Here is a 230,686-nt window from a genome sequence, read left to right as displayed (position 1 = left end):
ATGCGCCAAACGAGCATTTTAACTTGGACAATTTCGACAAGGGTCTGCTGACGATTGTGGAGTTTTTGAAATCGGTATAAGTACATGACAACTTCTTATGACTAAGTTACAATAGAGAGGGCGAAAGCCCTTTCTATTTTTTTAGAGGAGCGCTGCACAATATGATTATTCAGTTCATTCGTTTACGGTAATGTGAGGTACAGTTCATGTAAAACTCAACCATTTTTCCGAAAAATGCGTTGGGTCTATTTGACTGTGCCTTTTTCATTCACCAAATACGAATGAACGGGGTGCTTTTCTGTGTCCAAATGGAATAAACACGAGATGAGGGCTGGCCTAATTGGGAAGCATCAACATCTCTTTAGGTGTCCTCTATGCTCTCAACCGATGCGTATGGTGGAAGGTAAAAGCCTCCTATGTACGAATCAGCATTGCTATGATCTTTCAAAATACGGATATCTACATTTATCCGCCCGGTCCTATAAAACCAAATATGATAAACAACTATTTACCTCCAGAAGAATGATCTGCAATAGCGGATTTTTCGATCCCTTAAATGAAGCCATAAGCAGCACTATAATGAGGTTTATGAAGCCGCTGTTTAATCAAAAATCACACCTTTACTTGCTGGATGCAGGTTGCGGGGAAGGCTCTCATTTGAGCCACATTCAGGATAAGCTAACCTGGAAGGGAATCACCGAGCTTACAAGCGTAGGTATGGATCTGTCTAAAGAAGGTATTGTGGCCGCATCCAAAAAATATCCTCATACCCTCTGGTGTGTTGCCGATCTGGCTCATTGTCCGTTTTCAAATCAACAATTCGACGGTATACTCAATATTCTGTCCCCTTCTAATTATGCTGAATTTAAAAGGATTCTTTCGAAGGACGGCTGCGTCCTAAAGGTCATTCCCGAACAATATTATCTTCAGGAATTGAGATGTTTGTATGAACAGAAAAAGCCAGCTTATTCAAATGACAATACATTAAGCCGATTTAAAGATCAATTTAATCTTCTATCCGCCGAACGAGTAACCTATCGCTTTATGTTAAATGCCGACCTCGTGGAGCCTTTGCTCCATATGACTCCCTTATCGTGGGGAGCTACGGAAGCAGACTGGCAGCGAGTGCAGGAAATAGATTTATCGTATGTCACAGTAGATTTGCTCATCTTATGCGGTAAAAAATAGAATACCAAAAAGCATTCACAGCATGGGATCATCCATACTTCGTGAATGCTTTTTTTTACGTTAGTCCCGTCGCTTAAGAAAAACGGGTGTAGCGCAACAGGTGAACCAGCCGATTGAGCCGTTCTATCTCTCGATCCAACTCATGCAGCGGCTGTCCAGCCAAAGCAGCGTTTGCTCTTAGATCCCGTAGCGGGTTCATTTTCCGACCCATGAGTTTCAGCACTGTGGCCTTTCCCATGTTGTTCACCACCACATATTGTGTTAGCGGATCAAGCTCAATCCACAATACATGATGCTGTTGAAAAAACGACAGTAGCTGTTTTTTTAACGCCTCCAGCTCTTCAAGCCCACCTGTGATTTGCGGATGATGATGAAAAGCCACATAGCCCATCACCCGCAGGTCACTTATGATTTGTTCCAAATGAAGCGTTTCGTGTATGTACACATTATTCGTGCTCATGCGGTTTCTTGCACCATTCGTATGATCTTCCCGGATGACGTTCACCACCTGACTATCGTTTATATCAACTTTATCTTTCCCCTTTTTCACTATAGCGCAATCGGCTTTGAAAAGTCAGGACATACAACAAACCTTACGAACAAAAAAACAACCGGCTTATACGCCAGTTGTTTCCCGTTCCACAAAATACTTATTGGTCATATAATGGGCCTTACCTCTGGAAGTATCCACCATTCCCTTTTTGTTGTCGAGAAAAACAATCTCCCGGCATTTGGTGCAGTACCACTTGGTCCGCTTAAAGGGAGATTCTGTTACATACGATGTACCACATTTGCAATCTACTTTAATTAAGGTTTCTGTTGATTTGTAAGCCTGGGACAACTCTTTTAGGCCAGTATCCGGCTGTTGAATCGGGATAATAACCTCCTGATAGCTTGAATACTGATTATGCACTTTAAAATCAGCTACTAGTTCCGCATGCAGTCCAAAGTACTCTTTGCCAATCTCGGTTACAAATTTCTTGCCGATTCTGTAACACTCAAGCCATTCCTGTATCTGTTGATTAGACAAAGGCACTGTGCCCTTGATACCACTATTTAATGTGTAAGTCATGATGTATAAAGTATCATCTTGTCTATGTCCGTACATGAGAAGCCTCCTTATAATACACTTGATAATGTACTACAAAGCGCAAAAAACATCAATTTTATTATTTGGCAAAAGATTTAGTATCACTTCCAGGTATGGATTTAATATAGGGTGAAACAAGCATACAAAGACGCGTGCGAGTCTGTTAGAAAAGCAACTGACAATCTGTCAGTTGCTTTGTCTTTCCACGTAGTATTTGTTGGTCATGTACCATGCCTTGCCTTTATCTGTATCCACCATGCCCTTTTTACGATCCAGGAACACAATGTTATTACACTCCTTGCATGACCACTTGGTTCTTTTATGAGGTGACTCTTCTATATAGGAAGCACCACATTTACATTCTACCTGAATTAATGTTTTATACTGGCTGTACGCCTCTACCAGTGGGTCCAGTTCTACAGCTTTGCGTTCCATTACAGGCTGTATTATGGATATGTGTTCTCTCTGCTCCGAGTATTCATTATGTACCTTGAAATCTGCTACTAACTCAGGGTTTAAACCAAAATACTGTTTCCCCACAACCGTTACAAACTTGCTGCCAATTCGATATGCTTTGATCCATTCCTGCACCTGCTTACTGGTTAGGTCGACAGTTCCCTTTATACCGCTGTTCAGCGTATAAGTCATCAAGTGTTGGTTGGGTGTCATATGTCTTAACATTCACCTCCGATCAAGAATATACCACAGGTAGCTCTAGGCAAAAGCTACTTCCTACTACCTGAAGCAATGAGCTTTTTCTGCCTTGTGATTCTTCTTCAATCCATCTTCCATCCTGTCTTCATACTGAATACTGCTTTTGCAGAGGAGTTATATTTGTATTTCATTCATAGATTATCACTAGATGCATTTCTATCTTAGTATAACTTTGTGGTACATCCTTCTATATGATCACTCCTGTTAGTTGAACTATGATCTCTAATGGTAGTTTCTTCCTTCTATTATATAGTACATCATTTACACGCAAATTCCCACATATTTCAGTGGTTATTCTGCAAAACAAAAGTCTTCATCCTTTTTAAAAGGGTTACGGGACTGACCACACTAAATAAATTCAGAATGACTCTGGATGGCATAATAGATTAAGTTCTCCGTTCCTTGCCGTCCCCCCGGTTATGTTATAATAAAATAAAGCAAAAAGAGCAAGGTGAAGTCGTTGAAATGGGAAGAAATTGCCGAATCACATCCGAGGCGATTTGTGTTAATTGAGGCTATAAAAGCCAGTTCAAATAATCACGTGCGCAATCTTGAAGACATGGCGGTTATTCAGGATTACGATAACCCGAAAGATGCTTGGAGCGGGTATAAACAATTTCACAAACTGTATCCGTCACGCGAACTGTATGTGTTTCATACCAGTCGATTCGATGTCGAGGTTGTAGAAGAGTTTTTCTCAGGAGTACGACAGCGTACATGAAGATTAACCTCTATAATGGTTTGCCAATTGTTTCCTTAACTTTGAGACATCACGACCAAACTGTTCTATTACCAAACGTATTGTTCGATACAGGATGCGCTGCAACCGTGTTTGATACGGATTTACTTGCCCAAATCGGCATTCACATTGATTTCATTAATGGGAGAGCAAAGCGGATATACGGGGTGGGCGGTACAAGTGAAATTTGCTACGAGCAGGTAATTCCTCATCTGAAAATCGGTGATATTCAATTAGATACATTTCCAATTCAACTAAGCTCTATTCAAGAACCATATGGATTTGATGGCATATTAGGCATTGATTTTATGCTAAAAACAAAATTAATTGTTGACTTTGATTTAATGAATATCCACTCCTCACTTTCACCTTTAAACTAATTCTAAGCAGGTGGCCACATGTCTCTTCCTTTAAATCTGATTACCATCATGCTCAGCCCGTAGAAGTATTACTTATACCCTTGGTTTCTCCTGCGGGCTGAGCCTTTTCCCAAGGGAGCGTGATGGTAATCAAGCCTAACCAAAAAAATCGTAATCAAGCTTATTTTAGACACCACAGGAAACGGGTTATTCAGCGTAAAAAACGTCTTTCAGCACAATGGGGATGGGTTGTGAAATTTAACGGCATATTCTCCAAGGGGAAAATCCATTGTTCCTGCTGGATGTGCAGTGAAAAAACAAAGCGACTCGGCTATCCCAAATCGGAGCTATCAAGAATAGCTAACTGCCAGGAACAGCTACTCGATTATGATTTTTAAACTACAAATGATCAAAACAAGCGAATGTCTATTTCTAAGACACTCGCTTGTTTTACGTTCATCGCAACCTCTCATTCTCCTATCCTATAATATCCATCTTGGAAAACAAAAGCCTTCCCGACCACCCTTCACTGTCGAAGGATCATCGAGAAGACTTTGTACCCCGCAAGGAACGAGAGGTCAGATTTTCAATTCGCCAAGCCTGATTAATTCCACGACCGCCTGTGAACGACCTTTTACGTTCAGTTTCTGCATTACATTGGAAATATGGTTTCGGACCGTTTTTTCGCTAATAAATAGCTGTCCGGCGATGTCACGTGTTGTTTTGTCCTGCACGAGCAGTTCAAATACTTCACGTTCACGGTGAGTTAACAAAAACTTGTTTTTGTGGTCGTTACCCTTCGTCAATTTCACCCCTCCTTGCTCGGGTTTTGTGTGGTGTAACAAGGTTAAGGGATACAGTCAACACATTTTATGTCATGTGCTCAGGTATGGTTCAATATGCGGATAAAAATGGGCATAGGCACCTTACTTACAGCCATAAAGATGAATTGAACTTTGTGTCTAAATTATGTATTGACAGGCATATGGGCCAGCCTTATGATAAGAAAAACCGCGACTGATAATCATTATCAAAATAAAAATTCGATATAGATATCGCGCAACAGACTATGGTTCAGGGCCAGTTTGGCCAGAAAGGGTGTTCATTGATTATGAAACTACGTTATGCCGTACCGGCAGGAGTGCTGGTCTCTTCTATTCTGTTCGCAGGTTGCGGACAAACCGGAACTGCTACTCAGCAGCCTGCTGCAACGACCAAAGATGCAGGAGCAACAACACAGACCACGATTCCTGCCGCTTCTGCTCCCAATTTTGACCAAGCGGTAGCAGCTTACCGCACCTATGCCATCGAGCAATGCGATACGTTTGTGAAGAAGACAGAAGAATTCACGAACGCGGTCAAAGCTGGAGAGCTGGATAAAGCCAAGGCGCTGTATGCTCCTGCACGCATGTACTATGAACGGATTGAACCAATTGCAGAAGCGCTGGGTGATCTTGACCCAAATATTGATGCACGTGACGGTGATGTGGATGCAGCGGATTGGCGCGGCTTTCACCGGATTGAAAAAACATTATGGGAAGAGAACACAACCAAAGGATTGGACGAGTTTTCCGACCGACTGCTGAGTGATGCCAAGCTGCTGCGTGCCAAAGTAGAAACAGTTAATATTGACGCCAGCCTGATGGTAACGGGTGCAGTCGAGTTGTTGAATGAAGTCTCTACCTCGAAGGTGACGGGTGAAGAGGAACGATATTCCCATACGGATTTGTACGATTTTGCTGCCAATGTAGAAGGCGCACAAAAGATATATGACATTTTGAAAACAGATCTGAACCAAAAAGATGCGACGTTGGAAAAACAAATCGGTGAGCGCTTTACGGCCTTACAGCAGGAGTTGGCTCCTTTTAAGGACGGAGAAGGCTATGTATCGTATACAAAACTGAAACCGGAAGAAGTTAAAAAGCTGAGCCAAAACCTCGATGCCTTGGCAGAACCGTTGTCCCAAATGGGGAAATTGTTAGGAGTGTAATGATATGAAAGGCTTTAAGCGGCAAAAAGGGCAAGAAAAGCCGCAGTATGCGGAATCTCATAATGAACAGGCCGATCTGGTAAAAAAGGATGCGAAGCTAGTGGATGATAAGTCGTCAGGAAAAAGCAAATCCGTATCACGTCGAGACCTATTGAAGCTGGCCGGGGTAGGTGGACTAGGTCTCCTGCTTGGCGGCGGGGGCGTGGGAGCCGTGCTGTCAGCCGGTCAACGTCTCGAAAGCATGATGACGGATGCGGATACCAAAGATGTAATCCCTTTTTACGGAAAGCATCAGGCAGGTATTGTGACTCCGGCACAGGATTTCATCTGCTTCGCCGCTTTCGATCTAACAACCAGCGATAAGGAACAGGTGCGTAGCCTCTTCAAAGCCTGGACAGAAGCAAGCGCTACAATGACTTCTGGCGTGCTGATTGGCAACGATAATGAAAATCTCAACCTCCCTCCGTCTGATACGGGCGAGGCGGCAGGATTGTCGCCATCCCGCACGACGATCACCTTTGGTGTGGGTCCATCCTTTTTTGACGGACGATACGGCCTGGCAGGGCTTAAACCTGCCGGGTTCCGTGAGCTGCCCCGTTTTCAAGGGGATGCCCTGGAGGAGCAATGGTGCGGCGGCGATATCGGAGTACAGGTATGTGCCGATGACTTGCAGGTCGCTTTCCATGCCCTGCGTAATTTGGCGCGTATCGCCAGAGGAACGGCGGTGCTTCGCTGGACGCAGGAAGGCTTCCAGCGGACAGCACAAGCTGATCCTGCGGGAAGCACACCGCGCAATTTGCTGGGCTTCAAGGACGGTACGGGGAACCCGGACACCTCCAAGGCAGACGAGATGAATCGGCTGGTGTGGACACAGACCAGTGACGGACCAGCATGGATGGGCGACGGCAGCTATATGGCTGTACGCCGTGTACGCATGCGGGTAGAGGTGTGGGATCGCTCCACATTGGGCGACCAGGAGGATACTTTTGGACGTCATCGCAGCAGCGGGGCCCCACTCGGCAAGGTCAAGGAGTTCGACAAGCTTGATCTGGCGGCCAAAAATCCGGAAGGCAAGCCAGTCACTCCTCCCACCTCTCATGTGGCTTTGGCTCATGGGGACGGGAGCGTTAATATTTTGCGGAGATCTTATTCGTATTCAAGTGGATTGGACAAGCAAACAGGACAGCTAGATGCCGGGCTGCTGTTCATCAGCTACCAGCGTGATCTGTTCAAGCAGTTCGTTCATATTCAGGAGAAGCTTGCACGCAACGACAAGCTGAACGAATACATTGTACACAAAGGCAGTGCGGTGTTCGCCTGCTTCCCGGGTGTATCGCAAGGCGGCTACATCGGGGATACGTTATTTTAGCAGCAGGCAAGGAAGGGGATTTATATGAATCGGCGCAATAAAAGCTTGGGATGGGTGTTTGTGCTGGTGGCAGTTCTGCTACTGACCATAACTCCATTCATTTCCGGCTCCGGGTCGGTCGCTTTTGCACAAACAGATGCCAAAGCTGTCACCAATGATCAGCTGATGCCTGTGGTGGGCGGAGCACTGGTTGAGGCGGGACAAGCCCAATGGGCGGAAGCCTCCAAGGATCTGAAAGAATTCCGCACACTGTGGGAGACCGCCAAAACGAATGGCGGAGATTCAGCTCACATCGCGGCTGTAGATCAAGCACTCATCGATGCGGAGCAGACACTCGTCAGTGGCGGCGGGGAACCAGCGAAAGCTGCCTTATCCGTGCTGGCGCGCTCGGTCAATGAGTACGTCACTGCTGCCGAAGGGGACAAACCAGCCCCGGCTGGAGCCAAAGCAGCGGAAAAACTGCTTCCTATGGCGAAGGGCAGTCTGGCCGCCATGCAAAAAGGCGATTGGGCTACTGCTCGGGTGGATTACGATCGAATCGTCAAAGACTGGTATCAGGTGGAGACACCGATCCGTTTGGACAATTTCCCGGTATACAGTTCGCTCGAAACTAAAATCAGTCTCATCCGCATCTCCATGCAAGCTGAGCCTATTCGCCAAGAACAGGCTCTCAAGGAAATGCAGGAGTTAACGACTCTGTTGTCTGATTATAGTCAGGGTAAGTCTGTGAGCACAGACCAAGGAACAGATGCAGGCAATACGGCTGCCGGAACGGCGAATGGTTCGGCAGCTTCCTTGGGCGATGCAGTCACCTTGCTCGAATCCGCACGCCAAGATGCTGTAGCTAATCAAACAGAGCAGGCGGCTGACAAGGTAATGCAATTTATCGCTTTGTGGCCTTCCGTCGAAGGACATGTACAAATTTCCGACCCGACGTCTTACACTGCGATTGAAAATGAAATGACCGAAACTTCGGGATATCTGCTGTCTTCTCCACCGAATACGGACAAAGCCATTCAGACTCTTGATCAGATGCTGGACAGGCTCCGTCCGTTGACGGAAGAACGTTCTTACACTGCGTGGGATGCCGCACTGATTTTGCTGCGTGAGGGTCTGGAGGCCATCCTCGTGCTCGCAGCTCTACTGGCGTATGCCAAAAAAAGCGGCGAAGCCGTGGCTGGACGATGGATATGGGCAGGAGCCGGAACGGGGCTGGTGCTAAGCGGAATTCTGGCGGTGCTGTTCACCACACTAGTGGCAGCTGCCGCATCAGGCAGCATGCGTGAGCTGCTGGAAGGTGTCACCGGGCTGGTGGCGGTCGTGCTGATGCTGACCGTTGGTAGCTGGCTGCATAGCAAGTCCAATGCTGCCGCATGGAACCGCTTTGTGGAAAACAGCGTGGGCAACGCGCTGGCACGGGGAAGCCTGTGGTCGCTATTTGCGGTTTCTGCGCTCGCAATTCTGCGTGAAGGAGCCGAGACAGCTATCTTTTATGTCGGTATGGCTCCAGCCATCGAAACCTCGCAATTGCTGATCGGCATTGGCTCGGCGACGGTTATTCTAGTCATTCTAGCGTTTGCGATCATTAAGTTCAGTGTACGATTGCCCATTCGCGCCTTTTTCCTGACTGCGACTGTACTGATTTACTATCTCGTATTCCGATTTCTGGGCGAAAGTATTCATTCGCTTCAGGTGGCCGGCAAGCTTCCGGGGCACACTGCCTCCTCGCTTCCGTCCATTAGCTGGCTGGGAATGTATCCGACTTGGGAAACATTTGTCCCACAAGTCGCTGTACTGATCTTTATGGTTTGGCAGCTTGTGCGTCAGGAAATGCGCAGCTCCAAGCAACATTAAGTCGATACTACCCTACTCATCATGTAAAAAACGCCAAATCACAGGTCCGTTTTGTATCGGTTCCTATGAGTTTGGCGTTTTTTTTACATACTTCAGCATTTTGCATCATTCGATTCCCAACACTCGTAAGTACAATATATAGACGAACTAAAGCGTTTCGATCTATATATTGCTGATTTGAAAACGCTCTTGGGACTTATGCAAAATGCTCACTTACAGCACATCCTCAGGCAACGGAATCATGCGCTGATGATGCAGCAGGTCCGCGCGGTCACCGTGTTCACGAATGACATGCACCTCACCACGAAAATCGAGCAGCTCCGCCGGGGTAGCATGTCCCAGAAATTGTAGTGGACTATAGCTTAATCCATAGGCACCTGCATTCGGAAAAGCAATATAATCACCCTCGTGAATCGGAGGAAGCTGCGCTTTTTTCACAATACAATCCTCGGGTGTACAAAGCGGACCGACAATGCTTACCGTTTCAAACTCCATAGATGCTTCTTCCAGAGGTCCTTCTATTCGGTTTGGAACCTCTTCTAAAGATTGTTCGACAGCAACAGCCGTTTGAGCAGAAGCGTCTCTCTGCCCCATCCATAGGGTTGCTTCTACTTCTCGTTCTTTGGGTTCTTTCGATTCTTCCGCTTGCCTGCGCATAATGCGCACCGGGTAGTTGTCCCTAATGCGGCGTCCTCGAAAAGTAGCTGCGGCGTAGTGATTCATGCCACCATCAGCGACGACAAACTTCTCCCCCTTGGATTCCTTTGTATACAATGCCCGGCAGACATACATGCCCGATTGAGCAACCAGATACCTGCCGCTTTCGATGATTAGCTTCACCCCGGGCATGCGGGTTTGAGTCTGCTCCGCGAGTGCGTTCAGTCCGTCAATGACGTGATCCATATCGAGCGGTTGCTCATGAGCAAAATAAGGTACACCAAACCCGCCGCCCAAATTGATCGTATGCATTGCCACACCATACTGAGCCTGTACCCGTTCTGCCAACTGCAGCGTATTCGCAAACGAAGCTAAGATCTGATCTGCTTTCAGCATTTGCGTGCCTGTATATACTTGAATACCTTGAAAATGGACATGCGGGCAATCTTCCAGCACCTTAAAAAAGTGATCCAGCTGCCCTTCATCCACTCCAAAGGGGCGCGGAACGCCGCCCATTTTAATCGTTGCTCCAGACAGATCGTTATCGGGATTGATACGAACTGCTGCCCTGACAAACTGGCCCGCTTGGGCAGCAATGTCCTCCAACAGACACAGCTCCCTCACCGATTCGACATGAATACAGCCGATTCCATAGGCTACCGCCTCGTTCAGCTCGGCTACTGTTTTTCCCGGTCCGGCGTAAAGTACGTCTTTCGCAGCATACCCGGCCTCCATAGCGACGAACATTTCTCCAGCAGAAGCAATCTCAACCCCACAACCTAACGAGCGCAGCAACCCAGCCAAGGCTACGTTACCATTAGCCTTGAGCGCGTAATGTACACGCACGGCCGGGTGCAATCGGGATAGCAACGAGCTGACGTGGGCATGCAGCGCGTCCCCGTCATAATAGTAAAATGGTGTATGATGCTCGCCGAAACGCTCCAGCAAGGCTTCGTCCTTTTTATCCATCTACTGAATTCCCCTCCTCTCTTTGCCTTGATACTCCGTATTTTGCATCATTCGCTTCCCACTGCTCGAAAACATAACATATTCATACTGCATAGATCGTCTCGCCCGAGCGTGCTGCTTCATGAATGGCTGCCAGCAGTCTGACGCGTTCTGCAGCCTCGCGAAATGGAATGGGCTCCGCTTCTCCCCGGATGATGCTGCAAAAGGCATTCAACTGATTGACATAATAGTTCATAGGCTCGAAAACCGTTTTGGTATGCGAAGATGTCTGTGATAACACAGGCAGTCTGTCCGCATCCGTTATATTCGGCATGATATCCTTCTTTATTTCCGTCTTGAGTGTCATTTTATAAAAGCCTAAATTTGCCCGAAAGCAGTCCTTTAAAGTGACTACTGCCGAATCAAAGGTCAGTACATGAGCACAGTGATAAGGGCGCTCAAATGAAAAGAGGGCAGATGCCTTCAATCCGCTCGGATAACGGGCTTGCGCACGAAATGTCCAGTCACAGCCATGAGGACCATCGAAATCCGATTGACTGTGGAATTCCGCCTGGTCCAATCCAACGACGGCTTGAAGCAGCTGGAGCCAGTACACGCCCAGATCCCAAAAGCATCCCCCACCCTGCTCCGGGCGAGATCTGTAATTGTCGGCATGTCCTTCTTTTGCCGGAATACATAGATTCGTCTCTATGGAGCATAAGCGACCATAACGCTCAGATTCTACGATCCTTCGCAGCTCACGCTGCCAAGGATGGTGCTGCACCATGACTCCCTCCAGCAGGTAAGCGCTGCTCTGTTCGACTGTCGCTGCCAAGGGAACCAGATCAGCCGTATTCAGGCACAACGGCTTTTCCACCAGCACATGCTTATGAGCCCGTAGTGCTTTGCCAATCCACTCGGCATGTAAGTCGTTGCTGAGCGCAATATATACAGCGTCGATCTCCGGGTCCTTTAGCATATCCTCAGCATGCCGATAAACGACACTCACACCAAAACGATCTGCCATTTCTCCTGCCTTGGCAACCGTGCGGTTCGCAAGCGCGGTCACGCGTGCGCCTGCAACATGCCGGATCGGTTCCAGCAACGCACGGGGGGCAATGGCAGAACAGCCGATGATCCCAAAGCGAATGTCTCGCATTGCAGGCTCCTGTGCAGCCGCGGCAGCGTTCATGACCCCTGCTCCATTCCCGGGAAGCTTGCCGGCATTTGGATGCTATTCACATAGGACTCTATATAACGCGGCGTTCGACTGCGCAGCTCTACGATCCTGCGATGCATATCCTCCAGTATCTGAGCACTGCCATCATAGGTTTGTATCCACGTATCGTACCGCATACCAAGTCCCAGCCGTTCCCACAGATCCGCATTATGCTTCTCATGCACACCAAACGGCTCCAGCATAATAAGCGGAGTAGCTGTAGCGAACGAATCGGTCAGGCTACCGCCACCGGGCTTGCTGACAATGGCCTGGACACGACATGCTTGGTCCAGCATGCTATGGTAATCCGGTCCGACCTGGTACACTGTCTTCTCGCCTCTTTTTACCTCTCCGAAAGGCGGAAATGTATGCTCCCCGACTTCATTTCGCTGCCATGTCCTCCACTGCGGGTCCATCTGAAAATAGCGTATACTGTCCCGCTGTTCATCCGGTTGATCCTGATCATACAACAGCAGATCCAGCTCCCAGCCCGCTTCTTCCAACCGCCCAACCTTGTCACGGTAGGTGCCCATCCCCCAACCACCGCCATGTATGAATAAGCGGGATTGCCGTGCTTCAAACGGTACATACTCCACGGCCGGTACATCAATATAGTGGCTGACTCTATTCTTGTCATTTTCAAAAAAGGTTGTTTCTCCACAGCCATCCGCAAAATGCGGGTTATGCTTGGCTAGATTTTTCCAGGAAGGAGAAGGTGTCGAATCCATATACACGATGTCCACATGCACCGACTCCGGTTCTCTGCGCTTGCGATACTCCTCCAGTACATACATCCAATGACCGGATAAGCATATAAAATACCGCCGATCTTCCTCCATCCATTGGTTCAGCAGCACTTCCATCGCTGCGGGGTCCAGTGAATTACGCATATCCTGCGGAACCTTCTGCGACATTAAGGCCACCGCAAAATTGTCATGGTAAGCTTTGCGGCTTTTATCAACCTTGAGACGGGCCGATTCTGGCAGCACATTTTCAAATACATGAATCGCCGTATCCACGCCCAGCCTGCGAAGACCCGCTTGCAACAACAAGCCAGGGGTATAAAAGCCCAATCCGAAACCGGAACACAAAATCGTTACCTTCATAAGCTTATCCGTACTCCTACGCATGCTCATACGCCTCCCGTTTAATTCAGCACTGTAAAATGATGCTCTGCCAAAAAACGCTCCAGCTTTGTAGTCAATCGCATTTTTTCCTTATCGCTCGCGGCAACCAGTTCCAAATAAAGACGCCCCTTGCCTCGTGCCCGTTCGCTTCCAGCGGTTCCTTTTTCACCATTCAAGTCCGGCTTACCCATGCCGTTCCCTTCTGATCCGCCATCGCCGGCCCCAATCCCGCTCACACGAACCTGCTTGGCAGATGATCTGCCTCTGCGTCCGGTTGCATTTCTGCTTGGTGTACTTGTATGGCCCACAATCTTGTTCTCGCCATCTCGTCCACCTGTGTTCACATATAACGTATTGGCACCCAGAGGCATGACACCTTCTTCACGTTCACCTGTGAACAGCAATCCTTCGCCTTTCAGCCCTTCCAGCAGTTCTTCATAGGATAGACTGCCATCATGGGACAGCGAATAATTCGTCAGTGTGCCACGCATATTTTTCCCGGCCAGAAAGGTATCGAGCTGATGCTTGATCAAACTCATCGATTTTCTGGCATTAATTTCGATAATAGGCTCCAGCTTCCCACCACGAAGTGTCATGGAATCGATGCAAACATCGCCGTAATAACCATCCTGATACAATTGCCGCCCCACATCCTGCATTAAGCTAAAATAGCCCTCGCGCTCCAGCCGCTCTAAAAAAGCCCCGTCCGGCGACAAGGATTCCCGATAGGAAAATTGTGTGTTAGCCAGCCATTGTACAGATATGATCTCGACACTTCCATCATCACCAATCGTAAATTGGCATGAAAAATCCTGTTCTTTCTCCAGAAAAGGCTCCAAAAGGAAAAGCACCTGTTTGCCTTTGCGCTCCTGTCCACGTAAATACGATACGATTCGGTCCAGCATTTGTGTCGAGGTAATGTGCAGGTTTCCTTTACCCGATACGCCAAAATCATCCTTGATTAAAAAGCTTCCATCCCGCAGCAGCTTACGCCCCGCCTCAGCAACATCTGCAAACGAAGTCACAATATAGCCCGGGTTGCGCAGACCAAGGCTGCGTTTGAGATCAGAGGAATACGTTTTGGCATTTACCTTGCGAATCGTTTCCAGCGGCGGCTGATGCAGGGTTATTCCCCAAGCACGTGCAGCCTCTTCCACATGCGGTAAACCCGCAAACGGGCTAAGCACACAGCCTTCCAGTTGAGGAAACCCCTCTCCGGCATCGGCCTTGCGACTGCCCAGCAGTTCAAATACGGATGCGGTCGACACGTTGCCTGCACGCTCCATGCCATCGGTCAAATCCCGTTCGTTGACAACCGGATGAAAGCCCAACTGCGCGATATACTGACGATGTACGGGCGAAATGGCATAACGGGTCAATAACGCATCTCCCGGCTGGCAAAAGCTGAACAGCAGTTCATCCATGGCTGCTACAATCGCAGAAGAAGCCCGGTCAGGGAGGGCTGGCAGGGAAGCTAACTGGGCATCCCGCCAGTAAACCTCCGCTTCGAACGTTCCCATATATAAATGACGCTGATTCGGGTTCGCATTCATATGATTCGCTTCCTTTCCTGCTTCATTATTGGCCTACTACACGGTAGCGCTACTGGCTCGCGCTCGTATAATCACGTAGAGCAAACTGCCATATCAGGCGGATGATCGCAAGCAGCCAGAGAGGTGCGAGAAATGCCCATACCACCAACCCGGTATCCATTTGGCCGAGAATGAACATGGGCGGGAAATTACAAATGACAAACACCGGAAGCACGAACAAGCCGATACGCTGAATCAGGTTGCTGTACACGGCCATCGGCACATAGTTTGTCTCGAAAATGCTGTTGGACAGCTCCGTAACGCCGTTCGTGCGGATAATCCAGAAGGCCAGCAGTTGGGGGAGCAAAAATACAGAGTATGCCGTAAGCACTCCGCATCCGAGCAGCACAGTGAACCCTCCAACGGTTTCAAAATTAAACGGCAAACCGAGTTGCTGCCAGCCGACCCCCGCCATAATTCCGCCGCCAATCAGATTCGGCAAGGTATAGCCCAGTTCAAATTGACGCAGTGTCACCATAAATTGCAGCGATACGGGTTTGGTCATGAGCACATCCAGTGAGCCGGTACGAATTTTATCAGGCAGGCTTGTAAAATTGCTGTAGAACAATCCACTATAAAATCCGCTCATCATCGTAAACACGCCGATATATAACAACATGGCGTCAGGAGACCAGCCGTTAATGTCCGTCCCGGCGCGGTATGGAAGCGATGCGTACAGCAGCTTGATAAACAAATAAGCTGTTTCAACCAGACATGCACTTATAAAATTAGTGCGATATTCCATTTGCGACATGACGGAAAACTGGACAAATTTCCAGTACAGTCTGATGTAGCGCCTAATGTTTCGGAAAACATTTTTCATGTTAACCCCCCACCGAGACAAAGCGTTTGACCCCGGCTTGCCACACCCAGCGTGATACAGCCGCCAACACTACAATCCAGAGCCATTGCACGCCAATGCCTTTAGCGGCTTCCAGCACAGTCAGCTTGCCCGTCAACGCATTCACCGGAAAAAATACGGTGTAGCTGAACGGTAGCAGACTGAACAGACGGGCCAAAGCATCTCCAAAAATCGTCAGCGGAAACACGGTACCGCTAGCTACATAAATGACAAGCGACAGCGTATAAAAAAGTCCCGCCGATTCCGTCATCCAAAAAGCTATGCCGCTCAGCGCATAATAGACCACAAAATTAAGCACAAGTGCTCCCGGCAACGCCAATATGTAAAGCAGGATGTACGATAGCCCGAAGCTGATTTGTCCTTCCAGGCTAAGACATAGCAGCAAAATAGCAGCCGCCAGCAGCACGACTGCGGACTGTATGACTTTGCCTCCAATAAACCGGCAAAAACGGTAAGCAAAATAATGCACAGGCTGTACCATGAATTTTGCCAGTCCACCTTCCTTAATATCTGTAGCAATTTCGTATTCAAAGCCTGTAGCAATCAGTTTTCCAGTTACTCCTGCCATGACCACATACACCAGCATTTCCGGCAGAGAATAGTCCACCACTCTTGCTTGTCCCGAAGAACCAAATACAGCTAGCCAAAGAAAAATCTGCGTCATGATCGGCAGCATAAATCCCGCCATTTGGAGCCAATAATTAGCCCGATACTCCATTTCGTTTTGCATGCCAAGCTGGAGTACCTTCACATATTTGTTATTTCGCATCGGCCAGCCTGCCCCCATCGTACAAATTGGCTATCCCCTCTTCCAGCGGGACGTCCTCAATCGTAAAATCAACGACAGGCAGTGCGTCCAAAATCTTTTTGGACCAAGCCAAGGTATCTTCTGCATCCAGCTCAAAAACCGCCTCCAGTTCCGAGTTGGAGCGAAGTTTGCCGAGGCTCGCCAACGTTAGGTTGGATACAGGGGTCTCCAGTCGAACCTTAAGTAATTTACGGGCACCGATGACCTCATTCACCTTGTGTAAGTCTCCGTCATAGACCAATCTGCCCCCACTGATAATGATGGATCTACTGCACAAATCCTCAATATCCTTCATGTAGTGGCTTGTCAGCAGGATGGTCGTCCGGTGCGTGCGGTTATAGGCTTTGAAAAACTCTCGAATCCGCCGCTGAGAAACAAGGTCCAGTCCGATGGTCGGCTCATCCAGCAAAATGACCCGTGGACGATGCAGCAGCGCGGCGATCAGTTCCATTTTCATACGCTCGCCGAGAGACAGCCGCCGAACCTGCACATGAAGCTGCTCCTCCACCCCAAGCAGAGTGACCAGTTCATCCAGCGCCTCTTTATAACGGTTTTCATCGATTTCATAGATAAGCTTGTTCAGCTCGAATGACTCGCTTGCAGGAAGATCCCACCAGAGCTGGTTTTTCTGTCCCATTACAATGGAAAACTGACGTTTAAACTCTTTTTGTCGTTTCCACGGGGTAAAGCCGAGTACCGATGCCTCCCCGTCCGTGGGATGGAGAATGCCAGACAGCATTTTGAGCGTCGTTGTTTTGCCCGCCCCATTTGGACCGAGAAATCCGACAATTTCGCCTTCCTCAATGCTAAAGCTGACATTTTGCACAGCCTCTTTGGTCAGCTGCTCACGCCTGAACAAGTTTTGCAACGATTTGCGCACGCCCGGCTCCTTTTTGTAGTACGTAAATGTTTTCGACAATTGGTTTAATGTAATGGACGGCAATCAATTCCCCTCCTCTTTCCTCTGTGCAGGACACCTGGATGTACGTGTCTGATACGGCCGAATGCTTGGACTACTCGGCTGCTTGCTCTGCTAAAATCATCAGTTCCTCCAGCATATGCCGCTGTCTTTCAATTAAATGCAAAGCTCGTTCCGTAATCTCAGGCATCCGATGCTTGCGCAGTTGAAGCCCTGTTTTGTAAATATGCAGATTAAGCTTGTGCCAATCCGCGTACAGCCCCTGTGCCAATTCAATTACATGCTGTGTTTGTGGCCCCAGCGTAGCTTGATGTAGCAGGCAATAATCAGCTGTATAATCCGTCAAATGAAGGGCACTGCCCAATCGCAGATTGTAATAGATTTCATGACAGTACGTCCGAAAATCCTGATCCTCCATGTCTGCCAACAGACGGAAGTCACCAACAAATGCCCGGTACCCCTCATCTCCCCGCTTGACCTGCTTGCCTGTAACAGCTTTCCCCGTTTGACTGACCGATTCATTAGACGTAGGTACGCCTCTCCAGATGGCTTCGTGTCCAGTCACATACTGTCGAATATGGTGAGCACACGCAGCATGCATCTCACTTGGCGAAAGCGGAGCAGGCTGCTCTACCAGCCATGCATACTCAATAATGCCCTGCATCAGATCGTCGAGCCGGGCTGAGCCCACATAAGTCATGGCATGTCCCGAGGAATCGAGCAGGAAGCTATCATTCACCTGTGCTGTCCGTTCTTGCAAGTCCAACCCGCACAACTCAATCACGTGGCCCCTTGGGTAATTTTTCACATATACATCGTGATAGGTTAAGGCGGTGCTTGATGTATGCAGCATGGTACCGTAGCCCGATGTGAGTACCCGCAACAGGTCGGTTTCATCACTAACACCAGCGACCCACGGTTCCACCCGAATAACAGGTCCACCACTGGCTGCCATTTCTTGAAGCTGCTCTGGATATTTCTCAGGTCCGAAGCGTTTCAGATCTCCACCATACTCTGCGCACATACTCCCACACAGCATGAACAGCTCGGATTCGGCCATGTTCACCCCGTACCTCCGCAATGAGGTACGCAGGGAAGAATATACACAATGTTTCCCTGGAAGAGCGTTTGCCACTTCTTCTGCACCATAGTCCACAACGGAATCATGAAGAGTCTCCATATCGGACTCCTGCATAGACCTTGTCTTTTCAGCGCCCTTATGCATATTTGCCCAGCAGACGCTCAATGCCTTGTAGTGTAGATAGATGCTCCAGCACTAGATCGTCGTCCTCCATCGTAATATCAAGCTCATTTTCCAACTCTACAATTAATTCCACAGCGGATAAGGAATTCAGCCCCAAGGTTCGCAAATCCTGATCCGGAGTCAACTGTTCCAGCTCGCCCGGAGCCAGCTTCAAAATCTTTTCCAGCAAGGGTACTACATGGTATACATCTGTTTTCATTTTTGATTCCCTCCCATTTATGAGCATCCTAATCCAGCAATGATACCTTCCAATTTGTGCGCATAAGCATCAGCTTCCTGCCAGCTGTCTGCCAAAATAAGTGTGAAAATTCGGTTCACATAGCCCCGCTTCACAGGAATACCAGACAATGTACCCGCCGTATACACAAACACCCCTTCTGGACGTTCGGGCGTATAGAGCAAGCCTTCCTCCGTGAGCAGCCCGCACAAGCGGCTGTAGGTGAGAGGTGTAGCGGTAACGTTGCGATAATAACGGGATAATGTTTTGTGCTGTTCTCCCAGGACGGATGACAGAAACGAAATATAGGTAGACAACGTAAACCTACCGTTAATCTCAATGACTGGAACCAGCAAACCTTCTTCGTCAACAAAACCGTCAATAGAGGCCATTCCCGTATACCCAATGGAATAGAGATACGTACCCAGCTGATAGGCGCAGCGTCTCACTTCTTCCTCCAGCGCATCACCAATCTCAGCCGGCACTTGAGATCCGATATATACGGTGCCGTCCACGTTTTGCCTTTTTAGCGAAAACATCGTCACACCACCGCCCTCGTCAATGCAGAGCTGGTAGTTCAGATCCATCTGCTTATTGTGCCAGCGCTCCACCAGCCAGCCACCGGATGATGGCGACGAGCCGCCAAAGCGCCTCATCACACTCAGCAGCGTGTCCAGCTTGGACAGTTCGTCCAGCATATACATGCCTTGTCCCGAGGCACCGTGCGGCTGCTTGATAATCAGCTTCACAGGTCCATCCGATAAGTCAGCCAGTCTGGCACACTCCCTGCGGATCTCCGATTCGTCTGCACATACAGCACCTTCGCTGACAGCAAAACCAAGCTTTTGCGCGGTCAGGCGGCTGAATATTTTATCATTCACCTGAGCACTGACCGCGGATGGAGCGCCGATCAGCTCCAGCCCGCAAAGCTCCGCGATCGCTTCCTCCTGCGGTGTGACCGCATAGGGGACGAGCCACGCTTTGGCTCCGCTGCTGCTGTGGCCTGCATTTGCAACCGTGCGCAGTCGTGCCAAAAGCGCCTCATCCGCCAGCACCAGCTCTGAAATCGGCGTTAGCGGATCAGAAGGCTCTGGCACCTCAATACGCGGCAGGCTAAAGCCCAACCGTTGAAGCATGTCCAGAAACGCCTCATCCGGATATTCCCGAAGTACAATGACATCCTGACTTCGACATAGCAGGAGATTCATTTCCTCCATCCGGTTTACGACCTGCTGTTCATCCCGGTCTACCATGCCCCCCTTGCGGGGGGATGGATGCCACACTTGCTCTGCACCGATATTAAACAGCCAAATCAGGACTCCATGGTCCCGTTCATGCGCAAGCGCTTCCACAAGGTTAATCGTTTTAGTCGTCACGTCTTGTCATCATCCCTCTCTCTTCCATCCAGTAACAAACAACATCCATAGAAAACTAAATGTATTTCAGAGAGCCTGCCCCGTGCAGATACAATACACTGCATTTGGAGCACACCGGAGTCAATCCTTCATGATTAATCTTTTGACGGGTTTTCTCATACGCATCCGAGTTCCATATCTCCTTCAGACTGTGCTCACGCATGCTTCCAATCGTGAACTCACTAAAAAATTTACAAGGCATGACCTTCCCGTCCGGTAAAATATCTGTTCTGGAGGTGAGCGCCAAACAATGATTGGAACAACGGCTGACCATTTCCTCGCCATGTATAAATTTATCAATTTCTTCATAATCCAAACCGGGCTGATAGCGCACGCGAATGTTCCATACCCGCTCATTGATCCGCTGCAATTCCTGCATCAGAGGGTCGATGTTATCCGGGTTGATTTTATATTTGAAAGCATGCCAGCTACTAATATTTTTTTCTTCGAGTTGTCGGAGCCAAGAAAAATTACGTGTAAAATATTCATCCATTTTGAGGGAGGTTTCTTTGGAAATGTACCAGGGGAACGTCAGCAGCACCAGATCCAGCTTTTTGTCCTCCAGCATTTGCAGAAATTCGTACATCCGTCCGATCATGTTATCGTTAATGACCGCATGGACAGTTACCCGTCCCTTGTACAATCCCTGATCGCGCAGTTCAATCAGCTTATCCATCTGCCGCATTGTTTTTTGAAAGGTGCCTTTACCGCGAATTAGATCGTGTTCTCTTTCAAAACCTTCAATCGCTATTAATAATTCCAGATTTTCGGACAATTCCAAAATCCGGTCCAAATATTTATCAATAAGTAATCCATTTGTACAAAAGGTCATTTCGCGCCGATCTTCCGCCAGCACGTCCAAAATTTCATCAAAACGTCGATGAAACATCGGTTCGCCGCCCCACATGTACAGTCTGGACTTGGCTTCCTTGGTTTCGCTCAAAATCTGCCGGAGCATGTCCGGAGCAAGATCCATGTTTTGTTCTTCTTTATCCATTTGGTGATGGTAGCCTTCCTCGTTCCATTCAAAGCAGTGCGTACATCTCAGGTTGCAGCGGTTGGTCAGCTTAATGCCGATCGTCTGGGGCATGTCCGTTTTGAAAGCAGGATCCTGTGTTGCGTTACGGTAAGATACAGAAGCGTTTTTCAGGTTACGCTTGATGAGCTTGAACGCTTTCTCATCAATCAGCACATTGCTTTTGGGCTGCATGCTAACACCTCGTTTAATGGATTTTCAGGCACATGTACCTAGCTGTACGTCAGACCGTCTCCATTCCCTCCAGGTGCGGCGCTTGTTCCGCATCGCTGATCCCCTGAATGTAGCTGCAAAACGCATCTACCGAGCTCAAATGCTCTAGCTCAAAGGAATCAAAATCAATCTCCACATCAAACGCATCCTCCACTTGCAGCATGAAATGAACCAACTGCAACGAATCCAGTCCCGCATCATGAATAATGTCCGAATGTCCATCCAGCTTAGCGACCAGTTCAGGATCTTCCTTAACCGCGCTGATCATTTCAATCACTTGGCTTTGCACAGCAAACTCCTCCTTGTGAATGAGATTCTATTCGTTCCGCCCAACGATGTCCTCTGCAAAGCTCCTAGAAAAATTCCTTCACTGGAACTTTATTCAATTATACTCCTCCAATGAAGAGACAAGTCAATAGGTTGTTTTGTAAGTAAAACTCGCAATATGTAAATTAATGTATGATAATTTCTACAATTTTCGCTGGCTGTTTTTTCGCAAAATCTAATAGAAATTCTCCTCACATCTCTTGCATGAGCAGCAGAATTATTTTACAATACACGTGAAAATATTTTTCTTTATATCCTTCTTATATACGATACTTATTTTCACACAAACACTCTACAGCCAAAGGAGCACAGCTCATGTCCCCCATTCTTCATACATTAGCCCATAGACTGGAGCAGCTTCCCGTACAGGAGCGCAAGCTGGCGGAATCCATCCTGCAATCCCCGGAAGATGTGCTGCATTTGGGTATTCGAGAGCTGTCAGAGCGTTGTGGTGTGAGTGCAGCGACCGTTACGCGGTTTTGCAAATCACTACATTTTAAAGGCTATCCCGATTTTAAAATGAAGCTGGCCGCCGAGTTGTCCCATTCCAACCGTAATGGTGAAGAATCCTATCAGGATATTGTCGCCGGAAATTCACTTTCCCGAATCGTGCAGGCTATTCAGGCGAACCATACTGCATCGATTGCGGACACGACTCGACTGCTGGATTATGACAAGCTGGAGCAGGCCATTGTATGGTTGTCAGCCACGAGCCGCATTGATCTCTATGGGATGGCGACATCGTCGATTGTGGCGCAGGATTTTTACCAGAAGCTCATCCGTATTGGCAAGAACAGTACTGCCTTTGCAGATTCGCATATGCAGATTACCTCTGCCTCCTCGCTCGGAGCAGGAGATATCGCCTTTGCCATTTCTTATTCAGGAGAAACTCAGGAGACCATTGCGGCTCTACGCTGCGCAAAGGAACAGGGGGCCAAGACACTATCCCTAACCTCCTTCGGAAACAATACGCTGGCAGGCCTTGCGGATATTGCGCTATTTTCCTCCTCATTGGAGGAAGGAATGCGACGTGGCGATATGGCCTCCCGCATCGCCCAGCTTCATATCATAGATATTCTGTTTACAGGTATGGTGAGCGCAGATTTTGACAAGTATATTCCGAGGTTGGAAGGTTCGTATCAACAAGTGAGCAAGCTCAAAAAACAACCAGGGGGCCACTAAGATGAACATACGCATTTTGAACAGCCGTGAAGACCTGAACGCTACTGCCGCCGCTGTGATCGCCAGCTTGCTGCTATCCAAACCACAGGCCATGCTTGGCCTGGCCACCGGTAGTACGCCGATTGGCATTTACCAGCATCTTGCAGATATGTACCGCAAGGGACAGGTCAGCTTTGCACGCGCTTATTCCGTGAATCTTGATGAGTATGTTGGTCTTCCCCCAGAACATCCGCAGAGCTATCGAAGCTTTATGAATGAGCACTTGTTCCAGCATATCGACATTCCCATATCCCATACACGTGTCCCTGACGGGAATGCACTGGATCTGGCAGCAGAATGTGCAGCGCATGAACAGGCCATTCTGGATCATGGCCCCGTGGATCTGCAATTGCTCGGCATTGGCCACAATGGTCATATTGGCTTTAACGAACCCGGTCACAACTTAGCTGGGGCTACACATGTTGTAGATTTGAAAGAAAGTACGCGCTCGGCGAATGCTCGATTTTTTGGCGATATAGATGCTGTACCTAGGCAAGCAGTTACGATGGGAGTAGGCACGATTCTTAAGGCGAAGCAAATTATACTGGTGGCTTTTGGTGCGGATAAGGCCGACATTATAAAGCAGGCTTTAACTGGACCTGTCACGACAGCGTGTCCGGCTTCCCTGCTGCAATGCCACCCCAACGTACTTATTTTACTGGATCAGGAAGCAGGAGGATGGTTCAATTGAAGTCAGATGAAATGAGTGGTAACGTACCCCAGCTACTATATGGGCAAGTTGTCGTTGGAAATGACATCATTGAAAAAGGGGTTGTCATCATTGAGGGACAATCCATTGTTTACGCTGGTTCCGAGGAAAATTTGTCGGTTGATTGGACAGCGGTAGTGTTGGCAAATCAGGAAGAAAGCGCAGCGAAAGCCGTAAACATTGTGCGTTTGGAAGAAGGCTATCTGCTGCCAGGCTTTATTGATATTCATGTTCACGGCGGTAACGGTGAAGACTTTATGGACTCCAGTCCAAAAGTGCTGGATACGATCACCTCCTTTCACGGTTCACAAGGAACGACGGCTATGCTGGCTACCACCATGACCGCGCCCAAGGAACAGATTGACCGGGTATTGAGTGAAGTTCACGCATACATGGCACTACCTATGCCCTATGCTCAGTTGGAGGGCGTACATCTGGAAGGGCCGTTCATCAGTCCGAAGTGGCCGGGAGCGCAGAACCCGGAACATATCGTGCCACCGAATCTCTCATGGGTAGCAGAATGGGAGCAACGCTACCCAGGCCTTGTTCGCCAGCTCACGCTTGCGCCCGAACGGGAAGGAGCGCTGGAACTGATTGCATGGCTGCGCAGCCATGGCATTACCGCAGCTCTCGGTCATACGGATGCTACGTATGAAGAGATTGAACAGGCAGCGACGGCAGGGCTGAACCATGCCGTGCATGCGTTTAATGCTATGACCCCGTTGCATCATCGCAAGCCGGGAGCCGCCGGAGCCGTACTCGCTGATCCGCGCATTGAAGCAGAAATCATCGCGGACGGCATTCATGTGCATCCCGTCGCCATTTCCCTGCTCGCTAAGTTAAAGCAAGATCATAATCTCATTCTCATCACCGATGCCATGTCTGCTACTGGTCTGGAAGACGGGAAATATACGCTCGGCGATTTGCCGGTGATTGTGCAGGGTGGTGTAGCACGACTGGAGGATGGCGTCACATTGGCCGGAAGCACACTAACGATGATTGAAGGCTTCCGCTACTTGGTTCAACATGTGGGTATGAGTATTCCCGCGGCATCACAAATGGCCAGCCTGAATCCGGCTCGATCCTTGCACATTGCTGATCGTACAGGTTCCCTTGAAGCAGGTAAACAAGCAGACATCCTGTTACTGGATAGAGACTTAAAGTTGCAAGGCGTATGGATTAAAGGATTGCGCAAATAAATCAGTTATAGTTATATCATTCCCCAAAACTAAAGAGCTATCCACCAGCGTATTCGCTGAGATGGATAGCTCTTTCTTTGGCATTGCACACTTATAGGGTTTGAATTAGCGATGATTCATCGGGGCAGGGGTATGATTTTGTGGACGTGTCGGTGTTGTATTATCCATTGGACGGTTTGTATCAGCCGCCGAAGTCGGGAATACACGTTCAATTACATCCACCATTTCATTGCTCAAGCCTCTAATCGGATGACCATTTTGTACACTGCGTGTAAAGTCAGAGGTTTGTCTAACAAAGTCCGGGTTAGCCGATACATGCACCTGTTCAATGGAAGGTGCAAATTGCTTCACTTTATTCGCGATACGGCTCTTGACTGCATCACTTGGTTCATATGCAGTTCTTGCCCCCTCAATGGTGGTGTTTCCGTTATCTGTGCGATTGTTGTTGTCCGTCAAGCCACGCAACATACCGTACGATCCTGTACCCATCGTACCAAATAAACCGTCATCACGACGCGCAGGTGTTCTATTCCCGGTAACTCCATTCCCGGTAACCCCATTGTCTGTCATTCCAGGCGTTGTAGTATCCGTAGTACGGTTTCCTCTAGTGCCATTAACGCCATTCACACTCGGTACATTCCCGTTACGTCCAGTATTGTTAGCACTTGGAGTACCGTCAATACTTGGAGCACCGACACCTGTTCCGTTGGCTTGGTCTTTCAAGGAAACGGCTACATAGGCATGTCGTTCACCGACCAGCACTGTCGCAGACTTTACATCTGGCATCTCGGATATACGTTTGGACAAATTGCGATCGACTTGCAGATTACGGACTGGATGTCCGGTTCGGTTGGCATTCTCATTCAATGCCATCCCGTCCATACCATTGGATTTAACCCCATAACGGTTTACACCATCCATACCATAACGGTTCACACCATCCATATGATGTGTGCTTTGCGCGTTATAGCGTGCACTGTTCGTACGAACGTTATGATCGGCATTTCCGCACCCGGTCAAAGCAGCCATACTGGCGAGTAAAGCAGCAGAAATCGTAAAACTGATGACCTTCTTAGTTCCTGGCATGAACTCATCCTCCATACATTATAAAATGTGTGACGAGATTATCATGCGCTATGAATCATGGGGATATCCTGACTAAAAAATGACTAAAAAATAAAATTTTAATGTAAATATGAAATACAATTGATGATTTACCACAAGATGGCATGTATAATAAGCTTGAAAAATACTTTATTTTACAAAGGAGGATTTTCAGTTTGAAAAAGATCACCGTTTTGATGCTCATTTTTTTGTTATCCATTACTCTTGTCCCCGTCGGCGCTTTTGCAGGCTCCACGACACCCCAACCCCCGAAAGATCCCGCCGGAAGCTGGGCAGAAGGCCCACCACCTAATCGCGTTGATCCTGCCAAACCCGCATTATTATTCGTACATGGTTTGAACAGTAGCGCTGAAGTCTGGACCAAGAATAATAACGATATGCTTCAGCGCGCACGTGATGCCGGATACCAGACGGCCACTGTTAATTTGTACGATACAAATGGTACATCTCAAGATATGTGGGATAATGGTAAGCTTCTGGCCGACAAAATTAAGGTCATCAGTAATCACTTTGGAAAAAAACTTATCGTCATCGCCCACAGCAAAGGTGGAGTGGATACTCAAACCGCTCTCGTATATAACGGAGCCGCTCCCTATGTTCAACGTGTCATCACCCTCAGCAGTCCTCATCATGGCTCACAACTTGCAGATCTCGCCTACAGCAGCTGGGCCGGATGGCTGGCGGATATCGTCGGCTCACAAAATCCCGGTACTTCCACTTTACAAACATCTTATATGAAGTATTTCCGATCCAAGACCGATGCACTCAGCAACGCGACTACAATTCCATTCTTCACGTTTGCTGGTGATAACTGGTCTGGCGGCACCGCTTCCTACATACTTGGCGGACTTTACCTTTCATCTTTTGGCAAGAATGATGGAGTGGTCACCGTCGACAATGCTAAGCTTCCCGGCGGACGTGTAGTTAAAGTCGGATCTTGGGATCATGCCAAGGTTCGTACCGGTTCTTACGTCTTCTCCCTGATCCAACCCTACCTCCAAGCGAACACTCCAGCATTGAATCAGGAAACTGAAGAACTTTCAGCATCTTCCCTGACTGCTTCTGCGGTACAATCCACCTATAGCGAGATCGATAATTCATACTTTATCCGAGGCGGCGATTATAATGGAAAAGCCTCAGAAACCCTCACTGTTGAAAATGGTGTCAAATCCATTGATCTGGACTGGATCAGCGATAAACGTGTGAGTACGTTGGAACTAACCAAGCCTGACGGTACTAGTGAAATGATTAATCTGAAAGCAGGCTATGATGACGATATTTTTGCTGGTGCCTGGCATCATAACGCCGTCATTCAAAATCCAAAACCGGGCACCTATAAACTGAACGTCACAGTTCCTGATAAAGGAGCGTATCTCCTGATTGCACGTTACCAGGCTGTTCAAGTTCCTGAGCTGAAATACAATCTGAATGCAGTAGGCCCGAAGCTAAACCTGAAACCACAGGATGCCCCGGACAGCGTTACACAAGTCACCTACCAAGTTCAATATTATGGTGATCCGCAGCAAGGAGTCACTTCTGCATCCAAAGGTTTGACGGTACAGCAAAAAACGGTTAAACCTAACGGACAAATTGAGCTATCCAAAGCGGACAAGCCCGGCATCTATTCTGTAACCTATGAAATTAGCGGCACCACAGAGGCTGGATATCCGTACCGCCGCACAGCTGTTCAATCCATTTATATTGATGCTGACGGGAATAAGTATGTTGACTAAATAAATCTACAACCTGAAAAGCCTGCGAATCCCTATTATAGTTGGGGCATTTGCAGGCTTTTTTTCATTGTGTACAATCCGTTGTCTGATTCCTCAGCTTATAAAGCCAATAGTAGCGGTGTAAATCCATAACAAAATGAAAAAGAACAAATGCCAGCATCGAGTATACACTGATCAATACTGTGGCAACTAATTGTTGTGTCGCGAATCCGAGGGAAACATTAGCTATCAGATAACCAGTCCCAGTAAATGTGGTGATAGTTACTACAGGTGTTCTCTTGTTTTTTTCCTTAAACTTTGGTTTCTTCTTATGATTTGAAGGATCTTTAAATTTCGCCAAATTATATTTTATAAAGTAATACAAGGCGAATCCATAAAGGGCAAAAGAACCTATAAAATACCATGAAGTATCCAAACCCAACATGCCATAAGCAAACTTTTGTGTCATAATCATGAAGCCAATAGAACAAACCACACCAAATACACCACGGAATAAAATGTAATTTAACTGCAATTTGCGTGGCATGATGACCAGTACAAGAGCCCAAATGTTTATCATAACAATCGGTGGCAACAGTACATAAACGTAAACTGCAATGTATGGATTCCCCACTAAGGGGATAACTAGAAACAGATCTAACAGTAATAAAACAAGAATGATGACGTTGGAACGAATACTGTTGGCTGGGTACATCTTCATACTTTTTTCAAAAGAAGCCCTGTTATCACTCATAAACTTATAAGCCCTCCGTTAAATAAGTAAACCTATGGATAAGGATAGCCAAGGCTATATCCATTGTCCACTTTTTACTGTCTTTGACTCTTGTCGCAGTTCTTCTATAAAATCAGTCACAATGCTTTGGACAGCATCTTCACGGGACATACGAATATACCGACTAGTCTTTTGAATGTCTTCATCGAACAAATGAAGTATCCTACACATGGCCTCCTGATCTCCACTTCGTACTAATTTTAGCAATTGGACGAACTCAGCATCCGAAATAACTCTTTGAGCATTTTCTTTTTCCATTTATTCACCGCCTGTTGGGATAGCTTTAACTCTTTTGCAATCTGTGCTTCGGTTTTGTCTAGTATGTAAAGGTCAAAGATGATCATTTTTCCGATCTCAGAAGATAGAGAGTTGATAAGCTGTAGTGTGTACATATTAGAGTTTGAAGATTCTGTAAAAGACGGGGCGCTGACGGCTTCGTTCTTTTCCATTACAAATTCATGATTGGTTTGTACCCGAGCACGATACTGAATTCTCCAGGCAATTCGGTACAGCTTCTTTCGATATTGTTCAACCAATGTTAGCTGAGACTGATCCATTGTAAATCACCCTTTCTCTTTGGATTTGACTTTTTCTAATCCTCATACTATAGGGTAATTTCCAAACCTATTTTACAACCAAAATCAGAACACTTGTTCTTATTTATTATACTATTTTTACAATCAGTTGTATATGGTTCTTTTAATTTACCTTCCTTTATATATGGCTAAAAAGGAGGGAATACATTGCAAATGGATGATGCTCTTTCTCTGGTTACCAACGTAGGCTTTCCGGCTGGACTTTGTTTTATTTTGTTGCGGCACATCCTGCACACGATGGAAGAAAAGCTGGATAAGCTGGATCTCTCACTTCATGAGCTAATTCAGGTTATCCAAGATTTAAACGACACTAACAACTCTTCTTCCAAAAGCAGCAAACCTGATGAGTAACGAACACAAAGAAGCTCCAGACGACGATCATCCGCCGTTGGAGCCTCTTTGTGCACTAATTTAATTTCTAATGATTATTTTCCAGTCTGAGCTTGGTCGTGGCCGTTCTGTTCAGCACGGTTTACGTCAGATACTGACAGACCATAAGCCCAGTTACTTTGTGGCGGTATAACCCATACGGTATCTGGATCATCGTTAAGAGTCCAGCCCTGATAGACCAGCTGGGAATCATCCTTACCCAGCGATATGCTCAGCGTAAAGCGGTGAACAGGCTTGTTCAGCTCAGAGGCTTTGCGCAAGGCCTGACTGCTGGCCAGGTTTTTGATCTGCTGCGAAAGGGAAGTCGCCGTCTCACTGACGACTGACTTTCCGTTCAGCGTCCAAGATGTGGAAGCACTGTCTCCGGTTCCGCTGTTACCGGAGGATTTGAGCATCCATGAAGCATTTTGGCCTTCCCACTCTATTCCGCTCAGCTTGGTATCGTCCCAATCGAACGGCGTTGTATCTATAAAGTCTTCAACACCCAGCAACAACCCTGAAAGTATAGGTACAGAAGCTATCTCTTTTTTGTCTGATAATACATAAACAGCATCTCCGGAAGGCAACGTTTCACCGAAGGCAAAGGTACGAACGTCACCCTGCTTGGTCTTAATCTCAATTTGATCATGGGTAGCGGATATCCCATATTTGGCTACGTCTGTAGGAGAAGATTCCACCACTTCACCCAACTTTACATTTTGAATCGCCGCTAGCCAATTGTCTATTGTATATTGGTTTAGCGGGTAAGTCCGTGGCTTGCTCATACTCCATTGACCATCATGTTGTTTAAGTTCCACCGACTTGCCATCCTTTCCAGTGATTGCGAAAGACGTAATATCCCCTTGCGTAAGCTGAACCAGCTGGCGAGCCGCCGGCGCTTGTTCATGAAAGAAGTTTTGGCTCTTTGCATAGATTATACCCGCCCCCAATACAACTAACAGCAGCACTGTGGGTATCCATTTTCTCATGCTCTTCTTCGCCTCCACCATAATAAGATTCCGATGACCGCGAACAGCAACGGCAATCCGATGACAGATATGGTCAATATCGTTTTCGCTTGTGCAGGAGTCAAATAAGCTACCTTATAATCCTGCTCCTGACGGGGACGAATGGTGAGCCCATCAGAGTGTTCCTGCACATAATTCAGACTGTTCAGCACAAAGTCTCGATTGCCTCCTGTGCTGATCTCAGTGTCGCTTAAGAGGGCAGACGTTCCAAGAATAACGGCTTTGGGCTTGCCGTCTTTCCCTTCTACCGCATAACCGAGATCCAGAGGCCCCTGCGGGTCCTTGCCATCCTTCTGCGTTTCGTTGTTCAGCAGCCCTTGGATATTCGTTTCCCCATAACTGGCTGCAGAAGATTTCATCAAAAGCGTCGTCTTCCAATTCTTCTGCTCTCCTGCCTGCAAAGCAATAGACAGTGAAAGAACCGGGTACAGATTGGAAGCCGCCAACTTATCGGTGATTGCATGACTCCCGAAGGTAGGAACCGTCCATAGAGGTCCCAGTGTATTCGTCTGTTCCTGATCCACCACGATGGCATGAGTGTCCTTCACTCCATAATCAGCTGCTAATGCATCAAGGTTTTTCCAATCGGACCCCATGTTCGGGTGAAAGCCTAGTGCCATAAAAAGCTTGCCGCCATCATTGAGATACGTACGAATACTCTTCAGTTCCGTTGCACTGATATCACGTTCTGGTCCGATAATAGCCAATACAGACGCATCTTTGGGCACACTACCCGCCTGATTGAGCTGAACTTCCTCTGTTTTCACATTATCTTGTGACAGTGAGCTACTTAATTCAGTCATTTGGGACAATGGGATTTCCTCATGTCCAGTTAGAAAGACCACTTTCCCTTGACGGGTAGATGATAATCCCAACAGTCCACTAGTCAGCTTTTCTTCCCCGGTAAATTGGTATGCCCCTTCGCCACTCCCCTGAGCTTGCGTAAATAGACTCCCAATATCTATAACCCGCTTCTTCTCCCCCTGCACCAACACAATAGACGCTGCAGTAACACCATATTGCTTGGCCAGTATCGGTTCCTGATTCAGATCGTATTGCTCAACCTTGAGCTTGTTGTTACGCTTGGCGTATTCATTCAGCATATCCGTAACATCCCGGTTCAACTTCTGATTTTGTGAAGTGGATACGGTAAAAGCAATGAGACGTACTTCTTCCTTTACACCCTGGATCGTCGTCAACGTCTGGTCAGACAGCGTATACTGCTTGCCTGCCGTCAAATCCAGTTGAAAGCCACCCAGCGATCGCAGAAATAACGTCAATAAAATAAAAATTCCTACAGCAGCAATCGATAGTACTACACTATTGGTATGACCCAGCCATTTTTTCATATTCATTACCTCCACCGTTTCCGTTCAACCACTTGGATGCTGAATAGCAAAAAGAGCACCGCCACCGTCACGTAGTACATCACATCGGCTCCATTCAGCAATCCTTTGGTGAAACTGTCAAACCGTGCGGTTAGTGAAAAAGGTTCCAGCCATTGTTGTACCGCCGCAGATGCACCCGTCTGTCCACCAAACGAATCCAGCATCCAGAACACAAGTAAAATAATAAAACTGACGACCGCTGACATCATTTGATGCTGTGAAAGCGTCGAAGCGAATAAGCCGATCGCCATCATGGCTGAGCCAAGCATAAACAGACCGATCACAGATGTTAATACCAGCGTCCAATCCAGCGACCCATAAAAGGACATCACGACCGGATACGCTAGACTGCATAGCACCAATATGAGCAACATGCCCAGCGACGCCAAAAATTTACCCACGATCATTTCCGTCACACTCACAGGTGAGGTAAGCAACAGTTCATCCGTACCTTGCCTGAATTCCTCCGCAACCAGCCTCATCGTGAGCAATGGGACGACGAACACCAGCATGGACAAGGTGTCACCGAGTACCAGCCGATAGTCCAGAATGCTAGGTTGATACATAACAAAATTTGTGTAAAAAAGTAACCCCGTCAGCAGCATGTACACTGCAAGCGCAAAATACGTCGTTGGTGTCCACAGATAGGCTTGCAGCTCTTTTTGACAGACCGCGAACAAACGCCTCATGACCGATTACCTCCTGTATCCTTATCTTCTTCAGCCTTATCGTCGCTGGACGCAGCTTCTCCATGCTCCCCCGTGATAGCCGTAGGTGCTGTAGTCTCCGAGGAATGTAGGTCTTGTACTGCTGGATCGCTGACCTGACCTTCTTCCGTCTCGCGGGTTGTTAACTGCTGGAAGATGCTTTCCAAGCTAAGATTTTCTTTTTTCATCTCCAAAATCGGAAGTTTCGCATCAGACAGCACATAAAATAGTTCTTCGCGAAAATCCTCACCGGAGGCTCCTGTGAGTAACAATCCGGTCATATCTGGCTCCGCGGCGGTCAGCTCCATGTTCGCTGAAGGCAGCGTGGCCGCCGAAGATTCAACCTCTACTTTTCCCCAAGAACGCAGGACATCCAGCACCTGCTCACGCTTGCCTTTGACTTCCACCTTCACCTTGAATCCATCTTCCATCGAACCGCCAAGCGCGTCAGGACGCCCATCCATGACCAGTTTCCCTTCATGGATGATGAGAACACGATTGCACAAAGCATCCACCTCAGGCAAAATATGCGTGCTGAGCAATACCGTATGATTTTCGCCAATCTCCTGAATGAGCTGACGAATCTCCAAAATTTGATTGGGGTCCAAACCCGAGGTCGGTTCATCCAGCACCAGTAAATCCGGGTTATGGATAATCGCACCTGCCAGTCCCAAGCGCTGTTTATACCCTTTGGACAAACTGCGGACTAATTGTTTTTCCCGCCCATTCAGTCCCAGCCTGGACATCATCTCCGAAATACGCAGCTTCTGCTCTCTCGCAGGCACGTCCCGAATACTAGCTACAAACTTTAAATAGGATCTTACGGACATATCCTCATACAAAGGGGGAGTCTCCGGCAGATAACCGATTTTGGAACGAGCTTGCCTGCCCTTATCCTGAATCGGGATACCGTCAATCGTAATCACTCCCTCGTTGGGTTGAAGATACCCTGTAATCATGCGCATCGTCGTCGTTTTACCCGCACCATTCGGCCCCAGAAAACCAACAATTTCACCGCGCTGCATTTCAAAATCCAGCTTATGTACACCCCGGTTGCCCTCATACCACTTGCTCACCTGCTGCACTTTGAGCACATGTTCCACCCTTTCTTTTATCGTAATCTTCTTCCTGCTGCTCCCCTACCCCAAAATGTTGCATGAGTGGCGGAGCGGTCTCACCCTACTTCCTCCCATCTAAAATGTTGCAGGAGTAGCGGGTAGCAGCGAAGCGGAGGATTTGAAGCTGGAGAAGCGCCAGCGTTCGCCTTTGCTGTAGGATTCTTACCTTTATATGTCTTATCTAATCAAAGAAGAATCCTACAGCAACAGCGATCGGAAGCTCAAAGCCTTCGCGAAGCGGTCTCCTCGCACCTCATGCTACACTTTTAAATTCTAATGATAATCCCCCACATATAACTCCAGCTTAACGTCACTTAAATAGAAGCTTAAAATAATGTGTCTGAAATGTGAACACAAAAATACACATCTACCCTCGGAAACTTGTACGGTTCGCTAAGGTATGGATTTACATCTACTATCATTACAACGTGTGAAGGGAGTGTATAAAAGCGATGAGTGTGTTGTTTACCAATCTAGTTAATAACGGCGACTTCGAGATCGGATCAACCCTTTTTTGGAGCTCTGTCAATGTGACTGTCACTAACTTATCTGTAAAAAAGACAAACTTTTATAGTGCGATCCTGGCAGGAGGCGCAGTAGATGCATCTCTTTCCCAGGTCGTTTTTGCTGCACCAGGCGAAAGTTATACGTTAAGTCTTTCAGCTGCAAAAATAGGAAGCCTCTCCAGTCCTCAAGTTAACATTTTTCTGTATTACTATGACGCAACCTTTAGCTTCCTTGGCACGGGGCTAACTACCTATTTGAGCGCAGGAACATTGCCAGACGCTGTGAATGGGACATGGCAAAGTCTATACGAAGTAACAGCTCCTGTACCAGCTAACGCAGCCTATGCCTTTTTGATTATTAGTAAAAATGCCACGGTTAACACCGCTGATGTAGCTATTGATGCCGTTGCCCTTGTTAAGGCAAGTGCAGCTGGAGCTGTGGGTCCAGCCGGACCTGCCGGGCCTACTGGTGCTACAGGCGCTAGTGGCGCTACAGGTGCTACAGGTGCTACAGGGCCTGCGGGTGCCACAGGCGCCACGGGCATTAGCGGGACTGTCGGGCCTACGGGCGCTACGGGAGATACAGGTGCTACCGGACCTGTCGGACCTACTGGTGCCACGGGGGACACTGGCGTTACCGGACCTGTTGGACCTACGGGCGCTACGGGCGACACTGGCGCTACCGGACCTATTGGGCCTACGGGCGATATCGGACCTACGGGGCCGACTGGACCGACCGGACCATTTGGCCTTGGATTTACCGGACCTGTCGGACCTACGGGTGCCACGGGGGACACAGGTGCTACCGGACCTGTCGGACCTACAGGCGCCACGGGTGACACTGGCGTTACCGGACCTATTGGACCTACGGGATCTACGGGCGACACTGGCGCTACCGGACCTGTCGGACCTACGGGAGCCACGGGTGACACTGGTGCTACCGGACCAGCTGGACCTATCGGGCCTATCGGACCGATTGGCGACACTGGCGCTACTGGACCTGTCGGACCTACGGGCGACACGGGACCTACAGGGCCGACTGGACCTACCGGACCGTTTGGATTTACTGGTCCGATTGGACCAACAGGAGACACAGGTCCACAAGGACCGATTGGACCTACCGGACCTACGGGGCCAACTGGACCTACCGGACCTACCGGACTCTAACCTCCTTTTTCATGGTTAAGCGATGTACCATACCTTATCGACAAAGCCGCACAGCACATTAAGGCTTGTCATCCTTGCCCTGCCGCGATTGCGGCAGGGCTTCTATAAATCAGACCTCTTTTAAATCCAACTTTATGTTTGAACTGCATCCTTAGATGTTTCCCAAAGGAGTGATGCTCAATTGATCAGTATCAGCCTGTGCATGATCGTCAAAAATGATCAAAATACTATTGGTCGTTGCCTGGAATCGGTCCATTCTATTGTGGATGAAATCAACATCGTGGACACGGGTTCACAGGATCAGACCATTGACATATGTCGCAACTTTACAGATCGGATTTTTCAATTTGAATGGGTAGATCATTTTGCCCTTGCACGTAACTATTCGTTTGAGCAAGCTACGCAGGAGTACGTTCTCTGGCTTGATGCCGATGATATTTTGAAAGAGCAGGATGCCGCCAAGCTGCTTGAGCTGAAGCAAACCCTTGGTTCCTCAGCCGTACCAATCGTCGATTCTGTATCTATGAATTATCATTATGCCTTTGATGATCATGGCAATGTCACCCTACATTTTCGCCGCAACCGCTTGATCAGAAGATTAGCTGGATTCCGTTGGCACGGAGCCGTGCATGAGTACCTCGCCGTAGACGGGAATATTCAACATGCCGATATCGCCATAACTCACACCAGAACACATACAGTCTCTCCAGGAAGAAATCTGCGAATTTATGAGAAGTTACTCACCCAAGGCCATACCTTCTCTCCTCGTGACCTCTACTATTACGCTAACGAGTTAAGAGATAATAAAAGATATGAGCAGGCCGTGCAGGCTTACCAAAATTTTCTGGATACCGGACAATGCTGGGTAGAGGATGCGATTAGTGCATGTAGCAAAATGGCCGACTGTTTGCAACAACTTGGCAAGCTAGAGCAAAGCATTACGGCGGCTCTCCATAGTTTGACCTTCGATACGCCCAGGGCAAACCTGTGCTGTCGGATGGGTCATTATTTTTTGCATAAAAATGAGATCTCCAAAGCTATTTACTGGTACGACATGGCTACCACTCTGAATCCTCCCGACACGATGGGCCCAGTACAAGACGCGTACCAAACGTGGTTTCCTCATATCCAGCTATGCATTTGCCATTTTCGGATGAAGGATTACACACGTGCGAATTGGCACAACGAGCAAGCTGCCACTTACATTCCCAACGACCCGCATGTCCTGCATAATCGACAATTTTTTAGCTCAATCCTGAATCCTCCCCAATAGAGATGTCTCCCATAAACACCCATCATTCTTCAAGTAAGTCAAAGGAGGAGCAAGCGAAATGCCACAATCGAATCGGTACAAAATAGCGGTCTATGCCATCAGCAAAAATGAAGCCCGATTCGCCAAACGCTGGATGCGCACCATGCGGGAAGCCGATGTTGTCATTGTAGTGGACACCGGCTCTACAGACGATACTGTTTCCCTGCTACGCGAAGCGGGTGCAGAGGTGCATCGTATAGAGGTAACTCCTTGGCGTTTTGACAAAGCTCGCAATGAGTCCCTACGGCTGGTCCCTGATGATATAGATATTTGTGTCTGTACGGATCTGGACGAAGTCTGGGAGGACGGTTGGCGGTCGCGGCTGGAACGCAACTGGAAGGAAGGAACTACCCGGATGCTATATGCCTTTACACATGGACAGCCTGGGCAAGATACCGTTTATACATGGTTCTGGAAAGAAAAAATACACACTCGTCACGGGTACCGCTGGGTACGCCCCGTTCACGAAGTGCTTGAATATATCGGGGAGGGTGAAGAACGCAGCATCCGATCCGACCAGCTCTGCTTGTATCATGATCCCGATCCGCACAAGTCCCGCAGCCAATACCTGCCACTGCTGGAGCAGTCTGTGCGCGAGTTTCCCGAGGATGACCGCAACATGCATTACTTGGGGCGGGAATATATGTATCATGGCCGTTGGGACGAGTGCATTGCTACACTGCAACAACATCTGGCCATGCCGCAGGCACGCTGGGCAGATGAACGCAGCGCTTCGATGCGCTTTATTTCTAGAGCCTATAAAGCAAGTGAACAATGGCAGGAGGCAACACGTTGGTTATACCGGGCTATTGCGGAAGCACCGTATTTACGTGAACCTTACACGGAAATGGCTCAACTGGCCTATCATACTCGGAACTGGTCCGCTGTCTATCATATGGTTGAAGAAGCGTTGCGTATTTCAACACGACCGGATACGTACATGCAAGAGGATTTTTGCTGGGACGCCACACTGTATGATCTTGGTGCCCTCGCTTGCTACGAGTTAGGCCTTTTACACAAAGCTTGTGAATTTGCGAGAAAAGCAACAGAGCATTCCCCGGAAGATCCTCGCCTCAGCCATAATTATGCGCTGATTCGAGCCAGGCTTCCATAGAACCCACACCCCGTCCTGTAGGTTGAATAACTTGGTATAAGAGCTTGTGGTTGGCAAAGGAGGTTATTGAGATCAAAGTTCTATTTACTTTTTATATACCCAGCGGCGGCGTAGAAACCTTGAACCGCCAGCGCTGTAAAGCGCTCATTCAGGACGGGATCGAATGTCATCTTCTCTATTATCAGCAGGGTACAGGGATGCAAAACCTGCACGGCGATATTCCAGTGTTCACAACTTCCTCTGAAGAAGAAATTCGAAAACTGGTGGAGACTCATCGCTACGATGCAATTATCGTCTCTTCGGACTACCCCATGCTCCCCAGATTGCGAATGTTGGGCTATCAGAGGATATTGATCTATGAATCGCAGGGCTTTGGCCCTCACGAAGAAGCGGCTTGGGTTGTTGCAGATGCAGTTCCGTATCTTCAAAATTACGCCGATGCAGTGCTCCTGCCAGATACGACTCATTTAGTGAATCTTTTCTCCACCATGTGTCCATGGCTTAATCGCTATGTGTTTCCAAACGTGCTGGATACCAGCGTATTTAATTATGTACCTAACACTCCTCCAGCTAATCCGGTTATTGCCTGGGTTGGGCGGCTAGAGCCCAACAAGAACTGGAGGCATTTTGTCGACATTTCTTACTGGATGCTGCAGAACCGTACCGATCTTCGAATCTGGATGTTTTATGATGAAACATTGTCACAGCCGGAGGATAAAATACAATTCGAGAACATGCTTGCTCAGCTTGGCATGTCCTCGGTGATCGAGCGTTTTAAAAGCGTGCCTCATGCCAAAATGCCTCTGTATTATTCCATGATTGGCGACTCAGGTGGCTACCTGCTATCGACCTCATTGGTGGAGGGCTTCGGTTATGCGGTTGCTGAGGCGATGGCCTGTCGTTGCCCGGTATTAAGCTCTGATTCAGACGGAGTACGAGCATTCATTGACCACAACGAAACCGGTAAATTTTATCAGCACGGAGACATCTTGCAGGCGATACTGCAAGGACTAGACCTGATGAACAACGTACCTCAACGCGAATCTATCCGCAGGAAAGGGCTGGAGCGAATCGTTAGTCTGTTGGCACCGGATAAATATGTACGCTCCTTCCGGCAGATGATGAACACGCTGGGTGTGAGGTAACTAAAAAACAGCTGACGACAACCCTTTTTACACACGGGCCATCGTCAGCTTTACGACTTTCCTTTTTATTGCTGAATATTTCGAATCTATCTAATCTTTAGTAAGCGGTCTCCTGTATGAATATCCTTGGAATCTTCAACTAAGATATCCGTGTACACGGCTGTATTGGTTACAATGACGGATGTGGTAATATCATATCCGTCATCCTCTATAGCTTTGGGATCGAATTCAACCAGCTTGTCCCCTTTTTGAATCGTATCTCCTTCAGATACAAAGGAAGTGAAGTGTTTTCCTTTCAAGCTGACCGTATTTATTCCAATGTGAATGAGCAGTTCAACTCCGTCCTCAGAAATAAGCCCGATGGCGTGCTTTGTCTTGAAAACGGTAACAACAGTTCCGTTAAACGGAGCATAGGCTACCCCTTCCTTCGGGATAATAGCGGCTCCCTGACCCATCGCACCACTGGAAAAGGCTTCATCTTTCACTGTGGTTAAAGGAATCAATTCACCATGTAGAGGACTGAACACCGTTTTTTCTTCCTCTTTGTTTTCATCTGCAACCTTAATTTCAGACGCAGGTTTTGCATTTTTATAACCGAAAAGATAGGTCAGAATAAAGGCGACTACAAAAGCTACAACCAAAGATATGATAAAGCCGATGAAGCCTGCATCCATGCCTTTTGGATTAATGAATAGAGGTATACCAAAAATGCCGCCTGAAGCAAATCCATATGCCGTTGAGCCGAGTAAGCCTGCTGCAGCTCCTCCTATACCTCCAGCGATCGAGGCTAAAATAAACGGTTTTTTGGCGGGTAGCGTAACCCCGTAAATAGCGGGTTCAGTAACTCCCATCAAACCCGCAATTGTGGCAGAAGTGGCGATGGGTTTTAATTTAGGGTCCCGTGATTTCAAAGCGATGGCAAAAGCTGCACCTGTTTGGGCAAACGTAGTACAGAATAACATACCGTTAATCGGATCAAACCCGTTCGTAACTACATTATTCAAGAGAATTGGAATAAACGCCCAATGTAGACCAAAGATAATAATAGCCTGCCAGAATCCAGCCAGAACGAGACCAGCTACAGCCGGACTTAACTGGTAAATCCACATGGAGCCTTTGGCTAACCCATCGCTGATTAAAGTTGCTATCGGCCCGACAACCAGAAAAACAATCGGTGATATGATGACCAAGGTCAGAAACGGCACAATGAACATTTTAATGGAGGCAGGTGCATACTTACTTATCATTTTTTCGACCTTAGCTGCCAAGAACGCCCCAATAATGATAGGTATAACAGAAGAAGTATAATTAATCAGAACGACAGGTATGGTCAAAAAGGACAGCGCCGTTTTATCCGTAAAGGCGGAAGTAATGGTCGGATACACCAAGGCGGCCCCCAAAACAGCAGACAGGTACGGGTTTCCTCCAAATTTTTTACCTGCTGAAAACCCTAGAATAACTGGAAAGAAATAAAACATAGCGTCTGCTGTCGCATATAAAATTTTATACGTGCCCATCTGATCAGTCATCCAGCCCAGGGATGTGCATAAGGCCAATAGTCCTTTTAGAATCCCCACAGCAGCGAGCACACCTACAACGGGCATAAACACACCTGAAATTACATCGACAAATTGGCTGAATAAGCTCGCTTTTTCATTTTTTTGATCGTCTTCAGCCATTTGATCTCCATGCTTTACTCCCATTGTATCCAAAAGAGCTTCATACACTTTGGGAACTTCATTCCCGATGACCACCTGAAATTGGCCACCACTTTCCACAACGGTAATGACACCGTCAATCTGCTTGATCTTTTCTTTATCTGGCAATTGATTATTCTTCAATTTAAATCTCAATCGAGTGACACAGTGAATGACACTGTTCACATTTTCATTTCCGCCCACGGCATTCAATACTTCTTTGGCTGTTTTTTATGATCCATCATGTTCACTCCTTCTTGGATGCGCTTTCTATTTTTCTATTCGTAGTAGCTGGATGTGCAATAACTGCAACAATTACGGCACTGATCCCGCCTGCAAGTTTACCTACGATCATGGCAATCACCATACTCTTGTCCATTCCTGCTACAAAGCCAAGATGTCCTCCCAGAACGAAAGATCCACTGACAGCAAAAGCAATGCTGATCACTTTTCCTCTGGGCTCCATTTCTTTAACTAAAGTAAAAGTAGGAATATTATGAGCAAGACTAGCTACCAGACCCGCAGTAGCCGATGGATCTATGTTTAGCAAACATCCTGCCCGTTCAAGCGGTTTTTTGAATATTTTTGTAATACATGCAACGAACGGAAATGCACCCGCCAATACAATAGCAATCGTTCCAACCGTTTGTACACCGACAGACAACGGAGCCATATTGGGAATGATCACAAATCCGGTTAAGGTTTCGACCCCAATCGCTACCAAACCGACAAGGGATAGAAGCCGAATGCCGTTACCAAACCACTTGAACAATCGGATCGTAAGCTCCGTAAATAGACGTAATCCCAGCATAATGATTATGGAGAGGAGCATGGGAATGATCAGATTTTTTAAAATTATCATCACGTCAAATCCGGCGGTCATTCCCCCTATGAAACAGCCAACGGGAATTGTACTGATACCGATCAAGATACCTTTTGCAAAATATGGATGATCTTCTTTTCCCAAAATGCCGAGGGCAACCGGAATCGTAAATACGAGCGTTGGGCCAAACATGGTCCCCAGAAAAACCCAGGAAAACAAACTCGCTTGCTGGCTGTGCGCCATTTCTGCCGCAAGTGCGTATCCTCCCATATCTACTGCCAATATCGTATTAGCAAAGGATGCCGGATCGGCACCCATTGCCACATATAACGGTGAAACCATGGGGATCAACCATGAGGCCAGTACAGGAGCTAAGGAAACAATTCCTATCATGACCAGAGCAAGAGAGCCCATGGTCATGAGCCCATTGTTGAAGGCTTGTCCCAAACCCCAGCGATTTCCCAAACATTGATCCAATGCACCCAGCACTAAAAAAAGAGCGATAACATACATCACAATATCGTTAATGGACATCCTGTTGCCTCTTAATACACATGAACTTTATGATTTTCTGCGCTGTCATAGGTGTCGAATACAAGCTGAAGGGTCTTGATATTGTCGTGACCACTCGTTTGAAATTCTTTTCCCGTGTTGAGGCAATCTATAAAATGAGCCTGTAGCTTTTTATGGCTTTCCTCATAGTTTAATTCAGTCTTTTCAACCAATACTTTTTCGACTCCCTGATTATTAATGAGAGATAATTTACCTGTGTTATACAGTTTTAGGGTGGCCTCATCGCCTTCAATCACCAGCTGTTCTTTATGATCGGGAAGGACCTGCTCTGGAAGCTGCCCATTCAGCTCCCTACGAGTCGCCCAACTCATATCCATAAGACCAAAATAATGTTCATAACCTAACATGATAATGCCCGTGTCTTCTCCCTGTGTGTATGGGCTGACCCGCTTGGTTTCCGCATACAAACGCTGAGGTTCACCGAATAAGAAACGCCAAGTATCCAGCCAATGAACTCCCATTTCATAAAACAAGAGCTTGGGCATATCTCTGAAAAATGGCTGCGGCAGCTCTTTTTCCGGGGCAAACCTTGGCGAATAAAAATCGGTATGTGTATAACGTATAACATTCATATTCCCAACGATGTTGTCTGCCAGCAATTTTTTTATAATTTGAAAAGGTTCAAGCCAACGCCAATTTTCCGTCACCATAAGTCTGACTCCTGCTGCTTCAGCAATATCTACAATCTGCTCAGCTTCCTCCACAGAACATGCAAAAGGTTTTTGGCACATAATATGTTTTCCGGCTGCGGCCGCCAGTCTAACCAGTTCCAGATGTGTCTCAGGAGGTGTAATGATGTCCACGACATCAATATCCGCTTCGCTTAGCATCTCCTCCAGGCTGGTATAACAATGTTCAGTAGGTATATGGAATTGAGCTGCTTTTTCAAAAAGTAAGCCTTTATTTTGATCACAAAAACCTTTGATTTCTGCATCCGAGATAAACTGCCATGCTTTTATATGTTTCTCCGACCAATATCCCGTTCCAATAACACTGATTTTCCACATGTTGCTTCACTCCATCCACATTCTTCTCTATTTTTATTTCGTTCCAATGATGACAACATCACTTTCAAAGCTGTGCATGTCTAGTACCGATTGATCCTTTTGGACGGACACATCGGTTTGGGCAAACCGCTTCCCGGCTAAATCAATCGTTGTAAACTTGTAATCCTGCACGTTGATACTTAGTCGTACCTTCGTGTTAAATGGGACATACAAGATCACGGAATTCTCGTTCCCCGCAGCTCTGATTTCCTCTGTCTTGTTTAAAACAATATCCAGCGGCTTTACGCCAATCAGGTTATACATTTCAAACAAATATTTAATAAAGGAATAATCCCATGCGCCCTCAAATCGCAATGCTGTTCTCCAATCATAGGGACTATCGAATCCTTCCCCTTCTACAATGCCGAATTTCTTTCCTTGCTTGTGCCAGCTCCAAATGCCATGCGCTCCGTAGGTGATTCCCGCACCCCCGCCTGCAAGGAGGCTTTGCCATGCTGCTTTTCTGGCATCCAGTGCTGTGTATCTGCCATACACATTGCGGCTGTAACTAATTTGTTCATAACATGGCTCCCCATTAATGACAGGCCGTATATCTGGCTTATGATAGAAATGTTGAGCAATCTCATGGGCTACATGCTGAAACTCGGAATTATGTCCTGATTGATACATATAGAATCCAAGACCCTTGTGTTTCTCAAAGGCTGGAGGAATTTCTCTCAATCTCCCTTGAATATGCAGCGTAGTTAAGCTTGCCGGGCTTAATTGTTGTACAATTTCTAGTGCTTTTAAATAATAGGAATTGGCACGTTCGGTTGGAAAATCACTATCCCCGCTAATCAGAAAAATAGGATCAAATGGAGAAAAACGGTTTACGATGTACGTTACATAGGGTTCAACGCATTCAAACGGCATTTTATTACCCTTTTGGAACATTTCAGCCCATGTATCCGGCACATAGTTACACCACAACAAAACCAGTGCCGGAACAAATCCACGCTCTATAGCCACTTTCAACATGATTTCTGCCCGATCAAAATAAGCTTCGTTTAATGTATGGTAGTCGAAATCCCCATTTTCCAGTATTGGAAACGGCTGTAGATTCAAATCCGATTCACTTGCGTCCCATTGTCGGAGCATGTTGATTTGCAACACATTGAAACCTTGCATTTTCCGATAGTCAAGATAATCGCTCCACTCTTCTATCGTAGCGTTGGTAAATACACTCCAAACCGTATCTGCCAAATAAAAAAAAGGTTTTTCCTCTTTTGTAAAACTTCTTTGATTTTCAGCAATGTTTAAACTCAAATGAATCACCGTTCCTCTCTTGCTGTATTCACAAATTCCTCTAAACAAAACTAAATAAATAGCTAAACTTATATATGATTATTTCGCAAATAAACTAAATTAAAGCGCTTTACACTTGAATATTAACACTATAAATCATATAAGGTCAACAAATTTTATTTTTATTTATTTAGTTTAGTTTAGTTTAGTTTATAGCCTAAACTTTCTTGCTGAGTAATGATATAATTTATGTAGTTTAGTTCAATAGGGGGTTCCACATTGAAAATTGATGATATTGCAAGGCTTGCAGGTGTTTCGAAATCTGCTGTCTCTCTTGCTTTTAATAACAAACCCGGAGTCAGTGAAGAAACCAAGGAGCAAATTCTAAAAATAGCCCAAGAGCATGGATATAAACCACGCACCATGAAGACAGGCAAGGAAGTTATTAAAAATCATCATGTGATACGCTTTGTGGCCTGTAAAAATACAGACATCGTAACAGAGCATTATGATTCACTTCCATTTTTCAATGAATTAATTCATCATATTACCAATCAGGTAAGAGAACATGGAAACACCCTGATTTTTTCGTCTTTTGATAGCCATAGCCTCGAAGAAGAATTATCTGGTTTGGAAAAAGATCAGCCCTCTTCAGGCATACTTCTGCTTGGCACCAACTTAACTTCCGAGATTATTCATTCCATACAATCCATTCATTCCAATATCGTGATTTTGGATACCTGCTTTGAACACGTCGATGCCAGTTTCGTATCTATTAACAACTATCTTGGTGGGTATCAGGCAGGCCAATATTTAATTCAGTCAGGACACAGAAAGATAGGATACGTACAATCCAGTACCAGAATTCTTAACTTTAAAAAACGAAAGGAAGGGTTTATGGCGGTTTTAGAGGAGCACAATCTTTCCATAGAAAATGGGCTTACATTTGATATGCATCCCATGCTTGTGATGTCACAGGACGCATTTAAAACAGCTATTCATGAATTGAATGAGCTACCTTCGGCCCTATTTTGCGAAAATGATTATATGGCGATCAGTGCCATTAAAACGTTTCAGGAAATGAACATTCGAGTGCCTGAACAAATTTCCATCATGGGCTTTGATAATATACATGAGGCCAAGGTCATTAGCCCTGAACTCACAACCATTCATGTGAAAAAGGATATTTTGGCTCGAACTGCTGTAAACTTGCTTATGGAGAGGCTTAACAATCATCAGGGGCATCATACTCAGGTTCTTGTGAATACAGAGGTTATTGAAAGAAGATCTTGTTTAGCCTTGAAATGACCTATGATCATTGGTTTATTATTGCTTACTGTCTCTATGATTTTAAAATAAAGCCGCCATATAGGCGGCCTTTTTTTTAATCATCCAATTGCATATTCGACATTTTCAATTTCTCCTCATTCGTTGAAATCCTCCTCTGTCAAATCCATATTTACGCTCGCAGCGGTTCGACTGCCGTCGGCCGCCGCAAAAATCAACTGAGAAGGCATGAAATACGATGAATCCCCAGCAGCATATACACCAGGTATGAAGGTTCTCCCCGCTTCATCCGTCTTGATCCCGCCCGACTCCGTTCTTTCACAGCCTAAATGTTCTCCAAACGGTGCACTTTGTACAAACTGGGGAGTCACGAAGCCGCCGATCCTCGGGACTTGAGTGCCATCCGTAAAGCGCACGTGCTCAAGCTTTCCATTGTGACCGATGAACGCCGCAACAGGTTGCTCCATTACCACGATTCCTTTCGAATGAAGCCGTTCCTTTTGCTCTTCGGACAGGGATGCATGACCGTTCGTACAGACGATCAAATCCTTACTCCAGTTAAGGAGCAATTTGGCTGTATGAAATATAGCCGCCGATTCAGAGACGAGGACAAGCGGTTGATCCCGCAGCTCCCAGCCGTCGCAATAAGGGCAATTAAACAAGCTTTTCCCGTATAACGGATAAAAACCTTCGATCTCGGGAAATATCTCCTTTACGCCCGTCGCTAATATCAATTTTCGCGCTTGAACGCAAAGGCCTGACAAATCAAGCACCTCAAATCCGGATTCGTTTTTCGTAATCGAAACAACCTCGGTTTGCAAATGATGGACAGACGGATAACGCAGTACTTCTTCATAAGCTACACGTCGGAACTCGGCTGGCGTTACGCCGTCTCTTGTAATAAAACCGTGCGACGCATGCGTAACCGCATTTCTGGGCCGATTATTATCAATCAAAGCCACACTTCTCCTTGCCCTGCCCAGCACGAGGGCTGCATTCAACCCAGCGGGCCCTCCGCCAATAATAGCGCAATCGTATAGCATAACACCCAACTCCTCTTCAAAGATATTAAAGACTCCTTATGTCTTCGATGAAACCAAAAAAAACGTTTTACATAACTGGCAACCACCCTCTTTCTATATAAAATCGCTACCTTTTACACTTGTGTTTGCTTTTGCGCCAAATCGATCAATTTCGTATTTTTTAGATGTCGTTCCATTTTCTCCTCTGCTTCCCTCATTACAGCCTGAATCAGGCACTCCGATCCGTGGACAAAATCACATTCGAACAAAGAATTCGTACCTTCAATGGCATGGATAATATCCAAAAAGGTAATATCATCTTTATGACGGGATAGGCGATAGCCTCCATTGGCTCCAGAAACGGATTCGATCATTCCGGCCTTCACAAGCCTCGTCAAAATTTTTGAAAGATAAGTTGGTGAAACATTTTGGGATTCGGCCAATTGCTGAACACCTACCGGCTTAACCGACGAATCAGCAACGAGCATGAGCATGGTGTGCAGCGCATAATTTGTGGCTTTTGTAAATTTCATAACTACACCTCAATCAAAGACTTATTGTGTCTACTATATCGCTGAATCTGCTAGTGTGTCAAGGTCATCTAGGATTCACGCTGTTGTCAATCCTTCTTTTGGTTACGCTCTAACCGTTGTATACTGTTCATCAGAACAGCTAAGAAAGGGGGCTCGTTGTGCGTATTTTTGATATTCTTCGTATATTGGTTGCTGAACAGATGGTCAACGGAGAACACTTGGCAAATTCATTGAAGGTATCTTCTCGAACGATACGAACGGATTTAAAGGAATTGGGTGCGCTGTTGTCAAAGCATGGAGCAGCAGTTAAACCCCTTAAAGGAACAGGCTACAAGTTAGAGGTTCGGGACGAACAAGCATTTCATCAGCTGCTGAAGCAATTAAAGGATTATGAAAATAATGTACCCTATCCATTAGCGAATTCTTCTGAAGCTAGAAATCGTTTTTTAATGAAAAAGTTGTTGCTTACCAACGCATATGTCAAACTTGATGATTTAGCTGAAATCCTGTATGTTAGTCGATCTACTTTACAGAGTGACCTCAAAGAAGTACGCAAATTACTGGCAACTTACGGACTATCTCTGGAGAATAGACCCTATCATGGTATTCGAGTCAAAGGTAATGAGGCTAAGCTGCGTTATTGTATTTCCGACTATATATTTAATAGGTTAGATGAAATAGGTGAGCAGCAGGTGTCCCCCCCTCCTCTAATCTCTAACGAAGAGATGGATTTCATAAGAGAAGTGATTCTGGATCGTATCGAGATCCATGATATTCAGCTGTCGGACATTGCCCTGAACAATCTGGTCATTCATATTGCTATAGCATGTAAGCGTATTCGCGAAGAAAGGTATGTGTCGTATTATCCGCAAGAGATGAAAAAAATTGAAGCACAAAAAGAGTTTAGGGTGGCGACTGAGATCGTATCTGCTTTGGAACAAAACATGGAGCACTCCTTTCCACTTGTTGAAGTTGCGTACATTGCTGTGCACCTGCTGGGTGTAAGGACCGTCGTTAGTGCGCATATGGATGAAGTGGAGATTAAAAAGATCATTGATAAAGATATCTACGAACTGACTATCGAAATACTAGACCAAATTGATCAGCAGTTGAAGATGAACATTCATAACGATCAAGAATTGCTGATTGCATTTTGCCTTCACCTCAAACCGGTGATCAACCGTTATCAATACGGAATGAATTTACGTAATCCTATGCTGGATGAAATCAAAGCCAATTACCCGCTTGCCTTTGAAGCAGGTATCATTGCTGCGGAGGTCATCAAGCAGCGGCTTCATATACACATCGAGGAAAATGAAATTGGGTATTTAGCCATTCATATCGGAGTCGCGATGGAAAGAAAGAAAATGGAGGACGCGCCCAAAAGATGTATGATCGTATGTGCTTCTGGACTCGGCAGCGCAAAGTTGCTGTATTACAAGCTTCAATCGGTCTTCGGTTCCAGGTTGGATATCGTGGGAACCACTGAATTTTATAAGCTGAAACAAATGCCGTTGGATACACTGGACTTTGTTATTAGCACGATCCCCATCTCAGAACCGCTTTCTATCCCCATGATCCATGTGAATACATTTTTAGGCGGTTCCGATATTACTAAAATTGAGCAAGCCATTTCTGAGGCCAGACTTCCTGCTGTGCAGTATGTACGAAAAAAATTGGTCTTTCTTCAGCAGAAGTTTGAGAACAAACTCCAAGTGCTTAAATTTATAGCCGAAAAAATACACGAAGCAGATCTTGTAAAAGGCCCCCTGCTGCAATCTGTAATAGAGCGTGAAGCCGTTTCCCCCACTTCATTTGGCAACTTTGTCGCGATTCCGCATCCGATGGAACCTTTCGCAGATTCTACGTTTTGGGCCATCTGTACATTACAAAAAGCTATCGACTGGGATGGCAAGCCAGTACAATTTATTTGTATGCTCTGCATACAGCGTACCAAATCAGAAGATTTACAGACTATGTATCATATTTTGCTTGAACTTTTAAATAATGAACAGCTCGTCCAACAGCTTATTCGCTGCAAATCGTATACAGAATTCATAGAAGTGTTGCATAAAAATGGTTGAACATAAGGAGTATGAAAAACGATTTATTTCCGGTAAGAAGAGGAAATAATGTGCGTTATGTTGAAAGCGATTCCAAATTATAATAGCCATATGACGAGATGATTGAAAGGAGAGAGGATCACGTGAATAATGATGAATCTACAGAGCACGACGTGAACATGGAGGACATGGATGATACAGAGATTGTATTCCAAATTATATTATACGCAGGGAATGCACGCAGCTCGGCCATGGAGGCGATTGAGCTTGCAAAGGCGGGGAAATTTCAGGAAGCCAAAGATGAATTAGCCTCAGCAAAAAAAGAACTGGTGTCCTCCCACAAAATTCAAACCAGAATCATCCGTAAGGAAGCAGCGGGTGAAAAAACAGAGATGTCCGTCATGATGGTGCATGCTCAAGATCATTTGATGAATGCCATCACCATTCGCGATATGGCCTCAGAGTTTGTAGACTTGTATGAACGCATTGATCAATTCGTACCGAAATCGTAGAGGGAGGGACGCTATCCCATGGCATTCAAAGACAAACTGGTCGATGGCCTCACATCAGTAGCAAATGCAATCAATAATTTTAAATATATTATAGCGATCAAATCAGCTTTTATCACATTGATGCCTGTTATTATTGTCGGTGCCTTTGCTGTACTGATTTCCAATATGGTCATGGACCCGGTCAATGGTTTGGCCCATTTTAAGCCGTTCTCATTTCTGGCTGAGTACAAACCGATTTTCTCGGGCATTAACTACGCCAGCTTGAATATCCTTACCATCCTAGCTATTTTCATGATTGGTCTGGAGCTAGGAAAAATTAACGGAGAGAAAAATCTCTTCCCTGGGCTACTGGCTGTGATCTGTTTTATATCTGTGACACCAACCACGATAGAGTTGATGGTTAATGGAGAAATGCAAAAAGTAACGGATGTCATAGCCCGTCAATTTACGGATACCAAGAGCTTGTTTTTAGGTATTTTCATAAGTATTCTATCCGTTGAGCTGTATAGCAAACTGGGCAAGTCTGATAAGCTAAAAATTAAAATGCCTGAAAGTGTTCCCAGCAATGTGGCCGTTTCTTTCTCCGCGCTCATTCCTACCATCATTACGGTGACTGTCTTCTCGATGCTTGGATTTTTCTTCCATAAGTTTACGGGGCTCTACCTGTACGATGCTGTCTATAACGTGGTGCAAAAACCTCTAGAGACCGTGGTACAAGGACTGCCGGGTATACTGGTGCTGATGTTGGTTGCGCAAATTTTCTGGGTGATCGGTATTCACGGGAACCAAATGGTAAAGCCCATTCGTGAACCCCTGCTACTTGGAGCGATTACTGTCAACATGACTGCTTATGAGCAAGGACTGCCCATTCCGAACATTATTACGATGCCTTTCTGGGACGTATACATGAGTATCGGTGGTTCAGGGATTACGTTGGCCCTATTGATTTGTATTATGATCGCTTCCAAACGTGAGGATATGAAGGAAATTACAAAGCTTTCGTTGGGTCCGGGTCTGTTTAATATTAATGAGCCTGTCATTTTTGGACTTCCGATTATGTTAAATCCATTGATGGCTATCCCTTTCATTATTACTCCGCTCATCACAGGAACGATTGGTTACTTTTCGACGTTGCTTGGATTTGCAGGTAAAGCCGTCGTCATGGTTCCATGGACTACTCCGCCTATTATTAATGCCTACCTGTCTACAGGTGGAAGCATTGGCGCTGTCGTAACTCAGATCATTTGTATTGTGGTAGCGATTATCATTTATTTCCCGTTCGTCAAAATTGCCAACAAGCGAACAACTGAATAATGCGCTACTATAGAAATACACCAATTAATTGAAAACGCATTCTTTATACAATGAAAAGGAGAAAACATGTCATGGCTAAACATACGATACAAATTCCGCCGAATTTCATCATGGGTGCAGCGGCTTCCGCCTGGCAGACAGAGGGCTGGAGCGGTAAAAAAGAAGGTCAGGACTCATTCCTGGACCAATGGTATAAAAATGACCGTTATGTCTGGCACAACGGATATGGACCCGCGGTTGCAACCGACTTTTATAATCGCTATGCCGAAGATATTGCGCTGATGAAGCAGATTGGCTTAACCCATTATCGGACTTCTATTAATTGGTCCCGCTTCTTAACGGATTATGAGAATGTAGTGGTGGATGAAACGTATGCGGATTATATGGGCCGGGTCATTGATGAGCTGATTGCAAGCGGAGTCGAGCCGATGATTTGTCTGGAACACTATGAGGTCCCCGCCTATCTGCTGGACAAATATGAGGGCTGGTCTTCCAAGCATGTAGTGGAGTTGTTTGTAAAATATGCGGAAAAAGTGTTTGAACGGTACGGCGATCGGGTCAAGCACTGGTTTACGTTTAATGAGCCCATTGTTGTACAGACTCGTGTCTATCTAGATGCCCTTCGCTATCCCTATGAACAAAATACGCGGAAGTGGATGCAATGGAATTATAATAAAACGCTGGCTACCGCAAAGTGCGTACAGCTTTTCAAAGCAAAAAACTATAGTCAGCACGGGGCTAAAATAGGCGTTATTCTGAATCCCGAAGTCACTTATGCCCGATCAAGCGCCCCTCATGACCAGTATGCGGCACATGTGTATGATTTATTTTACAATCGAGTATTTCTGGACCCGCTTATTAAAGGCGAATACCCGCAAGAATTGTTCGATCTCATGAGCAAGCATGATATTGCATTTGAAGCTACAACGGAAGAACTGACAGTGATTAAGGAAAATACCGTTGACTACGTCGGGATCAATCTCTATTATCCCCACCGGGTCAAAGCACAGAGTAAAGCGTGGAACGAAAACACCCCCTTCCACCCCTCTTACTACTATGAGCATTTCGATCTTCCGGGTAAAAGAATGAACAAGTCACGGGGCTGGGAGATTTATCCGAAAATCATTTACGATATGGGAATGCGCATCAAGAACGAATATCACAATATCGAGTGGTTTGTCGCAGAAAATGGTATGGGCATTGAGAATGAAGTTGCTTTCAAAAATGAGGAACACATCATTCAGGACGACTATCGTATTGACTTTATAACTGAGCATTTATACTACACATTACAAGCTGTAGAAGCGGGCTCCAACTGTACAGGTTATATGCTGTGGGCCTTTACAGACAACGTTTCTCCTATGAATGCTTTTAAAAATCGCTATGGACTGGTGGAAATTAACCTGGACAATGATCGAAGTCGGCATTTGAAGAAATCAGGCTACTGGTATCAAGCTGCGATCAAGGAACGCTCATTTATTGCTGATCTGGATGAAGAGTACAAGTAGTTAAAAATGAATTCTGGAGGCGCTCAAATATGAAAAAAATTATTTTGGCATGTGCTGCGGGTATGTCTACATCCATTTTGGTTTCTAAAATGAAAAAAGAAGCAACAGCAAGATCCATAGAGCTGAACATTGAAGCCATCCCCGAAAGCACCATTAAGGAAGAGCTGGACGCCGTTACAGATTCTGTGATTGCTATTTTGCTCGGACCTCAAGTGCGGATGCGTAAAAAGGCAGTAACCGAAATTGCAGCTCCCTATGGTATCCCTGTAGATGTCATTGACACGTTGGCTTATGGTAGAGGAAACGGTGCAGCTGTCCTGGATCAAGCCTTGAAGCTGGCTGGCGAGAACATCTAATTGCTATTCAAATGAAAAAGAGGCTGAGTATTTCCTCAGTCTCTTTCTTGATATCCGCGCGCTTTTTATCAAGACATACCTTCTTTGCCTGAACCCATACTGCTCACATACGTTTCCTGTAATCCGGCAGAAATGCCGTATAGCGGTTCCCAACGAAGCCAATGTCTGGCGACTGCGTTACTAAGACAGCTATGGTGAATGTCTCCAGCTCGCGCTGGTGAATACACAGGGCGGACAGACGAACCATGCAGTTTTAGTAAATCGTAGGCCAGTCGATTAATGGACGTCGTTCGCCCCGTACTTACATGGACTGTGCGTTGGTCCGCTGCATGGATAGCCGCCATATTCGCTCGAACTACATCCTTGACGTACACAAAGTCGCGGGTTTGCGTCCCATCGCCGTGAATGAGCAAGGGGCTTCCTTTTTTCAGCCGCTCCATAAAGAGGGCAACTACACCCCCCTCTCCCTTCGCGGCCTGACCGGGACCATACACATTTCCATAACGTAAAATCGTGTAGTTCATGCCGTACAGCCGATAAAAAAGTCGAATATACGATTCTGCGGTCAGCTTGGACAGTCCGTAGCCTGAAATGGGCTCCACGGGATCGTCTTCCTGAATACATTGCTTTTGCAACTCTCCGTATACACCAGATGTTGACGCGAATATAAATTTCGACACACCTGCTTCGTGACAAGCCTGCAACAAATGAATCGTCCCCAACACATTCACATCCGCGTCCTCATCGGGTTGATGGATGGATTGCTGCACGTCCGCCTGTGCGGCCAAGTGAAACACAATATCCGGGCTTTCCCGAATCAGCAGCGTCCTAGCTTCAGAGCTGCGAATATCCGCAATATGCATGACCGCGCGCGGGTCCACATTTGCCATATTCCCGGTCGTCAGATTATCCAGCACATGCACTCTGATGCCCGAATCAGCAAGCGCACGTACCAGCTGAGAACCAATAAATCCGGCTCCCCCGGTGACCAAAGCCTTCACTAGCTCACCCTCCTTTTGAACCGAAGCATATGACTTCCCTTCGCATCATGTTATGCGACTCCCTATAGCTTGGCGCAGGCACAAGCACAGGCCGAAGACAATCTATAATGTGTCTCTGGAATCTCAGCACCTCAGACATGCAGCCTGACATTTTCCAGCATATAACGCCACATCTCATCTTGACCGTTCCATATATCCTCAGGCGGCAGCTCCACTGAAACCAGCCGTTCCAACCCCCAATCCAGCTCCGTCACACCATCAGTCCCTGTATAATCCACGTATAACAAGCGAAAATCATGTGTAATCCTCTGTAATAACACATCATGTAGCTCCACCGCTTGCTCCCGACTGCCCCCGAGACGAACCAGTAGCAGACGGGACGCAAGCGTGAATTGATCCAGTAGACGTGCGATGCGGCGATCAAGCGTCGTTTTGAATGCAGGGTAGGAAGTCAGCTGCTCCGATGTATTCTGGCTAACCGGAAAATGATGTGCCGCTGTAATCCCATAGGATGCATCCTCGACCATGAAGTTATGCTCGCCGTAATCATGCCCCGTGACACGTAGACTGTCAACATCCATAAAACCGGCAAAACGGGCGTCCAGCAAGCGACTGATCTGTGACAAGTTACCGGAAATCATCCAGTCCAGCGGACCCGCATAGGGACGCAGTCCGTTTTTATCCAACTGAATGGAAGGCAAGCAATGTCCACCCAGACTGAATACAGCATCATAATCCCCCTGCAACCGCTCAAGCACGACGCCCTCCCCTTTCCGAAGACAAGGTCATCCCTTTAAAAAGAGTACGCCAGTGCGGATCACTCTTGTAATTCCATACATCGGCAAAGGGCATTTCCACCGCGCATACATGCGGAAGCTGCCAATCCACCTCCGTCAACTCCGTTACACCGGAACAATTCACCAACAACAAACGAAATTCATTCGCTACCATGCCTGACAAAATACGTTCCAGTTCCTCTACTTCTTCATAGGTTCCCAGCATACGGACGAACAAGCTACGCTTCGCCATCTGTGTTTTTGCAAAAAAACGTTCGATACGACGGTCTATCTTTTCCCTGAACTCGGGATAGGTCACCAGATCTGAGGACGTATTGCGTTCCTGCGGAAAATCATGCACCGAGATCACATTATAAGCGATATCTCTGACCATATAATTCAGTTGGCTCGTACCAACGACACTTAAATTGGGCAAATCCATAAATCCGGCAAACCGATTTTCAAGCAAGCGGTTCACATCGGACAGCGTGTCAGACATCATCCAATCCAGTACCCCGGCAAACGGCCGCAAACGGTTCTTTTCCAATTGAATGGCAGGTGTACAGTTTTGTCCCAGACTGAAGACCGCTTCATATTCCCCTGCCAGCTGTGCGAGTCTCATAGCCGTGCCTCCTTTTTTAATACGACCTTCCCTCAGATCCTGCTTGGCCCTTCTTCTGTAGTCGAAAAGGGACTTCAGGCCGTAGTTTGTTCCACTTTACATTACATGCACAGCACGGCGAAAAGGGTTGGACACCGATGCGCTTTTTGTCAAAGAGGCGTACAACTATCCAGTCCAATCCCGGCTATTTTTCATATCATATTAAGGCTGGTAACCTAACGGAATTCAAGGAGGCATCATCATATGTCCGTATTTCTTTTAACCGTCGATCACCATCTCGCCTACCATAGCGCCCATATACAAAGCTGCCATGTGACCTTTTTCAATCGTGAAAAGAGAGCTGTCGATGTGTTGCTGGAAATGGGAAATGACAGTGGCGTTTTCCGACGGCAGCTCCTTCGATTGAGCCCTTCTCCCGAAGCAGGCTCCGTGCTAGAACTCAAGGATATGGAGGCAGCCCAAAATCCGTTTTATCTGCGAGTGGTCACAAGTATTTACAACCCGGAAACGCTGTTTATCCTGGCTGAATTTGTGGAAAACGGGAACATTGTCGCTAAGCGCACAGCCAGTCATTTTACCGTGACGCCCTAATGAAAGGGCAGAGGAGGAAGAAGGTATGTTGAAATATTCAGTTCAAAATAAAGCTGAGGCAGGCACATATGCACTGCCTTTTCAGGTCACCGAACAGGAGAGCGTACTCTCTACATTGATCATTCCTGCAAGTGAATCTGAAGGACGTATTGTCATTGAAGTCTCTTTGGCATGGGAAAATCCGCTGCTCAACTGGGATATCGGAGAACTGGATATTCGATTGCGTCGTAATGATGAGCAGGGACCTATGCTGGATTGGTTGCAGGACTCCTGTTATCAGGAGGGATTTGCCGAGTTAAGCTATGAGGAAACGGGAAAACAGGCAGAGCCTTATGTATACTGCTTGACCGTACAATCAGCTGACCGTCGTGCTGTTGTTACGGGGCCGCTCATCATTCGAGGCTCAGTTTATGAAGATTGACGAAAACCTGGATGGACAATGAGCTGAAATAAACTAAAGGCAGGTGGGAGTTTTAAGCCCGACCTGCCTTTTTATAGAGCCTGTGCCCTCATGGTGCGGGTTGTTTCAGACGTTCCAAAATGTCAGCGTCTGGCAGCTTATAATCTTCCGGCAACGAGGTGTTAATTCGGTTCCATATTGCGTAATCGACCTTCAGATCCGGGTGCGACTGCTGGATTTCAAAAATATGGTTATACAAGTCCCCAACAACAGGAAAAGTCATGCTCTCCCTCCTAACTATTGAATCAACGTACTTGATTCAGCGCTTGCCCATAAATATTCACGAGCCGTTCAATCATAACATCCAGAGACCAGTGTGCAGTCCCCCATGCTTTGGCACGCTTCCCCATAGCTATCCGCACTTCATCCTGAGCCAGCAAATGCTGCAAATGAGCTGCCAGTGTCTCCACATTGCCAACCGGGGAGACCAGTCCGGTGTGTTCATGCTTCACCATTTCCGGCAGTCCGCCCGCATCCGATACCACTGCCGGAAGCCCCATAATCTGCGCCTCCATGACCGAAAACGGCTGATTATCCTGTATGCTCGGATGAACAAAAAGGTCCGCCAGTTGTAAAAGAGCAGGTACATCTTCACGATGCCCCAGAAAAACCACGTCTTCCTCCAGCCCTAGCTCCTTCGCCTGTGTTTGAAGCTCTTCCCTTTTATCTCCCTCCCCGACAATCCAGCAAACCCAATCCGTACGACTTGCTTTCAGCAGGCCAAGAGCGCTCATTAAATAATGCAGCCCTTTGATATAGACCAGCCGTGAAGGACAAATGATAACTTTTTTTCCCTCAGGTCGTACCATGTCCGTTCCCCGGGCGTGGACTTCCCAGAAGTGCTCGGTATCCAATCCGTATTGGAAAGTAGCAATCTGCTGCTCAGGCACTTCGAACTCACGCACAAGCGTCTGTTTCATCCATTCTGTAGACGTAATGGTAATATCCGCGGATAGAGCACCATAGTGCTCCAGCGCCCAATAATATTTCCACATCAGCGTCTCACGGTACCCCTCCTCATGATCCCGCTCCAGAGCCATCATGACTTCACGAGCCAGCGAGCCATGAATATTCGCTACCAACGCACTATCCTTACGTTTGACCCGACTTAGAGCACGCGTCGCAATGACATCTTGCGTGTGAATAACATCATACTGCTCAACCCCGAAATACGCCGCTGCCAGCTCCATACAGTATCGATCCTTTTCCACCGTCTGCACCCATGAATCCAAATGTAAAACAGGAACAGCCGATTCATTCAGCTTCGTATGCAGCAGGGGCAGCAGTTGATCTTTGAGCAGCTCCCTATCTTCAAAAACAATATGGTATTTAGGTGTATCCGGTCCGTTCCCCATCAAATCTACCGTGTGACCCAGTAGCTCCAGTTTCCGTTTAATCTGCAGCATAAAGGGCCATACGCCACCCAAATGAGGAATCGGCCAATACGTAGCCAACAAAATTTTCAAAACAGCCTCACCTCCTCTGTCTCGTACGCTGAGCTACATTCCGTTACTTCCGTAAATTTGCTGGAAACCCGATAACGCATCTGTCCAGACCGCAAAAAATCCGTTATTCGGCACGATCGTTACATCAATAAAATTACCGATTGTAACGACTGGAACCGGGCTAATCCCGTTAGGATTAAAGGAGCTATCTGTTATTCTGAGGTTCGTAAATGTATTCCCTCCGTTCGTTGATTCGGCCACAAATACGTCTAATAAAGAGGTCGTTATTTGATTCGTATAATATACGATCTTAATCACGCCGGTCACAGGCGAAACATCAATAGCCGGGAAAAAATGCTGTGCCCCGGCACTGGCCCCTGTCACCGATTGCGGCGCAGTCCAGCTTAATCCGCCGTCCACCGACCGGGCGAGCAGTACATCCGCATACCCTGCCCGATTATCCTGCCAGACCGCATAAAGTGTTCCCTGATTCGGGCTAGTGGAGCGATCCACCGCAATGTTGGCCATCGGCAACACATTGAAGCCAAACCCGGGCACGGGCAACGGACTCGGAACCGGGACAACAGAAGATACAGGCAGCGAAGAACTGAACGCTGTCCCTCCATTGAAGGACACAATGACCTGATATTGGTTAACCGGATTCGTCACAATGTACCCGACATAAATGACCCCTGTAATGCTCACGGTGATTTCCCCCCGTGTGATCTGATTCGAGCCAGCGGTGAGCACCACGGGTGTATCCCACGTGATTCCTCCATCCTGCGAACGCTGGAAGAACATGACTGATCCGCCAAAAAAGTCAGGATTGTACTGATGCGTATAACATAAATAGATGTTTCCGGTATAGGAGCTAACCTGAGAAGTATCAAATTTCACGCTGACCTCAACATTGTTGACAAATGTCCCATACCCTCGCTGGGCAATCACGGGCGGATCAAATGTATTACCGTTATCTCTGGATACATAGGTAGCGATGGTACCGCTCAAGCCATCTGCGGTAAATACGTGACAGGCTATGACAAACAAGTTGGGAAAACCGTAGCTGACGCTATGGGATTCCGCTCCTACATAGCCGGCTGGCAGCGGTAAAATCTGCTGTGTGAAGGAGACACCGCCGTTACCTGAACGGTATACCGCTGTCAACGGCGGCCCTGTCGTAAAATCGATAGCCGCAGACACAATGGTACCGTCGAGCAGGTTGAAAGCTACACTCGGCTCCTGCGCCAGCCTTCCGTTAGGCGTAAGCTGTACGTTCGGCATCAGGCTCCACCTCCCGGTACACCGGCAAAAATCGTTAAACTGCCTGTGCGCGTATCCGTCCAGACGGAAATGTAGCTATTCGGCGGCGAAATGGCTACATCAATATAGTCGCCGATCAGCTCTGATTCGCCTCCACCGACATTCGGATTAAAGGAGGTCGTTGTGAGACGACTGTTCGTAAAGGTGTTGCCGCCATCGACAGACTCGGCGGCGAACACATCCAGATTAAAGCCGTCCAAGCGATTGGTATAGTACACGACAACGACCAGTCCCGTCTTGGGCGACACCGAAATCGCAGGAAAGAAATTTTGCGAGCCAGGCGGGCTGTCGGTCACAATGATTGGAGCACTCCAGCTACCGCCAAAATCGCTTGATTTGGACAACAAAATATTGCTGTATCCCTGACCAAAGTCCTGCCAAACGGCATATAGCGTATTTGTTGTGGAAGGCACACCCGAGCAGTCCGCGGCCAAGCTGGGGAAATTCAATATGCGAAAGTCATAACCAGGAACGGGCAAAGGATTGGGCACTAGCGTTATATTGGATACAAGAATATCCCCGCTGAAAGTTGCCCCTCCATCAAAGGAGCGCCGAATAAAAAAAGCCGGTGTTTGCGGACCCGTACGAATCCAACTGACATAGACACTTCCATATTTGTCGACCGCGGGCTCAGGTCGTTCTGTGGAAGATTGGATATTCGAAAGCAATAACGGTCGATCCCAAGTTAGTCCTCCATCGGTGGAACGCTGGTAGAACGCCGCAGATTGAGCATTAAAATCCACATTATATTGGCGGTTATACGTGACATAGACGTGCCCGAGATAGGGACTTGCCCCCGCATTATCCGTCGTAATATTAGTCCAGTCATTATTAATGTAATCTCCAAAACCCGGATTAATGACCACTGGAGGATCAAAAGTGGCTCCATCGTCCGTAGAGCGATAGATCACGATAGCCCCGTTCTCATTTCCCGGAAATACATGCGCGGATACGATAAAAATATTCGGGAACAGATAGGCTACCATTCCTGCCTCTGCCCCTGTATATCCTGGTGGAATCGGCAATAAAGAATCCGTCCAGTTCGCCCCGGCGTCCAAGGAACGATACAGCCCAATCAGCGGAGGCCCGCTACTAAAGTCAACAGCGACAGCCACAACAATATTCGGATTTAACAAATTAACGGCGACACTGGGCTCAAATTTAGGCAAACCGCTGGGTGTTACCTGAAAATTAAAGGGCATCGTGAGCATTCCCTTCATTATATAAATAGACATGCCTGAAGCGGTTTTATTAAAATGTACTTTTTTTCGGCATAGCCTACAGACAACCATACAGGCTTTCTTTTCAATAGATTCATAGTATAGAAGCATCCCTTCAGGGGTTTTCCAATATTCTGTTTTTTGAGAGGATGATTCGATTGGCTTTTACAACCGGATATATGACCAACACTAGAGATTTTGGTACTGCCTGCTCCAATGTCGTTGTAAATTTGGTCAACGAGGATACCGTGAACGCGGCAACCGTGACCATCCAAATTTTTTTCTCGCTTGTACCGGATACTAAGATCCCCTTATACGTGACATCAGTTAACTTACCTGCAAACTCCATTGCCCGACGTACCTTCTTTATACAAGGGGTACTTGCCTACGAGGTGCAATACAACGTAGTCTCCGCTGCACCTACCAGTGTTGTGCTTTCCAACTTCGGACTGGATCAGTTCGGTAATGTTGTACAGGAGCATCGTGTCCTTCAGTCCGAGCTGACCACAATCCCGGCACTGTCTCCTGTTGTTTAAAAGCCGCCCTGTTCCAGTGCCTGATGTAATCTGTAGGTGTAATGCACGTAATTCCATTCCGGTGGTATGGACTGAACCCCTCGGCCGCTACCGATGGTTGAATGGTCATCTGTATAGTAGGAAAAGGCATGTGTATCCTGTAATGGGCGCAACAAATCCGTCAGATATAGCAGATCCGTCACGGCAATATAAGGTTTGACACCGAAGCATACAACAAAGCGGGTCGTTGTTTCACCAATCGCCTGAACCAGTGCTTCCTGGACCGAATAATGCTGACGTGGCGTTACGATTAACCGAGGATCGGGCATCATCGACAGGAAAGCGGCGGCTCCCTGTTCTGGCGTTAAATCCAGCAAACGTACCACAGAGTTACTGTAGTGCTGCTCCAGTAAGTTATCTAGCAATGGCTCAGCTTGAGCCATATCCGTGACAGGCATTAAAATCGTCATCTCAAGTGGGATACCTCGGCGGGCTCTCGCCTCATGCTTGGCGATTTGGAATGCGTGCCGCCAGCGTCGGTGCTCCTTCTGGCTGTGCAGGCCGGCCGATACACTAAATGTGGAATTCACCCGGTAATCCATCAGGATCTCCGGGATGAATTTCATGCTGCATGTCTCGGTCAGCCGCAGCCAGTAATCATAATCCTCAACTGGTTGCAGCCGATAACTCCCAATTTGACGGGCATATTTGCTTTTGTACATAAATGAAACCCCGACAATGCTGGCGTTCAATAATTCGTGATGTGGCTGACTTTGGTACCGGATCAATGCCTGTTGATGCTGCTCGTCGTACAACGGGTTCCCATATGCGTCAACCTGGCGGAAGGTAGAGTACACAAGACCGAGTGAGTCCGGCCCCTGCTCGAGCTCCTGCCGCAATCGTTCAATAAAGGAAGCATTATAAACATTGTCGCTGGATACCCAGGTCACATACTTGATCGCAGGATCTTTAAACAACTCATCGAACCCTCGGTTAAGAGCGTGGGATACTCCTTTGTTCTGAGGGAGTGTAACCAACTGAACGCGCGGGTCTCCCATTGCTGCGTGGAGCGCTGGCCCCACCATTTCCGGCGCTCCGTCAATAACAATGATGAAGCGAAATGCCCTGTAGCTCTGGGCTAGTACGGATGAGATCGCAGCTTGCAGATAGCCGATATCCTGTTTGTACAGTGGCATAACAATCCCCGTATCTACCATATCAATCCCCCCTGACAGACTTTCGGCTTCATGAGGATAAACCGCTCAATACCTGACTAAAGCGATCTCGATAACGTGCTTGGGTGATGTTGTACTCCCGCTCCACAGCGGGCCAATGTTTTTTGGTTCCCATTTCATCATGCCAGCGGTAGTTAACCAGGGACTCGTTCAGAAAAGGAAATGGATATCCCGCCAGCATTACTCGGTACCACATATCCAGATCATGTGTGTACGGCAGCAATTCATCAAACAAACCGATATGTGCAAACAGCTCCTTTTTAAACATAACCGTGCATCCATTGACCGGATTTCCTTGCTGAAAAAAACGGTAAAACTCCGTCATAGACGGAAACACGGCGGCTGCCTGGTAACTTGTGACTTGGCTGTATTGATTGATGAAATTGAAATTGGTATGGGAGATGTACGCACCGTTTTCCACCATAAAAGAAACCTGATTATTAATTTTGTCCCTATGATAGGTATCGTCGGAGCTGAGCCATGCAATATATTCCCCGCTGGCATGTCGGATACCATGATTCAGAGCGCTGGCTGTTCCACCGTTGGATTTGCCCAAATAATGTATATACGGAAGATAGGCCTGAAGCATATCAACATGTTCCGTGGACCCGTCATCGACGACAATAATCTCGAGGGGCCCATAAGTTTGCTCTAGTGCACTTTGCAAAGCCTGATCCACATATGCACAGTTATAAAAGGGAATGACAATCGTTACTTTCGGTCTCATATCGTTCCTTCCTTTCCAGCTCGGCGGTATTGAATCATATCCTCCAGAGATTGCCCCAGCTGTATGGTCGGCTTCCAGCCCATGTCCTCCAGCTCTTTCGCACGGTATGCCTCGGTGGATGCTGACTCTGCCACATCTCCCCATTGTATAGGAATAGATGTTTTGGCCAGAGCAACCATACGTTCTACGATATTGCCCAGTTCCACAATGCGGCCTGTGCAGACCGAGTAAACTTGGCCTGATACACCCTGCTCCAATAGCACACCGTATGCGCGAACGGCATCACGAACGTCGAGAAAATCACGTTTCGCATGTCGGGAAGATACTTGGAACGGGGCAGTTTCAGTTACGGACTGCCCCTCCATACGTTCCGTCTGAACGATATACCCCGCGAGTAATGCACAAAATCCGGTAGATGGGCCCGGGCCGATCAAGTTGCAAGGCTCTGCTAGCATGACGGATTGTTCGAACAGCGCGCCCCACGAGAGCGCGACTGCCTCTTGAAGGCTTTTGCTAAGGCTGTATGGATGCGTTGGATGATACGGAGCCTGCAAAGCCGTCTTTAGCCGAGAACCCGCCACGACAATTCTGACTTTTGGGAAAGGTCGCAGTACATCGAGCAGATACAGGGTGGACAGTACATTAGATTCCATGTATAGCAGTGGACTCTGCCAAGATTCAGGTACGGAATTTTTGCCACCCAGATGAAGCACATAATCCGGAGCAATCTGTCTAATTACTTCGCCCAGACGTTTCTTGTCGAGCAAGTCACACACATAAGGCGTAATATAGCTATGGGTCACCGCTTCTGAGCTGTTATTTTCATCATCGCAAGCCAGTAAGATCAGTTCTGGGACGGAAGCGGCAGTGCGAGTCAGCGCCGCTACCTCCCAGCCGAGCTTTGCAAAATGGCGGCAGGCATGCATCCCGGTATAGCCCGCCGCTCCGGTAATGACTATGACAGGCCGACGTTGTTCCGCTGTGCTTCCGTCCATTCCAGCAGCTCCTTCAGCATGATGCTGTAGTGAGGAACATCGTAGAGCAGATCGGCCCGGGTAGAACGAAGCGTCCGGTCCTGCACCGGCGCATCTTTCGGCACGATCCGAATATCCTCCCTATTCCAAGTGTCTTTGAACAGCAGCAGCAAATCATGCTTGCTGATCGGTTCAGGGTGAACCAGATGAATGAGTCCGTCCAGCGGCTCATTCATCTGCACCTGTATCGCCTTTGCTAATTCCAGCGTCGTAACCCCGTTCCAAAAGACCCGGCGATACCCGTTAACGTCCCCGCTCTGCTGCAAGAACCAGTGCAGCAGACCAATGCCACCGGGCCGAATTTCCGGCCCGATAATGGAGGTACGGATAGTCAGATGCCCTGCGGCCTTTACTTCTCCGAGTATTTTGGTCAAAGCATAGGCACTTGTCCCATCGGGTTGATCCGTCTCCTTATATAAACCAGGTACCCGATTTCCTTCGAATACGCAATCCGTGCTGATATGAACCAATCGGGCACCGATTTTGTCCGCTGTCCGCCGGAGAAGATGTGGCAGCAATCCATTGATTTGGTATGCTGCAATCTGATCCTCCCCGGCATGCTGATTCAGTACGCCTACCGCGTTAATAATAACGTCTGGCCGTACACTCCGTACCAGCTGCTCCACCATAAAACTGTCCTTTACATCCAGCAGCAGACCGCCTTTATTTTCAGGATCACGGGTGGTGTAGAACACGTTATACCCGCTCTGATTTTGGAAATACTTAACCAGAACATGGCCCGCCATGCCGTTACCACCCAAAATAAGCAGCTTCATTTGATGAACCCCCCGCTTTGGAGAATGCTGCGAATCTCCTCTTTCGACATCAAATTAAACTCCGAACTAAAGCTGCTGAATGACACGGGAGGGCACTGATTATAGCGGTCCTTTAATTGAGGAATATTTAGCGTTGGGAGAATGACCAAATATTGCTCGTCATAGACTACCGTCGTCAGGCTTTCAAAGTCGCTCATCAAAATCTCATGAATTTTCTCGCCGGGACGCACACCTTTTTCTACAATTTCTACGTTTTCCACACCTGAATCCTCAATGAGCACCTCAGCCAAGTCCAAAATACGGCAGGTTGGCATGGTCATGATAAAAATTTCCCCGCCGACACTTTCCACCGAGGCTTTGAACAGGAGACTGATTGCATCACGCAAGGTCAGAAAGAAGCGGGTCATGTTCATATCTGTGATCGAAACCTTGCCCTTTTGGCGTATCTGGCTTTGGAACAGATGCACCACACTTCCGTTTGTGCCCAAAACATTACCGCCACGCACCGTCACGAAACGTGTATCGCTATTCAGCAGGTTGGCGTAAACAATCAGTTTTTCTCCTATTGCCTTCGTCATGCCGTAAAAATTGGACGGATTCGCGGCCTTGTCAGTCGATATATAAATGACTTTCTTGACCTGATTAACGACAGCGGCCTCGATTACGTTTTGGGTGCCTACGACATTGGTTTTGAGTGCCTCGTAGGGCTGATCCTCACAGACGGGCACGTGCTTGAGCGCTGCCAAATGAAATACATAGTCCACTCCTTGACAAGCGGTAGTCAGCGCATCCTTATCCCGAATATCTCCAATACAGAAGCTGAGCCGCTCATCCTCAAACTGCCTGTTCATGGCAACCTGACTGGATTCTCCGCGTGAAAAGATAATGACCTCTTTGGGGTTACGCGGCAGTAACTGGGTAACCAGCTCATGCCCCCAGGAGCCGGTACCGCCGGTAACCAAGATACGTTGGTTTTCAAACATGCCGTTTCCCTCCAAGCAGAAATTTAACTACCTTATCCGACACATCTTCTGCCAGATAGCCCGCGGGACATTGCCACTTATGGGTCATCCCGGTCATTATGGCTACTGCGTTTGCTATAACCTCGCCATCAAGGCCGGACACGATATTGCTGCCGCAATCTACCGTTTCCGGCCGTTCAGTCGTCCGGCGCATCGTAACCGTCGGCACCCCCATGACACAGCACTCTTCCTGTACGGTACCACTGTCCGTCAAAGCGCAGCGGGCATGCCGCTCCAGCAGAACGAAGTCAAAAAAACCGAACGGTTCGTGAAATTCCACTAGCGGATCAAGCTGGATCGGCGGATGGCTTGCGATCCGGGCGGCGGTGCGGGGATGAATACTGCAAATGACCCGCTGCCCGAACTGCCGGGCTACCCGGTTGAGACCATCTAAAATAGCCAGCAAATGCGGTGGATGGTCGACATTTTCAGCTCTGTGGGCAGTGACCAGGAAATATTCTCCAGGCGACAATCCCAACTTTTTCAAAATTCCACTGCCGGATACCTCTTTCTCATAGTGCTGCATCACTTCGTAGATCGGATTTCCAGTCAGTATAATTCGTTGGCTTGGAAAGCCTTCCCGTAGTAGGTGCTGCTTGCTTTGCTCCGTATAAGGCATATTAATGGTAGATATCGCATCAATGACACGCCGGTTCTTCTCCTCCGGCACATCTAGATCATAACAACGGTTCCCCGCCTCCATATGCACGACCGGGTAACCCATACGTTCCGCAAGCAAGGCACATAAGGCGCTGTTCGTATCACCGAGCAATAACACATGATCGGGGCGTTCCTTGTTTAAAATATCCTCCATCTGCGAATACATGACGGACAACTGTTTGCCCAGTGTCCCCGCTTTCTCCTGAAGTACATAATCCGGGGCACGCAGTCCCAGCTCGCGAAAGAACTGCCCGCTAAGGCTTTCGGTATAATTTTGGCCCGTATGCACAAGCACATGTTCATCTGCATGGCGGTCCAGCTTCGGAATGATCAGGCTGAGCCGTATAATCTCCGGTCTTGTGCCGAGCACGGTCAATATTTTCATGGTTTTGGAACCCACCTTTGCTGTCGTTGTTTCATTGAATTATGTCGTTCAATGAATAATAGCCATCCAGCAGACTGGCTGTGCTCCAGCTTAACGTTCATCTCAAAGGTCCGGCGTAGGTTCACCCGGACCGTTGTTTGGTATGCTGTCCAGCCTTGAGTGTGACTCGCTTCTGCTTGTGCGCGTTATGTCGCCGTGACCGGTGCTTGAATTTCCGCTTGAGCTTCTGTCTGGACTTGCTTTTCGGATAAAGTCCCTTCGACAACGGGGACCCGTGAATTTTCTTGAGGCGACTCTTGCCGCCGCTTCTCTTATACCTGCGATTCCGCAGTCGGGTACGTTTGCGCCCCTTTGACCATCTTGCCCGAATACTACGCTTGCCGCGGGGCAATTCGGGCGGTGGCTCAGGTAAAGGGGATGCTGGTTGTGGCAAGCCTTGAATGGCTGCATATTCAATTGGCGGCAGACCCAGCACAGGCAGTTGACACACTACCGATTCGGGAAATTCTCGAATCGTGCTGGTATAACCATCCGGTATAGCGGTGACCTGACGCAACCCTTCGCCTTCCCTCGTCCATACAGGTCCACCCGGCTGCTGAATCAACGGGAACCAATGCGGTTGATGACATACCCATTGACTGACCATGAGGTGTAAACTACCTCGGTAGGAATCAGGTCCGTATACACGTGTAGCCGCACTGTTGTTACGCACACCAATCCGTTCCACTTCTTCGGGATGATCGAGCAGATAGCCCACTTTTTGCGCCAACATGTCGCTGTTGCCCGGCTCTACCAAAAAATCTGTATTTCCGGTCGCCTCCATTAATTCCACAAGTCCACCCTGCGCAAAGGCCACCACGGGCTTACCGTAAACTAGCCCTTCCAGGGCGGTCAGGCCAAAGCCTTCCTCCACCATACTTGGGATCACAACAATATCCATTGCGCTATAGGCCGTTGACACGGATTCCTCGAATGAATTGAACTGGAAGCGGCGGCTATAACGAGATTGGCGGATTAAAGAGACACATTTTACATAATATTCCGAGTCCACCGAGCTGCCGATGATCCAGAAACGACATCGCGAATTGGTTTCGCACAGCTTTAGAGCCATTTGGACAAAAGGTAACAGCCCTTTGGCTTCGTAGATAAAGGAAGAAATATAACCAATGCAAATATGGAAATCCCGCAGCCCCAGTTTTTCACGTTTCCTTTTCCGTTCCAGCACATGCTCTTTGGGAGACGGCATATCCATATCCCGGCAGGGAGACAACACCGTATGCGGACGTGTCAGTCCCCCACCATGCAAAGGACGCATTACAGCTTGCGAAATGCCGATGACCCATTGGCTATAGCGCTCAATAATAGAGACAGAAATTGGCGTATGCGCATTCTGGTTGATGACCTCAGTTATTTTCCAGATCACCGGAATATTAAGCTCTTGGGCAGCCATTGCAGGCATGACGTTCACGCAGGTATTGACCATCACCACATCGGGTCTAGCATGCCGAAGCATCTGGAACAACGGTGCATACGCCACATGGGTCCGCAAATTCTCTGCATCCTGCGCCAATCCCTCATATGGGGTATACATGCCATGCAGCATGAACAGGTTCTGTGTCAGAACGGTGATTCCGCGCTTGCGGGCCATTGAGGTCAGCCGCCCTTCACCAGGCGTTACGAGAATACAATCGAAGTACGTACGCATGTCTATACAAAATTGCAATAGCAGCTTCTCTGCCCCCGTAATACTGCGGACATTGCTAACATGGCTGAATAGCATCATTTTCGGCTTGATCGGAGTTCACCTCCTTTAAAATAGCAACCATCGGACGTGTGAATCACCTTATGGAAATATGACCGACAACAGTTGGTCAATCCGGTGACCATACGTGTGCTCTCGCAGGGTTCGTTCCAGAGCACGCAGGGCAATCTCATGGCGCTCTTTTTCATGCGTCAAATAAAACTCAACCTTCTCGAGTAGTTCCTGCTGAGAGCTGTAGGTCTCAATCTCTTCCCCTGGCTTGTAAAAACGAGCCAGATCATCTCTTGTATCTGTCAGTTGCAACGTGCCACTGGCAGAAATTTCAAACGTACGCGGATTGGGCGAAGCTCCCGGAATTTTCAGTGAGTTGTTGTTCACCGAATCATCCTGATGGGAACGATGAAGGTTAATTACGATTTTGCTGCCGTTATACGAATCATTGGTCTCGACCGGAGACATCCAGCGGCCCAGCTCAATTTTGTCACCATACGACTGATAATCCGGGAGACGATCCCACCAGATTCCGTTGATTTTAATGTTACGGGCCATGAGCTGAGGCATAATCGGATTGAAGAAATAGATACGGTTCCAGTAGGCTGAGCCTGTAAACCCAATCTCACGTCGTACCGAAGCGGGCGAGCTGAGTGGGAAATAGTGAGTCAGAAATGCCCCAAAGGGCAAATAGTGCACAGACGTGCAACCCAACTGACGGTACAGCTCCATGCAGTTCATTTCTAACGTGAACACATAATCATAATTCGTGACGATTTTGGTCGTCGTGTCGGTGTAATATGGATCGTCCGTTAGCCAGATGGCGGTGGGGATGCCCAACTGGCGTACCGCAGTAACCTGCTCCAACGGAAGATCCATTCCATCCAGTGCCAGCATCAGATTCGGACGGAGCTGAGCGGCAATATCTCCTACCGGCTGACGTGGGTCTGTTACGGTAACCTGAGCCGTCATGCTTTGCAACGTGGTAATGACCGCCTCATCCAGCGGAGAATACGGAAGGCCTTTGCCTGAGACGACATACAGTACATGGATTTGTCGAAAAGGGAAAACTGCTTTCATCCGCGCAACAATTGCGTTAGCACGGCCGCGCAGGTATCCTTCGTCGTATCCGTCATGCAATCCCGCAGTTCTCCCCTTTTCCCAGGAGGCTGCCGCCGTCTGGTGAACAGCCGGGTCATACGGTCCTGTCGTAGATATCGTCATCACTTTCACTCCTCACTGTTTATGGTGTTTACTTTAGGCCATCGCCTTGTCCAGCAGTTCTTCCATGCGATTGGAGTACATATGCTTTTGCATAGTCGTGTACAATGCGCGCCAGGCCATGCGTTCGCGTTCCCATTCATGCTTGAGATAATAGTCCAGCTTCACTTTCAGTTCCTCTGCTCCAGAGAAGGTTTCAATGTCATAGCCTGGTCGGTAATAACGGCTCAAATCCTTCCGAATATCCGTCATTTGAAGCGTGCCGCAAGCAGAAATTTCATATGTCCGAGGATTGATGGACTCCGCTGAAAGCTGGTGTGTATTCCGATTATCCAGTCCGGGGTCTGTCGGGCGGTGCATATTGATGACAATTTTGGAGCCGTTATAGTATTGAGCGGTCTCTTCTGGCTCCATAAAACCCGGACGGATAAAGCGTTCCAGCACATCCCGCCGGGTCAGCCGATCCCAGTGCCCACCTACGATCAGCACTCTTTTGTCCGCCAAGAAGGGAGCAAGGTAGTCGAACAACTTCACACGGTTCCAGAAGGCATTTCCAATGAAGCAAATATCATGCTGATGCTCCCGCTCTACCCGCCGGGGATAAAAGATACGAGCTGACGCAGCCAGCGGCAAATAGTGAACCCTCGTTACTCCCTGATCGCGATAAAACGGCAGGCAAGAAATTTCGTGCGTAAATACGACATCGTAGGATTGGCAGATCAACGCCGTATCCTCCGTAAAGTAAGGATCATCTACAAACCATATGGCCGTCCGAATGCCCAGGGCTCGTATTTGCTGTACCTGCTCCAGATGATCCGCCGGAAAAACATGCAGCCCGTTCATGACCAGCACGAGGTCTGGACGTTGAGCCTCGGCGTCAGCTAGCATGGTAGCAGGCGTACCGATGGCGCATGAGCTGCATATTTGGCCTAATGCCTCTTGCACACCTGTGTCTATAGCTGCGAAACCTTGCGGAATATACAACACTTTCAAATGACGAACAGCAGGCTGTATGGCCACGACCTGTGACAGAGCAGCCGTGCAACCGCCCATTCTGCGTCCTTCCCGATAGCCGCATCGGTACGCTTCGCGTTCATTTCCGCTTTGTTGATCGTTCACATCCTTCACCCTGTCCTGTTGTAGGATAAACTTCTGTCACTCCTAAACTATATGCGGAGGGGTCAAACGCATCATGGACGACTGCCACTGCCCGGACAAAATTGGCGTTTGCCCGTCCAACTGCCGAACCGCAAATAACCCCAAAGCTGTTAGCTTCGGGGGTGAACAGTAATAGATGATTTGCACAGTTTACTGAGCTTTGTAAGCGACCTGGTGTCCATCTTCATAACCTTTGGCAAAGCCTGAATTGAAACCCTCGTTGTAAGCTGCATCATATCCCTGCTGAAATGCCTGCGGATCATGCTCCAATGCAACAGTCCCGGGCTGTGGATTCTCCGCAGAAGGGGCTGCCGCCGGGTTAGCTTGAGGTTTTTTCCGCCGCCGCAAAAGAGGATGCCTTCTACGTGCAGAATGATGTCCTCTTTTACGGCGTCTTAGAGCAAGCAGACGTCTTCTTCTCCGTTTTAATCTGCGCATACTGGAACGCCGGGCATCTTTACGTCTTTTGCGGGCTTTTTCCCGAGTGGCGCGTTCCCACCTTGTGCTCATTTTCATTCCTCCTTTGCTTTCTCGTCGTGGTTTCATTTTTCTGAACAGGCACATGGAGCCACGGCTTCGTCGGTTTTCCATATACCTGTCGTCTTAATGGAATACCCGCCAACATTTGCGTGATTTCTCCCTGATAGTTGCTGAGTATACGAATGGATTCTTCCAGACGGGTAGCCGACATATCCGCATGGGGCGTCAAGTCCGCAAGACTGGTCAGCATCCGAGCAACGGCGTGCTGGCTGGCAGCAATAGACTCCATCATATCCAGCTTGATCTCACGTTCACGCCTCATGCTCATTAGTTCATATCCCCCGAGCCCATTCCTCCCATCATCCCTTCCATGCCGCCACCCTGCTGCTCATCCTGATCCAGCAATGCTTTGAGATTGCTGCAAAGACCAGTCTGAAGCCGCGTTAATCCCTCCAGCATTTCCACCATTTGCTCGTGAATCTCCAAAGGTCGTCCCAGCTGTTCTTCATCGGTGTCAAAGGCGTGGGGCGCCAGATGGTTCAGCGCCCAATTGCGCACTTTTTCTGCTTCGACCGCCTTGGCCTCCAGGATCATAGACACATTCCGCTGCATCTTGGAGGCTGCGTCCAGCATGTGAATCATTGCTTGTTCCCTACTCATGTGTTCACTCCCTGCCCTCGGTTGTTACGCTACTCCTCTTCCGGGTATGCCGTTTCCTTCACGACACGAACGAGCATTTCAGCCATTGCTTCCTGAAGATCGGCAATACCGTTCAGATAGGCCACAATGCTTTTGTTTACTTGTCCCGAGCTGTCGAGAATGCCCGGAATTCCATCAAAACGCGGCTCCTCATCTGGCAGTTCATGTATGATCTGCGCCATGCGCACAACCACCTGCCGTTCCGCATCCAACAACCTTGACATCTGCTGCTGCGAGTGCGAAATGTGGATCAACAAATCATCTAACTCGTTATGCATAGGCCCCTCCTTTATGTGCTCCGCCGTGCGGAACGCACGAATTACCTACGGGCTTTCCGCTACTACAGCGTATGCCGCAGCGAGTAGTCGGTTCCGCCTAAAAGCGCCTATTCAGATCATTACAGATGCCCGTGCAGCACCGGTGGAGCAATAATAGGCTGCTTCTCCGTCAATGCCGACAATTCTTCGGAGGACAAAAATTGAATTGGATAGTCCTCAGCCCGCCAGCTCATCACAGCGTAGAGGGTAAGGAATGGTCTTTTCCAGCCGTTGCCGATTTGGTACAGTTGCCCACCTTCAGCATACAGTAACTCAATCCAGCGCTTACGTTGAGCGGGGATATGAAGTGTGGGCAACATGGACATGTTCCCCAGCTCAGGAGCCGCCAGCACAGGCAAGGGTTCCTCTGGCGACTCAGCTACAGGTGCATCAGTGCTGCCGGAAACTGTGACCTCCGGCTTCCCTACCAAGGGAAGTGCTAACAAATCCAGCTGAGACAATCTGACAGGGCGTACGTTTTCACCTCCCGCAGCACTGACTCCATGCAGATACCGCCTTCTTCCCGGCTCTAACCGAAATACTGCCCCGGACGGTCCCTGAACAACCGCTCCGACGGGATAAAAGCTTGCCGCTGATACGTGCGTTTCCTTACCTGTTGATATCTGGCCGTCCGTCTCCGCTGTACTGAATTTCAGGTTGTGGAACAGCTTATCCGCATCCCCCCACTTTTGTACAAAAAAGGATCGGTTCCGGCTGCTTTCCTCCATTGAACCGCTTTTTTCGGTCGTTAGAGGAAAACCATACACCGTATCCCGATCTCTTTCTTCATAATGGATAAAAGCATCTCCGGCAATTGCCATACGTATCCCCAACAAACGCACACGCAGTAGCCAATCTGCAAGGGCTTCCTCAGTACTGTGGCAGCCTTCGTCCCAGTAGCCTGTTTTTTCCAGTGTCTCTCTGCGCAGCAATAAACAAAATCCGGCCAAGCTTTCGGTCTCTCGCCATGCATCTGGTTTGGGGACATTAAAGGTCATGGCAAATTGACGTGCTCCATTTTCGTTCATATAAGGAACCTCAATCTGCTGTTCTTTGAATGGACCATTCGTTACAGGCCCGACAACACCCATACGCGGATCGCTGTATAAACATCCTAACAACCGATCCAACCAGCCGGGGGTCACCATGGAGTTTTGATCCAGTACCACAATAGTAGTGCCTTTTGCCATCATCAACCCCTGATTCAGGCTACCTATCAATTGCACATCCTTTTTTAACAGCGCATAACGCACAGCGATGCTTTTACGGAGCAAATAGGTGGATGTCCCGTCCGTCGAGCCGCAGTCCACCACAATAATTTCGTGAGGATGGCTCGTATTCTCCTCAATACGGTGAATGCATGCACGGAGCTGTTGAAGCTGATTGCAGGACGGAATGATAATACTGATGCCTTCAAAAACCTTGCCGAACGAAGCCTGACCCAACCTGTTGCCTTGCTCCTGGCCCCTTTTATATCCTGACCAATAGCCTTTCTTTCCGAGCCGCGTGCTGTGTTTCCTTTGCATATTCGGGCGTTTCATGCCGTTCACTCCTCCGGGTGGCATTATGCCTATACTATATGCCTGGCCCGGCAGGATGGTGTTTCATTGAGATCAGGGTAGAAGTCCTTTCATTTTCACTCCAGCTTCCTGAAGGGAATCGAAGGTTCCTGCGTCGCTCCAATAGCGCCGTAAAATATCATATTCCAGCTTGCCTTCAGCAGCATAACAGTTGTTAACATCCGTGATCTCAAGCTCACCGCGTGCCGAAGGTGTAATTTGCCGGATCTTATCGAACACGGCAGTATCGTACATATAGATGCCTGTAACGCAATATTTGGATTGGGGATGCTGCGGCTTTTCTTCAATCCGCATAATGCTCTCCGGGCGCTCAGGATCAAACACGGGTACCCCGTAACGACGAGCATCTGCCACCTTTTTCAACAACACTCTGGCGCTCCCCGGGGGCTGTTGCTTGAACCGTTCGATCACAGGTCCCAAGTCTTCCTTGAACAAATTATCACCTAACAAAACAGTGAATTTCTCTTCTGCCTGCATATAGCTTCTTGCCAGTTCGAGTGCTTCTGCAATGCCGCCCGCCTTTTCTTGAATCCGGTATGTCAGTTGGACACCATAGTCACTGCCACTACCCAAAAAATCGGTATACAGTCCGGCCGATTGTTTACCAATAATAATAAGCATATCGGTGATCCCTGCCTGTCGCAGCCTCTCGATACCATATACGATCATGGGATACTTGCCGACCGGAAGCAGATGCTTGTTGAGTAATGTAGTCAACGGATGAAGGCGCGATCCGGTTCCTCCTGCGAGAATAACCCCTTTCATATCTTCCTTCCTCCTTCGACAGCATGTTCAGTGCATACAACCCCAGCGTTTCCAATTTCGATGAACATTCTGGGATCTATACTCCATTTCTCTATAAACAAACGATAGTTCCGCTCGATCAGCTCTTCAATCCAGGAAGTTTCCGAGCGTGAGAAGCTCGCATTCCCCTCGTGATAGACGAAACAGTCGTTGCACATGAGCAGCTTGTAGCCATGCACGCGTGCGCGTAGACAATAATCGTCATCCTCATAATGTCCGGGGCTGAACCGTTCATCCAGCAATCCGATCCGTTCCATCAGATCGCGCCGGAACAACAAACAAAATCCGACCAACCGCTTGACCTCCTGCCATCTGGAGGGATTACTTGCATTATTCTGCTCCGCATATCTCAGACAACTGGCCAAATCTCCTTCTAATCCGTGTATCTGCTGAATACCGCTGACATAATTCGTCACCGGTCCCACCAATCCCACTATGCTTTCGCTCTGCAATGCGGCCAACATATTCGATAGCCATCCCCGCGTAACCGTCACATCATTGTTTAAAATAACGAACTGGTCACCTGAAGCCAGCCGGAGCCCCGTATTACATGCTGCTGGAAAGCCCCTGTTTTCAGGAAGACGTATGCTGATCAGCCGCTCGGATGCGCAAAAATCATCCGTTCCGTCATTCGAAGCGTTGTCCACAACAATGATTTCATACGGTACATCTATCGTATGTGTCCGAATCGCCTCAATGCACGGCTTTAACAGATGCAGGCCGTTATAAGTCGGAATAATGATGCTCGTCAGACTCATTGTGCATTCCTCCCTTTGGCAACGTCTACCCGTGTTGGAACAGGCCCGAGCGGAGAATACCCAGCTACCTGAAACACTGCCGTCAGTGCCTCTGCATGATCACCGACGATTAACTGTTCCATAGCGTTTCCTTTGCCAACATTGAAGGTCCGCTTACGGTTCGTTTTAATGACATCGACAGCATGTACTGCCGCCACGATCATGCCATGCAGAATTGCCATGGCGTGGGCTTTTGGCGGTACGGCTAGCACGGCTGAGCCAAGCTGATCCAGTAAACGCCGAGATAATGCATGCGGTACGGCGGTCAATGAGCTTGCTCCCAAATCCGGCCTGCGCAGTACGCGATTCAGGAATGCTTTGCACCGTGTCACGCTGTCCTGCTGGGCATAGGGCGGCAAATGTCTGCCCAGATCATTAAGCGCAACATCTGTTCCCTGATCCACCGCGTGGAGAAAAGGCAGCAAATCAGATGCTGGAATCGGCAAATCTCCGTCCACGAACAGCACAATATCAGCCTGTGTCATACGCGCGCCTACTGCACGGCCAACATCATGCCCCAGTCGATCGGGCACGTTGACCAGAGTCACGCTGGGGTGATGTTTGGCTACGGTGGAGCGCGTACCGTCCGTGCAGCCGTTCAATACGACAATGATATCCGTAAGCGGAAGTTTTTCCAGCTCGCTCAGTACCCGGTCAATCGTTGACTCTTCATTACAGGCGCTGACCACGGCCGCTGCAGTTCCCTGTAACACAATATCCCCCAGAACTTCGCGTTCCACAGGCGGAGTCACTTCGGTCATTCCTTTCGCCCGAGGTGTGGGCTTTCTCACTCTACGGCTATGCATTGAATTCGTCGTTCCTGATTTTCGCTGAACACGTCTGATCCCCCAGCTCGGTTCTTCACGCTTCCCTCTGCGATACGGTTTACTCACAGTTTCACCTCGTCTCTGATCCGTTTGCGCTCCAAATCCGTATATCCCGCACGCGTTCCCAGACGCGATGTAAGCCAGGCAATGGCATCCAGATGATCCTGAACAATTACACCTGCCAGCGGGTCCTTTCCGTTCTGTTTTTTACGTGTCGCATTTATTTTACCGACAGCTATTCCATATACAGTCACCACTCGTAACCCGGAGGCGATGGACATAGCTTGAAATAAAGGAGGTTTCTCCAAGGGCTTTAGACCTATTTCCTTTAGAGCCTTTTGACTTATGGCGTGTGGAATGCCAGTCATAGATGCTCCCCCTAAATCAGCACGATTCGACAAGATATTCAATACATGCTTTGCCTCCACTACAGGATGTACGGGCGTACGATTCACAGGTCCATGGTAATCATTCAGCACCACATCCGCACCTGCACAAATGGCGTGTATAAACGGCCGAAGTCTAACGCAGGGAATGACGATATCCCCGTCCAGGAAAAGCAGGATCTGTCCGGATGCCGCCTCCGCTCCAATACGACGGCCAACATCATGTCCGAGCGGTTCCGGGAAGGAAAGTACACGAGCTCCTGCCGCTGCTGCCACCTTCGCCGTTCTATCGTGTGATCCGTTCTCAACGACGATAACCTCTGTATGTGGATGGACACGGCGCGCTTCTCGAATCACAGCTCCGATTGTTTTTTGCTCATTCATGGCCGGAATAATGACAGATACGAAAAACTTTCCCACTGATGACGGTTCAGATGGTCGCTCTTCTCCGCTCTGTGCCCCTCTCTCCGTGTCCAGTACCTCCATCATGGCAGGGGTTACCGGATTCTTATGCATGTTCGGCATTCGTAACGGCAGCCACATCTTAGAATGATAGTAAGCGCCGGAATGCCGCCTCCGTTTGATCTTGTATCCAGTTCTTCCCTGTTTCTTCATGCTCCCGTCTCACCTCCCTTCCTGCTGTATAGATGGACAGCATGATTAGGACAGTTCAACATAACCTATGCGGTCCAAAAGCCGTGTGTAACGGCAATCGTGGAGTCTTTTCGACATAGCAATTTTCGACTTTATTTTACAAACTTATTAATCCTATTAAATAAATGAGTTATTAGGGTCTAAAGAATCATTTTGGATAAATTTGTGACATAGATCTTCTCGTCCGTCATTCTCTGTGCTAATATCAGAGCCAGATGATGGGAGTTCAAAAAATCAACATTCGTTTTTTTTGCATAAGGCAATATTTTTCCATTATCCACCATTATTCTATTTTTTTATATACGACAGGAAAGGAGGAGTTTGTCACCTTTTTAAGCTACATGCTTCATACTGCAGTACCCTCTTTTCACGTACGCTTCATGAAAAACACTTCGGTATTTCTCTTCATGTTCCATTTTCTTCTATTCCAGACGACAACACGACCTACATAAATGGCGCAATGCCTTATTCAAGACAGGATGATTCATCCTGACAATAATCGAGGAGAGTGAATTTTTAATGAAAAAAGTATGGGTTTCGCTTCTTGGAGGAGCTATGTTATTAGGGTCTGTCGCGTCTGGTGCATCAGCGGAGAGTTCCGTTTCGGGGCCAACTCAGCTTACACCGACCTTTCACGCCGAGCAATGGAAAGCCCCTTCCTCGGTATCCGGGGACGACATTGTATGGAGCTATTTGAATCGGCAAAAGAAATCGTTATTGGGTGCGGACAACTCTAGTGTACGTGAACAATTCCGAATCGTTGATCGCACAAGCGACAAGTCCGGTGTGAGCCATTATCGGCTGAAACAGTATGTAAATGGGATTCCCGTATATGGAGCTGAACAGACTATTCATGTGGGCAAATCTGGTGAGGTCACCTCTTACTTAGGAGCGGTGGTTACTGAGGATCAGCAAGCTGAAGCTACGCAAGGTACAACTCCAAAAATCAGCGCTTCTGAAGCGGTCTACACTGCATATAAAGAAGCAGCTGCACGGATTGAAGCCCTCCCTACCTCCGACGATACGATTTCTAAAGATGTTGAGGAACAAAGCAGTGTAAGCAAAGACACTTACGCTGAAGCAGATAACAACGGAAAAACGATATCTACTGATAAGGACGAGCTGAGTCTTGATAAAGCATCTGCCCTGAAAGATAGCAAAATTGAAGCAGTGGAGACAGAAAAAAGTTCCATCGCCAAAATCGCTAATCTGCAGCCAGAAGTAGATCCTAAAGCCGATCTGTACTTCTACCCTAAAGGGGATGACCTGCAGCTGGTTTATGTAACAGAAGTCAATGTTTTAGAACCTGCCCCACTACGTACTCGCTACATTATTGATGCCAATGATGGCAGCATCGTATTCCAGTATGACATCATTAATGAAGCGACAGGTACAGGTAAAGGTGTGCTTGGTGATACCAAATCATTCACCACGACGGCTTCCGGCAGTAGCTATCAGTTAAAAGATACAACGCGCGGTAACGGGGTTGTGACCTACACGGCCTCCAACCGTCAAAGCATCCCAGGTACCCTTCTGACCGATGCCGATAATGTATGGAATGATCCAGCCGGCGTGGACGCCCATGCGTATGCTGCCAAAACATATGATTACTATAAGTCCAAATTCGGACGCAACAGCATTGACGGACGCGGGCTGCAACTCCGTTCGACAGTCCATTACGGTAGCCGCTACAACAACGCCTTCTGGAATGGCTCCCAAATGACTTATGGAGATGGGGACGGTAGCACATTTATCGCATTCAGTGGGGACCCCGATGTGGTAGGTCATGAACTTACTCACGGTGTCACAGAGTATACTTCGAATTTGGAATATTATGGGGAGTCCGGTGCATTGAATGAAGCTTTCTCGGACGTCATCGGCAATGACATTCAGCGTAAAAACTGGCTTGTAGGCGATGATATTTATACGCCAAACATTGCAGGAGATGCCCTGCGCTCTATGTCCAATCCTACGCTGTATGATCAACCAGATCACTATTCCGACTTGTATACAGGCAGCTCCGATAACGGTGGCGTTCATACGAACAGCGGCATTATCAATAAAGCCTACTATCTGTTGGCACAAGGTGGTACTTTCCATGGTGTAACTATAAATGGAATTGGCCGCGATGCAGCGGTCCAAATTTACTATAGTGCCTTTACGAACTACCTGACTTCTTCTTCCGACTTCTCCAACGCACGCGCTGCTGTGATCCAAGCGGCAAAAGATTTGTACGGTGCGAACTCAGCACAAGCAACTGCAGCTGCCAAATCTTTTGACGCTGTAGGCGTAAACTAAATCATACGCTATCTTCCTCAAAATTTTCGTCCATAGACCATTGCCGTTGTGCAACAGTCATGTGACCCTACTCATACAATGGACGAAAAAATAGGGGTGCAGTGTACAAGTCTGCGCCCCTTCCCCCCTTATTTATGGCGTCCCCTCAAAGGGGCGCCCTTTTCTCTTACAAAAGTAATCCTATATCTCTCGCTTTTTGCACGGCTTCTTCTCGATTGTTGACTCCCAGCTTGTCATAGAGAGTGGAGGCGTAATTTCTTACTGTGCCGTTTGATAAGTAAAGTTTCGAAGAAATTGTTTTATAACGGATTCCTTGAGATAAAAGATTCAAAACCTCTAGTTCGCGTTTCGTTAAGCCATACTCTTTTCCAACTGACTTCGATCCGACTGACTCTTCTTCATCATTTTCGTTCCACATTCTTCGGAACAAATCTTGGTCAATTATCGTGCCTCCCCGATAGACGAGGCGAATCGTTTCAGCCAGTTCACGCGACTCTATGGATTTCAGCAAATAGCCGTCAGCACCGCTTCGCATGATTTCCTTCACCCTCTCTGTATCCTGAAACGTTGACAGGACGAGGACACGAATGTCAGGCCATGTTTCCTTGATTATTTTGGTCGCACGAATTCCATCCTGATTGGGCATCTCCAAATCCATTAGTATCAAATCTGGATTCAGGCTTCCGCACAATTCCACAGCTTGTTCTCCATCTTCAGCCATCCCCACTACCTGCAAGTCCTCCTGTCCGTCCAGGATTGTATGGAGGCTGTCTCGAATAAACGATTGATCATCGACGATACATAAGCGAATTCGTTCATCAGACAATTGTACCAGTCTGGGTAACACACATGAAATGAACGTCCCTTCGCCTTTTTCGGAGTATACAGTGACTCTTCCTTGTAACTGTGTCGCACGTTCTTTCATCGTAGTTAATCCGAAGCCATCCTTCCACTCCTCCACTCCTCCGCCATTATCCTGCACATCCAATCTCGTCTGTTGCGGCTCAAAATGCAGTGACACAATGATTTCGGTGGATTGTCCGTGGCGCACGGCATTAGTCAGCGATTCCTGCAAGCTCCGATAAAGCGTCATTTTCGCTTGTTTGGAGACCATGTACTCTTCCCCTATTATTCGAGTGCGTACATTTACTTTTGCATGTTTCTGGAACTCCTCTGCTAATTGTTGCAAAGTAACCGTCAAGGGAAGTGATTCTTGTGGTGAATCTATTTGATGCAAATAGGCTCTCACTTCCTCCATACTGTTACGGGCCAATTGCAATAATGAGTCGAGTTTTTCCTCTCCATCTTTTGTCGCTAATTCCGTACGCAATATTTCCAACCCCATAATGATCGAGGTATAGGAATGCCCCATCGTATCATGTAAATCTTTGGAAAGCCTATCGCGCTCCTCTAACAAAGTAATCCGCTCAATCTGAGATAGGTACTGTTCCAGCACAAGCTTCTGATTGCGAATAATTTCATTTTGGCGGTAATTAGAAACTAGTAAGTGGAAGGAAAATCCCATCGCAAAAGCCAGACCGATTTGTGGGATAATCGCCCATAGATCTGTTCCTGGGGAAAACATTGCAATGAGCAACGGAAACAAAACAATTGTGATAGAACCCGACCAACGGAATGATTTATGAGCACTATTTGCCGCGATCATGAAAGTTGGCATTAAAAATGCAAGATACGCCCCCGGAAATAATAAGGTTAAGTAAAAGCACACTCCGCCAAACAAAACCATCTCAGTAAACAAATAGTAGCGATAACTGAACATTAAACAAATCCAAGGTACTGAAAATGAGGCGACTTCCCAAAGAATGATGATCCAAAGGGGCACAGTTAAATGGTCTTGGTGTTGGATAGTAGTTATCATCAATGAGAGCCAGATGACAAAACGTATACAAAGCAATAACCAGTCATACCAGAGCCATTGTTTCCAGGTTGTAAACAAATTATCACCCCTTAATAGCTTTGAACATAGAACGCGTGTACATTCCAACGATTTGAACTAAGCTGTTTCCAATACGAGTATTGATCCAGGCGAGAATACACCCAGCGATCATGACACATATAGCCTTTTCCCATGAATCCATAGCGAATCCCAATAAGTATAGCTCAAGATATTGAAAAAGTATCGGTGTAACGATAAATACGAGCGGAACTATGTACAATATAACGGCACATATGAGGCTAATCACCCCAATAAAAAATTTCTGCATAAGCCAAAAAACGGCCCTCCAATTGCTACTATTAAGAATTGCTTCTCTCGCTTTCATCCATTTATCTCTTCCACCTTTTGTCCTTATCAGGATTGGCTCTATTGATATATCCGTATAAACCTTCGTCTGAATGCGTTCATATTGGACAAATGTGTGAGTTGTTCGCAACACACGCGCCAACAAGGGAATACCCACGAAGATAACCGTCATCGCCAACGCAAATGTAATGCTGGCCAAATAGAAGCAAAAATAAAACAGTCCAGATCCGAAGGTAAACAACAAAAAGTAGAAATCTTGCAACCTTTTTCGAGCTGATTCTTTCGTCATTTGATTCTCTCCTACTCTTTCTTTTCTTTGCTAATACGTTATGAGTCACCCTTCGAATCTAACTTGTTATCTGTCACATACGGTAGTGTCAAAGTGTCATGATTTGTAGGTCATGACTATAAAACAAGCCGTACTACGCTCTATTTTTTATGTCATGCATTAGAAGACAAAAGGTCACTAGCTACTATGACTTGCCGCTTGCTACACTCGGTTCATACACGGGTGAGTCGACAACTCGGTGTGCTGACAAGAACATTTCAGTCCAAAAAAGGAGAGTACGAAAATGAAAAAAGCAATAAATAAAGCAAGCCTCGCACTTCTGCTCATTTCTACCAGCGTGGTTTCTGCTTGTTCCCAACAATCATTAGAAGTTGGAGAATTAAAACCATCGACATCCACGGCCAATATTCAAATGACGAAAGCTCCCAATAACGCAAAGGAAGTAGAATCTTTTGCTGATCCCTTATTTGCGGAAAAAATGAAGAAGTACAATGTGAACGGTGCAAGTTTTGTCGTCGTCCATGATGGAAAGGTCGTCGTCAATAAAGGGTACGGTTATGCAGATAAAGAAAAGAAGATTCCCGTCAATAAAGACACGGTCTTCCAAATCGCTTCAGTCTCGAAAACTTTTACCGCCTTGGCCGTGATGCAACAAGTCGATAAAGGAAAGCTTAAACTAGATCAAGATGTACAACGGTATCTCGGTGGGTTGAAAATACCCAATAAAACAGGAAAAGCCCTCACCTTGTTTGATATGTTGACCTATACCAGCGGCGTAGATTATCCCGATATCACCACGATAACCGGACCCGAATACGTTAATCAAAATATATCGATGAAGGAGTTTATTCCTAAACATATGCCGACAGTGGTACGGTCGCCCGGTGAAGCTTATACGTATGACAACTTCTCATTTTTACTCGCAGGATATGCAGTGGAAAATGTTACGGGCATACCTTTCTCACGATATATGGAAAAGAATATTTTTAAACCATTAGGCATGAAGTCTACCAGTGTGCGCTTTACGCCTGACCTTCTCAAGAGAATGGCTACACATTACGGTCCCACTGGCGATCCTCATCCAACATATGGGCACGCTCCAACTGATGGACCACAAGGAAGCATTTTGTCTACTGGAGAAGACATGTCAAAGTACATGATTATGCAGCTACAGAATGGAAAGTTTGGAGGTAAAGAAATCGCAAGTAAAAAAAGCATGGATATGATGCATGCCTACCAAGTTTTCGCAGATAAGACGATTCCTATTGCGACAGTTGGATTTGAGACATATTTCAACGACTTTGCCAACGGTCAACATGTGGTATTAAAAGGCGGAAACATGCCGGGACATTCTTCGTTGATGGTTTTGGTGCCTGAACAAAAAACTGCATTTTTCATGTCTTACAATAATGATTCCATGATGAGTCTAGATGTGTACGATGCGTTCATGGATCATTATTTCCCTCGAGCTATCACTGAGAAGAAACCAACCTACCGCCAGTTAGAGGAAAAAGAAGCGCAAAAATACGTGGGTCTGTATCAAAATACACGTGTATTCGCGATTCGTACCCACTTTTCCTATGAGAATGGGGCGTTAGTCATGGAAGATGAAACTGCGGGAAAACAAGTACTTAAAATGATTCACCCATTGTTGTTTGAAGATGCAGAAGGAAACAAGCTCGCTTTCCAGAAAAACAAGGCTGGAGAAATCGCGTATTTTTATTACACCAGTCCTAAAGGCCTAGGCGTTGTTGCTCAATCTCAGAAAATCAATATCAAACCACCTTTTGCAGACGTCCCGCAAAAGAGTAACTATAGAAGCCATATAGACAATCTTCATGCTTTAAACATCATGAATGCTAAAACAGGTAATCTCTTTAACCCGATGGGCACGATGACACAAGGGGAATTTGCTGACGCCTTGTTGCTTGCACACGGAGGGTACATTTTCCCAGACGAAACCGAAAAAATCAAGAAGCAATTCATAGTAGGCATACCAGGTTATGACCGTGCGACTCCGATTACCAGACAAGTCGCAGCAACCATGATTCAAAACTTGAAGCAGATTCAACCTGACCAAGCCACTCAGGTGAAATTGCTCGACGCTGCGGATGCCTGGGCGGTCCAGTCCATTCAAGCCCTTGCCTCACAAGGAATCGTAGACCCGGATACCCTCATCAATACTGATGGCTCCTTTACCTTCCGTCCAAAGGATTTATTGCTGCGTCAAGAAGCGAGCGCCTTGCTCGATTTGGCTTTTGGCTATCATGCTCTGCCTATTAAACAGAAGTAAGCATCCATCCAACATGAATCATGGCAAACATTAGGGATCGTGTTCCATCAGCATCAAGCTAAAGCAAAATGGTATCCATAAAACAAAAAACACGCTGTTCTTTCTGTATAATTATAGGAAAGAATGGCGTTTTTTTATCCCTGTTTCAGCAATCTCAGATGTTCTAACATTTCCATAAACATAACAGCTGTTCTTTCTCCACCCATACATTTTTGAATGAGTTTCTTCTATATATTTCGACTAGATACGACAATCTCATTAATATTTTGGGACTAAAGATTCATTTTGGGGTATTTTGTAAAATTAATCTTCTCGTTCGACAACCTCTGTGCTAATATCAGAGCCAAGACGATGAGATTGCAAAAAAATAAACCTTAATATTTTACATAAGGTAATTTTATCCAATCCTCTTCACGTTTCAAGGAGCAACAAGACTTACATATATGACGCAAGGCTTCTGCAAACAGGGTGTTTCTTACCCCAATATTAATTAGGGAGAGTGAGTATGAATTGAACAAAGTATGGGTTTCACTTCTAGGAGGAGCTATGTTATTAGGATCTATAGCGCCTGGAGCCTCCGCAGCTGAAAATGCTGTTCCTGATCCGACTCAGTTTACGCCAACATTCCAAACGGTGAACTGGAAGTCCCCTTCAACGGTAACAGGCGACAATCTGGTCTGGAGCTTTTTAAATCGACAACAAAAAACATTATTGAGTCTGGACAATACCAACAACAGCTCCCATGTGCGCGAGCAATTTCGTATAGTGGATCGCACCAGTGACAAATTTGGTACACAGCATTATCGGTTAAAACAATATGTAGACGGAATTCCCGTGTTTGGAGCCGAACAGACCCTTCATGTGAACAAGTCTGGTCAAATCACCTCTTATTTGGGAGCGGTCATTTCAGAAGAGCAACAAGCCGATGCCAAAGAAAATACAACTCCAAAAATCAGTGCTACTGAGGCTGTATATACCGCATATGAAAATGCTGCTACACGGGTACAATCTCTCTCTTCCTCTGTCCAAATCGTTTCTGAACCTTACGAGGATACAAATAGTGTAAGTAAAGACACTTACGAAAAAGCATCTAACAATGAATTGCCAATTTATACTGATAAGGACTCCTTGGATTTGGATAAAGAATCTGAACTGAAGAACAGTACATTGGAAGTGGTAGAGCCTGCATCCTCTATCCCCAAGATTGCCAATCTGGAGCCAAGTGTGGACCCTAAAGCAGAACTGTACATCTATCCCGATGGAGACTCAACACGTCTCGTCTATGTAACCGAAGTTAATACTTTACAGCCCTCTCTGCTGCGCACACGTTATTTTATTGACGCTAATAACGGAAAAATCGTATTCAAGTATGACATTCTTAACGAAGTGATCGGCACAGGGCGCGGTGTATTCGGTGATACCAAAACATTTGAAACCACAGCTTCCGGCAAGAAGTATCAACTAAAGGATACGACTCGTGGTAAAGGAATCCTAACTTATAACGTCCACAACACCGAGACGCTCCCCGGCACCCTGTATACAGATTCCGATAACGTATGGGAAGATCCGGCTGCGGTGGATGCCCACGCTTACGCTATCCGCACTTACGATTATTACAAGGATAGATTTGGACGCGACAGCATTGACGGGCGTGGCATGGCTATCGCTTCGGCAGTCCATTACGGCGCAAAAAACTACAACAATGCCCACTGGGGCGGTACTCATATGCTTTACGGAGACGGAGACGGCACGTTATTTGCCCCTTTCAGCAGCGACCTTGAAATTGTTGCCCATGAGCTGACACACGGTGTGACCGAGCATTCATCAGGGCTCGTGTATTTCGCTGAATCTGGTGCATTAAGTGAAGCCATCTCAGATATTATAGGCAACGACATTGAGCGTACCAATTGGGACTTCGGCAAAGTCGCTTATACCCCTAATATTAAGGGCGACGCCATTCGCTCCCTTTCCGATCCTGTCAAATACGGTCAAGTCGATCACTACAGCAATCTCTATCCTGATCCTAACAACGAGGATTATGGTGGAGCCCATATTAATAGTGGCATTATTAATAAAGCCTACTATCTACTGGCACAAGGAGGCACCTTCCATGGTGTCAAGGTAGATGGAATCGGACGTGATGCAGCCGTATATATTTATTATAATGCCTTCACCAATTATCTGACTTCCACGTCTAACTTCTCCACCGCGCGTGCCGCTGTTATCCAAACGGCCAAAGATAGTTATGGTGAAAATTCAATAGCCGTAACCTCTGCTATGAAGTCTTTTGACGCTGTAGGTGTAAGATAAGTGAAATAATACAAACTTCCCCGATATTACAAGTCTACCCCCTTCCCCCTTATGTATACGGCGTCCCACTATGGGACGCCCTTTTTCTACTATAAAGTTGATTATTGGCACTTATATTCCTGGCTTCTTATTATTGCCCCATCGCAATCCAAAGGACCAACCCTTCACATATCGGACCTGAGTGTATGCGTTCCACAGTAAGTACTGCTGAATACCTCTGACGTTGTGTGATGGATACCATCACTCCCGGTATACTCGCATTGGCAGTGATTACATATTGTGTATCTATAAATGGCTTCTCAAATACAACGCTCACTTCCCCCCTATCCGCTCGTGCGGGGAGGTGAAAAGAAATGCTCCCATATTGAGGTGAAGCTATATGATCGTCAGAAGCCTCGTCACTGGTCGCTGATCCGTCGTGAATGGCATTCAGGTCTAATTCTTTCTCTGTATGGAAAGCTAGATCGATATCTTGCTCGGGCAAGACCACGCGCTGCTTTGGGCGGTGTCTTCCTTCTGCAATGTGGATACTGGTTATGGAACAATCCAGTAACGAATCTTGCTCTGCCTGACTTTCTGTCGTAATAGACGATATGTCGTTATCCGTCCTGTATTCCGTTTCTGACCCAGGCACAGATAACAGCAGTACAGATGCTCGATTCATCTGCATCGCTTCCTCTAGCGTTTTGGGAAGCTTATGCTTCTTCCATGCCGCTTCCTCTATAGCTTGAACCGATGTGTCCTTCTCTACGGGGGCAGGGACCGTTGCCGTTCCACGCTGGTTCGATTTATGACTGCCGGAAGTCGAAGCCGCTTTCTCCTTGTTAACACGGGGGGAGGGAACCGCATTAGAAAGGTTACGCCGCGCTGTTCTTTTATCCTTGGGGCTATGGTTCGTACGATGGTTCATGGTGACCGCTCCTTTGGCACAGGAGTGAACCAGCGGCGCTCCGCTTCATTCACCCGGCTGGGAATCATGGCTAATGCCTATAAGATAGCCTATGCGCATAACAGCGCCTACGTCACTCCGTTGCGCAGTCCGTTATGATTTGTGCCCAGCGTTGTGCTGAGTGCTGCCACAAAAAACGTCTCCGTACCTCGCCAAGTCCGGCTTCTCCCATCCGTCGTCGCAAGTCAGGTTGCTGGAGCAGCCTGATGATGGCATCGGCCATTTCCTGCTCACCGTGAGACGGATACACAAGCCAGCCTGTCTCGCCGTGTTGTACAACCTCTGGAATACCGCCGATTCGTGAGGCGACCACAGGCACTCCTGCCGCCATGGCTTCCAGATTGACCAGCCCGAAGGCCTCATCCTTCACTGAAGGAACAACAGTCACATCGGCTAGCTGATATAGCGAGGCCAATGCTGGATGCGGAACATAGTCGAGGAACTGCACATGCTTCCCTAACCTTAGTTTACGCATCTGTCGATGCAACGACGCCGTGTACGACGTGAGACGATCATGGCCGTAATAGGCACTACCTGCAATGAGTAACAGTACGCCCGGGCAGGCGCGGACAACACGCCGCAGGGCCTTGAGCAGTCGGTGAACGCCTTTCCCAGGCATCAGTCTGCCCGCGAATAACACGATTTGGCGGCCTGACCAGCCGAAATCGTCCAATCTCGCCGATCTGGCCGCTTCTGCTGCTGGAGTCCATCTTGGTAGGAAATCGCCGGGATGGATACCCAGCTTGTTTATGACGATGCGTTCCCTGACCGCGTCGGGACAGTCAGAAGCTACGATTGCTCCCAAATAGGCACTGTTCACGATAATGCGATCCATCGACAACAGCAGCATCCCCATGTCCTTCCGTTCGAGGTGAGGCTCCCGGATGAACGTGGTCGAATGCAAAGTCAGCACAACCCGGCTATCGGGCAAAGCCTCGCGAATGGCATACGCAACTGCCGGGCGGTTGTGTACATCTACTACCGCTGGTGACCATCTCTTTAAATCAGCAATCACCTCAGAAATATAACCTGCTCCCCGCGTATAACGCATGCAGGGAATTCCGTCGACATCGCCATGATCCGGTGCCTCTGCTCCCTTTATGCCATAGATCTGCGCCTGAAGCTCATGACTAGCCAGCGGTACCATGCGGGCAATTACCCGCTCTACAGAACTGCTGCGGGGCGATGGTATAACAAAGGAGCCCGGTGTAACGACTGCTACCTTCGGCCTCTGCATCACCTCACCTACTTTCTGACCTTATTCCAACACTCTTCAATACTCATCTTGTATCATATCGTCTGCTTCCCTGAAAGGTGCCTCCCTTCTAACTTTGGGCTTACCGCAAGGCTAGCGTCCATGCCTGGCCGATCTTTGATACATATGATGGACTAGAATCACAGTATGATCAGTTGGAGTGACTACAAGGAGGGCGGACATACTCATGTTGCATGTCGGCGTCATGCTCAACCCGGCAACCTACCGGGGCATTCCCGCCATGAGGACGCGATATGAATCTATCGCCAATTACGAGGACGCCGGGTTAAGCTACGAGCTCATCCCCTGCTTTCTTCGTCTGGAGGATATTCATATAGCGACCGGAACATGCCGGGCTTTTGTTAAACACGGCAACGAGTATCGGCAGATGACTCTTCCGTTGCCGCCGGTCATCCACAATCGGACTCTCTATCGGCAAAATGAAAATGCTAGAGATATCAACAAGCTTGTACAAAAGGGATTCTATATTTTTAATGAACAAAACCGTTTCCACAAAGACCATATACATGCAATTCTGCAGGAAGACCCTTTGCTTCGCATCCACCTCCCCAAAACATTGCAAGGCAACCTTTCCTCCATCCATACCTTGATGGAAGAAACCGGAGATGTTGTAATTAAACCCAGTAGCGGTAGCGTGGGTAGAGGAATTATGCGTCTGCGACATTCCCGCGGAGGCTGGACTTTACAATATGCTCATCCTGCTATACCTGAGCGTTGGTCCACACTACGTTTGAATGTCGGAGAACTCCCATTATTTCTACACAAGCGACTGTTGCATGTGCCTCATATCGTACAGGAAACCATACCGCTTTCTTTGTACAACAATCGTCCGTTTGATGTCCGTGTGTCGGTTCAGCGCGGATATGGCGGTATCTGGGGTGTGACAGGCATGTTCGCTAAAATTGCTCCTTCCCACACCTTTGTCTCCAATGTGGCACAGGGCGGTACGGCCCGTTCCTTACTGGAGGTGTTATCACAAACAGAGACGGTTCAGACTTCGAACGCAGTCCGGCTGATGAATGAACTGGAGCGGCTCTCGTTACAAATCGTGCACCGACTGGCACAAACCCTTCCCCGTCTCGCCGACGTCGGTCTGGATCTGGGAATTACCCATGAGGGCAAGATTGTTTTTATCGAATGCAACGGTCGTGACCAGCGCTATGGCTTCAGCCAGGCGGGCATGCATAATGTCTGGAAAGAAACATACACTCAGCCGATGGCTTACGCTCGTTGGCTTCTCGAACGGATGCCTTCATCAGACACCGAACGTTCACCAGGCCGTCCACTGTATTGATTTACGTCACATTCTGTGTCAATATAGTTCAGAGCGGCCGGACAGGTTCCGGCCAAGACGGCTCGGAAATGAACAAGGGGGATCTGTAATGGCAAAACAGTGGCTGCGGCTCATGACGGAGCTATCATCGCGCAAGTGGGTGTGCCGGATTGTAGGCTCCTTCGCGCAAAGCGGTGCAAGCCGACTTTTTATCCCCACCTTTATACGTACGTACCAGATCCAGACGCATGAGGCGGAACAGGAATGGAAGGAATACCGTTCCCTGAACGCCTATTTTACACGCAAATTAAAAGCGGGCATGCGCCCGATTGATACGAACACCGAGGTGATGACCAGTCCGGTGGATGCACGGATTACTTTCACTGGCCCAATTACGTCCGGCACTCTTCTGAACGTCAAAGGGCAGGACTATACGCTGGAAGAGCTTCTTAATCGCTCTCCGCGTCTTGAAAAATACACACACGGCTATGCTTTTGTGCTCTATCTCAGCCCGACGGATTATCATCGCATTCATGCACCAGTATCCGGTACACTGGTAGAAAAAGAACATCTGCGCGGCAAGGTATACCCAGTGAATGACTTCGGCTTGCAGCATATGCGAGCAGTTCTTAGCCGCAATGAACGACAGATTACGTACATTGCCCATGAATATGGTGAGGTGGCGGTCGTCAAGGTTGGCGCAATGAATGTGAGTAGCATCAAATATACGGATGATAAAGCCGTCTCATGGACAAAAGGAGACGATCTCGCCTATTTCGAATTTGGATCAACTGTCGTTTTGCTAACTGAAAACGGCACGTTTGAGCCAGACCCCGCATTGAAGCTGGGGGATGTGGTGAAAATGGGACAACGTCTGGGTTGCTTTCGACATGATCCCAAAGCATAAGTGAATTTACCGTCACAGGATTATAGCTACACATATGAGCATCGGGATTGGATGATGCTAAATTGCTCATAAAAAAAGGACCCGGCGTAACTGCTCGGGTCCTTTTTGGGAATTTATCCTTTATATTCGTCATGCGTTAATCCCATTATGCCTAAATCCAAAACAGCTTGTCCACCCTCCATAGCATTACCGGATCTCAGACGGACTTTTCCCCGTGTACTGCTTGAATTGGCGGCTGAAAAAAAAGATATCACGGTACCCCAAAGCCTCTGCCACCTCGGTCACATTCATTCCGGCATGTAGTAATAGATGCTGTGCACGCTCAATCCGCATGCTGATAATATGAGATTGCGCGGACACACCCAGCAGCTCCTTGAATTTAATCGAAAAGTAACGCGGTGACAGCCCCGCCCGTGCAGCCAAATCCTCGACGCGATGAGGAAGTCCCGGATGCTGACGCACATAGTTGGCCGTTTCCCGAATGACCTCGGTGAGCTGGTTACTGGCCTGTTGCTCCTGCGGCTCCTTGCGGTCCGCACGCAGCAGATGAATCATCAGTTGTTTCAGGATCAGCTTGCCTTCCTCGTCAGCTCCGTAAGCACGCTCCAGGCGCAGTCGAACGTACCTGGCAAGCATATGCTCTACCTCGAACGTTTCCTCCAGCATACGGTAGCTTGCAGGAATTAGCTTTGGTTGTTCGATGAGATCAAAATGAATATAGGTAAGTATGAGCGGCTTTTGCGGGTTATGTGTGGCTCGGGTATCATCCCCCGGCTTGAACAGGAAGCAACTCCCCTTGCTTACCGGATACGATGTCCCGTTTAAGACCACTGTTCCTTCTCCGCTCCATACATAAAATAAATCATAGTTTGGCATCGGCTTCTCGCGTACCTGCCACTTCCAGCCCGGCTCGCACACAATTTTGGCGAAGGCCGACAACAGGATAAACGATGACGCAGATGTATCCAGCAAAATCTGCACCTCCTTTTGTTAATCTTTGGTTGTCCTTTATCCCGTTAATTTATAATATAAGCTCAGCGCCGTCATTAAGCAAAAAAATGCGCTTTTATGCTCCCAGATGCTTTTGCGTGACGCTTACCGTGTGTAATGCTATAATATGTAATCAAAATGACTTGGAAGGATGAAACGGGAATGAATCCACTGGCAGCGCAGTTAAACCAAAACATTCAGACAGGCAACGAGCATGTATATCAAATGCTTTCTCTTTTAGGGAAAGAAATTTATTTTCCAAAAGAGGGGATTTTGAGTCAATCCGCAGAAGCAGGGAAGCTTGCTAAAAAGTACAACGCCACGATTGGTATTGCTACTGAAGGCAATGGTCCTATGCATTTGGAGGTCATTCAGGAGAAGCTGTCCGCTTACAATCCCAAGGATCTATACCCTTACGCTCCCCCTGCGGGCAAACCTGAACTTCGTAGTGTATGGCGTGACAAAATGCTGAAGGAAAACCCTTCATTGGCTGGAAAAAGTTACGGCATTCCCGTAGTTACGAACGCGCTGACCCACGGTTTGAGCATCGTTGCCGACCTGTTCACGGATGAAGGAGACGCTGTCATTTACCCAGACAAGAACTGGGAGAACTATGAGCTGACTTTCGGTATTCGCCGTCATGGACGTTTAGTGAATTTCCCGTTGTTCACAGAGGATCAACGTTTTAATAGTGAAGGATTACGCGAGGCGCTACTGGCACAGAAAGAATACGGCAAAGCAATCGTTGTGCTGAACTTCCCGAATAACCCGACGGGCTACACACCGGGAGTCGAAGAAGGTAAAGCGATTGTTGCTGCCATTCAGGAAGCCGCGGAAGCAGGCATCAATGTCGTAGTTGTGACAGATGACGCTTATTTTGGTCTGTTCTTCGAGGACTCCCTGCATGAATCACTATTCGGTCAGTTAGCTGGGCTTCATCCGAGAATTCTACCCGTCAAAATTGACGGAGCTACCAAAGAAGAATTCGTTTGGGGCTTCCGTGTCGGATTTATTACCTTTGCTTCGGAACATCAGGATGTACTGAGCGCACTGGAACAAAAAACATTAGGAATTATTCGAGCAACGATTTCAAGCGGTCCTCACCCATCTCAAACCTTCGTTCTGGATGCCCTCAAGTCAACGGACTTTGAACAACAGAAGAAAGAAAAGTTCCAAATTATGAAGGGGCGGGCTAATAAAGTCAAAGCGTTGCTCGATAGTGGAAAATACGGAGATGTATGGAGCTACTATCCTTTCAATTCGGGTTATTTTATGTGCCTCAAGCTGAACGGCTTGTCCGCTGAACGACTGCGCACACATTTGCTGGAACAATATGGGGTAGGAACGATTGCGCTGGGTGAATATGATCTCCGAATTGCATTCTCATGTATTGAGGAAGAGTATCTGGAAGACCTGTATGACATTGTTTACCGTGGCGCACAAGATTTGTTGAACGCCTAATATGTAACAGGTTAAATATAGCATCATTAGCGGTATGCCGGATGTTACGGCATATCGCTTTTTAATGGGCTAACCATTGTTAATCACACTTTCGAAACAAATTATCCTTCAGCAGCAAGCATTGATTCCTGTGCGAGTGGCAGCAGGATGACTACCTCCGTTCCGACTCCGGGCTCACTCTCATAGTGTATACTTCCGTTCATGGCTTCAATGATTCGAAAGGAGACGACCGTTCCCAGTCCCGTTCCTACCTCTTTGGTTGAAAAAAACAAAGTACCCACTCGCTCCAGATGCTCCTGACTCATGCCTTTTCCCGTATCTCTAATATGCAGACATGCCTTCTCTTCCTGAATCGCCAGCTTTATGTATACCCTGCCTCCATCATCCGCAGCTTCGATCGCATTTTTCGTCACATGTATTAACGCCTGTAACAGCTGATTACGATCCATATGTACGTATATTTCATTCCTTAGCTCAGTATACAGTCTTACGCCTTGCTTGGTCGCCATCGGTTTCAAAAGCAAAACAATCTGTTGAACCATGCCAGACAGATCCATCAGCTCTGTGTTCCCAATCTGCGGTCTGGATAAGTTCAGATAGTCGCTAATAATTCTTTCAGCCCGATCGACCTCTGCTAGTGCCAAAGCAATATATCTGCGATTTTTCCCTTCTAGCCCTGACTGAACCATTTGCAAGAACCCTTTAATAACGGTCAATGGATTCCGTACTTCATGAGCCATAGAGGCAGCCAGTTCACCTAACGTATTCAGATGCTCTGCATATTTAATCTTTCTTCTCATTTCTTCCCGTTCCAAACTAAACTCCATCCAGAAAGAAGAGGCTCCAATGCTTAGGAATTGAATCATACCGAACCAGAGTATTGCCCGGATCAGCTCGATCTCATCGTTATCCAGCCTTCCATTGACCCAGGAATGTATTAACAGAAATATAAACATGGCAATACTGGTCCATATACTCATTAGCATATTCATGCCCACCCGAAGCAACATACTATTGAGCTGCATAAACTTTTTTCTCACCAAAAGAGGCCCCAAATAAGACAACATCATGCTGGGAAAACTCACCACTATAGACTCAGGATCTATATACATACGAGCCATCACCATCAACGTTATATTCAGAAGCCCTGCCTTAGGACCAAAATATAAAACAGAAAGGATCAAAGGAACATATCGGAGATCCCAATATAATCCATACCAGATGTACGAAAACATAAGGCAAAGCACAGAAGACACACCCAGCACCCCTCCCATAAGCAACGGGGTATGCTTCATATGCCGATGATCTGACAAAGTGCTATATACCAATAACGGTACAAACACAAGAAATATGTTCACGAGCAGCTTATCTACCAGCATCTCGTCTTTCCCACTTTCCAAGTGATAATGACTACGTACTTCTTCTATTCTCGACAATACGTGCCTTTTCCTCTCTCCTCCCCTACATCTGATGAAAAATATAAGGCGATTCGGCAACACACCTGAGCATTGGCCCACGCAATCTGAAAATCCACTTCATAAGATACGATGTATCCTTTATCACAATGACCGAGAGGAGAATGAGCATGGGAGCAGAAGAAACAAGAGGCGGTTACGGTGGTTACGGCGCATTCACAAGCACAGGAACCATTCTGGTACTGTTCATTTTATTAGTTATCATCAGCAAAACGATCTTCGTATAAGCAGACGGATATCTGCACCCACGGCTACGATAGCAGTGAGCGTACAAAAAAAGGCTAATTTGCAGACAGCTCTTGCTGCTTGCGAATTAGCCTTTACTTTATTCACACAGATACAGATTACACTTCTTCTTCATCTTGACCGTCCAAACGCCATTTTTTGGCTTGAGCGCCTCGTAACAGGAACACTACTGCAACTCCCCCAAGCAACGTGAGCAGTGTAGACAGTAGATCTTCCGTTCCTTTTGCCAGAAAAGGAAGCCACAGAACCACAGCAGCCGGCAACGTCAACCGAACAACAAAATCGAGAAAAGACGCACGACGACTATACGCAGGAATCGGATATAACTGAAGCCACAACGAATCCTTGTGATACTGCCTTAGTGAAGTGACCTGTACACCAATGAGGAATATGAAAAATAAATATACTGCAATACCAATCCAGCTAGCATGGGTGATGTATATAATTAACAACCCCAGAATCCCAAGCCGCATGACAATACCTGCTGGCTCTGTGCGCAGGAACGTCTTAAACAGAAGGTAACGATACGCTCCCCTTCTGTTCCAAGGTATGTTACCTCCCAACCAGGACAGCCAGCGGCGCGGCGTCACTCTCTGCGTAAGGGCAGGCACATCGACAAACCAACCCAAAGTGCGCATCACCCGAGCAGCCTGCATACCCTCTGTACGAATCAGCTTTTCCCAAGCCACTAGCAGCTTGACCGGGAAACGCAGAACAAGCACGTACACCACACCGACCAATATGATAAATGGCACGCTGTGTAGTGGAGGCTGCCATAGCCATGCGGCTACCATCAGTACAGCCAACACCCACCGAAGCAGACGATAGCCTACACTCCCGCCAATCGATACCATACGAAGCTCTTGCCAGCCGCCGTAGCTGAATAGCAGCTTTAATAGCACGAACAGTAGCAAGGTCAGAAGCAACGGCTTAGGCGCGGCATCACTGCGGATATACAGCGGCCACAAGATGATAGACAGCAATAGCAAACCGAATATTTTATACACCACACCCCGAATCCGGCTGGTCTTAAAATAATGGTGCATCGCGTGCTCCTGTGGGCGGAGGAAAACAATATCCGCTGCGTTTAAATACGTACGAAAGCTCGCATGAGCAATCGGAATAGCCACAATAAGCATGATCCAGCGGATGGGCAAATCCGGTGGAGTATGCATCAGTAGCGACGTGTACCATGCGGCAAAGGCAATCAGTGCAAAGCCGAACACCACCGCCAGACCGCTCTGAATGACATAGCCCAGATAAGGCAACACCTGTCCCCAGAACGCTACACGTCTTTCTTTATGCAGACGTTGCAAATCCATGCTCATTCCCTGCCCTGTACCAGCTCATAAAATGCATCTTCCAGCGGCATGCCCGGCTTACCCGCCTGTGCTGTCACTTCGTCCAGCGTACCCTGCGCAATGATGGCACCCTGATGAAGTACAATGAAACGATCGCAATAATTTTCAATCGTGGACAAAATATGAGAACTGAGTAGAATGGACGAACCCGAACGCTTCATCTCTAACATAAAGTCAAGCAGGGAACGAATACCAAGCGGGTCCAAACCCAAAAAAGGTTCATCTATGACATACAACGGCGGTCCCGCTAAAAATGCACACATAATCATCACTTTCTGGCGCATCCCTTTAGACAGGTGCATCGACATACTTCCACTTTTATCCCGCATACGGAACAAGTCCAGCATTTGATCACTGCGCGTGCGGAAATCTGCTTCGCTAACTCCGTACGCTCTGGCCGTGAATTCCATATGCTCCATCACCGTCATTTCTGGATACAGCTCTGGAGATTCAGGTACAAAAGCAATGGCTCCCTGATATTCCTCGGGATTCTCATCCTGCTTATGCCCATGCACACGAATTTCTCCGGCCTGTGGTGTCATCAGACCCAAAATATGCTTCATGGTCGTACTTTTCCCGGCCCCGTTCAAACCGATCAGTCCTACCATTTCGCCCGGTTTCACATCCAGTGAAATCTGATGCAGTACCGGGCGCTTGGCGCTATATCCGCCGGTCAGTCCGTTAATTTGCAACACAGGCTGTTGTTCCATGGCTCCCCCTCTTCTCCCTTACTCGTTCGGTTTTGATCCTTTTTCCTTCAGCCATCTTGGCGCACCCTTGTTTTTACGATCACGCTCGCGCTGTGCTTTTCCTGCTTTGGACAAGGCTGCTCCTTTGTTCTTGCCTGGAGCTGAACCGTTCGCAGAATTCCTGCCAGGACGCCCGTTTTCGGTGCGAACAGGTGCCTTACGGTTTTCCGTCAGTGCTCCGTTAGATATGGATCTGGCCTCAGATGGTCTTACAGGTGCACGCTTGGCATCCGCCGGACGCGGCACAACTACTCGCCCCCCATGCAACGCACGCTCTGCGATGTCAATGCCCAGTTCACGGGAGAACTTACGCATGATGAACGTTTCACGGTCGGTGACAACTGACGCCACCAATCCTTTGCGTCCCATCCGTCCTGTCCGTCCTGCACGGTGAACATAAGCTTGGCTATCCGTAGCCGGGTCAAAATGAATGACCATTTCAAGGCCCTCAATATCCAGACCACGGGCTGCCACATCCGAAGCGACCAGCACTTTGAGCTTGTCCTCGCGGAATCGGGCCAACACATTGCTACGCGTGACTTTATCCGCATCTCCATACAAGGATGCCGTAGTCAGTCCCATATGCTTGAGCTTGGCCTCAATCTCCCCGATGGCATTGGTTGTATTCACGAACACCAGCGCTTTTCTCGGATTAAAATGACGTACCAGTCGGCGCAGCATATCCACCTTATCCCGTTCTTCGGATACAAAGTAATAGTGTTCCAGTCCACTAGCCGTCTTCTGGTCGGGATCAATCCCGATTTCTACGTATTCACGCATCTCCCGTTTCGCCAGCGACTGAATCTCATCGTTCAGCGTTGCGGACAGGAATACCAATTGGCGATCACGTTGGGCGGTGCCCAATATGTTGGTTACATCGCCTGCTCCGCCGAGCTGGAACATCTGATCCACCTCATCGATGACAATGGCTGTAATATTGTGCATTTTCAACTTTTTCGAAGCGATGAGCTCCCGTACACGTCCTGGTGTGCCCACGACAAGCTGTGGATGATCCTTGAGCTTTTCGATTTGACGTTTGATAGCCGCCCCACCAATCAGACCGAGTACACGGATTCCACGATGCTCTCCGTAGCGCTGACCCTCGCGTACAATTTGCATGGCCAGTTCCTGGCTTGGAGCTAGTATCAGCTTTTGCGTAGCCTTTTTCTGTGGATCAATCGCTTGCAGCAGCGGCAGCAAATAAGCCAGTGTCTTGCCTGTGCCAGTTTGTGAACGCGCCAATACATGCTTTCCCTTCATTATTTCCGGTATAGCCTCTGCCTGAACTGGCGAAGGCTGTGTAATTTCATGCTCAGTCAGTTTGTCCAACAGATCTGGTTCAACGCCGAGCGATTCAAAATTCAATGTCATGAAAAGGTCCAACCCCTATACGTAAATTCGTTACTCTCCATTATATGCGAAAATAGCCCTGTTACCAAATCACAAAAATAAAAGATGTCCCTCACCACAGCTAATGGCTTACGGGACATCTTTTATTTCTTATTCATCACACCATGACCCAGCCTATCAGTCAGTCTGGGAGCTAACTGATACAGCTTGAGAAAAGGGGATACCCACCGTGGCAGATTAACCTCCTCCTTGCGAAGCTCCATCGCTCTTACGATATGCCGTGCTACCTTATCTGGTTGTAGCATAAACCAGCTTACATTTCGAACATATCCTCCTGAAGGATCTGCCAGCTCAAAAAACGGTGTGTCGATCGGCCCGGGGTTAATCGTCGTTACAGTCACTCCACTCCCGCGCAGCTCTTGCCGGAGCGCATTGCTGAAACCGAGCAATGCATGCTTCGTGGCCGTGTAAGAAGACGATTTGGCTGTCCCGATTTTCCCAGCCATCGATGCTACATTGACAATCTGTCCATGGCCCCGCTCCGTCATTTGCGGCAGAAACGCCTTGATGCAGCGAACAACACCCATGTAGTTCACGTCCATCATTTGTTCAAACTCCGTCAGATCGGTTTCATTAAAATACTCAAATTTTCCATAGCCCGCATTGTTAAGCAATATATCGACCCGTCCGTACTGTCCCAATACTCGTGCAGCAACAGCCTCTACCTGCTCCTGGCGGGTGACGTCCAGTTGGATAAGCTCATGTCTGTCGCTGATTCCCGCAGATACTTGCTTCAGTCGCTCCTGCGAGCGTGCTGTTAAAATAGGAATCGCGCCCTTTTCGCTTAACAACTGAGCGCAAAGGGCGCCGATCCCACTAGATGCACCTGTAATCACAACTATCTTGTCCTGTAGTATACTCACGGTCATCCCTCCACATTAAAGAAACTTGCTCCTTTAATATTAAGAGATCATCACCTGAATATCCAGCTCACCGATTCCTTCCACCGTGAGCGGAATATAAAGGGCACGCTGAGGCACAAAAGTGGTCAAGTTTTCTGATTTCATGACCTGCGGAGGCGTAATATCCACGACAATTCCCTGACTGGACAAAATCGTACTGGCATTACCACTAATCATATTGCCCAATTCTGAAATTGCGCTTTTTCCCATCTCATCAATTTCAGTCAACACAAATCCACCCATCATCGCTGATACCATACGTAGCGCCACCTGTTCATTCAGGCCGAACACAATATTTCCGCTAAGCTGTCCAGTCATCCCGATCATAATCCAGATGTGGTCGTCCACCAGCTCGACATTTTTCACACCAAGATTTCCGGGTGAAGGAGATACTTGGATCAATTGTTCAATGACCCGTCGCGCCGACTCCAAAAAAGGATTTATCACTTCTGCCTTCACGATCAAAGCGCCCCTTTACGATGGGCTTTTAGACATACAACAAAAGTCCCATTTTAATTAGAATTTTTTAAGTAAATATTACTGCATAACGTTTCGACCCTCAATAAAATGCTCTCTCTATCACTTATCGACAGCTGTCCGGTAATTTTTTATAGCTAAACCACAAAAAATGTGAATAATGTCCTATATCTTTACTTCTTACCGATTTTAAACTGATTATTTTTGAAGGATATCAGGACTTTAGTCTTTATTTCCTCAATATACCACACTTTAAGATGCTCTGCTTCGATTCATTGCCCTTCCTGCTCGAATAACCTATAATTTAATGAAATAAAGCATAACGACGGTTTTACATATGAACCTATGAATTGGCTAAAAATATTCATTCTATACAGCTGCGACAAGATTAAGAAAAGAGAGGAGGAACTTCATGAACATCAGTCAACTTGAAACACTTATCATGATTTCCAAAACGATGAGCTTCCGCAAAGCCGGAGAACTTCTCAATTTGACGCAGCCGGCGGTGTCCGCCCAAATTAAAAGTCTAGAGGATGAGTTCAAAACCATTCTGATTGACCGCAACCAGCCCGTCACCCTGACCGACCGGGGAGCTGTTTTTTTGGAACACGCCGAGCGCATATTGGAGGTTGTTGAGGAATTAAGACAAAAATTGTACGATCTAAACGAAACACCGCAGGGTCACATTGCGCTGGGTACCACAACATCCATCGCTATTCAAATTTTACCGCGCGTGCTTTCCTACTTTCAGGATCAGTTCCCTCTCATCAAAACCTCCATTCAATCCATGGCTTCCTCCATGATTTATCAGCAGGTGGAGAACGGACTTATTGATGTTGGCATCGGTTATCTGATCGAACGTAATCCCAATTTAAGCACTTCGGTCCTGTACTACGATTCCTTTGAGCTAGTCGTGTCTCCTACTCATCCGCTAGCCTCACAACCACATGCTACCATTGAAGCCCTTCGGGAAATCCCGCTGATTCTGCTCTCTCCCGATACGGTGGGACGAAAATTCGTGGATGATGTATTTAAAAAGCACCAAATCGTGCCTCATGTCGTGATCGAGTTGTCCAGCAGTGAGGAAGTCAAACGGATGGTCGAAATTAATCTCGGGGCTGCCATTATTTCCAGACTATCGGTCACTTCGGAACTGCGTGCAGGCACATTAAAAATGATTCACATTACCGAGTTGGATGTTAGCCACCCGGTAGGGGTGATTTATAAGTCCGGCCGATATTTAAACTCAGCCATGCAGCAATTTTTAAGCGATCTGAAAGGGATGCCGGAGACGAATTTTACCAGTTCTGAATAACGTCATTCGCTATGAACACCATACGAAATATAAACCTTGGTTACGAAAGGAAGACAGACTATGAAATTTGATCTGCACACCCATCATTTCCGCTGCGGTCATGCAGACGGCAACATTCGGGATTATATTGAAGCAGGTATTCAATCTGGCTTACAAGCTATTGGCATTTCGGATCATTCCCCCTTTCTATGTAGCGAACAGGATCAGGCTTTTCCTAAAATTTATATGGCCAAATCACAGCTTGCTGAGTACGTAGAAGAGGTACAACAGCTTAAAAAGGAATACGAAGGACGCATTGACGTGCTGCTCGGATTGGAGACGGATTATTTTCCTGATTTCGCTGAATTATATCGTTCCACTCTGGCTCCTTATCCATTTGATTACCTCATTGGGTCGATTCACAATGTCGAAGGGGACAGCATTTTTAACCGTAACCGTTGGAACAAATTAAGCGACGCTCGTAAAATCGAGGTCAAACAAGCCTACTATGCGCTCATTCAGGAATCTGCGCGAAGCGGCATGTTTCAGATTTTAGGTCATATTGACGCAATGAAGGGGAACTTCCCTGCCTTTTCAGACATTCCTGCCGATACAGCCATTGATGAAACCTTGCGGGTAATTGCGGAATCCAATGTGGCGATTGAAATTAACACTTCGGGTAAAACCAAGCTGAGTGGCGGATGGTACCCATCTGCTTCTATTTTAGAAAGAGCGCACCATTTTGGTGTGGAGGTTACTTTTGGTTCGGATGCCCATAAGCCTTCGCGGGTAGGCGATGACTGGGAAGAAGTAAAGGCAATGCTAAAGGATATCGGCTTCCGGGAATGGGTCTATTTTAAAGAAAAACGTAAAATTCCTGTGGCGCTTTAAATTTTATTTAAGGTGGGGATCGCCAATCCGCAAATCATTTGATCTTACGATCGCTGCTGCAATGGGATTGTTGGGGATTGTAATTTATAAGGTAATAATTCCATTGCAAAGGCGAACGCTTAGCAAGATTATGACATCTATGTGTGAGGAGAATTACATATGCACTTGGAAGATCCTATGGACAAGTTCAAAAAGCTAAAACATGACATCACGCGATTTATGCTCATCTATAAGTTTGCGCTCGACGAAATGGAAACCAAGATTGAAATATTAAAGCAGGAATTTCAAGCATTGCACGATTACAGCCCTATTGAGCATACCAAATCACGCCTTAAATCTCCTGAGAGCATCATGAATAAAATGATTCGTAAAAATAGCGAGCTATCGCTGGATGCTATCAAAGATCATATCAAAGATATCGCTGGTTTGCGTATTACTTGCTCTTTTATTTCTGACATTTATGATGTCAGTAACATGCTTCAGAGACAGAGTGACTTGAAGGTACTGGAAATTAAGGATTACATCAAGAATCCCAAGCCGAACGGTTACCAGAGCCTGCATTTGCTGGTTCAAGTTCCTGTATTCATGTCGGATTGTGAGGAGCTAGTCTGCGTAGAGGTGCAAATTCGAACCATTGCGATGGATTTTTGGGCCAGCCTGGAGCATAAAATCTTTTATAAGTACAACCAGTCCGTTCCCGAAAGTCTGACACGTGAATTAAAGAACGCAGCGGATTCCGCTAATGCGCTAGATCTTCAAATGGAGCGGCTGCATCGTGAAATTAAGGAGATTAAAGACGCTAGAGGTGAAGAAGACTCCATAGAGGAGCTTCGGAAGATTATGATTAATAATCAGCAAATTACGGTGCCGGCCAATTTCTTGAAGCTTCTCGGGGAGTAAGGTTAGGCGGTGCTCCACCGCTATGCAAATGATTTGATCAACGAAACGTATGTTTGTTCAAAAATGAAAGAATATAATCATTGATTAAGATCGGCTTCTCTCTAAGCATGAACGTTCTTTTTTGATGAGCCACTCCGGTTCAAATTCATCCGCCCCCTCAGGACATGCGATTCCACTACAGCCTATGGTCGTAACGGTCGCGAACATCTGAGGGTGCTTCACCGCACAATATAAAGCCACATTGTCTCCGCAACTGTACCCATTTTTTCGTAATACATTTCTAAATCCTGAATCTCTACGTATGGCATATGATCCTCCTCTTTTTCATTGCGTCCTGTATCTTTTACATTCATTAGTCCGTCTATCTTAATATAAATGAAAACCATTTCAGAGGAGTGATTAAAGTATGAAAAAGGTACTTGTGTTGGGTGGAACCCGCTTTTTTGGCAAGAGACTGGTGGAACGTCTGCTGGAGAGTTCCGAGAACTCCGTTACCATCCTTACGCGAGGCCAAACAAGCGATTCGTTTGGTGACCGCGTTCAGCGGATCTGTGCAGACCGTACCGACCGACAAGCGCTCGCTGAGGCGGTAGGTGAGCAAGTGTGGGACGTTGTTTATGATAATATTTGCTTTTCTCCAGATGAAGCCAGCGAAGCCTGCCGGATTTTTGATGCTAAAGCCAAGAGGTATATCGTGACCTCCAGCCTATCCGTCTATGATTCGAGCCCGGAAGTGCTGACAGAGAGCATCTTTGACCCTCAAGCTTACCCGGTTCGCAAGGGCGGGAAGGACGATTTTACATATCAAGAGGCTAAACGGCAAGCAGAAGCAGTTTTTATGCAACAAGCTACATTCCCTGTAGTCGCTGTTCGTTTTCCGATTGTATTGGGAACAGATGATTATACGAAAAGGCTTCATTTTCATATCGAACATGTTCGTGAAGGAACAGAAATCGGAGTACCTAATGCCGCAGCACAAATCTCATTTATTCGTTCCGATGAAGCCGCAGATTTTCTGCTTTGGCTTGGGTCTACTCATTTAACAGGTCCTGTAAATGCTTGCTCCGACGGTACAGTGAGGATTGGAGAGATCATTTCGATCATTGAGCAGGCAACAGGAAAACAAGCTGTGATGAAAGAAAAAACAGCAGACGAGCACATGTCTCCATTCGGTATTACACAATCGTGGTACATGGATACGTCCAAAGCCCAGTCAGAGGGGTACTCATTTCTCTCCCTAAATGAATGGCTTCCAGAGCTAGTAAGCAGCCTGAACCGTTCCTATGAGTCATAAAAAAAGAGGACCCGAAGCTTCGGGTCCCAGCAATATATATAATTCAAAGGGAGTCATATCTATGTTGTACCCACTCTATGTTAAAGTAACTTTGCAGTTATGTTTCATTTTTGTAACAAAGTGAAATACAGACAAGACCTGCCCAGTCCGTATTATCCTTAATTATAGAAACAAAAAAAAGAGGACCCGAATCATCGGGCCCAGCAACATATATTATTCAAAAGGGGGTCATGTCTGTATTGTACCCGTCCTGTGTTAGAGTTGTTTTGCAGTTATATTTCATCTTTGTAACAAAATATTCCACTGCCATTTCTATGCATAATCCCCTTGGGTCATCGAAAATACCAATACACTCGGTACCTCGCCTGAGGGATCATAGGCACCAATGGTACGCAGCAGGCGCATCTTATTTTTCATAAGCACGCGCTTGGAAGCCTGATTATCCTCTTGGCAACGACTTTCAATCCGCTTGAGCTTCAAAGATCCGAAACCAAAATTCAGCATTTCTCCTACCACTTCTGTAGCCAGCCCCTGTCCCCAAAAAGGACGATCCAGAATATAGCCCAATTGCGCCTCACCCGTTCTTTCATTCCATTGCTGAAAAGAGACGATACCGAGCAACGGTGAAGAGGTAAGCTCATTGGATTCACCAAGTAGATTGCTTTCTCCTGTATTTCTCTGATGCCATTCTACCGCAAAATGCAGCGAATCTAGTGAATCCGCAGATATTTTAATTTGCGCAACTAGGCGCCGCATTCGTGCATAGACTGGCTTGCGAATTCGATTCACATATTGGATCACCAATGGATCGGATAGGATCCGTTCCAGCGCGGGATAATCCTCCGTTCTTAGCTGGCGCAATCGGACCCGACGGGTGTATAGCTCCGGTAGCCCAAGACGAAGCATCTCTCTGGTCAGCACAATGTTCCCTCCTGCGGATGGATTGGCTTTAGAAATGAATGTTTCCATACTTAATCCAGATCCTGAATCCCCCGGTAAATTCCTGTACGCAGCTCTCGAATATAATACGGCAAAGAAGGCACAGCAGCTTCCTCCGCTTGTTTTACCGCCAGTTCTATATCATAAGGTACACGTACAAAATGAATGGAGAAGGACGTAGGCTGCTCCTCTCCCATCTCCCCCTCTAAAATGCAGTAGGAAGCCTGCGTAACATCCAACGGATTCCCGACACTACCGACGTTAAAAAGTGTTTTTCCCTGAAAATGCTGGATAAAAGCATTGTGCACATCACCATATCCCACGACATCCGGAGCAAAAGCAACTTTTCCATTTTCTTCTGCTAACGGATCGAACATGGCAAGCCTTTTTTCCGGCTCATCCCATGGTTGCACACGGTGATACACACTTTGCGGCGAGGCGTGCACCAGACGGATACGGCGTCCGCTCATTCTGAAATCATAATGAAACGGTAACTGTGCCAAGTACTGCACTCGTTCTGCCCCCAAGCGTTCGGCTTGCCAGCTAAAATTGAGATCATCCGTAATACTAACCAGCTCATCCCAATTCCCCCGCACGACCACTTCACAACGTTGACGGACAGCATCCAGAACCTCGCACGGGCTAGGCCCTTTGCCGATCAGATCCCCCAAACAAAACACACGCCTAATGCCTCGGGAAGCAATATCCTCCAGCACCGCCTCACAGGCAGGCCAATTGCCATGAATATCTGAAATGACAGCAATACGATCCATCTGAACTTCACTCCTTTGTCCGAAACGACTACATCTATACACTACATTCAAGCCATCTTTATGTAGTTCCAACATATATGATAAAGATGAAAAAAAGATCATGGCCTATTGGCTGGATTTTAACGTAATGACACTAAGCTCCGGTCTGCACAGCACGCGAATCGGCAGATGTGTCATGCCAATGCCTCGGCTGACATACAGCGGCATTCTCTCCGTTCCTACATGAAATAATCCCTGGATATACTTGCGTCCACCCGGAGGTGGCATCGGCGCTCCAATCACCGGCAAGCGTACCTGTCCTCCATGCGTATGCCCCGACAGTTGAAGATCAAAGGACATTTGCGCTGCCACATCTGCATAGTCCGGCTCATGCATCAGCAGGAGCTTGCACATCTCATCAGGTAGTCCGTGGATGGCACGCTGCGGATTGGGCTTGCCCATAATGTTATCCTCTAAACCAACCATGGCTACACGCTGCCCCGCGCGCTCTATAATCGCATGCTCGTTTCTCAGCAACGTAAATCCGGTTTTCGGATATAATTCCTGAACTCCGGCTGGTAAGCCTCTATAATCATGATTGCCCAGAATAGCAAATTTGCCAAGTGTGGCGTGCATCGAAGCCATAACTGGAACAGCAGCCTTCATGGATACTGCATAGTCATCTACAATATCGCCTGTAAAACAGAGCAAGTCCGGCTTCAGACCTGCTATACGGTCCGCAAGCTCGCGTAGATCCTGCTCATCCATGTGAAAGCCCAAGTGCACATCACTGAAATGTACAACCCTGATTCCGTCAAAAGCAGACGGAAGACGAGGGATAGACAAGTTGAAGCGTGTAATTTCCAAATGATTAGGCTCCCATAAGGAAGCATATCCTCCAGCCAGAAGCGCGGTTCCGGCTGTGGCTAAAGCCGCTTTTTTCAGAAAATGGCGGCGCGAAGGATTGGCTGGTTCATTTGAAATGGAACGCCGCGAAGAACCGGGAGGGATAGCGGCCCCCTGATGTGGGCCATCCTGACTCTCGCGGCGGGTGTGCGGCGTCTTCTCCATATGCGTTCCCCCTTGCGATCTATTTCCTTGATCTCACTTATTTGAATTCTTACCGTCCAGAAGCTTTAGCGATGGGTGGACAACCACTGCTCCGCATAGTCTATCAAATCACGTTGCCTCGCGAAAAAACATGAAGCCTCCCCAATGTTCACCCGTGTAAAAGCTGAGGGACAGTCCCGTTCAAAATCAAGTCCCAGCTTCTCAAAGTCATCTGAGGTAATATTAAAATCCTGAAAAGATACCCACGCTTTTGCTCCATCCACCCTCATAGGAGCTTGATGGGTGATCACTTCACGTCCATTGTAGGCTGTTCGATATTCCGCCAAATGCAAGGAGGTGTTGCTGTCATGTCCGCAGCCCAACAGCAGTACATAGGCATCTGCCTCGTACAGCTTCGCCAAGGGCGAATGCTCACCCAGTCCAAAGTCGAGCTGATGATCTGCCAGTAATTCCGAAGCTGCGGGTCCACGTGCCGCCAGAGAAACATGCGGATGCCCGCTACGCTTGGTTCCCGGCAGGCCACGGAACGTTTCTACAATGACGCCCATCCCTCCGGTCAGCGTCCAGGCCGGATCATAAGCGGGTATTTCCTCGCGTACCAGTTCCCACCATGACTCATCCAGAGGCGGGTTCATCCAAGTCGAGGGATCAGTCAAGTCATGTGACTGTGTCGGCATCACCAGCGTCCCTTCCGAGCCAACTGCTTCGGTTAGCGCGGCAAGAATGGCCGAGGCCCCGCCTGGAACAAAGCGTCCAAAGCTGCGCATCGACGAGTGAACAAGCAATGTCATGCCGCTCCGAACTCCCAGATCCTTTAATCCCTTCAATACATCCGACCTAGTGACAGGTCGATTCGTTATCGGTTGCACAGTCACCTGCCCAGCCTCCTTTTCTCCAAAAACGATACACAATACCATAATTATACCATAACTGCTATCCTGCGCTCCTTCCTCCATGTTACCCTCCATCATTCCTGAGCGCAAAAAACAGGCTTTCTCCAGTTTGAGAAAAAGCCTGTTTGGGCATAATCTATTCGCTGTCCAGTGCTATACAGTCAGCCAGCGTTTGAACATATGCTTGGTCGTTTCCTTGTTCATTTCGGCAATAGAAGTTGTCAACGGAATGCCTTTCGGACAAGAGCGTACGCAGTTTTGCGAGTTCCCGCACCCTTCCAGCCCGTCGTCCGTCATCAACGCCTCCAGCCGCTCTTCCTGATTCATTTCCCCTGTCGGATGGCTGTTAAACAGGCGAACCTGAGATATCGCTGCAGGTCCAATGAACGTCGTCTTTTCGTTGACGTTCGGACAAGCTTCCAAACAGACACCACAGGTCATACACTTGGACAGCTCATACGCCCACTGACGCTTTTTCTCTGCCATTCTTGGACCAGGGCCCAGATCGTAGGTACCGTCAATCGGAATCCACGCTTTGACCTTCTTGAGCGCATTAAACATCCGGCTGCGGTCGATGACCAAATCCCGAACTACTGGGAACGTGCTCATCGGCGCGATCGTAATCGGCTGCTCCAGCTTATCGACGAGCGCTGCACAGGCCTGACGCGGCTTGCCGTTAATCACCATGGAGCATGCTCCGCATACTTCCTCCAGGCAATTCGACTCCCAGCACACCGGAGCCGTCTCTTTCCCATGGCTGTCCACCGGATTACGCTGAATTTCCATCAGCGCGCTAATCACATTCATCCCCGGACGATAAGCCAATTCGAATTCTTCCGTATAGGGACTGGCTTTAGGATCAGCTTGACGGGTCACAACGAACTTCACTGTTTTATTCGACTTCACTGCTTGCTCCGACATCTAAATACACTCCCTTCCCTTATTTGTTCTTGGAATAATCCCGAATACGCGGCTTGATCAGCGAAACATCCACCGCTTCATACGAGATTTGTGGTCCTTCCGGTGTCCAGTCCGCAATCGTCGTTTTCAGGAAATCCTCATCGTTGCGATCCGGGAAATCTGGTTTGTAATGGGCCCCGCGGCTTTCGTTGCGCAGTAGCGCACCTTTAGTCATCGCTTCAGCCAGCTCCATCATATTCCACAGTTGCCGTGTAAACGCCGCACCCGCATTGTTCCAGCGCGAAGCGTCATTGATGTTAATGTTAGAATAACGCTCCTTCAGCTCCTTGATCTTGTGAATCGTAGCTTCCAGCTTGTCATTATAACGAACCACAGTCATGTTGTTCGTCATCCACTCGCCCAGCTCTTTGTGAAGAACATAGGCATTTTCTTTTCCGTCCATATGCAAAATACGCTCATACTTCTCCGTCTGCTGATTAACTGCCGCATCAAATACGGAGGTAGCTATATCCTGTGCAGATTTTTTCAAGCCTTTGATATACTCTACAGCCTTAGGTCCAGCCACCATCCCGCCGTAAATGGCTGATAGCAACGAGTTCGCACCCAAACGGTTCGCACCGTGATATTGGAATTCACACTCACCAGCCGCGAACAAGCCCGGTATATTCGTCATCTGATTGTAATCGACCCACATACCACCCATTGAATAATGAACAGCCGGGAATATTTTCATCGGGATTTTGCGCGGATCGTCACCGACGAATTTTTCATAAATTTCAATAATGCCGCCCAGCTTTACATCCAGCTCTTTCGGGTCCTTGTGGGACAGATCGAGGTAGACCATGTTCTCGCCATTTATACCCAGTCCATCATCAACACACACACTGAATATTTCACGTGTCGCAATATCGCGAGGGACCAGATTTCCGTAAGCCGGGTACTTTTCTTCGAGGAAATACCATGGCTTACCGTCCTTATACGTCCAAATACGACCGCCCTCTCCCCGTGCCGACTCGGACATGAGACGCAGCTTGTCATCACCTGGTATAGCCGTCGGATGAATCTGGATAAACTCACCATTCGCATAGCGTACGCCTTGCTGATACACCGCACCGGCAGCCGTGCCCGTATTAATGACGGAATTCGTGGTTTTACCGAAAATAATCCCGGGGCCACCAGATGCCAAAATAACTGCATCCGCCGCAAAAGTCTTCACTTCCATCGTACGCAAATCCTGCCCGCAAATCCCTCGACAGATGCCTTCATCATCCAGTACAGCCTGTAAAAACTCCCAGTTTTCATACTTGGTCACCAAACCCGCAGATTCCCAGCGCCGTACCTGCTCATCGAGAGCGTACAGAAGCTGCTGTCCTGTCGTCGCACCAGCAAAGGCGGTCCGATGATGCTGGGTACCGCCGAAGCGGCGGAAGTCCAGCAGTCCTTCCGGTGTCCGGTTAAACATGACGCCCATGCGGTCCATGAGATGAATGATCCCCGGAGCCGCTTCGCACATCGCTTTTACCGGAGGCTGGTTGGCCAGGAAGTCCCCGCCATAGACCGAATCATCAAAGTGAATCCAGGGGGAGTCTCCCTCGCCCTTGGTATTTACCGCACCGTTGATGCCGCCTTGAGCACAAACGGAGTGGGACCTTTTGACCGGAACCAAAGAAAATAAATGAACGTGAACTCCCGCCTCTGCCGCCTTGATCGTAGCCATTAGACCTGCCAGACCGCCGCCCACGACAATAATGTTGGATGCTGCCATTTCTGCTCACTCCTTTTTTTCAGGATTTTAACCAAATCCCCTTTTACGTTTAAAAATAGAATCTCAACACAATGTATAATGGATATGACTCATTTACAGTAGCTGTTTAAAAGCGCTGCATTGCACCAAGGCAGTTGCCGTTTCCTGAAATTCCGCGCTGCGGAATGCAAGCAGGGAAGCGATGAAGCCGATAGACACCACCACGAACAGGGTCATACAAATATAAGAAGATACTTTTTGCGCACGTGGTCCCACGGTAATCCCCCAACTGACCATAAATGCCCACAGTCCGTTAGCAAAGTGAAAGGATGCTGAAACGACACTAATTAGATACAAAATGAAATAAACCGGGTTCGTCACGATGCCATGCATGACGCCGCCTAGCTCCTCATGGGTTACATTACCCAGAGCCACCTGAAAGCGTGTGTCGTATACGTGCCAGATAATAAATACAAACGTAATGACGCCGGAAATACGCTGGAACAAAAAGCGCCAGTTACGTGAATAGCCGAACCTTTTGACATTCGGATCAGCTTGATAAGCGATATACAAGCCATAAATCCCGTGGAACAGTAATGGCAAGTAAATGAATAACGTTTCTAGCACAATAACCAGCGGCAAACCATTCAGGAAGGCCACGCTGCGATTAAATCCTTCCTTGCCGCCTTCCACCGCTGTGAAGTTCGTCACCAAATGCTCAACAAAAAATAGAGCCAACGGAATGACGCCAAGAAGCGAATGCAGCTTTCTGGAATAAAATCCTCTCATCTAGGTCATGCTCCCTTCTCCCAATAATAGCGTTTTCAATAGTAATATAACATATAAAATGACAGTTCCCGACAGGAAATGTCCAACAAGGTGTCCCTTATTAGGAAAAACAAAAGTGTGAACATCTTGTGTCGCTTTCATGTTACTCCTTTTCGGCTTATAATGGAATTGCAATATACGTATTAATTATTATGTCTTTTTTGCATATAGAGAGGAAGTGGATGATTTGTTTGAGGATTTGAACGCTTTTGCCGTCATTGTCGAGCAGTCCAGCCTGAATAAAGCCTCCAAACTGCTGAATCTGTCCCAACCTGCCCTGTCTCGCAAAATTGCCAAGCTGGAGGAAGAGCTAGGTGTGAATCTCTTTGATCGTCGGGGCAAACGGCTCGAAATTACGTCCACTGGCCGATTTGTTTATACATTCGCGCTAGAGCAACGGCAACGACAGCTTCGCTTTTTACAAAAGCTGTCCCAGCACAAAAATGAAGCCCAGAGTATGCTTACACTCGGCGCAAGCCTCACGACACTCCAAACGACGCTGCCTACCCTCGTCGAAGCTTTCATGAGCAAGCATCCTCAAACCGAACTGAAGCTGCTCACCGGTAAAACCCATGAAATCGTCGCCTTTGTACGTGACAAAAAAGCAGACGCCGGTATTGTCGGGTCTGCCATTCATGAAGTCGGACTGCGTTGCATTCCGCTATTTGATGATCATTTGGAGCTCGTTGTTCCCATTGGACATGAATTAACCGTTAAGACAGGAACGGCCTCGATGAAAGATCTGCAAGGATTGCCGATGATTATTTTCTCCAAAGGAACCTGGTACCGCAGTCTGACGGATGACTTGTTCCAGCGCAGCGGCATCATGCCGGATATCCGCATGGAAATCGACTCCTTCGAGGCGATTGTACGCCTGCTCCCAACCTGTAAGGCTTCCGCCTTGCTGCCCAAATCCTATTTGCGTAGCGAACTGCTGCGGGATAATGGACTCACTGCATTGTACTTGCCCGATTTGAAGGAGACACGCCGAACGACTTCCCTCATTTACTCGGAGACGACCGATCTCGGGCCCACAGCACGACGCTGGATTAGCGAGACACGTGCGTCGTTTGCAGGCTACCGTATGGTGTAGAGGGTTTAATCCTCTTCATTGACATTAACAACCTCATCCTCAAAGCGGCCGATATTGTCATTTGAGCCGATGATGACCATAATATCGTCTGCTTTTAGCCGATCCATAGCCGTCGGTGCGATCAGGATACCGTTCGCCGTATGAAGCGCCACGACACTACAGCCAAAGCGGGTGCGAGCATTTAGCTCTGCAAGCGTTTTGCCGTTCAGACATGCAGGTACATTGAGTTCCACAATACTGTATTCCTTAGACAACTCCAAATAATCGAGCAAATTAGGCGTGACTAGCTGGTGAGCCACCCGGATACCCATGTCCCGTTCTGGATAAATAATCCGGTCCACACCGAGCTTTTCTAACGCACGCCCGTGCAGCACAGATATGGCTTTGGCTACGACTTTTTTCACACCCAGCTCCTTCAGCAAAATAGCGGTCAGGATGCTTACCTGAATGTCATCACCAATAGCAACAATGCCGCAATCGAAATTACGGATGCCCAGTGATCGCAACGAGTCTTCATCGGTAGCGTCCGCCACGACAGTATGTGTCAACATCTCACTCATACTGTCTACAACATCCTCATTTCGGTCAATGCCTAGCACCTCGCACCCCATATCCACCAATTGCAAAGCCAGGCTGGAGCCAAACCGCCCCAAGCCAATAACTACAAACTGCTGCGTTTTCATATCTACTCGAAAACTCCCTTATCTGAATCAATTTCATAAATGATTAAACCCACGAAATGTATACTACATATCTTGAAATGATTCATCCTATAATCATTTTGCCTTCCGGATGACGATATAATTCTTTACCCTTTTTCGGCCCCAGTGCATAAGCTAGCGTGAGTGGTCCCAGTCTACCTGCAAACATCGTCAGGGTAATCACCAGCTTGCCTATGACTGTCAAATCAGGTGTAAGCCCCATCGACAGCCCAACCGTACCGAAAGCAGACACCGTCTCGAACAAGATCATCAGAAAATGATGATCTTCAGTTGCCGACAAAATCATCGTCACCCCGATCACGAACAGCAGCCCCAGCAGTGTAATGGTCAAAGCCTTGTAAATCCGTCCCTGCGCAAGTCGGTACTTGAACAGTACAATATCTTCCCGCCCCCGCAGCATCGAAATCACGGCTCCAATGAGCAACGCGAATGTTGTGGTCTTAATCCCGCCTCCAGTGGAGCCAGGAGAAGCCCCAATAAACATAAGTATGATGATAAAAAACTGCGTAGCCTGCCGCAAGCCTGCAATGTCCAGTGTATTGGCACCTGCGGTACGGGGGGTAACGGACTGGAATAAAGACCCCAGCAGTTTACCACCCCAATCAAGCGAGCCAAGTGTCTTGGGATTCGTAAATTCAAATACAAAAATCACGAGCGTGCCGACTACAATCAGAGCGCCCGTCATGCTGAGTACCACCTTGGTATGCAAGGACAGTCTCTTGCGCTTGCGATATTCTGCCAGGTCTGACATCACTACAAAGCCAATGCCGCCAGAAATAATCAGAAACATTGCGGTAAAATTAACAATCGGATCATAAACATAACCTGTCAAGCTGCGAAATTCACCGAATAAATCAAAACCAGCATTGTTAAACATGGAGATGGCATGCCAAATCCCAAAATAAATCGCCCTGCCTACAGGCATATCAAAGGACCAGCGAACCGAGAATATCGTAGCGCATACGCCTTCAATAACCAGTGAGTACAGTAATACCTTACGGATTAACCCGACAATTCCCTCTACAGAAGTCTGATTCATCGCTTCCTGCAAAATGAGACGCTCCCGCAAGGAAATCCGACGCTTGAACACCAGTGCAATCAAGGTAGCCATGGTCATAAAGCCAAGACCACCGATCTGGATCAGTGCAACGATGACAACTTGACCAAAAGTGGTAAAAAAGAGGCCGGTATCCTTTACGACAAGCCCGGTTACACAGGTCGCAGAGGCGGCAGTAAACAAGGCGTCTATAAACGCAAGTGGCTTTCCTGTTGTATTGGAGATTGGCAGCATTAACAATAAACTACCTATTAGAATGATAATGGCAAAGCCCGCAACAAATATCTGCGGTGGAGAAAGCCGGAGCCAGCTTGCATTGGGATTCATCTATTCATCACTTCTCCTACTTGGTGAATTATGAGCTTGGAGATCGCTACGGGTGCAGATTATTCTTCCGATTGCTGTTATCCCCGGATTTTTTGATTGTATAACCCCTTTAATGGTTAAAATCCGGAGATAAAGGCAAACGCTTCGCTTCTTCAGAACAATTCTGCCCCCTTCGCTACTGCCAGCTCATAAAATCACCAATCTCTTTTTAGTTTCTTTCGTCCGTTCTTATATAAAACAGAAAAGTATCCGCAAAGCGGGATACTTTTGCCTTTCAATACTCACTACTTCATACCTCACTACCTTATGAAACGTTTGGTGACTTTAAGGCACGCAGCAGCGCAGCGGTCTATTTGAATCTGGAGAAGCGGTAGCGCTCGACCGAAAGCTTTCCGCAGGAAAGCTCGCTTCGTAAGCATAAACTGACTCTGAATTTTAACCTTATTAGGGTTTCCTAATTCAATAAAATTCAGAGTCAACAGTGATCGGAAGATCAAATGGAACGCGCAGCGTCCTTAACTCAGCAAACTTTTACACGCACATATACACATAAAAAAAGACACCGGAAAACCGAGTGCCTGACTTGGTCCCTGCTCACAGCCTACGAGGTTAGCTGACGGATTCGGGCAGCACAGTATGCCCTATTTACACTTCCGGTTCAGAACCGGCTGTAAAATTCACCCCAGTAACATGGTTCCCCCGTTTTCCCATAGAAATTCGGCCCAAATGTATATCATTACCTATGTATTTCATAGGCATTGCCTCAAGATTATAATCCTTCTATATCCAGATCACAAAACCGATTTCGCCGAAAAAACGTGAAATTGGCTTTATTTTGCGAATGGACATCGTTTAATCGCAGCTTATCTTATTTTATTGAAACTTTAAAGTGTTTTCACTCCATTCTCATGAATATCGCAGGTCTGTTGGCGGGAACCTGTGCAGTATGATATCTTTAATGGATGTTCTTATTTACAGATTAAGGAGGAAACTCATGAATCCTATCGGGAAACCGGTCGTGCTCACGGCCAACTTCAAAAAATTAGGCTTGCTGGGCGGGATTGGCCTGATTTGCTTTTTTATCTTTCAATTGCTTATTCCCTCGCTTAGCAATCCGAATCCAGAATCAGTAATGAACGCAAAGGTCATCAGCAAACAAGCAGCGGTCATACACGCATTGGACTTCGCCCGCTCCGAGCTGGGCTATACTGAATCACAGCCAGAGAAGCCTGTCGTGACCTATCAGGCCGAAACTGATTTGTACGGTTATTTATCTAGAGAAAAACTGCTTCAACAGTACGACCGTACATGGAAGAAAAATTACCCTTACGAAACCTTTCGGGTCGATCTGCCTGAATCCTCAGCGAAGAGCAAACTGCAAATTCATGTAGATTTATCCACTGGGAAGGTCGTTAGCTTTAAACGGATCACCTCCAGCACCAATTACACACAGGCTGATATTTCTACGGATGAACAAGCACGTAACAGGCTTATACGTGTGGCTGAGGACGGCATGACGCTCGAAGCCAAGGAGCAGGCGGCAGCAGTATGGGTCAAACGCTTTGGCTTTAAGCCGTCAGACTTGAAGCTCGCAACCACTGAAAGTGAAGGTGGATTAAAGTATACCGTAGACGATAAAAAAATCGGCGCCTCGGTACTTACATTGGCCTTTACTTTTGAAGACGGTGATGTTCGATCGTTCAGCCAAAGCTTTTCGGCCCCGTCGTCCTATACCGATTATGTTAAAAAGCAAACATTTTGGGCGAATTGGATGACCTATGCAGGTTATGCCCTATTTAGCTTTGTGCTGGGTGTACTTGCCATTGTGTATGCGTCACTCACCCGACGACATACTTCATTTGTACGTGGTATTGTTCTGTCCGTTGTATACTTTATTGCTAGTATTGCTGGGACAATGAACATGCTGCCTTTATTGCAAGCAGAAGCAGGCGGTAAAGGCATGCTTATATTTCTTATGGTTTTCCAGATTGGTGTTACCTTCTTCATGGCTGTAGCGCTCTACTTCTCCTTGGTCGGCGGTGACGGGCTTATGCGTCAGGTTGGGCTGAATGCATGGCCACGTGCGAAAGAGCCGGGCTACGGGCTGTATGTGCTTCGCAGTATGTATGTTGGCTACTTGTGGGCCTTTATTTTACTCGGGGTACAATCCATTTTATTCTTTATACTGGAGCGCACATTTAATACATTCTCCACAACAGATGCCACGCAATCCCCTTACAATATGGCTTATCCATGGCTACTGCCGATTATGGCCTGGATGGCAGGTATTGGGGAAGAGACCGTCTACCGTCTGTTTGGTATTCCGATGGTCAAAAAAATAGTGAAAAATACTTTTGTTGCTTGTCTGATCACCACGCTGATTTGGGCACTGGGACATACGCTTTATCCGATCTATCCGGTGATTTCCAGACCTATTGAGCTGACTTTTCTTGGTTTGCTGTTTAGTTTTGTGTTCCTGCGTTACGGCTTTATTGCCGCCATGTTCAGCCACGTTATTTTTGACAGCATTCTAATGGGACTTAGTGTGATGAGTCTGGGAGATACTGTGAATGTGAGCGCTGGTCTATTCTGGATCTTACTTCCAGCCATTGTGGGTTACATCATTTATTGGTTTAGTCCTAAAAAGCCAAATCGAATTATGTTTGAACCTGTAAGAGAAACAACTATCGACGTACTTTCACAGAAGCAAGACCGCGCTTAGCGGAAGTTTTTCTTGCGATTATAGAATTATTCAGCTCTGCTGGAATTTTATAAATTCTATAATCTAAAAAAAAGAGGAGCCGTATTCTACGACTCCTCCTCCCGAAGGGCAGCTATAATCTGACGCGCAAGCTTATCCCCAATAGAGAGAGGCCGGAAGTCTTCGACGCTGGCCTCTCTTATTTTTTTGAGTGATCCAAAATGCTTAAGCAGTAACTTACGCCGTTTCTCGCCGATGCCCGGGATAGAGTCCAGCCGGGAAGTTACCATAGATTTGCCGCGTTGCTCGCGGTGGAACGTGATGGCAAAACGGTGAACCTCGTCCTGAATCCGTTGCAGCAGATAAAATTCTTCACTGTTGCGTGCAAGTGTCACGGCCTCAGAGGACTCTCCCACTAATAGTTGGGAAGTTCTATGTTTGGCATCCTTCACCAGACCACACACAGGAATGAACAAACCCAGCTCATTTTGCAGTACATCGGTCGCCGCCTTAATTTGTCCACGTCCACCATCCACAACGATCAAATCGGGACATTCCAGATTTTCCTTAAGCACACGTTCATATCGACGCCGAATAACCTCACGCATCGTTTCATAATCATCTGGTCCCTGCACAGAACGGATCTTATATTTTCGATACTCCTTCTTGGCAGGCTTGCCATCAATAAACACGATCATGGCGGAGACTGGATCGGAGCCCTGGATGTTGGAGTTATCAAACGCCTCCACCCGGTGCAAGCTATCTAGACCAATGGCACGTCCGAGATTGCTTGCGGCTTTGGATGTCCGTTCCTCGTCCCGCTCGATCAGCTTAAACTTCTCATCCAAAGCAACACGTGCATTTTCCGTCGCCATGCCTGTCATTTGCTTTTTCAGTCCACGCTGCGGTACAAGTACCTTTACATCCAACCATTCAGCCAGAGCAAGAGCCGCCGTACTCGGGTCCTCTAGTCCACCGGATAGTTGAGTTTCTGTTTCCTTCATCTCGGCATCTTGGTCACCAGCTTGATCTTGATTGGTTGCTGCTGCATAAGTTGCTCGTTCTTCAGCCACCAGCAGTGAGTCTGCAGAACGCTCTGTCTCCGTTTGTATCGCTTTCTCATCTGTCTGTCCGGTAACATCGGCTGTAGGTGCACTGTGGAGTGCAGTTTCTGCTGCAACCAGTTGATCGACATTGACCTGTTCCGCCTGCATCAGCTTAGGAGAATCCGGCAGCAATATTTCCTGCGGCACTGCCGGGTTGTCACTATAATATTGCGTCACATAGGACATAAAATCACTGTAAGCCTCACCGTAGAAAGGAAAAGTCGACATATGACGCTCGATCATTTTACCTTTGCGGACATATAGAATCTGTACACACATCCAGCCCTTATCTACTGAAAAACCGAATACATCTCGATCCTTCGCATCCGATGTGGTGATTTTCTGCTTTTCCATCATCGCGTCGATGCTGATAATCTGATCTCGCAGCTCCTTGGCCCGCTCAAAGTACAATTCCTCTGCGGCCTCCTGCATTTTACGCTGAAGATCCTTTTTAATTTCCTCATGTCCCCCGCTCAAAAAGGAACCAATCTCCTGGCCGATCTGGTCATACGTTTCCTTCTCGACCTCTTTCACACAAGGCCCCAAACATTGATGCATGTGATAATACAGACACACTTCCTTGGGCATCACACCACACTTGCGTAACGGATACATACGATCCAGCAGCTTCTTCGTCTGATGTGCCGCGTAGGAATTGGGGTACGGTCCAAAATATTTTGCTTTATCTTTCAGAACGCGACGGGTTACCTCCAGCTTTGGGTGTGCCTCGTTCGTAATTTTCAAATACGGAAAGGTTTTATCATCCTTCAATAGCACGTTATAGCGTGGCTGATACTTTTTAATGAGGTTGCACTCCAAAATGAGCGCCTCCATATTACTGCCTGTAACGATATATTCAAAATCACGGATATCGGAAACCAGTCGCTGCGTCTTGCCGTTATGGCTACCTGTAAAATAGGAACGGACCCGGTTTTTCAACACTTTGGCCTTGCCGACATAAATAATGGTGCCTTCGTTATTCTTCATCAGGTAACAGCCTGATGCATCCGGCAGTAACGCTAATTTGTGCCGTATGTTCTCTAGCGCCTTCTCCTGATTCTGCAAGTCCTCCGCATAAGGTTTCATTCGCCCGGTTCCTCCTTCCATTCTTAATGACTACTCAACTAACTCTACTTATAATATATAGGAATAATACACAAAAACGCCCCCGGTATTTATAACCGGAGGCATTGACCTTCATGGCCGCTCCACCAAGCCCCCGTGGGAGCATGGGTCACATGCGATGATTATTGGTGTTTAGTAAGCATGCTTTTCAGCGCTTCTTTGGAGTTCAGACCTACCACTTTATCAACAGGCTGTCCGTCTTTGAAAACGATCAGGGTAGGAATACTCATCACGCCGAAACGGGAAGCAGACTCTGGATTTTCATCCACGTTCACCTTCGCGATTTTGACGCTGTCGCCAACTTCTGTGGACAGATCCTCCAGAATAGGAGCGATCATTTTGCAAGGACCGCACCATGGCGCCCAAAAATCAACCAAAACGGTTCCTGTGCCTTCGACTTCTGCGTTGAAGGATTGATCGGACACGTTAACAATTGCCATTGTATGTTCCTCCTTTATAGAAAAGTCAAGATTATTATAACCTGTAATGTCTGTTTCGACACCTTTTAATTATATCACAATAGTCTTTTAATTGTAAGATATCAAAATAGCAGACGGAAAAACGCTTACCCCCGCTGATTTTTTCCCTTTACGGTAATGACATCTACAAAAGGACGAATCCGGTCCATCAAGCGTTGTCCCTTGTACATTTCCTCTCCGTCCTTGCTCGTAAAGCTGAGATGCTTCTCCAGACCCTGCAATGAGTAATTGGAAGTATAAAAGGTCGGTTTGCGATTCATTCGGTAATTCAGTATGGAACCCATCACATGGTCCCGTACCCACGGGCTTAAATTTTCGGCACCAATATCGTCAAATACGAGCAGATCACAATTTTTGAGCATTTCGGTCGTTTCCTTCAGCTTCTGCCCATCCTGGATCATGGACTTTAAGTCCTCCACAAAATCAGGCATATACACGATCACACCGTTCAGACCCGACAGGGCCAACTCGTGCAATAGATAGCCCATCAAAAAAGTTTTACCCGTACCAAACGTACCTTCCAGATACAGTCCTTTTTTGGATAGACCCTGACTTTTCGTTTCTTCAATGTAACGGAATAGTTGTGTGACGGCAGGCATACGCTGTGAATCCTTACGCGCAATTTCAAGGGCGTTATATCCCTCCAGAAGTGCGCGTTCATCCACATAAAAGCTTTTAATTCGCTCACGCACCCGTTGCTCATGTTGGGAAGCAATCTGCTTCGCACATGGGGTCCGAATGTCTACAATTTCAGCAGTTCCATTCGGATATTCCACACCCAGCTTGCAATAATGGCCTTGAAAATCGTTAGGACACCGTTCCAGCCCAGGACAATTGTCGCAATTTCGACGATCCCGGGCATACTGAAAGAGCATACTCATGTTGAGTCGCAATTGTGTTTCGTCCACATCAGGATGCGCAGCACAAAATTCCTGCACGAGCGGATCATTTAGAACCTGATCGGCTACATTGCGAGTGCGCTGGCGAAACGAAGGGTTCTGCATCTGCTGTAGCAAATCACCCAGTGATTCCAAGAACGCTCCTCCTTTCTAAAATGTGCAGAGTTATGGACACCTACACCTTTTTCTGTTTACCGGATTGCATTCGTTCGGCCAGACGCAGCAGTTCATCCAATTCTTCCTCAGATACAGACTCCTCGGAAGGGTGATCCTGAACGATTGGAATGGATGGCTTGGCTGGCCCGTTATTTTTGGCATATGCGCGGGAACGGCCGCCGGAAGGAGAAGCAGAGGACTGTTTTCCTTTTACCTTGGCTTGATCCCTTATATATTGAACGGCTTTTTCGTAAGTGTTTACCTGCTTAAGCAGCATGTTGGAAGCAACAGCCTCGACAAAGTTGCGGTTAATCCGCTGATCGCTCCCCGATACGAGCAGTGACATCAAATAATGGATCAGCACGTTGATGACTTCACCTGGCAGCTTATAGCTGATATCAATTTTCTCGAATATATCCAGCAGGTTACCGGGAACCGTGCCGGGGAAAAAGGTTTGCAGCAAACGGCGATAAGGCTCGTTGCGCAACATCATATTATATTGGTGAATGTCACACTTGGCTGTGAATTGTGGTGGAACCTCCACATAAAATTCCATTTCCACAGCCTGTTCTGCAGGCGGCTCTTCAGATGTGGAAGCTTCCCTTTGGCGCAAAGCAACTACCTTGGCGGCTTGCACCTGCTGCTCCTCCTGACGCTTCCGATCCTGTCTGGAGTGCTGGCTAGCCCGAAGCTGAAGCTCATCGAGCAACAAGTCGCCTGCTTCGGTGAAAATACCGTCCTCATCCAGCAATCGGCTAATATCCTGTACAGAAAGATCAAATTTGCGAACAACGTAATTGACCATGCCTAACTGCTCGTGCTCAAACCGAAGACGTTCCACGTGCTTACGATTGGCAGATTCACGCGGAAAACGGAGAATAATATCTGCATAATTCAATGCTTCCTCCGATTCTGACGCAAGTGGTCCAGTCTGACGGCTAGTGGACACCTCGGACAGCGCCTGCTCCAGTTCATAATCTATAACATGGGTATTCAGTTCAAATAACTCATAAAATGGAATCGAAATATTCTCTTTATTATAGGAAGATTGCGACCATTCGCTAGATTCTCTGCTCCACAATGATTCTCTCAGAGAAAGCACTGCAAACTTACCGATTTTGTCTCTCAACAAAAGGGTGAGATGCTGTGTTCTGAAAAATTCAGCAGGTGCGAGCGGCGGCTGCATCTCATATTCATACATATAGTCGTCCGTTTCGGGTGCATACAGCCTGGACGTCTGTAACAGACCGACGGCCTCCAGTTTGGAGGTCTGTTCAATCAAATACTTGCGTCCCTTTTCACTCGGCTCCAGTCCCAGTGTCAGAAAAAGGCGACGCTGCTGTTCCAACGGCGAATAACCAATTTGTCCGACTGGCACATGCTGAAACAACAGTCGATACAGACTGACCGCAAATGCGCCTACCATCGGCTGATAGACGCTTCCCAGCATCAATTCATCCAGTGCGCTCAAGCCAAATTCCCGATAAACGCAGTAGCGGTGGTTCTCAGTATAGTGCAGCAGGTTTTTCATCCGCATTCCAACATTCTTCCTTTCCTTACATAACGGTCTCCAAGATGTTTTTCTATTCTATCATACTTGCCTTCTGGTGGGACCAACAAAATAAGGGCAATTGTTCTCCTTTTTGGCAGCCGTATTCGTCTGAGTTCTACTTTTTTCGAGAATACTAACTATTTTATGACTTTGTGACCTGCATCATGGTAAAAATAAAATTCTTCACACTTCTTTCATTGGTGAAAAGCTTTATTTTGAGCTACAATATAATGGTTAAGCATCACGTATTGGATACAGGAAAGATATAAGGAAGTACACATATTTCGGCTAAGCCGATTATCATTTACAGATCGTAAAGGAGTGTAGATCGTGAGTCAACATCAACCTCAACAAACCCCAGCAACACCTAACGAAGTAGCCTCCACACTGGAAGGCTGGTATGCGCTTCACGATTTTCGGTCCATCAACTGGACAGCATGGAAGACCGCAGACGATGAAGAGCGCGCCGGTACACTGGACGAGCTTCAAGAGTTTATGAAGGAATGGAACGTTACCGAGGAAGCGGGTCTGGGCAGCTCAGCTGTCTATACTGTAGTCGGACAAAAGGCTGATTTTGTCATGATGCACCTGCGCGAAACGCTGGAAGACCTCAATAAACTGGAAAATGACTTTAACAAAACAATCTTCGCCAAATATACAACCAAAACCTATTCTTATGTGAGTGTGGTGGAACTAAGTAATTATTTGAGCAAAGATGAAGATCCTATGCAAAATCCACAAATTGTCGCACGCTTGAAGCCCGTATTAAACAAGGCCCGTTATATTTGCTTCTATCCAATGAACAAAAAACGTGACCTGAACGATAACTGGTACATGCTTTCGATGGACGAGCGCCGCACCTTGATGCGCAGCCACGGTTTAATTGGCCGCAGCTATGCTGGCAAAGTAAAACAAATCATTTCCGGTTCCGTCGGCTTTGACGATTGGGAATGGGGCGTAACACTGTTCTCCGATGACGCACTTCAGTTCAAAAAGCTAATCTACGAAATGCGTTTTGATGAAGTCAGTGCCCGTTACGGTGAATTCGGCTCCTTCTATGTCGGCAGCGTGTTGAATGAAGAGACATTTGAAGACATGTTGAAGCTGTAAAGCACAACCGTCAGTACCATTCGCAGCATACAATTAAGGATTCCGCGAACTCCCACTTTCGGGACGACGGAATCCTTTTTTATAAGACCTAGAGCTATAATAGAAGAGAAAAGGCCCCTCACGGGTGCCTGATTAAATCGTATTCTTTATGATTGCCAGGTCATAACCAAGGAATGATATCTCCGGTTATTGCAGCACAGGCTCGACCCCTACGGATGTATCCTCACTTTTCGCCAGCTTTCTTTTCTCCAAAGCGATCAGGATAAAGATAAGAAGCAGCAAACCACTTAGTAAGACCAAAAAGCCTCCCAACTCGGGAATAAAATATTTTAAGCTCCCACCTTTGAAGCCCATCCCTCTCAAAAACTTGAAATGCCAGGTCAATGGAAGAATATTACTAATATATTGCAGCGATGTAGGCAGCATAGCTACTGGCAATTGAGCGCCGCTCAGTAAAAAAGAAGGCAGTATAATTAGCATGAGGCGTGGAGAAGCTTTTCCCGGATTCGCCGCATTCCACCCCAAAGCCATCGCAAACAAACTCAACGTAATCGTGTACAAGAGAAATGGAATACTGAGCTGCCATACATTCGCTTCAAAGCGTAGTCCCCCAATTTGCTTAAGTAAACCAATGGACAGGTAAAAGGACACACATCCTACTAACGCATACGGCAACACCCTAAGAATCAAACCATAAGAATGCTGAAGCTCCTCTTTTAATCTTCCTTGCTCCCGCAATCGCGGGACAATTGTCAGTACAGTAACACCAATCAGTGAAATCATGACCGTATTAATGAACCCCATAACCGAGGTCATCAAAGTAGCATTGGTAGGATTATATAACAGGCGCTGCTGAAGCAGCATATTGGAAGTAAGCCCTGTAACCTGGCTGTCACTCATTCCCATACCCTTTAATCCACTACCAGCCAGCATCGCATTTTCCGTTGCCATGATCTCTGTGACTGCCGAGCGTAGATTTCCAGTAGCCTGACCTACCGTATTATCTACATAAAAACCGATATTGCTCTGAACTCCTTTAATCCTATTTTCCTCCAACCCAGCTGGAAGGTAAATCACCGCAAAAAACTTTTCATTATATAAAAGTAAATTCGGATCGGCTTCATTCTCTTGCACATGGCGTACATCAATATACTGCGATGCATCCAATTTATTAATAAGCTGTCGGCTATAACTGCTATGATCTAAATCGACTACAGCTACAGAGGCATCGTTAAGCTGATTATTTTTAAAAACAAATCCAAAGGCTACAGCTACTACGATAGGAACGAGCAGCATGATAAAAACCATCTTACCGCTGATCATCAGCTTCCATTCTTCTATAAACGCCTTCATTTCGTCACAACCTCTACCGTCATTCCAGGTAATAATTCAGATGTTCGCTGAACATCCACCCGCACTTGGAAGGAGCTTATATCCGACAGACCTTTGTCCCGACTCATTCTCATGTTGGTATACTGAGGGGCAGAAGTAATGTACCTCACCTTGCCTTGGACATCTTTATCTAAAGCTACAACGTGCGAAGTCACATTTCCCCCAGCTTTAAACTGTGATATGGAATCCTCGCCCACATAAATATCGTAGTATAGCTGATTGGTTTCAATAACGGCGCCCGTTGCCCCCGTAGAAACGATCTCTCCCATTTTAGGTACAATACGCGACACCTTACCATCTGTGGATGCCTTCAGCACCATACGTCCACGCTGCAATTCCAAAGTTTTGAGTTGAACACTCAATGCCTGCTTTTGTTGAGCCAGAAGATCCACATTGTATTCGCTATTCTTAACATCTTTTCGTGTTTGCGAGGTTTGAGTCAAGGCTTCCTTGGCCTTTTCTGTTTTGATACGAGCCTGCTGGCGTTCCTCAGCAGTTGCACCCGCCTCCATTTTATCCAAAGCGGTTTGCTGCTGAGCGATCCCATTTTTAGCAATGTCCGATTGTTTGCTAGCCGCTGTAATCTGGTTATTGGCAATTTCAACCTGATCCTTAGCTGTATCTAACGCGATTTGGGCATTATCCAGTTGGTTTTTAGCGTTATCCAGTTCTGCTTTGGTTCCAGCTCCGGCATCATATAACGCTTTGATACGGTTGTAATTCACTTTAGCCAAGTCCAGAGCCTGTTGTCTGGATGATACTGTTTTTTGTGCGATTTCCGCATTTCTTTTGGCTGTCTCTACTCCTGTCAGAGCTGCGTCCAACGATTGCTGTGCTGCTTCAATAGCCAGCTTTTGTCTTACAATATCCTCCGCACGTGTGCCTTGGTTTAATAAGGACTCTCCCGCTTGCGCGGCTTGAATGTCCAATTGCCCCTGTTTTTCTGAATTCGAAATTTTCTCCGACTGATTTTGCAACCCGTCTTTAGCCTGTTTTATTTTCACATCAGCCTGTGCGATATCCGTTTTTAATTTCTCAATTTGCAAATCAAGGTCTACAGGATCGAGGGTCATGAGCACATCCCCTTTTTTCACCTGTTGTTCTTCCTTCACCTCAATCGTGTTTACTCTTCCCCCTACGCCCTGAAAAGCAACATTCACGGTATCTGCCGTAAGCAGTGTATTTTTTTGTTGGGCTGCCATACTCACAGCATCCTTGCCGCTCATTGCCATTAGCGTACCCCCGGTACCTAACGCGACAACAAGTAGCACGTACACAATGATCTTTTTATTCATTGCAACAAACTCTCCTTCATGATGATTTAGCCAATGATCGTTAAAAAATAATAGTCAAAAACAAATAAGGAGCCTGATAGTACGACGTCTAACTATTTAAGCCGGGAAATTTGATTATTCCCGTTTTATCCGTTCAATTCCTGAGGAAAGCTTATTTAATAACGTAGCAAATAGAATATGATCTTCCTTTGTAAATTCATTCATTAAATCCGAAAAAAGCTGGATGAACATCGGAACTTTTTCCGTCATTAATTGTTTTCCTTCATCAGTCAAAGAGATCGCGGTCATACGTCGATCCGTCAGCGTACTTCTTCGGATGATGCCGTCCCGTTCCAGCTTATCAATTACGCTGGTTACTGTTGAACGAGTAACCCCTGAATATTCAGCCAGCTCTGATGGAGTCAATGCACGTTCATGTAAAAACAATGGCATTAAAATTTTCAGGTTGCCTACAGATAGCCCATATTCCGAGAGTCTGGAAGACACTCCATTGTACACTTCATGTGCTGCCTGCACGAAAAGTACCCACGTATTCAACGATTGGGAGTCCACATTTGGAAACTTTTCAGTCAGTAAATTTATTCTCCTGGGATCGGCATTGATTTTAAAATCAGAATTCAATGTGAAGCTCCCCCTCTGTAATTAGTAATCATACTATACGTCGTCGAATAGTTATGAGTCAATATCTTTTTTTGTTCATTGAAATAAAAAAGGTCTCCAGCTCCTTTTTAGGAGTCATGGAAACCTTTTTGCCTTAGAAAAACCGTCCCTTTTTCAGTACCAGTGGAATTCCGCCAATGATGAACAGATAGCGGAGATCCACAATTTTTTTCAATTGTGCGGCCACCCAGCCTTTTATTTTGCGTTTGCCCACCACGGCGACGGCTTCGCCTTTTCCAAGAGAAGCAACCGTCCCTTTGTTGGAAAACACGAACTTGTGTAGCTCCTTTTTGCGAAGAGTAGCGGCTAGATTCTTGGCACAAAGCACCCCTTGCTGCATCGCAATTTGAGCTGTCGGTGGGTAGGGACGTCCTTCGGGATTAAACATCAGGGAGCTGTCTCCGATAATGAAAATGTCATCATGTTCCGGTGCACGCAGAAAATCGTCAATTTTCACCCTACCACGCATCACTTCAAATCCGGCTTTCTCGATTAATCCGTTCCCACGGATTCCTCCCGTCCAAACCACCGTGTAGGCTTCGATTTTCTCATCCTCACCGACGATTACGCCATCCTGCAGGCATTCCTTAATCGGAATACCGATACGGAAGTTAACCCCCTTGCGCTTAAGCACATCCATTGCATATTCCACCAGCTCAGGATCAAACCCCGGCAACGCTGTAGGAGCCGCCTCGACGTTAATGATTTGAATCCGGTTAAAATCGATGTCATAAGCTTTAGCCAGCTGTGGCAGGCGATCCGCCAGCTCTGCAACAAACTCGATGCCACTGAAACCAGCGCCGCCTACGACAAAGTTTAGCCGGCCAGGTTTACCGTCATTTTTGTACAGAGCCAACTGGTATTCAATATGCTCACGAATCAGGCGAACGGAGTTAATACTGCGAATCGTCAGCGCGAACTTATCCATTCCCGGAATACCGAATGTTTCTGGCTCCCCGCCTAGTCCGATAACCAAATAATCGTAGGACAGCGAGCCATCCTCCAGCACGATTTTTTTCTCCTTTGGTATGATTTCCTTAACCGTTCCTTTGACTAAATCCACCTTGAACTCATCAATTAGCTGCGCAATCGGAACCCTTGAATGCTCAATCGTATCCGTACCTGCCGCAGGCATATGAAGATGTGTCGTAATATAGTGGTAATCATGACGGTTGATCAGCGTGACATCCGCCTCATTGTGCTTGAGCTCCTTTTGCAATTGCTGAGCCGTCAATATACCACCATATCCGGCGCCCACAATGACAATTTTGGGAATACTGCTCATGCTTCTACCCCTTCCGATATACATAATTATTCAAAGCTGTTCTCTCAAAACGGTTAATTTACACTCACAAAAAAGTCTTCATTAAATATTAATAGCTTTAACTTTGCAAGCGGAACCTGGCAGTTTATAATGATAAACAGTGAATCATGCGTTCGGCGGCTATCTGAACCTCTATGCGGCTGATTCAATATTTACAAATCCCATACTATCCCTTTCGGAGGTGTTTTTAGAGTGACAACTCAATCCACAGGTGCGGAGATCCGCGATCTGATCATTATTGGAGGCGGTCCAGCCGGTATTTTCGCCGCTTTTTACGGAGGAATGCGTCAGGCATCCGTCACCTTAATTGAAAGTATGCCCCAACTGGGCGGCCAGCTTGCAGCCCTTTATCCTGAAAAATATATTTATGACGTTGCTGGCTTTCCTAAAGTGACTGCACAGGAGCTGGTCAATAATTTGGTTCAACAAATGAACCACTTCAATCCAGAGGTGCAGCTAGAAGAGAAAGTCGTATCGTTAGAGAAAAAGGAAGAACGCCACTTCATCGTAAAAACAGACAAAGGTGGCGAGTATCATGGTAAAGCGGTTATTATTACCGCTGGCGTGGGCGCTTTCGAGCCGCGCAGACTGGAACTTCCAGGTGCAGAACGTTTTGAAAAAACCAACCTGCATTACTTTGTCAGCGACCTGAGCAAATTTGCAGGCCGAAAAGTGCTAATCAGCGGTGGTGGTGACTCTGCTGTAGACTGGGCACTCATGCTGGAACCGATTGCAGAACAGGTTACATTGATTCACCGCCGTGACAAATTCCGTGCGCATGAACACAGTGTCGAAAACCTCCTCGCTTCCAAAGTAAACGTTATTACACCAACGGAAATTACAGAATTGCATGGAGAAGACACGATTACGAAAGTCACTCTTGCTCATGTAAAAACCAAAGAAACACAGGAAATCGAAGTGGACGATGTGATCGTTAACTTTGGATTTGTATCCACACTTGGCCCGATTGCTGAATGGGGAATTGAAATCGAAAGTAACTCTATCGTGGTCGATTCTCGCCAGGAAACTAATATTCCCGGCATTTTCGCCGCTGGAGACATTACGACCTATCCAGGCAAGCTCAAGCTGATTGCTGTTGGCTTTGGTGAAGCCCCTACGGCAGTCAACAACGCCAAGGTCTATGTTGATCCAGACGCCAAGTTGTCACCCGGCCACAGCAGTAACATGAAATTGTAGTCTAGTTTAGACTATGACAAAAAAGGGTATTTTACTCCAAATTTGAATCTTTGGAGTGAAATACCCTTTTTTACGGTGTGCCTATTCGTTGCAGTGATTGTCCGTAAAGTCATCCGAACCCTGAATGACTTCACAGTCGCAGTACGAGAGCTTGTCCGGTCTAATGAAGGACTACGGCTGTATTCATCTCTAACTTTCTTTTGTGAATCTCAGCCAGCAACAGTGCAATGAAGTCACATTCAAGTTTAAGCTCGATTGCCATCTGATAGGAATCCAAAAGCATTTCATCCGTCAGCATAGCCATCCTCGACACAACCTTTCCTTTTATTTCAAAATCTATTCTATCAAAATACCAAAATCGGAACAAGCGTTCTGTTATCCACAGTCAATTGTGGAAATCCTGTGTATAAATTGTTGGTAAGTGTCGTTAACCCATATATGTGACAGGGGATAATGTGGACAATATTTATACACAGAATTTTTACGCTTGAACACAAAAAAAATATTTTTATTATTTATATAAATATATTATATTTAGCCTCTTCTTAATAGTTTATATTGGAATTTTTTTAAAGAAATCAGAAATTTATTGAGGTCTTGTATTAACCTCTAAAATCCATACCCTTCCACTCTGATCAAGCCCGTAATCAAATCCCAGTTGTCCGATCCCAGGAAATCTTCTTTCCAGTACAGGAATACAGCGCTGTGTAAGTTGAATGATTTCTCGCCGCTTTTGAATAGCAAGCCGCCGGGGATATATCATCCGAAGCGCCTCTGTTCCCTTCAGCAAAGTTCCCCCTTTGCACAGATTTGTAATGACCAGTCCGGGACGAGCATGACGTGCAACCACCGCACGAAAATCCCATCTCTGCCCTTCCTTCACGACTTTGACTCGATAGTCGACAGGTCTACCTTGAATACTTGCCAGTTGAATGCCTTGTTGAATAAGATATGGACGTTGGACTCGAAGCTTATTGATTCCGATTGCGAGCGCTCTAAAATGACTGAACCGGTGCGTGTGCTCCATACGCGTACAGGTGTATCCACTCCGCTCCTTTGCCACACGCAAGACTCCGATTCCTCCGCCTCCTTTCACAGGTTTTATAAATACAAAAGCATGCCGCCGCAGCATCATGCGCAATTGATCTTCACTATATAGACAGGTTTCCGGTATATAAACGGCGGTATGTGGATGGTGGAGCAGCGCCTTCGTCTTTAGCCATTTGCTTGCAAGTTGTCTCATCTAACCCTCTCCTTTCGCCGTCAGGTATACTTATACATACTCAACAGGAATGTTCTATTCTTGGATGATTGTCCGCGGCATGTGTCTATTTCGACAAGATCATGGCGAACGGTAGCATGCACCGAATATCACTGGTACAATGACAATAATCTACTACCATTTGCACGGAGCAGCGGAAATTACCGGCAAATTGTTTTTTCAACAAGGAGGTCAACTCATGAATAGCAAAATTGGCATCATGGACATTGGCTCAAACTCCATACGTCTGGTGATTTATGAAATGACAGAGACAGGAGCCTATCGAATTGTGCAGGAATGCAAAGAAGCTGCCCGACTAAGCGAAAAGGTTGGGGCCAACGGCCGTATGGAACGGGAGGCGATTCGAAGCATCGCTCCATTGCTGCGCCAATTTATGGCGGTATGCCATATGCACGGGGTTGTCCGTATGCGTGCGGCAGCAACAGCAGCCATCCGCAATGCCACGAATTCGGACGAAATCGTCCAATGGATCGCGGAGGAGACAAATTTAACACTGGAAATACTGAGCGGAGAACAAGAAGGCTATGCCGGTTTTCTGGGCGTAGTGAACACTATGAATGTGAGTGACGGAATCATTATTGACATCGGGGGTGGTAGTACCGAAATTACGCTGTTCCGCGATCGAAAGCGACTGCATACGGTGTCATTTCCCTTTGGCGCCGTTAATATGAATTGGCGCTTTGGACGTGAGGTCAAGAATGGCGAATGGTCTCCTCAGCAGATTGAGGAAATGGAGAGCTTTGTCCGTTCTTCACTGCAAAATCATGATTGGATCTTTTCCAATCCGGGTCTACCATTCATCGGACTAGGTGGGACGCTGCGTACTTTGGCTAAAATCAATCAGAAGCGGCAGGATTACTCACTTCCTGTGACGCACCATTACGAAATGACGACAGAAGATGTCGATTACTTCTATGGCAGTCTGCCCCATCTTCCCTATGAAAAACGCAAAAAAACAGCCGGCCTGTCCAAGGACAGAGCCGACATCATTGTACCGGGTCTTATTATATTGAAAACGATATTTGAAGCTGCTCAAGGCTCCGCGTATTTGGTCAGTGGAGCGGGTCTGCGAGACGGTCTATTTCATGAGCTGGTCAACGCTGAACAGCCCGTGGTAGCTAGTCCGCTTGTCACATCCATTCGCAATATCCTTTCGTTTGCTGTCCCGGTTAGCGAAGCGCATGTCAAGCGGGTTAACGAGTACGCCGTCCGGCTCTATGACACATTAGCTAGCGGAACCTCAGCTGCTATGGACAAACGCTTGTTACTGACCGCAGCAACTCTTTACAAAACGGGGGCTGCCTTGAATTACTATCATTTCCGCCAGAATTCCGTGTTCTGGATTTTACATGCAGGCATTGGCGGTCTATCCCATAGGGAAACGGTGCTAGCCGCGTTAATCGCGGATTACCATCCCAAGAACCGGACCCCCCGTTTGCTACGCACACATGCGGATATTTTGGAGCCTTCCGACGAGGAACGTGTACATCGGCTCGGCTCGCTGCTCCAGCTCGCGATTGGCATGGATCGGAGTGAGTCTGGAATGATTACCAGCATCAATCCCACTACAGGGGATGACGCACTGCATCTTCGTCTGGAAAGCAAGAATGAACCCATATTAGAACAACGGGAGCTAGAAGCCGTTGCCAAGGATTTCCAAAAGTCGTGGAACCTTACATTGTCGTGGTCCATTCTACCTTCTTCCAATTTCTAACCTTCATCGCTTCAGATTGGCTCCTGATGGGAGCCTCTTTGTCATTTCTGGACACAAATTGATAGCTGCCGTTAGGCAAAAGCTGGCGCGCCTTCACATTATCCCTTAACGATAAATGCAGAATATCTGCCAGCATTTCTTTGATCCCGTCATCATAAATCGGGCACATCAGTTCAATTCGGCGAGTCAAATTACGCGTCATCCAATCCGCACTGGATAGAAACAACTCGGATTTCCCTCCATTTTCAAAATAAAACAGTCTGGAATGCTCCAGGAAGCGGTCTACAATACTGATGACACGTATGTTCTCGCTGAATCCTTCCACACCGGGGCGCAAACAGCAGACCCCTCTAATAATAAGATCAATCTTCACACCTGCCTGGGAAGCCGCATATAGTTCATCGATCATCTCCTGACTGGATAAGGAGTTGATCTTGGCAATAATCCGGGCGGGCTTACCTGCCAATGCCTGCTCTGCTTCCCTACGGATGAGTTCAAACAGCTTGTTCTTCATTCCCGTTGGAGCCACCGTAAAAGCTTGCAAAGTCTTGAGCGCAGAGAATCCCGTGATCTCATTAAACAATTCGGAGGCATCCTCGCCAAGTACCGGATCTGACGTAAACAATCCGATATCCGTATACACGCGCGCCGTGCTTTCATTATAATTGCCTGTGCCTACATGCACATATCGTTTGAGCGCGTTGCGCTCATGACGTATGACAAGAATGATTTTGGCGTGCGTCTTCAAGCCAACCAACCCATACACTACGTGACAGCCTGCTTTTTCAAGCGTACGCGCCCAGGCAATATTACGTTCCTCGTCAAAACGAGCTTTCAGCTCTACCACCACCGTTACCTGCTTGCCCGATTCGGCCGCACGTGCCAGTGCCGGAATCAGCTTCGATTCCCCGTTGACACGGTACAGGGTCATTTTGATTGCCATCACATCTGGGTCTTCTGATGCCTCAATGATAAAATCAGTTACCGCATCGAATGATTCATATGGATGATACACGAGCACGTCCCGTTTACGAAGTACGTTGAAAATATCCTCTTGTGGAGGCAGCTCTTCCGGATACAATGGTTTGATTGCCGGAAATTTCAAATGCGAATACCCTTCCAAATGATCGGCAAATGACGACAAAAACGTCAGATCGAGCGGCCCGTCCATCTCAAACACATGATCGAACAGCTTGAATTCGCGTTGAAGCTCCATCAGGGCATAGGGATGAATCCCTTTTTCTACTTCCAGTCTTACCGGCGCCCCCCGTCGTCTTCGACGCAGCTCTTTTTCAATCTCTTCGAGCAAATCCTCGATTTCTTCTTCATTAATGGACAAATCGGAGTTACGCGTAACACGAAAGGCATGAACCGCCTCCGGAACATATCCGGTGAACAGTGTTTGGATGTGATGCTTGATCAGTTCCTCAATTAAAATAAATGATTTCTTCTTGCTATTGGAACGTAACGGCACCGTAACCACACGTGGAATATTCGAAGGCACCTGCACAATGGCAAAAAGTGGTTTATCCTCCTCCGTATCCCCCGGGCGTCTCAAAACGACCGCTAAATATACGTATTTATTGTGAACGAGTGGAAAAGGACGGCTCTGATCGACCGCCATCGGCGTGAGCACCGGAAATATAATTTCATGAAAATATGCATCCAGCGACTTGCGCTGTGTCGTATTCAAGTCTTCATATTCGAGCAGTAAAAGACCTTTTTTCGTCAAGAGGCGAGAAATATCACGATAGGTCCGGTATTGTTCCGATACCATCGAGACAGTACGCTTGATCAGGCGTTTGTATAAACCTGAGGGGGTATATCCCGTAAAATCCTTTTGCATAAAACCCGCCTTGATCTTCTCACGCGTCTCTGCAACACGAACAGCCATAAACTCATCCAAATTGCTAGATACAATCGCCAAAAATTTGGCTCTCTCCAGCAACGGTGTATCTGCATCCTGAGCTTCCTGAAGCACACGGCGATTAAATTCAATCCAGCTTAAATCTCGGTTAAAGTAACGTTCTGACCCTGCTTTATCCTTATTCTGACTCTCTATCAACATATGGCCTCCATCAATTCATGCAGTATAGTTACCCTTTATTGTACTATTAGATGAAACGCACTAGCATCACAGCAGTGTAAACGCAATGTAAAATGTGTGTAAACACAAACTGGATGTTGAAAAGGTCAATCGGACGCTTTACAAAAATAGCATTAAGCGGTACAGTGTTTACGTCTGTTTCATAGAGTAGATTGACGAACCGTTCCTTTTTCAGTTGTTTTTGTTCATTATGATGTGTAGTAACCACTTAGAAGCCACGTTCAATTGCTGATTTTCAAATGGCATGATATAGGGAGGATTTACGTTATGGAACCCAAGAAAACGCCACGCGTACTGCAAAAAAACATCGAATTTTTCACCGCGGCGCTGTCTCAACACCTCGTTTCGGTCTGGCAAGAGGACCCTACAGGTGTATATTGTGAGATTGGCTGTGGATATATCGAGTTATTCAGTAGCGAGATGATTCGGGTGCGCAATCAAGATGGAACCCCAAGCCATTATGACCGCAATATTACCATGTTTCAGCTAATCACAAAGGATCAGCCGATATAATTATTATATGCTATGCCTGTGCTGTTCTTCCAGATTAGAATTGCTTTATGTTTACAACTACCGATTTCCATATCTGCTGAATCTTGCAGTTTTTCCAAAAAGCGCCTCAGAGCGCTTTTTTTGTCGACTTTTTTGAACATCGATTCGAAAAGCAGTATGATAAGGGAGCATATTACCTAAATTTAAAGGGGAATCAACCGATGGAGCATACAATATCAGATGGTCGCATCCTGGTTATGACCGCGGTTGAAGGCGAACGGGAAGCTGTACTGCGGGGCCTGAAAGGCGACACCCGTTTTGTGGTCGAGCTAGCTGGCGTGGGCGCACCGTCCGCGGCGGCTTCAACCGCGCTAGCACTGGCGGCGGCTGGTGACTACCGTCTGGTCATCAGCGCCGGAATTGGTGGCGGCTTCGTGGAGGTCGCTGCATTGGAGAGCGTCGTTGTTGCTGACGCGATCATTGCCGCCGACCTGGGGGCAGAGACGGCAGAGGGCTTCAGCAGCGTGGACGAGCTGGGTTTCGGCTCAAGCCAAATTGCCGTCAATGTTGCCACCGCGCAGCGATTCGTTCAGGCGTTGCGTGCCGCTGGACAGACGGCTGTCGCGGGGCCGATCCTGACCGTCTCCACGGCCACCGGTACGGCGGCAACAGCGGAACGGCTGGCCAAGCGCGTTCCCGGAGCTGCTGCCGAAGCTATGGAAGGCTACGGCGTAGCCGTGGCGGCAAATAGGCTGGAACTGCCTACGATGGAAATCCGCACAATTTCCAATGCTGTCGGTCCACGTAACCGTGCAGCCTGGCGGATCAAAGAGGCTTTGCAAGCGTTGGAAGCCGCATTTTCTACATTAACGGAGGTTATATAGATGCAAATTGCTTTTTCACCTTGTCCCAACGACACTTTTGTCTTCCATGCCCTGGCGCATGGATTGATTCCGGGCGCACCCGCGCTGGACATTACATTTGCCGATATCGACATCACCAACAATCTGGCGGTCACACCAGACGGACTGGATATCATGAAAATTTCGTATGCCGCACTCCCTTGGGTGCTGGATGAATATGCCCTGCTGCCTTGCGGGGGCGCACTGGGCCGAGGTTGTGGGCCGCTCGTGCTGACCAAGGAAGGTTCCACTGTCGATGGCCCGGAAGCCCTGTCCGGCAAGCGTGTAGCTGTTCCGAGTGAACGTTCCACCGCCTATCTGCTGTTTCGCCTATGGGCAGCCAAGCATGTGCCGGGGGGTGTCGGCGAGATCGTCGTGATGCCGTTCGACCAAATCATGCCTGCTGTCCGTGACGGGCAGATGGATGCCGGACTGGTTATTCATGAAGCACGGTTCACGTATCCGTCCTACGGACTTAGTAAGCAAGTCGATCTGGGGAACTGGTGGGAAGAAGATACAGGGCTCCCAATCCCGCTCGGAGCCATTATTGCCCGTCGTACGCTGGATCTGGATGCGATCACAAACTGGATACGCGCCTCTGTCGAATACGCTTGGAAGCATCCAGAAGCTTCGCGTGAATATGTATTGTCTCATGCGCAGGAGCTTTCACCCGATGTCGCCCAATCGCATATCGACCTGTATGTTAACGATTTTACCGCCAATCTGGGCGACAGCGGATATGCCGCCATCGAAGCTTTGCTCGGTCGCGCCGCGCAGGAAGGGCTGGTACCTTCGTTTGATTTAGCCCAACTGCGCCCTACTTCCACAACAACACGTTAAAAGGGACAGACATGCCATGCATGTTTTCCTGCTGAATAGAGCAGTTTAAACATATAAAACCTCCCGAACGAGCACAGGGCCTAGCCATGCGCCCCATTCGGGAGGTTTTATCATTTCATATGGCGAATCCTCATTCGGACTCGCTTGATCCTTATTCTTAGTTCTGTTCCTGCTCCACAACCTCGGTCTTAAATACGTTATCCAATTTGGTACCCAATCTTTTGACCAGCGGCACCTTGATATCCCGGCTCAGCTCCTTGAAAAAAGCGTCCATGTCACAATTAATCTTATCCAACACGACCTTCACGGTACCCTCTTCCAAGATCTGCTCATTCAGATCCTCCGGTACGGTAACCGAGATATCATACTTCTTGCTTAACGTTTTAATGTAGCGGGTAAAGATTTCGATAAGCTCCTCATTGTTGAACTTTTCAACTGCAACTTGCCCTTTGTTAGTAAATTTCAAATTCACTCTCACGTTAGCATTTCCCCTTTTCCTTTTGACCATTTATTTTGGATAAACGTTGAACCTTTCAGAGGCTCTTCAAAGAAAGGGCCTTACCGGTCGTTTTAGACTCTTGTCCTTTGATATACTAAGTATAACACATTAAGGCCGTTTTCATTTCCCAACTTGTCGTTTTATGATAAAAAATGATAAAATTTGCGCATTTTCAGCATAAATTCTTTCTTTTCATGCCAATCATTAGGAATATCCCCTACACAAATACACAAAAAAACGCCTATCTCGCAAAAGAAAGACGTTTCCGTATAGATGCTTAAGTGGTATGCATTTACAGAGGTTTCGTACATTCCCAACCGTGTGAACGATACTCGCGCACAGCGTCTCGTATGTCCTCAATATCATCAGAATGCAGCAAAACGGCAGGTAGAATTACCCAATACTCATTCTCCGCTAGATCAATAAATACATCCTCAACATCGTAATATTGCATATCGCCGAATGCCGTATCCCTGATTTTCTGTCCAACCAAAGGTGTAAACGGGGAATTAAATGTTTTCATCACCTTCGTATATTCCTTCACGCCCGTTGCCGAGATCTGCTGTGAAACAATGACGCTCAATGCTGTTACCTCCCTGACCTAATAATGCTCATTATACCCTTCTCTCAGACCTTCTACAAAACCTTGCGCAAAAAAAATCATAAAAATCAATAGACCGATGCCAATAGCAACGGAGCTGATTACAATAATGAAGATGCCCTGCGTATTTCTTTGCTCCATCCGTTTGGTCAAAATTCCGAAAACAAGACCTATGATCCCGAGCAAGCCTCCAACGACAAAAAAACTAAATACGAACCCCAAACCTGCAAAAATCCAGCCAAAGAAAGCGAGCAGCCATCCCTGCTGCTGCGGCTCGCTCTGTTTCATCTGCCAGCGCTCCCTCGCTGTAGGTGTATATCTGTCCATTCCTTCTCCCCGCTCATCTTACAATCCTTAAGAAAAAAACTCGCTTGCCTTCTCCCGATGGGCAGGTTTGATATGCATGTCCAACACTTTCAAAGCTGCCAGCACAACCCCCGCATCATCTGTAAAACCCAACATCGGAATAACATCTGATATAGCATCTAATGGAGAAATAAAATACGCCAAGGCTCCGAATGCTATCCCTTTGGCATACAGAGGCGTTTCAGGATCTATCGCACAATAGTACATAGCCACCGCATCCTTCACAAAGGGAACTTTTCCAGCCGTGGACTTCACCTTGTTGAAAAATCCCTTTTTCACCTGTTCTTCCTGTTTTGGATCATACTTGGCTTTGGTTACGTCAAAATCCTTCATAGGTTCCTCCTCTTGCTGACCGGTGAGTTTGAAACTGCCATCTTCCGCTTACCAAGCGGGTAATTCTGAACCGTCATTTCCACTAACTCAACAGACTTATAGTCATATTTTACTATGACCCCCTTTGATATTCTAGTATATTTTTCCTAATCCTTGCTCCTATGTTCTACAATGAAAAACGATTCCAGACAAACTAAACGACCTTCCCCATTAAAATCTCGAGAAAAGGCCGTTGCTAAAACAATATGAATCTTTTTTACTGTTTACCGCCGCTATAAACCGTGCTTAACTTGGATGTTGCTCTGATGCCATTCGGACCTTCAATAATGGCACGTCCTTGTTCAGTATAGCTCGATCCTCCCCAGTCGTTTGACATATCCAAATATTCTAGACCTGATCCATTTCCTTTCCAAGACCAGCCGAGATAACCTACACCTTTTTGTTGGGCGTAACTCATAATGGTAGCCTCGTCAACATCACCATTTGTATGCTTGATTCCGAATTCTCCAATGATGAGAGCTAAATTTTTATTTAATACATTGTCAATATTGCTTTTTACTGTTTCGGCATTTCCTCCAGCGTATTCGTACATATGAATGGAGAACATCGTATTTTTAAGCGGATCGGCATCAAACACTTGCGTTCCGTAGTCAAAAATCGACTTCGGATATTGCCCCCACCCAGCGGCGTCAACCATAATGGTATTTTTGATGCCAGCATTTCTTAGCTTTGGAATAACTGATTTATACCCCTGTGCCCAGCCGTTCCCATCCCAAGTACCAAACCATTCATTCGCGATGTTGAGAATGACTGTATTTTCTTTTCCAATCAGTGCACTTTTCATTTCAATCCAGTAATCTGCGATTTTATTCAACACAGCAGCATTATCATTTCCCGTACCATCGTGTACTTCAAGGATAACAACCAATTTGTTTTGTTCTGATAAAGTGATCAGGTTTTGCAACGCTGACAAATCATCTTTCGTCCATTGCTGTCCGTCAGACAGCACGATTCTAATCGTGTTCGCTCCTGTTTTAGCAATTGCAGGTATCGCAACTGACTCTTGACCTTTGTACCAAGTGTAAGCGTGATTAATTCCTCTCATGACAAAGGGATTTCCGTTGCCATCATAAAGCGTCGTACCTTTAACATAAAATCCTGTATTTTGAGAGGAGTCGGAACTTGTTGTTACTTTTAAGACATTACTTGGTTCCGAAACATTGCCTGCTGCATCTTTCGCTCTTACAGTGAAGTTGTAGGATGTGTTCGCAGCGAGACCCGTCACTGTATAACTTGTTGCGGTGCTCGTGCCTACCAGATCTGTTCCGTTATAAATAACGTAGTCAGTTACACCTACATTGTCTATTGAGGTCATCCATGTAAGAGTGACAGATCTGCTCGTCTTGGATGAGCTGTGGAGGTTTGTTGGGGCGGTTGGTGGTGTCGTATCTGTTGTCGTATCAATCTGCGTGAATCTCCACCTTTGCTGAGCGCTACCGTTGTCGGCCCATTGTTGAACGTTTGCACCGTCATGGGTATAACCACCGACAACATCCAATGCTTTACCACTAGATTGCGAGATCAGCTTATAATATCCACCACCAGCGTCAATGATTTTCCACTTTTGCTGAGCGTTCCCATTGTCGGTCCATTGTTGAACGTTCGCTCCGTCCTGGGTATTACCACCGACAACATCCAATGCTTTACCACTAGATTGCGAGATCAGCTTATAATATCCATCCCCAACGTCAACCACTCTCCACTTCTGTTGCTCCTTTCCGTTATCGCTCCATTGTTGAACATTCGCTCCGTCATCCTTTGATTCCCCTTCAACTTCCAGGTTTTTTCCGCTATGCTGTGCCGTAATTTTGTAAACAGCATCTGAAATCATAACCGATTGGGCAGACGGTGTTGAATCAAGCGCTAGATTAGTAACTCTATCATTGTTAGCGCTTACAATCGTGGTCGGCAATATATTAACAAGCATGCCTAACGAGATCAAGCACGACAATAACTTCTTCATTTTGCAACCTCCAGGTAATCAGCGTTACAATTCACCGTTTGTTCGAAGTTTCCAACATTTCTATTTAACTGCATCTCAACTTACACCTCTCTCTTAGCTTATATATTCAAATTTCCATCCCTTAGGCACGTACTATGATCTCTCCCTCCCGGCCATAATTCGGAAAAGAAAAAAGAATCAAAAAGAGCCCTATCCTAATATAAGGTAAACGCTTTCAATTCTTCCAAACTAATTATGTGATTGGGAAATGAATTCTCACTCATTCTAGTTTACGTTATACGAAATGTCAATTGTTAGCATAACAAAAAATAGTAAAATAAAATAATTATTAAAAAACAATATTATATAAACATAACAAATTGATATTTTTGTATACTCTCCTCCTTTCATGATCTCTATTTTTGCTCTAAAAAATTATATTCATTGCATTTTTTACACAAGGACGAAAAATAGAAAAACCTTTAATGTCATTTTGTTAGTTTAATGTTTTTATAATAAATAATTTTGTTAGCTAATTTTGGTGCGACAGACTTCTACAATAAATTTAAATTTTTTCGATGATCTTGAATAGCATAGCATATGAGTTCTTTGAAAATCATAGTCAAAAAAAGCACGCTATATTGGTGCTTCCAATATGCGTGCGTAAAATCTATTGAAATTCTTCTGGATCTATCGCCCTCGTTAATCCTCAAATGTCTCACCGTTCTGATACTTGGTGGATAACTCTATTCTTTCTTTAATATTTACCAGATACACACTGCCTGCAATCAGCACCAGCCCTACAACAAACGTCAAAGTAAGCGATTCCTTGAGCATTACCATGCTAAAGACCGTAGACAACACGGGTATCATAAACGTATATGAGCCGACGGTTCCCGCATCACCGTTGTCGATCAGTTTAAAATAAATCATCCAGCCCATCGCAATCACGAATATCGAAATAAACAATAAAATCGCGATAAAGGAGGTCGTCCAGTGAATATCGCTCCATTTCTCAGTCGTAAATCCAATCCCATTGAGTATAATCCCTCCTAAAACGAGCTGCATCGTCACCGCCCAAATGGAGTCCAGCTGCTGGCTTTTTTTCTTCATATAAATCGTTCCGAGCGCCCAGCATAGCCCTGAGGCCAGACCCAACACTATGCCCAAGACAGACAAATGACCTGCCATCCCACCAGAGCTAATCACGATTACCCCGCCAAAACCCAGTACCAGTCCAATGACCTTCAGGGGAAACATGCGCTCCCCCAACCACATCCAGGAGAATAATCCCAACAGGATCGGCTGAAGGAATACTAAAGTGGAAAATAACCCGGCAGGCAAATAACGCAGCCCTACCGTCTGCAAGCCATAGTAGCCTGCAATATTAAATATGGCCAGCACCAGATAAGTCCACGCATTCTGTCTAAAGTGCAAGGTTTCCCGGCGACGCATAGCGAACAACAGCAGAATCACACCACCCAGCAGGGTGCGGATTCCTGAAAAAAATATCGGCGGCGTATCTGGCAAAGCCAGCTTAGTCAACGGCCAGTTGATCCCCCATACCACCACTAATATCAAGACAAGCCACAGCGTAGCTTTAGGTGTTAATTTTTTCATAGAAGTCTTCTCTCCCTTAGCTTTTCATCGCTCATTGCTACCGACCAAAATCTGAATAGCCGTTTGCAAAGTTTTGCTTTACTAGCGTATACTGTGGTCACTAATAAATAAAATGAATGTTTTCAATAAGGGAGATAACTTTTCACTTATGACCATTACTCAGATTATGATCTTCGTTCGCGTAGCCGAAACGCTAAACTTCACCCAAACTGCCCATGAGCTGCATATGACGCAGCCCGCGGTCAGCCATGCCATCGCCAGCATCGAAAACGAGCTGGGTGTCCAGCTATTGCTGCGCGACCGAAAAAAAGGAGTGCTGCTGACCGATATCGGGCACAAAGTACTACTGCAATTCCGTATGATGCTGCAAAGCATGGAAAAGGTACATCAACAGGTGGCTGCTGAAAAAGGTCTAGACGTGGGCACGATCACGATCGGTGCCTTTCCTTCTGCCTCAGCCTATTTTCTGCCCCCAATTATTCATCATATTCGTCAGCATTATCCGAACCTTGTTTTCGATCTACATGAAGGCTCTACGAATGAAGTCAAGGAGTGGGTGCATACCAGAGAAATCGAAGCGGGTATCATCCTGTTGCCAGATCCTCAGGTAGATGTCATTCCTTTATGTCAGGATAACATGGTTATTCTCCTGCCGGACGGTCACCCTTTGCAATCGCATAACAAAATCGCGATTCGAGACTTGAATGAGCAGGATATGATTTTTTGTAAAGGTGGACATGAGATCGCCATTATGGAAGGTTTTGAACGCGAACAAACTCAGTTGCAGGCGCAATTCATTACTCACAATGTCAGCACCTTGGTCAGCATGGTTCGACAAGGACTGGGTATGGGCATTGTCTCTTCACTCGCCTTGTCTACGTTCCCCCATGATTTGACCGTCAAGGAGACTTCACCTCTGATCACACGGCAAATCGGTATCGCTGTACCATCTCTGCACAATGCTTCACTTGCTGTACAGTTATTTGTGCGGACCGCGCAGGAGCTTTTTACGGATTCGAAGCAGTAGAAGCATTGGTAACGAGATTTGGTAGGTGTATTATGTTTCCTGAAATTACTTGAATGGTTATCAAAGGGGTGTCTATTGATATGCAGGAAAATCAAATCATCGAATACGAGGAAAAACTGCGTAAGGCGATGTTGGCCAGTGATGTGGAGGTTTTGAACGAACTGATTCATGACGATCTTATATTTGTAAATCACTTTAAGATGAGATGTGCTATACCCGCGTTTGGCACAATATAGATGGAGCGTTGAAGATTATTTCAGGGCATTGTAGCACGGTAAAATAGCTAAACCTAAACCACTTTCAGAGAAATCAGGCGCCTAAATAAAAAAGAGTTTTCCATAAACGGAAAACTCTTTCGCACGTTAAGCTATTTACTGCTAAAGCTTGTTCAATGTCGGACCACCAATTCTCCGGTTACATCATCCCAGCGCCAAGAAACCTCATGTCCAAGGAGATGCAGCCCCCCAAACCACTCGTCGATCCCTTGAACTGCAATGCGGTCCGCTGATCCATTCAGTACCTCTTTACCCAACTCTGTCAGAATTACCTTTCGGTTCAGAAAATCCGGAATTTGTCTGAAATTCAAGCCGACCTCATCCCCGTCAATGATCAGCAAAGGATGTTCACCTTGCGCCAAAGCACGAATAAATTTCCAGTATTCGAGATCACCCATACCGAGCATATGCAGGACGTCAGTTACCTGACGAAATAATTCCAATGGCGTATCCACTCCATTATGCACGGTCTGAAGCGTGGTTTGTTCCACAACGCTAAGACCATTCCGCTCCGAGGGCAGCCGCTTGAGATGCGCTGTGAAAGCTTCATAGGCAAAAGGCAGGCCGGATGCTGCCAATTCTGCCTTCTTGTCTTCCAACAGATTAGCCATTTGAGCAGGATCAGGAGAAGCATACGCCTGCCAAAGCTCGCTTCCGAGCTCCATTTCTTGCCGCCCAATGGTCCGCCAGGTCCCGGATAATGTCTGAAGCTGTGCCGGAGTGAGCTGTCCTAGACCATGAAACCGTTCGATTCCCGGAAACTCCCCAATACAGAGCAGGCTCAGCTTCGTGCGGCCCAATTTCTGTCTCTTGAACCAGTGGAGCAGATAGGCGAGCATGCTCTGATCAAACAGGTCATGCTCAAACCACAATACGACTTCATCATACTTGATAAATTCACAAAGTTTCTGCTCTTGTTCCTCACAACCCGTAATATATTCGCTGGCCGGAATACCCATCGTTTCCTCCAGGACCCGGGCCCGCAGTGCCCGTTCTTCCGCCCCCGCTGGATTTGTAAATATCGGTCCTGCCGGATATACCTCTCTCCATACAAGCACGTCACCTTGTACAACATCCTGCTTCAACATGTCACCTACAACATCACCGTTAACAATATGCAGCATGTTTTGCCCTCCCTCATACAAATGATTGAACACGGAAACGAGGTCGGCTACCGGGAGTGTACCTTTCAACTTTCGGCGGGCATCGTGCAGCCGCTTCTTAAGCGTCGGGACCGGAGTGCCCAGATAATCGGAAATTTCCTGAAGAGAGTAGCCGTAAAAATAAAATAGCCGCAGAGGCACGCGCAGCTTGGCAGACAGTGCCTTCACCGATTGTTGCAGAACTTGGCTCTCCTCCCTACGCTCCGCAATTTCTGCTACACCCGGTACTCCTCCTGATACCTGCACAGCATCATCCAGAGGAAGCACCGAATGATGCTTGCGCCGCAGCATCCGCTGACACTGTCTTACGACAATGGTCTTGAACCAGCCTGGAAAAGCGGCCGGGTTCTGTAGCTTCTCCAGATTCTGATAAGCCTCTATGAACGCATCCTGCACGGCATCTTCCGCGAGATGAACATCCTTCAGCATGTCATAGGACACCGTATAGGCCATCCCACGAAAATGCAGCATCAGCTGCCCGAACGCTTCCGCATCCCCTTGCCGCGCCTTTTCAACCCACTCCCTCATACGTCCCTAGCCTCTTTTCTTTCGTGTTCTTAATCTTAAGTGCCAGCTCCGTGGGAGAAAGTTACAAATCATGTTGATGATAAAATAAATTCAGCCACAAGAAACACAAAAAAGTGCCCGCCTTGAATTGGCCAAGCACCCCATATTTACGATTAATTTACTACGTAAGAGATCGGGCTGTCTTTATGATGTGTCATTGTCGACTCCTCTGCCAATCCATACATATGATAGAAGCAACCTTGAAGCTCTATTAATTCACGAAATGTTCCTCTCTCTATAATTGCCCCATCAGCGAATACAAATATCATATCATAGCGCTCTAATACTGATCTTGATAACCGATGAGTAACCATCACGCATGTAGTATTCTCTAAATTCAGAACTGTTTCTTCAATGGCATTTGCTGTTTCATGATCAAGTGACGAAGTAGGTTCATCCATTAACAATAAAGGAGTGCGACGTATTAACGTTCTTGCTATGGCGATCCTTTGCTTTTCACCTCCAGACAAAAAACTCCCTTTCTCTCCAACCTGTGTCTCCATCCCATTTGGTAGCTTATTAATTAGCATATTCAGACCAGATTTTTGAATAGCATCTTCAATTTCATTATTAGGAAACATCTGGTACAACACAATATTTTCCTTAATACTACTATCAAATAAAAAAACATCCTGATGCAGGACAGACTCCAGTCTGCACCAATCCTCCATATTGATTTCCTTTAAATCTACTCCGTCAATACTGATCCTACCTTTGTAGTTCTCATATTGCTTCATTAAAAGTCGTAATACCGTTGATTTCCCTGACCCGCTCGGCCCGACTAAGGCATACTTCTTCCCTAACTCCAAATCCATATTTAATTCATGTACATTATAGCAATCATCTTTATAACCAAAAGACACTTCTTTTAACGATACTTTATTCTGGATAGTCGGTTTGTGAATGTAAATCATGTCCTGGCGCTCTGTATGTAAAAGTTGTGTGATCTTGGCCGAAATATCACGTAACGATTTGATTTGAGTTATATATTGAATGCTCATTTGTATTGGATTAACGATACTATTAGTTAGTTGAACACAAGCAATCATAGTCCCCAACGTGATAAGCTGCCGTAAAGTAAGGAAACTCCCAATAATAAATACTGAAATAAACATAAACCCACCAAATACTTCACTAATAGAGCTAACCCAAGCACTCAACTTTTGAAATCTATATTTTTGATTTTCCGTCTCCTGATTAATACCATCAAATTGCCCTTGTACATGCCCCTCAATACCAAAACTTTTAATAACTGCAAATCCTGAATACATATCATTCGTATGAATCATAAATTTCTCTAAAGCTTCAACTACTTTTCTCTTACGATTTACAAGTTTCTTTTCAAACATTCGTGGGATAAACATAGATAACAGCGTTAATAAGACAAGAGCTATAACAATTGTAGGACTGAGTAAAAACATCGCTATCAAAGATGCTGAAAACGATATAAATGTCCCAATTAACGAGAATATATTTTTAAAATAATCATCTTCAATCATCTTAATATCATTACTAAAAATAGAAATATACTTGGCGCTATGATTTGAAGAAAATTGTATTAGACTTTTATTTAAAATATGCTCAAATACAATCTCTTTTAGATTAAGCATGGTCTTCCTCATATAAGAAGCATGAGATAAATTCGTTAGTAATCGAAGTATTGCACCCAGAATGATTAAAAGTATAGCCAAAAAAGCTGACTTAACAAATTCTTGTTCACTTCCGGTTGTAACAGTGTCTACCAATTTCTTGAAGATAAAAGCCATATACATATTCATAAGGCTCGATAAAGTGATACATATGATGAGTAATATTAACTTAAATCTATACTTTAACAAAAAAAGCTTCATTACTAACCCCCATTAGAATATATTTTTACTGATTTGACTGCGATATCTTACTTGTGTATTTTTACATGGTATAATTTTACACATTGATCATCCCTCTATTTTTAGCAGCAACTACAGCCTCTAATCTCGAATGCACCTCAAATTTATTAAAAATATTAGTTAAATAATATTCCACAGTCCTTTGACTAACACAGAAGATGACAGCGAGTTCCTTATTGCTTTTCCCCTCTGCGATGCATTCCAAAATAGACCGTTCCTTGTTGTTGAGCACTACATAATCTATTACTCCTTCACGGTGATGAAGCTGTTTTAATAAGGTTACGGGTAAAACGGAAATACCGTTTAACACGTTTCTTATAGTCCAAATTAGTTGATCGTGCGAAGGATAATTTTCAATAAATGCTATAACGCCCAGGTTTAAGAGTTTATCCATCATTGTATATGTATGAACCTGTCCGATAAATAGTATGGGTAAATCCTGAATTAGATGGATACATTCCAAATCTTCAGGAAGCATTTTATTCAAATGATAGATACATAGATTAAAATTATATTTAGCTAATTTCTCTTTTGCTTCCACAATAGATCTGATAAGTGTGACATGTATATATTGATCTTGTTCGATCCGCGACTTGGTAACCTCTCCTGATTCAGGATGATCATCAATAAGTAAAATGCTGTACATTTCACTAACCTCCTGCGTTTTTTATACTACTAATATATTTTCTCGACAAAGTAGCTAAATAACCGCCTGTCTACTAAAGATAAACAGGCGGTTTCATAATTAAGAAGATTACCAGTGAAAAATAATGCAACCATGATAATACCAACAAGTACTAGCAGGTTCAACAGAACTTTGGGCTGCTTTTGGCTCTACAATCCAACGCATATTTCTCACCTCCTTTCAAAACTTCAAAAGAGTGAAATTACGGAAATAATGCTTATACCTCAAGTCGATGATAATTAAACTTAAGCATTTCTCCTAAATTGTACTTGTACTCACAACAAACCGGCTGTTTGTCGATACTTTCAAACGCTTGCTGGGCACATCCCCCCCCACATAAAGGCAGGACTGAGCAACTTCGGCATTTTTCAATTTTATAGGGTGAATAATTAAGCCATTTCTCTGTACGCTCATCAGAATTTATATCATTGCTAATATGACCTATCGCATAATTGGAGTTTCCTACCGTATTCCAGCATTTTTGAATCCAGCCATCTGGCTGCACTACAATTGAATTGTCTGCAATAGCAGCGCAAACAACAGGTACATATTGAGGGTAATAAGAAATGTTAAGCCCTTTTTCCAATGCTTTCTCATACAAGCTTAAAATAACTCCAGAGAATTCTTGATTGGCAAAGCAGCTATTACTGCTTGAACAACCTCCCGCCACATAATCAGTGGTAGCAGAAAAATAAATATTTACTTTTTCCTTAAAGTCTTGCCGCCCTAAATAATCCATATAATCTTCCATTGAAGCAACATTGTTCAAATCTACATTTGAGCGTATATTTATGTGAACAAAATCACATGAATCCCTAATATTATTTATTATTTGATCAAATGTCCCTTGTTGGTTCGCCAAAACCCTTCTTTTATCATGATTCACCTTATTACCATCTATCGTAATTTGAATACTTTTCAAACCTAAGTCTCGTAAAATAACAGCACGACTTTTATTTAGTAAATATCCGTTGCTAACCATGTAATGTGCTATTTCAATATGTTTTAAGGCTGCCATAGTATTCATTTGATCCATGAGCCGCGTAACCTTTTTAAATTCAAGCAATGGTTCTCCGCCTGTCCAATTGACAGTAATATGTTTCAAATTTGTATCTTCCATTGCACTTTCTATATAGTTCAAAATATCTTGCTGAACTTGGTCAGTAAAAGAATGATTACCTGTTTTCTCAGTCAAATTCTCATAACAATAAGAGCATCTGAAATTACAATTAAACGTAGGCAAAATTGTAAGATGTAATGTGCTTTTTTGATATCTAGTTGTAGTGAATGACTTTTCCATTATCTCTAATTCATTAACAGGATTCAGATATAAAAATCGTCCTTGTATCAAATGTTCTAACTCTTCACAACTCGTTAGATAGGAAAAATCTTCATTAACGAGGGCATCGTATAAGTCCTTCTTTATTTCTCCTAACCCGTTAGTTAGACTGTTATATATTAAATATTTCCCATCTCCTTCCTCATCTAGTTTCAAGTACTCGTTGTAAGAAGAAATTTCCATGTGTACCCCTTCTATCATTTATTATTAAGTACTAGATTGATCTAATTCCACAATGAACCAAACCAAATAACTATTTATTAGATCATTTTACATGTGGCTAATCAATAACCATTCATTCATCTATTTGATTATATTTTACCATTACCTTTCTTAAAAATCACCGCAAATTAACCGCAAATTACAAATAAAGCAAAGATCAAATCATAGAGTGTAAGACAGACTTTTTACAAACATAGCTCCCCTATTCCTGCTCATTGGTAGAAACGAAAACACAAAAAACCTCCATAACGATATAGCACACGACTATATCGCTGGAGGTCTTGACTCACAAACCTAAGATGAATATTTCTATTGCACACTCATAACTATAACCACAATAACCTGCAATTCTTTGTCTTAATTAACAAGGCTCTTCGTTCGGCTTACCTGCATCCGTAGCTGTACGGAAGCTTGAACCACAGCCGCATGTAGCTACAGCATTCGGATTATGAATTGTAAAACCGCCTGACATTCCGGACTCTTCAAAGTCGATTTCCAGACCGTCCAGGTAGCGAATGCTTTCCTTTTCCACTACAATCTTCATATCCTGTACGTTCATATATATATCCTGATCCGTCTCGTTGTCGTCAAAGCCCATTGCATACGAGAATCCGGTGCAACCACCCGGCGTAACACCCAGACGTAAAAACATATTCGGCGTTTCCTGCTGCTCCAGCATATCTTTCAAACGCTCAGCAGCGGAATCGGTGATGTTAATCATAGCTCCATCCTCCTCTTTTACTTCATGTTCTCCTTCAGTATACTCCACTATTTGCAGGTGCTCAAGTCATGGAATGTCCTTCCCTTACAGGCTTAAAGACCTGTTTTTCTATTCGTTTGTATTGAACACCGGTGGTGTGAGGTTTATAATAGGTAAAGAGTGTGTAAAAAAAACTGTCGGAAATTTGTCATTTCAAAGGCGATATTTTGAGACATTCATCATTGTAGCCTGGCATTGTAACATTTTTCACATATCGTATATCCGCGCTGCCGGATTCTTGCCGACGGAACGGGACATCCTGTGCGCACCAAGCGCTTGTGCCGCTGATTTGGCGGACAGCCTCGCACAGAGCAACTTGAAGGAGGAATAGGCATGTCCACATTAGTTACACCTTTTACAGACCGCAGAATGGCGGAAATTGTAGAAAAGGTACAGAACGGGATTCGTTTGAACCTTGAAGATGGTATATATTTGTATGAAACTGACGATATCCTCACACTGGGTCAGTTGGCTAACGAAGCTAATTTACGCAAGAATGGAAAAAAGGTTTATTTTATCGAAAACATGAGCCTGTACTTCACCAATGTATGCGAAGCGCGCTGCGCGTTCTGCAATTTCCGCAAGGATCAGGGGGAGGACGGCTCTTATACGTTGTCCGGGCAGGAAATGATTGATTATGTAGAGCAACACATCCATCCGGGGGTAAGAGAATTTCATATCGTCGGTGGTCATAATAATCATGTGCCTTTCCAATACTATGTAGACTCATTGAAGGCGCTGAATGAAAAGTATCCCCACGTTACACTGAAAGCCTACACTGCAGCGGAAATTGACTTTTTCACACGCATAAGCGGCTTGAGTATTAAAGAAGTGCTTGAGGAGCTGCAAAAGGCTGGACTTCAATCCCTGACTGGTGGTGGCGCGGAAATCTTGTCCGACGAATATCGGAAGAAGATGCGTGTTACGAAAGCCAACGTGGACCGCTATCTCGAAGTACATCGCACAGCCCACAATCTCGGCATGAAAACTCATACGACCATGCTGTACGGTTCAGTCGAATCGTATCAGGATCGTATTGAACATATGCTGCAAATTCGTGAATTGCAGGACGAAACGAACGGATTTATGGTATTTATTCCATTGTCCATGCAGCCGAAAAGCAAAAACGCCAACATCATGCGCCGTAACTCCGCTTACGAGGATCTCAAAACCATTGCGATCAGCCGCCTGATGCTGGACAATATCGACCATGTCAAAGCTTACTTCATCAATATTGGCCCGCAATTGACGCAGGTCGCTCTCACCTTTGGCGCATCAGACGTCCATGGTACGATTGTGCGTGAGCAGATCAGCCATGCCGCAGGTGCGTTAACCCCTGCCGGATTGACCCGTAAAGAGCTGATCTGGCTGGTCAAAGGTGCAGGACGCATACCTGTAGAACGGGACACCTTCTATAACGAAATCGAAGTTTTCGAATAAATGTAATATCGGATTCAGATTTCCCGCGAGCATTTCATCCCCATTACTCACACCATGCAGCATCATGCTGCCCCGGACTACGCTGGTCTGTCTTTCAAAGGCAGGCCCGATTCTCGGGTTTTATAACAACAAAACTTGTGTTAGATCGACGAGACACCAGACCATTTGCCGGGGACACGGTAGCGAAAGGAAGGCGGATTTTGATGAAAAATTTCGTTATTCTGGGGGGCGGCTATGGCGGCCTTACCATTGCCAAAGAATTGCTGGATAAACACATTCCCGACGATGTTCAAGTTATTTTAGTGGATCGAATGCCCTTTCAGGGGTTAAAAACAGAGTATTATGCCCTCGCGGCAGGTACGGTTTCTGATTTTGATTTGCGGGTGCATTTTCCAGATGAACAACGTCTTATTCGCAAATACGGAGAAGTCACCTCGATGGATCTGGAGAATAAAATGGTCCATTTTCAAGACGGTGAACCCTTGCCCTATGACCAGCTTGTCATTGCGTTGGGTTGTACCGACCGCTTTCACAATACACCGGGGGCTGAAGAACACAGCTGTACGATCCAGTCATTTAACCATACCCGCCAAACCTATCTACGCTTGAACGAAATCAAGCCATATGGACATGTTCATATTGTAGGCGGCGGTCTTAGCGGTGTTGAGATAGCTGCGGAGTTACGTGAAAGCCGCACGGACTTGAATATTACCATTATGGATCGGGGTGAGCGGGTGCTGTCGGCATTCCCGCAACGTTTGTCTGCCTATGTACATGCTTGGTTCAAGGAGCATCAGGTTAATGCCCTGAATCATGTTGCGGTTTCCCGTATTGAGCCGGGGGCTATTTATAACCGTGACGAGCAAATTGTAACGGATGCAGTGGTATGGACAGCCGGAATTCAGCCGGTAAAAATCGTGCAGGATTTAGCCGTCCCTAAAGACCCTCAGGGTCGCATTGTGCTCAACGAATATTATCAAATACCGGATCATCCTGAGGTGTATGTGGTCGGAGATTGTGCGAGCCTTCCCTACTCTCCGAGCGCTCAGGCGGCAGAAGTGCAAGGGGAGCAAATCGCACACATTGTACGCGACCTGTGGAAAGGCCAAACGCCTCATCCACATCCTTTAAAGTTGCGCGGTACATTAGGCGCACTTGGCAAGAAGGCCGGGTTCGGCTATGGCTTTATGGGCAGTACCTCATTGCGCGGACGAGTACCACGCCTGCTTAAAAGCGGCGTGCTCTGGAAGTCCAAACGCCATTTTGGCTAACCGCATGCTCAAGAGACAAAGAAGACCCGCTCCCAGAGCAGGTCTTCTTTGTTTCTTGCGTGTATGCATGATGCATATTCTCTATACAAAAAGGAGCTGGCTAACAGGCATTGTATTTCAATCCAAATCTAGGTTATCCCATGCTTCAGCTTCCTTAATTTTGTTCATAATCACTTCGTACAGATGCTCTGCTGAATCCGCGGATACAATCTCACCGTTGACCATCGCATAGGGTTCCGCGTTACACTGACCGCAATTGCTTAGGCAGCCGTATTCGATCACATCATAATCCGGATTCTGTTCCAGCTTGGCCATGATTTCATCGGTACCCAAATGCATATTACTGGTGCAAAACTCAATAATAGGTCTTAACATTTTTTCACCTGCTTTGGATGACGGGCATTTTAATTTGGCCCGCTTTGTAATATAATAATAAAGGTATAGGAAAGGAGTTGAATTCTAATGAGCGAAACACAAAGCGTTCAAATGTATGATGAAGTAGCTGATGTACTGGATAAGCTCCGTCCGTTCCTGCAACGCGATGGTGGCGACGTTGAGCTGGTTGACGTTGAAGACGGCATCGTTAAGCTGAAGCTGGTAGGCGCTTGCGGCAGTTGCCCAAGTTCCACAATCACGCTGAAAGCAGGGATTGAACGTGCTCTTCTCGAAGAAGTCGACGGCGTCCAAGAAGTGGTACAAGTATTCTAATGCTTGATGCATAATGATCATGAGAGTCTTGACTTCGGTAACGAAGCTCAAGACTCTTTTTTGTGTTAGAGCCTCTGAGGGATCGCTCAAGCTTATATGGTTGGCCGAATGGGGTCCAATCCTCCCGATACATCCATAATATTGCCTGTTATAAAATCCGAATGCTCCTCACACAAATAGGTGATCACTCGCGCAATGTCCTCTCCGCTCCCCGGACGTCCACGCGGTGTCTCTTTATCCTGCATGCCGATGACATCGGCGATTGACATTTCCTTATTTGCTCCTCGAATATCCCCTGGACAGATCATATTGACCGTGATGCCATAAGGAGCTTCCTCCACAGCCAGTGACTTCGTAAAAGACACCAGCCCCACCTTGGCGGCTGCGTAGACGGCGCGATGCGGCCAAGCCCTCGCTTCTCCAGCATGACCAAAGCCAAAATGAATAATACGTCCCCATTGCTGGCTACGCATGTGAGGCAATACCAAATGATCCAGCAACATGGTACCGACCAGATTCCCTTGTATCATGGCATGAATCTCAGCTACACTGTAATCCGCAAACAGACGGCGTTCCCGGATGAACGGTCCAGCATTGTTCACCATAATATCGACTCCGCCTAGCCGATCCTGTACTTCACCAATCAACCTCGTGATATCTTCCTGAACAGAGATATCCCCTTGTAAAGACAGGCAGCGTACTCCCTTAGACTCAATCACCCGCTTAAGCGCTTCGGCTTCTGCTTGGCTATGCACATAATTCAGCGCAATATTACAGCCTTCATCCGCCAGACGCAAAGCGGTCGTTTTACCTAAACCTTTGGCACTGCCCGTTATGAATGCGACTTTATCTCTCAACAATTTTCCTCCTGTTCACAGAGATCGGTCACCCCCAAGTATAAAATATTTAAGCTTCCCCTACAACTCCATTCAAAAAGAAACCCCCAGTCCTCTTGTTCAAGAGAATCTGGGGGTTTCGTGCAATGCGTTCTCGTTCCCTACTTAAAATGCCGGGATAATTGCGCCTTGGTATTTATCTTCAATGAATTTTTTAGTTTCTGGAGATTGCAAAGCTTTAAGCAACTTCTGAATCGCTTCGGAATCTTTATTATCAGGACGTGCTACCAGAACGTTAGCATATGGAGAATCCTTGTCTTCCAGTGCCAGTGCATCCTTCGTAGGGTTCAGCTTCGCTTCCAAAGCGTAGTTCGTGTTGATCAACGCAATGTCTACTTCAGGCAACTGACGTGGCAGCATAGCCGCTTCCAGCTCCTTGAATTTCAGGTTTTTCTTATTTTCAGTAATATCTTTTACGGTAGCCTCAATGTTGCTTGCGTCTTTCAGCTTGATCAGACCCTGTTTCTCCAACAACAACAAAGCACGGCCTCCGTTTGTTGCATCGTTCGGAATGGCTACAGTTGCGCCATCTGGGAGTTCATCAAGCTTTTTATATTTTTGGGAGTAGATACCGAATGGCTCCAAATGAACTGCGCCCACAGAAACCAGGTTCATTTTGCGCTCTTTGTTCATCACATCCAAGTAAGGTACATGTTGATAGAAGTTGGCATCCAGTTGCTTGTCAAACAATTGAACGTTCGGCTGTACATAGTCGTTAAACTGAACGACTTGGAGACGAACCCCTTCTTTTTCCAACTGAGGCTTGATTGCTTCCAAAATTTCCGCATGCGGCACAGGAGAAGCTCCAACTTTCAGCTCCACTTCACGTGGTGATCCGCCTGTATTTTCGGCCGCATTGTTTGTATCTGATGTTGTGCTCTTAGTACCACAAGCAGCCAGCACCGCAATTAATGTCAAGCTTAATACAGCCAATACCCATTTCTTCATGTTATTACCCCTCCAATAATTTGTAATATTCAGGAGCTGACGTCCTGATCAATAAGGATATCTATATGTTTTCCCTATTTTCGAGTATAATGCCGCACGAGGCGATCTCCCGCCATTTGCAGCAATTGCACCAATACGACCATCAGCACGACCGCAACGATCATTACAGCCGTTTCATAACGATAATAGCCGTAGTTGATAGCCAGTGTACCCAGTCCACCGCCCCCGATCATCCCGGACATTGCCGTGTAGGATACGAGTGTAACGACAGTAATGGTTAATGCAGCGAGCAGACCCGGAAGTGCCTCACGTAACAGCACACGCCGGATAATTTGTCCTGTCGAGGCCCCCATCGCTTGTGCGGCTTCAATGACACCCTTATCCACTTCACGCAGTGACGTTTCGACAAGACGTGCGAAGAATGGGGCAGCCCCGATAACCAATGGCGGAATGGTTCCCAGCACCCCGGTCGAGGTACCTACCAGCGATCGTGTAAAAGGAATAAGTGCAACGATCAAAATGATAAAAGGTACGGAACGTAAAATGTTAACAATAAATGATAATACAATGTATATCGCCTTCATCAGAGTCAACGAGGAGCGACTCGCCAAAAACAATAATATACCGAGCGGCAAACCAATGATGAGGGTGAACAATGCGGATGCCCCAAGCATCTGAAGGGTTTCCAGCGTAGAATTCCCTAGCTCTTCCCAACTCACTTGTGAAAAATCAAGTTCGCTCATTGTCCGATCACCTCCACATCAAGTCCTTGCCCAGACACTTCGCGCAACGTATGCTCTATATCCTCATGATTTCCTTCAAAACGAACGATCAGCTGTCCATACGGTACATTTTTAATCGTAGATATGGTTCCCTGCAAGATCGCAAAATCAACACCAGTGCTTCGAGCCGTACGCGACAGAATCGCATCATATGTTTTGCTGCCCAAGAAGGAGATACGCACCACCTGCGCTGACTCGCCGCCACCTGCTGCCGCAATCGCTGCTTGCAACTCCTCGGGATGTTCTGACTCCCGCTGGATAAAGTCCTTGGTTACCTGGTGCTGCGGCTTCAAAAATACTTCCGCCACCGGACCTTGCTCCACGATGTCGCCCTGATGAATGACGCCAACTTTATCACAAATGCTTTGAATGACGTGCATTTCATGTGTAATCAGCACGATGGTTAAATTAAAGCGCTGATTAATATCCAGCAGCAATTTCAGGATAGACCCCGTCGTCTGTGGATCAAGCGCAGAAGTCGCTTCGTCACACAGCAATACATGAGGATCACTAGCCAGCGCCCGTGCAATGCCTACCCGCTGTTTCTGCCCACCTGAGAGCTGTGACGGATATTTTCCACTGTGTTCTTCCAGACCCACCAGTTCCAGCAGTTCACGGACCTTCTTGTCCAACTTCTGCTTGGGCGTGTTTACCAGCCGCAATGGAAATGCAATATTGTCATACACCGTCGCCGAAGATAACAAATTAAAATGCTGAAAAATCATTCCGATTTTTCGACGTTGCTTCTGTAACTGGGATTGACTCACAGTGGTGAGGTTTACCCCGTCTACCCATACTTCACCTGAAGTAGGGCGCTCCAATAAATTAATACAGCGGATCAACGTACTTTTTCCCGCCCCGGAGTGACCAATCACCCCGAATATTTCTCCACGCTTTATAGAAAGGTTTAACCCAGACAGCGCATTAACGCGTCGGTTGCCTTTGCCATAATGCTTGGTTAACTGCTTAAGCTCTATCAACGTGCTGCGACCCCCTTCACTTCTTTCCTTACCCTTTTTAACCAGTTGTCATCTCTCAGGATTGTATAAAATCGCTATTTTTTTATACAAAAAAGAGCCCCTTTCACAGAATGAAAAGGGCCCCACATTGCGAACCTTTTCTCATCTGCCAAAATCGCTATAACTCTAGCGGTTTTGTAGGAATTAGCACCATCATGTTCCCTCCCAGTGTATTACACCGGGAAAGAACGGGTTGCCGGGCTTCATCGGGCCAGTCCCTCCACCTCTCTGGATAAGAAAAATATGTTAAACTCCAGCTTTAGCTGTCCGTTAAGTTTATATAAAAAACATAATTCAAGCATTTTTCTGAAACTAGGTTTCAGTATAGATAGTTTACATTGCTTTGTCAAAGGATATTTTCTATCATATTTTTGGGCGTACTGCCCGGTTCTCCCATTGTTTCGCAGTATAAGTAAAGGCGTTTGACAGCGACCGACACACCATTTCCAAGCCCTGCTGCAAATCTTCCAAATGGTGATCGAGGTCCTCCAGTTGGATTTTTCCATACAAAGCTCGGTGTCGTTGCCAGAGATCATCCTGCATTTCCGTATTCATATAGTGTATTTCCGTATTCCGACGCTTACGCAGCCGATTGATGGCATCGCTGTAAGTGTCCTTGATATCAATTAAATTATCGGTCAATACAGGATGCATTTTGAGATACTTGAGCTGCCGCAACACGGTAAAATACGAATAATGCGCCTTATACTGCCCTGTTTTTAAATCATACAGATCATTCAGCCAGTTACCCAGCTTATCCAAAATAGAGAAAACCCGAACAAACCCATCTTTATAAAAGAAAACATACAATGCATAGTCGGATTTTTCATCCTCACTCATATCTTCAGCATATCCGGCTTTCACTTTCATACGGAAAAAGGCGGCAGCATGATGGCTCTGCTCCAGTTCATCCAGAGATGACATTAGACCACGTGTTAAAATATCCGCCTTCCGAAAATCGTGGGTCGGATCTCCATCAGCCTGAATTTGCCGCTCCAGCAGGTTTAACATATCTGACATGCTATTCATGGCATCCAGCAGGATGCCCTTGTTCACACGTGGCGGCTCACCCAGTAGCTTGCGTATCATGCTTCCGCCTCCTTATACATGTAAAATCCGGCTGTAGGCTTCATTAGGGTTTCATTAGGGCGTCAAGCGAAATAACTCGTCCATCGTTGATCTACAAGCTTAACAATATCCTCACGCGGTAACACCTCATCCGGATACCCCGGCTTCATACGCGCATCCACTACAATCGGCAGCTTATAGTTCAGATGATGCAAACGCACTTCGCTGTCGGCGTACATATCTGTAGCCGGGTTAAAGCGTGTGAATACCGTCCACAGGAACGAGGCTTGGGAGCGAACAACTTCTTTGGCATCATCCACGATAAAGACAAGCGGCCACTCTTGCTCACCCGCAGCTAATCGCTCCAATACACGTGCCGCCAGCTCAGGCTCTTGCTCAAAAGACGCACCCGATACGACGAGGCAACCTCCGCAATAGGGCTCAATTTCACGAATGCCCGGCAGATCGCCCCCTTCATAAACGCGAGGCAATTCACGTACAGGCTCACCTATTCCCATCAGGATCGCCTTGCTGCCATGATTCAGCTTGCGGCCTGTGTAATCGAGTGTATCGTGTGACGTGTGATTGAAAATAAATAGATCCCTTGCTGGATTAAATCGCTCCAGAATGGTTTCCAGCAGCAGGTTAAAGTCAGATAAATCAATGACTCGATCCGTCAGCATCAGGAACTTGGTCAACGATAATTGACCTTGACCTAAAATAGTAAAACCGGACACAAGTGCTTCACGGGAGTAGCTTTCACGTACGACTGCCGCTGCTAGCGCATGTACGCCCGTTTCCGCATATGCCCACAGGGACTTAACGGAAGGCATTACAAGCGGATAGGCAGGCGACAGCAGACGTTGCAAAAACTCACCGAGATAGTAGTCTTCCTGTCGAGGCTTACCTACAATGGTTGCCGGATAAATGGCATCCTTGCGGTGATGCATATGTTTGACATGAAATACAGGGAAATCATGCTGTAATGAATAATAGCCAAAATGATCGCCAAACGGACCTTCTGGACGCCGTTCATGAGGTGGAACGTAACCGCTGATTGCAAATTCTGCTTCTGCTGGAATTCGGTGGCCTCCAAGCGGGTCTTCTGTCATAGGCAGCTTGCCTCCCATAATAAGCGAAGCCAGCAACAGCTCGGGCAAGTTTTCAGGTGCTGGAGCAATGGCAGACGCAATCAGGGCAGGCGGGCCACCGATGATAATCGTCGTAGGCAACGGCTCATTACGCAGCTCCGCTTCATGATAATGAAAACCGCCGCCTTTATGAATTTGCCAGTGAATGCCTGTCGTCTGATCATCATAAATCTGAATGCGGTACATCCCCAGATTATGATCCTTGGACTGACCTGGCTTCTCGGTGTACACGAGTGGAAGCGTAATAAACGGTCCTCCATCCTCATGCCAACTGGTCACTTTAGGCAGTGGTGCCAACGGAGCCTCTGTACGGCGAACTCCCAATACAGGGGCCTCGCTATGAGATACTGTTTTTAGCCCTACTTTTAGCATGTCCTTAATCAGGCCACGTTCATTCCACAATGCTTTGGGTGTAGGTGGAAACAATGTTTTGGTTGCTCCTACAATCGCATCCATCAGTTGCTCTGGTCGCGGGCCAAAAGCCATGTCCACACGGCGATTCGTGCCAAACAAATTACTGGCTACAGGAAACGGGGTTCCTTTTACATTCGTGAACAGCAGTGCCGGCCCTTCTTCCTCAATGACTCTTCGATGAATCTCAGCCAGCTCCAAGTAAGGATCGACAGGTGCTTCTATAATTTTAAGATGATTTTCTTTACGCAGCGCTTCAATAAATTGGCGCAAATTCTGGTAGATCAACTGGACGATTCCTCCTAAGCAAATCAAGCCCTCGAGAAACTCGTGGGCCTGGTTTGTTTCTTATACAGGATTTTGCAAAATTCTGTTCCAGTCGCTCCAAGGTACAATATATAGACGTATACAATCATTCCGATCTATCTATTGCTGATGACAAGTCGCTTTGTGGATTTTTGCAAAATCCTTATATGCTATTATACGTGTTTAAACGCCTCTTGGGCAAAAATCCGCTTCACTACGATTCATGAAATGCTTAGGTACGTTGTGCTTGGGTCGAAACAAACTTGCGGTCCGGTGACAATTGCCATACACGATAGCTCAGATAAGCCAAAATGGAGAACAACGATGCAATAACCAGCATATGTCCAAGCACGATAAACATGTAGATTTCAGGTCTGTTGACGTACAACAAGATGATTCCAATCACCACTTGAAGCAAGATTAACAAGACCGATACGACACCCAATATACGGATATCCCGGTGATTCGGGTGATAACGGTATGCGTAGTGACCCACAGCCAAAATAATGACGAACAGCAGACCGGCTGAAATCTGATGAAGCAGCAGTGGAGATATGAAGCCCCCAATATTTACAACCTTCTGGATGACCGAGTGACTAAGCAACGCCCCTGAATAGACAGCAATATAGGTATAGATCGTCGATAGCCAAATAAAGTTACGAAACCCCCGACTGACAGGCCCAGGAATCAGACGCGGAGTGTGGCGTGAGTCCGCATGCTCTTGCCAGGCCCCCAGCGTCATCATAGTCGCACTGGCAAAAGCGATAAGCGCAAAGCCAAAATGCAGCCCCATGACTGCAGCCGATTGGGAGAAGATGACAGCCAACGCCCCCATGGCACCTTGTACAATGACAAACATGAGCGTGAGCAGCGAGAATAGCTGCAAATCCTTCCGATGCTTCATAAACAGCAAAAAGCCAACAAATGAGGCGATAGAAAGAATCCCGGCCATGGCACTGACGGAGCGATGAGAGAACTCAATAAGCGATGCGATCGTATGTGCCGGAACCAGCTTACCATTGCACAGCGGGAATTCCCGGCCACAGCCGAGACCCGAATCCGTCCGCGTCACGACACCTCCACCGAAGGTAGCCAAAAACATGACAATACATGTTACGAGTGCCAGCCATTTTAATATTCTGATTTTGTTATTCAAAGAATTCACCCGTATCCTTCCAAATATAATATTTATTCACTTTATATGTTGTGAAATGCTCACTTAAAGTAATTATAACTGATATATCGTTCCTTGACATACGAGCTTTGTTGACAAAATGTGAACGTGTCCGTGAGAAAGCCGCCCCCTTAGAAGGAAGCGGCTTTCTGAATGTCTTGATGTTATTTTGCCAAGCTCGCGTGGACTTCTACAGCCCGATCCAAAAATTGTTCGATCTCCTCGCGGGATTTGCGCAGCCTGTTGACCAGACGTACCAATTCTCGCCCTTCACTGTAGGCGATAAAGCTAGGAATACCCAATACATTCTGCTCTTGGCTGACGCTTTCAGCCTGTTCTACATCAATCTCAATTAATGTAAGCTTATCTGCATATTGTTGTTCCACATCAGGCATGAACGGATCAATGAAATGACAATCCCCACACCAGTCCGCCTTAAATACAGCCACCGTTACGCCGGGAGTAGATATTGCCTTATTAAAGTCTTCATGAGAGAGGATTTTTTGCATGGATGATTCCTCCTTAAATTCTTTTTATGCTGAAAAGATTGCACTTTCTATTGTAACGCCAAGTGAAGCTTTTGCACACTCCCCCATTCTGCTCACATACCGATTGGAAGCCCTCTCATTGAGGCATACTAAAGATATACTTAAGAATCCACATAAGCGACGACATCCTAACAGCATACCCAACTTACTTGGCAGGATACGGGGATGCTTGCAGTTGGAAAGGAGGTTATTTAGTCATGTCTCTCACCGAATGGCTCCATACAGCATCTCGACAGCTTCAAGGAGGGCTAAAGTTACTGGGTTCCGTTCCCCGTGTTGCAGAGGAAGCTTGGGAGGGCAAACGGGCGGCTTGGACCGAATCCCGCAAATTACGCTACCCCTTGCGTGAACTAGCGTGGGATTATCATACAGCACAGGCAGCTATGAATGAAGCTGAAGCGTTAATGCTGGTGAACGGACCCGCAACGCGTCCCTCTTCTCTGAATATGCCCTTATGCGAAACAGACTGTGAGCTGCTGGAGCGGATCAAGAACGATACAGCACAGGAGAATCGCAGCAACGTCACTCGGACTGCTGCTTACCTTGAATGCTATCGTGGCTACCCGGAGTTACACTGGGCATTACTGGCCCACCTGGTTTCTCGTAATGGCGGCTATAATATGACCGATCTGAAAGGGGGACTGATTAGCAACCTGTTCGGCGAACAGGAAAAGGAATGGCTGTATCGGCTACTGGAGCGCTGTAACGCCCTTATTTTTCAGGACGCTTATCCGCAGTTGCAACTCTACATGCACAGCCGCCATTTGGGTCGGAGTTGCTTTCATTTGTTGCCTTATTTTCACGTTTCGCCATTCATGAAGCCCTTTTGGGAACGCTTCTGGGCTTGGCGGGATAGCTCTCTGTTGACGGTAGCGCTCATCATTAATGAGCAAAACTATATTGAAGGACGTGTGGTAAAAGATCCGTATTTTCAAAAATTTGTGACCCACAAGCCGGGCTTTTATTTGCATGACTGGCTCCAGCTTAATCAGGTTATATTTCCACTTGGGCTGAACGGTGGACTTGCTGGACTAGTGATGGAGCGTTTCGGTCATTTGGACGAGCGGATCGGCTTTGGCAAAAGTCTATATGCTATGCTCTTCGGCCATCAGCAGGTGCTGGATCAGGTATCAGCATTCGCTAACAGTGTGCCGCATACGGGTTCACGCAGCGACTATTGGCCCGGATTGTTCACCCCAAATGAACAAAAAGCGTTGCACTCTCCAGATGAAAGTGCAACGCTTTTAGCACATAAATGGCTACCGCCAGGACAACGTCTGTACAGCCCGGAGCTGAACGCCGTCTGGTCCGATACAGCTTATGATCCAATCCCCCGGTATGACTGGTTTCAGGACGGCTCCACACTTGGACATCTCAGCGAACCAAGGCGACCGCTGTTATTTGCCATGCGCCATGAGCATCGCCATGGCATCCAAAAAACAGCAATGGCCCACGTTGCCCATAACAGCTTTCAACCTTTCCACTGAAAGACTGGAGGACTCTTTTAGCCTCGTTGTCCTGTGGACTCACGCTGTAGACGCATTAACGGGCGCAGTACCTTTTGCAACATACGTGGGTAGTTGCCCAGCTCGTCCCGGCGCAATACGCGCAGTACAACCAGCAACACCAAATAGCATACCAGTACAGTCGCACCGGCAATGCAGCACGCGATGAAGAAGGCTACACGCGCAGGCATCAGATGCACCAGCAGGATACTGGCTTCATTTACACCGTATCCGATAGCTCCCGAGACGACGACTGCGGTTAAGAAACCTGCCCAGCGACGGCCCATGATGGAAAAGGAGACGATCTCTTTAAGCACACGCAAATTCAGCAACGTGATCACGAGGAAACATAATCCGGTTGCGGCAATGATCCCGTAAATTCCAAGCCAACCAGCCAGCAGCCAGCTCGCTGCAAACTTGACGACGATACCGACCATGACATTAACCATTGAAATACGCGGCTTGCCCATACCGATCAGTATTGAATTAGAAGTCATCATCGTAATCTGGAATATCGTTCCGAGTGTCAGTACAGCGATGATACCACTGCCTCCAAGTGAGCTAAACAGTAAACCATTAATAGAATAGGCGGTTACACATAAAGCCAGCACAATCGGCATTCCTGTCAAAATAGAGATACGCAAAGCCAGCGTCATCTGATTTTGTAAATGCTGCTCATCTTTACGGGCAAATGCCGCTGAAATGATCGGAATAAGCGATTGGCTGAGCGCAATGGCCAAAATCGGCGGAATTCCCGCCACACTCTGTGCCCGAGAGCCTAGATAACCCAACTGAGTAGTCGCCTGATCCAATCCCACTTGACCAGACAGCAGTCTCACCACAATCGACGTATCAATAAAGTTGACCGCCGGAACCGTCAGAGAAGACAATACAATGGGAATGGAAAGCTTGAAAATATCTTTGTAAATGCGCATCATCGGTAGCGCGGAGCTTTCCTCTTGGAATTGATCTTGACGATCCTGGCGATCCTGGCGACGCAATTTCACTGTGTAGTACAACATGACCGCTAGAGCGCCAAGACTTCCCATGACACCTCCAAAGGAGGCCCCGGCCGCAACCTCGCGATCTCCATAACCCAGCTTCAAAATAATAAAAGCGAGTATAATAGCGGTCGCTACCCGTGCAACCTGCTCCACAATTTGTGAAATACCGCCTGCGGTCATATTACCGCGCCCTTGAAAGTATCCACGCATCATAGCAATGGCAGGGAACAGTAGTAATGCTGGTGCCAAAGCCTGAATAGCCAAAGCGGATTGCGGAACCCCTGCTACATGCTCGGCAAAGTAAGGCGCTCCAAAATACAGCAGCGCTGTAATGATAATGCCTGCCGCGGCTGCGAATATCAAAGCCGCACGGTACACACGTCGCGCTTCCGAAGGCCGATCCAGTGCATAACGTTCTGAAACCATTTTGCTCAATGTGCTTGGAATACCGGCCGTTGCCACTGTGAGCAACATCAAATAAGCGTTGTTCGCAATAGTAAACGAGGCGTTCCCGACGGAACCGAGCAGATGCTCCAATGGAACACGCTGTACCAGACCAAGCACTCTGGCCACCAAGGCGGCAGCGGCTAAAATAAGCGTACCTTTAAGGAATGTTTCTTTATTGGACAAAATGCGTTCCCTTCTTTCTTGCTGTTCACACGCATGCAAAAGCCCCGCACAAACAGTCATGGCCTGAGCCATCACCGGTGCGGAGCCGCATGTCGATTCTGTCTCTGCAAATCATAATAAACGAAAAACGAATCTCGGGTCATAACACCCAAATCAAGAATACAATAATCATGGCAAGCTGCAAAATCACTTTCATCACGGTGCTGGTAAAGAGGCCTAATACAGAGCCAAAGCCCACTTTAATAGCTCGATCCAGCGGGGCTTTGCCAATCAGCTCACCCAGTACGGCGCCGATAAATGGTCCCAAAATCAGGCCAAATGCCGGAATAACGAAGGGGCCAATAATAATCCCGACAGTGCTGAGGATTGCTGACAGACGCGAGCCGCCAAATCGCTTGACTCCCCACGCATTCACAGCATAATCTGCAATAAAAAGGGCAACGACGATTAGTGTTTGTATAATCCAAAACAATGCATTATATGGAGCAAACGAGAAAAACCAGCCGTATACAAAAAATGCAAAATAGATGGCGAGCGCCCCCGGCAATACGGGATATACCGCCCCGGCCATGCCCACAATGAACAGAACAATGACAACAATCCAACCTACAACGTCCATGGGCCTCCTCCTTCTCGTCCATTCATCCTGCTTGCTGCATCATTCGTTTTATTACACAAGCACATAATCACGAATCACTTCTACAATGCCGTCGTCATTGTTCGAAGCCACGACCACATCAGCGGCTTCTTTAACTGTATCCTGAGCATTACCCATGGCTACGCCCAGTCCAACCGCTTGAATCACAGCCAGATCATTCAGACTGTCGCCAACGGCAACCACCTGCTCCAAAGTAATGCCAAGCAGATCGCACACTTCAGCGATTCCACTGGCTTTGGATATACCAGCCGGGTTAATTTCCAGATTTGTCATCGAAGAATTGGAAATTTCAAGTCCACCCATGTCCTGAAGCTTAAGCAAAATTTGGTGACGAATTTCGTCATTTTCCGTATTATAACCGAATTTGAGCCATTCCTGTGTGTCCAATGTATCCGGCCAACGATCCCTATTATATAATTCCTCCGTTGAGTAAGCCCAAAACCAGGAGCCTGTTTCTACAGCAATCTGGTGCATCTTGCGAATGAGCTCCTTATCAAGTAAATAACGGCGCCACAACTCGTGGGGTGATTTCCACACCTCACTGCCGTTTACGGTGACCATGGGCGTCTCCAGTCCGAGTTGCTGGCCGTAAGGCAGAGCATGCATGGCTGCACGTCCGGTGGATAAGCATACATGAATCCCTTCCTGAATCGCCTTGTTAATCCAGTTAATCGTTTCCAGGGAAATTTCATGATTATCATTCAGTAAAGTTCCATCCATGTCGAGCGCAAGCAGTTTGTATTTATATTGGTTTTCTCCCATCGTCTCTCTTCCTCCTGTATGTCCCTTATGTCCAACGACATTTTACCATGAAAAAGAGAAGCTCACAAAAGTATTCAAGTCCTTACTTTGCTGCCAGAGGCTTTTTAGGAGTACCATCTAGCCCATACACTTCGTCATACGCATCAAATATTTTACGCGCAACCGGTCCTCCGCTCGTCGCACCAAAACCCCCTTCAGGAATGATGACCGCTACTGCCAGCTTCGGATTTTGACGCGGAGCAAAAGCGATGAACACCCCGTTATCTTTAACCGTACGTCCCACCACCTGCTGAGAAGTCCCCGTTTTGCGGGCATAATCATAAGGAAATCCGTTAAAGGCTTTAACATCCGTAGCCATCCCCCGAATCACTGTATTCCAGTACGTATCTGAAAAGGCGACCTCATTCAGCACCTTCGGCTTAAATTCACGTACAAGATTCCCCTGATCATCTACAATTTTGCTGACCAAATGAGGCTGCATACGCTTGCCCTTTGTTGCCAGCACAGTCGTATACTGGGCCAGCTGCATGGCCGTATACTTTCCCTGCTGACCAAAGGATGCCTGCACCAGTCGTGTCAGCGCGCTTTCCTTTTTGCTCGTATACTCAAGTCTGCCTGCCCACTCGCCCGGCAGATCTACTTCTGTCGGTACACCTAATCCAAATGCCTTCATATACTTGTCCCATACATCAATTCCCTGATGCATCCCTGCATTACTTCCGTATTTGGCATACAGCGGCTTGCCGATCATATCCACCATAAACGGATTCGACGAGACCTCAATTGCCCTGCTAGGTGTCAAAGAACCATACACATGTCCGCCTGAATTCCCAACCCGGCTGGAGCGATTTTTGCCGTAGTACGCACTTCCCGTATCCTGATAAGTCTGCCCGGGGGAAAACAGGTTTTCCTTCAACCCGATCAGCACGGTCAGCGGTTTAATGGTTGAACCCAGAATCACCGAGGATTCTGGATGTGGACCCGCTTTTCCGCTAGGTACGGATTTAATGGTTCCATTTCCCATTTTATGCTGAATTTCGTCATATACCGAAGGCGAGGTACTCCCACTTTTCCATACATTAGAGTCATAATCCGGCATACTGGCCATTGCCACGACATTTCCGGTCTCTACCTCCATCGCTACAGCGAAGCCAGTGGTCGCGTCTTGATGAAGCTTCCCCGATACGGCATGAGTATGAAGCCAGCGAAGCTGATCCATAATGGCCTGTTCGGTTTTCTGCTGAATTTCCTTGTTGATGGTGGAATATAAATGATGTCCTTTTTCAGGAGGAGTAATGGATTCAATGCCCTCCGGCATGCTGCGAGGATTGACCTCTACCGTTTTATATCCGTTTTTTCCTCTCAGCTCGTCCTGGTACTGAAGCTCCAAGCCATCATATCCGACCGTTTCACTTTCCGAATAAACCTGTGCCGGTTTTAAAACCTCCGAATTAGCTTCATAGAGCTCTTTATATTTGGGCCGGTTCGTTCGAGCTCCTTTGAACTTGTACATATATCCAATCGTTTGTACCGCCACCCGATCCGGGTCATAATGGCGTACACTTTCTTCTACAACCTCTACACCAGGGAACTCTGTCCGATGTTCCAGAAAATAAGCAATTTCCTCCCGACTCAAGTCGGATTTGACCAAACGTGGGGTAAATCCCCTATATTGATTATAGTCCGGGTCCAGTCTCTTTTTTATTTCCTCTGCATTAAGCTGCTCTCCTTCGGTACGACCCAGTTCGTTTAATTTGGCAGCAAGCTTGGCAGCAAAAGCATTAAGCTCAGGGAGCAGCTTTTCCCCCGGCTTGCGATCTTTCTCCGTACGTTTGCTATAATCCTTAGATAAAGTTACATACAAGGACTGTACTGAAGTCGAATACGCCAGCTTAACCGTACCTGTGGAGTCATAAATCGTGCCGCGACTCGGGGCTAACGGGACATTTTTCGTATTTACGGATTGCTGCTGGCCTTTCAGTTCCTCCGATTGTACAAACTGCAATACAGCTAGTCTGGTAATGATCAGGGCAAACAACACAAAAGCACTAAAAAACAGTAGCTTGGTTCGTAAAACCGTCCGTTTTTTTCGTGACTCTTCATTCTCTTCAACATTTTTCTTTTTAAATGAAAACTTTTTATCCAAACTTCCTCTGTCCATATCAGCTTGTCATTACTCCTTCCGATTAGGGTTTCATATTCCTGATCCTACCATATCGAAAGCAATAAACGATGAATTCCCAGATGACAATTTTGTAAGAAAACGTAGAAAAAACATAAAAAAGCTTCCCTCAGCCCAAAGGCTAAGAGAAGCTTTTATGAAATGATATCGTATAAAATGATTATGGCTGTTTGATTGCGTTAGGATCGGTTGTTGTGGCATCCTTTTTCTTAGGTACCCCGTCCAAACCATATACTTCATCGTAAGCATCAAAGATTTTGCGTGCCACAGGTCCGGCACTCCAAGCCCCGAAACCTCCTTCAGGAATGACAACCGCTACTGCAAGTTTGGGATTCTGACGTGGCGCAAAGGCAATAAATACCCCGTTATCCTTCAGCTTGCCGCCTACGCTTTGCTGCGATGTACCTGTTTTGCGGGCATAATCGTAAGGGAAACCATTAAATGCGCTGACATCTGTCGCCATCCCGCGTATGACCTCATTCCAGTATGCATCCGGGAATTTCACTTCATTGAGCACCTTCGGCTTAATCGTTTGAACTACATTGCCGTTGGTATCTTTAATTTGACTGACCAAATGCGGCTCCATACGTTTACCCTTGGTAGCCAATACTGCTGTATATTGTGCAAGCTGAAGCGTTGTATATTTACCCTGCTGACCAAAAGAAGCATATGCCAGTTTAGATAGTGAGGACTCTTTCGAATTATGAGCATACTCACTGCGTCCAGACCATTCACTTGGTAAATCTACACCCGTAGACACCCCTAGCCCAAATTCCTTCATGTAGCGGTCCCATACATTCACACCTTGATCTTCCTTGGCATTATTAATGTACTTGTTGTACAATCTTTTGCCCACCATATCGACCATAAATGCATTGGAGGAATGCCGAATGGCAGAAGCTGGGTCCAACCCGCCGTACACATGACCCGAGGAGTTCCGAACTCGTGACGAATTGTTACGCCCAAAGTAAGCCGCTCCTGTATCCTGGTAATAAGATGAAGTGCTAAATAGATTTTCCTCCAGACCTATCAACACAGAAAGGGGTTTTATGGTGGAGCCAAGTAGGACAACCGACTCTGGATGTTGACCCGATTGGCCCGATCCGAAGGAGCGGATAGTGCCATTCAGGTATACATTTTGTATTTTCTTATAATTATCACTGGATATATTTCCAGTCTGCCAGTAATTCGCATCATAATCTGGCATACTGGCCATCGCTACCACATTTCCTGTGTCCACTTCCATAGCCACAGCGAAGCCTGTTTTGGCATAAGGATGAGTCTTGCCAGACACAGCGTGTGAATGGAGCCATCTCAATTGATCCGTAATGGCATTTTCAGTCTTCACCTGAATCTCTTTGTTAATGGTGGAATAAATATTATTCCCCTTTTGCGGAGGAGTAACAGAATCTACACCTTCCGGCATATTGCGCGGATCAATCGGAACGGTTTTATAGCCATTTTTCCCTCGTAACTGTTCCTGATATTGGAATTCCAATCCATCAAAGCCTACAGACTCGTTTTCCATATAGATGAGACCTGGATCATTTTCAGCTGACATGGATTTTTGAATATCCCTATACTTATCCAGATTTTCACGCGCACTTTTATAACTTTTAATGTAGCCAACCGTTTGGACAGCTACCGTATCTGGATCGTAATGACGTACCGTTTCCTCTACGACATCTACGCCCGGGAACTCACTCTTATGCTGCATAAAATAGGCGACTTCATCTTTATTAAGATTGGTTTTAATCAGACGCGGCGTAAAACCGCTAAATCGCTGATAGTTTCGGTCCATAGCGTCCATAATTTGTTCTGCCGTCATTTTCGGCTCATCTTTATTACCATATTGAGCAAACCGATTTGCCAGCTTTTGTGTCATATTTTCCAGCTCAGGCAACAGCTTTTTATCAGGCTTACGCGATTTCTCCAAAAGGTCGCTGTAGTTTTTGGAGAGTGTGATATACAGCGATTGTACAGGTGTAGAATACGCCAGCCTGTTCTGCCCGGTTGCATCGTAAATAGTTCCGCGAATCGGCGTAAGTGGTACATTTTTGGTAACATTACTGGCCTCCTGCTGCTTGAGCTGAGGTCCATCTACGAATTGAAGTATCGCCAGTCTTACAATAATGACTGTAAATATAATGAACGAGCTGAAAAAGAACAGATTGATCCGGAAGCTAAATCTTTTTCGGTCGGATGTCTCATTGTCTTTTCCTTGCTCGTTGTCCATCTTTCTCATGTGCCCTTTTCCACTCCTTCTTAAATCACTTTATCCTTAATATGCGTTTGGGCAAAACCTGGCGGGTTAAACCAGTCTCCACTTTGTGCCCAGGTCGGGTCTAGCGGTACCCACTGATTCTGTCCGCTCAAATATACCTCGTTCCAGGCATGGGACCCGTATCCTCCCTGTCCGTTGTATCCAAGGCCTGTTACAACCTTGACCTGTAGTCCCTGCGAACGAGCCATCATCGCATACAGGCGGGCATAATCAATGCACACTCCTTTACGTGTATCAAACGTATCTCTGGGAGTCTGTTCATGCCAGTCACCACGTTGCTCATAGGCTTCCACCTTACTGTAATCATAGCTAATACGAGTACCCACCCATTCATACAACGCTCTGGCTTTTTGCTCGTCACCGCTTGCACCTTCTGTAATCTTGGCCGCTGCCTGAACGATATCGCTTGGAATGTCCCGGTCAATTATTTCGTATTTGCGCTGCAGGATACCATTTAATTCCTTGGTAACGGCCTGCGTAAATACGGGCAATTTATCCTTAATCAGTGTACCAGATAACGGCTCAATGACCGATTGCGCCCCTTGCTTATAAATCGGTGAAGCTTGGACGTAGCTGCTAAACCCGCTATCTGGGTACAGACTTACGCCTATGAACAACAGAGCTATGATCATCATGGCGCGTGCTCCACCAATAAGAGTACCTATTCCGGCCCCTGCCACTCTGCTGAAAAAGCCTGATTTTTTTTCTTGCTCACGGAGATGAGAATCTGACTTGCCACCTACCATCAACACATAAATTGCACGTAGGACAAATTGAGCGATAGCATAACTGAGCATGAACAATACCGCGAACCGCAACAGCGGAAACCCCTCTAAACCCGCTACCAACGTATAATAAAATTGTTCAATCCCGCTTAGTTCTCGCTGAGGCAAATGTTCCATATAAGCCGCCAGCCATTGTTGTACTTTCGGTGAAAGCCACATGGCTAACCCGAGCGAGCACAAAATACCCGCCACAGTCAGTATGCCATCCACAATGAGACTGAACAGCGCCCCTACAGATCTGGAAGCTCCTCGTCTCCAGCCCTGAATCAACGACAGCAGTACTATGACAATCAAAAACACCGTCACGCCATTCCAATGAAGAATAGGCTCCAGCCAGGATACTTTCATTGTGCTCCTCCTGTCTCTACGGCGACTGTGGCGACTGCGTTACAGCCGAGCCTTTAGCACTTTCGATATATTTCTTGACGGTATCGCCCATACTCCACTCGCCCAACGACATCCCCTGAAACCATACCTTGACCTTGTCACCATCAAATGGACCTTTCACTTCCAGGTTGGAGCTGGTTACCGAAAACGTACCATCCGCGTTGGATGTGTATCGGGCATCCCGTCCTTCCTTGATCATCATGTTCAAGGCCTCGCTCTGAACCTTGTTAATCGCATCATCCTTTGCCTGAGTAACGACCTTGCCGACCTGTTCAAAGGAAATGCCACTGTAGATAAGCAAGCCTGCAATTACGACGATGACAATCAGCCATTTTATGAGAGTTCTTACCACCTTCAATATGACTAACAATAGGACAAGCCCAATTAATATATACAGCCAATTATCCTGAACAATCTGCCAATTATGTTCCAAAAACTCTGTCCAGACACCCTTATCCATTTCGCTACACTCCCGTTATCAACTACATCATTCAAATCACAAAATTGTCTCTGTAATTATACATGATTACGTGATGCCCTGTCAGCTTAGCTCTTTTATACACCTTGATATTCAATTCTTGTCCAAACAAAATGGTCTATGTTCGTCCACTCCAGCGTACAACTTAGGAAGGGCCAATACGTAGTGCAACATGAAAGTTTACATTAGGGAAGGGGGTCATCCCATGAAAACAGCCCTCTGGCTGTATCTCTTTTTATTCATTGCCTTTTTCGATTTGCATGCACAATATCCTATTTTGACACCATTCGCTATCTCCCTGGGTGCAGCACCTACTTTTATCGGCTGGATGATGGGGATTTACTCTCTAACTCACCTGCCTGGTAATTTGATGGCTGGCCCCAAGGTCGACAAACACGGCAGCCGCCGATATATTATGTTCAGCCTAACAGCCGCAGGCATCATCCTTATCATTCAATCGTACATCCACACACCGTGGGAATTACTTTTTCTTCGGGCGATTAGCGGTTTTGTGTTGGCCTTTTTATCTCCGGCCTGTCTGGCCATGTTGGCACAGCTATCCGATCATCCAGTTACGCAGGGCAAATATATGTCGGGACATGGTGTCGTTCACACGCTTGCCTCTGTCCTGTCTCCAGCCGCCGGCGCATTTATCGTAGCCAGTTTCGGCTTTAGTGAGACGTTTAGTTCCCTTGGCATTATTCTCGTAGTCACGGGACTTATGGCTTATTTCACCTTGCCCAAAACAGCACCTGCTCCACAAGCCCAATTATCTGATGGTCATGCGTCACCCGCTCCACTCTCCGAGGCACAGAAGACGCGTTTACCATTCAATTGGCGTTACCTACTCCTGCCTTTTGTTTTGGCGTGTGCACAAGGCATTTTGTTTTACGAAATTCCATTACGGAATAACGGTTCTGCGTCCATGATGTCCACCGGATTGCTCTTTTCCATCATCAGTTTGGGAGCACTTTGTACGCTCAGCCTGCTGTTTCTGAACAAATATTCACCAATGGTGCGACTACTTTGTGGCATTATTTTGATGTCTCTAAGTTTTTACGCACTCGCCACCACGCCCGAAGCGGCGATTGGTATCATACTTTTTATTTTGGGAACAGCCAAAGGCATCATTTTTCCAGCGTTGGCCTCCCTTTTCATACGAATTGGAGGTGCGCGACTGGGCAAAACCTTTGCACTGCAGTCTATTGCAACATCTATCGGCTCCTTTGCCGGACCTGTACTGGCAGGTCAGCTCCCCGATCACATTTCTCCTTTTTTTATCGCATTTCTGATTCTGATGGCTGGCCTGCTATTCGTTCCAGTTAAGCGCTTATCTCCGACGCCACCACTGTCTGCCTCAGGACCTTATCATTCCTAGCAAGTCTGAGGCAGTGGTATGCTAATATGCTACCTTTAAAGCCCAAAATGCCGTTCCAGAGGGCAGATGCACAGTACACTATCCCCCTATCCACATAGACTATTTTGACTTAACATTCACTAACAAAGGGAGGTGCAGCCTGTGAGCCACTGTCATCCTGTAAGCCCTTGCCCTGTTTTTGGAACTTCAACTGGCACCATTCTTGTTCTTTATATTCTGCTCGTCATCATTCTCCGTACTTGCTGGATTTAATGTCTGAATTGCCCTAACATGTTGCCCCTTGTACCCATGCCTGCCACTTCTGGCAGGCTGTTTTGTTATTTTTTGCATGAGAACCCTATTTGGAGCTACACTATACACATATTCTTCATTTCCCGGGGAATTTCGAGCATATGTATTAGACAAGGGGTGAACATAAATGGCGATAACCGTGATCGTCGAAGGGAAAAATGACCGTAGCAAACTTCGCCGATTACTTGACCCGGAGGTTCAGATTTTATGCACCTTCGGCACACTAAACTCTATAAAACTGGAATCCCTCCACAAACGGGCCAAGCACGACGAAATATATCTATTCATGGACAATGACAGCTCAGGGAAAAAAATACGGGGTGTGCTTACAGACTCTTTTCCGGATGCGTACCATATGTATACCCGCAAAGGATACGCTGGCGTAGAAGGGACTCCAGACGAATATGTAATTGCTCAATTGGAAAAAGCAGGGTTGGAAGAATACATTATATACCCGCCACCTGTTCTTTAGTCTTGAAAATAACAAAAAAAGCTGTCCTCAGGCCGCTTTCATGCCTGTTGGACAGCTATATGGTGCACTATAAAATGCCTCTAAAATGACATTAAAATTTATGAACCGTGTCGACGATCATCAGCAAGAAGCTGAGTGTCAGATGGTTAATGGAAAAGAAGAATACTTTTTTGGCCCAGGAATCCGTTTCTTCTTCCTTAATCGTAAAACCTTTAAAGGCATAGAATGCCCACAGCACGGACAGTAACACGGACACGATCATAAAAATCATACCGGCATATCCATAAGCATACATAAGGATGGGTACCGGAATCAGCAATACAATATAAGGAATCATCTGAATCTTGGTCCGATGGATACCTTTTACGACTGGCAACAACGGAAATCCTGCTGCGCGATATTCCTCAACTCTGCGAATAGCGAGTGCCCAAAAGTGAGGCGGCTGCCATAAGAACAGGAGAGCGAATAAGAGCCAAGCGCCCATATCAATACGACCCGAAGCGGCCACATAACCAATCACCGGAGGCATTGCACCAGAAATACCGCCGATGGATGTACTCCATGTAGATGAACGTTTTAACCAAAGTGTATAAATACCGACGTAGACGAACATACCAAGTAATCCCAGTAATCCTGCCTTCACACCAGAGAAGGAGAATAGAACAGCTAACCCGACAACACCCAAAATAATAGCGTATGACAACACCGTTGTAGGGGTCAGACGCCCTGTTGGCAGTGAGCGATTACGTGTACGCTCCATTTTCAAATCCAGCTCACGGTCAAAATAGTTGTTAAAAACACAAGAAGACGCCATAACCAACATTGTACCTAAAAGTGTAAGAATTAGCTTTATATAATCAACGTCCCATTGCGATGCTAACCAAAAACCACCAAAGGCTGCAACCAGATTGGTACGAAGGATGCCTGGCTTGGTAACTGTAATAAAATCTTTCCAAGTGCCCGCTTTGCCGGGTGGTTTAGATTTTACAGAATAGGTAGCCGCATCCGAAGAAGTCTTATAACTTATATTATCCATTGTGAGTAACTCCCCCTTAGAGATGTATGAATTCGGGAGTAAGTTGAACTCCGATATAAATTTTATCATATACCTACCCCAAAAAGTTTGACAGAAAACGCACAAAACGTTCACAATTCCGATGGCAAATCGCCCCTGCTGATCGTTTACAGTAAATTTGGGTAGTAATAAGTACAGGAAACAATACAAAAGGAGCGACCGATATGGATACAGCCACACACTTTGTCATGGGAATCGGATTGGCCGGGCTGGCCTATACTGATCCTGTCGTCGCCGGAGATCCAAAGTTGGCCGCAGTCGTACTGCTCGCTACAGTCGTAGGATCACAAGCTCCGGATTTTGACACTTTGCTTCGGTTGAAAAACAATGCAGCCTACATTCGCAATCACCGTGGACTGTCGCATTCAATTCCCTTCTGGTTGATATGGATCTTGTCCATAACAGGACTGATTTGCCTGATCTTCAGAGATGTGCCCCCAGGTCATGTAGCATTATGGGTAACGATTGCCGTCTGCCTGCATGTATTCACAGATTTATTTAATACGTACGGAACACAGGCATTCCGGCCGTTTACAAACAAGTGGATATCTTGGAATATCATCCATATTTTTGATCCCTTTATTTTTGGCACCCATGTTGCTGCGATTATGCTGTGGGTCACTGGATTAATTCCACCCGCTCCCTTATTTATTACGCTGTACGTTATTATTGGCCTATATTACATTTGGCGAACCTGGAGTCATTTTATAACCAGAAAAGCGGTACGTGATATGGACAATGAGCGTCAGGAGGGCGACATCTATTATATCATTCCCACCGTATCATGGAACCGGTGGCATGTGGTAAAAGCTCATCAGAATGGAACTTATGACATTGGCGGATTAAATGGCAAAAACTTATTTTGGACGAAACATGCGATTCCATCCACACATCCTGCCGTAGAAGCATCCAAATCCTATCGCGATGTGCAAGCATTTCGTTATTTTTCCTCCTTTGCCGTTGCCGAGGTGGAAGAACTGGAATGGGGCTACATTGTGCGATGGGGAGACGTAAGATATCGACACCGGAGGCAATATCCATTCGTGGCTGTGGTCGCGATGGATAAGCAGTTCAACCTGATCAACAGCTATATTGGATGGCTTAGTGACGAAAAGATGCAAAAACGCCTTTCCCTGCATACGAATTAAAGCCTGCTTATGAGCTAACAACAAGTCGTATGACAACTGACAGCAAGTTCCCCTTAATCTGGGAACTTGCTGTTTTTTTGGGCTACTCGCGTAAGAAATCACATCTCATGAAAGCGCCCTCTTGACGAAGCGGACTTGTGTGATTCACAATGGTCATAAGCCATGCGTAAAAAAATCCGGAGCATGATCGCTCCGGATTTTCTTCATCACAGTTGCTCATAATACAGCTTCCAAGATGGATTGTTTATGTGTATTACTGCAAACGGCTGCTGCCCGACAAGGATTGTTCTGCTTGTTGGACCAGCTTTTTCGTGATGTAACCCCCAAGAGAACCTGTTTCGCGGGAAACAACATTACCGAAGTAACCGTCCTGTGGGATGGTGATGCCAAGTTCTTGAGCTGCCTCATATTTTAATTGTTGTAAAGCGGCGTTGGCCTGCGGTACTTGCAGGTTGTTTGAACGACGTCTGCTCATATTTGAATCTCCTTTCAGTTCTGTGTGAGTGAGGTTCATTGCAAGCTTGCAAGATTATTATGGCTCGCTTACAACTACTTATTCCTGAAATTCAACATTCGAACACTGGAGGTTTTTACCAATGAGCAAAGGTTTATCCCTATGGTTTGCCGTTTCATCCATTGTCCTGCTGACCGCAGCCGCTATATCCATCAGTTATTCCGCATGGCTTGCCATTCTACTGGGGCTATTATCTGTCGGCAATATCGGCTGGGGTTTCGTGGTCAAAGCCCGACAACGCCGCTCCTAAGCCAATTCTATAGAGGCTTGATCCGTTTTGCTTGCAATATGGCTCTAGCGTAGACGTGGCAGAAAGCCCATGCGCTCTTTGACCGCAGACAGCGTGACTTCAGCCGCTTCTTGAGCACGCTCTGCGGATTGGGCCAAAATACGTCCAATCTCACCGGATTCCCGGATGTCGCGATAGCGCTGCTGAATCGGTTCAAGCATAGCTACAACCGTCTCTGCCAGTTCTTTTTTAAATGTCCCGTACATTTGGCCTTCATAACGATCCTGCACTTCTTGGAGCGACAAACCGGAACACTGGCTGTAAATGCTCATTAGATTACTAATTTCCGGTTTATTGGCAGGATCATATCTAACCTCACTGCCAGAATCGGTCGTAGCGCGGCTGATTTTTTTGCGTATAACTTTCGGATCGTCCAGCAGCGCAATAAAACTGCCTGCATTCGGATTACTCTTGCTCATTTTTTTGGATGCATCATCCAGGGACATAATTCTCGCCCCTACTTCAGGGATATACGGCTCAGGAATTGTAAAATAATCTCCATAACGATGATTAAAGCGGCCCGCCAAATCCCGTGTCAGCTCCAGATGCTGTTTCTGATCTTCGCCCACCGGGACGAGATCTGCGTTGTAGAGCAAAATGTCAGCTGCCATCAACGACGGATATACGAACAGCCCTGCTCCTACGGAATCCTTGCCAGCAGCCTTGTCCTTAAACTGAGTCATACGTTCCAGCTCGCCCATATTCGTCAGTGTTGTCATCAACCATCCCAGCTCAGCGTGCTGAGGAACATGGGATTGTAAAAAGACGTTGGATTTCTCTGGGTTAATACCCGCTGCGATAAATAATGCCGCCACCGCCTCCGACTGCTCGCGTAATTGAGCTGGTTCCTGCGGTACGGTAATCGCATGAAGATCTGGAACCATAAAGTAACATTGGTGATCCTCTTGCAATTTGACAAAGTTTTTCATTGCGCCGATGTAATTACCCAAAGTAAGTTGTCCGCTAGGCTGAATACCTGAAAGTACAGTTTTCATATTCTTCCTCCTCCGTTTATTTCAAAATTTGAACGCAAAAAGGCCCCGCATCCTCAAGGGACGCGAGACCGTGGTACCACCCTTATTCATTGCCGTCAGCCTCTGCTTGTCGGAGCTATGCGCCATGACTGATTGCAATCTTAAAGCTCCGTTAACGGGGAGCAATCGGCCGTCATACTGAGGAACGTAAAATCCTGTTCTGTGCGGCACTCCAAGGTCCATTCAGCAGTGCAGGCTCACCGGTTCCCATCCACCACCGGCTTTCTGAAGAGCTTATGCGAAAGCTTACTTGTCCTCATCATCGCGTTATCCATGTCATTACTTTCTAAACTACATTAATGATAATTCCGCATAATGTTATTGTCAAATGACGATTGTGCCCTACGACCAAAAATCTGTTATCATAATGACACGAAGCTTCAACCGATTATAGTGGACAAAGGAGCATGGATATGAAACAAGTGACCAAAGAACACTGGAACGGTTACGACACGTATGTTTTACATAGTGGTGAACTGGAAGTTACGATGATCCCTCGCCTCGGGAATAATATTATCTCAGTGCGTGATCTGAAGCTCGACCGGGATATCGTACGTCGGCCTGGTGAGGAAGAATTAGCTTTCTATTTACAAAAGCCTTATCATTTTGGCTTGCCCATTTTGATTCCACCAGGACGCATTCGCAAGGGACAATTTGAGTTTGACGGTGTTCCTTATCAGTTCGACCGAAATACAGCCAATGACAATCATATACACGGTCTGCATCGTAATCAATCCTGGCGCTGCAGTGATATTGAAGAGGATGAAGAAGGTTGCAGTGTTACTACCGAGCTTTTGACAGAAAGTGATCTGCACTGGATGGAACAATTCCCCATTCCTTTACGTCTGGAGATGACGTATCGCTTGCAGGGTGCAGTATTAAGTCAAACGCTGCGCGTAACGAATTTGGGTGAAAAAGCAGCCCCGTTTGGCTTGGGATATCACACTTGGTTTATGGTGGACGGAGAACCTGAGCGCTGGCGCCTAGAGCTACCCGTGAACGGCGTATATGAGCAGGATGCTGAACAGCTACCTACAGGTATCATTACTTCGTTGAATGACTTGGAACAGCTCTCTTCGGGCCTTTCTCTGAAAGGAACGAATCTAGATACGCTGCTGCGGGCAACGGAAGGCCCAGCCGAAGCTCTTTTGACTCGTGACGACGGTTATCAAATCCGCTACACAGCAGATGAGCAATACTTTAAGTATTGGGTGTTATATACCAAAGGTGAATGCGATCAGTATCTTTGCATTGAGCCTTATACCTGGTTGTCCGATGCTCCCAATTTACCTAATCCTGCCGAGGGAGGCGGACTGATCCGTCTGGAGCCTCAGCAATCCATCGACCTCAAAACTCAGATTCATATCATATATCCGTAATTTCCCTCTAGTCACTTTTCTTCCTTCGGCGCATATTTTCATAACTCTGTCGCATACTAACCTCATCACAGCCGAAGGAGGTGACTACACATGAATGAAGCTAATCAAGGCAGAAGCCGTCGCAGTAACAACCTAGTTGTTCCTCAAGCCAACAACGCATTGCAACAATTGAAATATGAAGCTGCACAAGAGCTGGGCATCACCATTCCAGCAGATGGTTACTACGGTGACATGCCTTCCCGTGAAGCTGGTTCTCTGGGAGGCTATATCACTAAACGCTTGGTACAGCTGGCCGAACAGCAATTATCAGGTCGTTCAGGTCAATAAGCGTCATTATTCCACATGAGCATTCCGTTCATCGTAATTTACCAAAATGCGTTATAACGGGCATATAACAAAGGCGGTCTTCCCTAGGAAGGCCGCCTTTTCTCCTTTAGTTATTAATAATTATTCCGAATTAGCCGCTCGGTATGTAGGCTTGTTGTAGCGGATCATGAGATTCGCCATGTTGTAGTTGGACTCCAGTGTTGCATCTACCAAAATCGTTCCTTGTCTGATGGCAAAATCGAAAGCAATCTCACCATGAGTCCAGCTACGCTTATGATTTAGCGTTTCTAGAGCCATACGCCGAAAATCCTCCCGATGCTTTGCTGATAACCCCGGTTCTACTGCTGCAAACGTGCCACCTTTACCTGCAAGCGGATTATGACGAATCCCAAATTTCCCAACTACATTGTTACGTATTTGTACAAATACGATGCCTGACGATAAACCCGCCAGTTCATTATCCAGTTCTTTTAAAACGATATCCATTTGCCTTGCCAACGACAATTGACCTACTTCATCCATCATAAAAACCCTCCTATATACCTTATACAAAAATAATTAATAGGTCTTACGGCTCAATTATATGCGAAGATTTTTAAGCTTACAATCAAAATCAACATAATTGGGTATTTATAACTATTTTCTAAGTATATCCATCATTTTAAATTTCGCCAACAGGTAATATTAATTACATTTCGACATTTTGCGACTTTGTTCATCATCTTCTGCAAAAATTACAAAAAAGGCCTCCCTTATGGGAGACCTTTCTAAAGTGTAAATCCGTTATTTTGTCATTTGTAAAAATTGCTCAATATCCTGAACAGTAACTTGCGCAGCACCACGCCAGAAGTCAGCCTGTGTTAAATCGGTACCTAAGTGCTTGGAAGCCAATTCTTCGACTGTCATGCGACCTGTATCACGCAGCAAGGCATCATATTGGTCGGCGAAGCCGTCAGGGTTTTCCTTCGCAAAAGCGTAAATTCCTGCACTGAACATATACCCGAAGGTGTACGGGAAGTTGTAGAAAGGAGTGTCCGTAATATAGAAATGCAACTTGGATGCCCAAAAATGAGGATGAGCCTCATCCAGGACACCACTAAACGCTTCCCGCTGCGCTTGTTCCATCAACTCGCTTAATTGTTGTGCTCCTACGACTCCTTTTTTACGCAACTCGTAAAAACGGGTTTCAAACAGGAAACGGGCATGAATGTTCATAAAGAAGGCTACACCGCGCTGAATTTTATCCTCCAGCAAAGCCACCTTCTCCTGGCCCTCGGCAGCTTCCAGCAAAGCATCTGATACAATAAGTTCTGCCAGCGTTGATGCCGTCTCAGCCACGTTCATAGCATAATTTTGATTCAATGGATGCAATTCATTCATCACATGCTGATGATAACCGTGTCCGAGCTCATGGGCCAGTGTCGAAACGTTGGATGGTGATCCGGCATAGGTCATAAAAATACGGGTCTCTTTGCTCAGACGCAGAGATGTACAGAAACCACCCGGACGTTTGCCTGGACGATCCTCTGCTTCGATCCAGCTTTTCTCAAAAGCCATTTGGGCAAAGTCAGCCATTCTCGAGCTAAATTTACCAAATTGCTCAACAATCGTTACAGCAGCATCGTCGTAAGGGATTTTAGTGGTTGACGTCCCCAGCGGAGCTTCAACGTCATGCCAGGACAGCTTCTCTAAGCCCAGCAGATTTGCTTTCCGCTCCAAGTATTTGACTACAATAGGCTTCGTTTCATTTATAACCTGCCACATCGTATCTAACGTTTGTGCGGACATACGGCTGATTTCCAGCGGTTCCTTAAGCACATCTGTCCAGCCTCGTTTTTCATATAGCTTCAGACGGAAGCCTGCCAAATGATTCAATGTATCCGCGCAATAGTCCTCTACCTGAGTCCACGCCTCTTCCCAACGTGCAAACACGTCTTTACGTACGCTGCGATCTGCTTCATCCAGCTTATTGGCTGCCTGACCTACAGACAGGTTTACGATCTCGCCATTTTCTGGCACAGGGATCGTCATATTTTTGACAATGGTATCATAAAAGTCGCCCCAGCCATGGTAGCCATCCACTGCCAGATCCAATGCAAGGCTTTCCAGCTCAGGAGCCATTTTTTCACGTGCTTCGTTCCGATATTCAGTCAGGACAAAAGAAATCGGCTGGATAGCTTCACGCTCCATCCATTTTTGCCAAATGTCTTCACTGGTTTGTGCCAGCAAGTTCTGGAATGATACTAAAGCACTTTTCCCTTGGGCATACAGCGTGTTGACACGCGCCCCCAGTTGAACAGCCAGCTTGTCGTGCTGGTTTTGAGCAGTTAGACATGAGACAAAGGAACCCGCCTGCGACGCGCCATTAAACAGCTCCTGAAGGCTTTTCAGTACACTATCCAGACGCTCGGTATCCAATACCGTTTGTGGTACTTTGGCTGCTTTAAGCTGGGATTGCAGCTGTTGGACCTTGCTTTCCAATTCTTCCAAAAATGCATGGAATGAGGCAGAGGAAGATCCTCCGCTAAAAATAGATTCCAGATCCCATGTCTGCTTTAACGGTGTTTTCATAATAGTTCCACCTTTCTTTTTTGGCGAATTCATGTGGTTTCATATACAATAAAGCTACATCGTGATAGTAAATCACTACAATTGGGAGGAAAACAGGATGAGACCCTTACAAATTTCGCCGGAAACGGCTGTGAAATTATCCGAAAAGCTCGGCATTCCGCTGGAACACCTTATGCATACACCCCAGCACATTTTGATGCAAAAGCTGGCCGAACTGGCTAAAGAAGAAACCGCTGACCCGAACGGCGGAGAATCGGACAAATCATGATCCCTTTCCATAAAACCTGGCCTTATGACATCGTCATGGGAGACGTTTATGTACAGTCTTGTCCGTTTTGCGACCATGATAATGTTTTGCTGCCCCTGAAGCCAAAAGAACTTAAGCTCATACACGAAGGTATGAAAAAGCTGCTTGTGTTTCCATGTTGCCATAACAAGGTTACTTTAGTGGATTGTGATGACAATTATTTGCTGTCAGATACCACGTTGCGCCATCATTAATTCATGAGGCTGAGGCAGTTGTAAGATAAGATAACCCGTTTTACAAACAAGGTGTGAACCATGAGCCTAAACCGGCCATAGTGCACACCTTTATTTCTTCAGGAGGAGCTTGCGTCTTGCATTTCCTCCGGCAGTTGGAAATTTTTAGCCAGCATTTGTTCTCGCAGTACAGACCACTGTTCACGGGAAGCCCTGATCATAGCTGCATCCATAATCTTTTTGTCATTAATGACACGCGAAAACCAGCGTACCGCTTCGTTAAAGTTGCCTGTACGTCGATGCAATTCACCAATTAGATAAAGCAGTTTGGCATTGTTTGCCCCGACACCCTCCAGCTCATAAACCCGAACATAAGAATCCAGACTAAATTTGAGGAAGCGCAGCTCCTGCTCTTCATTTCCCTGGTATCTGTACATCCATGCGATATGCTGTAATAGACTAGCTACTACGCGTTCCTTTTCTCCAATGACCTGGGCACAGAGTAAACCCAGTTTATACGTTTCTAATGCCTCTTCCCAGCTACGATGCCCGCCATATTCGCGAGACTGCCAGCGATTGCCAATTTTATCCTTAAATATCTTGGTTTGCTGATCGCTTAATTGAACGGTAGAGTGCTCTGTCGAGGTAAATCCACAATGAGGACAGACCCTTACGACATAAAAATCCGGATTTTCATTCTTATAATAAGCACAAAAATCTGAATCTGTACGAATGGCCTTCTTTAGGCTTGGTCTGACACGGGATGTCTGAAATTCTTCTTCGCAATGTGGGCAAGCGATTTTGATCTGATATAACGGTTCAAGTTCCAATGTTTTTACAACCCTCTCCAAAATTCGGCAATCCCCGAAAGCTTACGGGGTATTTACAAAATGATGCGCAGGACCAGACAAACGGTTAAGTATGATTGAACGAAGCGGCTCCTCAATGCCCGTATCCGTTAACGCACCTGCCATACAAGACAGCCATGCCTCTGCTCGCTCCTCCGTTACGGGAAACTTCATATGTCTGGCACGTAACATCGGATGACCATATGCATCAGAAAAAAGGGACGGTCCTCCAAAAAACTGGCTCAGGAACATAAACTGCTTTTCCTTTACCGGTTCCATGTCTTTAGGAAACAGGGGACTTAACAACGGATCTTTATAAACTCTCGGGTAGAAGGCCTCAATAATAGCACGAACACCTTCCGCACCCCCAAGGTTGTCATAAATGCTCAGGCTAGGATTCACTTTTCCTCCAACTTTCTGTGCTATGGTAATAAATATACACCCGTATTATAACAAAAAACAAAAAATGACGCTAAAAATAAGCGTCATTTTATCAATTTAACATATGAAGAGGGTGTGCTTCGTTGCACACAGCTTCGTCATTCTATAAATACAACTAATAACTCCGCCAATCCTCTTCACCGGGATGGACGAGAGAGGCACGAATAACATACACAAAAGCACATACGAACAGACCGGCAACGATACTCATCCTGATCACTCCATCCTTAAGGTTATGGATCGTTGTTTTCCTATTTTAACATACTATTTACAAAAATACAGCATTAGGTGTAACCGTTTTCTTTACTTTTTTTGTACTCTTTGTCCATCCCCGACATAGGTATAATAGTACAACTCCAAAGGAGGGGCCTCTATGTCGCTGTACCGCCGTTACTCGCTTCCTCTGCTCATTCTTACACTGCTATTCCTATTTATGCTTATGGCTGCGTACCCGCAATCCTCTCTGAATGCCGGACTTCGGGGGCTTGCCATCTGGTGGGACGTGCTGTTTCCGTCTTTATTCCCGTTTTTCGTTATTTCTGAGCTTCTCCTCGGTTTCGGAATTGTCCATTTCATAGGTGCGCTGTTGGATCCGCTGATGCAGCCTCTATTTCGTGTACCTGGCTGCGGGGGTTTTGTCGCTGCGGTCAGCTGTGCATCCGGTTACCCTATTGGAGCTAAACTAACAGCCAAGCTGTGGGAGCAAAAATGGATCACACGCATTGAAGGAGAGCGTTTGGTCGCATTTACGACTTCCTCTGATCCGATATTTTTGATCGGTGCGGTTTCCGTTGGCTTCTTCCATCAACCAGAAATTGCACTCGTACTGGGCGCAGCCCATTATGGTGGCGTGCTCCTCATCGGGCTGCTTATGCGCTTCCACGGTTCCCGTTCAGGGGAAACAGATACTCGCAGCGACCGCCCTCAACCTACGCAAGAAGCCTGGTCGAAGTCCAAGAATACAAAAACAGCAGGTCGCAATAGGCACCCTGGACCCCTACGCCAAGCGTTATATGCCATGCATACAGCTCGTTTGGAAGATGGTCGCCCATTGGGTGAGTTACTCCGTCAGGCGATTACTTCCTCCCTACGCCTTATTATTGTCGTAGGAGGGCTAGTTGTATTCTTCTGCGTCATTTTAGAAGCTTTGACGAACTCCGGTTTAATGAGCGGGCTTCATCTGCTTACGGCAAGCCTATTGACTGCATGTGGTCTCCCTCCTACGTTAACGGAGTCCATTGTAGGTGGTATTTTCGAAGTCACATTAGGAGCGCAAGCCGCAGGTGAAGCGACGGCAGCGGCCTTACCGTTCAAGGTAGCTGCCGCCGCTTTTGTTCTATCTTGGGGCGGGCTGTCGGTTCATGCGCAGGTTGCAAGTATTTTAAATATGACGGATCTTCGTTATATGCCATTTTTGTTGGCCCGGGCTGCGCACGGCATCATCTCATCACTGCTAGCTCTCGTGTTATGGCGGCCTCTAATGGGACAGGGAAGCTCTCCAGTCTTTTCTCCGATATACGACATCGCGTGGTCTCCTGGCTTCTCGTCCGTCATGTTGTTGCAAAGTCTGCTGTTTCTTGCCTTTATACTGGCTGGAATGCTTAGTCTCTCGTGGTTGAGTGTGGGTGCAAGTCGCTTATACGTACGTTTGAGAAGAACACACAGGCAATGAACGATTGTGTTCTTGCTCATAATTGATTATGATCGATATATACCCATGACAAAGGAGCTTTTCATCTTGAGATATTATGTTCTGGATCGCGGGGATCAGCACTCCATGGACTTGAGTCAGCAATTTCACCGTCTTGCCCAAGAAAAGAATTTCAAGCTGGATGCCGAATCGCCGGAAATCGTCGTGTCTATTGGAGGCGATGGTACGATGCTTCATGCGTTTCATACCTTCATCGACCGCATTCCGGATATTGCCTTTGTTGGTGTACATACCGGTCATCTGGGCTTTTATGCTGATTGGCGTGCGGACGAGCTGGAGGAGCTAATCCAGCTGATGAGCCAAAGCGGATCTGAAGGACCGCTTAACCCGAGAATCGTTAAGTATCCACTGATTGAGTTGGAAATTCACAAGAAGTCAGGCAATGCTTCTTTTATTGCCTTGAATGAGTTTACGTTAAAAGGGGTGGATGGCACTGTCGTTGCCCAAGTAGATATTAACGATATCACCTTTGAAATGTTTCGCGGTGACGGTATATGTGTTTCTACCCCCTCAGGAACGACCGCCTATAATAAAGCACTTGGCGGAGCTATGGTTCACCCCACCATTGAAGCATTGCAATTGACTGAGATCGCTTCCATTAATAACCGTGTGTATCGGACACTGGGATCGCCATTGCTACTGCCAAAACACCATCATTGTGATATTTTTTCACGGAAAGATCAGCGTCTTTTATTGACAGTAGATCACCTGAACTTTCCTGTGGATGACTTAATCTCTGTTCGATGTCAGGTCGCAAGTCAGAAGATCAGCTTCGCTCGTTACCGTCCTTTCCCATTTTGGGATCGAGTACGCAACGCTTTTCTTAATTAGAACCTATAAAAGAGCTGATTCTGGCTCTTTTTTACAAACAAAACGGTTCCTGAAAATTCAGGAACCGTTTTGTTGTGGAGCTGTAAATGTTTTATTCTTTTTACTACCTTCAGTTCTTTCGGCTTTAGCAGCTGGATGGGTCTGCCGCTGGCCCTCAGGTTCACGTGAGACACGAACTTGCCGTCCCTCCCGATTTTCCTTTGGTTGACGCTCATAGCGTGGTCCACGCGATTCCTTTTTATCGAAACTCCCTTGCTGATTGCGCTGTCTACGTGGTTCACGGGTTTGCTGCCCTTCACCCGGATTGCGTCCATCCTTTGCTTCACGTGGTTCTCTTGGCTGGCGCGAATCACGTGCTTCACGTGGCTCACGCTGCCGATTTCCTTCACGTCCTTCTCTGGATGAACGACTTTCGCGAGCTTCACGCGGCTGTCGTTCACGTACTTCCTGAGCATCCTTCGGTTCCCGACGTTGCAACTCGCGTGGTTCTCGGGCTTCTCGAGGCTGCTCCACTCGCAATTCCTCTGTAGCTGTGGAATCCTGCTGTGGTTGCGGCCACTCCTGTTCTCCAGCTGTATGTTGCAATACTTCTTGCTGCTCTTCGGGTTCTAACGTTCCCGCTTGTTCCCTTTGAGCATCTACCAACTGCTGAATATCTGGAGCAATGATTTCATCATTGACACCGGTTTTATTAACCACTTCACGGCTTTTTTGCAACACAAAATAGGCACAGCCAAAATTGCAGTATTCATTAATGTAATCGTCCAGTACCACTATAGATGTATCCTTATTTGCTTTGGGATGACCGTCTCGATAAAAGCCCTTCAGACGCAGCTGATTGTAACCCCAATCACCAATAATGTAATCATAGCGATCCAGCACTTCACTATACCGATCACGAAACGCTTCGGGATTCCACCCGTTCTTGTGATCCTGCAACAATTCATAGTTTTTACCACCGATTTGAAACAAGCTATTCTGACCGCCTTTCCCGGATCAAGCCTGCGAAAGGGCGCCTTCTTCCTTATGCTGAGCGGCTGACTTCACCTGCTCATGCGCTTGGTAGGAGCTGCGGACCAACGGTCCAGATTCAACGTGGCTGAATCCCCGCTGTAATCCCTCTTCCTTTAACTTCGCAAAATCTTCCGGTGGATAATATTTTTGCACATATAAATGTTTCTCGGACGGCTGCAAATATTGACCAATTGTCAGAATGTCACAATCGACTTTACGCAGATCATCCATGGCTTGTAAGATCTCGTCCCACTCTTCCCCGACACCTAGCATGATGCTTGATTTCGTTGGAATAGCCGGATTTAATTGCTTCGCACGTTGAAGCAGCTCCAGAGACCGACGGTATTTCGCTTTAGCCCGAACCTTGTCGGACATGCGCTCCACCGTTTCAATATTATGATTTAGAATATCTGGTTTGGCATCCATGACGATTCGCAGCGATTCAATATCGCCCATAAAATCGGGAATCAATACTTCTACACTGCACAAAGGTAACCGGCCGCGAATCGCACGAACCGTTTCTGCAAATATAGTAGCGCCCCCATCTTTTAAATCGTCGCGAGCCACACTGGTTACGACACAGTGCTTCAAATTCATGTTCCCCGCCGCTTCCGCGACGCGTTCAGGCTCCTGCAAGTCCAGTTCCGTAGGCATTCCCGTATTTACTGCGCAAAAACGACACGCACGCGTACAAATATCACCCAAAATCATAAATGTAGCTGTCCTATTGGCCCAGCATTCATATATATTAGGGCATCGTGCCTCCTCACATACGGTATGTAATGTCTTGGAACGCATCATGCTCTTGATTTCCTGATAGTTATCGCCTGTCGTAAGTTTAATACGAATCCAGTCGGGCTTAGCTTCCTTTACTTTTCTAGACAATGGCATAGACCTTCTTTCTGATAAGCTTAAGCTGTCATTGCCATACATTATAACATGAAAGCCATGGAAAAACCTCCATTCATTGTTCCCTTTTTGATATGACATTGATGCCGGAAAAAGTAAACTCTTTACATGGATAAAAGCGGCGGTTATGACTCAATCTAAACAAAAGCGCCCTATTACGCTATTGAATACGGGCCTAGAATTTACCGGGCGATTAAGCCCTTCTATAGGAGGTCGGTTCACGTGCCTTACCCTGCGCGGACAGCCCGAGCTGTTCGTTTATTATCGCTGCTGTTATGTGCTACTACACTGACATCGGCCTGTCCGCTTCCTGCCCATGCCTTTGCCAATCACTTACAGTCCTCATCCGCCGGAAGCAGCCTGACCGCAAATACAGATGCTTCACATGCTCAGTCTTCATTGTATATTTCCAGGCTTGCTTTATATCGTTCCATCGAAGCCCTGACAGGAGTCCCTTGGTACAGGCTGGCCGCCATCGACCAGTATGAACGCACACTTACAGTGGCCCATCCCAGGGATCGCAAGCATGCGGAACGAATCATAGGTATTTTCATCACGGGACCCGTCTGGTCCGGCCTGATGAACCCTGATTCGGAGGATCAAAATCCACGTTCCATTGAACTATTTTCCGGGCTGGGACAAGACGGTTCGGGTGATGGAATTGCTGACCGCAATAATGACAAGGATCTGCTGTTCAGCATCGCATCTTATCTCGGAAAGTATGGAAACAACGAGGATGAATTTGGTATTGCCGTCTGGGAATATTACCATAATAGTCGCGCAGTTCAAAGAGTTCAGCAGTTTGCCAAGCTGTATCGGACGTATGGCAAGCTGGATCTGGTCAGTCAAGCTTTCCCCCTTCCTTTAGGCAGCATTTATAGCTACCGCAGCACATGGGGAAGCCGTCGCAGCTGGGGCGGCTACCGTATACATGAAGGAACTGATCTGTTTGCTGGCTACGGAGTTCCAGTTCGCAGTACCTGCTACGGTGTAGTTGAAATGAAGGGCTGGAATCCCTTTGGAGGATGGCGCATCGGAATCCGAGATCTCAACAACCGCTATCACTACTATGCGCACCTTTCCGGCTTTGACAAAACCGTCCACAATGGAGACGTCGTTACACCTGGCCAGACGGTTGGCTGGGTCGGAAGCTCGGGCTATGGAAAACCCGGTACCCAAGGCAAGTTTCCACCGCATCTGCACTATGGTATATATCGGGACAATGGCTGGGCAGATTGGTCCTTTGACCCGTATCCGTTATTAAGACAGTGGGAGCAGTCCGAACGCAAAGCGCTCAAAAAAGGAAAGACAAAAGGGACCTCCTCATAGGGTCCCTTTTATTTTTCCTGAGCAGCTCACGTCACTCCACTCTGCTCTATGGCGTTGGGGGCTGACTAGAGGAGTTTGGGTTTTCCTGTACCTCTGGAACACTTACTATGCTGGAATCTATAGCGCCGTTACTCTCTATGGAATGAGGAGGCAACGCCAACTGCGGAGCAGCTGCACCATTTTTACCTACTGGTTTCCCCTGATTGTCATAGTAGTACATCGGAACGTTGCCCACCACCAGCAAATAAGAAACGGGGATTTCCGTCTCCACAATCTGAGGTTGCATCTCAAACGGTATAACCACAGACACTTCCGTCGTAATCCTAATATACACTTCAACCAAGATCATGTTTATGCCCGCATCCTGTTGCCGCGTATTTAAATCCACCTTGATCGCTCCATGCGGCTCTACCTTTAGGGGAACCGTTGGTCCATAAGCTGCCAACAGCGGACTGCCCAAAGCCTGACCAATCGGAACACTCTCATCAAAATGGCTCATGCTGTCCATCGTTGCCTTGACTGCTTTGAGCGTGTCTGACGTAATTCTCATATGCTCTGCATAATTCAGAACAAAGCCGGAGGTTCTTCCTTGTGCATCCGTTCTCCATTCGATCAGATTATCAGCCGTCTTCCCCTGCTCTACCTGTGCTGTAATTGCTGAATTAATTGCCTCCGTCGCCATTTGTTTGACCCGCACTTTTGCCAGATGCATCATGGGCGGCTTCAAATGCTGCTCCACATAAGCAGCCACCTGGATGATTCCTACCAGCAGCGCCAGTATCACAATCAAAAATACTCTACGTCTGCCGCGTCGCCTTCTGTTGGGCGCGCTGTGCCATTGCGGTCTTCTCATCATCCGATCCCCCTGCAGCGTTGAACTTACCCTACAAGGATATGCAAGAGAGGGACGAAAAAGAAGCCGCCCGTCCGGCAGCTTCTCAAGATGGAATACATATACAATTGCAAATTTCAGGTGCACTTATTATTTGAAAATGTGGTCAATCTTTTCGATATCAGCCTGACTCAATTGGACATTTAGCGTCTTCAGATTCGCCAGCACCTGCTCCGGCCCCTTCGCCCCTGGAATGAGGGCATCAATCGAATCGCGGGTCAAATACCATGCGAGCACAACATGAGCAACCTCTGCATTCAACGCATTGGCAATCTCCCGTACCTGCTCCACTTTGTCCAAATTACGAGCAAATGCATCTCCCTGAAACAGTGGATTTTTCGCTCTGATGTCTGTGAAGGTCATGTCTTTCGTATACTTACCACCTAACAATCCTGAAGCTAACGGGAAATAAGGCACAAACGAAATGCCATTTTCCTTGGTATACGGCAGCAGATCCTTCTCAGCTTCCCGTTGAAACAAATTATATTGGGATTGGAGCACATCTACATAACCGTCGCTATTCGCATCCTTAAGTTGTTCAATGGAGAAGTTAGATACGCCAATAGCCTTGATTTTGCCTTCGTCCTTGAGCTTCTTCAGTTCTCCGACTGCTTCTGCCTTCGGCGTTGCTTCGTCCGGGAAATGGATATAAAACAGATCGATATAATCGGTCTGCAATCTTTTCAGGCTGGATTCGACAGATTCACGTAAAAAAGCAGGCGAGTTGTCAAAAACGACCTCTCCGTTCACAAATTTGTGTGCACCCTTCGTGGCAATAACAGCTTTATCACGCTGACCACGCTCTTTCAATACCTCACCAATCAACCGTTCCGAGTGCTCAGGTCCATAAATAAAAGCCGTATCCAGAAAATTGATGCCGTTGTCCAAAGCTGTGCGAACGACTTCTTTGCCCGTTTCATTGTTCAAATCGGAAAAGAGATTATGTCCTCCCACCTTATTTGCACCCAAACCAATTGGTTTTACATATAAATCTGTTTTACCAAGACGCACTTGCTCTGCCAATTCACGTCATCTCCTTTTCGAAAGTTACTTCCATTTTATTATTAGATTCCAAAAAAAGCAAAGTGCGTACCTGGCTGCTGAACCCGATCCTATTTTCTTTTTCGCTTCATACCGCGAATGGTCGTTTTCGTTGCCTGATCCACCCGATATGATTCCGTGATCTTTTGCAGTGCTTTGTTGAAGGTAAAATCATCTAATGTATTATGACTTAAATACGCCATGGTTACCTCAGGCAGCTTGATATAACAGATCGATATCGCCCATGCTACCGCCATTTGTACATAATAATCCTCACGATGGGTCTGATCTAGCAGAGCAAACACCCGGTTCATATACTGTTCCTCAATATAAAAATTCAGAAGCATAACTACACCAAACCGAATTTCATATTCTTTCTTGGAGAGCAAGTAGGGTTGAATAAACTCCCACACCCGTTCTTTATGATGTTTGGTGATTTTCAATCCGGCACAGAAACTATCACATACGGACCAATTATCAATTTTAGGAACAAACTTGGCGGTATAACTCAAAACTTCCTCTATATCCGTTTTTACAGAACCAATCACCATGCCTTGCAGCATGACTTCTTCGAAGTGCTCACTTTCAGCGGTCTCCAGATAGAGACGCCAATCCCCTTTGGCGATATTTTGAGCTAGCTTACGCAGCACTGGCAGACGTACACCCAGCACATTATTAATCGTCGGAAGCAATGCAGCCGTGAATTTCTGAAAATCCGCATCCACATATGACAGTATTTGTTCTCTGATTGTTTTCTCCATCGTTTCCACTCCCTGATTTTTAACGAAATGAAATACTCCACAAATAAATGGAGGCCACCGAACCATAAGGCGAGTAGACTCGGCGGTACTCCTCGAATTGCTGCTTGGTCAATGTATCCAGATGGTACAACTTCATCATGCCCCGTCGAATAGCCATATCACCCCAACTGACGACATCTGGACGCTCCATGCAATTAATCAGCATCATCTCAGCCGTCCAAGGTCCTATTCCTTGCAGCGAGGACAATTTCTGGATCACCTGTGTATCGGAAAGCTCATATAATTCCTGTAAATCCAACTGACCCTGCTCGATCGTTTGGGCTATATTGAGGATGCATGTGGCCTTTTTCATGGTGATGCCACAGCTTTGAATATCTAGAGCCGTCTGAACGGCTATATTTTGTGGAGTGATCACGCCTAACTTCTCCTGCATCCTTGCCCATATGGTCTGAACCGCCTTGGCCGATATAAGCTGTCCCACAATCGCATGAAGGAGCGCCGCAAACAGGTCGGGAATGATCACACGTTCTACCTTGCCCATTTGCGTCATCGCTGCACCAAGTACGGTGTCTACGTTTTTTAGATAATTGATTTCCTTTTCCCCATAGTCAAAGTTTTTGGTCATTACAGTTTGCATTCGTTCTCCCGCTGCCCCCTTATATGGTTCACTCTTGATTCAATGGCATAGACTTCTGTTCCATCAAGGTTCGAATCCTTCTTTGCTCACGTAGAGCTGTTCTTTCGGGAAAACATGGAGAAAACGTTCATAAACCGCCTTATAGGCAGCAGGATGATACCATTCTTCCAGCCCCAGTGACTCGTACAGCGCACCAATTTTTAAGCTGCGCGTTCGTCTCCCCCCACTGCCATCTCCCATAAAATAATCATCAATACAGACACGGTTGACCAGAGGCAAAAGCTTGTTTGCAAATTGTTCACTGCTTGGAAGCATCGGAGCAATCGTAGCTTGCGTCGGTACACCTGCCTCCTTTAAGAGATGCAGCGTTTGGAGACGAGCCTGAATGGGAGGAGCTTCCGGAGTAAAATGTTTGCGGATGTCCTCGCGGTCTGTTTCTACAGTCATACTCACACGAACACGATCCCCCAATCGGAGCAGTAAATCGGTATCCCGTCGTACCAGTGGACTGCGCGTCTGTAAAAAGAGAAAATCCGGCGGATCTTCCACCATCACTTCCAGCAGAGATCGGGTCACCTCTTCCTTGTACTCGGCAGGCTGATAAGGATCTGTGCTTGACGACATGAAAATCGTGACTTTACCTTTGGATTTGGCTCTGCGAAGCTCCTTGCGAAGAATATCTGCCGCCTGGTTTTTTATATCAACCCATGTCCCCCACGCTTCCTTCCGAAATGTGGAGACTGGCAATTGGCGTACATAGCAATACGAGCAACCAAAGGTACATCCTGTATACGGGTTCAACGAATGTGTATACCCCGACAAAAAGCCAGTCCCTTTATTCAAAAGAGTCTTGGGGGATTTGTAATACTCATTTTTCATACTGAACCGAAGCCACACGTTCCTTTTCGAGCTGCAAAAGCTTCACCTTCATGTCCAAACCACCACGATACCCGGTCATAGCTCCATTTTTACCGATGACCCGATGACAAGGGACCGTGACCAAAATCGGATTAGCACCGATGGCAGCCCCCACCGCACGAACAGAGGCTGGCTTTTGAATAGCATTGGCAATGTCTGAATAGGATAGAGTTTCCCCATACGGAATATCACACAACGCATTCCAAACCGCCATCTGGAACGCAGTCCCATGAAAATCAAAGGGCAATGTAAATTGGGTGCGTCTCCCTTGGAGATATTCAATCAACTCCTTGGCATAGGGCTGTAAAGCAGCATCCTCTTCAACTAAAGGACTGCCGGGAAATCGTCTTCCCGCCCATGAAAACAATTCCTCTACAGGATGATTGGGCGAACCCACATAACATAATCCTTCCGAAGTAGCTGCAATATATAAATTCCAATCCTCATGTGTCAACAATGACCAATAGATCGTTTTATTTATTTGATGTGCCATGTTGTGTACCTCCATTTTGTGTTGCTTTCGATTTGAGCTGGCGATATTGCAATGGGGTGTAGCCTGTATTCTTTTTAAATAACGTAATAAAGTAAGGCGCATTGGACAGACCTACGTTCTCCCCCACTTCCGCAACAGATATATCTGAGCAAATGAGCAGCTTCTTCGCTTGGTCCAACCTGGTCTGCTGTATATATTCCATCGGGGTTAGATGCATGATCCGCTTGAAAGTACGATGTAAATGATACGGACTTCCATGACTTATCTCAGCTAGGGTGTGCAATGTTAAGTCCTTCATATAGTTAGAATTCACGTATTCTGTAACCAGTGCGATCCATTCATGATCAGGCAAACGTTGTCCTGTCGGTTTACACCTTTTGCATGGACGAAAATGCTCGGCCAACGCCTGCTCTGCTGTTTTAAATATACAGATGTTCTCTCTTTTGGGAGGTCTGGATTTGCAGGAGGGGCGACAAAATATTCCCGTTGTCTTCACAGCGTACAAAAATACCCCGTCATAAGACTTGTCATTTTCTACAATAGCTCTCCACTTGTCGTCTGCTATGGATAAATCGGATATTCTCATTCAAATCACCTCTCTGATGCAAATGTGGCCTCCCACATATCTATGGTAGGATTATTCAAAATCCTTCTGTCTAAATTATAGACTAAATAGTGAACATATGTACCCTTCTTGGAATGTAAAGGCAAGATAACGAAAAAAGATGACTCCCTGCGGAGCCACCTTTGATCTTACTTATCTATCTTATTAGGCCTGAAGCTTGCTCGGTTTGGCAGTGATCGTCAACTCATCTGAAGGAGGCTGATATTCCTTTGACCAATACTCGGCATTTGAAATACCTGCCTTCTTCGGGTCAAATACCGGGTCCAGCCCTTGCCTCCGCTGCTGTTCGTAATCCTTAAGCACAAGAAGAGCAGGTTTGGCGAGCAGAATCATAGCAATCAGATTCACCCAAAGCATAATGCCGACCCCCATATCCCCCAGTGTCCACGCCAGGGCCGATTCCTTGACAACCGTTCCATAGAACGTTGAACCCAGAATAACCAGCTTTAGGACGAACATGGGCCATTTGGCTTTACGATCGGCAACCAGATAGGCCATATTCGTTTCTGCGATGTAATAATACGCGATAATGGTCGTAAAAGCGAAAAAGAACAAGGTAATGGACAGCAGACTCGACCCAAAACCCGGAAATACTGATTCAATAGCAGCCTGTGTATATTGAGTCCCCTCTTCAACACCCGGTAGATGCTGTACAATAAAATTGCCACCCGGTCCCTTTACGTTGTACATACCTGTGAATAAGACCATAAAAGCCGTAGACGTACAGACTAAAAAGGTATCCACATACACGGAAAATGCCTGGACTAGCCCCTGTTTTGCGGGATGAGACACTTCCGCGGCGGCTGCCGGATGCGCACCTGAGCCTTGTCCGGCTTCGTTGGAGTAAATACCCCGTTTTACGCCCCAGGCAATCGCTGTCCCTGCTATACCGCCAAACACAGAATCCACGCCAAAGGCGCTGCGAAAAATCAGCGAAAATACATCAGGAAGCGCAGTAATATTCGTCATCATAATATAAAAAGAGACAAGGATGTAGCCAAGTGCCATAAACGGTATGACAATCTGAGCCACATTGGCAATCCTTTTTACACCCCCAAAAATGATAAGGGCCAGCAACACGACTACTAGTATCCCTGAAACCTTCATATCCATGCCAAACGAGCTATGAAAAGCTACGGCAATGGAGTTCGATTGAGTTCCCGGCATCAGTAAACACATCGCGACCAACGCAGCAACGGCAAAAATGACGGCAAACCATTTAAAGCCTGTCCCTTTTTCAATATAAAAGGCTGGGCCACCTCGGTACTGACCATCGCGCTTTACCTTATATACCTGAGCCAATGTGGATTCAACAAACGCAGTAGCCGATCCGATAAAAGCCATGACCCACATCCAAAATATCGCCCCGGGTCCACCCATACCGACTGCCAATGCAATCCCCGCAATATTTCCAGTCCCTACACGCCCTGATAACGCCATCGTAAAGGCCTGAAAAGAGGATACACCTGCCTCTGAACTTTTCCCTTTAAATACTAGACGGATCATCTCTTTGAAATGCCTGATTTGTAGGAATCGAGTCATGATCGAAAATAATAGTCCCACGCCCAAACAGACATATACTACGGGATTGCTCCAAATGACACCGTTTACTGCCTCTGCCCACTGCTCTAACATTCCTTGTATTTCCCCCTGATCAATCAATTGATTTCTAGTCTATGTTTTCAGAAAATTTGCATAATTACAAAAAATTATAGATTAGTTTTTACTCCCATACAAGTTAAATTAATTGACATATTGTTAATTACAAGTGGGCTTACCAGCTACATAAAATGACGACAAAAAAGCTCTGATGATCCGGGATGTGGACCATCAGAGCTTTATCCTTAAGACATCAGGCGATGCCTTCTTTCTCATTTGAAGCACTAGACAATTTCAACAGTGGGGCCTGTTCCGTTACCTGTCCTTGAGCGATTGGAACGATTTCGACATATTGGGAAGAGTTTGTAATGATAACTGGCGTAATCGTAGGATAACCCTCTGCCCTGATTTGCTCAACATCAAACTCAAGCAGTAGATCCCCAGCTTTTACCTCGTCACCTTCTTTGATATGAGAAGTAAAATGTTTACCGTCAAGCTTGACTGTATCTACTCCAACATGAATCAAAACTTCTGCGCCATGGGGTGAAACAACCGCAAGCGCATGCTTTTTCTTGAACGCCACAGTAATGGTTCCATCGAATGGGGCTACGACTCTGCCCGTTGTCGGTTGGATGGCAATACCTTTGCCCATAGCCTCTGAAGCAAATGCAGGATCTGGAACTTCAGTTAGAGCTACCACAGTTCCTTCAATCGGGCTAAGTACCTCTTCATTGGAAACATCCGTTGGTGAGGTTGATTCTTTAGCCGAATTGTCGGTGGTTTCTTCCGCTTCGACCGGGTCCTCAAACCCTAGAATATAGGTCAAAATGGCCGAAACCAGAAACGATACCGTAATCCCTAAAATCAATCCCGGGAAGCCTTGTCCGCCAGGACCGTAAAAGATTGGCAAGGTCAGCAATCCAGGTGCGCCGGAGGCGAATGCCTGCGTTCCTGCTTGACCGATAATCGCACCACCGATAGCACCGCCGATAACACCGGCAATAAATGGACGTTTCAGCGGCAGCGTAACCCCATAGACGGCTGGCTCCGTAATGCCAAACAAAGCAGTAAGCGTAGCGGAACCCGCCAGAGTTTTCAGCTTTTTATTTTTGGTTTTCAACATAACACCGAACGCAGCGCCGGTTTGAGCGAAGATGGAAGCCGCAGCGGAAGGCTTGATTCCGTCTCTGCCATTAACAGCAATGTTATTAATGAATACAGGTACGAGGCCCCAATGTACACCGAAGATAACGAGCAGCTGCCAGCAAGCACCGAGGATTGCCCCAGCCAGCAGCGGACTAAAGCTGAACGCAGCAACGAGTCCAGCAGCAATCCCGTTACCTACGTACACCCCGACTGGTCCGAAGACCATTAAAGTCAGAGGAAGCATAATTACAAGTAGAATCAAAGGTGTAATAAAGTTTTTGACGCTCTCATGGATCACTCGATTGCACCATTTTTCCAGCTTACTCATGACGATGATGGCTAAAATGATCGGAATAACGGTAGATGAATAACTCATCATTACAATAGGAATACCGAAAAAGTCCGTAGGTGTAGCTTCCGTTTTTAGCGTGACAATAGTCGGGTAAAGCAACCCTCCGGCAATGGTCAGGGCAACGAAGATATTACCACCGAATTTCCGTGCTGTTGTAACCGCTAACAAGAGCGGCAGGAAATAAAACAAGCTGTCGGCCGCAGCATACAAAATCATATAGGTAGTGTCTTTCGGTAGCAACCAGCCGAGGTTGCTCGCAATCAGCAGCAGACCTTTCAAAATACCGGACCCCGCCATAACTCCGAGCAAAGGTGCAAAAATGCTGGAAATTACGTCAATTACGGCACCAAATCCTTTGTTGCCTTTAGCTGAATGATCTTCTTTTCCAGTTTCATTCAAAATATTGGATACTTTGCCGATGGCATTATATACCTCTGGTACTTTGTTGCCGACTACAACCTGGAACTGACCACCGCTCTGCTTTACCGTTATAATTCCGTCGGTTTTTTCCAACTTTCCCTTGTCTGCTTTTGCCTCATCTTTTAGCACAAAACGCAGGCGTGTGGCGCAGTGAACGAGCGATACTACATTTTTTTCGCCACCTACCAGGTGTACAATTTCCTTAGCCAGTTTTTCATTACTCATGATGGACACCTCCATGTTCTAAGGGGCTTTTTACATATTTAGGCACACAAAAAACCTAAGCCTTGAAAAATGGTGGGCACTTTATTCCCGCAATTTTTCATGACTTAGGTTTTGCCTGCATAACCAGTAACAATCCCAGTTAAAACTTATTAAATTCCTGTTACTATCATAATATAATTAATCTACCATATTTGTCAACAAAAACTTTTAATCATATATACTTGATCTTTTTTCGCCGAAAAAGTTCGACTTATCTATTCACCACTCGTTCGATATGCACGGTCAGATACAGCTTCTCTTCATTCGTCAATTCGTGGTTGTATTCTTTTTGCACAAAAGCACCAATTTTTTCTGTGCAGGCAGCTGCTTCCTTGTGCTTTTCCTTAATCATGTCATACAAATGATCATAGTTATTTTCATAGTGATTTCCCTTAAATACACGCTGGGCGAAAAATTTCAGATGCGTAATAAAGCGGAAATAGCTCAGAGAGTCCTCGTCAAAATCAACCTTAAAGTGATATTTTGCAATATTGATAATTTGCTGGATAAACTTCGTGATACTCATGGTCGTAATGACTTCCTCGTTCATTTCAGCATTTACGATGTGAATCGCAATATAAGCCGCTTCGTCTACAGGCAGTTCAATACCGAGCCTTTGTTTGATTTGCTCCAACGTTTTCAGACCCATCGCGAATTCTTCTTTATACAGCTGCTTGACTTCCCACAATAACGCGTTTTTGATTTCCAATCCTTCCCGGTATCTTTCAACAGCGAAATTGATATGATCGGTCAGTGAAACATAAATATTTTCGTTCAGCTTTCTGTTCAGATTATGCTTGGCGTCATTAATGACTTCCTCCACAATCACGATCAAATCAAGCGGTACCTCACGCAACAGCATTTTAAAGTTATCGGATGTCTGCTTGTTTTTCAGAGCAAATACCTTCTGAATTCTGGTTTCGTCTACCTTGTCTCCAGGCTTTTTCTTAAAAGCAATCCCCCGACCCATCACCACGAGTTCGGTACCGTCCGTCTGGTAGACGCTGATTACATTGTTGTTAATGACCTTTGCTATGTTCATCTCGATCCCCCGTTCCATATGCCAGCAAGAGCCACACATGCTCCATCCTCTTTATTGTAAACAGAAAAAAACCGAAGCACGCCAAATAAACAAGACTGTAACATCCGTTATTCGTGGCTTAGGTTTTGCCTGCTACGCAGTAACAATCCTAAAAATGATGGAATTGCGTCAAGTATAGCCCGAAGAGGAACGATTGTCAACGCTTTCAATAAAGAAACGAAGATCGGAAATCCCCGTGGGCCCGGGACGTCCGATCCTATTTACTTGTGGTACGATTATTCACCCAGATTTTCGCCGTCGGAATGAATTACGTTTTTGTACCAGTGGAAGCTTTTCTTTTTAATACGTTTCAACGAACCGTTGCCTTCATTGTCGCGGTCCACATAAATATAACCGTAGCGTTTTTTCATTTCTCCTGAGGAGGCGCTGACAATGTCAATAGGTCCCCAACTTGTGTAACCGATAATTTCGACTCCGTCTTGAAGAGCCTCACCCATTTCGGCAATATGCCGCTTGAGATAGTCGATCCGGTAATCGTCGTTAACTTCTCCTTCAGGCGAAACCACATCATTTGCACCAAAACCGTTTTCCACTACGAACAGTGGCTTTTGGTAACGGTCATGCAATTGGTTGGCTGTGATGCGGAATCCTTTTGGATCGATCGTCCAGCCCCATTCGGACTTGTCCAGATATGGATTGGCTACGGAGCCAAATACATTACCACTGGTCATGTTCTTGACGATTTCCGGGTCTGTGCTGGTCGTCCGGCTCGAATAATAGCTGAATCCGATATAGTCAACGGTATGATCTTTCAGAATGGCTGCGTCGCCTGATTCCATCTCAATATTTAATCCATGATCCTTGAAGAAGCGCTTCGCATAACCAGGATATTCGCCGCGTGACTGTACATCAATGAAGAAGTAGGACTCGCGGTCTTTTTCCATGCCCTGATACACATCTTCGGGATTACACGTATACGGATAGAAGCTGCCGGCAGCAAGCATACAGCCAATCTTGGCATCCGGGATAATCTCGTGACACGCTTTTACAGCCAGCGCGCTTGCAACAAGCTGATGATGTGCAGCCTGGTACTGAATTTGTTTAACGTTTTCACCTTCTTGAAAAACAAGACCGGCGCCAAGAAACGGCAAGTGGAGAAGCATGTTAATCTCGTTGAATGTCATCCAGTATTTCACTTTATCCTTATAGCGGGTGAATACTGTTTTGGCATAGGTTTCAAACAGACCTACCAGCTTCCGGCTCCGCCAGCTCCCATATTTCTCGACCAGATCCACCGGCACGTCAAAATGAGCGAGAGTAACGACTGGCTGAATGCCATGTTTATGCAACTCGTCGAACAAATCATCGTAGAATTGCAAACCTGCTTCATTTGGAATAGCGTCTTCTCCTGTTGGAAAAATACGAGCCCATGCAATGGAAACACGCAGCGCCTTAAAGCCCATTTCTGCAAATAGCGCGATATCCTCGCGATAGTGATGATAGAAATCAATGGCTTCGTGGGAAGGATAGAATTCGCTTTCAAGTGGAGTCAGCGAAGGAACATTCCCCTTCATTATGCTTCTTCTCTTCTCTCCGGTAGGCAGCAGATCCACCAGACTCAATCCTTTACCGTCTTCCAAATAAGCGCCCTCGGCCTGATTAGCAGCAAGAGCACCGCCCCATAAAAAGTCTTTAGGAAAAATATAACTGGACATAAACATTCTCCTTCCAAATGTGTGATAAAAGGAGTACCAGAGGGTGTCAGATAATAAAAAAACCCAAACCAGCCTGTATACACTTACAGTGTAAACAAGCCAATTCAGGTTATGCCCTATCGGTAACATCCCATGAAAAGGTTATACGTATTTGATTGAAACTCTAACAAAGATTTGGGAACCTGTCAAATTCATTTGATATAATAACAAATAGCTCCTATGGATTATATCATCAATTGAGACTAAACCATGCCTAGAATACAAGAGCATTACTTCATTCGCCTATTGGGTAATAAATAGAACTATGAAAGAAACCCCAGATAAACGACTTTACGAAAGATACCTGGCTGTTCGTCTTGTCTGGAAGTGCACATGTTTCGGAGATCACTGATCTACTCAGTCGCTATTTAAGATATTTTGTTGCAAGAAATTCAGAAAATCCTTTTGCATAGAGCCAAGAGGAATAATTTTTTTGATTATACGTTAATCCGATTATCTTAAGTAATTTAGCGATAAAAAATCTTACTTTTCTTTTACATAATATGAACTGCAATCTTTTCATTGAGTTATTCAGCTTGCCATATATCTTTCAATTTCCAATATGTCAGCCCATTTACTAGTGCCTCTCCACCCTCCGTTATGATTTCTATGCCTAGCAATTTCTCACTCGGATAGATGCGACTTGTCATCGTAGTTTGTCCTTCATTCGCAAATATTTCAATGGATGAGCGATCCAGATATACATGCAATGTCAGCTGTCCCTCAGCATTGAATGCTGTTTGACGTACTCCATCTGTCTTCTTACCTGATTTAGAACAATTAAGCATAAGTTTCTGCTCCGAAATAGAATATGTGATAACCGTTTCTTCTCGACCTGTTCCGCGAAACTTCAAGCCTACCAGGTCTGCGCTTGACTTCGTGAGGTCGAACACTACCTTAACTTCAAGCAGATCGGCTTCAATTTCCTTGTAGTAACTTCCAGAAATAGAACCATATTGGTACAAAACATGTTTACTTTGACGAAGTAATTTCATTTCTTCAACTGGAGTCATCAGTACTTTATTATTGTCACCCAACGTAATTAAACGTGGGATCGTCATTGCTCCACACCAGCCGTCTGCTTTCGTCGGCATATCCGATTCCCACATATCCATCCAACCAATCGCAATGCGGCGACCTTGATCATCTAGAAAAGTTTGAACCGCATAGAAGTCATGGCCATTATCCAACTCGATGAACTCTCCATGCTTATATTCATTACTTTCATAATTATATTCGCCAACATAATATCCCGTCTGGAACAAGTTATTGTACTTATCTCCTTGCGCATCAATACCTTGTGGGGAGAATATAAATATATGCTTACCGTTCAGCTCAAAGAAATCAGGGCACTCCCACATGAAGCCCATATTTTTATCTCCCTGCAGAAGCACACCATGATAGGCCCAAGTTCTAAGATCAGGAGATGTATATAGAATAACACGCGGCAAATCTTCTTTCGTGCTGTTACCTAGGATCATGTACCATGTATCCTCATGCTTCCATACCTTCGGATCACGAAAATGCTGGGAGCTATCTGTCGGAGGTTCAGCGATTACGGGATTCTGCCTTAGTTTTGTAAAATGAATGCCATCTGTGCTTACTGCCACATTTTGATTTTGGAAAAAGATATTGTTTGGTTGATCAATATAGTGATGACCAGTATAGACCAATGTCAGTTCGCCGTTATTATCTACTGCGCTTCCTGAGAAGCAACCATCAAGGTCACACGCATCTCCAGGCGCTAATGCAATCGGACAATGCTCCCAATGTACAAGGTCTTTACTCTTCACGTGACCCCAATGCATTGGCCCCCAGTTCTCATCATAAGGATGATGCTGATAGAAGACATGATATTCACCTTTAAATTGAATTAATCCATTTGGATCGTTAATCCAGTTTGCTGGTGCCATAATATGATAACCTAATCGGTACCGCTTGTTCATTTTCACTTCTGCCTGTTTCAATGCTTCCTCAGCTTGCTTCGTATTGTTATTATATGTGTTCATTCGTCTTCCTCCTATGCTGTTTCAATATGCTTGTTAGGCTTGGGATCTAGATTTTTCGGTTCTTTCTTTAAGGTAAAGATTGAGATTGTTGTAAAGACAAATACGAATACACCCATAATCACGTACGTATTTGCAAAACCTCTAATGTCATAAGACATACCGGCGATTGGCGAGAAGATCGAAGCTCCTACCTGACTCATAAACTGGAATCCCACCAGATACAAGATCGAAGACAGACGCGTATCGAAATTAGCAGCCAAGTACTTAAATACGGAGATCAGCATGATTGGCAGTTCCAATGCGTGAATCAATTTCATAGCTGAGATTCCATAAGGTCCAATAACTAAGCCTGAACCCATGATCCGGAACGCCATCAAGAACCCTGCCAATATCAGACCCTTTTTGGCTCCAATTTTGTTGACAATGAAAGGCGCTAAGAACATCATACCTGCTTCCAAGAATACTTGTAGGGAATTTAAGTAACCGTAAACTTGATTGCCTAAATCAACCGTTGAGAACGTCGATGAAAAGTAATTCGGGAACTGCTGATCATACACATTGTAAATACAGGTAACACCAAGAACATATAAAATGAAGAACCACAAATGCTTATTTGCAAACAAATAGCCGATTTGCTTAAAGTTAACGGATTCTGCTCGCTCCATCTCGGAATCTGTCATTTCAACTTTAATTGTCATCGTAATGATAAACAGAATGACAGCAGATACTGATGCAATCCAGAAGTTAATGTTAGGGTTGATATTGAAGAGCTGACCAGCAAAAAATGTTGCTGCTGCCCAACCTAGCGAGCCCCACATACGAGATTTTCCGTATTCAAAGTCATATTTTCGGCCGACTTTCTCGACATAAGATTCGATGGCTCCGATCCCTGCCAAAAAAGAAATACCCAAGTATAATCCACCTACAATGGCGCCGAGAAATACATTGTATTGAAGTAACGGTCCATAGATAAAAATATAGAAAGGACCAACAAATAAGAGCAAAGAACTGATTAGAAATAAAATATGCTTCTTTAATCCGATTTTATCAGATATATAGCCATAAAGCGGTTGCATACATAGCGCAAAGATAGCGTTTACAGTAAAGATAACACCTGTTTCAGCACCATTCAGACTGATTTCTTGCCCTAGCCAGATGGAGAACAATGAATAACTTGCTGACCAAGTAAAGAAGAAAAAGAAGAAATAGGCACTTAGTTTCCAGTACATGCTCTTTGACTTTCTCATATCGAACGCTCCTCAAGTTGAACATTTAATGTAAATGAAAGCACTTCCGTATTTACAGATCGATTATATGTCAACCGCTTTCATATGTCAACCGCTTGACATATTTTCGAAAGAAAAAGAGCTCTCCTCTTTGATTTCAATTACTCTAATAAGGATAGCTCTACCTTATATCACAATGCTGAAAACTATGGAAATTGTATTAAGCTGTACTAGCTTCAATCAGTTTCACTGGTAGATAGGTTTCTCGCGGGACATCACTGAATCCACCTTCAATTTCTTTAATAAGTAACTCTATGGAAGATCTCGCGATCTCCTGTATTGGTTGCTGAATTGTCGTTAATTCAGGGAGAAGATTGCGGGTTGTTTCTGTTCCGTCATATCCAATTACGCGAATATCTTCAGGAACACGTTTTCCTCTTCTTCTTGCTTTAGCAATAAAAGACGCAGCCACCAAGTCATTACTCGCAAACAATCCATCTACTTCAGGATGTTCATCGAGCAAGCGTTTAATCGGTTCATCGTGATTCTGTTGGTGGAAGGGATCATGTACTTCATAGGTAATTGCCTTTCGACCATACTGCTTCATCACATCTTCATATGCTTTTCTTCTTAAACTTGCCGGTGTTTCCAATTCAACAGGGCCATTTATGTGTAAGATATGCTTGCATCCCTTTTTAATAAGCAGTTCTGACGCCAGTTTTCCACCCATATAATTATCCGATCCTACAACTGGGATTGAATCGGATAGGAAGCGATCGATCGCAATGACGGCAATATTCTTCTGTTCATAATTTACGATACCTCGGTTGTGTGTACCAACGATAATACCGTCAACTTGATTTCGCATAAGCATATCTACATAAGACTCTTCTTTATCCAGCTGATTTAAACTATTACAAAGCAACAGCTTATAGCCTAATGACGCACAAATATTCTCTATATGGAAAGTCAGCTCTCCAAAAAATGGGTTGCTTGTAGTTGGAATGATTAATCCAATCAGATTTGTCCGTTTACTAAATAATGACCGAGCTACATCATTAGGAAAATAATTTAGCTCCTGCATCGCTTTATGAACTTGATCCTTCGTTTCTTGACTGATATAGCCACGATTATTAAGTACGCGAGAAACCGTAGTCGGTGAAACTCCAGCTAATTGTGCAACATCGTTAAGTTTTGGTTTCATTGATTCTCCCTGCCTTCTCTCCATGCCATATCTCTAATTATTTTTTCATTTTAACATGGTTAAATGTGAAAAAACATGCTTGAGCATTCTTATGGATTGCTCTTCAGATTTGTCTCCTCTAAGAATCTCCTTGGCGACAGAAGAACGAATAGGATGATACGTGACTATATTTTTAGCTGATGCCGCATACTTGGGCACGAAACTACTCCCTCCTTCCAGTAATACTCTGCATTGTTCGCAAAATATAAAGACATATTTTCTTCATGTGGAAAAAAGCCTTGAAAAATGTAGCACACCTACTATACATAAAGTAAAAAAGCCCCTTTTTAACGGGGCTATTTAGATTAGATATTAGATTGTCCTGTAGCTAAAAATGTATATAACAAAATTTTAGCCAAGCAAAGGTAATTTTTCCTTCAGATAATTTTGTATTCACTTAGCCTTTATTCCTGATTTCACTGGGTTTTCGGGGATATTGACTGCCTCATTAGATGATATAAACAGTCTCAATTGATGTTATAACCCACAACAGCCCCGTGTTCATTCTCTTAGTTTCGTTGTCTCATCGCCTCAAATAATAGCACCGTAGAAGCCATCGCTGCGTTCAGTGATTCCGCTTGCCCCTGCATCGGAATGAATACCGACTCATCCACCATGCGCGCAGTAACAGCAGAAATACCTTGGCCTTCGTTTCCGATCACAAGCCAAGTGGAAGCACGCAAATCTATGGTATAGCATGACAAGCTCGCATCCAACGAGGTGCTGAGCAAGCGGGCACCTTTACTTTTCGCCTGTGGTAAAAGCTCCTCCAGACTGCCTTCAATCACCGGCAGGTGAAATAACGATCCCATCGTGGAGCGGATCGTTTTGGGATTGTACAGGTCGGCGCAGCCATGACCCAATATTACGCCTGCGGCTCCAGCAGCGTCAGCGCTGCGGATGATAGTGCCTACATTGCCGGGGTCCTGTACCCCGTCCAGCACCATCACTAGCGCATCCGGCTGCTCCAACAATGCCGGGAATGTGCTGCGCTCCTCCTTACGCACGATGGCAAAGACCGACTGCGGCGTCTTCGTATCGGTGCATTTTGCAATGACCGCCGCTGACACGGGAACCCATTCCACCGGCTGATCGGCTGGATTCAGGCCATTCAGCTCGGCGGGAATGCCCTTGTCCAAATCATAGGCGACGGTTTCGACAGCCGCGTTCGAACGCAGCGCTTCCTGCACCAGATGAATACCCTCGACAATATATTTATGCTGCCGTGTGCGATGCTTTTTCTCCAGCAGTTGCGCCCACTCTTTTACACGCGCATTATTCGGTGAAATGATTTCCATTCGTTTAACCTTCCGTTTCTTTGTCCGTTTCTTAAAAATAAATGATGCATCACTTGCACTTGAACATCAAGCCTTCGTTAGGCTGCAAATGCCAGCTCCAGTTTGGTCAGATCATCCTTGTGGCCCACAATGACAAGTACATCACCCGGCTCCAGACGATCTTCGGCATAAGGTGAAATATTCATTTCCTGATTTCTGCGAATCGCCATCACATTGCAGCCGAAGCGTGCACGTATGTCTAGCTCCTTCAGGTTTTTGCCAATCATGGAATCAGCGGCTCTCATCTCCAAAATACTGTAGTCCTTGGACAGCTCGATATAATCCAAAATGTTGGGAGATGTCAAATGATGGGCTACCCGTAACCCCATATCCCGTTCAGGATAAACGACTTTATCCGCACCTATTTTTTGCAGCACTTTCCCGTGCAGCTCATTTTGTGCCTTGACCACAAGAGCCGGTACGCCCATGTCCTTGAGAATCAATGTCGTCAGAATACTAGCCTGTATATCTTCGCCAATTGCAACTACGATTACGTCAAAATTACGGATACCCAGCGCTCGCAGTGCTTCCTCATCCGTCGAGTCGGCAGACACCGCATGCGTCACAATATTCGACATTTCCTGTGTACGCTGCTCGTCCGAGTCAATAGCCAGCACATCAAAACCCATCTCACTCAGCGCACTGGCAACACTGGAACCAAAACGGCCCATACCAATGACCGCATACTGTTTTTTTGCCATTCCTTCTTTACCTCCCGATCACCATACTGTCCGTCATAGTATAGCATATCATGCTACAAACATAAATTTTGACATACTTATGCCAAATGCTTCTCCATGTATACTGGACAACAGCCCAAGCCATAATACATTCGACCACTACTACAACATACGGGAGGTACACATGCCCATTACAATGGATTTACGACAAGCAATTGTTCACAAAGTACACGGCAAATCAGAAGCTGATCTTACGGACATGATTATTGGATCAGTGGACGGACCGGAGGCCGCTTTGCCTGGATTGGGTGTCATTCTTGAAATCGCTTGGAAGCATATGAGTCCAAACCAGCAGCACGATTTCGTCCATTTGGCACATGAACAAATTGATAAAATTAAACCCGTACCCTTAACCTAGCTCTAGCTATTTAACTCTTTGTTCCGATTTAATTGTGCTCATTATTTTACCCGTATTCGAAAATGAGAATAGTCCACTCGCATTAACATCGAGTGGACTATTCGTTGTATATATACTAAATGACTGAGATCAAACTGTTCTGCTTATTCAATCTTATGGAGCCATTTCTAAAAACTTAGCTGTCGGATTTTTCTCCATAGCCGTACGCATGGCATACTCGTTTTCGAACAAGGCGACATAATTGCCCTTCTTATCCTTTACCAGCGTAGAGTTAATACGGAACTTGCTCGGATCAATCTGCTCATCCACAATCCAACGTGCAAATTGGAATGGCATACGCTGAAGCTGTACATCAACGCCATATTCACCCTTCATGCGGTACTCAAATACTTCAAATTGCAGTTGGCCGACAACACCCAGTAGCGTATCGTCAAAGCTTACCGTACGGAACACCTGAATCATACCTTCCTCGGTCAACTGGTCAATCCCCTTCAGATACTGTTTGTGCTTCAAGGCATTTTTCACCGTTACCTTGGCAAAGATCTCAGGCGAGAAGGTCGGCAATTCATCAAACACAACCTCGCTACCTTGGCTGAGTGAATCACCAATACGGAAAATACCTGGGTCAAACAATCCAATAATATCGCCAGGAAAAGCCTCCTCGACAATATCACGGTCCTGTGCCAGAAACTGCTGTGGCTGAGACAGCTTAATCTCCTTGCCCATCCGTACATGCTTAACACTCATTCCGCGTTGAAACTTACCAGAGACAATACGCAAAAATGCAATACGGTCACGGTGAGCCGGGTTCATGTTCGCTTGAATTTTAAATACATAGCCGGTAAACTTTTCGTTTGTTGGCTCAATTTCCCCAGCTGTACTACGGCGCGGCTCCGGTTTAGGAGCAAGTTGAAGGAAGTTTTCCAAAAATGTTTGTACACCAAAATTATTAATCGCACTGCCGAAGAATACAGGTGTCAATTCTCCGCGCTGTACTTTCTCCATGTCAAAAGGGTCACCCGCGACGTCAAGCAACTCTAAGTCTTGGCATAATTGGTCATGCAAATATTCGCCCGCCATCTCACGAATGATCGGATCATTGTAATCTTCCACTTTTTGTACTTTGATCGTGGAATGGTCATCTCCCTGAAATAGCTCGACCTGATTTTTGACACGGTCATAGACACCGCACAGCTCGCGTCCTGTACCAATCGGCCAATTCATAGGCACCGAACGGATGCCAAGCACCTGCTCCAGCTCCTCCATCAAATCAAAAGGACTGCGTCCCTCACGATCTAGTTTATTAATGAAGGTGAAAATCGGAATTCCACGCTTTGCACAAACTTGGAACAGCTTAATCGTTTGCGCTTCCACACCCTTCGCTACGTCAATCAGCATGACTGCACTATCTGCTGCTGTTAATGTACGATACGTGTCTTCACTGAAATCCTGGTGACCTGGGGTGTCCAGAATGTTGATGCGGTGACCATTATAATCAAATTGCATTACTGAGGATGTTACAGAGATCCCCCGCTGTTTTTCAATCTCCATCCAGTCACTCGTGGCGTGTTTGCTTGCTTTACGCGCTTTAACTGAGCCAGCAAGACGAATCGCGCCCCCGAATAGCAGCAGCTTTTCCGTCAGTGTCGTTTTACCCGCATCCGGGTGAGAAATAATCGCAAACGTACGCCGTTTGTCGACTTCCTGTTGAAGTATATCTGTTGTTTTACTCATTTCACATATCCCTTCATGATCAAATCCATTGCATTCCTGCTCAAGCTATTCATAAAAAGGCCATGATGCACGCCTGTTTTCATAGGTTCATCGGCTCTATCGACTCATTGCCGTTAGCTCCATTATTTGGCGTACCCCGTTACCATATTCATTATAAATACGATCTATTTACATGTTTTAGCCTGCCTTTAACTTATAATCAGTTGCAAACTGAAAACCTGAGACTAAGCTATTATAGCACACTCCGAACGCAAAGCATCCCCTTACGTCCTGAACAGGACATAGGGGGATGCAGGACAAATCGGGATTACTGAACGCCGCCTACTCGCCAGATGACATTATCTTCATCCTGACCGCTAACCGGCCACCACTTGAAGCCATCTTGCTCCAATAGCTTGTGAGCACCTTCCGGTCCCCATGAGCCTGCTGCATAGGTTTCCAGCGTATCCGGGGTCTGCTGCCATGCTTTGGCGATTCGATCGACGAATCCCCATGCCGTGGCAACCTCATCCCAACGCGTGAAGTACGTCGAATCACCCTCAATCGCATCCATCAGCAACCGTTCATAAGCCTCCGGTGAGTTGATACCCACCATACAGCTTTGGCAAAAATCCATAGCCAGTGGCTCAATATCTGATTCCGAACCAGGTTTCTTGGCATTGATTTTAATGTAAATGCCCTCCATTGGATTGACCCGAATCACGAGCAAGTTCGGTTCCAGCTTATGCTTTTGACCGAGGTACACGTTCGTTGGCATGCTCTTAAATTCCACAACAATCTCCGTTGTTTTTACAGGGAGACGTTTGCCCGTACGAATATAGAACGGTACGCCAGCCCAACGGAAATTATCAACAAACACGCGTGAAGCAAAATAAGTCTCTGTGTTCGATTGTGGATCAACCTTGTCTTCTTGGCGATACCCCGGCAACTGCTGACCGCGATAACTGCCTTCGGTGTATTGACCACGCACCACATTGGTTTTCACATCCTCAGACGTTTCAAAAGGGCGCAGCGAACGCAGCACTTTCACCTTTTCATCACGGATATCCTCAGGCAACAAACGACTAGGTGGCTCCATCGCAATCATCGTTAGCATTTGCAGCATATGGTTCTGTCCCATATCCCGCAAGGCGCCGGAATGATCGTAGTAACCTCCGCGTTCCTCCACCCCTACCGTTTCACTAAGCGTAATTTGCACATTGGCAATATGCTTATTATTCCACAGTGGTTCAAAGAAGGCGTTCGCGAAGCGGATCACCTCAATATTTTGTACCATTTCCTTGCCAAGATAGTGATCAATCCGATAAATTTCTTCTTCGGCAAATACTTCTCGTATTTCAACGTTCAATTCTTGTGCAGATTCGAGGTTATAACCGAATGGCTTCTCAATTACCAGGCGATTCCAGCCCTTGCCATCCATCATGCCGCCATCTTTCAAGCTCTTCGACACGCTTCCGAATAATTCAGGAGCCAAGGCCAAATAAAACAACCGATTTCCCGGTATGTTAAACTTGCTTTCTATAGACTCCGTCTGTTGTCTCAGCTCATGGAACCCTTCGACATTGTTGATATCCAGCGATTTATATTCAAAATGCTCGGCAAATGCCTGCCATTCTTGATCATTTTCTGCTTTGTAGCGACTAAACTCCTGTATGGAAGCATACAGGTCATTACGGAATTCTTCCTCTGTACGCGGACGCCTTGCTACACCAATAACGGCAAAATCTTCAGCAAGCTTGCCTTCGCGGTACAAGCTGTAAATAGCAGGAAAAAGCTTGCGACGAGCCAAATCGCCCGTAGCGCCAAAAATAAACAGAACTGCGCCTTGCGTCACAACAGATTCTTTAGCAGGTATGTCAGCCATGAAGTACCTCATTCTTCCCATGTCAAGATTCCGCAATCCACAATCCCCGAAATCCGCATGTAGTATTGTGTATATTTATACAAGATCATACTTGATTTTCGAAAAACATGGAACTAAAGATTTGATGATATTTTATCATATCCTACATGGATAAGCTATCCGATGAATCATAAATTTACCTTATAAGTCAGTATTCAATTGTAATGAGCGGAAAACCGAGCGTTATACGTGTATCCTGCTGCTCCCTATCTTCATGTACAGCCATCTGCATCTGGACCTGATGCTCACCGCTTTGAATCATTAACGGCAGCTCTGGAGCTTCATAGGATATAGCCACAGTAGTCGCATCCGTATATCTTTCTTTGGCCTGCATGGAGATGTTCCCTGTTAAGCTCGCCTCCGTCAGTTTTAACAGTTGATCTTTGGATTCCTTTGTATGCAGCGAACGCTGAAGGGCCGTGTTCCACTGCGCTTGAATCCCCATAGATTTTAATTGCTCAGCACAAAGCTTATGAAGCTGAATCAACCGCTCACGTCCTGCATCGTTGCTCTCCAGTTGAACAACTACATACCATTGTCTAGTTTGATGTTCCATCACATTTAAGCGAATTCTTAGATCCTCACTATCACGAACAGAACGATAAACCGTGTGTCCATTTTCTACGAGTTTGTTTACTGTGGGTATATTCAGCTGATCAGCTATCTGTGCCGCCATATCTGCCGGTTCTTCATAGTTAGAACTCCAATCGCCTTGCCACTTCACAACTAGCTTATCCAGCGTACCCGGGGCCTGATCCGAGATGGTTAACAATGAGCGTAAAGCCGTTTCTGCCTCGCGGGAATCATATCGGTTTGTCTGAAGGGTTCCGTAGCGCCAGCCAGCCAGTACCAGCACCGTTCCTAATACCAAAATCGCAATAATCCCCTTTTTAATCAGCTCTGCTTTTAACATTATCGTTCCCCCCGTTCTACAACCATCCGATTCCCACACCTACGCTCTGGATACGTTCTTTTTCGGCTGGATGAAATCTATGAATCTACCAATAGCATTCCCGTTGTCAGAGGTTTTATACACACAGTAATACGGTAAAGCCCTTCTAAAATATTCATCTGCCTACTGGGTGTTCGACCATACATCGTAGGCAACGTAAGAATAGACTATGATCACAATGCATCTTACACCAAAAGAGGTGAAATCATGTTTCCGATTTATCCTGTAAATGAAGCCAATGTGGCACCTCATGGTGGACGTCTGGTCTGTGCCGTTATGCGTGATGGTACACGACACATCGGCATCTTAAGTGGGTGTAGCAAAGGCAAGCTGATGTTGAACGGATATCCACCCTCCTTTCCTGGCAGTCTCTACGCCGGGAGCTACAGTAACAAAGGAAAACAAGCCCCAAAAAAGAATTCCTCTAAAAAGAAAAAAAGGAATCCTAAAAACAAAGCTCGTACCTCTGCCAAACTAAATGCCTTAATTAAGCCGCCTAACGAACCTCTGAATCCATCCTTTCCTTATGACGCAGGCGGATTTGCTGGAGATGGCTACAGTAGTTATGGAAATGGCAGAGCAGGCTATCGCGGTGGGTACGGCGGATATGGATACGGGGCAGGGCTTGCACTAGATCTGGCTTTAATCGCCTTTTTATTTCTCCTAATCTAAACACCTTGTTATGGAACACAAAAGAACCGGAGGACTATTGTCGTCTCCGATTCTTTATAATCGCTTATTCTACATTCTACTCTGCTAATCCGTTCTTATAGGCATAGATCGCCGCCTGTGTACGGTCTTCCACTCCTAATTTAGCGAGAAGGTTCGTGACATGGAATTTTACCGTCTTAATCCCGATAATCAGCTCATCTGCGATATCCTGGTTAGACTTCCCTTGTGCCAACAGGCGAAGCACCTCCATCTCACGATCAGTCAACTCCGTATGTGCGGGTGCTTCAGCCTGTGTCTGGCGGAATCGATTCATCATCTTGGAGGCCACCTGTGACTCTAGTACGGACTGTCCGCGTGCAGCTGCACGGATGGCATCTGCTATCTCGGAAGCACGAGACGTTTTGAGCAAATAGCTGAATGCCCCTGCCTCAATGACCGGATACATTTTCTCATCGTCCAAATAACTCGTCAGTACAATCACCTTTGTCTCTGGAAGCAGGCGAGTTACTTGGCGTGTCGTTTCGATGCCATCCATGCCATCCATGACCAGATCCATCAAAATCACATTTGGCTTGTATTCGGAAGCCAACCGTATGCCTTCTTCTCCGCTTCCGGCCTCGCCGACCACTTCAATACCTTCTTCCGTCCCCAGCACCGCCGCAAGACCAATCCGTACCATTTCATGGTCGTCTACCAGCAGTACGCTAATCGGTAATTCCGTCTCCATGATCATCGTTCCTTCCGCTTTCATCATTAATAACTGGCACGGACACTTCAATCCGTGTTCCTTTTCCTGGAGCCGTTATATACTGAATAGCTCCCCCAATTTCACTGACCCGCTCCTGCATGGTGGATAATCCATATGAAGTCTGCTTTTTCTCATCCAGTTCAAAACCAATACCGTTATCCCGAATCGTCAGCCTGATGGAATCCGGGCGTTGCACGATACGAATTTCCATGCGGGTTGCTTTGGCATGGCGCAATGTATTAGACATCGCTTCCTGAACAATACGAAACAAGTGGTTCTCAATGCCTTTAACCAACTGTACTCCGCTTTCAATCTCAAAATCAATCTCCATCGGTACCTTTGCCTGCAACTCCTGTACCAAATCACGCAAACCCTGCTCAAGCCGCTTCCCTTCCAAATAGACAGGCCGTAGATGAAGTAGTAACGCCCGCATTTCGGATTGTGCCACGGAAGACATTTCTTCAATTAGCGCAACTTGACGCTGCGCTTTATCAAAATCCTTATCCAGCGTCCTGCCCACAGCCGTCGCCGTCATTGAAATAGCAAATAATTGCTGTGATACTGCGTCATGTAACTCTCTGGCCAGCCGCTGCCGCTCCTCCACAATCGCAGTCATTCGTGCCTGTTCTGCCAGCTGAGCATTATCCGTGGATAAGCGTTGTAAAGACGTAACCTGTTCCTGCCATTTACGCCCGATCCGTTCCAGCTGTTCTCCCAGCCTGCCTAGCTCATCATGTCCCAGTGGTGGTAACTCACGTGCAGGAGTCCCCTTTTCCCACATCAACAACGTCTCTCTCAACATTTCCAGCCTGCTTTTAAAACGGTAGCTCTCATAAAATCCATACATTGCCCCTGTACCAATCAACACCAGTACAACAGCTCCTGCAAATTTCAATATCATTCCCCAGGTTGGGAACGACTTCACATATCCATATGTATACAGCATATAAAAGACAACTACGCCCACAACAACACACAGGAGGATACCTTCACCCATACTGCGGGTTACCATGTTGGACGTTTTTTTATGATTCATCCCGGCTCCTCCTGATTCAATAAAATCGGACGCGGACATCGCCCGCCAAGTACGAAACGACAAACTTCACTTTATATTCACTCTGCTCAAAATGGGGAGACTTCCAAACCAGTCGATTGAGCATTCCCGCCTCATGATCCCGGTCAAACTGAATCTGCCCGAACAATACGAACATCTCCACCTCTACACCGTAATTATCTGGTAGCGTGATGTCAATGTCACCGAAGATTCCCTGCAAAAATATGACGGTTTCACGTTCCTCTGGGAGAGCCAACGTCAGATCGGCGTCCACATCTCCAACCACATGCCATATACTTGTGCTCCGTAAACTCCACGGCACTTCATCCCATTTATGATTGGATATAAAATTGTGCTTGAATATGGAACCTTGACCTTTATGCAGCTTCCTTGAACGTGAATAGAACACAGCTAATGATGCCAGTGTGACTACCACAAACAGGAACAAATGATCCAGCACCAACAGTCCAGCACCAATTGCGAGCATCGTGTAACCCTTTTTGATTTTGGAATTGCGAATCTTATATATTCCGGTCAACATCAGGATCAGTGCAACCACGGAGAGGAACCCAATCCACTGACCGAATAAAATGATAACTCCGACAGCGATCCCTGCCAGTGCCAAGGCTGATTTTCTTCTCTCCATGCTGCACCCCCTTTTTGTTTATACAGGAAGGAAAAGCCATAGTGGCGCGACATCCGCCATATGGCTTTCCCTAACCATACAGATTGAGCACGATCATTGACCAGTGTCCATTCCATACAGCATATCATAATGTCTTATTTCCGAGTAGTCAGTCCTTTTTTATATCTACTGGTTTAGCACCTGTCTGGATTTTGGACTTAAGCTGTTGAAGCTGCTCATCCACTTTAAACTGTTTTTCAGCCTCTGCCGGATTAACATATGCTTCTCCTGGAGCTTGACGGTAAGGAGCACGCAGTACGTCAGCTTCAGCTTCCATTTGCATGATTTTTTCTTCCATACGGTGGAATCCCAGTGAAGCAGACCCACTTTCAATCGTGTGCAGACTATTGATTTGAGACATTTGCTTTTTGGCTTTCGCCATTTGCGCACGAGATACCAGCTCATTGCGTTTGTTGCGCATTTTATAGAATTCATCTTTCATGTCGTGAAGCTGCTGTACCAATTCTTTTGCTTGAAGCTCAGCTTGTGTATGCAAGTCGCGGTATTCGTCCTGCTTTTGCACAAAATAAATCTTCTCTCCCAACAGCTTGCGCGCTACTTCTTCCTGACCATTTCGCAATGCGGATTCGGCTTGCTTCTCACGCTCATTGGATACACGTACCGCTTCCTCCAAACGCTGTTTCATACGTCGTTCATTCGCCATTTGCTTGGCAACCGTTACCTCAGCCTCGTGAATTTCCGCCTCCATATCGCGCAAATATTGATTCAACATAATAATCGGATCTTCCACTTTATCCAACACTTCATTCACCGATGCTCTTGTCATATCCTTCATTCTTTTAAAGATCCCCATTATTTACGATCTCCCTTCTCGAATTGCTCTACTTTTTTGCGTAACTCTGCCAATTCTTTTTTCATTGCCTTTTTCTCAATATCTTCCATCATGGAATCCAAGTCGTTGTTCTGACCTGTGTTAAATTTGGATGAGTTGCGGGCATCTTGACCAAAAAACGGGTTCGAATTGCCGTATGCGCCGCCCTGATTGTAACCAGTTCCCTGCCCATACTGCGATCTCGTATTGTTACTGCCATAATAGCGTGGGTCCTGTTGATTGTAGGGTCCGCTGTCAGGGCCAAATCCTCCATCGAAAGGAGATCTCGGCTCTTTGGAGATAACCAGTGCCGCAATCACATAAATCATAAATGTGGTTCCTGCTGTAATAAAGAAACTGATCACAACCAGAATACGAATCCATGTTGAGTCCATTCCTGTTGCGTCAGAAAGACCGCCACATACACCTGTTATTACTCTATCCCGGCTTGATCTGTAAATTCGGGTCATTATCAATTTACTCCTTCCCGCTGTTGTTCAGCTTGCTTTTCAGTCTCGCCCACTCTTGTTCGAGCAGCGATCCACCGCCCTGGGCATCCTGTGCATGGTCGCCCTCACCCCGACGTAAATCGCGCAGACTCATCGTTTCTGCCTCCATATCGGCTACCCGGTCTTCCAAGCGGTTGAACATTCGGGGAACATTTCGTCCACCGTATGTACCAGCCCGTTCGTTCATTTGCTGCTGGAGTCTCAACGTCTGTACACGTGCCGCATAATACTGACGTTTGCTGTGTACCGTTTGATATTCTGTCTTTAACGTATCTAGCTGTTGTTCAAGCTCACGTAGTGATTCACGGCTCTGCTCCCACAGTTCTCTATACTGCTCTTCTTTTTCTGCATATAGCATTTTCTCCTGAAGGGCCAGCTTCGCGATATGTTCTTCGTCAGCCTTTAAAGCCAGTAGCGCCTGTTCCTCCCGTTTGGTCTGCATAGACAAAGCATGATCCAACTGCTGCTTCATCTGTCTTGTATGCATCGCATACTGTTGATGGAGTTTTTCCGCTTCGGCAATTTCCTGGCGGGTATTATACAAGAACTGGTCAATCAGTTGCACCGGGTCTTGGCTTTGTTCCAAATGCTCATTGAAGGTCGCTACCGTGATATCGCGCATTCTTCGAAAAACACTCATTGGCGTCTACTCCTTTCACAATTTCGTATCTTCATAATTTAGATTCTTTGTGTTCGTACAATTTCTTCATTCTCAAAGCTGTTAAATCAGTAGCGTCTTCTGCGGTCGCTCAGCATGGATACACCAAATATGATTAACCCGATTGCTAGTAGAGGTCCCAGAAGCCAGGACAGTTTGCCAAGCAAAATTAGTCCCCCGAGTACAAGTACGATCCAGCCGAAGAGCGCATTTCCTTTTTTCACACCGTAGTAGCCTAGCATGATCATAGCTATCGGAATTAAGTAACCAATCAGATGTCCTAAAAAGTGACCGAAAAACGGAGTAAACTTACCGAGCAGCATAATCGAACCCAACACGATCAGTACAATGGCTAACCCATTCCCTTTGTTAACTCTCATCATCTCTCACCGCCTTTCACTGTGTCTTGCTTATGTCCTTATTGTACGCTGAACAAGTGTTTGACAAAACGGACCCCAGACGGTTTTTGAACCTAGACCTAAGTCGGGGATGAGTATAGACCTGCGGCTATCCTCCTCTATGCTGTTCTGCTGCGCGGGCTATCGAGTGTTGCTCACCCGCTTGCTTGGAACGTAGTGAAAGGACAAGACAAGCCAGTAACGCTATAGCTGCAACCATATAAGGCAGATTAATATGAACATCGAACAGCAATCCCGCAACTAGCGGTCCAATCACATTACCCAAGCTGGTATAGGATGAGTTCATGCCTGCCACAAAGCCTTGCTCATCTCCGGCCTGCCGCGATAGAGAAGTGCTTACTGCCGGACGAAGGATATCCATAGCCAGAAAAATGATGAAGGTCGTCAGCATAATCATCACGTACTGTTCAGCAAATAGGGTTAGAAAAATGAACAGGCCCCCAATAGCCAAACAGAGGTGAATTACTTTTTTCTCTCCAAAACGATTAATGATCCATCCAAATATAGTCGCTTGGACAACTGCTCCCAAAATGGAGCCTGTCGTTATGATGATGGCAATATCCATCGGTGTAAAACCATATTTATGGTCAACAAACAGTCCAAACACTGTTTCAAAGTTAGCTAACCCAAAAGCAACGACAAATACAATGAGTAAACCCATGAAATATGGAGATTGATAGGACTTAGCAAATTGCTGCAAAAGGTTTTCTTTCTGACGTGGAAGCTCTCTATTATATTGTTGTTTTTCCTTGCTCAAAGACTCAGGCAGCACTAACAGAGACAAAATAGCTGCTATTCCCGCAGCTCCTGCTGCCGCAAAGAAGGGAATGCGTATTCCATATGTGGCAAGCAAACCGCCAATCCCTGGCCCGATTATAAAGCCTGTGTTAATCGCTGCATTGATCATGCCCATCCCCTTGCCTCTTTCCTCAAACGAGGTTACGTCTGCGACATAGGCCATAATAGAAGGAGTAAGCAACGCAGCCCCTGCTCCGCCCATGATTCGTGCTATGAACAGGGTAGGAATAGAACTCGCTAGTCCAAAAACAAGCTCTGATAACATGAAGATGAACATCCCAGAAACAATCAACTTTTTACGTCCATAACGATCAGACAACTTTCCTGACAATGGTGACAATAAAAGCTGTGTCAACGCAAAAGCTGCAACCATCAGTCCCATCGAGGAACCATTCATTCCTAGCTCACTTATAAACTTAGGTAACACAGGAACAACTAAGCCAATCCCCATGAATGCCAAAAAAATGTTAAGCATCAATAACAGCATTGCTCCCCGATTTCTTGTGAGTATAGACATATTTCCATCCTTCCTTTTCCGTATCTCTTTATTTAATATTAGATAAACTTTATTATTCTTTTTCAAAAACAATTGAAACTAAAATTGTTTTCTTAGTTTTCATATACAAAAATGGCCTCTTCAAATATGCAGCATATTGTTGAGGCTATTTTTTATTTTTCGACCAATCCGAACAACAAAATATCTACAATAGAATAAGTTGCTTCCTCTACCGTCACACTGTTATCCAGAAAGAATCGCTGATCAAGCGTTAAATTTACAGATTCAATAATAAGCTTCATGATCAAAGCCTCATTTTTGTTCACAATAATCCCTTCTCGGATGCCTTCCTGAATTAATGTTCTAATCGGAGACCAGTCATTTAAATCGGCATGTACCCTTTTCCATTGCTCAGGATAATACTTTTTCATCTGGTCCAATATTCTTAAATCGTAAAACTTATAATACAGAGGCATGACCCTAATCGACTGCTTAATCTTGTCTAACAAAGATAATTCATTATTCCCAATAATTTGATCTGTTTTCCGAATCATATCATCATTAGTACGCTCAATAAGTGTTTCTAAAATAAGCGTCTTAGACGAAAAATGTTCATACAACGTACGCTTACTAATGGCGAGTCTTTTCGCAAGATCATCCATCGTAAATTTCAAACCATTTTCATGAACTTCCTCTACAAAAGCCTCCAAAATTCTTTCCTGCATATTCGTCCTCATTTCTCTCATACTTAATAAACTGAAAATGTTTTTTCAGTACCGCCATCTTACTATAAGTTCAAAGACCTGGTCAAATCCATGTTAACCTTGTTGCCAAAATCATGAATATATAATAAAAAGGATGATAAAATGCCTTTAAGCATTTTATCATCCTTTTGTGTATACCGGCGAGAGGACTCGAACCTCCACGGTTTCCCACTCGATACCGAATAAAATATTGATAATACCTTGTTTGATGAAGTAAAAAAAGTGTTGCTCGTCGATTTCGACCCGCAAGGTAATCTGTCGATGTACTTTGGTATTGAGCAGCGGGATCAACTTCCGTAGCTATGGTCTGCGACAGGACTAACTCAGTTGCTCAGTATCAAGGAATTTAGAATACTTGTACAACTTCTTTAATATCATCAATTTCCTCAAGAATTGCGCGCTCAATAGCAACCTTTAACGTAATCGTAGCACTTGGGCAACCATTGCAAGCTCCCAAAAATCTTAATTTTGCTATACCGTTCTCAACCTCGACCAGTTCAGCATCTCCACCGTCACGCAGTAAGAAAGGACGTAGTTTGAGAAGAACTTCCGATACTTCATCGAATAAAACTCCATTTTCATCCATTATGTCAACTCCCCCCATTATTTTACCAATCGTCAATTCAGACCTTTTTTCACCCTAGATCGTCTGAGTGATCCTTTGCTTTTTGCCTAAGAGTGACCTCTTGATCCGAAAGTTCCCTTATAAGCGTATGAATAGAGTCTAAAGGTATCATCACACCACAACTTGCGCTCAATCCTGACAGCATATTGAAGCAGAACTGAAGTTTTCGTATCTCTCGGGTAATTTGAGCTAGTTCTGAATCGTCCGAATTATTTTTCTTCATTACTAGCACCTCGCACTTCTTTAAAGAATGATAAAGGTTTGATCTATTAAATTAATGAATCAACCGATGCTTCCTTCCATCTCAAATTGAATCAACCGATTCATTTCAACGGCATATTCCATTGGCAATTCTTTGGTAAACGGTTCAATAAAGCCCATTACAATCATTTGTGTAGCATCTTGTTCTGTAAGCCCGCGGCTCATTAAGTAAAACAATTGTTCCTCGGACACTTTGGATACTGTTGCCTCGTGCTCCAAAGTAATCTGATCGTTTTTAATTTCATTGTACGGAATCGTATCTGATGTTGACATGTTGTCCAATATCAACGTATCGCACTTAATATTGGACTTGGACCCTGCGGAATCGCGGCTGAAGCTGGACAACCCTCGGTAGTTTACTTTTCCGCCCTGCTTGCTGATGGATTTGGATATAATCGTAGATGTTGTCTCGGGAGCAAGGTGAATTACCTTCGCGCCAGCATCTTGATGCTGATCTTTACCGGCTACGGCAATAGACAGGATAGACCCCTTGGCTCCCCGTCCTTTCAATAATACTGCCGGATACTTCATTGTTACCTTGGAGCCGATGTTGCCGTCCACCCATTCCATTGTGGCATTTTCTTCTGCCACAGCCCTTTGGGTTACCAAGTTGTAGATATTAGGAGCCCAATTCTGAATGGTCGTGTAACGGACACGGGAATCTTTCCGGCAAATAATTTCAATAACTCCACTATGCAGAGAACTGGTACTATAAATAGGTGCTGTACATCCTTCAACATAATGGACAAAGCTGCCCTCTTCGGCAATAATTAATGTCCGCTCGAATTGACCCATGTTTTCAGAATTAATACGGAAATAACCTTGTATAGGAACCTCGCACTGAACACCCTTCGGAATGTATACAAAGCTACCGCCTGACCAAACCGCACTATTAAGCGCCGCAAATTTATTGTCGGCGGGAGGGATGATCGTCCCAAAATGTTGCTTAAACACTTCGGGGTATTGCTTTAATGCACTATCCGTATCAAGGAAAATAACGCCCTGATCCTCCAGTTCTTTCCGCATGCTGTGATAAACTACTTCCGACTCATATTGAGCGGATACGCCCGCTAGGAACTTTTGCTCCGCTTCAGGGATTCCCAGCTTGTCAAAGGTTGCTTTGATCTCGGAAGGAACCTCCTCCCAGGTCTTTCCCTGTTTTTCAGAAGGGCGAACGTAATACTGGATGTCATCAAGATTTAGCCCGGTCAAATCCGCTCCCCATTCAGGCATCGGCATTTTGTAGAATTGATTCAAAGCTTTCAACCGAAAATTGAGCATCCACTCCGGCTCTTCCTTGATCCGGGAAATTTCCCGGACAATCTCTTCCGTCAGACCTTTTCCAGATTGAAAAATAGACTGGTGCTTGTCGCGAAACCCATATTTATATTCGCCCATATCTGGTGCTTTTTTAGCCATTAGTATCACTCCTTTTTAACCTTTCAAGATTCATTTTGATTTGCTATTATCTGCCGAGCTTGCTTTCCACTAAATCTTTTAGGCGACTGCGAACACCTTCCAGCGGGATCTCCGAAATGACAGGAGCGAGAAATCCGAAAATAACAAGATGTTCGGCTTCACTCCGTGATATCCCGCGCGACATCAGATAATAGATTTGCTCTGCATTTACTTGCCCCACGGATGCAGCATGACCCGCGGTTACATCATCCTCATCTATCAGCAGGATCGGATTGGCATCGCCGCGAGCTTTAGGACTTAGCATAAGCACGCGTTCTGTTTGCTGACCATCACAATAGGTTGCACCTTTTTCAATCTTTGTAATGCCGTTGATAATGGCCGTAGCTTCTTCAAGCATGACTGCACGCGTAATCATCTGGCTTACCGAGCTTCTGCCAAAATGCTGAGCTTGAGTTGTATAGCTCGATTTTTGATTGCCCGTGCCAATAGCAATCACCTTATTGTCGGAGACCCCCCCGTTGCCTTGTAGCAAAGTCTTGGTATCGCTGGCGGTATAACCATTGTTCATCTCACCGATAATCCATTCCACACCCCCATCAGCAAGAACGACCGCCCGTCGCTGGGTGAAATCTGTTGTAGTTGCAGCAAGCTGATGAACCGAAGCTACTTGCACCTTTGAGCCCGCCCCCGCGAAGACCTCCGTCACACCGTTATGCAATACCTTGACATCATCACCACTCGATACACAATTATCCACATAAGTGATCTTGCTGTTGCTCCCAGCCACAATTAAGACGTGAGGAGCAAAACACACACCGCTTGTATCGTTAAGAAAGATCGCTTGAATAGGTGCTTCAACCTCTACACCGTCTGGGACATATAGAAAAACGCCACCACTCCATAAGGCACTGTGTGCAGCAGATAAACGATGTTCTTCTGGCTTTACTGCCTGAAAGAGATAACGTTGAACCAGCTCCTCATGCTCTTTTGCCGCAGTATGCAGATCCGTTAAAATGACTCCCTGGGCGGCTAAGCTCTCGGACAATTTCGTATACACTACATCCGAGTTGAACTGAACGATTAGTCCGCCTTTCACCGGAGAAGCAACCAAACCTCGAACAACCTCCGGCGCTTCCTCCAAACTAGACCACGCATTCTCAGCTTTGTAATCTCCACTTTCATAGATATCCCATTTTTCGAGATTGATTTTCTCCACTTTAGGCAACTCCAGCGTCCCTGCCAGTTCGAGTGCGTGAACGCGGCGTTCAATCAGCCAACGAGGTTCATCCTTAGCGCTTGACCATGCGCGTAAATCGTCCACATTCATTGAAACTCTAGCTTGTATATCCACGTGCTGTTCCTCCTCTCCGGCTTTTAAGCTTCCCTTACCGTCTCATCCGTAATCCCAAGTTCCTCCTTCACCCAATCGTACCCTTCAGCCTCCAAACGGTGGGCAAGCTCCGGACCGCCAGATTTAACTATCCGGCCTTGCATCATGACATGCACAAAATCCGGGGTAATATAATTCAACAGTCGTTGATAATGGGTGATGATTAAAAATCCTCTATCCGGGCTGCGTATCTCATTTACGCCATTGGCCACAATACGCAGTGCATCAATATCAAGCCCTGAGTCCACTTCATCCAGGATCACAAACTTGGGTTCAAGTAGCATCATTTGCAAAATCTCATTCCGCTTTTTTTCACCGCCAGAGAATCCCTCATTCAAATAACGATGCACAAATTCCGGGTTCATCTCCAGCCCCTTCATTTTGCTCTCCATTTCACGGATAAAACGGATTAAGGATATCTCATCGCCTTCTTCACGCCGTGCATTGATGGCACTTCTGAGAAAGTCCGAGTTGGTCACGCCAGCAATTTCACTTGGGTATTGCATAGCGAGGAACAAGCCTGCCTGGGCACGCTCATCCACCTCCATCTCCAGAAGGTCTTCATTGTCCAATGTCACCTTACCGCCAGTAACCTCATATTTGGGATGGCCCATTAAAGCTGAAGCCAATGTACTTTTTCCCGTCCCATTAGGCCCCATAATCGCATGAATCTCTCCGCCCTGAATCTCCAGTGTGAGCCCTTTTAAAATTTCTTTCCCTTCAATCTTGGATCTTAATTCCTCAATCTTTAATGTCGTCATTTATCGTAAACTTCCCTTCGGAGTATTCTTCGGCACGCGCCACCAAATCGCTCATAAATTTTCCAATAGTCTGCAGCTCAACCTCTGAATAGGATTCAATGAATTGATAAAACCTTTCTTCTTTTTCTTTGTGCAGTTCTTTATGCAAATGATAAACGTGTCTTCCCTTATCCGTTAAACTAAAGTAAATCTCCTTACGATTGCTGTTCAGTTGACTTCTCATAATGAAGCCCATTTCCAGCAGCTTTGCACTAATTTTAGTAATGCTAGCTTTGGACAACCCCATCTTCTCCACAATCCCGGTATGATTTATCGGTTCATAATCACCAATGCAATCAATAACGTGTACACTAGTAATATTGTTGGAGAGCATGTCAATCTGGTACTTTCTGGCCTGTTGCCGAAACGAGTTAAATTCTTGTTCCGTATACAGCTCATTCAGATGTAGCATTTTAATATATTGCTCGTAAAGATGACCTTTAAAATGATTTTGAAACTCCAATTTCCCAATCTCCCCTCTCTTGTAGTAGTTGCAGACCAAGTTCAGTGTCACCATTAGATTATTTTTTGTTCACTAGTGAACAAAATTATATTAACACAATTGATATTGATTATCAATATCAATTGTGTTAAATGTGACGCAATTTTGGAGGCGCTTTTCATGGGTTTGTTGTGTAACCGAAGCCAAGTCCAATACCGTTGCCTATGAACGTCATGGTACACCTGCCACAGACCGGGGTCGCTACCGTAAAAAGAGGACAAAGGTGGTGCTTGGCCGAGCTGTTTTAAAGCCGTATCGTCGCGTTTGAGTACGCTATCGTGAGCATGTATGGCAAAGAATAATCCGTCAGTTACCTGTGTCTGGATATGTTATGGGGCCAAAGAGTATACCCAAAACTGTGGTTTTTGCTGGTGAATCCGAACAGGCGATGCTCCATTTTAGCCAGCACCGATCTGACACTGGAGGCGACTTAGATCATCGAACTTTATACCGCCCGGTTCAAAATCAAATGTACCTTCTGGGCGCTAAAGCAATCCATCGGCGGATTCAGCTACCACTTTTATAGCAAATCCATTCCGAAGCTCAACCGGTATTTGAAAAAGGATCGGGTTCACCCTCTGGAGTTGTTGGAAGAGGAGAAAGCGCAACGGGACATCCGCCTAACTGTAAAGATGAGAATGGTAAACGATAACCAAAATGGATCCCTACGGGGCTTAAGATAAAAGGAACCAAGAAAAGAGCCGAAATCTTGCTTCAGGAAGCCAGGAAGAATTATCATATGGAAGGACAAGCACTCGCGGTTGAAAACGAAGATATGCTGTAAGAGTAAAAGCGGCTACTCCATCCGGTAATAGCAAAAGGCTGTTCGCAGACTTTATGCTTCAATGGCTAGAGATGATGAAAAACAGTATCGGGCTTATCTCCTATATCTCCTATTCCGACACTGTAAAAGGCCGCGTAGATCCTTTTTCCGAGAGAAAGGGATGTATTGCTTGATGATTTAACTACAGAGGATTTTCAGACCTTGTATACCCATGAAATGAATGTGCAAGGTGTCAGCGCTAATACCGTTATTCATTGCCACGCGAACATTTGCAGAGCCCTTCAGTATGCCGTGAAAATAAAGCCGATTGTGGCGAATCTCCCTGACTTAGTTGAAAGCCCAAAAAAGAACAATTACGTCGTGAGCTTCTACAATGCCGAGGAGCTGAATCAACTCCTCGCAGTAATCCGAGGCGAAAGAATTGAGCTTTCCGTTATCCTGGCTGCCTTTTATGGGCTAAGCCGAAGCGAGGTCGTAGGATTAAAATGGTCGGCTATTGATTTATTGAATTGGACTATTAATATTAAACATACCGCCACATCGGGCAATTTGAATGGTAGATATATTGAAATTGAAAGGGACCGAACCAAGAATAAAGCCAGTCGCCGTATACTGCCACTGGTGGACACGTTCTATGAGCTTCTGATCCGTATGAAGGAATAACAGGAATCCTATCGCTTATCTTCTGACAATTCTTATTGTCTTGAATATCTGTAGTATATTTATGTAGATGTATTAGGGGTAAGCATGAAAGAAGTTCAGGAATGGCCGGGTCACAGTGATTACGCAATAATAGCCAATATTTATTCGCATTTGGAATACAACTCAAAGGTGTCTTCAGCTCAAGCCATGAGTGGGGTACTAAAGCTCAAATAAAAAAAGCCCACTAGAGATTATCTCTAATGAACTCTTATAGTTAATACCGGCGAGAGGACTCGAACCTCCACGGTTTCCCACTCGATTTTGAGTCGAGCGCGTCTGCCATTCCGCCACGCCGGCGTATTAAATTATGGAGGCGCCACCCAGATTTGAACTGGGGAATAAAGCTTTTGCAGAGCTTTGCCTTACCACTTGGCTATGGCGCCAGAGTATAACAAAGCGGACGACGGGAATCGAACCCGCGACCCTCGCCTTGGCAAGGCGATGCTCTACCGCTGAGCCACGTCCGCATAAAGATGGCTGGGGATATAGGATTTGAACCTATGCATGACGGAGTCAAAGTCCGTTGCCTTACCGCTTGGCTAATCCCCAATAAGTAAAGGGCGGCCGATGGGGCTTGAACCCACGAATGCCGGAGTCACAGTCCGGTGCGTTAACCACTTCGCCACGACCGCCGTAAGTAATGAATGATTGGCAGGGGCAGCAGGAATTGAACCCACACCAACGGTTTTGGAGACCGTTGTTCTACCTTTAAACTATGCCCCTATAAAACTGGTGGAGGATGATGGATTCGAACCACCGAACCCGTAAGGGAGCAGATTTACAGTCTGATGCGTTTGGCCACTTCGCTAATCCTCCAAAAATGGTGCCGGCGAGAGGACTTGAACCCCCAACCTACTGATTACAAGTCAGTTGCTCTACCAGTTGAGCTACACCGGCACATAAAATATTCAATTAAAAGTGGCTCGGGACGGAATCGAACCGCCGACACGAGGATTTTCAGTCCTCTGCTCTACCGACTGAGCTACCGAGCCTCATTCTAAGGCTCTATAATAAACATTGTATTACTAATGGCGGAACTGACGGGATTCGAACCCGCGATCTCCTGCGTGACAGGCAGGCATGTTAGGCCTCTACACCACAGTTCCAGAGGCATTTCCAATAGGAAATTAATTGCGGGGGCAGGATTTGAACCTGCGACCTTCGGGTTATGAGCCCGACGAGCTACCGAACTGCTCCACCCCGCGACAGTAATAAATATTTATTTTTCAAGTGGTGGAGGCTGAGGGGCTCGAACCCCCGACCCTCTGCTTGTAAGGCAGATGCTCTCCCAGCTGAGCTAAGCCTCCACAATTAAGCACTTCTCATATTATACCATAACGAACTTTTTATTGCAAGTTCTTTTATGATGTTTTTATGACCCGTAGGGGATTCGAACCCCTGTTACCTCCGTGAAAGGGAGGTGTCTTAACCCCTTGACCAACGGGCCATGCAATAAAATAATTCTGGCGGAGAGAGAGGGATTCGAACCCTCGAGACGCTTTTGGCGCCTACACGATTTCCAATCGTGCTCCTTCGGCCAACTCGGACACCTCTCCATATGGCTCCCCGAACAGGACTCGAACCTGTGACAACTCGATTAACAGTCGAGTGCTCTACCAACTGAGCTATCAGGGAATATTAAGCATTTGTTTCAAGGTTACACCCTGAAAACTGGATCCGAAACTCATTTGCGTTTTATTTAGGATAAGCCCTCGACCGATTAGTATTGGTCAGCTCCATGCATTACTGCACTTCCACCCCCAACCTATCTACCTCGTCGTCTTCAAG

The 230,686-nt window shown here is 46.4% G+C and carries 219 protein-coding genes, 15 tRNA genes, 1 rRNA gene, 2 pseudogenes and 2 riboswitches (1 of these 239 cut by a window edge); of the genes and pseudogenes, 65 read left to right on the top strand and 172 right to left on the bottom strand.

What is annotated here, in order from left to right; translation table 11 throughout:
• From AC5ELV_RS15320 to AC5ELV_RS15310, 3 genes and pseudogenes are all read left to right on the top strand, one after another.
• Window positions 1–80: the end of a dipeptidase gene (locus tag AC5ELV_RS15320; protein WP_493430863.1), read on the top strand. It extends 1,276 nt beyond the left edge of the window; 80 of the gene's 1,356 nt are visible here — the last part of the coding sequence; its start codon lies beyond the left edge, outside the window; the stop codon is at window positions 78–80.
• A gap of 244 nt (window positions 81–324) precedes the next feature.
• Window positions 325–456: pseudogene (locus tag AC5ELV_RS15315) on the top strand (putative RNA methyltransferase); the annotation flags it as partial.
• Window positions 457–522: 66 nt separating this feature from the next.
• Window positions 523–1,188 (top strand): methyltransferase domain-containing protein, encoded by a 666-nt coding sequence (locus AC5ELV_RS15310; protein ID WP_493430947.1) that lies wholly within the window; start codon window positions 523–525, stop codon window positions 1,186–1,188.
• A 73-nt stretch (window positions 1,189–1,261) separates the two neighbouring features.
• Here the strand turns inward: AC5ELV_RS15310 and AC5ELV_RS15305 are convergent, their stop codons facing one another.
• From AC5ELV_RS15305 to AC5ELV_RS15295, 3 genes are all read right to left on the bottom strand, one after another.
• On the bottom strand, window positions 1,262–1,648 hold the full coding sequence (locus tag AC5ELV_RS15305) for a hypothetical protein (protein WP_493430946.1): 387 nt from the start codon (window positions 1,646–1,648) through the stop codon (window positions 1,262–1,264).
• Window positions 1,649–1,804: 156 nt separating this feature from the next.
• Entirely contained in the window at window positions 1,805–2,296 is a 492-nt protein-coding gene (locus AC5ELV_RS15300) for a hypothetical protein (protein ID WP_013311697.1), read from the bottom strand.
• A 168-nt stretch (window positions 2,297–2,464) separates the two neighbouring features.
• Window positions 2,465–2,947: a hypothetical protein gene (locus AC5ELV_RS15295; RefSeq protein ID WP_023990049.1), complete on the bottom strand. Its 483-nt coding sequence runs from the start codon at window positions 2,945–2,947 to the stop codon at window positions 2,465–2,467.
• A gap of 505 nt (window positions 2,948–3,452) precedes the next feature.
• On the opposite strand from AC5ELV_RS15295, the gene AC5ELV_RS15290 reads away from it, so the two are divergent.
• Both AC5ELV_RS15290 and AC5ELV_RS15285 read left to right on the top strand, forming a co-directional pair.
• Window positions 3,453–3,713 (top strand): hypothetical protein, encoded by a 261-nt coding sequence (locus AC5ELV_RS15290; RefSeq protein ID WP_493430862.1) that lies wholly within the window; start codon window positions 3,453–3,455, stop codon window positions 3,711–3,713.
• Entirely contained in the window at window positions 3,710–4,111 is a 402-nt protein-coding gene (locus tag AC5ELV_RS15285; RefSeq protein WP_493430861.1) for a retropepsin-like aspartic protease, read from the top strand. The genes AC5ELV_RS15290 and AC5ELV_RS15285 overlap by 4 nt, the downstream gene beginning before the upstream one ends.
• Before the next feature lie 557 nt (window positions 4,112–4,668).
• Here AC5ELV_RS15285 and AC5ELV_RS15280 read toward each other — a convergent pair.
• Window positions 4,669–4,896: a helix-turn-helix domain-containing protein gene (locus tag AC5ELV_RS15280; protein WP_007431813.1), complete on the bottom strand. Its 228-nt coding sequence runs from the start codon at window positions 4,894–4,896 to the stop codon at window positions 4,669–4,671.
• Between the two features lie 305 nt (window positions 4,897–5,201).
• On the opposite strand from AC5ELV_RS15280, the gene efeO reads away from it, so the two are divergent.
• The 3 genes from efeO to AC5ELV_RS15265 are packed head-to-tail and all read left to right on the top strand — an operon-like array spanning window position 5,202 to window position 9,303.
• Window positions 5,202–6,080, top strand: coding sequence for an iron uptake system protein EfeO (gene efeO, locus AC5ELV_RS15275; RefSeq protein ID WP_493430860.1), 879 nt, complete (start codon window positions 5,202–5,204; stop codon window positions 6,078–6,080).
• A gap of 4 nt (window positions 6,081–6,084) precedes the next feature.
• Window positions 6,085–7,449 (top strand): iron uptake transporter deferrochelatase/peroxidase subunit, encoded by a 1,365-nt coding sequence (gene efeB, locus AC5ELV_RS15270; protein WP_493430859.1) that lies wholly within the window; start codon window positions 6,085–6,087, stop codon window positions 7,447–7,449.
• Window positions 7,450–7,473: 24 nt separating this feature from the next.
• The gene (locus AC5ELV_RS15265; RefSeq protein WP_493430858.1) at window positions 7,474–9,303 is read left to right on the top strand and encodes an FTR1 family iron permease; all 1,830 of its coding nucleotides are present in this window, start codon (window positions 7,474–7,476) and stop codon (window positions 9,301–9,303) included.
• 213 nt (window positions 9,304–9,516) lie between these two features.
• Here the strand turns inward: AC5ELV_RS15265 and AC5ELV_RS15260 are convergent, their stop codons facing one another.
• The 12 genes from AC5ELV_RS15260 to AC5ELV_RS15205 all read right to left on the bottom strand — a co-directional run bounded on the left by AC5ELV_RS15260 (window position 9,517) and on the right by AC5ELV_RS15205 (window position 21,869).
• Window positions 9,517–10,929, bottom strand: a complete 1,413-nt coding sequence (locus AC5ELV_RS15260; protein WP_493430857.1) for a type III PLP-dependent enzyme domain-containing protein — start codon at window positions 10,927–10,929, stop codon at window positions 9,517–9,519.
• Window positions 10,930–11,011: 82 nt separating this feature from the next.
• Window positions 11,012–12,100 carry a Gfo/Idh/MocA family protein gene (locus tag AC5ELV_RS15255; RefSeq protein ID WP_493430856.1) on the bottom strand — a complete coding sequence of 363 codons (1,089 nt, stop codon included), beginning with the start codon at window positions 12,098–12,100 and terminating at the stop codon, window positions 11,012–11,014.
• Complete coding sequence (locus AC5ELV_RS15250) at window positions 12,097–13,257, bottom strand: UDP-glucuronosyltransferase (RefSeq protein ID WP_493430855.1); 1,161 nt, start codon at window positions 13,255–13,257, stop codon at window positions 12,097–12,099. Before AC5ELV_RS15250 ends, AC5ELV_RS15255 begins: the two co-directional genes overlap by 4 nt.
• Window positions 13,258–13,274: 17 nt before the next feature.
• A complete protein-coding gene (locus AC5ELV_RS15245) occupies window positions 13,275–14,807 on the bottom strand; it encodes a hypothetical protein (protein ID WP_493430854.1) in 1,533 nt (510 codons plus the stop codon).
• A 49-nt stretch (window positions 14,808–14,856) separates the two neighbouring features.
• Complete coding sequence (locus AC5ELV_RS15240) at window positions 14,857–15,669, bottom strand: ABC transporter permease (protein WP_493430853.1); 813 nt, start codon at window positions 15,667–15,669, stop codon at window positions 14,857–14,859.
• Between the two features lies 1 nt (window position 15,670).
• Window positions 15,671–16,477, bottom strand: coding sequence for an ABC transporter permease (locus AC5ELV_RS15235; RefSeq protein ID WP_493430852.1), 807 nt, complete (start codon window positions 16,475–16,477; stop codon window positions 15,671–15,673).
• The gene (locus AC5ELV_RS15230; protein WP_029518330.1) at window positions 16,467–17,459 is read right to left on the bottom strand and encodes an ABC transporter ATP-binding protein; all 993 of its coding nucleotides are present in this window, start codon (window positions 17,457–17,459) and stop codon (window positions 16,467–16,469) included. The genes AC5ELV_RS15235 and AC5ELV_RS15230 overlap by 11 nt, the downstream gene beginning before the upstream one ends.
• A 70-nt stretch (window positions 17,460–17,529) precedes the next feature.
• Window positions 17,530–18,615 carry a hypothetical protein gene (locus tag AC5ELV_RS15225; RefSeq protein ID WP_493430851.1) on the bottom strand — a complete coding sequence of 362 codons (1,086 nt, stop codon included), beginning with the start codon at window positions 18,613–18,615 and terminating at the stop codon, window positions 17,530–17,532.
• A 37-nt stretch (window positions 18,616–18,652) separates the two neighbouring features.
• Window positions 18,653–18,898 carry an acyl carrier protein gene (locus AC5ELV_RS15220; RefSeq protein WP_023990061.1) on the bottom strand — a complete coding sequence of 82 codons (246 nt, stop codon included), beginning with the start codon at window positions 18,896–18,898 and terminating at the stop codon, window positions 18,653–18,655.
• A gap of 17 nt (window positions 18,899–18,915) precedes the next feature.
• Window positions 18,916–20,292, bottom strand: a complete 1,377-nt coding sequence (locus AC5ELV_RS15215; protein ID WP_493430850.1) for a preATP grasp domain-containing protein — start codon at window positions 20,290–20,292, stop codon at window positions 18,916–18,918.
• 55 nt (window positions 20,293–20,347) lie between these two features.
• Window positions 20,348–21,541: a radical SAM protein gene (locus tag AC5ELV_RS15210; protein ID WP_493430849.1), complete on the bottom strand. Its 1,194-nt coding sequence runs from the start codon at window positions 21,539–21,541 to the stop codon at window positions 20,348–20,350.
• 49 nt (window positions 21,542–21,590) lie between these two features.
• Window positions 21,591–21,869, bottom strand: coding sequence for an acyl carrier protein (locus AC5ELV_RS15205; protein ID WP_013311713.1), 279 nt, complete (start codon window positions 21,867–21,869; stop codon window positions 21,591–21,593).
• A gap of 353 nt (window positions 21,870–22,222) precedes the next feature.
• Between AC5ELV_RS15205 and AC5ELV_RS15200 the strand changes: the two genes are divergently transcribed.
• Genes AC5ELV_RS15200 through nagA form a run of 3 tightly spaced genes read left to right on the top strand, consistent with a single transcriptional unit; the run spans window position 22,223 to window position 25,036 of the window.
• Window positions 22,223–23,089, top strand: a complete 867-nt coding sequence (locus AC5ELV_RS15200) for a MurR/RpiR family transcriptional regulator (RefSeq protein ID WP_493430848.1) — start codon at window positions 22,223–22,225, stop codon at window positions 23,087–23,089.
• A 1-nt stretch (window position 23,090) separates the two neighbouring features.
• Entirely contained in the window at window positions 23,091–23,819 is a 729-nt protein-coding gene (gene nagB / locus AC5ELV_RS15195; RefSeq protein WP_493430847.1) for a glucosamine-6-phosphate deaminase, read from the top strand.
• A complete protein-coding gene (gene nagA, locus AC5ELV_RS15190; protein WP_493430846.1) occupies window positions 23,816–25,036 on the top strand; it encodes an N-acetylglucosamine-6-phosphate deacetylase in 1,221 nt (406 codons plus the stop codon). Before nagB ends, nagA begins: the two co-directional genes overlap by 4 nt.
• Window positions 25,037–25,141: 105 nt before the next feature.
• Here the strand turns inward: nagA and AC5ELV_RS15185 are convergent, their stop codons facing one another.
• Window positions 25,142–26,122: a YhcN/YlaJ family sporulation lipoprotein gene (locus tag AC5ELV_RS15185; protein WP_493430845.1), complete on the bottom strand. Its 981-nt coding sequence runs from the start codon at window positions 26,120–26,122 to the stop codon at window positions 25,142–25,144.
• A gap of 194 nt (window positions 26,123–26,316) precedes the next feature.
• On the opposite strand from AC5ELV_RS15185, the gene AC5ELV_RS15180 reads away from it, so the two are divergent.
• Complete coding sequence (locus tag AC5ELV_RS15180; protein WP_493430844.1) at window positions 26,317–27,894, top strand: esterase/lipase family protein; 1,578 nt, start codon at window positions 26,317–26,319, stop codon at window positions 27,892–27,894.
• A 64-nt stretch (window positions 27,895–27,958) separates the two neighbouring features.
• Here AC5ELV_RS15180 and AC5ELV_RS15175 read toward each other — a convergent pair whose 3' ends face one another.
• From AC5ELV_RS15175 to AC5ELV_RS15165, 3 genes are read right to left on the bottom strand one after another with little or no spacing between them, the layout of a single operon-like run.
• On the bottom strand, window positions 27,959–28,627 hold the full coding sequence (locus AC5ELV_RS15175) for a hypothetical protein (RefSeq protein ID WP_493430843.1): 669 nt from the start codon (window positions 28,625–28,627) through the stop codon (window positions 27,959–27,961).
• A 54-nt stretch (window positions 28,628–28,681) separates the two neighbouring features.
• The gene (locus tag AC5ELV_RS15170) at window positions 28,682–28,924 is read right to left on the bottom strand and encodes a helix-turn-helix domain-containing protein (protein ID WP_493430842.1); all 243 of its coding nucleotides are present in this window, start codon (window positions 28,922–28,924) and stop codon (window positions 28,682–28,684) included.
• Window positions 28,867–29,223 (bottom strand): hypothetical protein, encoded by a 357-nt coding sequence (locus AC5ELV_RS15165; RefSeq protein WP_069290276.1) that lies wholly within the window; start codon window positions 29,221–29,223, stop codon window positions 28,867–28,869. Before AC5ELV_RS15165 ends, AC5ELV_RS15170 begins: the two co-directional genes overlap by 58 nt.
• Before the next feature lie 192 nt (window positions 29,224–29,415).
• On the opposite strand from AC5ELV_RS15165, the gene AC5ELV_RS15160 reads away from it, so the two are divergent.
• The gene (locus AC5ELV_RS15160) at window positions 29,416–29,613 is read left to right on the top strand and encodes a hypothetical protein (RefSeq protein WP_445744872.1); all 198 of its coding nucleotides are present in this window, start codon (window positions 29,416–29,418) and stop codon (window positions 29,611–29,613) included.
• Window positions 29,614–29,687: 74 nt separating this feature from the next.
• Here AC5ELV_RS15160 and AC5ELV_RS15155 read toward each other — a convergent pair whose 3' ends face one another.
• From AC5ELV_RS15155 to AC5ELV_RS15140, 4 genes are read right to left on the bottom strand one after another with little or no spacing between them, the layout of a single operon-like run.
• Window positions 29,688–30,620, bottom strand: a complete 933-nt coding sequence (locus tag AC5ELV_RS15155) for a DUF4340 domain-containing protein (protein ID WP_493430841.1) — start codon at window positions 30,618–30,620, stop codon at window positions 29,688–29,690.
• On the bottom strand, window positions 30,617–32,008 hold the full coding sequence (locus AC5ELV_RS15150; RefSeq protein ID WP_493430840.1) for a GldG family protein: 1,392 nt from the start codon (window positions 32,006–32,008) through the stop codon (window positions 30,617–30,619). Before AC5ELV_RS15150 ends, AC5ELV_RS15155 begins: the two co-directional genes overlap by 4 nt.
• A gap of 5 nt (window positions 32,009–32,013) precedes the next feature.
• On the bottom strand, window positions 32,014–32,736 hold the full coding sequence (locus AC5ELV_RS15145) for an ABC transporter permease (protein ID WP_493430839.1): 723 nt from the start codon (window positions 32,734–32,736) through the stop codon (window positions 32,014–32,016).
• Window positions 32,733–33,848, bottom strand: coding sequence for an ABC transporter ATP-binding protein (locus AC5ELV_RS15140; protein ID WP_493430838.1), 1,116 nt, complete (start codon window positions 33,846–33,848; stop codon window positions 32,733–32,735). Before AC5ELV_RS15140 ends, AC5ELV_RS15145 begins: the two co-directional genes overlap by 4 nt.
• A gap of 476 nt (window positions 33,849–34,324) precedes the next feature.
• On the opposite strand from AC5ELV_RS15140, the gene AC5ELV_RS15135 reads away from it, so the two are divergent.
• From AC5ELV_RS15135 to AC5ELV_RS15120, 4 genes are all read left to right on the top strand, one after another.
• The gene (locus tag AC5ELV_RS15135) at window positions 34,325–35,545 is read left to right on the top strand and encodes an NTTRR-F1 domain (RefSeq protein ID WP_493430837.1); all 1,221 of its coding nucleotides are present in this window, start codon (window positions 34,325–34,327) and stop codon (window positions 35,543–35,545) included.
• A 181-nt stretch (window positions 35,546–35,726) separates the two neighbouring features.
• Entirely contained in the window at window positions 35,727–36,818 is a 1,092-nt protein-coding gene (locus AC5ELV_RS15130) for a glycosyltransferase family 2 protein (RefSeq protein ID WP_493430836.1), read from the top strand.
• 58 nt (window positions 36,819–36,876) lie between these two features.
• On the top strand, window positions 36,877–37,971 hold the full coding sequence (locus tag AC5ELV_RS15125) for a tetratricopeptide repeat-containing glycosyltransferase (protein WP_493430835.1): 1,095 nt from the start codon (window positions 36,877–36,879) through the stop codon (window positions 37,969–37,971).
• Window positions 37,972–38,021: 50 nt separating this feature from the next.
• The gene (locus AC5ELV_RS15120) at window positions 38,022–39,116 is read left to right on the top strand and encodes a glycosyltransferase family 4 protein (protein WP_493430834.1); all 1,095 of its coding nucleotides are present in this window, start codon (window positions 38,022–38,024) and stop codon (window positions 39,114–39,116) included.
• An 86-nt stretch (window positions 39,117–39,202) separates the two neighbouring features.
• Here the strand turns inward: AC5ELV_RS15120 and AC5ELV_RS15115 are convergent, their stop codons facing one another.
• From AC5ELV_RS15115 to AC5ELV_RS15100, 4 genes are read right to left on the bottom strand one after another with little or no spacing between them, the layout of a single operon-like run.
• Window positions 39,203–41,017 carry a beta-glucoside-specific PTS transporter subunit IIABC gene (locus tag AC5ELV_RS15115; protein WP_493430833.1) on the bottom strand — a complete coding sequence of 605 codons (1,815 nt, stop codon included), beginning with the start codon at window positions 41,015–41,017 and terminating at the stop codon, window positions 39,203–39,205.
• Between the two features lie 43 nt (window positions 41,018–41,060).
• Window positions 41,061–42,170 (bottom strand): ethanolamine utilization protein EutH, encoded by a 1,110-nt coding sequence (eutH, locus tag AC5ELV_RS15110; RefSeq protein WP_493430832.1) that lies wholly within the window; start codon window positions 42,168–42,170, stop codon window positions 41,061–41,063.
• Between the two features lie 11 nt (window positions 42,171–42,181).
• Window positions 42,182–43,216 (bottom strand): Gfo/Idh/MocA family protein, encoded by a 1,035-nt coding sequence (locus AC5ELV_RS15105; RefSeq protein WP_493430831.1) that lies wholly within the window; start codon window positions 43,214–43,216, stop codon window positions 42,182–42,184.
• Between the two features lie 33 nt (window positions 43,217–43,249).
• Window positions 43,250–44,530: a glycoside hydrolase family 140 protein gene (locus AC5ELV_RS15100; protein ID WP_493430830.1), complete on the bottom strand. Its 1,281-nt coding sequence runs from the start codon at window positions 44,528–44,530 to the stop codon at window positions 43,250–43,252.
• Between the two features lie 249 nt (window positions 44,531–44,779).
• On the opposite strand from AC5ELV_RS15100, the gene AC5ELV_RS15095 reads away from it, so the two are divergent.
• Complete coding sequence (locus AC5ELV_RS15095) at window positions 44,780–45,808, top strand: LacI family DNA-binding transcriptional regulator (RefSeq protein ID WP_493430829.1); 1,029 nt, start codon at window positions 44,780–44,782, stop codon at window positions 45,806–45,808.
• Between the two features lie 116 nt (window positions 45,809–45,924).
• On the opposite strand, the gene AC5ELV_RS15090 is transcribed toward AC5ELV_RS15095, so the two are convergent.
• Entirely contained in the window at window positions 45,925–46,830 is a 906-nt protein-coding gene (locus AC5ELV_RS15090) for an NAD(P)/FAD-dependent oxidoreductase (protein WP_493430828.1), read from the bottom strand.
• Between the two features lie 113 nt (window positions 46,831–46,943).
• Window positions 46,944–47,342 carry an Rrf2 family transcriptional regulator gene (locus AC5ELV_RS15085; RefSeq protein ID WP_493430827.1) on the bottom strand — a complete coding sequence of 133 codons (399 nt, stop codon included), beginning with the start codon at window positions 47,340–47,342 and terminating at the stop codon, window positions 46,944–46,946.
• 158 nt (window positions 47,343–47,500) lie between these two features.
• On the opposite strand from AC5ELV_RS15085, the gene AC5ELV_RS15080 reads away from it, so the two are divergent.
• The 5 genes from AC5ELV_RS15080 to AC5ELV_RS15060 all read left to right on the top strand — a co-directional run bounded on the left by AC5ELV_RS15080 (window position 47,501) and on the right by AC5ELV_RS15060 (window position 53,095).
• Complete coding sequence (locus AC5ELV_RS15080; RefSeq protein ID WP_493430826.1) at window positions 47,501–49,426, top strand: BglG family transcription antiterminator; 1,926 nt, start codon at window positions 47,501–47,503, stop codon at window positions 49,424–49,426.
• A 167-nt stretch (window positions 49,427–49,593) separates the two neighbouring features.
• Window positions 49,594–49,917 carry a PTS lactose/cellobiose transporter subunit IIA gene (locus AC5ELV_RS15075; protein WP_250274013.1) on the top strand — a complete coding sequence of 108 codons (324 nt, stop codon included), beginning with the start codon at window positions 49,594–49,596 and terminating at the stop codon, window positions 49,915–49,917.
• Window positions 49,918–49,935: 18 nt separating this feature from the next.
• Complete coding sequence (locus AC5ELV_RS15070; RefSeq protein ID WP_493430825.1) at window positions 49,936–51,231, top strand: PTS sugar transporter subunit IIC; 1,296 nt, start codon at window positions 49,936–49,938, stop codon at window positions 51,229–51,231.
• Between the two features lie 71 nt (window positions 51,232–51,302).
• On the top strand, window positions 51,303–52,739 hold the full coding sequence (locus AC5ELV_RS15065) for a glycoside hydrolase family 1 protein (RefSeq protein WP_493430824.1): 1,437 nt from the start codon (window positions 51,303–51,305) through the stop codon (window positions 52,737–52,739).
• Window positions 52,740–52,768: 29 nt separating this feature from the next.
• Window positions 52,769–53,095: a PTS sugar transporter subunit IIB gene (locus AC5ELV_RS15060; RefSeq protein WP_250240211.1), complete on the top strand. Its 327-nt coding sequence runs from the start codon at window positions 52,769–52,771 to the stop codon at window positions 53,093–53,095.
• Between the two features lie 68 nt (window positions 53,096–53,163).
• On the opposite strand, the gene AC5ELV_RS15055 is transcribed toward AC5ELV_RS15060, so the two are convergent.
• The 3 genes from AC5ELV_RS15055 to AC5ELV_RS15045 form a co-directional block, all read right to left on the bottom strand.
• The gene (locus AC5ELV_RS15055) at window positions 53,164–54,096 is read right to left on the bottom strand and encodes an NAD-dependent epimerase/dehydratase family protein (protein WP_493430823.1); all 933 of its coding nucleotides are present in this window, start codon (window positions 54,094–54,096) and stop codon (window positions 53,164–53,166) included.
• Between the two features lie 131 nt (window positions 54,097–54,227).
• A complete protein-coding gene (locus AC5ELV_RS15050; RefSeq protein ID WP_493430822.1) occupies window positions 54,228–54,854 on the bottom strand; it encodes a DUF1796 family putative cysteine peptidase in 627 nt (208 codons plus the stop codon).
• A complete protein-coding gene (locus tag AC5ELV_RS15045; protein WP_254329199.1) occupies window positions 54,847–55,494 on the bottom strand; it encodes a DUF1796 family putative cysteine peptidase in 648 nt (215 codons plus the stop codon). The genes AC5ELV_RS15050 and AC5ELV_RS15045 overlap by 8 nt, the downstream gene beginning before the upstream one ends.
• A gap of 243 nt (window positions 55,495–55,737) precedes the next feature.
• Between AC5ELV_RS15045 and AC5ELV_RS15040 the strand changes: the two genes are divergently transcribed.
• Together AC5ELV_RS15040 and AC5ELV_RS15035 are read left to right on the top strand one after the other, a co-directional pair.
• A complete protein-coding gene (locus AC5ELV_RS15040) occupies window positions 55,738–56,085 on the top strand; it encodes a hypothetical protein (RefSeq protein WP_307353341.1) in 348 nt (115 codons plus the stop codon).
• A 25-nt stretch (window positions 56,086–56,110) separates the two neighbouring features.
• A complete protein-coding gene (locus AC5ELV_RS15035) occupies window positions 56,111–56,506 on the top strand; it encodes a hypothetical protein (protein ID WP_493430821.1) in 396 nt (131 codons plus the stop codon).
• 88 nt (window positions 56,507–56,594) lie between these two features.
• Here AC5ELV_RS15035 and AC5ELV_RS15030 read toward each other — a convergent pair whose 3' ends face one another.
• From AC5ELV_RS15030 to AC5ELV_RS15015, 4 genes are read right to left on the bottom strand one after another with little or no spacing between them, the layout of a single operon-like run.
• Entirely contained in the window at window positions 56,595–56,768 is a 174-nt protein-coding gene (locus AC5ELV_RS15030; RefSeq protein ID WP_493430820.1) for a hypothetical protein, read from the bottom strand.
• Window positions 56,769–56,790: 22 nt separating this feature from the next.
• Window positions 56,791–58,011 (bottom strand): glycosyltransferase family 4 protein, encoded by a 1,221-nt coding sequence (locus AC5ELV_RS15025; protein WP_493430819.1) that lies wholly within the window; start codon window positions 58,009–58,011, stop codon window positions 56,791–56,793.
• Window positions 58,012–58,044: 33 nt separating this feature from the next.
• A complete protein-coding gene (locus AC5ELV_RS15020) occupies window positions 58,045–59,271 on the bottom strand; it encodes a sialidase family protein (protein WP_220025943.1) in 1,227 nt (408 codons plus the stop codon).
• Entirely contained in the window at window positions 59,271–60,512 is a 1,242-nt protein-coding gene (locus AC5ELV_RS15015) for a sialidase family protein (protein WP_493430818.1), read from the bottom strand. Before AC5ELV_RS15015 ends, AC5ELV_RS15020 begins: the two co-directional genes overlap by 1 nt.
• A gap of 176 nt (window positions 60,513–60,688) precedes the next feature.
• On the opposite strand from AC5ELV_RS15015, the gene AC5ELV_RS15010 reads away from it, so the two are divergent.
• On the top strand, window positions 60,689–61,066 hold the full coding sequence (locus AC5ELV_RS15010) for a hypothetical protein (RefSeq protein ID WP_307353335.1): 378 nt from the start codon (window positions 60,689–60,691) through the stop codon (window positions 61,064–61,066).
• Here AC5ELV_RS15010 and AC5ELV_RS15005 read toward each other — a convergent pair.
• From AC5ELV_RS15005 to AC5ELV_RS14920, 18 genes are all read right to left on the bottom strand, one after another.
• Window positions 61,063–62,262 carry a glycosyltransferase family 2 protein gene (locus tag AC5ELV_RS15005; protein ID WP_493430817.1) on the bottom strand — a complete coding sequence of 400 codons (1,200 nt, stop codon included), beginning with the start codon at window positions 62,260–62,262 and terminating at the stop codon, window positions 61,063–61,065. The two genes, AC5ELV_RS15010 and AC5ELV_RS15005, sit on opposite strands and share 4 nt — an antisense overlap.
• A gap of 28 nt (window positions 62,263–62,290) precedes the next feature.
• Window positions 62,291–63,007, bottom strand: a complete 717-nt coding sequence (locus AC5ELV_RS15000; RefSeq protein WP_025722605.1) for a glycosyltransferase — start codon at window positions 63,005–63,007, stop codon at window positions 62,291–62,293.
• A complete protein-coding gene (locus AC5ELV_RS14995) occupies window positions 63,004–64,002 on the bottom strand; it encodes an SDR family oxidoreductase (RefSeq protein ID WP_493430816.1) in 999 nt (332 codons plus the stop codon). Before AC5ELV_RS14995 ends, AC5ELV_RS15000 begins: the two co-directional genes overlap by 4 nt.
• Window positions 63,963–64,817: a dTDP-4-dehydrorhamnose reductase family protein gene (locus AC5ELV_RS14990; protein ID WP_493430815.1), complete on the bottom strand. Its 855-nt coding sequence runs from the start codon at window positions 64,815–64,817 to the stop codon at window positions 63,963–63,965. Before AC5ELV_RS14990 ends, AC5ELV_RS14995 begins: the two co-directional genes overlap by 40 nt.
• Complete coding sequence (locus AC5ELV_RS14985; RefSeq protein WP_342427029.1) at window positions 64,814–65,800, bottom strand: polysaccharide biosynthesis protein; 987 nt, start codon at window positions 65,798–65,800, stop codon at window positions 64,814–64,816. The genes AC5ELV_RS14990 and AC5ELV_RS14985 overlap by 4 nt, the downstream gene beginning before the upstream one ends.
• Window positions 65,793–66,884: a non-hydrolyzing UDP-N-acetylglucosamine 2-epimerase gene (gene wecB / locus AC5ELV_RS14980; protein ID WP_493430814.1), complete on the bottom strand. Its 1,092-nt coding sequence runs from the start codon at window positions 66,882–66,884 to the stop codon at window positions 65,793–65,795. The genes AC5ELV_RS14985 and wecB overlap by 8 nt, the downstream gene beginning before the upstream one ends.
• A 121-nt stretch (window positions 66,885–67,005) precedes the next feature.
• The gene (locus AC5ELV_RS14975; protein ID WP_493430813.1) at window positions 67,006–68,667 is read right to left on the bottom strand and encodes a glycosyltransferase; all 1,662 of its coding nucleotides are present in this window, start codon (window positions 68,665–68,667) and stop codon (window positions 67,006–67,008) included.
• A 60-nt stretch (window positions 68,668–68,727) separates the two neighbouring features.
• Window positions 68,728–69,861, bottom strand: a complete 1,134-nt coding sequence (locus AC5ELV_RS14970; protein ID WP_307353329.1) for a CgeB family protein — start codon at window positions 69,859–69,861, stop codon at window positions 68,728–68,730.
• Window positions 69,862–69,894: 33 nt separating this feature from the next.
• Complete coding sequence (locus AC5ELV_RS14965; protein ID WP_493430812.1) at window positions 69,895–70,986, bottom strand: CgeB family protein; 1,092 nt, start codon at window positions 70,984–70,986, stop codon at window positions 69,895–69,897.
• 180 nt (window positions 70,987–71,166) lie between these two features.
• Window positions 71,167–71,526 (bottom strand): hypothetical protein, encoded by a 360-nt coding sequence (locus AC5ELV_RS14960; RefSeq protein ID WP_493430811.1) that lies wholly within the window; start codon window positions 71,524–71,526, stop codon window positions 71,167–71,169.
• A complete protein-coding gene (locus tag AC5ELV_RS14955) occupies window positions 71,474–71,824 on the bottom strand; it encodes a hypothetical protein (protein WP_493430810.1) in 351 nt (116 codons plus the stop codon). Before AC5ELV_RS14955 ends, AC5ELV_RS14960 begins: the two co-directional genes overlap by 53 nt.
• Complete coding sequence (locus AC5ELV_RS14950) at window positions 71,824–72,156, bottom strand: alpha-helical endospore appendage domain-containing protein (RefSeq protein WP_029518277.1); 333 nt, start codon at window positions 72,154–72,156, stop codon at window positions 71,824–71,826. Before AC5ELV_RS14950 ends, AC5ELV_RS14955 begins: the two co-directional genes overlap by 1 nt.
• Window positions 72,157–72,185: 29 nt before the next feature.
• Complete coding sequence (locus tag AC5ELV_RS14945; RefSeq protein ID WP_013311765.1) at window positions 72,186–72,473, bottom strand: hypothetical protein; 288 nt, start codon at window positions 72,471–72,473, stop codon at window positions 72,186–72,188.
• 119 nt (window positions 72,474–72,592) lie between these two features.
• Window positions 72,593–74,053, bottom strand: coding sequence for a glycosyltransferase family 2 protein (locus AC5ELV_RS14940; RefSeq protein ID WP_493430809.1), 1,461 nt, complete (start codon window positions 74,051–74,053; stop codon window positions 72,593–72,595).
• A 72-nt stretch (window positions 74,054–74,125) separates the two neighbouring features.
• Window positions 74,126–74,857, bottom strand: a complete 732-nt coding sequence (locus AC5ELV_RS14935; RefSeq protein ID WP_028541469.1) for a sugar phosphate nucleotidyltransferase — start codon at window positions 74,855–74,857, stop codon at window positions 74,126–74,128.
• Entirely contained in the window at window positions 74,854–75,654 is an 801-nt protein-coding gene (locus AC5ELV_RS14930; protein WP_493430808.1) for a glycosyltransferase family 2 protein, read from the bottom strand. The genes AC5ELV_RS14935 and AC5ELV_RS14930 overlap by 4 nt, the downstream gene beginning before the upstream one ends.
• Window positions 75,651–76,586, bottom strand: coding sequence for a glycosyltransferase family 2 protein (locus tag AC5ELV_RS14925; protein WP_493430807.1), 936 nt, complete (start codon window positions 76,584–76,586; stop codon window positions 75,651–75,653). The genes AC5ELV_RS14930 and AC5ELV_RS14925 overlap by 4 nt, the downstream gene beginning before the upstream one ends.
• Complete coding sequence (locus AC5ELV_RS14920; protein ID WP_493430806.1) at window positions 76,583–77,521, bottom strand: glycosyltransferase family 2 protein; 939 nt, start codon at window positions 77,519–77,521, stop codon at window positions 76,583–76,585. Before AC5ELV_RS14920 ends, AC5ELV_RS14925 begins: the two co-directional genes overlap by 4 nt.
• 558 nt (window positions 77,522–78,079) lie before the next feature.
• Here AC5ELV_RS14920 and AC5ELV_RS14915 point away from each other — a divergent pair.
• Complete coding sequence (locus AC5ELV_RS14915) at window positions 78,080–79,858, top strand: M4 family metallopeptidase (RefSeq protein WP_493430805.1); 1,779 nt, start codon at window positions 78,080–78,082, stop codon at window positions 79,856–79,858.
• Between the two features lie 166 nt (window positions 79,859–80,024).
• Here AC5ELV_RS14915 and AC5ELV_RS14910 read toward each other — a convergent pair whose 3' ends face one another.
• Both AC5ELV_RS14910 and AC5ELV_RS14905 read right to left on the bottom strand, forming a co-directional pair.
• Complete coding sequence (locus AC5ELV_RS14910) at window positions 80,025–81,815, bottom strand: response regulator (protein ID WP_493430804.1); 1,791 nt, start codon at window positions 81,813–81,815, stop codon at window positions 80,025–80,027.
• 4 nt (window positions 81,816–81,819) lie between these two features.
• Entirely contained in the window at window positions 81,820–82,410 is a 591-nt protein-coding gene (locus AC5ELV_RS14905; RefSeq protein WP_493430803.1) for a sensor domain-containing protein, read from the bottom strand.
• A gap of 283 nt (window positions 82,411–82,693) precedes the next feature.
• On the opposite strand from AC5ELV_RS14905, the gene AC5ELV_RS14900 reads away from it, so the two are divergent.
• Together AC5ELV_RS14900 and AC5ELV_RS14895 are read left to right on the top strand one after the other, a co-directional pair.
• Window positions 82,694–84,703 (top strand): serine hydrolase domain-containing protein, encoded by a 2,010-nt coding sequence (locus AC5ELV_RS14900; RefSeq protein WP_493430802.1) that lies wholly within the window; start codon window positions 82,694–82,696, stop codon window positions 84,701–84,703.
• Window positions 84,704–85,213: 510 nt separating this feature from the next.
• Window positions 85,214–87,013, top strand: a complete 1,800-nt coding sequence (locus AC5ELV_RS14895; RefSeq protein WP_493430801.1) for a M4 family metallopeptidase — start codon at window positions 85,214–85,216, stop codon at window positions 87,011–87,013.
• Window positions 87,014–87,143: 130 nt separating this feature from the next.
• Here the strand turns inward: AC5ELV_RS14895 and AC5ELV_RS14890 are convergent, their stop codons facing one another.
• Both AC5ELV_RS14890 and AC5ELV_RS14885 read right to left on the bottom strand, forming a co-directional pair.
• Window positions 87,144–87,923 (bottom strand): WIAG-tail domain, encoded by a 780-nt coding sequence (locus tag AC5ELV_RS14890; RefSeq protein ID WP_493430800.1) that lies wholly within the window; start codon window positions 87,921–87,923, stop codon window positions 87,144–87,146.
• Window positions 87,924–88,035: 112 nt separating this feature from the next.
• Entirely contained in the window at window positions 88,036–89,199 is a 1,164-nt protein-coding gene (locus AC5ELV_RS14885; protein WP_493430799.1) for a glycosyltransferase family 4 protein, read from the bottom strand.
• A gap of 205 nt (window positions 89,200–89,404) precedes the next feature.
• Between AC5ELV_RS14885 and AC5ELV_RS14880 the strand changes: the two genes are divergently transcribed.
• Both AC5ELV_RS14880 and asd read left to right on the top strand, forming a co-directional pair.
• The gene (locus AC5ELV_RS14880) at window positions 89,405–90,532 is read left to right on the top strand and encodes a YheC/YheD family endospore coat-associated protein (protein ID WP_493430798.1); all 1,128 of its coding nucleotides are present in this window, start codon (window positions 89,405–89,407) and stop codon (window positions 90,530–90,532) included.
• Between the two features lie 88 nt (window positions 90,533–90,620).
• Window positions 90,621–91,418, top strand: coding sequence for an archaetidylserine decarboxylase (asd, locus tag AC5ELV_RS14875; protein WP_493430797.1), 798 nt, complete (start codon window positions 90,621–90,623; stop codon window positions 91,416–91,418).
• Window positions 91,419–91,604: 186 nt separating this feature from the next.
• Here the strand turns inward: asd and AC5ELV_RS14870 are convergent, their stop codons facing one another.
• Entirely contained in the window at window positions 91,605–92,390 is a 786-nt protein-coding gene (locus tag AC5ELV_RS14870; RefSeq protein ID WP_061830088.1) for a helix-turn-helix domain-containing protein, read from the bottom strand.
• Window positions 92,391–92,570: 180 nt separating this feature from the next.
• Between AC5ELV_RS14870 and AC5ELV_RS14865 the strand changes: the two genes are divergently transcribed.
• Window positions 92,571–93,869, top strand: a complete 1,299-nt coding sequence (locus AC5ELV_RS14865) for an aminotransferase class I/II-fold pyridoxal phosphate-dependent enzyme (protein WP_493430796.1) — start codon at window positions 92,571–92,573, stop codon at window positions 93,867–93,869.
• A gap of 101 nt (window positions 93,870–93,970) precedes the next feature.
• On the opposite strand, the gene AC5ELV_RS14860 is transcribed toward AC5ELV_RS14865, so the two are convergent.
• Complete coding sequence (locus AC5ELV_RS14860) at window positions 93,971–95,248, bottom strand: ATP-binding protein (RefSeq protein WP_493430945.1); 1,278 nt, start codon at window positions 95,246–95,248, stop codon at window positions 93,971–93,973.
• A 206-nt stretch (window positions 95,249–95,454) separates the two neighbouring features.
• Between AC5ELV_RS14860 and AC5ELV_RS14855 the strand changes: the two genes are divergently transcribed.
• On the top strand, window positions 95,455–95,571 hold the full coding sequence (locus AC5ELV_RS14855) for a hypothetical protein (RefSeq protein ID WP_013372853.1): 117 nt from the start codon (window positions 95,455–95,457) through the stop codon (window positions 95,569–95,571).
• 117 nt (window positions 95,572–95,688) lie between these two features.
• On the opposite strand, the gene AC5ELV_RS14850 is transcribed toward AC5ELV_RS14855, so the two are convergent.
• The 5 genes from AC5ELV_RS14850 to AC5ELV_RS14830 form a co-directional block, all read right to left on the bottom strand.
• Window positions 95,689–96,912, bottom strand: coding sequence for an ABC transporter permease (locus tag AC5ELV_RS14850; RefSeq protein ID WP_493430795.1), 1,224 nt, complete (start codon window positions 96,910–96,912; stop codon window positions 95,689–95,691).
• 2 nt (window positions 96,913–96,914) lie between these two features.
• Window positions 96,915–97,661, bottom strand: coding sequence for an ABC transporter ATP-binding protein (locus AC5ELV_RS14845; RefSeq protein ID WP_493430794.1), 747 nt, complete (start codon window positions 97,659–97,661; stop codon window positions 96,915–96,917).
• A gap of 18 nt (window positions 97,662–97,679) precedes the next feature.
• Window positions 97,680–99,071: a DEAD/DEAH box helicase gene (locus tag AC5ELV_RS14840; protein WP_493430793.1), complete on the bottom strand. Its 1,392-nt coding sequence runs from the start codon at window positions 99,069–99,071 to the stop codon at window positions 97,680–97,682.
• Window positions 99,072–99,193: 122 nt separating this feature from the next.
• Window positions 99,194–99,973, bottom strand: a complete 780-nt coding sequence (locus AC5ELV_RS14835; RefSeq protein WP_493430792.1) for an SDR family NAD(P)-dependent oxidoreductase — start codon at window positions 99,971–99,973, stop codon at window positions 99,194–99,196.
• A gap of 39 nt (window positions 99,974–100,012) precedes the next feature.
• Window positions 100,013–100,471, bottom strand: a complete 459-nt coding sequence (locus AC5ELV_RS14830) for a chemotaxis protein CheX (protein WP_061830098.1) — start codon at window positions 100,469–100,471, stop codon at window positions 100,013–100,015.
• 430 nt (window positions 100,472–100,901) lie between these two features.
• Here AC5ELV_RS14830 and AC5ELV_RS14825 point away from each other — a divergent pair, with 430 nt between their 5' ends.
• From AC5ELV_RS14825 to AC5ELV_RS14810, 4 genes are all read left to right on the top strand, one after another.
• Window positions 100,902–101,804 (top strand): LysR family transcriptional regulator, encoded by a 903-nt coding sequence (locus AC5ELV_RS14825; protein WP_493430791.1) that lies wholly within the window; start codon window positions 100,902–100,904, stop codon window positions 101,802–101,804.
• A 60-nt stretch (window positions 101,805–101,864) separates the two neighbouring features.
• The gene (locus AC5ELV_RS14820; protein WP_028541459.1) at window positions 101,865–102,674 is read left to right on the top strand and encodes a histidinol-phosphatase; all 810 of its coding nucleotides are present in this window, start codon (window positions 101,865–101,867) and stop codon (window positions 102,672–102,674) included.
• Between the two features lie 159 nt (window positions 102,675–102,833).
• Entirely contained in the window at window positions 102,834–103,574 is a 741-nt protein-coding gene (locus AC5ELV_RS14815; RefSeq protein WP_493430790.1) for a GTP pyrophosphokinase, read from the top strand.
• A 406-nt stretch (window positions 103,575–103,980) separates the two neighbouring features.
• Window positions 103,981–104,868, top strand: a complete 888-nt coding sequence (locus tag AC5ELV_RS14810; protein WP_493430789.1) for an NAD-dependent epimerase/dehydratase family protein — start codon at window positions 103,981–103,983, stop codon at window positions 104,866–104,868.
• A gap of 312 nt (window positions 104,869–105,180) precedes the next feature.
• Here the strand turns inward: AC5ELV_RS14810 and AC5ELV_RS14805 are convergent, their stop codons facing one another.
• The 7 genes from AC5ELV_RS14805 to AC5ELV_RS14775 all read right to left on the bottom strand — a co-directional run bounded on the left by AC5ELV_RS14805 (window position 105,181) and on the right by AC5ELV_RS14775 (window position 111,977).
• Entirely contained in the window at window positions 105,181–105,789 is a 609-nt protein-coding gene (locus AC5ELV_RS14805) for a GNAT family N-acetyltransferase (RefSeq protein ID WP_493430788.1), read from the bottom strand.
• Window positions 105,790–105,839: 50 nt separating this feature from the next.
• Window positions 105,840–106,580 (bottom strand): metallophosphoesterase family protein, encoded by a 741-nt coding sequence (locus AC5ELV_RS14800; protein WP_493430787.1) that lies wholly within the window; start codon window positions 106,578–106,580, stop codon window positions 105,840–105,842.
• A 105-nt stretch (window positions 106,581–106,685) separates the two neighbouring features.
• The gene (locus tag AC5ELV_RS14795; protein WP_307353299.1) at window positions 106,686–107,630 is read right to left on the bottom strand and encodes a metallophosphoesterase; all 945 of its coding nucleotides are present in this window, start codon (window positions 107,628–107,630) and stop codon (window positions 106,686–106,688) included.
• 65 nt (window positions 107,631–107,695) lie between these two features.
• Window positions 107,696–108,505 (bottom strand): AAC(3) family N-acetyltransferase, encoded by an 810-nt coding sequence (locus tag AC5ELV_RS14790; protein ID WP_493430944.1) that lies wholly within the window; start codon window positions 108,503–108,505, stop codon window positions 107,696–107,698.
• 171 nt (window positions 108,506–108,676) lie between these two features.
• Entirely contained in the window at window positions 108,677–109,444 is a 768-nt protein-coding gene (sdhB, locus tag AC5ELV_RS14785; protein ID WP_013311795.1) for a succinate dehydrogenase iron-sulfur subunit, read from the bottom strand.
• 19 nt (window positions 109,445–109,463) lie between these two features.
• Window positions 109,464–111,209, bottom strand: coding sequence for a succinate dehydrogenase flavoprotein subunit (gene sdhA, locus AC5ELV_RS14780; protein WP_013311796.1), 1,746 nt, complete (start codon window positions 111,207–111,209; stop codon window positions 109,464–109,466).
• Window positions 111,210–111,302: 93 nt separating this feature from the next.
• On the bottom strand, window positions 111,303–111,977 hold the full coding sequence (locus tag AC5ELV_RS14775; RefSeq protein WP_103050010.1) for a succinate dehydrogenase cytochrome b558 subunit: 675 nt from the start codon (window positions 111,975–111,977) through the stop codon (window positions 111,303–111,305).
• A gap of 226 nt (window positions 111,978–112,203) precedes the next feature.
• On the opposite strand from AC5ELV_RS14775, the gene AC5ELV_RS14770 reads away from it, so the two are divergent.
• Entirely contained in the window at window positions 112,204–113,109 is a 906-nt protein-coding gene (locus AC5ELV_RS14770; protein ID WP_029518250.1) for a LysR family transcriptional regulator, read from the top strand.
• A gap of 5 nt (window positions 113,110–113,114) precedes the next feature.
• On the opposite strand, the gene AC5ELV_RS14765 is transcribed toward AC5ELV_RS14770, so the two are convergent.
• Both AC5ELV_RS14765 and AC5ELV_RS14760 read right to left on the bottom strand, forming a co-directional pair.
• Window positions 113,115–113,792 (bottom strand): potassium channel family protein, encoded by a 678-nt coding sequence (locus tag AC5ELV_RS14765; protein ID WP_028541455.1) that lies wholly within the window; start codon window positions 113,790–113,792, stop codon window positions 113,115–113,117.
• Between the two features lie 82 nt (window positions 113,793–113,874).
• Window positions 113,875–115,215: a TrkH family potassium uptake protein gene (locus AC5ELV_RS14760; RefSeq protein WP_493430786.1), complete on the bottom strand. Its 1,341-nt coding sequence runs from the start codon at window positions 115,213–115,215 to the stop codon at window positions 113,875–113,877.
• Between the two features lie 583 nt (window positions 115,216–115,798).
• A riboswitch (cyclic di-AMP (ydaO/yuaA leader) is annotated at window positions 115,799–115,948 on the bottom strand.
• Window positions 115,949–116,209: 261 nt separating this feature from the next.
• Between AC5ELV_RS14760 and AC5ELV_RS14755 the strand changes: the two genes are divergently transcribed.
• Window positions 116,210–117,937, top strand: a complete 1,728-nt coding sequence (locus AC5ELV_RS14755) for a CPBP family intramembrane glutamic endopeptidase (protein WP_493430785.1) — start codon at window positions 116,210–116,212, stop codon at window positions 117,935–117,937.
• An 86-nt stretch (window positions 117,938–118,023) separates the two neighbouring features.
• Here AC5ELV_RS14755 and uvrC read toward each other — a convergent pair whose 3' ends face one another.
• The 4 genes from uvrC to AC5ELV_RS14735 form a co-directional block, all read right to left on the bottom strand.
• Window positions 118,024–120,108 (bottom strand): excinuclease ABC subunit UvrC, encoded by a 2,085-nt coding sequence (gene uvrC, locus AC5ELV_RS14750; RefSeq protein WP_493430784.1) that lies wholly within the window; start codon window positions 120,106–120,108, stop codon window positions 118,024–118,026.
• A gap of 161 nt (window positions 120,109–120,269) precedes the next feature.
• Window positions 120,270–120,587 carry a thioredoxin gene (gene trxA, locus AC5ELV_RS14745; RefSeq protein WP_010347861.1) on the bottom strand — a complete coding sequence of 106 codons (318 nt, stop codon included), beginning with the start codon at window positions 120,585–120,587 and terminating at the stop codon, window positions 120,270–120,272.
• A gap of 125 nt (window positions 120,588–120,712) precedes the next feature.
• Window positions 120,713–121,660, bottom strand: coding sequence for a primosomal protein DnaI (gene dnaI, locus AC5ELV_RS14740; RefSeq protein ID WP_493430783.1), 948 nt, complete (start codon window positions 121,658–121,660; stop codon window positions 120,713–120,715).
• Between the two features lie 40 nt (window positions 121,661–121,700).
• Entirely contained in the window at window positions 121,701–123,218 is a 1,518-nt protein-coding gene (locus AC5ELV_RS14735) for a replication initiation and membrane attachment family protein (protein WP_493430782.1), read from the bottom strand.
• 345 nt (window positions 123,219–123,563) lie between these two features.
• Between AC5ELV_RS14735 and hemQ the strand changes: the two genes are divergently transcribed.
• Window positions 123,564–124,343 carry a hydrogen peroxide-dependent heme synthase gene (hemQ, locus tag AC5ELV_RS14730; protein WP_493430781.1) on the top strand — a complete coding sequence of 260 codons (780 nt, stop codon included), beginning with the start codon at window positions 123,564–123,566 and terminating at the stop codon, window positions 124,341–124,343.
• Between the two features lie 186 nt (window positions 124,344–124,529).
• On the opposite strand, the gene AC5ELV_RS14725 is transcribed toward hemQ, so the two are convergent.
• From AC5ELV_RS14725 to AC5ELV_RS14710, 4 genes are all read right to left on the bottom strand, one after another.
• The gene (locus AC5ELV_RS14725) at window positions 124,530–125,696 is read right to left on the bottom strand and encodes an ABC transporter permease (protein ID WP_493430780.1); all 1,167 of its coding nucleotides are present in this window, start codon (window positions 125,694–125,696) and stop codon (window positions 124,530–124,532) included.
• Window positions 125,693–127,030 carry an HlyD family secretion protein gene (locus tag AC5ELV_RS14720; protein WP_342418824.1) on the bottom strand — a complete coding sequence of 446 codons (1,338 nt, stop codon included), beginning with the start codon at window positions 127,028–127,030 and terminating at the stop codon, window positions 125,693–125,695. The genes AC5ELV_RS14725 and AC5ELV_RS14720 overlap by 4 nt, the downstream gene beginning before the upstream one ends.
• 114 nt (window positions 127,031–127,144) lie before the next feature.
• Window positions 127,145–127,651, bottom strand: coding sequence for a MarR family winged helix-turn-helix transcriptional regulator (locus AC5ELV_RS14715; RefSeq protein WP_493430779.1), 507 nt, complete (start codon window positions 127,649–127,651; stop codon window positions 127,145–127,147).
• A 133-nt stretch (window positions 127,652–127,784) separates the two neighbouring features.
• Entirely contained in the window at window positions 127,785–128,975 is a 1,191-nt protein-coding gene (locus AC5ELV_RS14710) for an NAD(P)/FAD-dependent oxidoreductase (RefSeq protein WP_493430778.1), read from the bottom strand.
• 231 nt (window positions 128,976–129,206) lie between these two features.
• Here AC5ELV_RS14710 and AC5ELV_RS14705 point away from each other — a divergent pair, with 231 nt between their 5' ends.
• A complete protein-coding gene (locus AC5ELV_RS14705; protein WP_029518240.1) occupies window positions 129,207–130,211 on the top strand; it encodes an NAD(P)/FAD-dependent oxidoreductase in 1,005 nt (334 codons plus the stop codon).
• Window positions 130,212–130,371: 160 nt separating this feature from the next.
• Here AC5ELV_RS14705 and AC5ELV_RS14700 read toward each other — a convergent pair whose 3' ends face one another.
• On the bottom strand, window positions 130,372–130,515 hold the full coding sequence (locus tag AC5ELV_RS14700) for a sporulation histidine kinase inhibitor Sda (protein WP_023990158.1): 144 nt from the start codon (window positions 130,513–130,515) through the stop codon (window positions 130,372–130,374).
• Between the two features lie 282 nt (window positions 130,516–130,797).
• Window positions 130,798–131,454, bottom strand: a complete 657-nt coding sequence (locus AC5ELV_RS14695) for a YheC/YheD family protein (protein ID WP_493430777.1) — start codon at window positions 131,452–131,454, stop codon at window positions 130,798–130,800.
• Window positions 131,455–131,671: 217 nt separating this feature from the next.
• Here AC5ELV_RS14695 and AC5ELV_RS14690 point away from each other — a divergent pair, with 217 nt between their 5' ends.
• A complete protein-coding gene (locus AC5ELV_RS14690) occupies window positions 131,672–133,207 on the top strand; it encodes a Ppx/GppA phosphatase family protein (protein WP_493430776.1) in 1,536 nt (511 codons plus the stop codon).
• On the opposite strand, the gene ppk1 is transcribed toward AC5ELV_RS14690, so the two are convergent.
• Window positions 133,167–135,275 (bottom strand): polyphosphate kinase 1, encoded by a 2,109-nt coding sequence (ppk1, locus tag AC5ELV_RS14685; RefSeq protein WP_493430775.1) that lies wholly within the window; start codon window positions 135,273–135,275, stop codon window positions 133,167–133,169. The genes AC5ELV_RS14690 and ppk1 overlap by 41 nt on opposite strands.
• Window positions 135,276–135,581: 306 nt before the next feature.
• Between ppk1 and AC5ELV_RS14680 the strand changes: the two genes are divergently transcribed.
• The 3 genes from AC5ELV_RS14680 to AC5ELV_RS14670 all read left to right on the top strand — a co-directional run bounded on the left by AC5ELV_RS14680 (window position 135,582) and on the right by AC5ELV_RS14670 (window position 137,548).
• Window positions 135,582–135,827 carry a hypothetical protein gene (locus AC5ELV_RS14680; protein WP_007431922.1) on the top strand — a complete coding sequence of 82 codons (246 nt, stop codon included), beginning with the start codon at window positions 135,582–135,584 and terminating at the stop codon, window positions 135,825–135,827.
• 200 nt (window positions 135,828–136,027) lie between these two features.
• Entirely contained in the window at window positions 136,028–136,690 is a 663-nt protein-coding gene (locus AC5ELV_RS14675; protein WP_493430774.1) for a futalosine hydrolase, read from the top strand.
• Entirely contained in the window at window positions 136,691–137,548 is an 858-nt protein-coding gene (locus AC5ELV_RS14670) for a 1,4-dihydroxy-6-naphtoate synthase (protein ID WP_493430773.1), read from the top strand.
• Between the two features lie 157 nt (window positions 137,549–137,705).
• Here AC5ELV_RS14670 and AC5ELV_RS14665 read toward each other — a convergent pair whose 3' ends face one another.
• The 6 genes from AC5ELV_RS14665 to AC5ELV_RS14640 all read right to left on the bottom strand — a co-directional run bounded on the left by AC5ELV_RS14665 (window position 137,706) and on the right by AC5ELV_RS14640 (window position 142,969).
• Window positions 137,706–138,026 (bottom strand): hypothetical protein, encoded by a 321-nt coding sequence (locus tag AC5ELV_RS14665; protein WP_023990165.1) that lies wholly within the window; start codon window positions 138,024–138,026, stop codon window positions 137,706–137,708.
• Window positions 138,027–138,339: 313 nt separating this feature from the next.
• Entirely contained in the window at window positions 138,340–138,630 is a 291-nt protein-coding gene (locus AC5ELV_RS14660) for a hypothetical protein (RefSeq protein ID WP_493430772.1), read from the bottom strand.
• An 18-nt stretch (window positions 138,631–138,648) separates the two neighbouring features.
• Window positions 138,649–138,975, bottom strand: a complete 327-nt coding sequence (locus AC5ELV_RS14655; protein WP_493430771.1) for a hypothetical protein — start codon at window positions 138,973–138,975, stop codon at window positions 138,649–138,651.
• A gap of 27 nt (window positions 138,976–139,002) precedes the next feature.
• Window positions 139,003–139,347 carry a YkvA family protein gene (locus AC5ELV_RS14650; protein ID WP_493430770.1) on the bottom strand — a complete coding sequence of 115 codons (345 nt, stop codon included), beginning with the start codon at window positions 139,345–139,347 and terminating at the stop codon, window positions 139,003–139,005.
• A gap of 256 nt (window positions 139,348–139,603) precedes the next feature.
• Entirely contained in the window at window positions 139,604–141,370 is a 1,767-nt protein-coding gene (locus AC5ELV_RS14645; protein ID WP_493430769.1) for a cellulase family glycosylhydrolase, read from the bottom strand.
• Between the two features lie 681 nt (window positions 141,371–142,051).
• Window positions 142,052–142,969 carry a DMT family transporter gene (locus AC5ELV_RS14640; RefSeq protein ID WP_493430768.1) on the bottom strand — a complete coding sequence of 306 codons (918 nt, stop codon included), beginning with the start codon at window positions 142,967–142,969 and terminating at the stop codon, window positions 142,052–142,054.
• A 148-nt stretch (window positions 142,970–143,117) separates the two neighbouring features.
• On the opposite strand from AC5ELV_RS14640, the gene AC5ELV_RS14635 reads away from it, so the two are divergent.
• Together AC5ELV_RS14635 and AC5ELV_RS14630 are read left to right on the top strand one after the other, a co-directional pair.
• On the top strand, window positions 143,118–143,996 hold the full coding sequence (locus AC5ELV_RS14635) for a LysR family transcriptional regulator (protein WP_493430767.1): 879 nt from the start codon (window positions 143,118–143,120) through the stop codon (window positions 143,994–143,996).
• Between the two features lie 80 nt (window positions 143,997–144,076).
• The gene (locus AC5ELV_RS14630; RefSeq protein WP_493430766.1) at window positions 144,077–144,232 is read left to right on the top strand and encodes a nuclear transport factor 2 family protein; all 156 of its coding nucleotides are present in this window, start codon (window positions 144,077–144,079) and stop codon (window positions 144,230–144,232) included.
• Window positions 144,233–144,384: 152 nt separating this feature from the next.
• Here the strand turns inward: AC5ELV_RS14630 and AC5ELV_RS14625 are convergent, their stop codons facing one another.
• The 5 genes from AC5ELV_RS14625 to AC5ELV_RS14605 all read right to left on the bottom strand — a co-directional run bounded on the left by AC5ELV_RS14625 (window position 144,385) and on the right by AC5ELV_RS14605 (window position 150,857).
• Window positions 144,385–145,962 carry a sigma-70 family RNA polymerase sigma factor gene (locus AC5ELV_RS14625; RefSeq protein ID WP_493430765.1) on the bottom strand — a complete coding sequence of 526 codons (1,578 nt, stop codon included), beginning with the start codon at window positions 145,960–145,962 and terminating at the stop codon, window positions 144,385–144,387.
• Between the two features lie 152 nt (window positions 145,963–146,114).
• Complete coding sequence (locus AC5ELV_RS14620) at window positions 146,115–147,851, bottom strand: ABC transporter ATP-binding protein (protein ID WP_493430764.1); 1,737 nt, start codon at window positions 147,849–147,851, stop codon at window positions 146,115–146,117.
• A gap of 76 nt (window positions 147,852–147,927) precedes the next feature.
• Entirely contained in the window at window positions 147,928–148,536 is a 609-nt protein-coding gene (locus AC5ELV_RS14615) for a response regulator transcription factor (protein WP_493430763.1), read from the bottom strand.
• Between the two features lie 256 nt (window positions 148,537–148,792).
• The gene (locus AC5ELV_RS14610; RefSeq protein WP_493430762.1) at window positions 148,793–150,097 is read right to left on the bottom strand and encodes a radical SAM protein; all 1,305 of its coding nucleotides are present in this window, start codon (window positions 150,095–150,097) and stop codon (window positions 148,793–148,795) included.
• 400 nt (window positions 150,098–150,497) lie between these two features.
• Window positions 150,498–150,857 (bottom strand): HesB/IscA family protein, encoded by a 360-nt coding sequence (locus tag AC5ELV_RS14605; protein WP_013311832.1) that lies wholly within the window; start codon window positions 150,855–150,857, stop codon window positions 150,498–150,500.
• A gap of 372 nt (window positions 150,858–151,229) precedes the next feature.
• Between AC5ELV_RS14605 and mqnE the strand changes: the two genes are divergently transcribed.
• Both mqnE and AC5ELV_RS14595 read left to right on the top strand, forming a co-directional pair.
• Window positions 151,230–152,336, top strand: a complete 1,107-nt coding sequence (gene mqnE / locus AC5ELV_RS14600) for an aminofutalosine synthase MqnE (RefSeq protein WP_029518225.1) — start codon at window positions 151,230–151,232, stop codon at window positions 152,334–152,336.
• Between the two features lie 203 nt (window positions 152,337–152,539).
• Complete coding sequence (locus AC5ELV_RS14595; protein WP_076294236.1) at window positions 152,540–153,607, top strand: NAD(P)/FAD-dependent oxidoreductase; 1,068 nt, start codon at window positions 152,540–152,542, stop codon at window positions 153,605–153,607.
• A 117-nt stretch (window positions 153,608–153,724) separates the two neighbouring features.
• On the opposite strand, the gene AC5ELV_RS14590 is transcribed toward AC5ELV_RS14595, so the two are convergent.
• Complete coding sequence (locus tag AC5ELV_RS14590; protein ID WP_493430761.1) at window positions 153,725–153,982, bottom strand: YuzB family protein; 258 nt, start codon at window positions 153,980–153,982, stop codon at window positions 153,725–153,727.
• 87 nt (window positions 153,983–154,069) lie between these two features.
• Here AC5ELV_RS14590 and AC5ELV_RS14585 point away from each other — a divergent pair, with 87 nt between their 5' ends.
• Window positions 154,070–154,315 (top strand): NifU family protein, encoded by a 246-nt coding sequence (locus AC5ELV_RS14585; protein ID WP_013311836.1) that lies wholly within the window; start codon window positions 154,070–154,072, stop codon window positions 154,313–154,315.
• A gap of 92 nt (window positions 154,316–154,407) precedes the next feature.
• Here AC5ELV_RS14585 and AC5ELV_RS14580 read toward each other — a convergent pair whose 3' ends face one another.
• The 8 genes from AC5ELV_RS14580 to AC5ELV_RS14545 all read right to left on the bottom strand — a co-directional run bounded on the left by AC5ELV_RS14580 (window position 154,408) and on the right by AC5ELV_RS14545 (window position 162,579).
• Complete coding sequence (locus tag AC5ELV_RS14580; RefSeq protein ID WP_342418833.1) at window positions 154,408–155,172, bottom strand: SDR family oxidoreductase; 765 nt, start codon at window positions 155,170–155,172, stop codon at window positions 154,408–154,410.
• 144 nt (window positions 155,173–155,316) lie between these two features.
• Entirely contained in the window at window positions 155,317–156,159 is an 843-nt protein-coding gene (locus tag AC5ELV_RS14575) for a MetQ/NlpA family ABC transporter substrate-binding protein (protein WP_039272704.1), read from the bottom strand.
• 74 nt (window positions 156,160–156,233) lie between these two features.
• Window positions 156,234–156,902, bottom strand: a complete 669-nt coding sequence (locus AC5ELV_RS14570) for a methionine ABC transporter permease (protein WP_274482601.1) — start codon at window positions 156,900–156,902, stop codon at window positions 156,234–156,236.
• Window positions 156,899–157,921: a methionine ABC transporter ATP-binding protein gene (locus AC5ELV_RS14565; protein ID WP_493430760.1), complete on the bottom strand. Its 1,023-nt coding sequence runs from the start codon at window positions 157,919–157,921 to the stop codon at window positions 156,899–156,901. Before AC5ELV_RS14565 ends, AC5ELV_RS14570 begins: the two co-directional genes overlap by 4 nt.
• A 138-nt stretch (window positions 157,922–158,059) precedes the next feature.
• A riboswitch (SAM riboswitch) is annotated at window positions 158,060–158,199 on the bottom strand.
• Window positions 158,200–158,323: 124 nt separating this feature from the next.
• Window positions 158,324–159,049: a Cthe_2314 family HEPN domain-containing protein gene (locus tag AC5ELV_RS14560; protein ID WP_493430759.1), complete on the bottom strand. Its 726-nt coding sequence runs from the start codon at window positions 159,047–159,049 to the stop codon at window positions 158,324–158,326.
• A gap of 62 nt (window positions 159,050–159,111) precedes the next feature.
• Window positions 159,112–160,878 (bottom strand): UbiD family decarboxylase, encoded by a 1,767-nt coding sequence (locus tag AC5ELV_RS14555; RefSeq protein ID WP_493430758.1) that lies wholly within the window; start codon window positions 160,876–160,878, stop codon window positions 159,112–159,114.
• A 250-nt stretch (window positions 160,879–161,128) separates the two neighbouring features.
• Window positions 161,129–162,061 (bottom strand): COX15/CtaA family protein, encoded by a 933-nt coding sequence (locus AC5ELV_RS14550; protein ID WP_493430757.1) that lies wholly within the window; start codon window positions 162,059–162,061, stop codon window positions 161,129–161,131.
• Window positions 162,062–162,234: 173 nt separating this feature from the next.
• Complete coding sequence (locus AC5ELV_RS14545; protein ID WP_493430756.1) at window positions 162,235–162,579, bottom strand: thioredoxin family protein; 345 nt, start codon at window positions 162,577–162,579, stop codon at window positions 162,235–162,237.
• 236 nt (window positions 162,580–162,815) lie between these two features.
• Here AC5ELV_RS14545 and AC5ELV_RS14540 point away from each other — a divergent pair, with 236 nt between their 5' ends.
• Complete coding sequence (locus AC5ELV_RS14540) at window positions 162,816–164,105, top strand: DUF2515 family protein (RefSeq protein WP_493430755.1); 1,290 nt, start codon at window positions 162,816–162,818, stop codon at window positions 164,103–164,105.
• 17 nt (window positions 164,106–164,122) lie between these two features.
• On the opposite strand, the gene AC5ELV_RS14535 is transcribed toward AC5ELV_RS14540, so the two are convergent.
• From AC5ELV_RS14535 to AC5ELV_RS14505, 7 genes are all read right to left on the bottom strand, one after another.
• The gene (locus AC5ELV_RS14535) at window positions 164,123–165,757 is read right to left on the bottom strand and encodes a putative polysaccharide biosynthesis protein (RefSeq protein ID WP_493430754.1); all 1,635 of its coding nucleotides are present in this window, start codon (window positions 165,755–165,757) and stop codon (window positions 164,123–164,125) included.
• Between the two features lie 139 nt (window positions 165,758–165,896).
• Window positions 165,897–166,376, bottom strand: coding sequence for a DUF456 domain-containing protein (locus AC5ELV_RS14530; RefSeq protein ID WP_493430753.1), 480 nt, complete (start codon window positions 166,374–166,376; stop codon window positions 165,897–165,899).
• Window positions 166,377–166,427: 51 nt separating this feature from the next.
• On the bottom strand, window positions 166,428–167,177 hold the full coding sequence (locus tag AC5ELV_RS14525; protein WP_493430752.1) for a Cof-type HAD-IIB family hydrolase: 750 nt from the start codon (window positions 167,175–167,177) through the stop codon (window positions 166,428–166,430).
• An 82-nt stretch (window positions 167,178–167,259) separates the two neighbouring features.
• On the bottom strand, window positions 167,260–169,338 hold the full coding sequence (locus AC5ELV_RS14520) for a peptidoglycan D,D-transpeptidase FtsI family protein (protein ID WP_493430751.1): 2,079 nt from the start codon (window positions 169,336–169,338) through the stop codon (window positions 167,260–167,262).
• 181 nt (window positions 169,339–169,519) lie between these two features.
• Complete coding sequence (locus AC5ELV_RS14515) at window positions 169,520–171,604, bottom strand: peptidoglycan D,D-transpeptidase FtsI family protein (RefSeq protein WP_493430750.1); 2,085 nt, start codon at window positions 171,602–171,604, stop codon at window positions 169,520–169,522.
• 20 nt (window positions 171,605–171,624) lie between these two features.
• A complete protein-coding gene (locus AC5ELV_RS14510; protein ID WP_493430749.1) occupies window positions 171,625–172,776 on the bottom strand; it encodes a transglutaminase domain-containing protein in 1,152 nt (383 codons plus the stop codon).
• Between the two features lie 16 nt (window positions 172,777–172,792).
• Window positions 172,793–173,275: a hypothetical protein gene (locus AC5ELV_RS14505; RefSeq protein WP_493430748.1), complete on the bottom strand. Its 483-nt coding sequence runs from the start codon at window positions 173,273–173,275 to the stop codon at window positions 172,793–172,795.
• Window positions 173,276–173,498: 223 nt separating this feature from the next.
• Here AC5ELV_RS14505 and AC5ELV_RS14500 point away from each other — a divergent pair, with 223 nt between their 5' ends.
• Together AC5ELV_RS14500 and AC5ELV_RS14495 are read left to right on the top strand one after the other, a co-directional pair.
• Complete coding sequence (locus tag AC5ELV_RS14500) at window positions 173,499–174,671, top strand: MFS transporter (RefSeq protein ID WP_493430747.1); 1,173 nt, start codon at window positions 173,499–173,501, stop codon at window positions 174,669–174,671.
• Window positions 174,672–175,089: 418 nt separating this feature from the next.
• A complete protein-coding gene (locus AC5ELV_RS14495; RefSeq protein ID WP_493430746.1) occupies window positions 175,090–175,434 on the top strand; it encodes a toprim domain-containing protein in 345 nt (114 codons plus the stop codon).
• Between the two features lie 91 nt (window positions 175,435–175,525).
• Here AC5ELV_RS14495 and cyoE read toward each other — a convergent pair whose 3' ends face one another.
• On the bottom strand, window positions 175,526–176,470 hold the full coding sequence (gene cyoE / locus AC5ELV_RS14490; protein WP_493430745.1) for a heme o synthase: 945 nt from the start codon (window positions 176,468–176,470) through the stop codon (window positions 175,526–175,528).
• Window positions 176,471–176,673: 203 nt separating this feature from the next.
• Between cyoE and AC5ELV_RS14485 the strand changes: the two genes are divergently transcribed.
• Window positions 176,674–177,657: a metal-dependent hydrolase gene (locus AC5ELV_RS14485; RefSeq protein WP_493430744.1), complete on the top strand. Its 984-nt coding sequence runs from the start codon at window positions 176,674–176,676 to the stop codon at window positions 177,655–177,657.
• 253 nt (window positions 177,658–177,910) lie between these two features.
• On the opposite strand, the gene AC5ELV_RS14480 is transcribed toward AC5ELV_RS14485, so the two are convergent.
• Window positions 177,911–178,132 (bottom strand): alpha/beta-type small acid-soluble spore protein, encoded by a 222-nt coding sequence (locus AC5ELV_RS14480; protein WP_013311857.1) that lies wholly within the window; start codon window positions 178,130–178,132, stop codon window positions 177,911–177,913.
• 121 nt (window positions 178,133–178,253) lie between these two features.
• Here AC5ELV_RS14480 and AC5ELV_RS14475 point away from each other — a divergent pair, with 121 nt between their 5' ends.
• Window positions 178,254–178,421, top strand: a complete 168-nt coding sequence (locus AC5ELV_RS14475) for a hypothetical protein (protein ID WP_007431986.1) — start codon at window positions 178,254–178,256, stop codon at window positions 178,419–178,421.
• Between the two features lie 44 nt (window positions 178,422–178,465).
• Here the strand turns inward: AC5ELV_RS14475 and trpS are convergent, their stop codons facing one another.
• A complete protein-coding gene (gene trpS / locus AC5ELV_RS14470) occupies window positions 178,466–179,455 on the bottom strand; it encodes a tryptophan--tRNA ligase (RefSeq protein WP_307353203.1) in 990 nt (329 codons plus the stop codon).
• Between the two features lie 452 nt (window positions 179,456–179,907).
• Here trpS and AC5ELV_RS14465 point away from each other — a divergent pair, with 452 nt between their 5' ends.
• Together AC5ELV_RS14465 and AC5ELV_RS14460 are read left to right on the top strand one after the other, a co-directional pair.
• A complete protein-coding gene (locus AC5ELV_RS14465) occupies window positions 179,908–180,873 on the top strand; it encodes an aldose 1-epimerase (protein ID WP_493430743.1) in 966 nt (321 codons plus the stop codon).
• A gap of 90 nt (window positions 180,874–180,963) precedes the next feature.
• Window positions 180,964–181,200: an alpha/beta-type small acid-soluble spore protein gene (locus tag AC5ELV_RS14460; RefSeq protein ID WP_013311861.1), complete on the top strand. Its 237-nt coding sequence runs from the start codon at window positions 180,964–180,966 to the stop codon at window positions 181,198–181,200.
• A gap of 120 nt (window positions 181,201–181,320) precedes the next feature.
• Here AC5ELV_RS14460 and AC5ELV_RS14455 read toward each other — a convergent pair whose 3' ends face one another.
• Together AC5ELV_RS14455 and AC5ELV_RS14450 are read right to left on the bottom strand one after the other, a co-directional pair.
• Window positions 181,321–181,722, bottom strand: coding sequence for a hypothetical protein (locus AC5ELV_RS14455; RefSeq protein WP_013311862.1), 402 nt, complete (start codon window positions 181,720–181,722; stop codon window positions 181,321–181,323).
• Between the two features lie 261 nt (window positions 181,723–181,983).
• Window positions 181,984–183,771, bottom strand: a complete 1,788-nt coding sequence (locus tag AC5ELV_RS14450; protein ID WP_493430742.1) for a M3 family oligoendopeptidase — start codon at window positions 183,769–183,771, stop codon at window positions 181,984–181,986.
• 97 nt (window positions 183,772–183,868) lie between these two features.
• On the opposite strand from AC5ELV_RS14450, the gene AC5ELV_RS14445 reads away from it, so the two are divergent.
• A complete protein-coding gene (locus tag AC5ELV_RS14445; protein WP_014277894.1) occupies window positions 183,869–184,039 on the top strand; it encodes a YycC family protein in 171 nt (56 codons plus the stop codon).
• Window positions 184,036–184,272 (top strand): hypothetical protein, encoded by a 237-nt coding sequence (locus AC5ELV_RS14440; RefSeq protein WP_493430741.1) that lies wholly within the window; start codon window positions 184,036–184,038, stop codon window positions 184,270–184,272. Before AC5ELV_RS14445 ends, AC5ELV_RS14440 begins: the two co-directional genes overlap by 4 nt.
• Before the next feature lie 98 nt (window positions 184,273–184,370).
• Here the strand turns inward: AC5ELV_RS14440 and AC5ELV_RS14435 are convergent, their stop codons facing one another.
• Entirely contained in the window at window positions 184,371–185,102 is a 732-nt protein-coding gene (locus AC5ELV_RS14435) for a DUF2225 domain-containing protein (RefSeq protein WP_103049969.1), read from the bottom strand.
• Window positions 185,103–185,123: 21 nt separating this feature from the next.
• Window positions 185,124–185,501 carry a globin domain-containing protein gene (locus tag AC5ELV_RS14430; protein WP_254350142.1) on the bottom strand — a complete coding sequence of 126 codons (378 nt, stop codon included), beginning with the start codon at window positions 185,499–185,501 and terminating at the stop codon, window positions 185,124–185,126.
• A 412-nt stretch (window positions 185,502–185,913) separates the two neighbouring features.
• Between AC5ELV_RS14430 and ylbJ the strand changes: the two genes are divergently transcribed.
• A complete protein-coding gene (gene ylbJ / locus AC5ELV_RS14425) occupies window positions 185,914–187,212 on the top strand; it encodes a sporulation integral membrane protein YlbJ (RefSeq protein ID WP_493430740.1) in 1,299 nt (432 codons plus the stop codon).
• A 66-nt stretch (window positions 187,213–187,278) separates the two neighbouring features.
• Complete coding sequence (locus tag AC5ELV_RS14420) at window positions 187,279–188,082, top strand: NAD kinase (RefSeq protein WP_493430739.1); 804 nt, start codon at window positions 187,279–187,281, stop codon at window positions 188,080–188,082.
• A gap of 57 nt (window positions 188,083–188,139) precedes the next feature.
• Here AC5ELV_RS14420 and AC5ELV_RS14415 read toward each other — a convergent pair whose 3' ends face one another.
• Window positions 188,140–189,054, bottom strand: coding sequence for a YutD family protein (locus tag AC5ELV_RS14415; RefSeq protein WP_493430738.1), 915 nt, complete (start codon window positions 189,052–189,054; stop codon window positions 188,140–188,142).
• Between the two features lie 24 nt (window positions 189,055–189,078).
• A complete protein-coding gene (gene lipA, locus AC5ELV_RS14410) occupies window positions 189,079–189,981 on the bottom strand; it encodes a lipoyl synthase (protein ID WP_493430737.1) in 903 nt (300 codons plus the stop codon).
• Between the two features lie 246 nt (window positions 189,982–190,227).
• Between lipA and AC5ELV_RS14405 the strand changes: the two genes are divergently transcribed.
• Window positions 190,228–191,334: a M23 family metallopeptidase gene (locus AC5ELV_RS14405; RefSeq protein WP_493430736.1), complete on the top strand. Its 1,107-nt coding sequence runs from the start codon at window positions 190,228–190,230 to the stop codon at window positions 191,332–191,334.
• A gap of 46 nt (window positions 191,335–191,380) precedes the next feature.
• Here the strand turns inward: AC5ELV_RS14405 and yunB are convergent, their stop codons facing one another.
• The 17 genes and pseudogenes from yunB to AC5ELV_RS14320 all read right to left on the bottom strand — a co-directional run.
• Entirely contained in the window at window positions 191,381–192,190 is an 810-nt protein-coding gene (gene yunB / locus AC5ELV_RS14400) for a sporulation protein YunB (RefSeq protein WP_493430735.1), read from the bottom strand.
• 126 nt (window positions 192,191–192,316) lie between these two features.
• Window positions 192,317–193,249, bottom strand: a complete 933-nt coding sequence (locus AC5ELV_RS14395) for an aldo/keto reductase (protein ID WP_069080784.1) — start codon at window positions 193,247–193,249, stop codon at window positions 192,317–192,319.
• 89 nt (window positions 193,250–193,338) lie between these two features.
• A complete protein-coding gene (locus AC5ELV_RS14390) occupies window positions 193,339–194,028 on the bottom strand; it encodes a DNA alkylation repair protein (protein WP_307353174.1) in 690 nt (229 codons plus the stop codon).
• Between the two features lie 19 nt (window positions 194,029–194,047).
• Window positions 194,048–194,665, bottom strand: coding sequence for a DNA-3-methyladenine glycosylase family protein (locus AC5ELV_RS14385; RefSeq protein ID WP_493430734.1), 618 nt, complete (start codon window positions 194,663–194,665; stop codon window positions 194,048–194,050).
• Window positions 194,666–194,728: 63 nt separating this feature from the next.
• Window positions 194,729–195,544 (bottom strand): SPL family radical SAM protein, encoded by an 816-nt coding sequence (locus AC5ELV_RS14380; RefSeq protein WP_493430733.1) that lies wholly within the window; start codon window positions 195,542–195,544, stop codon window positions 194,729–194,731.
• The gene (locus tag AC5ELV_RS14375; RefSeq protein ID WP_493430732.1) at window positions 195,534–196,076 is read right to left on the bottom strand and encodes a methylated-DNA--[protein]-cysteine S-methyltransferase; all 543 of its coding nucleotides are present in this window, start codon (window positions 196,074–196,076) and stop codon (window positions 195,534–195,536) included. The genes AC5ELV_RS14380 and AC5ELV_RS14375 overlap by 11 nt, the downstream gene beginning before the upstream one ends.
• Window positions 196,057–196,662, bottom strand: a complete 606-nt coding sequence (locus AC5ELV_RS14370; RefSeq protein ID WP_493430731.1) for a bifunctional transcriptional activator/DNA repair enzyme AdaA — start codon at window positions 196,660–196,662, stop codon at window positions 196,057–196,059. Before AC5ELV_RS14370 ends, AC5ELV_RS14375 begins: the two co-directional genes overlap by 20 nt.
• A 183-nt stretch (window positions 196,663–196,845) precedes the next feature.
• Entirely contained in the window at window positions 196,846–198,336 is a 1,491-nt protein-coding gene (locus AC5ELV_RS14365) for an alanine/glycine:cation symporter family protein (protein WP_493430730.1), read from the bottom strand.
• 217 nt (window positions 198,337–198,553) lie between these two features.
• Entirely contained in the window at window positions 198,554–200,443 is a 1,890-nt protein-coding gene (locus tag AC5ELV_RS14360) for a beta-glucoside-specific PTS transporter subunit IIABC (protein ID WP_493430729.1), read from the bottom strand.
• A 250-nt stretch (window positions 200,444–200,693) separates the two neighbouring features.
• Complete coding sequence (gene licT / locus AC5ELV_RS14355) at window positions 200,694–201,524, bottom strand: BglG family transcription antiterminator LicT (RefSeq protein WP_025723626.1); 831 nt, start codon at window positions 201,522–201,524, stop codon at window positions 200,694–200,696.
• A 275-nt stretch (window positions 201,525–201,799) separates the two neighbouring features.
• Window positions 201,800–203,239: a 6-phospho-beta-glucosidase gene (locus AC5ELV_RS14350; RefSeq protein ID WP_493430728.1), complete on the bottom strand. Its 1,440-nt coding sequence runs from the start codon at window positions 203,237–203,239 to the stop codon at window positions 201,800–201,802.
• 566 nt (window positions 203,240–203,805) lie between these two features.
• Complete coding sequence (locus AC5ELV_RS14345) at window positions 203,806–205,287, bottom strand: glycoside hydrolase family 32 protein (RefSeq protein WP_493430727.1); 1,482 nt, start codon at window positions 205,285–205,287, stop codon at window positions 203,806–203,808.
• 11 nt (window positions 205,288–205,298) lie between these two features.
• Window positions 205,299–206,534 (bottom strand): MFS transporter, encoded by a 1,236-nt coding sequence (locus AC5ELV_RS14340; RefSeq protein WP_493430726.1) that lies wholly within the window; start codon window positions 206,532–206,534, stop codon window positions 205,299–205,301.
• Window positions 206,535–206,733: 199 nt separating this feature from the next.
• A complete protein-coding gene (locus tag AC5ELV_RS14335) occupies window positions 206,734–207,717 on the bottom strand; it encodes a LacI family DNA-binding transcriptional regulator (protein WP_493430725.1) in 984 nt (327 codons plus the stop codon).
• Window positions 207,718–207,762: 45 nt separating this feature from the next.
• A complete protein-coding gene (locus tag AC5ELV_RS14330; RefSeq protein WP_493430724.1) occupies window positions 207,763–207,915 on the bottom strand; it encodes a hypothetical protein in 153 nt (50 codons plus the stop codon).
• A gap of 350 nt (window positions 207,916–208,265) precedes the next feature.
• A complete protein-coding gene (locus tag AC5ELV_RS14325; protein ID WP_493430723.1) occupies window positions 208,266–209,054 on the bottom strand; it encodes a TrmH family RNA methyltransferase in 789 nt (262 codons plus the stop codon).
• A gap of 77 nt (window positions 209,055–209,131) precedes the next feature.
• Window positions 209,132–209,797 (bottom strand): annotated as a pseudogene (locus tag AC5ELV_RS14320) (potassium channel family protein); the annotation flags it as partial.
• A gap of 160 nt (window positions 209,798–209,957) precedes the next feature.
• On the opposite strand from AC5ELV_RS14320, the gene AC5ELV_RS14315 reads away from it, so the two are divergent.
• Window positions 209,958–210,191, top strand: a complete 234-nt coding sequence (locus AC5ELV_RS14315; protein WP_016819939.1) for a small acid-soluble spore protein SspI — start codon at window positions 209,958–209,960, stop codon at window positions 210,189–210,191.
• Between the two features lie 153 nt (window positions 210,192–210,344).
• Here AC5ELV_RS14315 and AC5ELV_RS14310 read toward each other — a convergent pair whose 3' ends face one another.
• The 3 genes from AC5ELV_RS14310 to AC5ELV_RS14300 form a co-directional block, all read right to left on the bottom strand.
• The gene (locus tag AC5ELV_RS14310; protein WP_029518174.1) at window positions 210,345–211,925 is read right to left on the bottom strand and encodes a peptide chain release factor 3; all 1,581 of its coding nucleotides are present in this window, start codon (window positions 211,923–211,925) and stop codon (window positions 210,345–210,347) included.
• Window positions 211,926–212,232: 307 nt separating this feature from the next.
• Complete coding sequence (gene zwf, locus AC5ELV_RS14305) at window positions 212,233–213,789, bottom strand: glucose-6-phosphate dehydrogenase (protein WP_023990232.1); 1,557 nt, start codon at window positions 213,787–213,789, stop codon at window positions 212,233–212,235.
• Between the two features lie 187 nt (window positions 213,790–213,976).
• Window positions 213,977–214,741, bottom strand: coding sequence for a YwmB family TATA-box binding protein (locus tag AC5ELV_RS14300; RefSeq protein WP_493430722.1), 765 nt, complete (start codon window positions 214,739–214,741; stop codon window positions 213,977–213,979).
• A 246-nt stretch (window positions 214,742–214,987) separates the two neighbouring features.
• Between AC5ELV_RS14300 and AC5ELV_RS14295 the strand changes: the two genes are divergently transcribed.
• The gene (locus AC5ELV_RS14295) at window positions 214,988–215,452 is read left to right on the top strand and encodes a hypothetical protein (RefSeq protein WP_493430721.1); all 465 of its coding nucleotides are present in this window, start codon (window positions 214,988–214,990) and stop codon (window positions 215,450–215,452) included.
• A gap of 76 nt (window positions 215,453–215,528) precedes the next feature.
• On the opposite strand, the gene AC5ELV_RS14290 is transcribed toward AC5ELV_RS14295, so the two are convergent.
• The 14 genes from AC5ELV_RS14290 to AC5ELV_RS14225 form a co-directional block, all read right to left on the bottom strand.
• Complete coding sequence (locus AC5ELV_RS14290) at window positions 215,529–216,179, bottom strand: response regulator (RefSeq protein ID WP_493430720.1); 651 nt, start codon at window positions 216,177–216,179, stop codon at window positions 215,529–215,531.
• On the bottom strand, window positions 216,157–217,236 hold the full coding sequence (locus AC5ELV_RS14285; RefSeq protein WP_493430719.1) for a sensor histidine kinase: 1,080 nt from the start codon (window positions 217,234–217,236) through the stop codon (window positions 216,157–216,159). Before AC5ELV_RS14285 ends, AC5ELV_RS14290 begins: the two co-directional genes overlap by 23 nt.
• A gap of 16 nt (window positions 217,237–217,252) precedes the next feature.
• Window positions 217,253–217,900 (bottom strand): cell wall-active antibiotics response protein LiaF, encoded by a 648-nt coding sequence (gene liaF / locus AC5ELV_RS14280; protein ID WP_493430718.1) that lies wholly within the window; start codon window positions 217,898–217,900, stop codon window positions 217,253–217,255.
• 148 nt (window positions 217,901–218,048) lie between these two features.
• Window positions 218,049–218,753 carry a PspA/IM30 family protein gene (locus AC5ELV_RS14275; RefSeq protein WP_493430717.1) on the bottom strand — a complete coding sequence of 235 codons (705 nt, stop codon included), beginning with the start codon at window positions 218,751–218,753 and terminating at the stop codon, window positions 218,049–218,051.
• Window positions 218,753–219,241: a PspC domain-containing protein gene (locus AC5ELV_RS14270; RefSeq protein ID WP_023990239.1), complete on the bottom strand. Its 489-nt coding sequence runs from the start codon at window positions 219,239–219,241 to the stop codon at window positions 218,753–218,755. Before AC5ELV_RS14270 ends, AC5ELV_RS14275 begins: the two co-directional genes overlap by 1 nt.
• Before the next feature lie 7 nt (window positions 219,242–219,248).
• On the bottom strand, window positions 219,249–219,920 hold the full coding sequence (locus AC5ELV_RS14265; protein WP_013311897.1) for a PspA/IM30 family protein: 672 nt from the start codon (window positions 219,918–219,920) through the stop codon (window positions 219,249–219,251).
• A gap of 86 nt (window positions 219,921–220,006) precedes the next feature.
• Window positions 220,007–220,318, bottom strand: coding sequence for a LiaF transmembrane domain-containing protein (locus AC5ELV_RS14260; RefSeq protein ID WP_493430943.1), 312 nt, complete (start codon window positions 220,316–220,318; stop codon window positions 220,007–220,009).
• 127 nt (window positions 220,319–220,445) lie between these two features.
• Window positions 220,446–221,672: an MFS transporter gene (locus AC5ELV_RS14255; protein WP_493430716.1), complete on the bottom strand. Its 1,227-nt coding sequence runs from the start codon at window positions 221,670–221,672 to the stop codon at window positions 220,446–220,448.
• Window positions 221,673–221,824: 152 nt separating this feature from the next.
• On the bottom strand, window positions 221,825–222,376 hold the full coding sequence (locus AC5ELV_RS14250) for a TetR/AcrR family transcriptional regulator (RefSeq protein WP_071642898.1): 552 nt from the start codon (window positions 222,374–222,376) through the stop codon (window positions 221,825–221,827).
• A gap of 385 nt (window positions 222,377–222,761) precedes the next feature.
• Entirely contained in the window at window positions 222,762–223,001 is a 240-nt protein-coding gene (locus AC5ELV_RS14245) for a NifU family protein (protein WP_013373004.1), read from the bottom strand.
• 321 nt (window positions 223,002–223,322) lie between these two features.
• On the bottom strand, window positions 223,323–224,720 hold the full coding sequence (sufB, locus tag AC5ELV_RS14240) for a Fe-S cluster assembly protein SufB (RefSeq protein ID WP_023990245.1): 1,398 nt from the start codon (window positions 224,718–224,720) through the stop codon (window positions 223,323–223,325).
• Window positions 224,721–224,766: 46 nt separating this feature from the next.
• Window positions 224,767–226,071 (bottom strand): Fe-S cluster assembly protein SufD, encoded by a 1,305-nt coding sequence (sufD, locus tag AC5ELV_RS14235; RefSeq protein WP_493430715.1) that lies wholly within the window; start codon window positions 226,069–226,071, stop codon window positions 224,767–224,769.
• 23 nt (window positions 226,072–226,094) lie between these two features.
• A complete protein-coding gene (gene sufC, locus AC5ELV_RS14230; RefSeq protein ID WP_493430714.1) occupies window positions 226,095–226,871 on the bottom strand; it encodes a Fe-S cluster assembly ATPase SufC in 777 nt (258 codons plus the stop codon).
• Window positions 226,852–227,373, bottom strand: coding sequence for a MarR family transcriptional regulator (locus tag AC5ELV_RS14225; protein WP_023990248.1), 522 nt, complete (start codon window positions 227,371–227,373; stop codon window positions 226,852–226,854). Before AC5ELV_RS14225 ends, sufC begins: the two co-directional genes overlap by 20 nt.
• A 988-nt stretch (window positions 227,374–228,361) precedes the next feature.
• Here AC5ELV_RS14225 and AC5ELV_RS14220 point away from each other — a divergent pair.
• A complete protein-coding gene (locus AC5ELV_RS14220) occupies window positions 228,362–228,859 on the top strand; it encodes a tyrosine-type recombinase/integrase (protein WP_493430713.1) in 498 nt (165 codons plus the stop codon).
• Window positions 228,860–229,116: 257 nt separating this feature from the next.
• On the opposite strand, the gene AC5ELV_RS14215 is transcribed toward AC5ELV_RS14220, so the two are convergent.
• The 16 genes from AC5ELV_RS14215 to AC5ELV_RS14140 form a co-directional block, all read right to left on the bottom strand.
• Window positions 229,117–229,195 (bottom strand) — tRNA-Leu (locus AC5ELV_RS14215).
• Window positions 229,196–229,206: 11 nt separating this feature from the next.
• Window positions 229,207–229,281, bottom strand: a tRNA-Cys gene (locus AC5ELV_RS14210).
• 12 nt (window positions 229,282–229,293) lie between these two features.
• Window positions 229,294–229,365, bottom strand: a tRNA-Gly gene (locus AC5ELV_RS14205).
• 7 nt (window positions 229,366–229,372) lie between these two features.
• Window positions 229,373–229,447, bottom strand: a tRNA-Gln gene (locus AC5ELV_RS14200).
• A gap of 10 nt (window positions 229,448–229,457) precedes the next feature.
• Window positions 229,458–229,530, bottom strand: a tRNA-His gene (locus AC5ELV_RS14195).
• Between the two features lie 17 nt (window positions 229,531–229,547).
• A tRNA-Trp gene (locus AC5ELV_RS14190) sits at window positions 229,548–229,621 on the bottom strand.
• A 7-nt stretch (window positions 229,622–229,628) separates the two neighbouring features.
• A tRNA-Tyr gene (locus tag AC5ELV_RS14185) sits at window positions 229,629–229,714 on the bottom strand.
• A 5-nt stretch (window positions 229,715–229,719) separates the two neighbouring features.
• A tRNA-Thr gene (locus tag AC5ELV_RS14180) sits at window positions 229,720–229,795 on the bottom strand.
• Between the two features lie 22 nt (window positions 229,796–229,817).
• Window positions 229,818–229,890: transfer RNA gene (locus tag AC5ELV_RS14175), tRNA-Phe, on the bottom strand.
• A 37-nt stretch (window positions 229,891–229,927) separates the two neighbouring features.
• Window positions 229,928–230,004, bottom strand: a tRNA-Asp gene (locus tag AC5ELV_RS14170).
• 25 nt (window positions 230,005–230,029) lie between these two features.
• Window positions 230,030–230,103: transfer RNA gene (locus tag AC5ELV_RS14165), tRNA-Met, on the bottom strand.
• A 26-nt stretch (window positions 230,104–230,129) separates the two neighbouring features.
• Window positions 230,130–230,205 (bottom strand) — tRNA-Val (locus AC5ELV_RS14160).
• Window positions 230,206–230,273: 68 nt separating this feature from the next.
• A tRNA-Glu gene (locus tag AC5ELV_RS14155) sits at window positions 230,274–230,345 on the bottom strand.
• Window positions 230,346–230,362: 17 nt separating this feature from the next.
• Window positions 230,363–230,454 (bottom strand) — tRNA-Ser (locus tag AC5ELV_RS14150).
• 3 nt (window positions 230,455–230,457) lie between these two features.
• A tRNA-Asn gene (locus tag AC5ELV_RS14145) sits at window positions 230,458–230,533 on the bottom strand.
• Between the two features lie 65 nt (window positions 230,534–230,598).
• Window positions 230,599–230,686: ribosomal RNA gene (locus AC5ELV_RS14140) — 23S ribosomal RNA — on the bottom strand; the annotation flags it as partial.

Source organism: Paenibacillus sp. NMA1017 (assembly GCF_058895805.1).
Note: the sequence above shows the minus strand (reverse complement) of the source record. Positions and strands in the feature narration are given on the sequence as shown.

Bases quoted from the DNA above. Each gene is read 5' to 3' on its own strand.
- AC5ELV_RS15310 (WP_493430947.1), top strand. From the start codon at position 523: ATGATCTGCAATAGCGGATTTTTCGATCCCTTAAATGAAGCCATAAGC.
- AC5ELV_RS15305 (WP_493430946.1), bottom strand. From the start codon at position 1,648: ATGAGCACGAATAATGTGTACATACACGAAACGCTTCATTTGGAACAA.
- AC5ELV_RS15300 (WP_013311697.1), bottom strand. From the start codon at position 2,296: ATGTACGGACATAGACAAGATGATACTTTATACATCATGACTTACACA.
- AC5ELV_RS15295 (WP_023990049.1), bottom strand. From the start codon at position 2,947: ATGACACCCAACCAACACTTGATGACTTATACGCTGAACAGCGGTATA.
- AC5ELV_RS15285 (WP_493430861.1), top strand. From the start codon at position 3,710: ATGAAGATTAACCTCTATAATGGTTTGCCAATTGTTTCCTTAACTTTG.
- efeO (WP_493430860.1), top strand. From the start codon at position 5,202: ATGAAACTACGTTATGCCGTACCGGCAGGAGTGCTGGTCTCTTCTATT.
- efeB (WP_493430859.1), top strand. From the start codon at position 6,085: ATGAAAGGCTTTAAGCGGCAAAAAGGGCAAGAAAAGCCGCAGTATGCG.
- AC5ELV_RS15265 (WP_493430858.1), top strand. From the start codon at position 7,474: ATGAATCGGCGCAATAAAAGCTTGGGATGGGTGTTTGTGCTGGTGGCA.
- AC5ELV_RS15260 (WP_493430857.1), bottom strand. From the start codon at position 10,929: ATGGATAAAAAGGACGAAGCCTTGCTGGAGCGTTTCGGCGAGCATCAT.
- AC5ELV_RS15255 (WP_493430856.1), bottom strand. From the start codon at position 12,100: ATGAACGCTGCCGCGGCTGCACAGGAGCCTGCAATGCGAGACATTCGC.
- AC5ELV_RS15250 (WP_493430855.1), bottom strand. From the start codon at position 13,257: ATGCGTAGGAGTACGGATAAGCTTATGAAGGTAACGATTTTGTGTTCC.
- AC5ELV_RS15245 (WP_493430854.1), bottom strand. From the start codon at position 14,807: ATGAATGCGAACCCGAATCAGCGTCATTTATATATGGGAACGTTCGAA.
- AC5ELV_RS15240 (WP_493430853.1), bottom strand. From the start codon at position 15,669: ATGAAAAATGTTTTCCGAAACATTAGGCGCTACATCAGACTGTACTGG.
- AC5ELV_RS15235 (WP_493430852.1), bottom strand. From the start codon at position 16,477: ATGCGAAATAACAAATATGTGAAGGTACTCCAGCTTGGCATGCAAAAC.
- AC5ELV_RS15225 (WP_493430851.1), bottom strand. From the start codon at position 18,615: ATGGAGACTCTTCATGATTCCGTTGTGGACTATGGTGCAGAAGAAGTG.
- AC5ELV_RS15220 (WP_023990061.1), bottom strand. From the start codon at position 18,898: ATGAAAACAGATGTATACCATGTAGTACCCTTGCTGGAAAAGATTTTG.
- AC5ELV_RS15210 (WP_493430849.1), bottom strand. From the start codon at position 21,541: ATGCAGCCCAAAAGCAATGTGCTGATTGATGAGAAAGCGTTCAAGCTC.
- AC5ELV_RS15200 (WP_493430848.1), top strand. From the start codon at position 22,223: ATGTCCCCCATTCTTCATACATTAGCCCATAGACTGGAGCAGCTTCCC.
- nagB (WP_493430847.1), top strand. From the start codon at position 23,091: ATGAACATACGCATTTTGAACAGCCGTGAAGACCTGAACGCTACTGCC.
- AC5ELV_RS15185 (WP_493430845.1), bottom strand. From the start codon at position 26,122: ATGCCAGGAACTAAGAAGGTCATCAGTTTTACGATTTCTGCTGCTTTA.
- AC5ELV_RS15175 (WP_493430843.1), bottom strand. From the start codon at position 28,627: ATGAGTGATAACAGGGCTTCTTTTGAAAAAAGTATGAAGATGTACCCA.
- AC5ELV_RS15170 (WP_493430842.1), bottom strand. From the start codon at position 28,924: ATGGAAAAAGAAAATGCTCAAAGAGTTATTTCGGATGCTGAGTTCGTC.
- AC5ELV_RS15165 (WP_069290276.1), bottom strand. From the start codon at position 29,223: ATGGATCAGTCTCAGCTAACATTGGTTGAACAATATCGAAAGAAGCTG.
- AC5ELV_RS15160 (WP_445744872.1), top strand. From the start codon at position 29,416: ATGGATGATGCTCTTTCTCTGGTTACCAACGTAGGCTTTCCGGCTGGA.
- AC5ELV_RS15155 (WP_493430841.1), bottom strand. From the start codon at position 30,620: ATGAGAAAATGGATACCCACAGTGCTGCTGTTAGTTGTATTGGGGGCG.
- AC5ELV_RS15150 (WP_493430840.1), bottom strand. From the start codon at position 32,008: ATGAAAAAATGGCTGGGTCATACCAATAGTGTAGTACTATCGATTGCT.
- AC5ELV_RS15145 (WP_493430839.1), bottom strand. From the start codon at position 32,736: ATGAGGCGTTTGTTCGCGGTCTGTCAAAAAGAGCTGCAAGCCTATCTG.
- AC5ELV_RS15135 (WP_493430837.1), top strand. From the start codon at position 34,325: ATGAGTGTGTTGTTTACCAATCTAGTTAATAACGGCGACTTCGAGATC.
- AC5ELV_RS15125 (WP_493430835.1), top strand. From the start codon at position 36,877: ATGCCACAATCGAATCGGTACAAAATAGCGGTCTATGCCATCAGCAAA.
- eutH (WP_493430832.1), bottom strand. From the start codon at position 42,170: ATGTCCATTAACGATATTGTGATGTATGTTATCGCTCTTTTTTTAGTG.
- AC5ELV_RS15105 (WP_493430831.1), bottom strand. From the start codon at position 43,216: ATGTGGAAAATCAGTGTTATTGGAACGGGATATTGGTCGGAGAAACAT.
- AC5ELV_RS15090 (WP_493430828.1), bottom strand. From the start codon at position 46,830: ATGCTATACGATTGCGCTATTATTGGCGGAGGGCCCGCTGGGTTGAAT.
- AC5ELV_RS15085 (WP_493430827.1), bottom strand. From the start codon at position 47,342: ATGAAATTTACAAAAGCCACAAATTATGCGCTGCACACCATGCTCATG.
- AC5ELV_RS15075 (WP_250274013.1), top strand. From the start codon at position 49,594: ATGGATGATACAGAGATTGTATTCCAAATTATATTATACGCAGGGAAT.
- AC5ELV_RS15070 (WP_493430825.1), top strand. From the start codon at position 49,936: ATGGCATTCAAAGACAAACTGGTCGATGGCCTCACATCAGTAGCAAAT.
- AC5ELV_RS15065 (WP_493430824.1), top strand. From the start codon at position 51,303: ATGGCTAAACATACGATACAAATTCCGCCGAATTTCATCATGGGTGCA.
- AC5ELV_RS15060 (WP_250240211.1), top strand. From the start codon at position 52,769: ATGAAAAAAATTATTTTGGCATGTGCTGCGGGTATGTCTACATCCATT.
- AC5ELV_RS15045 (WP_254329199.1), bottom strand. From the start codon at position 55,494: ATGAGACTCGCACAGCTGGCAGGGGAATATGAAGCGGTCTTCAGTCTG.
- AC5ELV_RS15040 (WP_307353341.1), top strand. From the start codon at position 55,738: ATGTCCGTATTTCTTTTAACCGTCGATCACCATCTCGCCTACCATAGC.
- AC5ELV_RS15035 (WP_493430821.1), top strand. From the start codon at position 56,111: ATGTTGAAATATTCAGTTCAAAATAAAGCTGAGGCAGGCACATATGCA.
- AC5ELV_RS15030 (WP_493430820.1), bottom strand. From the start codon at position 56,768: ATGACTTTTCCTGTTGTTGGGGACTTGTATAACCATATTTTTGAAATC.
- AC5ELV_RS15020 (WP_220025943.1), bottom strand. From the start codon at position 59,271: ATGCCGAACGTACAGCTTACGCCTAACGGAAGGCTGGCGCAGGAGCCG.
- AC5ELV_RS15015 (WP_493430818.1), bottom strand. From the start codon at position 60,512: ATGCCCTTTAATTTTCAGGTAACACCCAGCGGTTTGCCTAAATTTGAG.
- AC5ELV_RS15005 (WP_493430817.1), bottom strand. From the start codon at position 62,262: ATGGTAGATACGGGGATTGTTATGCCACTGTACAAACAGGATATCGGC.
- AC5ELV_RS15000 (WP_025722605.1), bottom strand. From the start codon at position 63,007: ATGAGACCGAAAGTAACGATTGTCATTCCCTTTTATAACTGTGCATAT.
- AC5ELV_RS14995 (WP_493430816.1), bottom strand. From the start codon at position 64,002: ATGGACGGAAGCACAGCGGAACAACGTCGGCCTGTCATAGTCATTACC.
- AC5ELV_RS14990 (WP_493430815.1), bottom strand. From the start codon at position 64,817: ATGAAGCTGCTTATTTTGGGTGGTAACGGCATGGCGGGCCATGTTCTG.
- AC5ELV_RS14985 (WP_342427029.1), bottom strand. From the start codon at position 65,800: ATGTTTGAAAACCAACGTATCTTGGTTACCGGCGGTACCGGCTCCTGG.
- wecB (WP_493430814.1), bottom strand. From the start codon at position 66,884: ATGAAAATATTGACCGTGCTCGGCACAAGACCGGAGATTATACGGCTC.
- AC5ELV_RS14975 (WP_493430813.1), bottom strand. From the start codon at position 68,667: ATGATGCTATTCAGCCATGTTAGCAATGTCCGCAGTATTACGGGGGCA.
- AC5ELV_RS14970 (WP_307353329.1), bottom strand. From the start codon at position 69,861: ATGACGATATCTACGACAGGACCGTATGACCCGGCTGTTCACCAGACG.
- AC5ELV_RS14960 (WP_493430811.1), bottom strand. From the start codon at position 71,526: ATGAGCACAAGGTGGGAACGCGCCACTCGGGAAAAAGCCCGCAAAAGA.
- AC5ELV_RS14955 (WP_493430810.1), bottom strand. From the start codon at position 71,824: ATGAGCATGAGGCGTGAACGTGAGATCAAGCTGGATATGATGGAGTCT.
- AC5ELV_RS14950 (WP_029518277.1), bottom strand. From the start codon at position 72,156: ATGAGTAGGGAACAAGCAATGATTCACATGCTGGACGCAGCCTCCAAG.
- AC5ELV_RS14945 (WP_013311765.1), bottom strand. From the start codon at position 72,473: ATGCATAACGAGTTAGATGATTTGTTGATCCACATTTCGCACTCGCAG.
- AC5ELV_RS14940 (WP_493430809.1), bottom strand. From the start codon at position 74,053: ATGAAACGCCCGAATATGCAAAGGAAACACAGCACGCGGCTCGGAAAG.
- AC5ELV_RS14935 (WP_028541469.1), bottom strand. From the start codon at position 74,857: ATGAAAGGGGTTATTCTCGCAGGAGGAACCGGATCGCGCCTTCATCCG.
- AC5ELV_RS14930 (WP_493430808.1), bottom strand. From the start codon at position 75,654: ATGAGTCTGACGAGCATCATTATTCCGACTTATAACGGCCTGCATCTG.
- AC5ELV_RS14920 (WP_493430806.1), bottom strand. From the start codon at position 77,521: ATGAAGAAACAGGGAAGAACTGGATACAAGATCAAACGGAGGCGGCAT.
- AC5ELV_RS14915 (WP_493430805.1), top strand. From the start codon at position 78,080: ATGAAAAAAGTATGGGTTTCGCTTCTTGGAGGAGCTATGTTATTAGGG.
- AC5ELV_RS14905 (WP_493430803.1), bottom strand. From the start codon at position 82,410: ATGACGAAAGAATCAGCTCGAAAAAGGTTGCAAGATTTCTACTTTTTG.
- AC5ELV_RS14900 (WP_493430802.1), top strand. From the start codon at position 82,694: ATGAAAAAAGCAATAAATAAAGCAAGCCTCGCACTTCTGCTCATTTCT.
- AC5ELV_RS14890 (WP_493430800.1), bottom strand. From the start codon at position 87,923: ATGAACCATCGTACGAACCATAGCCCCAAGGATAAAAGAACAGCGCGG.
- AC5ELV_RS14885 (WP_493430799.1), bottom strand. From the start codon at position 89,199: ATGCAGAGGCCGAAGGTAGCAGTCGTTACACCGGGCTCCTTTGTTATA.
- AC5ELV_RS14880 (WP_493430798.1), top strand. From the start codon at position 89,405: ATGTTGCATGTCGGCGTCATGCTCAACCCGGCAACCTACCGGGGCATT.
- asd (WP_493430797.1), top strand. From the start codon at position 90,621: ATGGCAAAACAGTGGCTGCGGCTCATGACGGAGCTATCATCGCGCAAG.
- AC5ELV_RS14865 (WP_493430796.1), top strand. From the start codon at position 92,571: ATGAATCCACTGGCAGCGCAGTTAAACCAAAACATTCAGACAGGCAAC.
- AC5ELV_RS14860 (WP_493430945.1), bottom strand. From the start codon at position 95,248: ATGCTGGTAGATAAGCTGCTCGTGAACATATTTCTTGTGTTTGTACCG.
- AC5ELV_RS14855 (WP_013372853.1), top strand. From the start codon at position 95,455: ATGGGAGCAGAAGAAACAAGAGGCGGTTACGGTGGTTACGGCGCATTC.
- AC5ELV_RS14850 (WP_493430795.1), bottom strand. From the start codon at position 96,912: ATGGATTTGCAACGTCTGCATAAAGAAAGACGTGTAGCGTTCTGGGGA.
- AC5ELV_RS14845 (WP_493430794.1), bottom strand. From the start codon at position 97,661: ATGGAACAACAGCCTGTGTTGCAAATTAACGGACTGACCGGCGGATAT.
- AC5ELV_RS14840 (WP_493430793.1), bottom strand. From the start codon at position 99,071: ATGACATTGAATTTTGAATCGCTCGGCGTTGAACCAGATCTGTTGGAC.
- AC5ELV_RS14825 (WP_493430791.1), top strand. From the start codon at position 100,902: ATGAACATCAGTCAACTTGAAACACTTATCATGATTTCCAAAACGATG.
- AC5ELV_RS14820 (WP_028541459.1), top strand. From the start codon at position 101,865: ATGAAATTTGATCTGCACACCCATCATTTCCGCTGCGGTCATGCAGAC.
- AC5ELV_RS14815 (WP_493430790.1), top strand. From the start codon at position 102,834: ATGCACTTGGAAGATCCTATGGACAAGTTCAAAAAGCTAAAACATGAC.
- AC5ELV_RS14810 (WP_493430789.1), top strand. From the start codon at position 103,981: ATGAAAAAGGTACTTGTGTTGGGTGGAACCCGCTTTTTTGGCAAGAGA.
- AC5ELV_RS14800 (WP_493430787.1), bottom strand. From the start codon at position 106,580: ATGGATCGTATTGCTGTCATTTCAGATATTCATGGCAATTGGCCTGCC.
- AC5ELV_RS14795 (WP_307353299.1), bottom strand. From the start codon at position 107,630: ATGGAGAAGACGCCGCACACCCGCCGCGAGAGTCAGGATGGCCCACAT.
- sdhB (WP_013311795.1), bottom strand. From the start codon at position 109,444: ATGTCGGAGCAAGCAGTGAAGTCGAATAAAACAGTGAAGTTCGTTGTG.
- sdhA (WP_013311796.1), bottom strand. From the start codon at position 111,209: ATGGCAGCATCCAACATTATTGTCGTGGGCGGCGGTCTGGCAGGTCTA.
- AC5ELV_RS14775 (WP_103050010.1), bottom strand. From the start codon at position 111,977: ATGAGAGGATTTTATTCCAGAAAGCTGCATTCGCTTCTTGGCGTCATT.
- AC5ELV_RS14765 (WP_028541455.1), bottom strand. From the start codon at position 113,792: ATGAAAACGCAGCAGTTTGTAGTTATTGGCTTGGGGCGGTTTGGCTCC.
- AC5ELV_RS14760 (WP_493430786.1), bottom strand. From the start codon at position 115,215: ATGAATCCCAATGCAAGCTGGCTCCGGCTTTCTCCACCGCAGATATTT.
- AC5ELV_RS14755 (WP_493430785.1), top strand. From the start codon at position 116,210: ATGAATCCTATCGGGAAACCGGTCGTGCTCACGGCCAACTTCAAAAAA.
- uvrC (WP_493430784.1), bottom strand. From the start codon at position 120,108: ATGAAACCTTATGCGGAGGACTTGCAGAATCAGGAGAAGGCGCTAGAG.
- trxA (WP_010347861.1), bottom strand. From the start codon at position 120,587: ATGGCAATTGTTAACGTGTCCGATCAATCCTTCAACGCAGAAGTCGAA.
- AC5ELV_RS14735 (WP_493430782.1), bottom strand. From the start codon at position 123,218: ATGCGGATGAAAAACCTGCTGCACTATACTGAGAACCACCGCTACTGC.
- AC5ELV_RS14725 (WP_493430780.1), bottom strand. From the start codon at position 125,696: ATGAAGGCGTTTATAGAAGAATGGAAGCTGATGATCAGCGGTAAGATG.
- AC5ELV_RS14720 (WP_342418824.1), bottom strand. From the start codon at position 127,030: ATGAATAAAAAGATCATTGTGTACGTGCTACTTGTTGTCGCGTTAGGT.
- AC5ELV_RS14710 (WP_493430778.1), bottom strand. From the start codon at position 128,975: ATGAGCAGTATTCCCAAAATTGTCATTGTGGGCGCCGGATATGGTGGT.
- AC5ELV_RS14700 (WP_023990158.1), bottom strand. From the start codon at position 130,515: ATGGCTATGCTGACGGATGAAATGCTTTTGGATTCCTATCAGATGGCA.
- AC5ELV_RS14695 (WP_493430777.1), bottom strand. From the start codon at position 131,454: ATGAGACAACTTGCAAGCAAATGGCTAAAGACGAAGGCGCTGCTCCAC.
- AC5ELV_RS14690 (WP_493430776.1), top strand. From the start codon at position 131,672: ATGAATAGCAAAATTGGCATCATGGACATTGGCTCAAACTCCATACGT.
- ppk1 (WP_493430775.1), bottom strand. From the start codon at position 135,275: ATGTTGATAGAGAGTCAGAATAAGGATAAAGCAGGGTCAGAACGTTAC.
- AC5ELV_RS14680 (WP_007431922.1), top strand. From the start codon at position 135,582: ATGGAACCCAAGAAAACGCCACGCGTACTGCAAAAAAACATCGAATTT.
- AC5ELV_RS14675 (WP_493430774.1), top strand. From the start codon at position 136,028: ATGGAGCATACAATATCAGATGGTCGCATCCTGGTTATGACCGCGGTT.
- AC5ELV_RS14670 (WP_493430773.1), top strand. From the start codon at position 136,691: ATGCAAATTGCTTTTTCACCTTGTCCCAACGACACTTTTGTCTTCCAT.
- AC5ELV_RS14655 (WP_493430771.1), bottom strand. From the start codon at position 138,975: ATGGACAGATATACACCTACAGCGAGGGAGCGCTGGCAGATGAAACAG.
- AC5ELV_RS14650 (WP_493430770.1), bottom strand. From the start codon at position 139,347: ATGAAGGATTTTGACGTAACCAAAGCCAAGTATGATCCAAAACAGGAA.
- AC5ELV_RS14645 (WP_493430769.1), bottom strand. From the start codon at position 141,370: ATGAAGAAGTTATTGTCGTGCTTGATCTCGTTAGGCATGCTTGTTAAT.
- AC5ELV_RS14640 (WP_493430768.1), bottom strand. From the start codon at position 142,969: ATGAAAAAATTAACACCTAAAGCTACGCTGTGGCTTGTCTTGATATTA.
- AC5ELV_RS14635 (WP_493430767.1), top strand. From the start codon at position 143,118: ATGACCATTACTCAGATTATGATCTTCGTTCGCGTAGCCGAAACGCTA.
- AC5ELV_RS14630 (WP_493430766.1), top strand. From the start codon at position 144,077: ATGCAGGAAAATCAAATCATCGAATACGAGGAAAAACTGCGTAAGGCG.
- AC5ELV_RS14625 (WP_493430765.1), bottom strand. From the start codon at position 145,962: ATGAGGGAGTGGGTTGAAAAGGCGCGGCAAGGGGATGCGGAAGCGTTC.
- AC5ELV_RS14620 (WP_493430764.1), bottom strand. From the start codon at position 147,851: ATGAAGCTTTTTTTGTTAAAGTATAGATTTAAGTTAATATTACTCATC.
- AC5ELV_RS14615 (WP_493430763.1), bottom strand. From the start codon at position 148,536: ATGTACAGCATTTTACTTATTGATGATCATCCTGAATCAGGAGAGGTT.
- AC5ELV_RS14610 (WP_493430762.1), bottom strand. From the start codon at position 150,097: ATGGAAATTTCTTCTTACAACGAGTACTTGAAACTAGATGAGGAAGGA.
- AC5ELV_RS14605 (WP_013311832.1), bottom strand. From the start codon at position 150,857: ATGATTAACATCACCGATTCCGCTGCTGAGCGTTTGAAAGATATGCTG.
- mqnE (WP_029518225.1), top strand. From the start codon at position 151,230: ATGTCCACATTAGTTACACCTTTTACAGACCGCAGAATGGCGGAAATT.
- AC5ELV_RS14595 (WP_076294236.1), top strand. From the start codon at position 152,540: ATGAAAAATTTCGTTATTCTGGGGGGCGGCTATGGCGGCCTTACCATT.
- AC5ELV_RS14590 (WP_493430761.1), bottom strand. From the start codon at position 153,982: ATGTTAAGACCTATTATTGAGTTTTGCACCAGTAATATGCATTTGGGT.
- AC5ELV_RS14585 (WP_013311836.1), top strand. From the start codon at position 154,070: ATGAGCGAAACACAAAGCGTTCAAATGTATGATGAAGTAGCTGATGTA.
- AC5ELV_RS14575 (WP_039272704.1), bottom strand. From the start codon at position 156,159: ATGAAGAAATGGGTATTGGCTGTATTAAGCTTGACATTAATTGCGGTG.
- AC5ELV_RS14570 (WP_274482601.1), bottom strand. From the start codon at position 156,902: ATGAGCGAACTTGATTTTTCACAAGTGAGTTGGGAAGAGCTAGGGAAT.
- AC5ELV_RS14560 (WP_493430759.1), bottom strand. From the start codon at position 159,049: ATGATACGCAAGCTACTGGGTGAGCCGCCACGTGTGAACAAGGGCATC.
- AC5ELV_RS14545 (WP_493430756.1), bottom strand. From the start codon at position 162,579: ATGCAAAAAATCCTCTCTCATGAAGACTTTAATAAGGCAATATCTACT.
- AC5ELV_RS14540 (WP_493430755.1), top strand. From the start codon at position 162,816: ATGTCTCTCACCGAATGGCTCCATACAGCATCTCGACAGCTTCAAGGA.
- AC5ELV_RS14530 (WP_493430753.1), bottom strand. From the start codon at position 166,376: ATGGACGTTGTAGGTTGGATTGTTGTCATTGTTCTGTTCATTGTGGGC.
- AC5ELV_RS14525 (WP_493430752.1), bottom strand. From the start codon at position 167,177: ATGGGAGAAAACCAATATAAATACAAACTGCTTGCGCTCGACATGGAT.
- AC5ELV_RS14520 (WP_493430751.1), bottom strand. From the start codon at position 169,338: ATGGACAGAGGAAGTTTGGATAAAAAGTTTTCATTTAAAAAGAAAAAT.
- AC5ELV_RS14515 (WP_493430750.1), bottom strand. From the start codon at position 171,604: ATGAGAAAGATGGACAACGAGCAAGGAAAAGACAATGAGACATCCGAC.
- AC5ELV_RS14510 (WP_493430749.1), bottom strand. From the start codon at position 172,776: ATGAAAGTATCCTGGCTGGAGCCTATTCTTCATTGGAATGGCGTGACG.
- AC5ELV_RS14505 (WP_493430748.1), bottom strand. From the start codon at position 173,275: ATGGATAAGGGTGTCTGGACAGAGTTTTTGGAACATAATTGGCAGATT.
- AC5ELV_RS14500 (WP_493430747.1), top strand. From the start codon at position 173,499: ATGAAAACAGCCCTCTGGCTGTATCTCTTTTTATTCATTGCCTTTTTC.
- AC5ELV_RS14495 (WP_493430746.1), top strand. From the start codon at position 175,090: ATGGCGATAACCGTGATCGTCGAAGGGAAAAATGACCGTAGCAAACTT.
- cyoE (WP_493430745.1), bottom strand. From the start codon at position 176,470: ATGGATAATATAAGTTATAAGACTTCTTCGGATGCGGCTACCTATTCT.
- AC5ELV_RS14485 (WP_493430744.1), top strand. From the start codon at position 176,674: ATGGATACAGCCACACACTTTGTCATGGGAATCGGATTGGCCGGGCTG.
- AC5ELV_RS14480 (WP_013311857.1), bottom strand. From the start codon at position 178,132: ATGAGCAGACGTCGTTCAAACAACCTGCAAGTACCGCAGGCCAACGCC.
- AC5ELV_RS14475 (WP_007431986.1), top strand. From the start codon at position 178,254: ATGAGCAAAGGTTTATCCCTATGGTTTGCCGTTTCATCCATTGTCCTG.
- trpS (WP_307353203.1), bottom strand. From the start codon at position 179,455: ATGAAAACTGTACTTTCAGGTATTCAGCCTAGCGGACAACTTACTTTG.
- AC5ELV_RS14465 (WP_493430743.1), top strand. From the start codon at position 179,908: ATGAAACAAGTGACCAAAGAACACTGGAACGGTTACGACACGTATGTT.
- AC5ELV_RS14460 (WP_013311861.1), top strand. From the start codon at position 180,964: ATGAATGAAGCTAATCAAGGCAGAAGCCGTCGCAGTAACAACCTAGTT.
- AC5ELV_RS14455 (WP_013311862.1), bottom strand. From the start codon at position 181,722: ATGGATGAAGTAGGTCAATTGTCGTTGGCAAGGCAAATGGATATCGTT.
- AC5ELV_RS14450 (WP_493430742.1), bottom strand. From the start codon at position 183,771: ATGAAAACACCGTTAAAGCAGACATGGGATCTGGAATCTATTTTTAGC.
- AC5ELV_RS14445 (WP_014277894.1), top strand. From the start codon at position 183,869: ATGAGACCCTTACAAATTTCGCCGGAAACGGCTGTGAAATTATCCGAA.
- AC5ELV_RS14440 (WP_493430741.1), top strand. From the start codon at position 184,036: ATGATCCCTTTCCATAAAACCTGGCCTTATGACATCGTCATGGGAGAC.
- ylbJ (WP_493430740.1), top strand. From the start codon at position 185,914: ATGTCGCTGTACCGCCGTTACTCGCTTCCTCTGCTCATTCTTACACTG.
- yunB (WP_493430735.1), bottom strand. From the start codon at position 192,190: ATGATGAGAAGACCGCAATGGCACAGCGCGCCCAACAGAAGGCGACGC.
- AC5ELV_RS14390 (WP_307353174.1), bottom strand. From the start codon at position 194,028: ATGGAGAAAACAATCAGAGAACAAATACTGTCATATGTGGATGCGGAT.
- AC5ELV_RS14385 (WP_493430734.1), bottom strand. From the start codon at position 194,665: ATGCAAACTGTAATGACCAAAAACTTTGACTATGGGGAAAAGGAAATC.
- AC5ELV_RS14380 (WP_493430733.1), bottom strand. From the start codon at position 195,544: ATGAAAAATGAGTATTACAAATCCCCCAAGACTCTTTTGAATAAAGGG.
- AC5ELV_RS14375 (WP_493430732.1), bottom strand. From the start codon at position 196,076: ATGGCACATCAAATAAATAAAACGATCTATTGGTCATTGTTGACACAT.
- AC5ELV_RS14370 (WP_493430731.1), bottom strand. From the start codon at position 196,662: ATGAGAATATCCGATTTATCCATAGCAGACGACAAGTGGAGAGCTATT.
- AC5ELV_RS14365 (WP_493430730.1), bottom strand. From the start codon at position 198,336: ATGTTAGAGCAGTGGGCAGAGGCAGTAAACGGTGTCATTTGGAGCAAT.
- AC5ELV_RS14360 (WP_493430729.1), bottom strand. From the start codon at position 200,443: ATGAGTAATGAAAAACTGGCTAAGGAAATTGTACACCTGGTAGGTGGC.
- licT (WP_025723626.1), bottom strand. From the start codon at position 201,524: ATGAACATAGCAAAGGTCATTAACAACAATGTAATCAGCGTCTACCAG.
- AC5ELV_RS14350 (WP_493430728.1), bottom strand. From the start codon at position 203,239: ATGTCCAGTTATATTTTTCCTAAAGACTTTTTATGGGGCGGTGCTCTT.
- AC5ELV_RS14345 (WP_493430727.1), bottom strand. From the start codon at position 205,287: ATGAACACATATAATAACAATACGAAGCAAGCTGAGGAAGCATTGAAA.
- AC5ELV_RS14340 (WP_493430726.1), bottom strand. From the start codon at position 206,534: ATGAGAAAGTCAAAGAGCATGTACTGGAAACTAAGTGCCTATTTCTTC.
- AC5ELV_RS14335 (WP_493430725.1), bottom strand. From the start codon at position 207,717: ATGAAACCAAAACTTAACGATGTTGCACAATTAGCTGGAGTTTCACCG.
- AC5ELV_RS14325 (WP_493430723.1), bottom strand. From the start codon at position 209,054: ATGGAAATCATTTCACCGAATAATGCGCGTGTAAAAGAGTGGGCGCAA.
- AC5ELV_RS14315 (WP_016819939.1), top strand. From the start codon at position 209,958: ATGCCCATTACAATGGATTTACGACAAGCAATTGTTCACAAAGTACAC.
- AC5ELV_RS14310 (WP_029518174.1), bottom strand. From the start codon at position 211,925: ATGAGTAAAACAACAGATATACTTCAACAGGAAGTCGACAAACGGCGT.
- zwf (WP_023990232.1), bottom strand. From the start codon at position 213,789: ATGGCTGACATACCTGCTAAAGAATCTGTTGTGACGCAAGGCGCAGTT.
- AC5ELV_RS14300 (WP_493430722.1), bottom strand. From the start codon at position 214,741: ATGTTAAAAGCAGAGCTGATTAAAAAGGGGATTATTGCGATTTTGGTA.
- AC5ELV_RS14295 (WP_493430721.1), top strand. From the start codon at position 214,988: ATGTTTCCGATTTATCCTGTAAATGAAGCCAATGTGGCACCTCATGGT.
- AC5ELV_RS14290 (WP_493430720.1), bottom strand. From the start codon at position 216,179: ATGGAGACGGAATTACCGATTAGCGTACTGCTGGTAGACGACCATGAA.
- AC5ELV_RS14285 (WP_493430719.1), bottom strand. From the start codon at position 217,236: ATGAATCATAAAAAAACGTCCAACATGGTAACCCGCAGTATGGGTGAA.
- liaF (WP_493430718.1), bottom strand. From the start codon at position 217,900: ATGGAGAGAAGAAAATCAGCCTTGGCACTGGCAGGGATCGCTGTCGGA.
- AC5ELV_RS14275 (WP_493430717.1), bottom strand. From the start codon at position 218,753: ATGGGGATCTTTAAAAGAATGAAGGATATGACAAGAGCATCGGTGAAT.
- AC5ELV_RS14270 (WP_023990239.1), bottom strand. From the start codon at position 219,241: ATGACCCGAATTTACAGATCAAGCCGGGATAGAGTAATAACAGGTGTA.
- AC5ELV_RS14265 (WP_013311897.1), bottom strand. From the start codon at position 219,920: ATGAGTGTTTTTCGAAGAATGCGCGATATCACGGTAGCGACCTTCAAT.
- AC5ELV_RS14260 (WP_493430943.1), bottom strand. From the start codon at position 220,318: ATGAGAGTTAACAAAGGGAATGGGTTAGCCATTGTACTGATCGTGTTG.
- AC5ELV_RS14255 (WP_493430716.1), bottom strand. From the start codon at position 221,672: ATGTCTATACTCACAAGAAATCGGGGAGCAATGCTGTTATTGATGCTT.
- AC5ELV_RS14250 (WP_071642898.1), bottom strand. From the start codon at position 222,376: ATGCAGGAAAGAATTTTGGAGGCTTTTGTAGAGGAAGTTCATGAAAAT.
- AC5ELV_RS14245 (WP_013373004.1), bottom strand. From the start codon at position 223,001: ATGGATGAAAATGGAGTTTTATTCGATGAAGTATCGGAAGTTCTTCTC.
- sufB (WP_023990245.1), bottom strand. From the start codon at position 224,720: ATGGCTAAAAAAGCACCAGATATGGGCGAATATAAATATGGGTTTCGC.
- sufC (WP_493430714.1), bottom strand. From the start codon at position 226,871: ATGACGACATTAAAGATTGAGGAATTAAGATCCAAGATTGAAGGGAAA.